The 166,956-nt window shown below is 70.8% G+C and carries 145 protein-coding genes, 5 tRNA genes, 2 pseudogenes and 1 riboswitch (1 of these 153 cut by a window edge); of the genes and pseudogenes, 45 read left to right on the top strand and 107 right to left on the bottom strand.

The window, feature by feature from the left end; genetic code table 11:
* Nucleotides 1-389: 389 nt before the first annotated feature.
* From ABH941_RS21515 to ABH941_RS21500, 4 genes are all read right to left on the bottom strand, one after another.
* Nucleotides 390-1,913: a CoA-acylating methylmalonate-semialdehyde dehydrogenase gene (locus ABH941_RS21515; RefSeq protein ID WP_370131024.1), complete on the bottom strand. Its 1,524-nt coding sequence runs from the start codon at nt 1,911-1,913 to the stop codon at nt 390-392.
* Nucleotides 1,914-2,035: 122 nt separating this feature from the next.
* On the bottom strand, nt 2,036-2,497 hold the full coding sequence (locus ABH941_RS21510; RefSeq protein ID WP_370131023.1) for a hypothetical protein: 462 nt from the start codon (nt 2,495-2,497) through the stop codon (nt 2,036-2,038).
* Nucleotides 2,498-2,719: 222 nt separating this feature from the next.
* Complete coding sequence (locus ABH941_RS21505; RefSeq protein ID WP_370131022.1) at nt 2,720-4,114, bottom strand: NAD(P)/FAD-dependent oxidoreductase; 1,395 nt, start codon at nt 4,112-4,114, stop codon at nt 2,720-2,722.
* Between the two features lie 66 nt (nt 4,115-4,180).
* Nucleotides 4,181-5,716 carry a gamma-aminobutyraldehyde dehydrogenase gene (locus ABH941_RS21500; protein WP_370131021.1) on the bottom strand — a complete coding sequence of 512 codons (1,536 nt, stop codon included), beginning with the start codon at nt 5,714-5,716 and terminating at the stop codon, nt 4,181-4,183.
* 212 nt (nt 5,717-5,928) lie between these two features.
* Between ABH941_RS21500 and ABH941_RS21495 the strand changes: the two genes are divergently transcribed.
* A complete protein-coding gene (locus tag ABH941_RS21495; RefSeq protein WP_370131020.1) occupies nt 5,929-7,587 on the top strand; it encodes a PucR family transcriptional regulator in 1,659 nt (552 codons plus the stop codon).
* A gap of 88 nt (nt 7,588-7,675) precedes the next feature.
* Here the strand turns inward: ABH941_RS21495 and ABH941_RS21490 are convergent, their stop codons facing one another.
* Nucleotides 7,676-9,112, bottom strand: coding sequence for a gamma-aminobutyraldehyde dehydrogenase (locus tag ABH941_RS21490; protein WP_370131019.1), 1,437 nt, complete (start codon nt 9,110-9,112; stop codon nt 7,676-7,678).
* 198 nt (nt 9,113-9,310) lie between these two features.
* On the opposite strand from ABH941_RS21490, the gene ABH941_RS21485 reads away from it, so the two are divergent.
* The 4 genes from ABH941_RS21485 (at nt 9,311) to ABH941_RS21470 (ending at nt 13,237) form a co-directional block, all read left to right on the top strand.
* The gene (locus ABH941_RS21485) at nt 9,311-9,784 is read left to right on the top strand and encodes an Lrp/AsnC family transcriptional regulator (protein ID WP_030263784.1); all 474 of its coding nucleotides are present in this window, start codon (nt 9,311-9,313) and stop codon (nt 9,782-9,784) included.
* Nucleotides 9,781-11,157: an aspartate aminotransferase family protein gene (locus ABH941_RS21480; protein WP_134000438.1), complete on the top strand. Its 1,377-nt coding sequence runs from the start codon at nt 9,781-9,783 to the stop codon at nt 11,155-11,157. The genes ABH941_RS21485 and ABH941_RS21480 overlap by 4 nt, the downstream gene beginning before the upstream one ends.
* Nucleotides 11,158-11,342: 185 nt before the next feature.
* On the top strand, nt 11,343-12,134 hold the full coding sequence (locus ABH941_RS21475; protein ID WP_370131018.1) for an ABC transporter ATP-binding protein: 792 nt from the start codon (nt 11,343-11,345) through the stop codon (nt 12,132-12,134).
* Complete coding sequence (locus ABH941_RS21470; protein WP_370131017.1) at nt 12,113-13,237, top strand: hypothetical protein; 1,125 nt, start codon at nt 12,113-12,115, stop codon at nt 13,235-13,237. Before ABH941_RS21475 ends, ABH941_RS21470 begins: the two co-directional genes overlap by 22 nt.
* Before the next feature lie 160 nt (nt 13,238-13,397).
* On the opposite strand, the gene rlmN is transcribed toward ABH941_RS21470, so the two are convergent.
* From rlmN to rpsB, 6 genes are all read right to left on the bottom strand, one after another.
* Nucleotides 13,398-14,522, bottom strand: a complete 1,125-nt coding sequence (rlmN, locus tag ABH941_RS21465; RefSeq protein WP_370131016.1) for a 23S rRNA (adenine(2503)-C(2))-methyltransferase RlmN — start codon at nt 14,520-14,522, stop codon at nt 13,398-13,400.
* Between the two features lie 97 nt (nt 14,523-14,619).
* Complete coding sequence (locus tag ABH941_RS21460; protein WP_370131036.1) at nt 14,620-15,819, bottom strand: phosphatidate cytidylyltransferase; 1,200 nt, start codon at nt 15,817-15,819, stop codon at nt 14,620-14,622.
* Nucleotides 15,820-15,971: 152 nt separating this feature from the next.
* Nucleotides 15,972-16,529, bottom strand: coding sequence for a ribosome recycling factor (gene frr, locus ABH941_RS21455; RefSeq protein ID WP_134005690.1), 558 nt, complete (start codon nt 16,527-16,529; stop codon nt 15,972-15,974).
* A 128-nt stretch (nt 16,530-16,657) separates the two neighbouring features.
* Nucleotides 16,658-17,404 (bottom strand): UMP kinase, encoded by a 747-nt coding sequence (pyrH, locus tag ABH941_RS21450; RefSeq protein WP_208329280.1) that lies wholly within the window; start codon nt 17,402-17,404, stop codon nt 16,658-16,660.
* 171 nt (nt 17,405-17,575) lie between these two features.
* Entirely contained in the window at nt 17,576-18,412 is an 837-nt protein-coding gene (gene tsf, locus ABH941_RS21445; RefSeq protein WP_134000449.1) for a translation elongation factor Ts, read from the bottom strand.
* A gap of 148 nt (nt 18,413-18,560) precedes the next feature.
* Complete coding sequence (gene rpsB, locus ABH941_RS21440) at nt 18,561-19,502, bottom strand: 30S ribosomal protein S2 (protein WP_370131015.1); 942 nt, start codon at nt 19,500-19,502, stop codon at nt 18,561-18,563.
* 335 nt (nt 19,503-19,837) lie between these two features.
* Here rpsB and ABH941_RS21435 point away from each other — a divergent pair.
* Nucleotides 19,838-20,311, top strand: a pseudogene (locus ABH941_RS21435) (peptidoglycan DD-metalloendopeptidase family protein); the annotation flags it as partial.
* A gap of 110 nt (nt 20,312-20,421) precedes the next feature.
* On the opposite strand, the gene ABH941_RS21430 reads toward ABH941_RS21435, so the two are convergent.
* The 18 genes from ABH941_RS21430 to proS all read right to left on the bottom strand — a co-directional run bounded on the left by ABH941_RS21430 (nt 20,422) and on the right by proS (nt 35,282).
* Nucleotides 20,422-21,015, bottom strand: a complete 594-nt coding sequence (locus ABH941_RS21430; RefSeq protein ID WP_370131014.1) for a TetR/AcrR family transcriptional regulator — start codon at nt 21,013-21,015, stop codon at nt 20,422-20,424.
* Between the two features lie 80 nt (nt 21,016-21,095).
* Complete coding sequence (whiG, locus tag ABH941_RS21425) at nt 21,096-21,896, bottom strand: RNA polymerase sigma factor WhiG (RefSeq protein ID WP_370131034.1); 801 nt, start codon at nt 21,894-21,896, stop codon at nt 21,096-21,098.
* A gap of 414 nt (nt 21,897-22,310) precedes the next feature.
* Nucleotides 22,311-23,450 (bottom strand): DNA-processing protein DprA, encoded by a 1,140-nt coding sequence (dprA, locus tag ABH941_RS21420; RefSeq protein ID WP_370131013.1) that lies wholly within the window; start codon nt 23,448-23,450, stop codon nt 22,311-22,313.
* A gap of 22 nt (nt 23,451-23,472) precedes the next feature.
* A complete protein-coding gene (locus ABH941_RS21415; RefSeq protein WP_370131012.1) occupies nt 23,473-25,080 on the bottom strand; it encodes a YifB family Mg chelatase-like AAA ATPase in 1,608 nt (535 codons plus the stop codon).
* A gap of 1 nt (nt 25,081) precedes the next feature.
* The gene (locus ABH941_RS21410; RefSeq protein WP_370131011.1) at nt 25,082-25,453 is read right to left on the bottom strand and encodes a YraN family protein; all 372 of its coding nucleotides are present in this window, start codon (nt 25,451-25,453) and stop codon (nt 25,082-25,084) included.
* A 156-nt stretch (nt 25,454-25,609) separates the two neighbouring features.
* Complete coding sequence (locus ABH941_RS21405; RefSeq protein WP_370131010.1) at nt 25,610-25,936, bottom strand: DUF2469 domain-containing protein; 327 nt, start codon at nt 25,934-25,936, stop codon at nt 25,610-25,612.
* A 13-nt stretch (nt 25,937-25,949) separates the two neighbouring features.
* Nucleotides 25,950-26,471 carry an NUDIX hydrolase gene (locus tag ABH941_RS21400; RefSeq protein ID WP_370131008.1) on the bottom strand — a complete coding sequence of 174 codons (522 nt, stop codon included), beginning with the start codon at nt 26,469-26,471 and terminating at the stop codon, nt 25,950-25,952.
* 14 nt (nt 26,472-26,485) lie between these two features.
* Nucleotides 26,486-27,220, bottom strand: coding sequence for a signal peptidase I (lepB, locus tag ABH941_RS21395; protein WP_370131007.1), 735 nt, complete (start codon nt 27,218-27,220; stop codon nt 26,486-26,488).
* 134 nt (nt 27,221-27,354) lie between these two features.
* The gene (gene lepB / locus ABH941_RS21390; RefSeq protein ID WP_370131006.1) at nt 27,355-28,281 is read right to left on the bottom strand and encodes a signal peptidase I; all 927 of its coding nucleotides are present in this window, start codon (nt 28,279-28,281) and stop codon (nt 27,355-27,357) included.
* Nucleotides 28,282-28,438: 157 nt separating this feature from the next.
* Nucleotides 28,439-29,377: a signal peptidase I gene (lepB, locus tag ABH941_RS21385; RefSeq protein ID WP_370131005.1), complete on the bottom strand. Its 939-nt coding sequence runs from the start codon at nt 29,375-29,377 to the stop codon at nt 28,439-28,441.
* On the bottom strand, nt 29,361-30,083 hold the full coding sequence (gene lepB, locus ABH941_RS21380) for a signal peptidase I (RefSeq protein ID WP_370131004.1): 723 nt from the start codon (nt 30,081-30,083) through the stop codon (nt 29,361-29,363). The genes lepB (ABH941_RS21385) and lepB (ABH941_RS21380) overlap by 17 nt, the downstream gene beginning before the upstream one ends.
* Nucleotides 30,084-30,121: 38 nt before the next feature.
* Entirely contained in the window at nt 30,122-30,472 is a 351-nt protein-coding gene (gene rplS / locus ABH941_RS21375; RefSeq protein ID WP_030263853.1) for a 50S ribosomal protein L19, read from the bottom strand.
* Between the two features lie 154 nt (nt 30,473-30,626).
* Nucleotides 30,627-31,451, bottom strand: a complete 825-nt coding sequence (trmD, locus tag ABH941_RS21370; protein WP_370131003.1) for a tRNA (guanosine(37)-N1)-methyltransferase TrmD — start codon at nt 31,449-31,451, stop codon at nt 30,627-30,629.
* A gap of 10 nt (nt 31,452-31,461) precedes the next feature.
* Nucleotides 31,462-32,019: a ribosome maturation factor RimM gene (rimM, locus tag ABH941_RS21365; protein ID WP_370131002.1), complete on the bottom strand. Its 558-nt coding sequence runs from the start codon at nt 32,017-32,019 to the stop codon at nt 31,462-31,464.
* Nucleotides 32,020-32,118: 99 nt separating this feature from the next.
* A complete protein-coding gene (locus ABH941_RS21360; RefSeq protein WP_030263860.1) occupies nt 32,119-32,358 on the bottom strand; it encodes an RNA-binding protein in 240 nt (79 codons plus the stop codon).
* A gap of 2 nt (nt 32,359-32,360) precedes the next feature.
* Nucleotides 32,361-32,804 carry a 30S ribosomal protein S16 gene (gene rpsP, locus ABH941_RS21355; RefSeq protein ID WP_030263863.1) on the bottom strand — a complete coding sequence of 148 codons (444 nt, stop codon included), beginning with the start codon at nt 32,802-32,804 and terminating at the stop codon, nt 32,361-32,363.
* Between the two features lie 198 nt (nt 32,805-33,002).
* The gene (locus ABH941_RS21350) at nt 33,003-33,608 is read right to left on the bottom strand and encodes a hypothetical protein (RefSeq protein WP_370131001.1); all 606 of its coding nucleotides are present in this window, start codon (nt 33,606-33,608) and stop codon (nt 33,003-33,005) included.
* Nucleotides 33,609-33,869: 261 nt separating this feature from the next.
* Nucleotides 33,870-35,282 (bottom strand): proline--tRNA ligase, encoded by a 1,413-nt coding sequence (gene proS, locus ABH941_RS21345; protein ID WP_370131000.1) that lies wholly within the window; start codon nt 35,280-35,282, stop codon nt 33,870-33,872.
* Between the two features lie 240 nt (nt 35,283-35,522).
* Between proS and ABH941_RS21340 the strand changes: the two genes are divergently transcribed.
* Nucleotides 35,523-36,353 (top strand): class I SAM-dependent methyltransferase, encoded by an 831-nt coding sequence (locus ABH941_RS21340; protein ID WP_134000484.1) that lies wholly within the window; start codon nt 35,523-35,525, stop codon nt 36,351-36,353.
* A gap of 146 nt (nt 36,354-36,499) precedes the next feature.
* Here the strand turns inward: ABH941_RS21340 and ABH941_RS21335 are convergent, their stop codons facing one another.
* A complete protein-coding gene (locus tag ABH941_RS21335; RefSeq protein ID WP_370130999.1) occupies nt 36,500-37,018 on the bottom strand; it encodes a GNAT family N-acetyltransferase in 519 nt (172 codons plus the stop codon).
* Between the two features lie 93 nt (nt 37,019-37,111).
* Complete coding sequence (ffh, locus tag ABH941_RS21330) at nt 37,112-38,653, bottom strand: signal recognition particle protein (RefSeq protein ID WP_370130998.1); 1,542 nt, start codon at nt 38,651-38,653, stop codon at nt 37,112-37,114.
* 209 nt (nt 38,654-38,862) lie between these two features.
* Here ffh and ABH941_RS21325 point away from each other — a divergent pair, with 209 nt between their 5' ends.
* Nucleotides 38,863-39,420, top strand: coding sequence for a hypothetical protein (locus tag ABH941_RS21325; protein WP_370130997.1), 558 nt, complete (start codon nt 38,863-38,865; stop codon nt 39,418-39,420).
* Here ABH941_RS21325 and ABH941_RS21320 read toward each other — a convergent pair.
* From ABH941_RS21320 to ABH941_RS21305, 4 genes are all read right to left on the bottom strand, one after another.
* Nucleotides 39,336-41,717 carry a [protein-PII] uridylyltransferase gene (locus ABH941_RS21320; RefSeq protein WP_370131033.1) on the bottom strand — a complete coding sequence of 794 codons (2,382 nt, stop codon included), beginning with the start codon at nt 41,715-41,717 and terminating at the stop codon, nt 39,336-39,338. The two genes, ABH941_RS21325 and ABH941_RS21320, sit on opposite strands and share 85 nt — an antisense overlap.
* Nucleotides 41,718-41,955: 238 nt before the next feature.
* Complete coding sequence (locus ABH941_RS21315) at nt 41,956-42,294, bottom strand: P-II family nitrogen regulator (protein WP_030263887.1); 339 nt, start codon at nt 42,292-42,294, stop codon at nt 41,956-41,958.
* Nucleotides 42,291-43,637 (bottom strand): ammonium transporter, encoded by a 1,347-nt coding sequence (locus tag ABH941_RS21310; protein WP_370130996.1) that lies wholly within the window; start codon nt 43,635-43,637, stop codon nt 42,291-42,293. Before ABH941_RS21310 ends, ABH941_RS21315 begins: the two co-directional genes overlap by 4 nt.
* A 373-nt stretch (nt 43,638-44,010) precedes the next feature.
* Complete coding sequence (locus ABH941_RS21305; protein ID WP_370130995.1) at nt 44,011-45,471, bottom strand: hypothetical protein; 1,461 nt, start codon at nt 45,469-45,471, stop codon at nt 44,011-44,013.
* Nucleotides 45,472-45,957: 486 nt separating this feature from the next.
* On the opposite strand from ABH941_RS21305, the gene ABH941_RS21300 reads away from it, so the two are divergent.
* Nucleotides 45,958-46,596 carry a DNA primase gene (locus ABH941_RS21300; RefSeq protein WP_370130994.1) on the top strand — a complete coding sequence of 213 codons (639 nt, stop codon included), beginning with the start codon at nt 45,958-45,960 and terminating at the stop codon, nt 46,594-46,596.
* 58 nt (nt 46,597-46,654) lie between these two features.
* Here ABH941_RS21300 and ftsY read toward each other — a convergent pair whose 3' ends face one another.
* Complete coding sequence (ftsY, locus tag ABH941_RS21295; protein ID WP_370130993.1) at nt 46,655-47,845, bottom strand: signal recognition particle-docking protein FtsY; 1,191 nt, start codon at nt 47,843-47,845, stop codon at nt 46,655-46,657.
* Between the two features lie 131 nt (nt 47,846-47,976).
* Between ftsY and ABH941_RS21290 the strand changes: the two genes are divergently transcribed.
* Together ABH941_RS21290 and ABH941_RS21285 are read left to right on the top strand one after the other, a co-directional pair.
* Entirely contained in the window at nt 47,977-49,794 is a 1,818-nt protein-coding gene (locus tag ABH941_RS21290) for an ABC transporter ATP-binding protein (RefSeq protein ID WP_370130992.1), read from the top strand.
* Nucleotides 49,791-51,653 carry an ATP-binding cassette domain-containing protein gene (locus ABH941_RS21285; RefSeq protein ID WP_370130991.1) on the top strand — a complete coding sequence of 621 codons (1,863 nt, stop codon included), beginning with the start codon at nt 49,791-49,793 and terminating at the stop codon, nt 51,651-51,653. The genes ABH941_RS21290 and ABH941_RS21285 overlap by 4 nt, the downstream gene beginning before the upstream one ends.
* On the opposite strand, the gene ABH941_RS21280 is transcribed toward ABH941_RS21285, so the two are convergent.
* A complete protein-coding gene (locus ABH941_RS21280; protein WP_370130990.1) occupies nt 51,590-52,441 on the bottom strand; it encodes an AraC family transcriptional regulator in 852 nt (283 codons plus the stop codon). The two genes, ABH941_RS21285 and ABH941_RS21280, sit on opposite strands and share 64 nt — an antisense overlap.
* A 64-nt stretch (nt 52,442-52,505) precedes the next feature.
* Between ABH941_RS21280 and ABH941_RS21275 the strand changes: the two genes are divergently transcribed.
* Together ABH941_RS21275 and ABH941_RS21270 are read left to right on the top strand one after the other, a co-directional pair.
* The gene (locus ABH941_RS21275; RefSeq protein ID WP_370130989.1) at nt 52,506-52,916 is read left to right on the top strand and encodes a DUF2000 family protein; all 411 of its coding nucleotides are present in this window, start codon (nt 52,506-52,508) and stop codon (nt 52,914-52,916) included.
* Between the two features lie 47 nt (nt 52,917-52,963).
* Nucleotides 52,964-53,359 (top strand): cupin domain-containing protein, encoded by a 396-nt coding sequence (locus tag ABH941_RS21270; protein ID WP_370130988.1) that lies wholly within the window; start codon nt 52,964-52,966, stop codon nt 53,357-53,359.
* Here ABH941_RS21270 and ABH941_RS21265 read toward each other — a convergent pair.
* From ABH941_RS21265 to ABH941_RS21235, 7 genes are all read right to left on the bottom strand, one after another.
* Nucleotides 53,349-54,809, bottom strand: coding sequence for a carbohydrate-binding protein (locus tag ABH941_RS21265; RefSeq protein ID WP_370130987.1), 1,461 nt, complete (start codon nt 54,807-54,809; stop codon nt 53,349-53,351). The two genes, ABH941_RS21270 and ABH941_RS21265, sit on opposite strands and share 11 nt — an antisense overlap.
* Nucleotides 54,810-54,855: 46 nt before the next feature.
* The gene (locus tag ABH941_RS21260) at nt 54,856-56,802 is read right to left on the bottom strand and encodes a galactose oxidase-like domain-containing protein (RefSeq protein WP_370131032.1); all 1,947 of its coding nucleotides are present in this window, start codon (nt 56,800-56,802) and stop codon (nt 54,856-54,858) included.
* 8 nt (nt 56,803-56,810) lie between these two features.
* Nucleotides 56,811-58,610 (bottom strand): glycosyltransferase family 2 protein, encoded by a 1,800-nt coding sequence (locus ABH941_RS21255; protein ID WP_370130986.1) that lies wholly within the window; start codon nt 58,608-58,610, stop codon nt 56,811-56,813.
* 369 nt (nt 58,611-58,979) lie between these two features.
* The gene (smc, locus tag ABH941_RS21250; protein WP_370130985.1) at nt 58,980-62,561 is read right to left on the bottom strand and encodes a chromosome segregation protein SMC; all 3,582 of its coding nucleotides are present in this window, start codon (nt 62,559-62,561) and stop codon (nt 58,980-58,982) included.
* 299 nt (nt 62,562-62,860) lie between these two features.
* Nucleotides 62,861-63,064 carry a hypothetical protein gene (locus ABH941_RS21245; RefSeq protein WP_030263916.1) on the bottom strand — a complete coding sequence of 68 codons (204 nt, stop codon included), beginning with the start codon at nt 63,062-63,064 and terminating at the stop codon, nt 62,861-62,863.
* Nucleotides 63,065-63,435: 371 nt separating this feature from the next.
* Nucleotides 63,436-63,714, bottom strand: coding sequence for an acylphosphatase (locus tag ABH941_RS21240; protein ID WP_134000515.1), 279 nt, complete (start codon nt 63,712-63,714; stop codon nt 63,436-63,438).
* Nucleotides 63,715-63,884: 170 nt separating this feature from the next.
* Nucleotides 63,885-64,433: a hypothetical protein gene (locus ABH941_RS21235; RefSeq protein ID WP_370130984.1), complete on the bottom strand. Its 549-nt coding sequence runs from the start codon at nt 64,431-64,433 to the stop codon at nt 63,885-63,887.
* Here ABH941_RS21235 and ABH941_RS21230 point away from each other — a divergent pair.
* From ABH941_RS21230 to ABH941_RS21220, 3 genes are all read left to right on the top strand, one after another.
* Nucleotides 64,432-64,812, top strand: a complete 381-nt coding sequence (locus tag ABH941_RS21230) for a CAP domain-containing protein (protein ID WP_370130983.1) — start codon at nt 64,432-64,434, stop codon at nt 64,810-64,812. The two genes, ABH941_RS21235 and ABH941_RS21230, sit on opposite strands and share 2 nt — an antisense overlap.
* A gap of 49 nt (nt 64,813-64,861) precedes the next feature.
* Nucleotides 64,862-65,605 (top strand): protein phosphatase 2C domain-containing protein, encoded by a 744-nt coding sequence (locus ABH941_RS21225; RefSeq protein ID WP_370130982.1) that lies wholly within the window; start codon nt 64,862-64,864, stop codon nt 65,603-65,605.
* A 127-nt stretch (nt 65,606-65,732) separates the two neighbouring features.
* Nucleotides 65,733-66,818, top strand: a complete 1,086-nt coding sequence (locus tag ABH941_RS21220; protein WP_370130981.1) for an aldose epimerase family protein — start codon at nt 65,733-65,735, stop codon at nt 66,816-66,818.
* A 122-nt stretch (nt 66,819-66,940) separates the two neighbouring features.
* Here the strand turns inward: ABH941_RS21220 and mutM are convergent, their stop codons facing one another.
* The 9 genes from mutM to ABH941_RS21175 form a co-directional block, all read right to left on the bottom strand.
* Complete coding sequence (gene mutM, locus ABH941_RS21215) at nt 66,941-67,810, bottom strand: bifunctional DNA-formamidopyrimidine glycosylase/DNA-(apurinic or apyrimidinic site) lyase (RefSeq protein ID WP_370130980.1); 870 nt, start codon at nt 67,808-67,810, stop codon at nt 66,941-66,943.
* Nucleotides 67,803-68,582, bottom strand: coding sequence for a ribonuclease III (gene rnc, locus ABH941_RS21210; RefSeq protein ID WP_134000523.1), 780 nt, complete (start codon nt 68,580-68,582; stop codon nt 67,803-67,805). Before rnc ends, mutM begins: the two co-directional genes overlap by 8 nt.
* 19 nt (nt 68,583-68,601) lie before the next feature.
* On the bottom strand, nt 68,602-68,775 hold the full coding sequence (gene rpmF, locus ABH941_RS21205; RefSeq protein ID WP_030263933.1) for a 50S ribosomal protein L32: 174 nt from the start codon (nt 68,773-68,775) through the stop codon (nt 68,602-68,604).
* Between the two features lie 2 nt (nt 68,776-68,777).
* Nucleotides 68,778-69,338, bottom strand: coding sequence for a DUF177 domain-containing protein (locus tag ABH941_RS21200; protein ID WP_370130979.1), 561 nt, complete (start codon nt 69,336-69,338; stop codon nt 68,778-68,780).
* 258 nt (nt 69,339-69,596) lie between these two features.
* Entirely contained in the window at nt 69,597-70,718 is a 1,122-nt protein-coding gene (locus tag ABH941_RS21195; protein ID WP_370130978.1) for an ATP synthase F0 subunit B, read from the bottom strand.
* Nucleotides 70,719-70,807: 89 nt separating this feature from the next.
* On the bottom strand, nt 70,808-71,314 hold the full coding sequence (gene coaD / locus ABH941_RS21190; RefSeq protein ID WP_370130977.1) for a pantetheine-phosphate adenylyltransferase: 507 nt from the start codon (nt 71,312-71,314) through the stop codon (nt 70,808-70,810).
* Nucleotides 71,315-71,317: 3 nt separating this feature from the next.
* Complete coding sequence (gene rsmD / locus ABH941_RS21185) at nt 71,318-71,902, bottom strand: 16S rRNA (guanine(966)-N(2))-methyltransferase RsmD (protein ID WP_370130976.1); 585 nt, start codon at nt 71,900-71,902, stop codon at nt 71,318-71,320.
* 158 nt (nt 71,903-72,060) lie between these two features.
* Nucleotides 72,061-74,241 carry an ATP-dependent DNA helicase RecG gene (gene recG / locus ABH941_RS21180; RefSeq protein WP_370130975.1) on the bottom strand — a complete coding sequence of 727 codons (2,181 nt, stop codon included), beginning with the start codon at nt 74,239-74,241 and terminating at the stop codon, nt 72,061-72,063.
* Nucleotides 74,242-74,296: 55 nt separating this feature from the next.
* Nucleotides 74,297-75,940, bottom strand: coding sequence for a DAK2 domain-containing protein (locus ABH941_RS21175; RefSeq protein ID WP_370130974.1), 1,644 nt, complete (start codon nt 75,938-75,940; stop codon nt 74,297-74,299).
* 309 nt (nt 75,941-76,249) lie between these two features.
* On the opposite strand from ABH941_RS21175, the gene rpmB reads away from it, so the two are divergent.
* Nucleotides 76,250-76,435, top strand: a complete 186-nt coding sequence (gene rpmB / locus ABH941_RS21170; RefSeq protein ID WP_009714771.1) for a 50S ribosomal protein L28 — start codon at nt 76,250-76,252, stop codon at nt 76,433-76,435.
* 93 nt (nt 76,436-76,528) lie between these two features.
* Here the strand turns inward: rpmB and thiD are convergent, their stop codons facing one another.
* The 3 genes from thiD to ABH941_RS21155 form a co-directional block, all read right to left on the bottom strand.
* Nucleotides 76,529-77,329: a bifunctional hydroxymethylpyrimidine kinase/phosphomethylpyrimidine kinase gene (gene thiD, locus ABH941_RS21165; RefSeq protein WP_134000536.1), complete on the bottom strand. Its 801-nt coding sequence runs from the start codon at nt 77,327-77,329 to the stop codon at nt 76,529-76,531.
* Between the two features lie 23 nt (nt 77,330-77,352).
* On the bottom strand, nt 77,353-78,378 hold the full coding sequence (locus ABH941_RS21160) for an ATP-dependent 6-phosphofructokinase (protein WP_370130973.1): 1,026 nt from the start codon (nt 78,376-78,378) through the stop codon (nt 77,353-77,355).
* A 64-nt stretch (nt 78,379-78,442) separates the two neighbouring features.
* Nucleotides 78,443-79,408 (bottom strand): thiamine-phosphate kinase, encoded by a 966-nt coding sequence (locus ABH941_RS21155; protein ID WP_370130972.1) that lies wholly within the window; start codon nt 79,406-79,408, stop codon nt 78,443-78,445.
* Nucleotides 79,409-79,626: 218 nt separating this feature from the next.
* Here ABH941_RS21155 and ABH941_RS21150 point away from each other — a divergent pair, with 218 nt between their 5' ends.
* Nucleotides 79,627-79,860 carry an Lrp/AsnC family transcriptional regulator gene (locus ABH941_RS21150; RefSeq protein ID WP_134000542.1) on the top strand — a complete coding sequence of 78 codons (234 nt, stop codon included), beginning with the start codon at nt 79,627-79,629 and terminating at the stop codon, nt 79,858-79,860.
* A gap of 19 nt (nt 79,861-79,879) precedes the next feature.
* On the top strand, nt 79,880-80,404 hold the full coding sequence (locus ABH941_RS21145) for a DUF3515 domain-containing protein (protein ID WP_370130971.1): 525 nt from the start codon (nt 79,880-79,882) through the stop codon (nt 80,402-80,404).
* Between the two features lie 102 nt (nt 80,405-80,506).
* On the opposite strand, the gene ABH941_RS21140 is transcribed toward ABH941_RS21145, so the two are convergent.
* The 3 genes from ABH941_RS21140 to ABH941_RS21130 form a co-directional block, all read right to left on the bottom strand.
* Nucleotides 80,507-81,682 carry a D-alanine--D-alanine ligase family protein gene (locus ABH941_RS21140; RefSeq protein WP_134000548.1) on the bottom strand — a complete coding sequence of 392 codons (1,176 nt, stop codon included), beginning with the start codon at nt 81,680-81,682 and terminating at the stop codon, nt 80,507-80,509.
* A 255-nt stretch (nt 81,683-81,937) separates the two neighbouring features.
* Nucleotides 81,938-82,942 carry an NAD(P)H-dependent glycerol-3-phosphate dehydrogenase gene (locus tag ABH941_RS21135; RefSeq protein ID WP_370130970.1) on the bottom strand — a complete coding sequence of 335 codons (1,005 nt, stop codon included), beginning with the start codon at nt 82,940-82,942 and terminating at the stop codon, nt 81,938-81,940.
* Nucleotides 82,939-83,718: a lysophospholipid acyltransferase family protein gene (locus tag ABH941_RS21130; protein ID WP_370130969.1), complete on the bottom strand. Its 780-nt coding sequence runs from the start codon at nt 83,716-83,718 to the stop codon at nt 82,939-82,941. The genes ABH941_RS21135 and ABH941_RS21130 overlap by 4 nt, the downstream gene beginning before the upstream one ends.
* 118 nt (nt 83,719-83,836) lie before the next feature.
* On the opposite strand from ABH941_RS21130, the gene cofC reads away from it, so the two are divergent.
* Both cofC and ABH941_RS21120 read left to right on the top strand, forming a co-directional pair.
* On the top strand, nt 83,837-84,487 hold the full coding sequence (gene cofC, locus ABH941_RS21125; protein ID WP_370130968.1) for a 2-phospho-L-lactate guanylyltransferase: 651 nt from the start codon (nt 83,837-83,839) through the stop codon (nt 84,485-84,487).
* 14 nt (nt 84,488-84,501) lie between these two features.
* Nucleotides 84,502-84,705, top strand: a complete 204-nt coding sequence (locus ABH941_RS21120; RefSeq protein ID WP_370130966.1) for a hypothetical protein — start codon at nt 84,502-84,504, stop codon at nt 84,703-84,705.
* A 123-nt stretch (nt 84,706-84,828) separates the two neighbouring features.
* On the opposite strand, the gene ABH941_RS21115 is transcribed toward ABH941_RS21120, so the two are convergent.
* The 4 genes from ABH941_RS21115 to leuC form a co-directional block, all read right to left on the bottom strand.
* A complete protein-coding gene (locus ABH941_RS21115; RefSeq protein ID WP_370130965.1) occupies nt 84,829-85,578 on the bottom strand; it encodes an HU family DNA-binding protein in 750 nt (249 codons plus the stop codon).
* Between the two features lie 131 nt (nt 85,579-85,709).
* Nucleotides 85,710-85,988 (bottom strand): hypothetical protein, encoded by a 279-nt coding sequence (locus tag ABH941_RS21110; RefSeq protein ID WP_134000560.1) that lies wholly within the window; start codon nt 85,986-85,988, stop codon nt 85,710-85,712.
* A 180-nt stretch (nt 85,989-86,168) separates the two neighbouring features.
* A complete protein-coding gene (gene leuD / locus ABH941_RS21105; RefSeq protein WP_134000563.1) occupies nt 86,169-86,765 on the bottom strand; it encodes a 3-isopropylmalate dehydratase small subunit in 597 nt (198 codons plus the stop codon).
* A 5-nt stretch (nt 86,766-86,770) separates the two neighbouring features.
* A complete protein-coding gene (gene leuC, locus ABH941_RS21100) occupies nt 86,771-88,195 on the bottom strand; it encodes a 3-isopropylmalate dehydratase large subunit (protein ID WP_370130964.1) in 1,425 nt (474 codons plus the stop codon).
* A gap of 169 nt (nt 88,196-88,364) precedes the next feature.
* On the opposite strand from leuC, the gene ndgR reads away from it, so the two are divergent.
* Complete coding sequence (gene ndgR / locus ABH941_RS21095) at nt 88,365-89,078, top strand: IclR family transcriptional regulator NdgR (RefSeq protein WP_030263993.1); 714 nt, start codon at nt 88,365-88,367, stop codon at nt 89,076-89,078.
* Between the two features lie 136 nt (nt 89,079-89,214).
* On the opposite strand, the gene ABH941_RS21090 is transcribed toward ndgR, so the two are convergent.
* The 11 genes from ABH941_RS21090 to ABH941_RS21040 all read right to left on the bottom strand — a co-directional run bounded on the left by ABH941_RS21090 (nt 89,215) and on the right by ABH941_RS21040 (nt 96,434).
* On the bottom strand, nt 89,215-90,444 hold the full coding sequence (locus ABH941_RS21090; RefSeq protein ID WP_370130963.1) for a glycosyltransferase family 39 protein: 1,230 nt from the start codon (nt 90,442-90,444) through the stop codon (nt 89,215-89,217).
* A 96-nt stretch (nt 90,445-90,540) separates the two neighbouring features.
* Entirely contained in the window at nt 90,541-92,208 is a 1,668-nt protein-coding gene (locus tag ABH941_RS21085) for a DUF6297 family protein (RefSeq protein WP_370130962.1), read from the bottom strand.
* A complete protein-coding gene (locus ABH941_RS21080; protein WP_370130961.1) occupies nt 92,205-92,945 on the bottom strand; it encodes an ABC transporter ATP-binding protein in 741 nt (246 codons plus the stop codon). Before ABH941_RS21080 ends, ABH941_RS21085 begins: the two co-directional genes overlap by 4 nt.
* Before the next feature lie 89 nt (nt 92,946-93,034).
* Nucleotides 93,035-93,106: transfer RNA gene (locus ABH941_RS21075), tRNA-Gln, on the bottom strand.
* Nucleotides 93,107-93,223: 117 nt separating this feature from the next.
* Nucleotides 93,224-93,296: transfer RNA gene (locus tag ABH941_RS21070), tRNA-Glu, on the bottom strand.
* 95 nt (nt 93,297-93,391) lie between these two features.
* Nucleotides 93,392-93,467, bottom strand: a tRNA-Glu gene (locus ABH941_RS21065).
* A gap of 25 nt (nt 93,468-93,492) precedes the next feature.
* Nucleotides 93,493-93,565, bottom strand: a tRNA-Glu gene (locus tag ABH941_RS21060).
* A gap of 31 nt (nt 93,566-93,596) precedes the next feature.
* A tRNA-Gln gene (locus ABH941_RS21055) sits at nt 93,597-93,668 on the bottom strand.
* Between the two features lie 156 nt (nt 93,669-93,824).
* Nucleotides 93,825-95,336, bottom strand: a complete 1,512-nt coding sequence (gene gltX / locus ABH941_RS21050; protein ID WP_370130960.1) for a glutamate--tRNA ligase — start codon at nt 95,334-95,336, stop codon at nt 93,825-93,827.
* A complete protein-coding gene (locus tag ABH941_RS21045; protein ID WP_370130959.1) occupies nt 95,329-96,111 on the bottom strand; it encodes a fumarylacetoacetate hydrolase family protein in 783 nt (260 codons plus the stop codon). Before ABH941_RS21045 ends, gltX begins: the two co-directional genes overlap by 8 nt.
* 116 nt (nt 96,112-96,227) lie before the next feature.
* The gene (locus ABH941_RS21040) at nt 96,228-96,434 is read right to left on the bottom strand and encodes a hypothetical protein (protein ID WP_370130958.1); all 207 of its coding nucleotides are present in this window, start codon (nt 96,432-96,434) and stop codon (nt 96,228-96,230) included.
* Between the two features lie 538 nt (nt 96,435-96,972).
* Between ABH941_RS21040 and ABH941_RS21035 the strand changes: the two genes are divergently transcribed.
* The 8 genes from ABH941_RS21035 to ABH941_RS21000 all read left to right on the top strand — a co-directional run bounded on the left by ABH941_RS21035 (nt 96,973) and on the right by ABH941_RS21000 (nt 107,371).
* Entirely contained in the window at nt 96,973-100,617 is a 3,645-nt protein-coding gene (locus ABH941_RS21035; protein WP_370130957.1) for a nitrate- and nitrite sensing domain-containing protein, read from the top strand.
* Nucleotides 100,618-100,622: 5 nt separating this feature from the next.
* Complete coding sequence (locus tag ABH941_RS21030; protein WP_123500222.1) at nt 100,623-101,045, top strand: roadblock/LC7 domain-containing protein; 423 nt, start codon at nt 100,623-100,625, stop codon at nt 101,043-101,045.
* A gap of 90 nt (nt 101,046-101,135) precedes the next feature.
* Nucleotides 101,136-101,594 (top strand): DUF742 domain-containing protein, encoded by a 459-nt coding sequence (locus tag ABH941_RS21025; protein ID WP_370130956.1) that lies wholly within the window; start codon nt 101,136-101,138, stop codon nt 101,592-101,594.
* On the top strand, nt 101,575-102,183 hold the full coding sequence (locus tag ABH941_RS21020; RefSeq protein WP_134000583.1) for an ATP/GTP-binding protein: 609 nt from the start codon (nt 101,575-101,577) through the stop codon (nt 102,181-102,183). The genes ABH941_RS21025 and ABH941_RS21020 overlap by 20 nt, the downstream gene beginning before the upstream one ends.
* A gap of 248 nt (nt 102,184-102,431) precedes the next feature.
* Nucleotides 102,432-105,626 carry a nitrate- and nitrite sensing domain-containing protein gene (locus ABH941_RS21015; protein ID WP_370130955.1) on the top strand — a complete coding sequence of 1,065 codons (3,195 nt, stop codon included), beginning with the start codon at nt 102,432-102,434 and terminating at the stop codon, nt 105,624-105,626.
* Nucleotides 105,627-106,049, top strand: a complete 423-nt coding sequence (locus ABH941_RS21010; protein WP_042392407.1) for a roadblock/LC7 domain-containing protein — start codon at nt 105,627-105,629, stop codon at nt 106,047-106,049. It abuts the gene before it with no gap.
* A gap of 94 nt (nt 106,050-106,143) precedes the next feature.
* Nucleotides 106,144-106,791 carry a DUF742 domain-containing protein gene (locus tag ABH941_RS21005; protein ID WP_370130954.1) on the top strand — a complete coding sequence of 216 codons (648 nt, stop codon included), beginning with the start codon at nt 106,144-106,146 and terminating at the stop codon, nt 106,789-106,791.
* The gene (locus ABH941_RS21000) at nt 106,772-107,371 is read left to right on the top strand and encodes an ATP/GTP-binding protein (protein ID WP_134000587.1); all 600 of its coding nucleotides are present in this window, start codon (nt 106,772-106,774) and stop codon (nt 107,369-107,371) included. The genes ABH941_RS21005 and ABH941_RS21000 overlap by 20 nt, the downstream gene beginning before the upstream one ends.
* 94 nt (nt 107,372-107,465) lie before the next feature.
* On the opposite strand, the gene cimA is transcribed toward ABH941_RS21000, so the two are convergent.
* From cimA to ABH941_RS20890, 22 genes and pseudogenes are all read right to left on the bottom strand, one after another.
* Nucleotides 107,466-109,052 (bottom strand): citramalate synthase, encoded by a 1,587-nt coding sequence (gene cimA, locus ABH941_RS20995; protein WP_370130953.1) that lies wholly within the window; start codon nt 109,050-109,052, stop codon nt 107,466-107,468.
* Nucleotides 109,053-109,542: 490 nt separating this feature from the next.
* Nucleotides 109,543-110,652 carry a branched-chain amino acid aminotransferase gene (locus ABH941_RS20990; RefSeq protein ID WP_370130952.1) on the bottom strand — a complete coding sequence of 370 codons (1,110 nt, stop codon included), beginning with the start codon at nt 110,650-110,652 and terminating at the stop codon, nt 109,543-109,545.
* A gap of 192 nt (nt 110,653-110,844) precedes the next feature.
* The gene (locus ABH941_RS20985; RefSeq protein WP_370130951.1) at nt 110,845-111,888 is read right to left on the bottom strand and encodes a 3-isopropylmalate dehydrogenase; all 1,044 of its coding nucleotides are present in this window, start codon (nt 111,886-111,888) and stop codon (nt 110,845-110,847) included.
* Nucleotides 111,889-111,949: 61 nt separating this feature from the next.
* The gene (locus ABH941_RS20980) at nt 111,950-112,075 is read right to left on the bottom strand and encodes a hypothetical protein (RefSeq protein WP_370130950.1); all 126 of its coding nucleotides are present in this window, start codon (nt 112,073-112,075) and stop codon (nt 111,950-111,952) included.
* 259 nt (nt 112,076-112,334) lie between these two features.
* Nucleotides 112,335-113,942, bottom strand: coding sequence for a phosphoglycerate dehydrogenase (gene serA / locus ABH941_RS20975; RefSeq protein ID WP_370130949.1), 1,608 nt, complete (start codon nt 113,940-113,942; stop codon nt 112,335-112,337).
* Between the two features lie 262 nt (nt 113,943-114,204).
* Entirely contained in the window at nt 114,205-115,203 is a 999-nt protein-coding gene (gene ilvC / locus ABH941_RS20970) for a ketol-acid reductoisomerase (protein ID WP_370130947.1), read from the bottom strand.
* A gap of 196 nt (nt 115,204-115,399) precedes the next feature.
* Nucleotides 115,400-115,924 carry an acetolactate synthase small subunit gene (gene ilvN, locus ABH941_RS20965; protein WP_370130946.1) on the bottom strand — a complete coding sequence of 175 codons (525 nt, stop codon included), beginning with the start codon at nt 115,922-115,924 and terminating at the stop codon, nt 115,400-115,402.
* Between the two features lie 12 nt (nt 115,925-115,936).
* Entirely contained in the window at nt 115,937-117,769 is a 1,833-nt protein-coding gene (locus ABH941_RS20960) for an acetolactate synthase large subunit (RefSeq protein WP_370130945.1), read from the bottom strand.
* Nucleotides 117,770-117,990: 221 nt separating this feature from the next.
* Entirely contained in the window at nt 117,991-120,954 is a 2,964-nt protein-coding gene (locus ABH941_RS20955) for a putative bifunctional diguanylate cyclase/phosphodiesterase (RefSeq protein WP_370131031.1), read from the bottom strand.
* A 404-nt stretch (nt 120,955-121,358) separates the two neighbouring features.
* A complete protein-coding gene (locus tag ABH941_RS20950) occupies nt 121,359-122,258 on the bottom strand; it encodes a 2-hydroxyacid dehydrogenase (protein WP_370130944.1) in 900 nt (299 codons plus the stop codon).
* Nucleotides 122,259-122,284: 26 nt separating this feature from the next.
* A complete protein-coding gene (locus ABH941_RS20945) occupies nt 122,285-125,293 on the bottom strand; it encodes an AAA family ATPase (protein WP_370130943.1) in 3,009 nt (1,002 codons plus the stop codon).
* 71 nt (nt 125,294-125,364) lie between these two features.
* The gene (locus ABH941_RS20940; RefSeq protein ID WP_370130942.1) at nt 125,365-128,394 is read right to left on the bottom strand and encodes a helix-turn-helix transcriptional regulator; all 3,030 of its coding nucleotides are present in this window, start codon (nt 128,392-128,394) and stop codon (nt 125,365-125,367) included.
* 31 nt (nt 128,395-128,425) lie between these two features.
* A complete protein-coding gene (locus tag ABH941_RS20935) occupies nt 128,426-128,644 on the bottom strand; it encodes a hypothetical protein (RefSeq protein WP_370130941.1) in 219 nt (72 codons plus the stop codon).
* A gap of 194 nt (nt 128,645-128,838) precedes the next feature.
* The gene (gene gatB, locus ABH941_RS20930; protein WP_370130940.1) at nt 128,839-130,338 is read right to left on the bottom strand and encodes an Asp-tRNA(Asn)/Glu-tRNA(Gln) amidotransferase subunit GatB; all 1,500 of its coding nucleotides are present in this window, start codon (nt 130,336-130,338) and stop codon (nt 128,839-128,841) included.
* 38 nt (nt 130,339-130,376) lie between these two features.
* Complete coding sequence (locus ABH941_RS20925) at nt 130,377-130,652, bottom strand: hypothetical protein (RefSeq protein WP_370131030.1); 276 nt, start codon at nt 130,650-130,652, stop codon at nt 130,377-130,379.
* 20 nt (nt 130,653-130,672) lie between these two features.
* Nucleotides 130,673-132,193, bottom strand: a complete 1,521-nt coding sequence (gene gatA, locus ABH941_RS20920; RefSeq protein WP_370130939.1) for an Asp-tRNA(Asn)/Glu-tRNA(Gln) amidotransferase subunit GatA — start codon at nt 132,191-132,193, stop codon at nt 130,673-130,675.
* Nucleotides 132,194-132,200: 7 nt separating this feature from the next.
* Nucleotides 132,201-132,497: an Asp-tRNA(Asn)/Glu-tRNA(Gln) amidotransferase subunit GatC gene (gene gatC / locus ABH941_RS20915; RefSeq protein ID WP_030262330.1), complete on the bottom strand. Its 297-nt coding sequence runs from the start codon at nt 132,495-132,497 to the stop codon at nt 132,201-132,203.
* A 200-nt stretch (nt 132,498-132,697) separates the two neighbouring features.
* A pseudogene (locus ABH941_RS20910) lies at nt 132,698-134,182 on the bottom strand (putative bifunctional diguanylate cyclase/phosphodiesterase); the annotation flags it as partial.
* Nucleotides 134,183-134,385: 203 nt separating this feature from the next.
* Nucleotides 134,386-136,605, bottom strand: a complete 2,220-nt coding sequence (gene ligA, locus ABH941_RS20905; RefSeq protein WP_370130938.1) for an NAD-dependent DNA ligase LigA — start codon at nt 136,603-136,605, stop codon at nt 134,386-134,388.
* A 49-nt stretch (nt 136,606-136,654) separates the two neighbouring features.
* Complete coding sequence (locus ABH941_RS20900; RefSeq protein WP_370130937.1) at nt 136,655-137,668, bottom strand: methionine synthase; 1,014 nt, start codon at nt 137,666-137,668, stop codon at nt 136,655-136,657.
* 68 nt (nt 137,669-137,736) lie between these two features.
* On the bottom strand, nt 137,737-138,426 hold the full coding sequence (locus ABH941_RS20895) for an SDR family oxidoreductase (RefSeq protein WP_370130936.1): 690 nt from the start codon (nt 138,424-138,426) through the stop codon (nt 137,737-137,739).
* 120 nt (nt 138,427-138,546) lie between these two features.
* Nucleotides 138,547-139,749, bottom strand: a complete 1,203-nt coding sequence (locus tag ABH941_RS20890) for an RNA-guided endonuclease InsQ/TnpB family protein (protein ID WP_370130935.1) — start codon at nt 139,747-139,749, stop codon at nt 138,547-138,549.
* Nucleotides 139,750-139,778: 29 nt separating this feature from the next.
* Here ABH941_RS20890 and ABH941_RS20885 point away from each other — a divergent pair, with 29 nt between their 5' ends.
* Nucleotides 139,779-139,937 carry an Arc family DNA-binding protein gene (locus ABH941_RS20885; protein ID WP_370130934.1) on the top strand — a complete coding sequence of 53 codons (159 nt, stop codon included), beginning with the start codon at nt 139,779-139,781 and terminating at the stop codon, nt 139,935-139,937.
* A gap of 84 nt (nt 139,938-140,021) precedes the next feature.
* Nucleotides 140,022-141,932 carry an NAD-binding protein gene (locus tag ABH941_RS20880; protein WP_370130933.1) on the top strand — a complete coding sequence of 637 codons (1,911 nt, stop codon included), beginning with the start codon at nt 140,022-140,024 and terminating at the stop codon, nt 141,930-141,932.
* Nucleotides 141,933-142,080: 148 nt separating this feature from the next.
* On the opposite strand, the gene ABH941_RS20875 is transcribed toward ABH941_RS20880, so the two are convergent.
* The 3 genes from ABH941_RS20875 to ABH941_RS20865 all read right to left on the bottom strand — a co-directional run bounded on the left by ABH941_RS20875 (nt 142,081) and on the right by ABH941_RS20865 (nt 145,120).
* Nucleotides 142,081-142,614, bottom strand: coding sequence for a TIGR00730 family Rossman fold protein (locus ABH941_RS20875; RefSeq protein WP_370130932.1), 534 nt, complete (start codon nt 142,612-142,614; stop codon nt 142,081-142,083).
* A gap of 32 nt (nt 142,615-142,646) precedes the next feature.
* Nucleotides 142,647-143,795 (bottom strand): tRNA 2-thiouridine(34) synthase MnmA, encoded by a 1,149-nt coding sequence (gene mnmA / locus ABH941_RS20870; protein WP_370130931.1) that lies wholly within the window; start codon nt 143,793-143,795, stop codon nt 142,647-142,649.
* 83 nt (nt 143,796-143,878) lie between these two features.
* The gene (locus tag ABH941_RS20865) at nt 143,879-145,120 is read right to left on the bottom strand and encodes a cysteine desulfurase family protein (protein ID WP_370130930.1); all 1,242 of its coding nucleotides are present in this window, start codon (nt 145,118-145,120) and stop codon (nt 143,879-143,881) included.
* A gap of 267 nt (nt 145,121-145,387) precedes the next feature.
* Between ABH941_RS20865 and ABH941_RS20860 the strand changes: the two genes are divergently transcribed.
* Together ABH941_RS20860 and ABH941_RS20855 are read left to right on the top strand one after the other, a co-directional pair.
* Complete coding sequence (locus ABH941_RS20860; RefSeq protein WP_370130929.1) at nt 145,388-146,968, top strand: glycosyl hydrolase 53 family protein; 1,581 nt, start codon at nt 145,388-145,390, stop codon at nt 146,966-146,968.
* A gap of 155 nt (nt 146,969-147,123) precedes the next feature.
* A complete protein-coding gene (locus ABH941_RS20855) occupies nt 147,124-147,870 on the top strand; it encodes an IclR family transcriptional regulator (protein ID WP_370130928.1) in 747 nt (248 codons plus the stop codon).
* A gap of 63 nt (nt 147,871-147,933) precedes the next feature.
* Here ABH941_RS20855 and ABH941_RS20850 read toward each other — a convergent pair whose 3' ends face one another.
* Nucleotides 147,934-148,599 (bottom strand): trimeric intracellular cation channel family protein, encoded by a 666-nt coding sequence (locus ABH941_RS20850; protein WP_370130927.1) that lies wholly within the window; start codon nt 148,597-148,599, stop codon nt 147,934-147,936.
* Between the two features lie 412 nt (nt 148,600-149,011).
* On the opposite strand from ABH941_RS20850, the gene ABH941_RS20845 reads away from it, so the two are divergent.
* The 5 genes from ABH941_RS20845 (at nt 149,012) to ABH941_RS20825 (ending at nt 155,097) form a co-directional block, all read left to right on the top strand.
* Nucleotides 149,012-150,052 carry an ABC transporter permease gene (locus tag ABH941_RS20845; RefSeq protein WP_370130926.1) on the top strand — a complete coding sequence of 347 codons (1,041 nt, stop codon included), beginning with the start codon at nt 149,012-149,014 and terminating at the stop codon, nt 150,050-150,052.
* Nucleotides 150,053-150,130: 78 nt separating this feature from the next.
* Nucleotides 150,131-151,807, top strand: a complete 1,677-nt coding sequence (locus ABH941_RS20840; RefSeq protein WP_370130925.1) for an ABC transporter substrate-binding protein — start codon at nt 150,131-150,133, stop codon at nt 151,805-151,807.
* A 112-nt stretch (nt 151,808-151,919) separates the two neighbouring features.
* A complete protein-coding gene (locus ABH941_RS20835; protein ID WP_370130924.1) occupies nt 151,920-152,912 on the top strand; it encodes an ABC transporter permease in 993 nt (330 codons plus the stop codon).
* Between the two features lie 20 nt (nt 152,913-152,932).
* A complete protein-coding gene (locus ABH941_RS20830; RefSeq protein WP_370130923.1) occupies nt 152,933-154,003 on the top strand; it encodes an ABC transporter ATP-binding protein in 1,071 nt (356 codons plus the stop codon).
* A 26-nt stretch (nt 154,004-154,029) separates the two neighbouring features.
* Entirely contained in the window at nt 154,030-155,097 is a 1,068-nt protein-coding gene (locus ABH941_RS20825) for an ABC transporter ATP-binding protein (RefSeq protein ID WP_370130922.1), read from the top strand.
* An 84-nt stretch (nt 155,098-155,181) separates the two neighbouring features.
* Here the strand turns inward: ABH941_RS20825 and ABH941_RS20820 are convergent, their stop codons facing one another.
* On the bottom strand, nt 155,182-155,967 hold the full coding sequence (locus tag ABH941_RS20820) for an enhanced serine sensitivity protein SseB C-terminal domain-containing protein (RefSeq protein ID WP_370130921.1): 786 nt from the start codon (nt 155,965-155,967) through the stop codon (nt 155,182-155,184).
* A 38-nt stretch (nt 155,968-156,005) separates the two neighbouring features.
* Nucleotides 156,006-156,845: an enhanced serine sensitivity protein SseB C-terminal domain-containing protein gene (locus ABH941_RS20815; RefSeq protein WP_370130920.1), complete on the bottom strand. Its 840-nt coding sequence runs from the start codon at nt 156,843-156,845 to the stop codon at nt 156,006-156,008.
* Nucleotides 156,846-156,947: 102 nt separating this feature from the next.
* Nucleotides 156,948-157,051: riboswitch (glycine riboswitch) on the top strand.
* 172 nt (nt 157,052-157,223) lie between these two features.
* Here ABH941_RS20815 and gcvT point away from each other — a divergent pair.
* From gcvT to ABH941_RS20785, 6 genes are all read left to right on the top strand, one after another.
* A complete protein-coding gene (gene gcvT, locus ABH941_RS20810) occupies nt 157,224-158,342 on the top strand; it encodes a glycine cleavage system aminomethyltransferase GcvT (RefSeq protein ID WP_370130919.1) in 1,119 nt (372 codons plus the stop codon).
* Nucleotides 158,343-158,410: 68 nt separating this feature from the next.
* Nucleotides 158,411-158,788 carry a glycine cleavage system protein GcvH gene (gene gcvH / locus ABH941_RS20805; protein WP_134000655.1) on the top strand — a complete coding sequence of 126 codons (378 nt, stop codon included), beginning with the start codon at nt 158,411-158,413 and terminating at the stop codon, nt 158,786-158,788.
* A gap of 31 nt (nt 158,789-158,819) precedes the next feature.
* Nucleotides 158,820-160,085 carry a serine hydroxymethyltransferase gene (gene glyA, locus ABH941_RS20800; RefSeq protein WP_370130918.1) on the top strand — a complete coding sequence of 422 codons (1,266 nt, stop codon included), beginning with the start codon at nt 158,820-158,822 and terminating at the stop codon, nt 160,083-160,085.
* Nucleotides 160,086-160,202: 117 nt separating this feature from the next.
* Nucleotides 160,203-161,570 (top strand): L-serine ammonia-lyase, encoded by a 1,368-nt coding sequence (locus tag ABH941_RS20795; protein ID WP_370130917.1) that lies wholly within the window; start codon nt 160,203-160,205, stop codon nt 161,568-161,570.
* Between the two features lie 327 nt (nt 161,571-161,897).
* Nucleotides 161,898-162,167: a type II toxin-antitoxin system Phd/YefM family antitoxin gene (locus ABH941_RS20790; RefSeq protein ID WP_370130916.1), complete on the top strand. Its 270-nt coding sequence runs from the start codon at nt 161,898-161,900 to the stop codon at nt 162,165-162,167.
* Nucleotides 162,157-162,615, top strand: a complete 459-nt coding sequence (locus ABH941_RS20785; protein WP_370130915.1) for a type II toxin-antitoxin system VapC family toxin — start codon at nt 162,157-162,159, stop codon at nt 162,613-162,615. The genes ABH941_RS20790 and ABH941_RS20785 overlap by 11 nt, the downstream gene beginning before the upstream one ends.
* 171 nt (nt 162,616-162,786) lie before the next feature.
* Here ABH941_RS20785 and ABH941_RS20780 read toward each other — a convergent pair whose 3' ends face one another.
* The 5 genes from ABH941_RS20780 to ABH941_RS20760 all read right to left on the bottom strand — a co-directional run.
* Nucleotides 162,787-163,158: a suppressor of fused domain protein gene (locus tag ABH941_RS20780; RefSeq protein WP_370130914.1), complete on the bottom strand. Its 372-nt coding sequence runs from the start codon at nt 163,156-163,158 to the stop codon at nt 162,787-162,789.
* 53 nt (nt 163,159-163,211) lie between these two features.
* Nucleotides 163,212-163,526: a hypothetical protein gene (locus tag ABH941_RS20775; RefSeq protein ID WP_370130913.1), complete on the bottom strand. Its 315-nt coding sequence runs from the start codon at nt 163,524-163,526 to the stop codon at nt 163,212-163,214.
* 241 nt (nt 163,527-163,767) lie between these two features.
* The gene (locus ABH941_RS20770; RefSeq protein ID WP_370130912.1) at nt 163,768-164,235 is read right to left on the bottom strand and encodes a hypothetical protein; all 468 of its coding nucleotides are present in this window, start codon (nt 164,233-164,235) and stop codon (nt 163,768-163,770) included.
* A gap of 367 nt (nt 164,236-164,602) precedes the next feature.
* The gene (locus ABH941_RS20765) at nt 164,603-165,058 is read right to left on the bottom strand and encodes a hypothetical protein (protein ID WP_370130911.1); all 456 of its coding nucleotides are present in this window, start codon (nt 165,056-165,058) and stop codon (nt 164,603-164,605) included.
* Nucleotides 165,059-165,084: 26 nt separating this feature from the next.
* Nucleotides 165,085-166,956, bottom strand: partial view of a LamG-like jellyroll fold domain-containing protein gene (locus tag ABH941_RS20760; RefSeq protein WP_370130910.1) — the end only. Its footprint extends 9,039 nt past the window's final position; the window shows 1,872 of its 10,911 coding nt (coding positions 9,040-10,911); the start codon falls outside the window, past its right edge — the gene reads right to left on this strand; its stop codon occupies nt 165,085-165,087.

The following is a 166,956-nucleotide window of genomic DNA, read 5'->3' as shown; positions in this document are numbered from 1 at the left end:
TTGGCGTTGACTTTTGGCACGCTGTTGAGTTCTCAAGGTACGAACGCTTCCTTCGAGCGGCTTTCACACCAGCCCTCCGGGCGCTTCCTTCGTTTTCCAGCCTAGCAGACCGTTTCCGGCTTGCTTTCCGTCCTCCCGGCCCGTTGTTTCCGGCCCGTTCCGACGAGTGAAACTCTAGCGGAATTCCTCGGTACAAGCCAATTCCGCCGCATCCCCGAATTCAGGCATGACAAAACAGAGCCACACCATCTCATCAGGGGTTTTGCCGCCACCGCTGTCCGCAGGGCAACTCGCAGAACACTACCCACGCCCCACCATCGGGTCAAATCGAGGTCGGCCCGGCAACGACTCACGTCGTTGCCAGGCCGACCGGGGTGCAGCTGGAGCTGTCAGGCGTTCGTCGGGAAACCGAGGTTGATGCCGCCGTGGCTGGGGTCGAGCCAGCGGGAGGTGACGGCCTTGCTGCGGGTGAAGAAGTGGATGCCGTCGGGGCCGTAGGCGTGGCTGTCGCCGAACAGGGACGCCTTCCAGCCGCCGAAGGAGTAGTAGGCGACCGGGACCGGGATCGGCACGTTGATGCCGACCATGCCGACCTCGACCTCGTTCTGGAAGCGCCGAGCCGCGCCACCGTCGTTGGTGAAGATGGCGGTGCCGTTGCCGTACGGGTTGCTGTTGATGAGCTCCAGGCCCTCCTCGTACGAGGAGACCCGGACGATCGACAGCACCGGGCCGAAGATCTCGTCGTTGTAGACGGACATGCCGGGCTTGACGTGGTCGAAGAGGGTCGGGCCGAGCCAGAAGCCGTCCGTGGTCTCGGCGCCGTTCTTGTCCGCGCCGGTGATCGGGTGCTTGCGGCCGTCCACGGCGAGCTCCGCGCCGTCGGCGAGGCCGGAGTCCAGGTAGGAGGTCACCTTGTCCCGGTGCACGCCGGTGACCAGCGGGCCCATGTCCGAGTCGCCGTTGCAGCCCGGGCCGACCTTGAGGGTGGCCATCCGCTGCTTGATCTTCTCGACCAGCTCGTCGCCGATCGGGTCGACGGCCACCAGCACGGACACCGCCATGCAGCGCTCGCCGGCCGCGCCGAAGCCGGCGTTGATGGCCGAGTCCGCAGCCAGGTCCAGGTCCGAGTCGGGCAGGACCAGCATGTGGTTCTTGGCGCCGCCGAGGGCCTGGACGCGCTTGCCGTACCGGGTGCCCGTCTCGTACACGTAGCGGGCGATCGGGGTGGAGCCGACGAAGGAGACGGACTTGACGTCCGGGTGCTCCAGCAGGCGGTCGACCGAGACCTTGTCGCCGTGGACGACGTTGAAGACGCCGTCGGGCAGACCGGCCTCCTGCCACAGCTCGGCGATGAACTGGGCCGCGGAGGGGTCCTTCTCCGAGGGCTTGAGGATCACGGTGTTGGCGGCCGCGATGGCGATCGGGAAGAACCACATCGGGACCATCGCCGGGAAGTTGAACGGCGAGATGATCGCGACCGGGCCGAGGGGCTGGCGGATCGAGTAGACGTCGACCCCGGTCGAGGCCTGCTCGGTGAATCCACCCTTGAGCAGTTGCGGGATGCCGCAGGCGTACTCGACGACCTCCTGGCCGCGGGCGATCTCGCCGAGCGCGTCCGAGTGCACCTTGCCGTGCTCGGCGACGATGATCGCGGCCAGCTCGTCCTTGCGGGCGTTCAGCAGCTCGCGGAAGTTGAAGAGCACGGTGGTGCGCTTGGCCAGGGAGGCGTTGCGCCAGTCGCCGAAGGCCTTGACGGCGGCACCGACGGCGGCGTCCACCTCCGCGATGGTCGCGAAGTCGACCTGGCCGGTGACCTTGCCCGTCGCCGGGTCGAAGATGTCACCGCGGCGCGGGGCGCTGCCCGCAGTGGCGACCTGCTTGCCGCCGATCCAGTGGGTGATGTGCTTGCTCAACGTCTGCCTCCGAGTCCGGGCGGGGCACAGGGATCTCACCAGCGGGTGCCGCGCTCTCCACATTCTGTTGCGGCGCGGGCGTCGGCTCAATCAGCAGGTTGTCGGAGGAATCCGATTCGCCCTTACACCTCGTCCGACTCCCCGCTCAGCAACGCCGCCGCCTCGTGCATCGCGAGCTCCAGCATCACCGGGTCGTTGAGGGTTCCGCTGCCGTCGGGGGGCACCAGCCACCGCAGACCACGGCCGGCCCGGCCGGGGTAGGGGACGGCCAGCCAGGTACCGGGACCGGCGGTGCGGACCCCGGTCCCCACCCAGCGCGCGGCGGTGCCCGGTGGGACGAAGAAGCCGACCCGGAAGTCGCCGAAGTCCGCGAGCACCGGCCCCGGTTCGGCTTCGAGGCGCAGCAGTACGTCGACGGTGATCCGCCCCAGCTCGCCGGGCACTATCAACACGTCCCACAGACGGCCGGCCGGCAGCAGGGCGATCCCCAGGGCGCTGCGCTCCCACTCCCAGCGGCATGCCTCCGGATCGGGGGCGGCGGCGCTCAGCCATTCGACGGCGCCCCGTTCTTCCATGCTCTCCATCGCTCCTCGCCCTCCACGTCCTGCCGACGAGGCCCCGAAGCGGACTCGTTGGTAACCAGAGAGAGCGACATCCGGCCCAGCTCTTACACGGTTGTCGGCAACATCCTCAATCCGTGGGAGCGAACACCGGGCGAAAAGGCGCGTACGGGTGCGAAGAGCGGCGCGTACCCGCTATTGGGTACGCGCCGCGATCCGCGCAGCGGAGGATCAGCTGTCGAAGGATCAGCTGTCGAAGCCGAGGCCGAGGGCGTCCATGGCCTTGAGCCAGAGGTTGCGCCTGCCCTGGTTGTGGTCGGCCCGGTCCAGGGACCACTTGGTGATGCCGATGCCGGCCCATTTCACCGGCTCCGGCGGGAAGGGCATCGGCTTGCTCTTCACCATCTCCAGTTCGGTGCGCTCGGTCTCCTGACCCGTCAGCAGGTCGAGCATGACCTCGGCCCCGAAGCGGGTGGCGCCGACGCCCAGACCGGTGTAGCCGAGGGCGTAGGAGACCCTCCCCTTGTGGGCGGTGCCGAAGAAGGCGGAGAAGCGGCTGCAGGTGTCGATCGCACCGCCCCAGGCGTGGCTGAATCTGACCCCTTCGAGCTGCGGGAACGCGGTGAAGAAGTGCCCGGCCAACTTCTCGTAGGTCTCGGGGCGGTGGTCGTACTCGTCGCGGACCTTGCCGCCGTAGTGGTAGATCGCGTCGTAGCCGCCCCAGAGGATGCGGTTGTCGGCGGAGATCCGGAAGTAGTGGAACTGGTTGGCGCAGTCGCCCAGCCCCTGGCGGTTCTTCCAGCCGATGGAGTCCAGCTGCTGCTCCGTCAGCGGCTCGGTCATCAGCGCGAAGTCGTACACCGGGGCCAGGAAGGGCCGGACCCGCTTCACCAGGTTGGGGAAGATATTGGTGCCCAGCGCCACGTGCTCGGCGAAGACCCGTCCGTACGGGGTGCGGACGGCCATGCCGGTGCCGCTTTCGGCGAGCTGGGTGGCGGGGGTGTGCTCGAAGATCCGTACGCCCTGCTCCAGGCAGGCGCGCTTGAGGCCCCAGGCGAGCTTGGCCGGGTGGACCATCGCCACGCCGTCCTTGTCCCAGAGCCCGGCGAGGAAGGTGGGCGAGTCGACCTCGGCGCGGACCGCGTCGGTGTCGAGGAAGTCGACCTCCAGGCCGTGCGCGGCCATCAGCTCGGCGCCTTCGCGCAGCTCGTCCGCCTGGTAGGGCTCGGTGGCGACGTCCAGCTCGCCGGTGCGCTCCCAGTCGCAGTCGATGCTGTAGCGCTTGACCGCGTCCTCGATGGCCTGGAGGTTCTCCCGGCCGAGGCGCTCCAGGGTGTCGATCTCGTCGGGCCAGCGCTCCAGGCCGTTGAAGAAGCCGTGGGTGAGGCTGGCCGCGCAGAAACCGCCGTTGCGGCCGGAGGCGGCCCAGCCGACCTCCTGGCCCTCGACCAGGACGACATCGAGGGAGGGGTCGCGCTCCTTGGCGATCAGCGCGGTCCACAGGCCGGAGTAGCCACCGCCGACGACCAGCAGGTCGCAGGAGACGTCGCCGACCAGGGCGGGCAGGGCTTCGGGCCTGGCCGGGTCGGCCAGCCAGAAGGAGGTGTACTGGACGTCGGCGAGGGAATGGGCCGGATCCATGGTTCTCACTGCTCTCTGATGCACCCTCAGGGGTGCGGTAGGAGGGGTTGTCCGACGGTCCGCGGCCTACTGCTCGCGGTCGCCGAAGATGGTGCGGTGCCAGTCCTTGCGGGCCACCGCGGTGATGTCCTGCATGACGTGCTTGACCTGTGTGTACTCGTCGAGGGAGTACTGCGACATGTCCTTGCCGTAGCCGGACGCCTTGTACCCGCCGTGCGGCATCTCGCTGATGATGGGGATGTGGTCGTTGACCCAGACGCAGCCGGCCTTGATCTCGCGGGTGGCGCGCAGCGAGCGGTAGACGTCGCGGGTCCAGGCGGAGGCCGCCAGGCCGTACGGGGTGTCGTTGGCGAGCTGCAGGCCCTGCTCGTCGCTGTCGAACGGGAGGACGACCAGGACCGGGCCGAAGATCTCGCTCTGGACCACCTCGGCGTCCTGGGGGACACCGGTGATCAGCGTCGGGCGGTAGTAGGCGCCCAGGGTCAGGTCGGTGCCGTCGTGGCCCTTCTCCGGGGCGTACCCGCCGGCGGCGATGGTGGCGCCGTAGCCGCGGGCGCGCTCGACGAAGCCGGCGACGCTGTCGCGCTGCCGGAAGGAGACCAGCGGGCCGAGGTCGGTCTGCGGGTTGAACGGGTCGCCCAGGCGGACCTGCTCGAAGAGCTCGGCGACGCCGGCCACGAAGGCGTCGAACAGCGGGCGCTGGACATAGGCGCGGGTCGCCGCGGTGCAGTCCTGGCCGGTGTTGATCAGTGAGGCGGCGACTGCGCCGTTGACGGCGGCGTCCAGGTCGGCGTCGTCGAAGACCACGAACGGGGCCTTGCCTCCGAGTTCCAGATGGGTGCGCTTGACGGTCTGCACGGCGAGCTCACCGACGCGCTTGCCGACACCGGTCGAGCCGGTGAAGGAGACCATCGAGACGCCGGGGTGCGAGACCAGGTGCTCGCCGGCGGTACGGCCGGCGCCGGTGATGACGTTCACCACGCCGTCCGGGATCCCGGCGTCGGTGCAGGCCTGCGCGAACATCAGCGAGGTCAGCGGGGTGAGTTCGGCCGGCTTGAGGACGATGGTGTTGCCTGCGGCGATCGCCGGGAGGATCTTCCAGGCGGCCATCTGCAGCGGGTAGTTCCACGGCGAGATGGAGCCGACCACGCCGATGGGCTCGCGGCGGATCGAGGAGGTGTGGTCGCCGGAGAACTCACCGGTGGCCTTGCCCTCCAGGTTGCGGGCCGCCCCGGCGAAGAAGGCGGTGTTGTCGACGGTGCCTGGCACGTCGAACTCGGTGGAGAGCTTGATCGGCTTGCCGGTCTGGGCGCTCTCGACCTGCGCGAAGTCCTCGGCGCGCTCGGCGAGGATGCCGGAGAGCCTGGTGAGGGCCTCGGAGCGGGCGCCGGGCGTCGCGTTCGACCACGCGGGGAAGGCGGCGCGGGCTGCTGCCACCGCGTCGTCGACGTCAGCGGCCGAGGCGAGACGCACCCGCTGCACCAGACTGCCGTCGGCGGGGTTGACGACGTCGAAGGTCTCCGTCCCGGTGCCCTCGCGCAGCGCTCCGGCCAGGTACTGGGCCCCGGCGTCGAAGCGGGAGCCGACGGTGTTCCGGGTCATGTGTTCCTCCAGCGACAGCGTGCATGCAGGGCAGGGCGCCCACTCTGCGTACGATGCCCCGGTTCGGACGGGCCCGGCAAGCAACAGTGCGCAAGGCAGATCGTTACTGGCATTACACCCTGCCAGCGCAGTGGAATCCGACACCTCGTTGCCCGCATGTCGGTTCCGGCTGACACTATGAAGGGATTCCACGATCGTTTTCGGAGGTCCCGTTGTTCCCCACCGTCGCCCGCGTCCTCGACCTGGACGTGGTCACCCGTGGCCTGCCGGAGGTCGTGGCCGGCCGGGAGCACCTGGAGCGCCCGGTGCGCTGGGTGCATGTCAGCGAGCTGCCGGACGTCGCGGGCGTGCTGCAGGGCGGCGAGCTGATCCTGACCACCGGCATCGCCCTTCCGGAGCACCGCGACGGGCTCGCGCAGTACGTCAAGGAGCTGGCCGACGTGGGGGTGGCCGGCCTGGTGGTGGAGTTCGGGCGGCGCTACTTCGACAACCTGCCGCGCGCGCTGGTCCATGCGGCCGAGCAACGGGGGCTGCCGCTGATCGTGCTCCGCCGCGAGCTGCGCTTCGTCGCGGTGACCGAGGCCGTGCACGCACTGGTGGTCAACGCCCAGCTGGAGGAGCTGCGGTCGTCGGAGGAGATCCACCAGACCTTCAACGAGCTGGCGGTCGAGGGCGCGGAGCCGGTCGAGGTGGTGCAGCAGGTGTCCCGGATGGCTGGGGCGCCGGTGGTGCTGGAGAACCTGTCGCACCAGGTGCTGGCGTACGACACCGGAGGCCAGAACGCCCAGGTGCTGCTGGCGGGCTGGGAGTCACGCTCCCGGGGGGTGCGGCCGAAGGGCCGGACCGGGCACGATCCGCGGACCGGCTGGCTGGTCACCGCGGTCGGGGCGCGCGGGCACGACTGGGGGCGCCTGGTCCTGCTGGGCGCGCCCAGCTCGGCGCAGGAGGACGTCGCCCCCGCGGAGGCCTCGCACCGCCACACCATGCTGCTGGAGCGCGCCGCCGCCACCCTGGCGCTGAACCGGCTGCTGGTGCGCGACCGGGAGAGCCTGGAGCGGCAGACGCACCGGACGCTGCTGTCCGGAATCCTGACGCATGCGCTGACGGTGTCGGACGTGGCGCTCCGCGCCTCGGCGCTGGGCGTTCCGCTGGAAGGGCGGCGACTGGTCGGGGTGGTGCTGCGGCAGCGCCGCGGGAGCGCCCCGGCGGCGCTGGAGGCACAGGCTCGGCTGCGCGACTTCACCGAGACGGCGGCTGCCGCCGTCCGGGAGAAGCGGCTGACCGCGCTGGTCGGCGCCCTGGACGACGAGGCGGTGGGCCTGCTGGTCTCGCTGGGTCCGCGCGACGACGAACACACGGCGCTGGAGGGCTTCGCCTCCTCGCTGCGGCGGCTGGTGCTGGAGGCGGAGCAGCCCGAACCGGTGATCGCCGTGGGCTCCTCCGTCGGCGCGGTGCGCGACGCCCGGCGCACCCTGGTCGAGGCCACCCAGGTCGCCGACGCCGCCCTGCACGACGCCCCCGCCACGGGCGCCCGCTCGGCCTCCTACTACCGCCTCCCCGACGTACGGCTGCGCGGCCTGCTGCACCTGCTGCGCGACGACGCCCGGCTGCAGACGTACGTGGAGCGGGAGCTGGGACCGCTGCTGGCGTACGACGCGGAGCACGGGAGCCAGCTGATCCAGATGCTGCGGATCTACCTGGAGCAGGGCCGCAACAAGTCCGCGGCAGCGGACGCGGCCCATCTGTCCCGGCCCTCGTTCTACGACCGGCTGCACAAGGTCGAGCGGGTGCTCGGGGTCGACCTGGACCAGGTGGAGTCCTGTCTGTCGCTGCACGTCGCACTGCTGGCGCTGGACGCGGTGCGGCGGTAGCCCCGGACGTGCCGCAGGGCCGGACCCCGACGGGGTCCGGCCCTGCGCAGGCCGTCAGCCTTCGATGAAGGTCATACTCGCCTGTCGGTCAGCCGTCCAAGGACGTCATGACGTGCTTGATGCGGGTGTAGTCCTCGAAGCCGTAGGCGGAGAGGTCCTTGCCGTAGCCGGACTTCTTGAAGCCGCCGTGGGGCATCTCGGCGACCAGGGGGATGTGGGTGTTGATCCACACGCAGCCGAAGTCGAGCTTCTTGGCCAGCCGCATGGCCCGGGCGTGGTCCTTGGTCCACACCGAGGACGCCAGCGCGTACTGGACGCCGTTGGCGTTGGCCAGCGCCTCGGCCTCGGTGGTGAACTTCTGCACGGTGATCACCGGGCCGAAGACCTCGTTCTGGATGATCTCGTCGTCCTGCCGCAGGCCGGAGACCACGGTGGGGGCGTAGAAGTAGCCGCTCTCGCCGACCCGGTGCCCGCCGGCCTCGACCTTCGCGTGCGCGGGCAGGCGCTCGACGAACCCGGCCACCTGGGCCAGCTGGCCGGCGTTGTTCAGCGGCCCGTACAGCACGTCCTCGTCGTCCGGCAGCCCGGTCTTCGTGTCGGCCGCCGCCTTGGCCAGCGCCGACACGAACTCGTCGTGGACGCTCTCGTGCACCAGCACCCGGGTGGCCGCGGTGCAGTCCTGGCCGGCGTTGAAGTAGCCGGCCACGCTGATGCCCTCGACCGCCGCCGCGATGTCGGCGTCCTCGAAGACCACCACCGGGGCCTTGCCGCCCAGCTCCAGGTGGACCCGCTTGACGTCCTTGGCCGCCGACCCGGCGACCTGGATCCCGGCCCGCACCGATCCGGTGATCGAGGCCATCGCCGGGGTGGGGTGCTCGACCATCATGCGGCCGGTCTCCCGGTCCCCGCACACCACGTTGAACACCCCGGGGGGAAGGATCTGTCCGATGATCTCGGCGAGCAGGACGGTGGAGGCGGGGGTGGTGTCCGAGGGCTTGAGGACCACCGTGTTGCCGGCCGCGATCGCCGGGGCGAACTTCCACACCGCCATCATCATCGGGTAGTTCCACGGCGCGACCTGCGCGCACACCCCGACCGGCTCGCGGCGCACGAAGGAGGTCATGCCCTCCATGTACTCGCCGCCGGACTTGCCCTCCAGCAGCCGGGCGGCGCCGGCGAAGAACCGGATCTGGTCGACCATCGGCGGGATCTCCTCCGAGGCGGTCAGCCCGAGCGGCTTGCCGGTGTTCCGCGACTCGACCGCCACCAGCTCCTGCGCCCGGGCCTCGACCGCGTCCGCGATCCTCAGCAGGGCCAGCTGGCGCACCGAGGGGGTGGTCTCCCGCCAGCCCTCGAACGCCGCAGCCGCCGCGGCCATCGCCGCGTCCACGTCCGCGGCGGCCGACAGCGGCGCGGTCGCGTACACCGCACCCGTCGTCGGATCCACGACCTCAGTGGTACGACCGTCGGCCGCATCGGCGAACCCGCCGTTGATGTAGTTGCGCAGCCTCAGAAGCTCGCTCACAGGGGACCTCTCCTCGAATCCGGCTCTCCGGCTCTCCGGCTCCTTTGATGCTGGTGATGCCGTCGACGGCACCAGCCTAGCCCTCCCTCTGCGGTTATCGGCAGACCTGAGCCGTAGCAACAATGGAATCAGTATGTTTTCAGGCTTTGTGCAACGGAATCCCTTGCGAACGGACGCACGATAGGGCAGGGTGAGCACGTGGCCAACCGTGAACGGAACGGCAGCGTTCCCCTCGACTCCGTCTCCAAGGCGATCATCGAGCAGCTCCAGGAGGACGGCCGTCGGCCGTACGCCAGCATCGGCAAGGCCGTGGGCCTCTCCGAGGCTGCCGTGCGCCAGCGGGTCCAGAAGCTCCTCGACCAAGGTGTGATGCAGATCGTCGCGGTGACGGACCCGCTCACCGTCGGGTTCACCCGGCAGGCGATGGTCGGCATCACCGTCGAGGGCGACATGGAACCGGTCGCGGACGCCCTGGCCGCCATGGACGAGGTGGACTACGTCGTCGTCACCGCCGGATCGTTCGACCTGCTGGCCGAGCTGGTCTGCGAGGACGACGAACACCTCCTCGAACTGATCAACAAGCGCATCCGCGCGCTTCCCGGCGTGCGGAGAACTGAAAGCTTCGTTTACCTGAAGCTCCGGAAACAGACCTACACCTGGGGTACCCGATGAGCGCCGACCCGGCAGCGAAGGACCTTTCGAAGACCGCCTACGACCATCTGTGGATGCACTTCACCCGGATGTCGTCGTACGAGAACAACCCAGTGCCCACCATCGTCAGCGGCGAGGGCGCCTACATCTACGACTCGAACGGTCGCCGGTACCTGGACGGCCTGGCGGGTCTGTTCGTGGTCCAGGCGGGTCACGGCCGGGCCGAGCTCGCCGAGGTCGCCCGCAAGCAGGCCGAGAAGCTGGCCTTCTTCCCGATCTGGAGCTACGCGCACCCCTCCGCCGTCGAGCTCGCCGAGCGGCTGGCGAACTACGCCCCCGGCGACCTCAACAAGGTCTTCTTCACCACCGGTGGCGGCGAGGCCGTCGAGACCGCGTGGAAGCTGGCCAAGCAGTACTTCAAGCTGACCGGTGAGCACACCAAGTACAAGGTGATCTCCCGCGCGGTGGCCTACCACGGCACCCCCCAGGGCGCCCTGTCCATCACCGGCCTGCCCGCCCTGAAGGCCCCGTTCGAGCCGCTGGTTCCGGGCGCCCACAAGGTCGTCAACACCAACATCTACCGCGCCCCGATCCACGGCGACGACCCGGAGGCCTACGGCCGCTGGTGCGCCGACCAGATCGAGCAGGAGATCCTGTTCGAGGGCCCGGAGACGGTCGCGGCCGTGTTCCTGGAGCCGGTGCAGAACGCCGGCGGCTGCTTCCCGCCGCCGCCCGGGTACTTCCAGCGGGTCCGCGAGATCTGCGACCAGTACAACGTGCTGCTGGTGTCGGACGAGACCATCTGCGCCTTCGGCCGCCTCGGCACGATGTTCGCCTGCGACAAGTTCGACTACATCCCCGACATCATCACCTGCGCCAAGGGCATGACCTCCGGGTACTCCCCCATCGGTGCGGCGATCATCTCGGACCGGATCGCCGAGCCGTTCTACAAGGGCGACAACACCTTCCTGCACGGCTACACCTTCGGCGGCCACCCGGTCTCCTCCGCGGTGGCGCTGGCCAACCTGGACATCTTCGAGCGCGAGGGCCTCAACAAGCACGTCCTCGCCAACGAGGACGCCTTCCGCGCCACCCTGGAGAAGCTGCACGACCTGCCGATCGTCGGCGACGTCCGCGGCAACGGCTTCTTCTACGGGATCGAGCTCGTCAAGGACAAGGTCACCAAGGAGTCGTTCAACGACGACGAGTGCGAGCGCATCCTCTACGGATACGTCTCCAAGGCGCTCTTCGAGAACGGCCTGTACTGCCGCGCCGACGACCGCGGTGACCCGGTCATCCAGCTGTCGCCGCCGCTGATCGCCGACCAGTCGACCTTCGACGAGATCGAGCAGATCCTGCGCACGGTGCTGACCGAGGCGTGGAAGCGGATGTAGTTCGTCGCTTTCTGTCCTGCTCTCCGTCGCTGGGCGGTCCCGACCTTGTAGGGTCGGGGCCGCCCAGCGGCGTCTCACCTGCCGTTCGAGTGATCGACACGACAGTTCGACCGATACGGCGCGCAACCCCGAAGCTGATCACTCGTTCTAGTCTGTGAGCCACCATCACGACCAGGAGGACCTCAGTGACCGTCGCCCCGCCCGACAACGACGTGCTGTGGGCACGAGGGCTGGTGCACACCATCCGCGGCACCCCGGCACTGCGCGGGGTCTCCCTGGGCGTGCGCGAGGGCGAGGTCCTCGCCGTCACCGGACCGCGCGGCTGTGGGATGAGCACCCTGCTGGACTGCCTCAGCGGCGTGCTCCCCGCCGACGAGGGCGAGATCTGGTTCAACAGCTCCCCCGTCCACACCCTCGGCCGCACCGCGCGGGAGCGGCTGCGGCGTGAGCGATTCGGCCATGTCGGGTCCGAGCCCCGTCTCGTCCCCGAGCTGACCGCGCGGGAGAACGTCGCGCTGCCGCTGCTGCTCGCAGGTGCGGCGCGCAAGGACGCCACGGTCGCCGCCACGGAGTGGCTGGAGCGACTGGACGTCGCCGACTGCGCCAGGCAGCGGCCCGCCGCCCTGCGTCAGGACCAGCGCCAGCGGATCGCGGTCGCCCGCGCGCTGGCCCACCGCCCCGCCGTGGTCTTCGCCGACGAGCCCACCGCCCCGCTGCACCGCGACGCCCGGGACCAGGTCATGCGGATACTGGTCACCGCCTCCCGGTCGCACCGGATCACCCTGGTCCTGGCCACCCACGACCCCGGCCTGGCCCGCTACGCGGACCGGGTGGCGACCATGGTGGACGGCCGTCTCGCCGCCCCCGTCCGGGCGCGGCAGGCCATGGCGGCGGCCGCCGAAACCGCGGCCACCGGGGAAGACCAGGCCGAGCTGCTGCGGAGGGACGTGGAGCAGTGTTCCCCTACCTCCGTCTAGCGCGCGGCTACGGTTTCCTGGACCTCTGCCGTTGCCTGCTCACCGCCGCGGCCTCGGCCACCGTGGGCGCCCTGCTGCTCAGCGCGCTGGGACGGGCGCTCAGCAGCCCCGACGACACCGGGGCCGCGATCGAGCGGCTGCTCTGGTGCCTGCCCGCGCTGGCCGCCGTCGGCTACCTCTGCGCCGCCTGGGCCCGCTCGCTGCCGTCGCAGCGGCCGGAGCGCATCGCCGGCCTGGCCGCGGCCGGCGCCGGGCCGGTGCGGACCAGGCTGGTGCTGGCCGGGGAGATCGCGCTGATCTGCGCGCTCGGCGCGGTGCTGGCGCTGCTGGGCTTCATGGTGCTGCGTGCGCACTGGCTGGAGCTGCTGCCCGGCGGCCGCCTCGATCCGGCCCTGGGTACCCGTGCCGGGTTTCCGGCAGCCGGGACGGTCGCCCTGCTCGCGGTCGTTCCGCTGCTGGGCGGTCTGACCGCCGGCGCCGCCGTGCGGTCCGTCGATCTGCTGCCCGGCGACGACGCGGACCGGATCGTGCGACGGCCGCCGGTCCCGTATCTGGTGGCGGTGGGGCTGCTGGCTCTGGCCGGTGCGGGGATCGCCGTCCTCGGCATGCGGGGGCATACCGGAGCCGAGGCCTGGGCCGGCGGTGTGCTGGGCCTGCTCGGGCTCGCCGGAGCCGTTCCCGCGTTGCTGTACCTGGTCGGCGGCCTGCTCGCGTCGGGACGCCCGCGGGCCGTCCGGCTGCTCGCCGGGCGCGCGCTGCAGGCCGAGGCGTGGCGGCTCGGCGCGCCGCTGGCCGTGCCGGCGGTCGCGGGAGCGGTGGTGGTGACCGTCCTGCTGCGCGACGCCCCCGGGCGGCGGCCTGCGGGCCCGCTGCTGCTGGTGGAGCTGCTGCTGCTCGGCGCCTGTGTTCTGGGGGCGCTGCTGGCCAGGCTGGTCGAGCTGGCCCGGGCCCGGCGGGGCTGCTACGCCTCGCTCAGCCGGATAGGAGCGCCTGGCGGGATGCTGCTGCGCGCAGCCGCGCTCCGAGGTGGCGCCGCCGTCCTGGTCGCCGCCGCGACGGGGGCCGGGGTGGCGGCGCTCACCGCAGCGGTGCTGGCTGCTTAGGCGGTTCTTCGGCTGCGGACCGTAGCGGGCTGGTCGCGCAGTTCCCCGCGCCCCTACGGTGCTGCAACTGAACCGCTGTGAGCCAGTTGCACCTCCTCAGGGGCGCGGGGAACTGCGCGACCAGCCATCCACAAGCCGCAGCCAGAATCAGACCCGTCGCTCAGCCGGCCGCCGCGAGCTGGCCGCACGCGCCGTCGATCTCCTGGCCGCGGGTGTCCCGGACGGTGACCGGGACGCCGTGCAGATTCAGCTGGCGGACGAACTCGCGCTCGTCCTCGGGGCGCGAGGCGGTCCACTTGGAGCCGGGGGTGGGGTTGAGCGGGATCAGGTTGACGTGCGCCCGGTGGTTCTTGAGCAGGCGTCCCAGCAGGTCGGCCCGCCAGGCCTGGTCGTTGATGTCCTTGATCAGCGCGTACTCGATGGAGATCCGTCGGCCTGACCGCTCCGCGTAGTCCCAGGCCGCGTCCAGCACCTCGGCGACCTTCCAGCGGGTGTTCACCGGGACCAGGGTGTCCCGCAGCTCGTCGTCGGGCGCGTGCAGCGACACCGCCAGGCGGACGCTGAGCTCCTCGTCGGCGAGCCGGTTGATCGCCGGGACCAGGCCGACCGTGGAGACGGTGATGCCGCGCTGGGAGAGCCCGAAGCCGCCGGGGGCCGGGTCGGTCAGCCGGCGGATCGCCGCGATGACGCGCTTGTAGTTGGCGAGCGGCTCTCCCATGCCCATGAAGACCACATTGCTCAGCCGCACCGCCCCCGCCTCGCCGGAGGCGTCCGCGCCGAACTCGCCGGCCTTGATCGACCGCATCCCGGCCGCGATCTGCTCGACGATCTCGCCGGTGGAGAGGTTGCGGGTGAGCCCGGCCTGGCCGGTGGCACAGAACGGGCAGTTCATGCCGCAGCCGGCCTGCGAGCTGATGCACATCGTCACCCGGTCGGGGTAACGCATCAGCACGGATTCGACCAGCACCCCGTCGAAGAGCTTCCACAGCGTCTTGCGGGTGCTGTCGTCGTCGCAGGAGACATTGCGGACCACGCTCATCAGCTCGGGCAGCAGCCCCTCGGCGAGCTTGGCCCGGGACGCCGCCGGGATGTCCGTCCACTCGTCGGGGCCGGCCGAGAGCCGGGAGAAGTACTGACGCGAGAGCTGGTCGGCACGGAACGGCTTCTCGCCGAGCTCGGCGACCGCGTCGCGTCGCTCGGACGCGGTCAGGTCGGCGAGGTGGCGCGGGGGCTTGGCGCCGCGCGGCGCGGCAAAGGTGAGTTCACCCGGGAGTGGCGTAGGCATGATTCCCCCAGTGTCTCAGGTCGGCCGAGCAGTCACACAAAGGGCGAGGCCCTGGACGCCGTGATGGGGTCCGGGGCCTCGCCTTGGCGTTCTGCGCTCAGCCGGCGCCGACGAAGCCGACCAGGACGAGCCAGACGATCGGGGCGGTGGGGAGGAGCGAGTCCAGCCGGTCCATCAGGCCGCCGTGGCCCGGCAGGAGGGTGCCCATGTCCTTGATCCCGAGGTCGCGCTTGATCATCGACTCGCCGAGGTCGCCGAGGGTGGCGCTGACCGCCACGCAGGCCCCCAGCACCAGGCCCTGCCACCAGCTGGCCCGGTCGATCATCAGGTTCATCCCGAGGGCGCCGACGAGCATGCACAGCAGCACCGCGCCGACCAGGCCCTCGCGGGTCTTGCCGGGGCTGATCCGGGGCGCGAGCTTGTGCTTTCCGAAGCGGGAGCCGGCCGCGTAGGCGCCGGTGTCGCTGCAGACGGTCAGCACCAGGAACAGCACCACCCGCTGCGGACCGTCGTCGGCGGCGAGCATCAGCATCACGAACGTCGCCAGGAAGGGGACGTAGAAGGCGGTGAAGATGCCCGCGGTCACGTCCCGGAGGTAGTCCTCGGGCGGCTCGCTCATCCGCCAGACCAGCACCGCGAGCGCGGTGAGCGCCAGGGCCACCAGCGCCGACTCGGGCCCGCCCAGGTAGGCGGCGACCAGCATGCCGACCCCGCCGACGGCCAGCGGCGGCCGCGGCACATTGATGCCCTTGCTCTCCGAGAGCCGGCTGGTGAGCTCCCACATGCCGATCACCACGACCGCCGCGACGACGCCGACGAACAGCCACTTCACGATGAACAGGGAGGCGACCACGAGCGCGCCGAGACCGAGTCCCACACCGATGGCGGCACGCAGGTCGCGACCGCCGCCCTTGGGGGCCCTGCCGGTCGCGGGGGCTGGCGCGGCCGGGTCGGGGACCGGTGCTTGGTTGCTCATCGGCGGCGCCTCGGTGCGGAGAGGGGGCAGCACCGCGGTCTCTTCCGCGGGCGCGACAGGCGCCGGCGCGGGTGCGTCGTCGCGGAACAGCGGCCCGCTCAGGCGGGCGACCACCGGTTCACCGGCTGGATCGGCGCTCGCCTGCGGCATCTGCCCGCCTTGGGTGAAATGTCCGGAGAAACGTTCCGGTGCGGGGTGCTGAGCGGCCATGGGACGAGTCTGCGGCATGCCCCCGTTGCCGTGCAGCGGGAACTGCTGCGAGTGGCCGACCGCCGGTGCCCCCCAGTACGGGGGGACCGGCTGGTCGAGCACCGGCGGCATCAGCGCGGTGGCCTCGGCCGCTCCGGGCTGTGGGCCGCCGGGGAGCACTCCCCCGTGGGGTCCGTTCGGGAAGACAGCAGCGTCGTGGCCCGGCATTCGGGCCCCGGCGCTGCCGTCGCCGGAATCGGGCCCCCAGTAGGAGTCGTCGTTCATCAGACCTCGAGGAGCTCGGCTTCCTTGTGCTTCAGCAGCTCGTCCACCTGCGCGACATAGCGCGCGGTGACGTCCTCGAGCTCCTTCTCGGCGCGGCGCACCTCGTCCTCGCCGGCCTCGCCGTCCTTGCTGAGCTTGTCCAGGGTCTCCTTGGCCTTGCGGCGCACCGCGCGGATGGAGATCTTGGCGTCCTCGGCCTTGCCCCGGGCGACCTTGATGTACTCGCGCCGGCGCTCCTCGGTGAGCTGCGGGAAGTTCACCCGGATGATGGACCCGTCATTGGACGGGTTGACGCCCAGGTCCGAGTTGCGAATGGCTTCCTCGATTGCGCGCAGTGAGCTCTTGTCGAACGGCGAGACGATCGCCATCCGGGGCTCCGGCACCGAGAAGGACGCCAGCTGGTTGATCGGGGTCACCGCGCCGTAGTACTCGGCGACGATCTTGCTGAACATCGCGGGGTGCGCACGGCCGGTACGGATCGCGGCGAAGTCGTCCTTGGCGACGGCGACGGCCTTCTCCATCTTCTCCTCGGCCTCGAGGAGGGTCTCTTCAATCACCATGTGCTCCTGTCCGGTGCTACCCGGTCTCGACTCCTGCTGTGCGGGCACTACTACGCGTTACCGGGCACCTTCGCCGACGCCCGGTGGATTGTCCATCCCCTGCGAGGACCAACCCTCCGGGAGGGTCAGTGCTGCGCCGACTCGCCACTGATCAGCGTGCCGATCTTCTCACTGCGCACGGCGCGGGCGATATTGCCCTCGGCGAGCAGCTCGAACACCAGCATCGGCAGGTTGTTGTCCTTGCACAGGGTGATCGCGGTGAGGTCCGCGATCCTGAGATCCCTTGCGATCACCTCGGAGTATTCCAGGGTGTCGAACTTCACCGCGTCCGGGTTGGTGCGGGGGTCGGAGTCGTAGACGCCGTCCACCCCGTTCTTCCCCATCAGCAGCACCTCGGCGTGGATCTCCAGGGCGCGCTGGACGGCGGTGGTGTCGGTGGAGAAGTAGGGCATGCCCATTCCGGCGCCGAAGATCACGACGCGGCCCTTCTCCAGGTGCCGGATCGCGCGCAGCGGCAGATAGGGCTCGGCGACCTGGCCCATGGTGATCGCGGTCTGGACCCTGGTCTCGATGCCCTCCTTGTTCAGGAAGTCCTGCAGCGCCAGGCTGTTCATCACGGTGCCGAGCATGCCCATGTAGTCGGAACGGGCCCGGTCCATGCCGCGCAGCTGCAGTTCGGCGCCGCGGAAGAAGTTGCCGCCGCCGATGACGACGGCGACCTCGGTGCCGCCGCGGACCACGGTGGCGATCTCGCGGGCGATGGCGTGGACGACGTCGGGGTCGACTCCCAGGCCGCCCCCACCGGCGAACGCCTCACCGGAAAGCTTGAGCAGCACGCGGCGGCGCGGACTCTCCTCAGCGGTCATCTGCATCGACTCCTTCTGGTGGTGCATGAGCTGGTGCGAGCAGGCGTACGAGAGGAGGCCACCGCCGGGGGCATCGCTACGGATACCTCCACGGCTGTGGCCTCCTCGTCGTACTTCACGACTCACATCGTATGGGCGGACGCCCGGTCCGGACGCCCACCGCAGACCCCGGTGGGGTCAGGCGCCGACGCGGAAGCGGGCGAAGCGGACCAGCTTGACGCCGGCCTCGTCCAGGACCTTCTGGACGGTCTTCTTGCTGTCCTTGGCGAAAGCCTGCTCCAGGACCGAGTTCTCCTTGACGAAGCCGCTGACGCGACCCTCGACGATCCTCGGCAGGGCAGCCTCGGGCTTGCCCTCCTCGCGCGCGGTGGCCTCGGCGATGCGGCGCTCGCTCTCCAGGGCCTCGGCCGGGATGTCCTCGCGGGAGAGGTACTTCGGGGCGAACGCGGCGATGTGCTGGGCCACGTCCTTCGCGATCTCCGCGTTCTCCTGGTCGAGCTCGACCAGGACGCCGATGGCCGGCGGCAGGTCGGGGTCGGTGCGGTGCATGTAGGCGGCGACGTAGGCGCCACCGGTGAACTGGGCGAAGCGGCGGAAGACGATCTTCTCGCCCAGGCCCGCGTTGGCCTCGTCCACGAACTGCTGGACGGTCTTGCCGGGCTCGATCTCGCTGGCCAGCGCGGTCTCGATGTCGGCCGGGGAGGTGGCGGCGACGTGGGCGGCCAGCGCGTTGGCGACCTCCACGAAGCGGCCGCCCTTGGCGACGAAGTCGGTCTCGCAGTTCAGCTCGACCAGGACGCCGGAGTTGCCGCCCTGGAGCAGGGAGACGACGGCGCCGTTGGAGGCGTCGCGGCCCTCACGCTTGGCAACGCCCTTCTGGCCCTTGATGCGCAGCAGCTCGACGGCCTTCTCGACGTTGCCCTCGGCCTCGTCCAGGGCCTTCTTGCAGTCCATCATTCCGGCGCCGGTGAGCTCACGGAGCTTCTTGACGTCCGCGGCGGTGGTGTTCGCCATTGTTCTTCAGTCTCTTCTCAACGATGTCGGTGGAGGGGGCCGTGCCGACGGCCGAACTCCTGATGGGCCCTTGGCCCGGAGCCCGGCCGCCGGACACGATGCGAGGGGCACGCCGGCGGTCGCCGCCGTACCCCTCGCCCTGAAGTCGTCAGGCCTGCTCGGCCTCGGCCTCGGCGGCGGGGGCCTCGGCAGCAGCCTCGGCGGGCGCCTCGACGGCGGCAGCAGCCTCGGCCGGAGCCTCGACGGCGGCAGCCTCGGCGACCGGGGCCTCAGCGGCGGCCTCGGCGACGACGGGGGCCTCGTCGGCCTTCTTCTCGCCCTCGACGAGCAGCTCGCGCTCCCAGTCGGCCAGCGGCTGGTCGGCGCCGGTCTCGACCTTGGCGTCGCCCTTGGCGGCACCGGAACGGGCCATCAGGCCCTCGGCCACGGCGTCGGCGATCACGCGGGTCAGCAGGGTGACCGAGCGGATGGCGTCGTCGTTGCCGGGGATCTTGTAGTCGACCTCGTCGGGGTCACAGTTGGTGTCGAGGATCGCGACGACCGGGATGCGGAGCTTGCGCGCCTCACCGACGGCGATGTGCTCCTTCTTGGTGTCGACGATCCACACGGCGGAGGGCACGCGCTGCATGTCGCGGATACCGCCGAGGGTCTTCTCGAGCTTGGTGTGCTCGCGCTCGAGGACCAGGAGCTCCTTCTTGGTGAGGCCGGAGGCGGCCACATCCGTGAAGTCGATCTCGCCGAGCTCCTTCATCCGCTGAAGGCGCTTGTAGACGGTCTGGAAGTTGGTCAGCATGCCGCCGAGCCAGCGCTGGTTAACGTAGGGCATGCCCACGCGGGTGGCCTGCTCGGCGATGGCCTCCTGCGCCTGCTTCTTGGTGCCGACGAAGAGGACGCTGCCGCCGTGGGCAACGGTCTCCTTGACGAACTCGTAGGCGCGGTCGATGTAGTTCAGCGACTGCAGCAGGTCGATGATGTAGATGCCGTTGCGCTCCGTGAAGATGAAGCGCTTCATCTTCGGGTTCCAACGACGGGTCTGGTGACCGAAGTGGACGCCGCTTTCCAGCAGCTCCCGCATCGTGACGACGGCCATGGCCGTACTCCTAGGTTTCTCGGTTTCCGCGCCGGCCGGGAGGCCGCCGCGCCTGACGCCCCGACCGTGCCGGACCGTGATGGACCGAGTGGCACTTCACCGGGCGGGGGACTGACCGAGGCACCGGTGGCGGGGCGTGCGAAGTCGACCCAGCACGCTGGGCCGCGAGTGAAGTGTACGGGAATCGTCGGACGCCGGGCGACCTCCGCTGTCCGGGGCCGCCGCCGACCCCTGGTCACCCTTGCGGGTGAGCGGGTTCTGCACACCCCCCGGGTTGTCCACAGGGGACGGTGGGGGCGCTGTTTCCTGCGCTGCGGGCGAGGAGAGTCACCCGCATGACCTCTCTTCTCGGCTGCACCACACGTCCCCCGTCGCCCGACGGCAGGCGGCTGTTGCTGCTCCTCGGGCTGCTGCTGTGGCTCGCCATGACCGTGGTGGGCCCGCCGGGTCAGCGGGCGCTCGCGGCAGGCGGCGCCCCGCCGTCGCCGAGGCTGCCCACCGGGGGCTCACTGGCCCAGGTGCTGCGGCGGTTCGATCCACCGCCGTCGCCCTGGCTGCCCGGTCACCGCGGGGTGGATCTGGCGGCGCCGGTGGGGACGGCGGTGCGGGCCGTCCGGGGCGGGACGGTCTCCTTCGCGGGGGTGGTCGCCGGAACGGGGGTGGTCGCGATCAGCCTGTCGGGCAGCGGTGATCCCCCGTTGCGGACGACCTTCCAGCCGGTGGCGGCGGATGTCGAGCGGGGTGCCGCGGTGGCGGCCGGCTCGGTGGTCGGGAGGGTCACCGCCGGACCGGTCGGCGGCGCTGCGGGTCACTGCCCGGTGAGCTGTCTGCACTGGGGACTGCTGCGGGGGCACCGCTACCTGGATCCACTGGCGCTGGTGGGTCCAGGGCGGGCCAGGCTGCTGCCGCTGTCGCGTGCTCAGGCCGCCGGTGCCTCCGTGACACCGCGCAGCACCAGGGCGACGGCGGCCTCGGTGATGGCTCCGGGATCCTCGGCCGCGCCCAGCTCCAGTCGCTTGACCGCGGCCTGGACGATGCCCTGGACCAGGGAGGCGGTCAATCCGGGCTGGGGATGCCCGAGTTCGGCCAGTGCGCTGACGACCAGGGCGACGAACTGGCCGTGCGAGGCGCGGATCCGCTCGCGGGCGGCGTCGTCCAGCTCACCGGCCGAGATCGCGGCCAGGGCCCGGTGCCGGGGATCCCCGGCGAGCGCCAACTGGGCGCGGACATAGGCCTCGACCCGCCCGGCCGGGGTGTCGGCGAGGGCCACCGCGTCGACGATCTCCGCGGACCAGGCGGGGAAGTCCACCGCGCAGAGCTCCTCGACCACGGCGGCGCGCGAGCGGAAGTACTCGTACACCGAGGAGCGGGCCAGACCCGTCCTGGCCGCGAGCGCGGGGAAGGTCAGCGCCTCCATGCCGCCATCGGAGAGCAGCGCGCGGGCAGCCTCCAGCAGGGCGTCACGCTGCAGTCGACGATGCTCGGCGAGGGTGGCGGCTCGGATCTTCGGCACGGCGACAGCTTAGACCGACCCGTCGGCGCGGGTGGCCGTGGCGGCAGAGGCTGTTGTGGCTGTGGCTGCGGCTGCGGCCGTCAACGGGCGTCGGAGAGTTTGGCGCGTAGTTGGAGCACGGCCTTGGTGTGGATCTGGCTGACCCGGCTCTCGGTGACCCCGAGCACCTGGCCGATCTCGGCCAGCGTCAATCCCTCGTAGTAGTAGAGGCTGACCACGGTCTTCTCCCGGTCCGGGAGGGTATTGATGGCGCGCGCGAGCAGCCGTCTCAGCTCCCGGCTCTCGGCGACCTCCACCGGGTTGTCCGCGGCGGGGTCCTCCAGGGTGTCGAGCAGGCTGACCCGATCGCTGCCCTCGCCGCCACCGTGCATCAGCTCGTCGAGGGCGACGACATTGGCCAGGGACAACTGACTGAAGATGGTGTGGAGATCGTCCAGCGGGATTCCCATCTCCGCCGCCACCTCGGGGTCGTTCGGGGTGCGTCGGAGGGCGACCTCCAGCGTGGCGTAGGCGCGTTCGACCGCTCTGGCCTTCTGCCGGACGGAACGGGGAATCCAGTCCAGGGCGCGGAGTTCGTCGATGATCGCGCCGCGGATCCGGCTGATGGCGTACGTCTCGAACTTGATGGCGCGTTCCGGGTCGAACTTCTCGATGGCGTCGATGAGTCCGAAGACCCCGGAGGAGACGAAGTCGGCCTGTTCCACGTTGGCCGGCAGTCCTACGCTGACCCGGCCGGCCACGTACTTCACCAGCGGCGAGTAGTGCAGGATCAACTGCTCGCGGAGCCGCGGATCGCCGTACGCCTTGTAGGCGCGCCACAGCGCGTCGATTGCTCGCCGCGGCTGGTCGGCCGCGCTCTGTGTGGGGAGCTTCGCCACCACCGGAGCGGCGGGGACGGCCGCCAGGACGGGGGCGATTGCCGTCGGCGGGGCGGCGGGCAAGGCGGGCGGCAAGGCAGAGGGCGAGGCGGCGGGTGGGGTGGCGGGCGGCGGGGTGGGGGATGCCGCCGTGGCCGAACGGGCTCCGGGGATGCACTCGTTGTGGGCCTCCGCATGGGATGCCGCCCGCCGTGTGCGCACCGGCGCCGGGCGCTGGTCGGTGGTGAGCGGTTCGTCCCCAGGGAAGTTCGAGTACGTGGGCATTCGTTGTCTTGTGCCGTTCTGCTGATCCATCGGCCCCGTTCAGCCGAGCGGTTGTGAGCGTAGCGTGACCGGACGCTCTCTGAGTGCTATCCACAACGGGCACTCGCTCGATCAGGTGGGTCCCAGCTGACATTCAGGAACGCGTCGGGGCGCTCACGCCAGTCGCCAGTGCGAGCCCTGCCGCTCCACCAGGCCCAGCGAGCCGAGCTCGTAGAGCCTGTGCAGCACGGTGTCGGGCGACAGCCCCGCGCCGCGGACCAGTTGCTCCACCGGCGCGCCGGTGGGACCGGCCGGGATCGCCTCCAGGACCAGGAGCGCCTCCCCGCCGATGGTGTCGAGCGGAATCGTCGGCCCCCGGCGCGTCGGGGCCAGGTCGACGCCGATTCCGCCTACCTGCTCGATGACTTCGGCGGCATCGGTCACCAGCGCCGCCCCGGCGCGGACCAGTGCGTGCGCCCCGACCGAGAGCTCCGACGTGACCGGGCCCGGCACCGCCATCACCAGCCGGTTGAGATCGCGGGCGCGGCGCGCGGTGCTCAGGGCGCCGCTGCGCCGGGCCGCCTCCACCACCACCGTGCCGCGGGTCAGCGCGGCGATGACGCGGTTGCGCAGCAGAAAGCGGGGCTTGGTGGGGTGGGCGCCGAGCGGAAGCTCGCTGAGCAGCAGCCCCTGGTCCGCGATCCGGGTCAGCAGCGCGCCGTGGCCACGCGGATAGACCTGGTCCACACCGCAGGCGAGCACGCCGATGGTGATCCCGGTCGCGGCGAGTGCGCCGCGATGGGCCGCCGCGTCGATCCCGTAGGCGCCGCCGGACACGACGACCCAGGCCGCGTCGGCGAGATCGGCGCTGAGCGAGGTGGCCACATGGGTGCCGTAGCCGGTGCACGCCCTGGCCCCGACGACGGCGACCGAGCGCAGGGCGAGCAGCCGCAGCGAGGCGCCCCCGCGTACCCAGAGCGCGATCGGGCGGGCCGGACCGAGGTCGTCCAGCTGGGAGGGCCAGTCCTCGTCCCCCGGGCAGACCAGCCGGGCGCCGAGGTGTCGAGCCCGGTCCAGGTCGGCGGCCGGATCGACGCCGGTCGCACGGGCCTGGTAGCCCTCGCTGCGGCGACCGAGGGAGGCCGGGAGGTCGCGGCCCCGGCTGAGGCGCTCGGCCGTCTCGACCGGCCCGTGCCGCTCCAGCAGCAGGCCGACGGCCTCGTCTCCGGGTTCGACGATGCGGCACAGGGCGGCCCGGGCCAGCCGCTCGGCCTCGGGGACGACGCGGACGTCCGCGCGGGTGTCGGTCAGCACGGCCGGTCTCCGATCCGGTTGGTCAACGGGGCAGGCCGCGGCTGAAGCCGCTGCGCAGGGCGAGGGCGGTACGGACCTCGTCCCGTTCCGGGCGGTCCAGGCCGGCCAGGTCCGCGGCGGTCCAGGCGACCCGCAGCACCCGGTCCAGGCCGCGGGCGGTGAGCAGGCCGCGCTCCATGTCCCGCTCGGCGTCCTTCAGCGCGCCGATTGCGAGCCGCCAGCGGGTGCGCAGCTCATGGCCGGGGACCTCGCCATTGGTGCGCCAGGGCGTGTCCCGGAGCCTGGCCGCGGCGCGGTCCCGGGCCGCGAGCACCCGGGCGGCGACGGTGGCGGTGCTCTCCGCGGTGGTGTCGCGTTCCATGAGCTCGACCCTGGTCACCGCGTCCACCTCGACGCGCAGGTCCACCCGGTCCAGCAGCGGCCCCGACAGTCGCCCCTGGTACCGGCTGACCATGGTGGCGGTGCAGTCGCACCCCTCGCCCCGGCGGGACCAGCGGCCGCACGGGCAGGGGTTGGCCGCCAGCATCAGCAGAAACCGGGCGGGCAGCCGCAGCGACCCCGCCGAGCGCGCCACCACCACCTCGCCGGACTCCAGCGGCTGGCGCAGTGCGTCCAGGACCCGGACCGGAAATTCCGGGGCCTCGTCGAGGAAGAGAACACCGCGGTGGGCCAGCGACACAGCCCCGGGCCGGGGCAGCCCGCTGCCGCCGCCGATGATCGCGGGCATGGTGGTGGAGTGGTGCGGGGCGCAGTAGGGGGCCGCGCTGACCAGCGGCTGTCCGGCCGGGAGCAGGCCCGCGACCGAGTGCACGGCGGTGACCTCCAGTGCCTCCTGCTGGGTGAGTGGCGGCAGGATGCCGGGAAGGCGCTCGGCCAGCATGGTCTTTCCGGCTCCCGGCGGGCCTTTCAAATAGATGTGGTGGCCGCCGGCGGCGGCGATCTCCAGGGCGCGGCGGGCCTCGTACTGTCCGGCGATGTCCGCGAGGTCGCGGTGGTCGGGCTCGTCGGCGGAGCGGCTGCGGACGCCGAGGCCGGGGAGGGACAGCCCGGCCAGGGCGTTGTCCGGGCGCTCGGCGCCGACGACGCCGCTGTCGGAGAGCTCCTCCTCGGCCGGGAGGCGACCGGTGAGCAGGCCGAGCAGCTGGGCCAGGGTGCGGACGCCCAGCACGCTCATCCCGGGGACCAGCGAGGCCTCGGCCGCGGTCTGCATGGGCACCACCACCCGCTCGTATCCGGCGTCGGCGGCGGCGAGGACCGCGGGCAGCACCCCGCGGACCGGGCGGACCCGGCCGTCCAGGCCCAGCTCGCCGATGAGCAGCAGTTTGGCGATGGCGGCGGGGTCGAGCACATCGGCGGCGGCGAGCACGGCGCAGGCGATGGCCAGGTCGAAGCCGCTGCCGCTCTTGGGCACCGAGGCGGGCGAGAGGCCCACGGTGAGCTTGCGCTGGGGCCACTTCTCCCCCGAGTTCACCACCGCCGCCCTGACCCGGTCCTTGGCTTCGCTGAGGGCCTTGTCCGGCAATCCGACGATGGTGAACGCGGCGACGCCGGGCTCCAGGTCGGCCTGGACCTCGACGACGACGCCGTCCACCCCGAGCAGGGCCACCGACCCGGTGTGGGCGAACGTCATCTCAGCCCACCGCCCCGGGGATGTGGTCGACCCGGGCCGCGCCGCGCGGCGTGTGCACCACGCTGACCAGGTCGATCCGCACCCCGCCCGGGGGCGTCGGGGCCTTCCAGCGCTCGGCCAGCCAGCGTTCCGCGAGCAGGAGCAGCCGGTTCGCCTTGGTCTGGTCGACCGCCTCGGCCGGGCTCTGGAAGCCGCGCTCGCTGCGGGTCTTGACCTCGCAGACGGCGAGGGTGTCGCCGTCCATGGCGACGATGTCCAGCTCGCCCTCGCGGCAGCGCCAGTTGCGGTCCAGCACGGTGAGCCCGGCAGCGGCGAGGGCGCGCGCTGCGGCGTTCTCGCCGTAGCGGCCCAGGGCCTGTGTGCGTGCGGTCATCACGATCACCTCCGCTCGGCAATCTGCCGGTTCCGGGGGCGCCGGGCCAGGGGCGGTCCTCAGCCTGGGGACAACTCGGGGGGTGTGAAAAACTCCGCCGCCCGGAAGGGTGAACCGGGCGGCGGAGCATTGACGAAAGACGGGACGGACCGACCCTCAGGGGCCGAAACCGGACTCGTCGGAGGGGAGTTCCAGATCGCTCTTGGCCAGCTCCTCGACATTCACGTCCTTGAAGGTCAGCACCCTGACCTTGCGGACGAAGCGGGCCGGTCGGTACATGTCCCAGACCCAGGCGTCAGCCATGGACACCTCGAAGAACACCTCGCCCTGATCCGAGCGAACATTCAGCTCGTAGTCATTGGTGAGGTAGAAGCGCCGCTCGGTCTCGATCACGAACTTGAACAGCCCGACGACATCGCGGTACTCCCGGTAGAGCTTGAGCTCCATCTCGGTTTCGTACTTCTCGAGGTCCTCGGCACTCATCCCCACGTTCCCCTCAGCTGTGCGTACGTTCGTCCATTGTGGACCACGGGGTGGGACCCGGGAGCCGGACCGGGCGGTCCGACGGCCCGGCGGCGAGCAGTGAGGCCAGCAGCGGCCCCAGGCCCTCCGGGTAGACGGTCTCGGTGGTGGCCAGCAGTTCCGGCAGCGACCACCACCGCAGTTCGTCCACGGTGCGCAGCTCCAGCTCGGTCTGGCCCGAGGCGTCCAGCGCCGTGGTGCCGGTCCTGGCCAGGTAGTACCACTCGTCCTGGTCGAAGCTGCGCCCGTCGAAGCTGAAGGCGCTGGAACGCCGGGCCACCAGCGGTCCCAGCGCGATGTCGGTGATCCCGGTCTCCTCGGCGACCTCGCGCCGGGCGGTGTCGGTCAGGTCCTCCTCGCCCTCCACTCCGCCACCGGGGGTGAACCACCAGGTGCGCCCCGGCACCAGCGGGTCGAAGCCGTGCAGCAGCAGGATCCTTTCCGCAGGGTCCAGCAGCAACACCCGGGCCGCCCTGCGGCGCGGCACCTCCACCATCTGCCTCCTCACGGTCAGGAGCTGCGGGCCCGCTGGGAAGATCGGCGTCGCAGCTGTCCCACGACGGTACCCGCCGCCGCGCTCAACAACACCAGCGCGGCACCGCCGACGACCGTCCACTCCAGCGCGGCCAACGGGCCGTGCGCGGTGGCCCGGGGTCCCGGCAGCGCGTCGAAAGCGGTGGTGCGGCTTATGCTCCTGGCCGTCGACAGCGGCCAGACCGTGCCCTCGACCCTGGCCTTGACCTCGGATTCGGGGATGGTCCCCTCGGTGATCTCCAGATGGGAGCGCGAGTCCAGGGAGACCGAGCGGTTGTCCCCCATCAGGAACAGCCGGCCGGCCGGGACCTTGGCGCTGAACACCTTGTCCCCAAGCAGCACCGCACTCGTGCTGGAGGTGTTGACGTAGGACTCGCTGACCGGCTGCCCGTTGACCGTGGTGCGGCCCGCGGAGTCGCAGCAGGCGACGGTGTCGCCGCCGACGCCGATCACCCGCTTGACCATCGCCGAGGTCCCCCAGAGCGGGTCGCTGAAGACGATGACGTCGCCGCGCCCGATCTGGCTGCCCTTGACCGGGTGCGCCAGCACGGTGTCGCCGGGCTGCACCGTCGGCGCCATCGAGTCCGTGGGCACCGAGTAGGGCCGGTACTGGACCGCCAGCAGCACGAACCCACCGATCAGCCCGAGCAGGCCGACGGTGATGCCGATGCCCTGCAGCACCCCCTCGACCCGCAGCCGCCGTACCGCCATGTCGCCGCTCCCCAGCCTTGTTGCCCGAACCACCCGTACCAGACGTACAAGCGGAAGGCCGCAGGACGTCCCAGCAGATTACTGGTCGGTACCGCGGCCTTCGCAAGGGCTGCCGGCGATCAGTCCGGTGTGAGTCAGTCCTGTGTACGGCGCCGGCGCAGTCGGATCCGGCGCTGGAGGTAGGTCAGCGGGACGGCGCCGATCAGTCCGGCCAGAGCCGGCTCGTTCACCAGCAGGGCGCCGGCCTGGGTGCTGATGCCGGACTGGGTGAAGGTCGACGGGATGGGCAGGGTCGCCCAGTGCGAGATCGGCCAGGCGATGGTGAAGGCACGGCCGACGACGTCGGAGTCGGGCACCGAGCCGCCACCGGGCTCGTCCATGTGGTACCGGGAGTCCAGCGAGTCGTTGCGGTGGTCGCCCATCACCCAGATCGAGTCGGCGGGCACCTTCAGCGGGCCGAAGTTCTTGTCGCCGCAGGCGGTGGCGCCGGGGTAGATGTAGGGCTCGTCGAGCGGCTTGCCGTTGACGTACACCGGGCCGGTGCCCTTGCAGCTGACGGTGTCTCCGCCGACCGCGATGACCCGCTTGATCAGGTCCTTCTCATTGGCGGACGGCATCAGGCCGATCCAGCTGAAGACGTCCTGGACACCGCGGATCAGCGAGTTGCCGCTCTGCTGCTGGGTCGGCTCGTCAGAGAGCCAGTTGCCCGGGTCGTGGAAGACGACGACCTCTCCGCGCGAGGGCTTGCTGCCGAAGTGCGGGGTGAGTTTGTCCACCAGCACCCGGTCGTTGATCCGCAGCGTGTTCTCCATGGATCCCGACGGAATGGAGAAGGCCTGGACCAGGAAGGTCTTGATGAGCAGCGCCAGGACCAGCGCCACCACGACGAGAATCGGCAGCTCCTTCCAGAAGGAGCGCTGCTTCTTCTGCTTTCCCGCCTTGAGCGGTCCTGGCTCCCGTCCTGTATCGCTGTCCAACAGATCGTCCGCGCCGTCCCCGTGAGGGTCCGCCGCTCCTGCGGTCTGATCGCTGCCCGCGTCTCCACGTCCGGTGTCGTCCACGGACCCAACGGTAGTGGCCGCTGATTCCTTGGGCTCGCCGACACCCGCGCGGGCACCGATCCCTAGCGGTCCTTCGGGCAAGACCGGCTCCCCCACGTCGTCTCCTCATGTCACCGGGCGGGCGGTCGTGCCCACGCGTATCGCTGAACCGAACCCGTCACCGCTCGGGCCGGGTGCGGCCGCGGCGGCGCCCCGGAAAGCGGGGCACAGTCGCAGCCAAACCCATAACGAGCGGAAGTTCCCCGAGAAGCGGTCCGGACACTGCTGCGGACGATACTTGACGAAGACTTTGACCGGACCCGGGGGCGGCCGCGGTCGTGGACGTCACCGGCAGCGACTGCACCGGCAGGGTCCGCCAGTGCGAGACCGGCCAGATCACCGCGACGGCGCGGCCCACCACGTCCGACTCCGGGACGAAGCCTCCGCCGGGATCGGTCATGTGAAACCGCGAGTCCGCCGAGATGTCCCGGTGGTCGCCCATCACCCAGAGCTTCCCGGCCGGGACGGTCACCTTGAAGGTGATCCGGGAGGGGACGTTGCCGGCGAAGATGTAGGGCTCGTTCAGCGCGGTGCCGTTCACGGTCACCCGCCCCTTGGTGTCGCAGCAGGCGACGGTGTCGCCGGGTACGCCGATGACCCGCTTGATCAGATCCCGGTCCGAGGGCAGCAGGCCCACGAAGGTGAACACGTTCTTCACCGCGGTCAGCACCGGGCCGCTCTTGGGCACCGGGTCGTCCTTCAGCCAGTTGTTCGGGTCCTTGAAGACCACCACCTCGCCGCGCTGGGGCTTGGCCCCGAACCAGGGCGAGAGCTTGTTGACGACCACCCGGTCGCCGATCCCGATGGTGGTCTGCATCGATCCGGAGGGGATCGAGAACACCTGGACGAAGAAGGTCTGCAGGCCCAGGGTTATCACCAGGGCGACGACGATGATCAGGGGTATCTCGCGCAGCAGCGAGCGCTTGCGGCGGCGCTTGGCGCGTTTGGCGGCGCGACGGCGCTCGGCCCGCCCCCGGCCCGCACGACTGCTGCCGGCGACGCCGACGACCGGAGCCGGCTCCAGCCTCGCCGGCCTGTTCTTACCCCTGCTGCCCATGACCGGCGCCCTTCCGCAATTCCGACGCCAGCGCTGTGAACGCCGCGGGACGGTCCACCGCACGCCAGTGTCCGACGGGGAAGACTACCCAGTCGACCCGCCCAATCACTTTGTCGACAGGAACGAATCCGCCGCCGGGGTCCCCGAGGTGGTCGCGCGAGTCACTGGAATCGGAGCGGTGGTCGCCCAGCACGAACAGCCGCCCGGCCGGCACCTTGATCGAGAACGGCACCTGTGAGGGAGCGTCACCCGGGTAGAGGTACCCGCTCTCGTCCAGCGGCACCCCGTCGACGCTCAGCCGTCCCCTGCTGTCGCAGCAGATCACCGTGTCGCCGGCGACGCCGATCACCCGCTTCACGAAGTCGTTGCCGTTGGCGTCGCCGCCGACCGCGGCTCCATCGTCGACGAAGGAGCCGCGGCCGTCGAAGACCACCACGTCACCGCGCTGGGGGCTGCCGAAGCGGTACACCGCCTTGTCGACCACCACCCGGTCGCCGACCCGCAGGGTGCCCTCCATGGAGCCGCTGGGAATCCCGAACGGCGTGGCCACGAACATGTTCACCAGGAACAGCACCACGGCGCAGACCACGGCCAGCAGGGCGGCGTCCCGCAGCACTCCGCGCACAGCAGAGGACCGCGGCCGGGCCTCCGAACCATCAGGGTCGGAGGCGCAGTCGCGGTCCTCGGGTGCTTCTTGGGTCTCCATCGCCGTAGCAGCCTAGGGCACCACGGTATGAGGGAGACTCAGCGGTCGCGCTTCTCCTTGATCTTCGCGGCCTTGCCGCGCAGGTCACGGAGGTAGTACAGCTTGGCGCGACGGACCGCGCCGCGGGTCACGACCTCGATCTTCTCGACGATCGGGGTGTGCACCGGGAAGGTGCGCTCCACGCCGACGTTGAAGCTGACCTTGCGGACCGTGAAGGTCTCGCGGATGCCGTCGCCCTGGCGGCGGATGACGACGCCCTTGAACTGCTGGACACGGGAGCGGTTGCCCTCGATGACGCGGACGTGCACGTTGACGGTGTCACCGGCGCGGAACGCGGGGATGTCGGTACGCAGCGAAGCCGCGTCGACAGCGGTGAGCAGGTTGCTCATGATGTGTCTCCATCGCAGGCGCCACGGGCCACCCACGGAAATCGTGTGGAAAGGTTGTGCTGTGTGCCGCTCGGTTGGCGGTGTCTCCCCCGTGGCAGGGGCACCGGGCCGACCGCTACAACTGGCGGGTCGGCCGAGGACAGGCAGCAATTGCCTATTGTTCCACACTGTCGGGGGTGCGGAGAAATCGGCCGTCGGCCTCGCTCCAGCGCAGCCCCATCGCCTCCAGCGCCCGCAGGTCGTGCTTGTCCATGTCGCCGCGCTCCCAGCGTTCCACCAGGTCCGGACGCATGGCCAGGGTGCGGGCGAAGGCCTGCTCCCGGCGCCATCGGGCGATCTTCCCGTGGTTGCCGCTGAGCAGCACCTCGGGGACCGCGCGGCCGCGCCACTCGGCGGGCTTGGTGTACACCGGACCCTCCAGCAGGTCGGTCATCCGCCCCGGCGCGAAGGAGTCGTCCTGGTGCGACTCGGCATTGCCGAGGACGCCGGGCAACAGTCGGGCCACCGCCTCGACGATCACCAGCACCGCGACCTCGCCGCCGGCCAGCACATAGTCGCCGATGGAGACCTCGACCACCGGCATGGTCTCGGCGGCGGCCTCGACCACCCGGCGGTCGATGCCCTCGTAGCGGGCCGGGGCGAAGGCCAGCCAGGGGCGTCCGGCCAGGTCCTGGGCCAGCTCCTGGGTGAAGGGCCGGCCGCTGGGGGTGGGCACCACCAGCGTCGGCGCCGGACCGTCCTCGGGACGGGCCGAGGCGACCACGCCCTCCAGCGCGGCGGCCCAGGGCTCGGGTTTCATCACCATGCCGGGGCCGCCCCCGTACGGTGAGTCGTCCACGGTGCGGTGCACATCGCTGGTGTGCTCGCGCAGTTCGTGCAGCCGGACGTCCAGTTGGCCGCGGGCGCGGGCCTTGCCGACCAGGGAGACGTTCAGCGGTTCGAGGTACTCGGGGAAGATCGTGACGACGTCGATGCGCACGGCGGTCGCCCTACTCGGAGGCTTCGGCGTCGTCGCGGGCGGTGGCGACCTCGGCCTCGTCCGTGTTGATCAGGCCCGGGGGCGGGGTCAGCACGATGCGCCGCCGCTCCATGTCGATCTCGGGGACGATCTCGGTGACGAAGGGCACCAGCACCTCGGAGCCGTCCGGGCGCTTGACGGTCAGCAGCTCCTGCGAGGGCAGGTGCGCGATCTCGGTGAGTTCGCCGACCGGGGTGCCGTCGGCGAGGACCACGGCCAGGCCGATCAGCTGGTGGTCGTAGTACTCGTCCGGGTCCTCCGGCCGCTCCTCGGGGTCGATCTCGGCGATCAGCATGGTGCCGCGCAGGGCCTCGGCGCCGTTGCGGTCGTCGACCCCCTTGAAGTGGAGCAGCAGCCGTCCGCTGTGCACCCGCCCGTCGGCGACGGTGAGCGGTCCGGCCGAGGCCGGCTCGGTCAGCAGCACAGCGCCGGGGGCGAGCCGCAGTTCGGGCTCGTCGGTGCGCACCTCCACCGTTACCTGGCCCTTGATGCCATGGGCGCGGCCGATCCGGCCGACGACGAGCTGCACGGTGATCGTTCTCCTGAGTACGGGCGGAAGAAAAGAAGGGGAAAAGCCTCGGGGCCGGTCAGGACGATGTCCTGACCGGCCCCGAGTGGTGCCCTGTGCCTATCGCACGCCGTCGACGTCGACCAGGTCGACGCGGACGCTGCGACCGCCGAGGGCGGTGACCACGGTGCGCAGAGCACGCGCGGTACGGCCGCCCCGGCCGATGACCTTGCCGAGGTCCTCGGGGTGCACCCGCACCTCGAGGATGCGGCCCCGGCGCAGTTCTCGCGAACGCACCTGGACCTCGTCCGGATTCTCGACGATGCCCTTCACCAGGTGCTCGAGGGCTTCCTCGAGCATGATCAGGACTCGGTGGCCGGAGCAGCGTCGGACTCGGCGGCGGCCTCGTCCTTCTTGTCCGACTTCTTGGCCTTCGGGGTGATGGCCACACCGGTGGTGGAGTCCTCGAAGCCGGCGACAGCCTTCGCGAACAGGTGCGAGAAGTCGGTGACCTTGGGCTCGGCGACCTTGAGCGGCGCCGGGGCCGGCAGGCCCTTGAACTGCTGCCAGTCACCGGTCAGCTTGAGGATCGCGAGGACGGCCTCGGTCGGCTGCGCGCCGACACCCAGCCAGTACTGCGCGCGCTCGCTGTCGACCTTGATGATCGAGGGGTCGTAGGTCGGCTGGTAGATGCCGATCTCCTCGATCGCGCGACCGTCACGCTTGGTGCGGGCGTCGGCGACGACGATGCGGTAGTGCGGGGAGCGAATCTTACCGAGACGCTTCAGCTTGATCTTGACTGCCACGGGAGTGGTTCTCCTGGATTTGACGTGGGTGAGCAGCCGCGCATTCCACGTGGGGTTGCGGCTGCAGGCTGCTCGACGGACACGTCAGCCGGAGGAGAGAGGGGTCCTGCTCGGCTGCCGAGTACTCAGCTGTCCATTGTGCCATAGCGCGGCGGACCGGCTTACCGCCGGTACCGCCCGCAGCTACTTCCGGAAGCCTCAGCCCCGGGGTGTGACCTCGGCGATCCGGAACGGCTGGCCGCAGGCTCCGCAGACGATCGCGGCCTGGGACAGCACCGACGGCACCACCCGGACGTTGCGCCCGCAGTCGCAGACCGCCTTCACCCGCACACCGCCCCCGGAGGAGCCGTGCCTGGTGGCGGGGCCGCGGAAGTTGCGGGCCCGGTCCAGCACCGGACCGCTGGTCGCGGCGGCGTGCGCGCCCAGGGCGAGCTGCAGCCGCTCGATGGTGCCGGAGTACAGCTCACGCGTCTCCGGCCGCATCGTGACCAGGGAGAACCCGCTGCTGGGATGGGGGTCCGCCGAGTGGTCCAGGCCGAGCTCGTCGGCGAGGGCCAGGAATCGGCGGTTGTGGTAGCGCCCTGCCCGCGAGGTGTCGCGGATGCCGCGCGCGGCGGCCAGGCCGTGGGCGGCCTCGTGGAGCAGTCGCTCAAAGCCCAGTTCAGTGCCGCAAGCCGAAGAGGATTCGCCGATCAGCGATTCCGGGGCTGCGAGGCTGGGCAGGTCGGAGTGGTGGCGCTGGATGTCGCCCCAGGCGAGGGCCAGCTCGGCCGCGAGGACCAGTGGTTGTTGTGTCGTGCTCACGCTACGCCAACGAGGGAGCACCCCGCGATGTTCCGGTGAATGCGCATTGTCCTGGACACGCTTGGGTCACTGGCCTGGGAGCGCTCCCCGAGCAATCCGCAGCGGAACCCTGACGGTCAGTCATCTTGCTGGTCAGGTAGGCAACTTGAACGCGGACATGCAGAAGTGAGTGACCGGTCCGCCACTTCGCGGGGAAGCGGCGGACCGGTTGGACTACGTAAATCGGCTTGCCGAAGTCTCAGCAGGCGAGACGAATCGCCCTCAGTAGGCGCGGGCCACGATGGCGACATTGCCCGGCTGGTCGTCCGCGGCCGGCACCGAACCGTCCTCGGCGACGATGCAGCGGACCGACACGCCCTGCTCGGCCAGCTTGCGCTCGCCCTCGGGGCCGAGCTCGGCCCAGGAGATCCGGCCCCAGCCGGTGGCCGCCGCTTCGGCGGCCTCCTCGATGCTCTTCACCTCGACCGTGCGCGACTCCCGGCGCTCGCGGGACTGGCGCAGCAGCAGCGCCTGGTCCTCCTCCAGGATGCCGGGGACCAGCGCCGACAGGGCGTCCACCGAGACCGGCTCCTTGCCGCCGGCGATGCGGCGGGCCAGCATGGCCGTCCCGTTCTCCAGGTCGCGCGGGCCGACCTCGATGCGGACCGGGACGCCCTTGAGCTCCCAGTCCACGGCGCGGCGGCCGAAGGGGGTGTCGGTGCGGTCGTCCACGACCACGCGGACCCCGGCGGCCTCCAGCGCCGAGCCGATCTCGCGGACCTTGGCGATGACCGCGTCGTCACCCTTGATCGCCAGCACGACCACCTGGGTGGCCGCCAGTCGCGGCGGGACCCGCAGGCCGTTGTCGTCGCCGTGGGACATGATCAGGCCGCCGACCATCCGGGTCGAGGTGCCCCAGGAGGTCTGCCAGACGTACTCCCGCTCCGAGCCGTTGGAGAGGTACTGGGTGTTGAACGCCTTGGCGAAGTTCTGGCCCAGCTCATGGCTGGTACCCATCTGCAGCGCCTTGCCGTCGCCCATCATCGACTCAAGGGTGAGGGTGTTGATCGCGCCGGCGAAGCGCTCCTTGGCGGTCTTGCGGCCCAGCACCACGTCGATGCCGAGGACGTTGGTCATGAAGTCGCCGTAGACCTCGGTGTGGATGTGCGAGGCGTAGGCGCGGGCGTCCTCGTAGGTGGCGTGGGCGGTGTGGCCCTCCTGCCAGAGGAACTCGGTGGTGCGCAGGAAGATGCGGGGGCGCAGCTCCCAGCGGACGACGTTGGCCCACTGGTTGATCAGCAGCGGGAGGTCGCGGTGGCTCTGCACCCACTTCGAGAAGTACTCGTTGATGATCGTCTCGGAGGTGGGCCGGACCACGACCGGCTCGTCGAGCTCCTTGCCGCCGCCGTGGGTGACCACGGCGAGCTCGGGCGCGAAGCCCTCGACGTGGTCGGCCTCGCGGGTGAGGTAGGACTGCGGGATGAACATCGGGAAGTAGGCGTTCTGCGCGCCCGCCTTCTTGATGCGCGCGTCCATCTCCTGCTGCATCCGCTCCCACAGCGCGTAGCCGTACGGTCGGATGACCATGGTGCCGCGCACCGGACCGTTGTCGGCCAGCTCGGCCTTGTTGATCAGATCCTGGTACCAGCGGGGAAAATCGTCCGCCTGGGGGGTGAGAACGGGAGCCTTTGCCATGGGCGAATCGTACGGGGCGCACGGGCTCGACCCGTAATCCCGTCATCGCCTGAGGGTAAGTGCCGGAATCTTGGAGTCAATACCCGCGTGCTCTGGACTCCGGGGCGTCGGCGGAGTTGGCTGTAGTCAGTCGGAGACTCTGTGTGATCATGACGGCGTGATCATGACCACTCCCCGGCGAGACCAAGCGCGGGGCGACCCTCACGCCTCGCGGCAGGCCCGATCGAAGGAGCCTGAATGATGGCTTCCGTATCAGTGGCGAGTGGCGTGGCGAACGGCTCGGTGCCCGAGCGCACCCGGGCGCGTCAGCGGGCGCGGGACTGGGCGGAGATCCAGGAACGCATGCTCGTACCGCTGTACGAGGCGGTGTACGAGCGGCTGGAAGTGGGTCCCGCGACCAGCGTGCTCGGGCTCGGCTGCCGCTCGGGGCTGGCGTTGCTGCTGGCCGCCGGGCGGGGGGCCGAGGTCGTCGGCCTGGAACCGGAGGCCGAGTTGCGGTCGCTGGCCCAGGACCGTTCGCTGCGGGTGATGAGCGATGTCTACCGGGAGCTCGCCCCGGAGGGCGGCCTCGGGGCGAAGCCCCCGGCGCACTCCCTGGTGACGGCCTTCGAGCACCTCTCCTGCACGGCCGATCCGCTGGCCCTGGTCCGTGACGCGGCCCGGCTCACCCTGCCCGGGGGGCATGTGGCACTGGCCACCTGGGGTCCGCCGGAGCGGTGCGAGAGCGCGGGGGTCCTGCGGGTGGCCCGGCGGCTGGCCGATCCGCTGCGGCGGGCGCCGTACGCGCCGTTCGCGCTCAGCGAGCCGGGCGCGGTGGAGCGGATGGTCGCGCGGGCCGGGTTGCGCCTGGGCGGCGGCGGGCGGGTGCTGTGCCCGTTCGCGTATCCGGACCTGGAGAGCGCGGTGCGGGGGCTGCTGTCGATGGGTGTGTTCGACGCGGCGGCGGAGTACTCCGGGCTGCGGCAGGTGGAGAAGGAGGTGACGGAGGCGCTGCATCCGTATCGGCGGGGGGACGGGTCGGTGCGGATGTTGAACGTTTTTCGGTACACGTTGGCGGAGCGGGTGCGGTAGCCACTCGGGGGCGGTGCGTCGGAGCGTGCGGGTAGTGCGTGGCTGGTCGCGCAGTTCCTCGCGCCCCTGATACCCGCTACGCGGGTTCGGGGAGGCGGGGGATGGTATCCGGTGGGCCACCACCGCTCACGCCCGCTGATCCCCCGTCAGATACCGGGCCACTCCTCGGCGGTCAACGCGAAGCGCTCGTGGTCGCGCCAGGCGTCCTGGAGGAAGAGCATCCGCGGGGTGTAGCCCTCGTGGCGGAAGCCGAGGCGCTTGGCCATCCGGATCGAGGGCTCGTTCTCGGGCTGGACGTTGATCTCCAGCCGGTGCAGGCCCAGCCCGCCGGCGTTCTCCGGGGCGAAGCAGCGGTCCACCACCAGCCGCATCCCCTCGGTGGTCCGGCCGCTGCCGTTGTAGGGGAGATAGGCGTTGTAGCCGAGGCTCGCGTTGCAGAAGCGGCCCTTGACGATGTTGGCGACATTGCAGCTGCCGGCCAGACCGCCGTCCTCGGTGTCGAAGAAGAGGAAGGTACGGAGCGTCTCCCCCTGACGGCGCACCAGGTCCACCAGGCCGTCCGGCTCGACCGGGTTCCACCGGCCGACGTGCTCGGCGGAGCGGCGGACGGCCGCGGCGTAGACGGCCGCGTCGGACAGTTTCGGGGGACGGATCGCAACTCGCATAGCCGCATTATCGTTGATCCACACGCGACGGTTGCGCCCTTTTCCGCCGATGCGGAGCTGTCACAGGGGGCCGGGTCACCGGCCCCCTGGTGGCTACTGCGGCGGCAGGAGGTCCTTGAACTCCTTCGGGAGTTCGAAGTTCTGCGGGCTCGCATCGATCCCGAACGCGTCGCCTGCCTCGCGGCGCTCGAGAGCGGCCTTCTGGTCCGCCGCTCGCTTCAGCGGGTTGCCGGACTGGCGCTTCCCCTTGGCCTGCTTCTGCTGCTTGGCCTTGCGGGCACCACCGCCGCCCATGCCGGGCATGCCCGGCATCCCGGGGATGCCCTTGCCGCCGGCCATCGCCGACATCATCTTGCGGGCCTCGAAGAAACGCTCCACCAGGCTGCTGACCTCGGAGACATGCACTCCGGAGCCCTTGGCGATACGGGCCCGGCGGGAGCCGTTGATCACCTTGGGGTCGTCCCGCTCGGCCGGGGTCATCGACTTGATGATCGCACCGACCCGGGCCACGTCCCGGTCGTCGATGTTGGCGATCTGCTCGCGCATCTGCCCCATGCCGGGCATCATCCCGAGCAGCTTGGACAGCGAGCCCATCTTGGAGACCTGCTCCAGCTGGGAGAGGAAGTCGCCGAGGCCGAACTCCTTGCCGCCCTTGCTGGCCAGCTTGGAGGCCATCTTGGCGGCCTCGTCCTGGCTGAAGGTCTTCTCGGCGGTCTCGATCAGGCTGAGGATGTCGCCCATGCCGAGGATGCGCGAGGCCATCCGGTCGGGGTGGAAGGCGTCGAAGTCGGTCAGCTTCTCGCCGTTGGAGGCGAACATGATCTGACGACCGGTGAGGTGCGCCACCGACAGCGCCGCGCCGCCCCGGGCGTCGCCGTCCAGCTTGGAGAGCACCACGCCGGTGAAGTCGACGCCCTCGAGGAAGGCCTGGGCGGTGGTGACCGCGTCCTGGCCGATCATGGCGTCGACGACGAAGAGGACCTCGTCCGGGTTGACCGCGGCGCGGATGTCCGCGGCCTGCTGCATCAGCTCGGCGTCGATGCCCAGGCGGCCGGCGGTGTCGACGACGACCACGTCGTACTGCTTCTGCTTGGCGTACTCGATGGAGTCCTTGGCGACCTTGACCGGGTCGCCGACGCCGTTGCCCGGCTCGGGTGCGTAGATCGCGACGCCGGCCCGCTCGGCGACCACGCTCAGCTGGGTGACCGCGTTCGGGCGCTGCAGGTCGCAGGCGACCAGCAGCGGGGTGTGCTTCTGCTCCTTGAGCCAGTAGCCCAGCTTTCCGGCCAGGGTGGTCTTACCGGCGCCCTGGAGACCCGCGAGCATGATCACGGTCGGGCCGGTCTTGGCGTAGCGCAGCCGACGGGTCTCACCGCCGAGGATGTTGACCAGCTCATCGTTGACGATCTTGATGACCTGCTGGGCCGGATTCAGCGCACCGGAGACCTCGGCGCCGAGGGCTCGCTCCTTGACCTGCTTGATGAACGCGCGCACCGCGGGCAGCGCGACGTCCGCCTCCAGCAGAGCGATGCGGATCTCACGGCAGGTGGCGTCGATGTCCGCCTCGGACAGTCGTCCCTTGCCGCGGAGGTTCTTGAACGTCGCTGCGAGGCGGTCGGAAAGGGTGTCGAACACGTCGGTCGCGGGTCCTCGTGGCTCGGGAACGGATGGAGTCGTCGCCCCCAGGGTATCCGCCCGCGCGCACTCCTCGGCCTCGGCCGACGGGATCCGATCCGCAGCGGCCGGCGGTCTCGGGTCTTCGGGGGGATACGGGGGATCATCCGATGGGCTGACAGCGGCGCGTCCAGCCTCCGCCGCCGCCCCGGAGTGCGCAGCATGGACACATGTCGCTCGTCGCCGCACTGATCCAGCGCCGCCGCCATCCGCTGCTGCGCCGCGCCGTCCAGGAAGTCCTCGCCCTGTACGGGATGGAGGTGCCCGCCGCCGCCGAGGTCGGCCCCGGTCTGATCGTGTTCCACCGCGGCTTCGGCACGGTGTTGCACCCGTTCACCACCCTCGGCGCCGGGGTGACCCTCTACAACGGGGTCACCATCGGCCGGGCCGACCCCTGGGTCCCGCAGGAGCAGAGCCTGATGGAGCGGGTGGTGGTCGAGGACGGCGCGGTGCTGTGCTCCGGCGCCAAGGTGCTGTGCAAGAAGGGCGTGCTCACCGTCGGCCGCGGCACCGTGGTGGGCGCCAACGCGGTGCTCACCTCCTCCACCGGGCCGTTCGAGATCTGGGCGGGGGCGCCCGCGCGCCGGATCGGCACACGGGCGGAGCTGCCGGGCCCGACTGCCCCGGAACCACGGGACGGCAGTCAGGACAGCGCGCGCTCCACGGAGCGGGCCACCTCGACGGCGCGGGACGGCGGCAGCGGCAGGTCGTCGGGGCCGGTCACGTAGAAGGCGTCGACGGCGTCCGCGCCGAGCGTGGAGATCCGCGCGTTGCGGACCCGTACGCCGGTGTCCTCCAGGGCGCGGCCGATGCGGTGCAGCAGGCCGGGGGCGTCATGGGCGCGGACCTCCAGCACGGTGGCGCTGGCCGAGCCGCCCTTGGCGACGGTCACCCGGGGCGGCGGGGCGGCGATACCGCGGCGCCGCGGCGCGGCCGCGTCGCGCTCCGCCAGCCGGCGGGTGACGTCCATGCCGCCGTCCAGGGCGCGCCGGATGTCCGCCCGCAGCCTGGCCGCCTCCGGGACCTCCCCGTACTCCGCGGCCACCTGCCAGGTCAGGGCCAGGACCGCGCCTGCTCCTATCGGGTCGAGCTCGCGGATCGCGGCCGAACGGACCGTCAGCCGGTGCAGGGCCAGCACCCCGGCCACCGTCGGCAGCACGCCGGGACGGTCGTGCAGGGCCAGGGTCAGCGTGACCCCCATCGGCTCGGCACTCGGGTCCGACGGGTGTTCGGCCTCCGCATGGACGGAGAGCACCGGGCCGTTGGTGCGGGCCGCCTCGACGGCCAGCCGCTCCTCCTCGGCCGAGGGCTCGGGGGCCGTGTCCAGGTGGCCGCCGTCGCCGGCCAGGGCGGCCGCGGCCCGCTCGGCCAGATCGGCGACCAGGGTGGCCCGCCAGCTGCTCCAGGCCGCGGGCCCGGTCGCCAGCGCGTCCGCCTCGGTGAGGGCGTGCAGCAGCTCCAGCGCGCCGGTGCTGCCGACCACGGAGGTGATCGCGGCGACGGTGGCCGGATCGTCCAGGTCCCGCCGGGTCGCGGTCTCCACCAGCAGCAGGTGGTGACGGACCAGCAGCGCCAGCGTCTCCACGTCCTGCTTGGGGAAACCCAGCCGCACCGCGACATCGCGGGTGATCACCTCGCCGGCCTCGGAGTGGTCGCCGGGCCAGCCCTTGCCGATGTCGTGCAGCAGCGCGGCGACCAGCAGCAGGTCCGGACGCGCCACCCGGCGGGTGAGCGCGGCCGCCTGCACCGCCGTCTCCACCAGGTGCCGGTCCACCGTCCAGCGGTGCACGGCGTTGCGCTGCGGACGGCAGCGGACCCGGTCCCAGTCCGGCAGCAGCCGGGCGATCAGGCCCTCGGCCTCCAGCGCCTCCCAGACCGGGACGGCGCTCTCGCCCGCGCCGAGCAGGGTGATCAGCTGGTCCCTGGCCTCGTCGGGCCAGGGCACCGGCAGCGGCCGGGTCTCCGCGGCCAGTCGGCGCACCGTGGAGGGCGCCAGTGGCAGGCCGGCCTGGGCGGCAGCGGCGGCGGCGCGCAGCGGCAGCGCCGGATCGGTCGCCGGGCGCGCGGCGTGGGCGAGCACCGCCTCGCCGTCCTGCTCGACCACGCCCTCGGCGAGCGGGCTGCGCTCGACGGCGCCGCGGGCGGCGGGGGCGTTGGAGCCGAAGCCGAAGCGGACCGTGCGCCGGATCTTGCTGCCGCTGCGGGAGCGCAGCACCCGGTCCACCTCGCGCCAGGTGACGTCGGAGGCGTAGGCGACGGTGCGGGCCGCCTCGTAGACCTGGCGCAGCAGGATGTCGGCGTCCAGGACGCCGAGGTCCAGGGCGACCGCGTCCTGTTCCTGGAGGCTGAGCCGGTCGGTGGCGCGTCCGGTGACCAGGTGCAGGGTGTCGCGGACGTCGCGGAGTCTGGCCCCCGCCTCGGCGAGCCCGGTGCGCGGGGCGTCGGCGATCCAGGAGGCGGCCACCGCGTCGAGCGCGGTCAGATCACGCAGACCGCCGCGGGCCTCCTTCAGGTCGGGTTCCAGCAGGAAGGCCAACTCGCCGTGGCGTTCCGCGCGTTCGCGACACATCTCATGCAGTTCGGGCAGGCGCTTGGCGGCGCCGGCCCGCCAGTCGGCGAGGATCGCAGAACGCAGGGCGGCGGTGAGACCCGGGTCCCCCGCGACATGGCGGGCGTCGAGCAGGCCGAGCTGCACCTTGAGATCGTCGGCGGCCACCTTGCGGGCGGTGGAGAGGTCGCGGACGGAGTGGTCCAGGGCGATGCCGTTGTCCCAGACCGGGTACCAGAGCTGCTCGGCCAGCGCGGCGACGCCGGACTTGGCGCCGCCGTCGTGGAGCAGCACCAGGTCCAGGTCGCTGCGCGGGGACAGTTCGCCCCGCCCGTAGCCGCCGACGGCAACCAGCGCGACACCGGTCATACCGTCGGCCGCGGTGGAGAACAGGCCGGAGAGCCAGCGGTCGGTGAGCTCGGAGAGCGCGGAGCGGCGCACCGCGCCGGTCCGGCCGTCCTCGCGGAGCAGGTGCAGTCGCTGGGCCGCGTAGCCGCTGGGCTCGGGCGCGGCTGAGGGCTGGGATGACGGTTCGGTAGGGGTCTGGCCGGGCGTTGCCTGCTGCCGATCCGTCAACGGTGCTCCCTGATGCGATGCGAAGATGAACGCCGGAAGGGGAAGCCGGGCCTGAGCCCGACTCCCCCGCCCTTGCGAGTTGTCTCGTCGTTGCGCCTAGATTGTCGTTGCTGTCGGATCCGCAGCGCGGCAGGTTTCCCTACAGCGCGTCAGGCCCGCGTTCTCCGGTGCGAACCCGGACGGTGGTCTCCACCGGGACGCTCCAGACCTTGCCGTCACCGATCTTGCCGGTTCGGGCCGCCTTGACCAGCACATCTATCAGGCCTTCGGCGTCGTCGTCCTCGACCAGGACCTCGACACGCACCTTGGGAACCAGGTCGACGGTGTACTCCGCGCCCCGGTAGACCTCGGTGTGTCCGCGCTGCCGACCGTAGCCACTGGCCTCGGTGACCGTCAGTCCGTGGACTCCGAAGGCCTGCAGGGCCTCCTTGACGTCGTCCAAACGGTGCGGCTTGATCACTGCGGTGATGAGCTTCATGCCTCGACCTTCGTTCCTGCGGGGGCTGCCTCGTCCTCGTCCGCACTCTCCGTCGCCGGAGCCGAAGGCGCAAGGGCGTTGGACAGTGCCGCGCCCACCGCGCTGAAGTCGTACGCGGACTCGGCGTGCTCGGCCTGGTCGATGCCGGCGACCTCGACGTCCTCGGAGACCCGGAACCCGATGGTCTTGTCGATCGCCAGGCCGATGACGTAGGCCAGGACGAAGGAGTAGACACCGACCACGACCACGCCCAGGGCCTGACGGCCCAGCTGGGTGAAGCCGCCGCCGTAGAACAGACCGGAGTAGGTGGCGCCGCCGTGACCGGTGGCGAGCAGACCGATCAGCAGGGCGCCGGTGGCGCCGCCGACCGCGTGGACGCCGACGACGTCAAGCGAGTCGTCGAAGCCGAAGCGGTACTTGAGGCTGATCGCCCAGGCGCAGAGAGCGCCGACGATGAGTCCCAGCGCGATCGCGCCGAGCGGGCTGACGTAGGCACAGGCGGGGGTGATCCCGACCAGGCCGGCGACCGCGCCGGAGGCGGCACCCATGGTGGTGAAGGAGCCGTGCTTGATCTTCTCGAAGGCCAGCCAGCCGAGCATGGCCGCGGCGGTGGCGATCTGGGTGTTCATGAAGGCCAGACCGGCCAGGCCGTTGGCGGCCAGCGCGGAGCCGGCGTTGAAGCCGAACCAGCCGAACCACAGCAGACCGGAGCCGAGCATCACCAGCGGGAGGCTGTGCGGACGCATCGGGTCCTTCTTGAAGCCGATGCGCTTGCCCAGCACGAAGCACAGTGCGAGACCGGCCATACCGGCGTTGAGGTGGACCGCGGTACCACCCGCGAAGTCCAGCACGTGCAGCCGGTCCCCGAGCCAGCCGCCCTGGCCGTTGTTGAAGTAGAAGACCCAGTGGGCGACCGGGAAGTAGACAACGCTGACCCACAGAGCCAGGAACAGCGCCCAGGCCGAGAACTTGGCCCGGTCCGCGATCGCGCCGCTGATCAGAGCCGGGGTGATGACCGCGAACATCAGCTGGAAGGCCGCCAGAGCGTAGACCGGGATGGTCCCGCTCAGTTCATTCATCCCGATGTGCCGCATGCCCAGCATCGAGAAGTCGCCGATGAGGCCGTGGAATGAGTCGGTTCCGAAGCTGAGAGTGAAGCCGTAGAGCACCCAGAGGACCGTGACGATCCCCAGTGCGATAAAGCTCATGATCAGCATGTTCAGTGTGCTCTTGACCCTGACCATGCCGCCGTAGAAGAAGGCAAGCCCCGGGGTCATCAGCATGACCAGTGCCGAACTTATGAGTACAAAAGCGGTATCCCCGCCGCTGAAGCCGGTAGGCATCGGCGTCTCCTCGGTTGTTGTGCCGCTCCGTCCCCCGGGTATCCGTCCCGTGCCCCCGGAGGCGTCGGCTGTTGTTGAGGAGATTGACGGAGACCGGTTTCGGCCGATGCGTGACCATGTTTCGCGCGGGTGACGAACCTCACGAGAGTGTTACACCCCGGTGAACACCAGAACCGGGACGCACACGCATCGCTACGCTGGCGCCCCACAACATCACCGACCGCGGAAACCCCGTGCAGATCTGGCGTGGGGGAGCCGAGTGCGGGGGGTTTCCGCGGTCGGAGTCACTGCCGCCGGGTGGCGGGTGGCTGAAAACGTTCGGTCGGCCGACGGACGGCACCGGTCCCCGGGTCGGACGGCCTGCGGCCGGGGGTCAGACGGCCTGCGGGCGGGTGAACTCGGGAAGCTCGGTGTCGATGCGGTCGCGCAGCCGCACCACGTCGCCGACGTCGCGGAACTCGCCGAGCGCGGCCTCGGCGGTCTTGCGGATCCGGGTGTTGACCCGCTCCGAGCGGATCCGCGTCGCGATGTCCACGGCCTGCTGCGCCGAGGAGGCGGCAGCCTCGGGCTCCTTCTGCAGCAGATGGACGCTGGCCATGCCGATCAGGTTCAGCGCGTAGGAGCGCTGGTGCTTCTCGTCCTGCGAGAACAGCTCGACCGCGCGCTCCATCACCGGCTGCGCCTGGAGCGCGTACACCTCGCTGCGGCCGGCGTGGTAGCTGAGGTCGCGGTAGGAGTGCGCGTTCTCGGCGTTGAGCTCGGCCTCGGAGAAGAAGGTGAGCCAGTCGGGCTCCTCGGACGGTGTGGTGGCGATGTCGCCGAAGGAGTCCTCGGCCAGCCGGGCCGCCCGGTAGCACTTGTTGACCTCGCCGAGATTGGCGTAGGCGCGGGCCTCCATCGCGTGCAGCAGGGCCTGCTGCCGCGGGGTCGCGGATTCGCGGCTGCCGTACTGGGCGAGGTGGATCAGCTCCAGGGCGTCGCTGCTGCGGTTGAGGTGGATCATCTGCCGGCACATGTCGGAGAGGATCAGCGCACCGAAGGGCCGGTCGCCGGCCTCCTTGGCGGCGTGCAGCGCCAGCACGTAGTACTTCTGCGCGCTGGGGTGCATTCCGATGTCGTAGGACATCCAGCCGGCCAGGTGCGCCAGTTGCGAGGTGGTCTGGAACAGCCTGCGGGTGGTGTCCGCCGGGTAGGTCTCCTGCAGCAGGTCGCAGACCTCGTGCAGCTGGCCGACCACGGCCTTGCGGCGCAGGCCGCCGCCGTTCTGGGCGTCCCACTCGCGGAACATCCGCACGGTGGACTCGAGCAGGGCGAGTTCGGGCCCGGAGATCCTGCCGGTGGGGGCGCGGCCGTCGCGGGCGGCGGTGAGGGCGGACGTGGGCATGCCGCTGGGGGTGGGGGCGAGCCAGCGCTGCATGGGTTCGATCAGGGCCGAGCCCGCGGTGAGCGCGAGCGAGGTGCCGAGGAATCCGCGGCGGTTGAGCATCAGGTCGCTGCGGGAGTAGTCGGAGATCAGCTGGACGGTCTGGCTGCCGTTCCAGGGGAGGTCCACCCCGGAGCCGGGGGCGAGGTTGGGGATCGCCTTGAGGCCCAGGTCCTCGATCGCGACCAGGGAGCCGAACCGCTCCGAGAAGAGGTCGGAGAGGATCTTCGGGATGGGTTCGCGCGGACTCTCGCCGTCCAGCCAGCGCCGCACCCGCGAGGTGTCGGTGCTGATGTGGCTGGCGCCGATCTGCCGGGCCCGCCGGTTGACCTGCCGGGCGAGTTCGCCCTTGGACCAACCGCTTCGGACGAACCATGTCGTCAACTGCTCGTTGGGTTGCTTCTCGCCCACCGGAACGCCCCCATCCCGGGCTCACCCGCTGTGGTGCCCCTCACGGCCCGATGGCTCGGGACGCCCAAGGCCTGCTCCTGCCAGCCAGTCGAACCTTCTGACGAACTTCCCGAACACCCGACCGAATATATAACGGTCAGTCAGGGATCTTGTCCCGCACGATGATTGCCATTGGCATAACCGCTCGGGCAGGAAGTCGACTGCCTGCGGAGCGAACGTAGCGCGGTTTCCGCCATCCGGGCGAGTAAGCCCGGAGAAACGCCACCCTTCGCCACCCCTACGGGTGAACTTCGGCTCTGCCCCAGGCGCTTCACTGGATCTCGGAGGCCTTCCGCTCCCGGATACGACCATCCCCCATTCCCCGGACACCGGCAATCAGATCCGCGATTCCGGCCGCGGGAAAGGGCGCACGACCGACAACTGCACGCCCTGCCGCGCCCCGCGGCGTAACCATCGGGACCTGATTCTGGTTGGTGGTGAGTGGACTTGGACAGCCTGTTCGGAAACCCGATCTTCAACGGACGGTCGCTCGGCCCGCGCGGACGCTCCCGCGCCACCCGGTGCCAGACCGCTGCCGAGTACACCCTGCACTGGGGCTGGACCGTGGCCCTGGCGGACGCCGGCTCCGCCGTCGGCACCGATGCCGACGCCGGTGCCGACGCCGGTGCCGTCGTACTGCCGCCCGGCAGCGGCCCCACCGAACTGCGCGACGCCTGGCTGCGCCGCCCGGGCGCGGAGCTGCGGCTGCGCACCGGGCTCCGCTTCGACGCGCTCGACGTCCCCGAGGCGGCCGGCTACCAGGCGCTGGTCCGGCTCGAACGGATGGGGGTCAGACCGGGGCCGGTCCTGCTGACCCCGCAGGCCCGAGCGCTGTTCCTGGTCGCGCCGCACACCGCCGAGGCGCTGCCCGACCTGCTGTACCGGACCGGATGGGACGACGCCGACCTCGACCTCGTCTGCCACGGCGCCGGCGCGTCGGTGCCGGCGCCGCCCACCCCGCAGACCCGCTGGCTGCGCCGGCCCTCGCTGGACACCACGGCCCGGCCGCCGGAAGCCCGGCTGCTGCTGGGCACCCTGGCCTACGCCTGCCACCGGGGTGTGGCGGAACTGGTCGGGCGGCACTGACGGCTGTGGCCGCCACCCCGGAAAGGGCGGCGGCCACACTGCTCGGGTCAGAGAGTGCTCAGCCGATGAGCGCGTCCACGAAGCCGGCCGGGTCGAACGGCGCCAGATCGTCCGCGCCCTCGCCCAGGCCGATCAGCTTCACCGGGACGCCCAGCTGGCGCTGGACCGCGATCACGATGCCGCCCTTGGCGGTGCCGTCCAGCTTGGTCAGCACAATGCCGGTGATGTCCACGACCTCGGCGAAGACCTTCGCCTGGACCAGTCCGTTCTGGCCGGTGGTGGCGTCCAGCACCAGCAGCACCTCGTCCACCGGGCCGTGCTTCTCGACCACCCGCTTGACCTTGCCGAGCTCGTCCATCAGACCGGTCTTGGTGTGCAGCCGCCCGGCGGTGTCCACCAGCACGGTGTCCGCGCCCTCGGCGATGCCCTGCTTGACGGCGTCGAAGGCCACCGACGCCGGGTCGCCGCCCTCGGGGCCGCGGACGGTACGGGCGCCGACGCGCTCGCCCCAGGTCTGCAGCTGGTCGGCGGCGGCGGCGCGGAAGGTGTCGGCGGCGCCGAGCAGCACGGTGCGTCCGTCCGCGACCAGCACCCGGGCCAGCTTGCCGCTGGTGGTGGTCTTGCCGACGCCGTTGACCCCGACGACCAGCACCACAGCGGGACGCGGGGCGTCCCCCTCGGTGTGCCGGGCGGTGTGCAGGGTGCGGTCCAGCGTCGGGTCGACCAGGGTGGTCAGCTCCTCGCGGAGCAGGGTGCGCAGCTCGTCCGAGGTGCGGGTGCCGAGCACCTTCACCCGCGAGCGCAGCCGCTCCACCAGCTCCTGGGTGGGGGCGACGCCCACGTCGGCGGTGAGCAGGACCTCCTCGATCTCCTCCCAGGTCTCCTCGTCGAGGTGGTCCCGGGAGAGCAGGGCCAGCAGGCCCTTGCCCATGGAGTTCTGCGAGCGGGACAGCCGGGAGCGCAGCCGGACCAGGCGCCCGGCCGTGGGCTCCGGTACGTCCAGCTCGCGGACGGCGGGGGCCTCCGGGGCAGCGGCCTCCGCGCCGGCCTCCGGTAGCGGGACCTCCTCGACGGTCCTGGTCGGCGCCTCCCGCGGCGGCGCGGCCTCCTCGCCGACCTGCGGCTCGCCGATCCGGGCCGGGGTGGACGGCGGCGGCAGCTGCTTGCGCCGCCTGCCGTTGACGACGAGACCGGTGGTCGCTCCGAGGAGCACCACGGCGATGACTACTGCGATGATGATGTATTCCATGACGCCTCCCAGTATCGGGTACGGCTGTGCGAAGACGTGCGAAGTCGGAGGGACAGCACCCGACCGGGGCCCTTTGTCACTGAATGTCATCAGGCGGAACCGGCGTGAACACAACCGGCATCATGTCGGTCATGCCAACCTCATCCGTACACGGCGCTCTGCGCCACCGGCTCCTGCTGCTGCGCTCCGTCCGCGCCGCCGGGACACCGGTGGTGGCCTCCCTGGCCGCCGTCCAGCTGCTGACCGCGGTCGCCCCCGCGGTGACGGCGGCGGTGCTGGGGCTGCTGGTCGGACGGGTTGACGGGGCGTCGGGCAGCGGCGTCTTCCGGGCCGCGCTGCTGCCGCTGGCGCTGTTCGGGGCCGTGCTGCTGCTCGGCTACCTCGCGCAGTCGGCGACCGCGCCGCTGGGGTATTTGCTGCGCTGGCGGGTGGACGGGGCGCAGCGGACCCGGATCGCCCGGCTGGCCCTGGCCGGCCCCACCGTGGGCAGCCTGGAGAGCGCCGAGGTGCAGACCCTGCTGCGCGGCGCCATCGGCGACCCCGACCACGGTCCCGACCGCACCGTCGGCCTGGGCGCGCTCGCCTCGATGCAGCAGCTGGCCCAGCTGGCCGGCGCCGCTGCCGCCTGCGCCGTGCTGGCCGGCTACGCCTGGTGGACCGTGCCGCTGCTGCTGCTCACCGCGGCCGGCTGCGGAGCGCGGCACTACCTGACCGGGCGCGCGGTCAACGGCACCTGGCGCTTCGCCGACCAGGAGGAACTGCACGCGGACATGTGGCGCAGGGCCGTGGTGTCGCCGAGCGAGGGCAAGGACATCCGGGTGTTCGGCCTCTCCGACTGGCTGGTCCGGCGGATGCAGCACCATATCGACGTCGCCAACGAACCGCTGTGGTCCTCCATCGACCGGATGCTGCGCGGGGAGTGGATCACCCTGCTGCTGGTCTGCGCAGGCCTTGGCCCCGTCTATGTCGCGGTCACCCTCGACGCGGTGCACGGCCGCACCACGGTGGCGGTGCAGACCGCGGTGCTGGCGGCCGGCTACGCGCTCTACCAGTCCCTCGGCAGCGGCTCGCAGCTGCTGCGGATCGCCGGCGCGCTGAACGCGATCCGCTCCTTCGAGGAGGTGCGGGACCTGCTGGCGGCAGTACCGCAGACCGGCCCGGACCTCCCGCGCACGGAGGAACCCCCGCTGGTCCGCTTCGAGCAGGTCGGCTTCCACTACCCGGGCAGCGAACGCACCGTGCTGGACGGCCTCGACCTGGAGATCCGTCCGGGCGAGCTGCTGGCCGTGGTCGGCCTCAACGGGGCCGGCAAGTCCACGCTGATCAAGTTGCTCTCCGGCCTCTACCGACCGTCCTCGGGCCGGATCACCGCGGACGGCGTCCCGCTGACCGCGGCCGGCACCGCCGCCTGGCGCGAGCGGTTGACCGTGGTGTTCCAGGACTTCGTCCGCTACCAGCTGTCCGCCGCCGAGAATGTGACGCTGCGTCCGGTCGACTGCGCGGCACTGGACGCGGCGGCCGACGACGCGGGATTCACGCCGCTCCTGGAGCGGCTGCCGGCCGGCTGGGACACCCCGCTGGCCCGGGCCAGGAGCGGCGGGGTCGACCTGTCCGGCGGCCAGTGGCAGCAGCTGGTGCTCACCCGCGCCCTCTACGCCGTGCGGACCGGGGCGCAGCTGCTGGTGCTGGACGAGCCGACCTCGCATCTGGACGTCCGCACCGAGTTCGAGGTGTTCCGGCGGCTGGCCGAGCACCGGGGCCGCACCAGTGTGGTGCTGATCTCGCACCGGCTGTCGACGGTGCGTCAGGCCGACCGCATCGTGCTGCTGGACGGCGGAAGGATCACCGAGTCGGGCACCCATGACGAGCTGATGGCCCTGGGCGGCGGCTACGCCGGCCTCTTCACCATCCAGGCGGAGCGGTTCGCCGCGGCAGGAGCAGCCGAATGACCGGCCGAATGAACCGGTTCCGCAGGTACCCGGCGCTGTGGCGGGAGTTCATGGCGCTGTCCTGGCGCCGGATGCCCGGCCTGACCCTGGCCGCACTGGCGTCCGTCGGCGCGTCCGTGCTGGTGGTGGCCGCGACCGGGCTGACCCTGCGGGCCGCCGTGGACGCCACCGTGCGCGGCGCGGCGGGCACGGCCGTGACCGCCGCGGCCGGCGCCGCGCTGGCCTATGCGCACACCCATGTGCTGTCGGGCGTCGCCCTCCAGCTCACCAGCACCACCGCCGACCGGCTCGGCCGGACCGTGCTCAGGCCCGAGGTGCACCGGGAGATCACCGCGCTGGAGGGCCTGGAGCATCTGGAGCGCAGCGACTTCCTGGACCGGCTCTCCCTGGTCGTCACCGGGACCGCCCGCCTCGCCCAGTCCCCCTGGCATGCGCTGATGACCCTCGCCGGGGTGCTGCGGCTGGGCGTCACCCTGCTGCTGCTCGGCACGGTCAGCCCCTGGCTGCTCCTGCTGCTGCCCCTGGCCGCCGGGCTGACCTGGGCCGACCACCGGGGCCAGCGGCTGGTCCGGGCCGCCGACACCGGCTCCGCCGAGGGGTACCGGCTGCAGCAGCACCTGCTGGAGCTCGCGGTGCAGCCGGCCGGGGCGAAGGAGGTGCTGACGGCCGGGTCCGCTGCCGAGCTGATCGACCGCCAGGCCGAGGAGTGGAACCGGGCGATCTCGCTGCGGGCCGGCGCCAGGGCCCGGGCCGCACTGTGGAAGGCCGGCGGCTGGACGCTGTTCTCCACCGGCTTCGTCGCGGCGCTGGCGCTGGTGGCCTGGATGACGGCGCACGGCCGCGGCTCGATCGGCGACCTGGTGCTCACCGTCACGGTGGCGGCCACCGTCAAGGACAGTCTGCAGACCGTGGTCGCCGCGACCGCCGAGACGGCCGGCTCGTCGCAGGTGATCGAGGAGTACCTGTGGCTGCGCGACTACGCGGCCGGGGTGCGGGCCAGGGCGTCCGGCGGCCTGGCCGCCCCCTCGCTGCTCCGGGACGGGATCACCCTCAGCGAAGTCGTCTACACCTACCCCGGCACCGACCGCCCCGCCCTGGACCGGCTGAGCGTACGGCTGCCGGCTGGCTCGGTGGTGGCCGTCGTCGGCGAGTACGGCTCGGGCAAGACCACCCTGGTCAAGCTGCTGGCGAAGTTCTACCGCGCCGACAGCGGCTCCATCCTGGTGGACGGGACCGAGCTGGCCGAGCTGGACACCGAGGGCTGGCGGGCCCGTTCCAGCGCGGCCTTCCAGGACTTCGGGCGGTTCCGCACCACCTTCGCCGACACCGTCGGCCTCGGCGACATCGGTGCTCTGACGGACCGTGAGCGGATAGCCGAGGCGGTCGCGGCCGCCGACGCCGCCGGGATCGTCGCCGGGCTGCCCGACGGCCTGGACACCCAGCTCGGCGTGGAGCTGGGCGGCGTCGAGCTCTCCGAGGGGCAGTGGCAGCGCGCCGCGCTGGCCCGCGCCTCGATGCGCCGTGATCCGCTGCTGTTCGTCCTGGACGAACCCACCGCCTCCCTGGACGCCCCCAGCGAGCAGGCCATCTTCGAGCGCTACATGGCCAGGGCCCGGCTGCTGGCCGCCCGGACCGGAGCGGTGACCGTGATCGTCTCGCACCGCTTCTCCACCGTCACCGGAGCCGATCTGATCCTGGTGCTGCACCGGGGCCGGCTGGTCGAAGCCGGGGACCACCGCGAGCTGACGGCCCTCGGCGGTCGCTACGCCGAGCTCTACGGACTGCAGGCCACCGCCTATGCGCTCGGCGACCGGACGGACGGGTCACCCGCGCGGAAGGCTCCCGGGGTGAGTCCGTAGCAGCGCAGGAACCAGCGGTTGAGATGGCTCTGGTCGGTGAACCCGGTCGCCGCCGCCACCTCGGCCAGGCCCTCCCCGCGCAGGATCATCCGTCGGGCCTCACGCAGCCGCAGCTGCCGCTGGTACTCGCTGGGCGCGAGCCCGTAGGCGGCCCGGAAGCCCCGGTAGAGCGCGAAGCGACTGCAGCCCGCCGCGGCGGCCAGTTCCTCGGGCGACACCGGCCGCGGGCCCGCCTCGACCAGCAGGGCGCGGGCCCGGGCCAGGGCTCCCCCGGCCGCGCCGACACTGATCCGCTGCCCGGCGCCGTGGCCGACCAGCGCCAGCACGGCCTCGGTCAGCCGCTCGTCCCGCACCAGGGCGTCGGCGGGCCCGGTGAGGCTGTGGTGCAGCCGGCGAATGGCGCGGGCGGCCCGGACGTCGTCCAGGACCGGTTCGGTGAACAGCGGCAGCGGTCCGCTTTCCCGCCCCGCCGCGTCGGCCAGCACCTCGCCCACCAGCTCAGGGCCGATGTGGACGATGCGGTAGGTGAACCCGAGCCCGTCGGCGGTGCGGCCGTCGTGCGGGTCGTCCGGGTTGAAGGTCATCACCAGGCCGGTGGCGCTGGTGTGGGCTCCGCCGCGGCAGCTGAAGGTCTGCGCGCCCTCCTCGGTCACGCCGAAGGAGTACGTCTCATGGCTGTGGCGGTGGTAGACGTGCTCCCGCAGATGCGCGTGCATGGCCTCCAGCGGCCGCTGCCCGTCCCGCCAGTAGTTCACCCAGTCACCATGGCCGATCGACACGTCACTCACCCGTCCATTCTGCCGCGCACCAGCGTCCAAGACGCCGGGAACCCCGGCACCGCAGGGTGGGCCCATGCGCTTCGACACCAAGATCGCCCTGGTGGTCCGCGAGGACCTCGCTCCCTGGCAGGCCCTCAATGTGACCGCCTTCCTCGCCTCCGGAATCGCCCACGCCTCGGACCAGATCATGGGCAAGCCCTACGAGGACGGCGCCGGCCACGAGTACCTGGCGTTGTTCCGGGAGCCGGTGCTGGTCTTCGCCGCCGACTCCGGCCAGCTGGCCGAGGTGCACCGCCGCGTGCTGTCCCGGGAACTGCCGACCGCCCTCTACACCGCGGACATGTTCGGCACCGGCAACGACGACGACAACCGGGCCGCGGTCCTCGCCGCCGACCCGCAGGCGCTGGATCTGGTCGGACTCGCCGTCCACGGCCCCCGCAACGTGGTCGACCGCTGCACCAAGGGCCTTCCGCTGCATCCCTGAGCCTGCAAAACCCCTGAACCGTCACCAGCAACCAGGAGTACTCCCCCATGACCGACCTCGACGCCGCCCTGGACGCCATCCCCGACCTCTGGTCCCCGCACATCGCCGCGACCGTCAACGACTACGACGTCAAGATCGCGAAGCTGGAGGGCGCGTTCGTCTGGCACGCCCATCCGGAGACCGACGAGTTCTTCCTGGTCCTGGCCGGGAGACTGACCATCGAACTGGAGGGCAGGGAGCCGGTCGTGCTCGGCCCGCACCAGGTGTTCACCGTGCCGCGCGGCCTGCGGCACCGTCCCGTCGCCGACCCCGGCACCAGGATCATGCTGCTGGAGCCACAGGGCACCACCAACACCGGCGACGCCGGTCAGGCCCCCGGGGTCGCCACCACCACCGGGCTCCAACTGCGCACGGACACCGCCCCAGCAGCCTTCAGCGGCTGAAGGAGAGGGTGGCCAGGTCCAGGAACGGGGTCTTCCGGTCGCTGACGAAGGTGAGATAGAGGTCGTGCACGCCGGAGGCCGGGGTGTGCAGGGCCTGGGTGAGGGTCTGCCAGGACTGCCAGCCGCCGGTCGACGGGATGTCGATGCTGCCGAAGGTCGGACTGGTGGGGCTGTCCAGCCGGAATTCGATCTTGCCCTTGGCACCTGCGGGCACGCCTGACGAGAAGACGGCGGTGACCTTGGAGAGCGGGGCGGCGCTGCCGAAGTCGAGCTTGGCGAACTCCACCGAGTCGCCCTGGCTGATCGAGGCCAGGGCGCTGCCCCGCACGGCGGCCGTACCGCTGTGGCTGGTGGCCTTGGCCGCCTGGATCCGGCCGGTCGCGTCCGTGCCGGCGGCGGCAGCCGTGGCCGTCGCCGCGCCGCCCGCAGCGCCCTGGTGGGAGTAGACGGCCACATAGTCGACCAGCATGGGGACGCCCGGACGGGTGCCGCCGTCGGGGGTGGTGCGGCCGGCGACGCCGTTGGGGAAGTCGCCGCCCATGGCCACGTTGAGCACGATGAAGTCCCCCGCCGTGGTGGCCGCGGCCCAGGTCCTGGCGTCGACGTCGGTGGACCTGACGGTCCAGTAGAGCCTGTCGTCGACGTACCAGCGCAGTTGCTCGGGGCTGGTGCTGCGGTCCCATTCGAGGGCGTAGGTGTGGAAGACGCCCTGGCAGGCCGACCCCTGGCAGGTGGTCGTCGCGCCGAGGCCGGTCTTCTCGTTGCAGGGGCCGCCCTGTCCGACCCCGCAGTGGAAGGTGCCGTGGATCCGGTTGTCGCCGTTGACGTTCTCCAGGAAGTCCAGCTCGCCGACCCCGGGCCAGGCGTTGGCGTCGGTGCGTTCCCCGGCGCCCAGCGCCCAGAAGGCCGGCCAGTACCCGGCGGCGGCGGCACCGGTCACGTCCGGCAGCTTGATCCGTGACTCGAAGCGCAGCACGCCCCCGGCCGGTGGCCGGAAGTCGGTGCGGCGGCTCTCGATCCTGGCCGAGGTCCACTGCCCGGCGGCGTTCCGGAGCGGGGTGATGGCGAGATCACCCTGCCCGTCGAGGCTGACGTTCGCGGGATCGCCGGTGTAGGACTGGATCTCGTTGGTGCCCCAGTTCGCCGCGCCGCCCTGGTAGCCGTGGCCCTGGTCGAACAGCCAGTTCTGACTGGACGGCAACTGGCCCTTGGCGCCGGTGAAGTCGTCCCGCCAGACCGTGGTCCAGCCGGCCGGGGCGGCCGCGTCGGCGCTCGGTGCGGGCGTGCCGGAGCCACCGGGCGACTGACGGGCCACCAGAAAGGTGACCAGCAGCGCGACCGCCACGACAGCGGTGAGCACCACGAACAGCAGCCGTCGGCGCGGTCCGCGCGCACCCCCGGCGCCGTTCGAGGGGGGTGCGGGGGCCGTACCAGTGCGTGAATTGCTCATTGCACGTCCTGACCTCTGGTACCTGTCCTGCAGGGATCGGGCGGGGCTACCTCACCTGGATCCAACGGGCCACCGAAGGGGTTCCGTTGCGGTCCGTGATGAAGAGCATGTACCAGCCCGAGGGCACCAGACCGGCGTTGGAGGGGATCGTGGTGGTGAAGCCGCCGGGAGTGCGGGTGACGTCCAGGGCGATGGAGCGCTGCTGGACGTCGGTGGCGTGGGTCACCGAGCTGGGCCGCATCAGCCGTGCGGTGCCGATGCCCCCGGCGGTGGGCACGGTCGCGGTGAAGCCGGCGCTCTGCCCCCGGGAGACCGCGGCCGGGCCGCCGGTCACCGAGGGACGGGCGCCGTGGTAGAGGTACGCCGGGGTGTAGATCTCGATGCGCTGTTCGAAGAACTGGCCGCCGACGTCCTGCTTGTTGCCGAACAGCGGGTTGGAGCCCATGGTGACGACCCGTCCGTCCGGCAGCAGCAGGGCCTCGCTGTGGTAGTCGCGGCCCACGGTCGGGTCGGCGGCCGGGGAGAAGGTGTTGGTGTCGGGGTGGTAGATGTTGGCCTTGAGGATGTCGCTGCCGTGCTTGCCGCGGTAGTCGTGCGAGCCGCCGGTGGTGAGCACGGTGTCGTTCGGCAGGATCACGCTGCTGAGGTAGCGGGTCTGCCCGGCCGGCAGGTCGGGTCCGGTGGTCCAGCTGGGGTTCGTCCTGGTCAGGTCGACCACCGCGGTGCGGGCGGTGCCCTTCGCGGACTCACCGGCCCCGCCGCCGCCGAGGAACATCACCTTCTGCGACTGCGCCGGCGGCAGCAGCAGCGAGGAGGAGGTCTCGGTGTACTGCGGGTCCTTGAGCCCGGGAACCACCTGGAAGGTGTTGGTCTTCAGGTCCCACAGCCCGGGGGTACGGCCCTTGGCGGCGTTGCCGTACCCGGCGTTGGAGCCGGAGTAGAACAGCTTGTTGCTCGCCGTCAGGAACAGCGCGGGGTAGGTGGCGAAGAAGCGGGTGGGCCCGGCCGACCAGGTCTTGGTCGTGGGGTCGAAGATCTCGTTCTGTCCGTTGAGGATCACCCCGGTGCCGTCGAGGCCGGAGACCGCGATGACCTTGCCGTCCGCGGTCGGCGCCAGGGTCGGGTACCAGCGGGCGTACTCCATCGACTGGACCAGCTGGTACTGCTCGATGTCCGGGTTGAACTCGTAGGACTGCTTGATGCCCTGGAAGTTCTGGACGCCCAGGTTGATCGCCTTCGCCATCCCGTAGAGGGTGCGGCCGTCGTTGCCGGTCAGGCCCTTGACGTGGAACTGGGTCATCGTCTTGATGATCCCGGTCGTGCCCGGGGACAGCGAGTCCACCCAGACGGCCTGCTGCGAGGGCGTGACGACGGTGCGCACGCCGCGGTATGCCTTGGGGTCCTTGACCGTGGACTTGGCGGCGGCCGGGAGCACCACCGCGTCGTCGGTCTTGTACTGACGCCCGTCGGGCGCGGTGAAGACGGTGCCCTTGCGCACGGTACGGGACTTGTTGGGGTCCTCGTTGCGCACCTCCATGGTGCCGCCGGGGACGGTCACCGTGCCCGCCACCTGCTCGTACCGCAGCGTGCCGCCGGCCACCAGCAGGCTGCCGTCCGGGAGTTGGGCATGACCGCTGCAGAACATGTCCGCCGGGGTGGGGATGAGCTTGTAGGTCTCCTTGACCGGGTCCCAGAGCAGGGTCTTGAAGGTGCCGGCCTTGAAGTTGTTGGCGTCGTTGCCGGAGCCCGCGATGATCAGCACCTTGCCGGTGCGGAGCAGGCTGGCGTGGATCGCGTTCACCCGGAACCGGGTGGGCAGTTTGAGCACGCTCCACGAGCCGTACTGGGCCTTGTACCCGGGCTGGGAGATGACGTACTGGTGGTACTCGGCGCCGGCGAAGCCCACGGCGGCCGGGGCGTTCATGCCGGCCACCGCCATCACCACCGTGCTGCCCAGCGCCAGGCGCTTGGCTTTCAGCGAGGTCTTGAACATGGGTCGATTCACGGTGTGTCCCCCCTGGACATGTGAACAGCGGTACTGGTGGTACTGGTGGTACTGGTGGTACGGCGCACCCGGACCACCTCGGCGCGCCAGATGACCAGCGGCAGCAGGCTGGAGACCAGCGCGATGCCGGCCCAGATCCGCATCGCCGGATAGGCGTTGCCGGTGACGAAGGACGCGGCCAGCGCTCCCCCGAAGACCAGCGCCCAGAGCAGGTGGATCCGGAAGGTCCACAGCCGGTCCGGGCTGGCCGAGTCCCCCTTGGGCGTGACCTTGAAGTGCCCCGGCATCCTGAGCACCGCGGCGATCAGCGAGCTGGCGTACACCGGGGTGGCCAGCACACCCATGGCGATGCCGCCGATGCCGGTGGAGCCCTCCTTCTCGTGCGGGCTGACGTTGTGCTTGCGGTTGACCGAGTAGAGGCCGATCTGCAGCAGCACCGCGTCGCTGAAGAGCATCATCCAGGTGGACGTGGACACGCTCACCCCGGAGGCGCCGAACACCAGGTAGAGCACCGAGCTGATCCCGCCGAAGATGCAGGAGATCCCCGACATGGGATAGAAGGTCAGCATCAGCAGGTAGTTGAACAGCCGCCCGGGGCTCAGCCGGAACATCCGCCACCAGAACTGCTTGAGCAGGGTCTCGTAGGTGCCGCGGGACCAGCGCAGCTGCTGGGCGAAGAAGTCGGTCCAGGAGGACGGGCCCTCGCCCACCGCCAGCACGTCCGGGGTGTAGACCGACTTCCACGTGCGGCGGGTGACCGGATTGCGCTTGGTGTGCATGACCATGCCGGTGGCCATGTCCTCGGTGATGGAGTCGTGGAAGCCGCCGATCTGCCGCAGCGCCTCGACCCGGAGCACATTGTTGGTGCCGACCAGCATCGGCGAGGAGTACTTGTTGCCGGCCCGCTGGACCACCGCGTGGAAGAGGAACTGCTGGCTCTCCGCGGCCTTGGTGACCAGCGCCTCGTAGTTGCCGTACACCTGCGGGCCGACGACGAAGGCGATGTCGGGGTCGCGGAAGTAGCCGAGGGTGCGCTCCAGGAAGTTGCCGTGCGGGACGTGGTCGGTGTCGACGCAGGCCAGGAAGTCGTAGTCGGCGCCGTGCGCGTCCAGCCAGCTGTTGTAGTTGCCGTGCTTGGTCCTGGCCCTGAAGTGGCCCTTGCGCTGGTTCCAGCGCTCGACGCCCTTGCGGGAGAAGTGCCGCACGCCGAGCTCCTCGCACAGCGCCCGCATCTCGGGCTGGTCGCCCTCGTCCAGCAGCCAGACGTCGACCGTGCCGCTGTGCCGGATCCTGCGGGCCGCGGCCAGGGTGGTCCTGACCATCGCGATGGGTTCCTTGCCGGGCACACAGGCCGTGACGAAGGCGACCCTGGTGCCGGTCTCCGGGCGCACCGGCACCGGGTCGCGGGCGAAGAGGGTGCCGTGGACGTTGGAGACGATCTGCAGCAGTCGGAAGGTCTCGATCAGCACGATGGTGCCGAGCACCACCTTGTCCATGACGCGGAGCCAGGTGCGCGGGTCGAAGGGGCGCTGGGACCAGTTCTGCGGCAGCAGCATCCAGACCAGCAGCGCGAGCTCGGCCAGCGGGGCGAGCAGCATCATCACCCACAGCCTGATCCGCTTGTCGGTGCGGCTGAGCAGGCTGCGGTACTCGACCCGGTAGGGCCGGTCGGCGGCCGGCTCGGTCACCGGTCCCGCGAGATGGCTGTACCGGGCGTAGTCGTAGACCGGAGTGGCGGCCCGATCCGTTGTGGGCGGCCCGGTGGATACCTCTGCCGCAGCTGAAACCTGTGTCATCCGTGCCTCCCCCATGCCGACGCCCTGTGCGCGGCGAATACCGGCGTAGTTCGACCCCGGGCATGGCGGTGCACGGCAGCGACAGCTGCCCTCCCCGTACTGGATCCCCCCGCGCGAGCGCGCACACAGAGAATGCAGCGCAAGCGAATTCGACCAGACCCCCGCCGACGCCCGGACGGTTCCCCGCCCCTGCGCCGACACCCCCTTGCCCCCAAGGTGTTGCTGTTTCACCCTAGCCAAGATGTCACAGTGTCACCTGGCGATTACGGAAAGGTGACCCAAGTCTTTCTCCGGTGCTACGGCCAACGCGGGTGCGGCCCATCAGCACCATCAGCTCCACGGGAGCCGGGTGCGATATCCAGCCACCGCTCAGACGCCCTGCTGGGCCGGCAGTACCCGGCGCGGGAGCTTCCTGGGTTCGTCCCGCAGCCGCTGGCTGATCACCTGGGAGATGCCGTCGCCGCGCATGGACACCCCGTAGAGCGCGTCGGCGCACTCCATGGTGAGCTTCTGATGGGTGATCACGATCAGCTGGGAGCTGTCCCGCAGCTCCTCCATCAGGCCGATCAGCCGGCGCAGGTTGGTCTCGTCCAGCGCCGCCTCGACCTCGTCCATCACATAGAACGGGCTGGGCCTGGCCTTGAAGATGGAGACCAGCAGCGCGACGGCGGTGAGCGAGCGCTCGCCGCCGGAGAGCAGCGAGAGCCGCTTGACCTTCTTCCCCGGCGGCCTGGCCTCCACCTCGATGCCGGTGGTCAGCATGTTGTCGGGGTCGGTGAGGACCAGTCGGCCCTCGCCACCGGGGAACAGCCGCGAGAACACGCCCTCGAACTGCGCCGCGGTGTCGTGGTAGGCGGCGGTGAACACCTGCTCCACCCGCTCGTCCACCTCCTTGACCACGGTGAGCAGGTCGCGACGGGTGGACTTCAGGTCCTCCAGCTGCTCGCTGAGGAACTGGTGCCGCTCCTCCAGCGCCGCGAACTCCTCCAGCGCCAGCGGGTTGACCTTGCCGAGCTGGGTGTACGCCTTCTCCGCGGCGCGCAGCCGCTTCTCCTGCTCGGCCCGGTCGTAAGGGCGGGGCTCCGCGCCCTCCGCCTCGTCGGCCGGCGGCACCAGCTGGTCGGGGCCGTACTCGGCGAGCAGCCCGTCGGCCTCGATGCCGTGCTCCTCCAGCGCCTTGGCCTCCAGCTGCTCTATCCGCAGCCGCTTCTCCGCGCGCAGCACCTCGTCGCGGTGGACCGAGTCGGTCAGCCGGTCCAGCTCGGCCTTGAGCTCGCGGCTGCGGACCCGCTGCTGGGACAGCTCGGTGTCGTGGACCGTGCGCTCCCGCTCGGCCTGCTCCTTCTCCAGGGCCGCCGTCGCCAGCGATGCCTCGACGGCGGTGAGCAGTTGCCGGGCGCCGTCGCCGACAGCGGTGGCGACCAGCGCCTCCGCCCGCAGCCGCTGCTGCCGCTGGGCGGCGCGGGCCCGGGCCTCGCGCTCGGCGCGGGCGCCGCGGTCCAGCGAGTCGGCCCGGCCGGCGAGGCCGCGCACCCGCTCCTCATGGGTCCGGACCGAGAGCCTGGCCTCCATCTCGGCCTGCCGGCACTGCGCCGAGGTCTCGGCGAGCCGGTCCCGCTCGCCGGTGTCGGGCTCCTCGTCGGCGGGGATCTCCTCGGCGGTCAGCAGCCGTTCGCTGAGTTCGGCGAGCTCGGCCTCGGCCTGCTCCAGCGCCGCCTCGGCCTTCGCCGCCGCCGCGCCGAGCCGCTCGGCCTCGCCGGCCGCGCCGCGGGCCTGGCCTCCGAGCCGCCCCAGCTGCTGGGCCACCGCGGACTTCTCCTTCTCGGCGGCCCGGCGGCGGGCGGTCAGCGCCTCCGCTTCGGCGGCCAGTTCCCGGCGGCGCGCGGTGGCCTGCTCCAGCGCGATCGCGAGCGCCTCCCGTCGCCCCGACAGTTCTCCCAGCGCGGCGGTCGCCTCGTCCACGGCGGCCTGGGTCTCCAGCAGGCTCGGCGCGGCGGCGGAGCCTCCGTAGGCGAAACCCCGTCCGAGCAGATCGCCCTCGGCGGTCACCGCCGTCACCCCGGGACGGGAGCCGACCAGCGCCTCGGCCTCCGCCAGACCCGCGACCAGCACATAGCCGCGCAGCAACTCGCGCACGACGCCGACCAGCTCCGACGGACCGTCGACGCACTCCGCCAGCCCGGCCCCGACCTCACGAAGGGCGCCGGCGTCCGCTGCACCGGAGGCGATCAGCAGGCCGGCCCGGCCCGCGTCCTCCTTGCGCAGCAGGCGCAGCGCCTCCACCGCCGTGCCGACGCCGTCCACCGCGACCGCGTCGGCCGCGTGGCCCAGGGCCGCCGCGACCGCCGCCTCCGCGCCCGGACGCACCGACAGCAGCGAGGCCGCCGAACCGAGCACCCCGCCCAGTCCGTCGCCGGCGCCCCGCTCCCCCGCCGCCAGCAGCGCGCCGCTGCCGTCCTTGCGGCGCAGGCCCAGCGCCAGTGCCTCCCGACGCGCCGTCAGCCCGGCGCGTTCCCGCTCCACCGAGGCCAGTTCCTCGCGGGCCCGTGACTGCGCCTCCTCCGCCTCGCCCAAGGCCGTCCGCACCTCGGCAAGCTGGGCCTCGGCCTCCGCGTCGCCCGCCTCGACCCCGTCGACCTGCGCCTTGAGCAGCTCGTACTCCTCAGCGGCGGCCTGCGCCCGCTCCCGGGCGCCGTCCCTCGCCTCGGCGAGCCTGCCGATCTCCTCGCCCGCGCCGACCGCGCGTGACCGCGCCGCGGCGACCCTGCCCTGCAGCCGGGCCAGCCCCTCCCTGCGGTCGGCCAGCGCCCGGGCGGCCGCGCGCAGCCGCTGCTCCTCCCCTGCCAGCTCCCGTTCCAGCTCCCCGCGCCGCTCCACCGTCTCGGCGAGGGCGTAGGACGCCTCCTCCAGCGCCTCCTTGAGCTCGGCCTCCTCCTCACGGATCCGGGCCGCCTCGCGCTCCATCTCCTCCGGATCCCGGCCGCGCCGCTCCTCGGTCTGCTGGCTGCGCGCGTGCCGGACCCGGGCCTCGGCCAGCCCGACCGTGCCGCGGACCCGCTCCGCCAGCGCGGACAGTTCGAACCAGGTCTGCTGGGACTGCTCGACCCGCGGGCCCAGCTGAGCGACCTGCGCCTCCAGCACCGCCTCCCGCTGCTGAAGCGCCGTCAGCTCCTGCTCGACCCCGGAGCGCCGCAGCCGCAGCGCCATCTCGTCGGCGACCTCCTCCTCGACCGCCTTGCGCAGCGTCACCAGGTCGTCGGCGAGTATCCGCAGCCTGGCGTCGCGCAGATCGGCCTGGATGGTCGCCGCCCTGCGGGCGATCTGGGCCTGCCGGCCGAGCGGCTTGAGCTGCCGCCGCAGCTCGCCGACCAGGTCCTGCACCCGGGTCAGGTTGGCCTGCATCGCGTCCAGCTTCCGCAGCGCCTTCTCCTTGCGCTTGCGGTGCTTGAGGACGCCGGCGGCCTCCTCGATGAAGGCGCGCCGACCCATCGGATCGGCGTGCAGCACCGAGTCCAGCTGGCCCTGGCCGACGATGACGTGCATCTCACGGCCGATGCCGGAGTCGGACAGCAGTTCCTGGATGTCCAGCAGTCGGCAGGTGCTGCCGTTGATGGCGTACTCGCTGCCGCCGTTGCGGAACAGCGTCCGCGAGATGGTGACCTCGCTGTACTCGATGGGCAGCGCGCCGTCGCTGTTGTCGATGGTCAGCGCGACCTCGGCGCGGCCCAGCGGGGTGCGTCCGCTGGTGCCGGCGAAGATGACGTCCTCCATCTTTCCGCCGCGCAGGGACTTGGCGCCCTGCTCGCCCATCACCCAGGACAGCGCGTCGACGACATTGGACTTGCCGGAGCCGTTCGGGCCGACCACGCAGGTGATACCGGGCTCAAAACGGAGCGTGGTCGCCGAGGCGAAGGACTTGAAGCCACGCAGCGTGAGGCTCTTGAGATGCACGCCCTGAACCTTCCGCCGGGAGAACCACGCCTTTGCGGAACTCTATCCGGGAGTAGTGCGCCGACCAGGGGACGCGCCAGTTGGTTTCACCTGCGCAGGCAGGGGGCATCTCAGGAACACGGAGCAACGGGCACGGCACAACGCGGTGGACAGCACAACGGGGTGGACACAGGGGTGGAAATGACGAAGGGACGCCACGATGGGCGTCCCTTGCACTATCTGTCAGTCGGTGCCGCCGGATTCGACCGGACCAGTTCGACCGGGACCAGGGAGTTGCGGACCCCGGGCCGGCGATCGGATCAGGAGTAGGCGGGCACCGGCTGGGCTGCGTCGATGCTGCGGAGCAGCTGCTCGTGGTCCGCGACGGCAGACAGCGCGTCGTTCTCGGCCTGCATCCGAACAAGCTCGGATTCCAGGTCCTGGACACGCTGCTGGAGACGTCGCATCTCGGAGAGCACGCGGGGGTCGGGGCCACCGACGTAACCGAGAAGCGCCTTTGCCATGATGGATGGTCCTCCACGCTGAGTGACCGACCGATGAAGGTGGGGTCGTGGTTGGGATCACGCACTCGATGCCAGCCCTAGCAAGGCGGAACGGGGCCGAACGCCTTGGGCTGTACGTGCGGGTGCGCGGGTTTCCAGCGTCTCACCAAACGCGAAAAGGGTCAACACGATCACAGCGTGCTACGCCGACCACATCGCCGGGGCAGTGGTTTTCCCACACTGCGGGCGGGTGGCGCGGTCGAGTGACCACCGGTGGCCGGTCGATCACTGCTCGGTGCGGAGTCAACCACGGACCGGCCGTGAACGCAACCAATTGACAACGGCATGTGCGTCCTTCCGGCCGCCGCCGGGAGCCGGCGGATCCGGCGGACTCAGCGGATGGCGAAGCCCAGGTAGCCGCCCTCGGGGCTGCCCCATATCTCGGTGACCCCGTCCACCCTGCCGGGCGTGTCGCCGTGCCGGAGCAGTTCCAGCAGTCGCCCGCAGTCCTCCCGGCTGCCCTCGGCCACCACCTGGACCCGGCCGTCGCCCAGGTTGGAGGCGTATCCGAGGAGCCCGATCTCCAGCGCCCGGGACCTGGTCCACCAGCGGAACCCGACCTGCTGAACGGCGCCGCGCACCCACGCGGTCATCCGGACATCCTCACTCATATGCAGCATTCTCCCATCGCCGTCTACGCGCACTTCCCACGCGACGCACCCCTATGCTCTACGCTCCCCATCATCACCCGTTCGGGTGAGCAGCAACGCGAGTCCAGTTACCGGTCGGGGGGCCGAGGAAGAGGGACGGCACCTGACATGCCCCGTCACGCGCAGGGATCTCAGACGCAAGACCCCGAGCCGGCTTCGCATTCGCACCGGCGCGGTTCGCACGCGGCGACGTCACACCGCCGGGCCGCACCGTCAGCGCCGTCGCGCCCCTCGCGCAGGCGGCAGCAACGCAGTCGGATGCCGCGCAGCCTGCTGGCCGTCACGGCCACCGCGCTGGCCGTGGGAGCAGGCGGGATGTTCAGCGGGGTACTACCGCTGCCGCCGGGGATGACCGCGAGCCTGGTCGTGGCCGGGGATCCGGCCAGTGCCAAGCCGGTGGCCACCATCGGGACGGCCCGGACCCCGAAACCGGCCGGCAGCACCTTCCGGGCATCGGGCGGGACCAGCACCCGGGACACGGCACGACCGTCGCTCGCGCCGAGCACCGGCGCCCCCTCGGCGAGCGCGTCCGCCACGGCGTCGACCTCCCCCAGCGCCTCGGCCTCCGCGAGCGCCAGCGCCTCGGCGCCGCCGTCGGCCTCCGCCAGCGCCGCCGTGTCGGCCAGTGCCTCGGCCTCGGTCCCCGTCACCACTGCCACCGGCGGCGCGACCACGGCCATGACCGCGGCCGAGGACCAGGTCCTGGCCCTGGTCAACGCCCAGCGCACGGCCAACGGCTGCACCGCCCTCAGCTACTCGGGGCCGCTCACCGTGCTGGCCCAGAACTTCAGCGCCGAGATGGCCGTCCGCAACTTCTTCGACCACACCGACCCGGACGGCAAGACGCCCTGGGACCGGGCCGCGGCGCTGGGCATCACCAACCTCGGCGGCGAGAACATAGCCATGGGCCAGCAGACCCCGGCGGATGTGATGACCGCCTGGATGAACAGTGCGGGGCACCGCGCCAACATCCTCAACTGCGCCTACCACTCGCTCGGCGTCGGGGTGTACTACTCCTCCACCGGCGGCCCGTGGTGGACCCAGGACTTCGGCTTCTAGCTCTCCGTCATGACAGGCTGGTCGCAGGGCGACAGCTGACGGAGGAACGGTGCAGATCAGTCACACCAGCGAGGCGAGTCCGGACACAGCCGCGAACGAGGACTTCGTCATCGCCTCGGAGCGCTTCGCGGTGGTCCTGGACGGTGCCACCGACAGCGGACTGCCCAACGGCTGCGTGCACGGGGTGGCCTGGCTGGCCGGTCGGCTGGGGGCGCAGCTGGCCGCCGTGCTGGTAGCCGAACCGGAGCTGGAGCTGCGCGCGGCACTGCGCCAGGGGATCCTCAACACCCGTGCGCTGCACGCCGGCTGCGATCTGACCAATCCCAACAGCCCGTCCGCGACGGTCGCCGTCGCCCGGGAGCGCGACGGGATGCTCGACTGCCTGGTGCTGGCGGACGCGGCCGTGGTGCTGGAGCGCCGCGACGGCGAGGTGGTCGAACTCACCGACGACCGGGTGGACCACCTCCCCGCGTACGACCGCGAATCGGTCAGCCGGCTGCGCAACGCCGAGGGCGGTTTCTGGGTGGCGGGAGCCGAACCCGCTGCCGCCGACCGGGCCCTGACGATCAGCCTGCCGCTGCCGGAGATCCGCCGCTTCCTGCTGGTCAGCGACGGGGTGTCGCGGCTGGTGGAGCGCTTCGGCTGGGGCTGGCGCGACGTCCTCGACCTGGTGGGGAAGCAGGGCCCGGCCGCCGCCGTGCGCGCCGTGCGCGAGGCCGAGCGGGCGATGCCCGAGGGCGGCTTCCGCGGCAAGCGGCACGACGACGCCACAGCGGCGTTCGGGACGGCCTGACCGCTGCCGCGGCCGGGGACAACCCGGGACGACGTGGACGCGGCCGTTCGCGGCGTGAAAATGTGGGGCTCGCGCACCCCGGCCCCCTCACGGCAGGTGCCGCGAGACCGGATCAGGAGTTCTGCCCTTGCTGTCCTCAGCCCAGTCCCACACACCCGTACGCGAACACTTCGGTGCCCTCGCGGACGGAACCCCGGTGCACCGGTGGATCCTCACCGACGGCACCGGAACCACGGCCGGCGTCCTGGAGTACGGCGCCGTCCTGCACACCGTGCACCTCCCCGATGCGGTGACCGTCGTGCTCGGCCACCCGGACCTGGACGGCTACCTCCGGGAGCGGCCGCCCTTCTTCGGCGCCACCATCGGCCGCTTCGGCAACCGGATAGCGAACGGCCGCTTCACCCTGGACGGCCGCACCCACCAGGTGCCGCTCAGCGACACCCCGCGCCCCAACGCCCTGCACGGCGGCGACGAGGGGTTCGACGCCCGGCTGTGGTCGGCCGAGCCGGTCGAGGTGCCCGGCGGCAGCGGCGTCGAGCTCACCCTGGTCAGCCCCGACGGCGACCAGGGCTTCCCCGGGACGCTGTGGGCCACGGTGCGCTACAGCCTCGCCGACGGGCGGCTGCGCATCGACTACCGCGCCACCACCAGCGCCCCGACCGTGGTCAACCTGACCAACCACACCTATCTCAACCTGGCCGGCGAGGGCTCCGAGTCCGTCCTCGACCATGAGCTCGCCCTGGTCGCCTCGGCCTACCTGCCGGTCGACAGCGAGCTGCGACCGCTGGCCGGTGCTCCCGCACCGGTCGCCGGGACGCCGTTCGATTTCGGCACAGCGCGGCCGCTGGGCGAGCGCATTCACGACGACGACGAGCAGGTGTCCATCGCCGGCGGCTACGACCACTGCTGGGCCCTGGACGGCGGCCGCACGGACGCTCCGCGGGTGGTCGCCGTGCTGCGGCACCCCGGCTCGGGGCGGGTGCTGACGCTCTCCACCACCGAACCCGGCATCCAGGTCTACACCGGCAACGGCCTCGACTCCACCCTGACCGGGCCGTCCGGGCGCCGCTACGGCCAGCACTCGGGCGTGGCACTGGAGACCCAGCACTTCCCGGACTCCCCCAACCGCGGCGACTACCCGTCGACGGTTTTGCGGCCGGGCGAGGAGTATCGCTCCTGCACGGTGTACGACTTCGGTGTGGGTGGTCGCTGACGGATGCTCGGCTGCGGACCGTAATTGGCTGGTCGCGCAGTTCCCCGCGCCCCTATGTAGGTGCAACTGACCCACGGCGGTTCAGTTGCAGCACCCCAGGGGCGCGGGGAACTGCGCGAAGCTCAGGTCCGTGGGCGGGGGAGCCGCTGGCAGCGGGGGCAGAAGTAGCTGGAGCGGTTCATCCACGCGGCGCGGCGCATCGGCGTCGCACAGCGGTTGCAGGGCTCGTTCTCGCGGCCGTAGGCGTCCAGAGTGCGGGCGAAGTAGCCTGATTCGCCGTTGACGTTGACGTAGAGGCTGTCGAAGCTGGTGCCGCCGACCGCCAGGGCCGCTCCCATCACCTCCCGGGCCGAGGCCAGCAGCAGTGCCGCCTGGGCTCGGGAGAGGGTGTCGGCGGGGCGCTCGTAGTGCAGCTTCGCGCGCCACAGCGCCTCGTCGGCGTAGATGTTGCCGACGCCGCTGATCAGGGTCTGGTCCAGCAGCGCGCGCTTCACCCCGGAGCTGCGGCGCCGCAGCGCGGCGAGGAAGGCGTTGTCGTCGAAGCGGGGGTCCATCGGGTCGCGGGCGATGTGCGCCAGCGACAGCGGCGCAGCTTCCGGGTCGCTGGGGTCGGCGTCCTCGACCGCGAGGCCGCCGAAGGTGCGCTGGTCGACGAAGCGCAGCTCGGTGTCGACCGCGTCGTCGAACCGGATCCGGACCCGGAGGTGGGTCTCGGCGGGGGCCGCCTCGGGCTGGATCAGCAGTTGGCCGCTCATGCCGAGATGGCCGATCAGCGAGCTGCCGGTGCCGGGCATGGGCAGCCAGAGGTACTTGCCGCGGCGCTGCGCCGGACCGAGGGACCGGCCGGCCAGCTGGGCGGCGAAGTCCTCGGCGCCCGCGGTGTGCCGACGCACCGCGCGAGGGTGGAGGACCGTGACGGAGCTGACGGTTCGTCCACTGACCCACTGTTCGAGGCCGCGGCGGACCACCTCGACCTCGGGAAGTTCAGGCACCTGCGGAGGGGTCCGCGGGAGTGGTCGCGGTCTGCTCCGGAGCCGGCTGCGGCTCGGCCAGACCGTGCTTCTCGCGGATCGAGTGCCAGGCGTTCTGCGCGGCCTTCTGCTCCGCTTCCTTCTTGGAGCGGCCGCTGCCGGTGCCGTAGTCGTCGCCGGCGACCCGGGCCGCGGCGATGAAGGTCTTCTCGTGGTCGGGACCGGACTCGGAGACCACGTACTCGGGGACGCCGATGCCGACGGAGGCGGTGAGCTCCTGCAGGCTGGTCTTCCAGTCGAGTCCGGCGCCGAGGTTGGAGGACTCCTCGATCAGGGGGTCGAACAGGCGGTGGACGAGCTCGTCGGCCGCCTGCAGGCCCTGGTCCAGGTAGACCGCGCCGATGATCGCCTCAAGGGTGTCGGCGAGGATGGAGGACTTGTCGCGTCCGCCGGTGCCCTCTTCGCCGCGCCCGAGACTGATGAAGGAGCCGAGCTCCAGGCCGCGGGCCACTCCGGCGAGGGCACGCGAGTTGACCACCGCGGCGCGCAGCTTCGCGAGCTGCCCCTCCGGGAGGTCGGGGTGGATCCGGTACAGAGTGTCCGTGACCACCAGGCCCAGCACCGAGTCGCCCAGGAACTCCAGGCGCTCATTGGTGGGCAGGCCACCGTTCTCGTACGCGTACGAGCGGTGCGTGAGTGCACGTACCAGGAGGGCCGGCTCGAGTTGGTACCCGAGCCGCCCCTCCAGGACGGCATACCCGGTGTCGGCGTGTTGCAGCGCAGACGCTGACATCGTGTGTGTCACCAGCCGATCAGACCGAGAGGACCTGACGGCGGTTGTACGTACCGCAGCTCGGGCACGCGATGTGGCCCAGCTTGGGCTCGTGGCAGCGGTCGCAAGCCACCAGGGCGGGGACCGCAGCCTTCCACTGCGAACGGCGGTGGCGCGTGTTGCTGCGCGACATCTTCCGCTTCGGAACAGCCACGGCTACTTCTCCTGGTTCTCGGCAGCACCCTCACGGGTACCGCTGTCTTCGCTACCGGCCTCAGATGCGAGAGCCGAGAGTCCCTGCAGAGCCGCCCACCGGGGGTCGACGGCCTCGTGGTGGTGGTCCGGGTCGTCCGTGAGCCGCGCCCCGCATTCGGAGCAGAGGCCCAGGCAGTCTTCCTGGCACACCGGCTGCAGCGGCAGTGCGAGCACCACCGCGTCACGCAGCACCGGCTCGAGGTCGAACAGGTCGCCCTCGAGTCGGGAAGCTTCTTCGTCCTCGTCGTCGTCCTCGGCGGTCCTGGACGCGCCACCGAAACGGTCCGCGGACTCGGGGTAGTAGTACAGCTCCTGGAAGTCCGCTTCGAGCTCCTGCTCGATCGGCTCCAGGCAGCGCACGCACTCGCCCTTGAGATCCGCCTCGACCGTACCCGTGACGAGTACGCCCTCGACCACCGACTCCAGTCGGAGGTCCAGCTCGACAGTGCTACCGACGGGGACGCCGATCACCTCAATACCGAGGCCCTCCGGCGCCGGGAGGGAACGGGAAACCTTGCGCATCGACCCAGGCCGACGTCCCAGCTCATGTGTGTCAAACACAAGCGGATCGCGGTGGTCGAGGCGGTTCAGGGTTTCCTGCTCTCTACGGCGCACGTCGTGAACCACGACTGCGGTGATCTGCCTACCGGCTGCACACGCGAACGTACGGGACGTTCGGGGCAGCCGACATACCCCGGCACTGAACAGGCCGGAGAGGTCAGACTACCGGAGGACGGCCCCAGGTCCCAATCCACCTGTTGGGCGCCTGCCGCCGAGCGCTCAGTGGTGCTGTCCGCCGCCGAGCTCGCGCAGTTTGCTGACGTCGATGAAGCCGGTGTCGAAGAAGCTGGTCTCGTCCAGACCGGCCTGCTGCGGGGCGGCCTGCTGCGGCACGTACAGCGGCACCGGCTGCCCGTAGGCGTCGTACTGCTGCTCGGGCTGGGGCGGCGCGTAGCCGGTGTACGGGTCGTACTCCTGGGCCTGCTGCTGCGGGACCTGGGGCTGGTAGCCGTACGGGTCGTACTGCTGCTCCTGCTGGTACACCCCGGGCTGGGCGTAGGGGTAGCCGTTGGCGTCCACCTCGACCGGCTGCCAGTACTGCGGGTCGGCCTGCTGCTGGTGCTGCGGGTCGAACTGCTGCTGGTCGTACTGCTGCTGGGACTGCTGGTCCGGCGGCAGCAGGCCGGCCTGGGCCAGCTCGGCGGCGACCGCGGCCTGGCGCTCGGCGCCCTGGGTGACGCCGGTGGCCTCGTCGGCCGCGGCCAGGTAGGCGCCCAGCTCGTCGATCGGGGCCTTGCCGAGCAGCTTGTCCCGGCCCCGGCCGACCGCGTCCAGGGTCTTGCTCAGCGCGGTCTCCAGCGCGGCGAGCTTCACGTCGACGTACTCGTCCACCTCGGGGCTGGGCGAGCGGAACTGGTCCTGCTCGAACTCCTCGCCGTCCTCACCCTCGACCGGGGCGCCGCCGGTGCGCAGCTTCGCCCTGCCGCGGCCGATGGCGCCGAGGGTCTTGGTGAGCACCACCTCGAAGTTGGCCAGCTTGCTGTCGACGTAGTCGTCGGCCTCGCGGCGCTCCTCCGCCGACTCGGACCTGGCCTCGGCCAGGATCCGGTCCGCCTCGGCCTGGGCCCGCATGGCGACCTCGGTCCCGGAGATCAGCCTGGCGCGCTCCCCCTGCGCCTCCCTGACGATCCGCTCCGCCTCGCGGCGGGCCTCCTCGACCACCTGGTCGCCCTGCTGCACGGTCTGCTGCGCCTGCGCGAGCTCGGTCGGCAGCGCCTCCCGCAGTTCCGCCAGCATGGCGATCAGTTCGGCCTTGTTGACCACGATCGACGCCGACATGGGCATCGACCGGGAGTTCTCGACCGTCGTGGTGATCTCGTCGAGCTTCTGCTGCACGTCCACCTGAGCTCACCTGTTCGGGGTGCGGGGGGCGCCCCCCGAGGAGTGGAGTCAGGAGGCGATGGACCAGGAGGTAGGAACTCTACTGCCCGTCACTTGCGTTCGGCGATCCTGGCGACCAGGCGGCGGTGCACCAGTGCCGGTACCAGGTGCGAGACATCGCCTCCGTAGGCGGCGACTTCCTTGACCAGAGAGGAGGACAGGAAGCTGTAGGTCGGGCTGGTCGGCACGAACAGGGTCTCCACACCGGAGAGTCCGATGTTCATCTGGGCCATCTGCAGCTCGTAGTCGAAGTCGCTGACCGCGCGCAGGCCCTTCACGATCGCCGGGATGTTGCGGTCGCGGCAGTAGTCGACCAGCAGCCCGTGGTGGGACTCCACCACCACGTTGCCGTACTCGGCGGAGACCTCCTCGATCATCTGGATCCGCTCCTCCACCGTGAACAGTCCCTGCTTGGACTTGTTGATCAGCACGGCGATGTGGACCACGTCGTAGAGGCGCGAGGCCCGCTCGATGATGTCCAGGTGCCCGTTGGTGATCGGGTCGAAGGAACCCGGACAGACTGCACGGCGGACAATGGTCTTCCCTTGCACGGACATGTCTCACTCGCTCCCGACGTCGCTGGCGGCGGCGCGACCGTACCAGAGGGTGGCCTCGCCGTAGCGGCGCTCCCTGAGCGGTGTGAAGCCCTCGGGCCACGCGAACTCCCCGCCCCTGGTGCCGCGCTCCACGGTGGCGAGGGTGCCCTCGGCGAGCCAGCCCCCGGTCCGGAGTGTGATCAGGATCTCGCGGACCTCGCCGTCGGTGACGGCGTAGGGCGGGTCCATGAACAGCACGTCGTACGGGCGGGTCGGGGCCCCGGCGGCGAGCACCTTCTCGACCTGTCCTGAGCGGACCTCGGCGCCGGAGAGGGAGAGGGTGCGGACATTGGCCAGGATGGTCTTCACGGCGGCCGGGTCGCCCTCGACCAGCAGGGATGCGGCTGCGCCGCGGGAGAGGGACTCCAGGCCCACGGCGCCGGAGCCGGCGTAGAGGTCGACCACGCGCGCGCCCGCGAGGGAGCCGCGGAGGGATTCCCAGGTGGAGAAGAGACCTTCGCGGGCGCGGTCGGAGGTCGGGCGGGTGCCCTCGCCGGGCGGGACGGCCAGGCGGCGGCCTCGGGCGGAGCCGGCGATTACGCGGGTCATTGCGGGGTCCCTTTGGTGCGGCGGTGGGTTCGTTGTGCACCACGCTAACGCCCCGGGGCGTGGGGTTCTGTGCAAGCGGCGAGTGCGGGTCGGGGGTGGTTGATCGCGCAGTTCCCCGCGCCCCTCAGGTGCGTGCGTGGCTGGGGCAGCATGTGGGCTCAGCCTTTTTCCAGGTACTCCGCTCGGTCGTCGTCCACCAGGGCGCGGAGGGCGGCGGCGAGGGCTGGGCGGGTGGTCAGGTCGGGGTCGTCGGCCACCAGGCGGGCGGCCTCGTCGCGGGCCTCCGAGATGACCTCCTCGTCCTCCAGGACGGAGAGCAGCCGGAGCGAGGACTTCACTCCGGACTGGGCCGCGCCCAGGACGTCGCCCTCGCGGCGCTGCTCCAGGTCGATGCGGGAGAGTTCGAAGCCGTCCAGGGTGCCGGCCACCGCGTCCAGCCGCTGCCGGGCCGGGCTGCCGCCCGGCATCTCGCTCACCAGCAGGCAGAGTCCGGGCGCGGAGCCGCGTCCGACCCGGCCGCGGAGCTGGTGCAGTTGGGAGACTCCGAAGCGGTCGGCGTCCATGATGACCATCACGGTGGCGTTGGGGACGTTGACGCCCACCTCGATGACGGTGGTCGCGACCAGCACGTCGACCTCGCCGGCCGTGAAGCGGCGCATCACGTCGTCCTTGGCGTCGGGCTGCATCCGCCCGTGCAGCACCTCGACGCGGAGCCCGGACAGCGGGCCGTTGGAGAGTTCCGTCGCGACATCGAGGACGGCGAGGGGTGGGCGGCGGTCGTCATCGCCGGCAGTCGGCTTCTTCTTGTCGTCCTCGGCGTCGCCGATGCGGGGGCAGACCACGTAGGCCTGGTGGCCCTTGCCGCTCTCCTCGCGGATCCGCTCCCAGGCGCGGGTCAGGAAGTTGGGCCGTTCCAGGGCCGGGACCACATGCGAGGCGATGGGCGAGCGCCCGGCCGGGAGCTGGTCCAGGACCGAGGTCTCCAGATCGCCGAAGACCGTCATGGCCACCGTGCGCGGGATCGGGGTGGCCGTCATCACCAGCAGGTGCGGCGGACGTTCGGCCTTGGCGCGGAGCGCGTCGCGCTGCTCGACGCCGAAGCGGTGCTGCTCGTCCACGACCACCAGGCCGAGGTCGCGGAACTGCACCTTGTCCTCGATCAGGGCGTGGGTGCCGATGACGATCCCGGCGTCCCCGCTGATCATGTCCAGCATCGCCTGCCGCCGCGCCGGGACCCCCATCGATCCGGTGAGCAGCACCACCTTGGTGCCCAGGTCGGATCCGCCGAGCATTCCCCCCTCGGCGAGGTCGCCCATCATCTCCACGATGGAGCGGTGGTGCTGCTGCGCCAGCACCTCGGTGGGCGCCAGCAGCACCGCCTGACCGCCGGTGTCCACCACGGCGAGCATGGCCCGCAGTCCCACCAGGGTCTTGCCGCTGCCGACCTCACCCTGGAGCAGCCGGTGCATCGGGTGGGCGGTGGCCAGCTCCGCGAAGATCTCGGCGGAGACCGTCTGCTGACCGTCCGTCAGTGTGAACGGCAGCCGGGCGTCGAAGGCGTCCAGCAGGCCGTCCTTGACGGGCACCCGGGGGACGGCGGGCTGGGCCGAGTCGGCGGCGCGGCGTTGTGCCAGGGCGACCTGGAGGACGAAGGCCTCGTCCCACTTCAGCCTGGTCTGGGCGGCGACGCGCTCGGCGTGGTTGCTGGGGCGGTGGATCTGCCGGAGGGCGTCGGTCAGCGGCAGCAGCCCGCGCTGCAGCCGCAGCGAGTCGGGCAGCGGGTCCTCCAGGGCCTCCCAGTCCAGGCCGCCGAGGAGGGTGTCGACCGCCAGCGAAACCTTCCAGGAGGGCAGCTTGGTGCTGGCCGGGTAGACCGGGATCAGCCGCCCGGCGAAGGCCGCGGCCTGCTGCGGGTCCCGTTCGGGGTCCTCCTCGTCCATCAGCTGGTAGTCGGGGTTGATCAGCTGGCGCACCCGGTTGAAGACGCCGACCTTGCCGGCGAACAGGCCCTGGCGTCCGGGGCGCAGCTCGTGCACCCGGTGGGCCTGGTTGAAGAAGGCGAGGGTGAGCCGCCCCCGGCCGTCGGTGACCACGACCTGCAGGCGGTTGCCCTTGCGGCCCTTGAACGGGATGACCTCGGCCTTCTCGATCCTGGCCATCACCGTGACGTGCTCGTCGAGTTCCAGCTCGTCCAGGCTGGTGAGCTCGCCGCGCTCGACGTAGCGGCGCGGGTAGTGGTGCAGCAGGTCACCGGTGGTGTGCAGGTCGAGGCTGTCGGCGAGCGCCTTGGCGCTGTTGCCGCCGACCAGCTTCTTCAGTGGTTCGTCGAGCGTGGACACGGTCGCCGACCTCCCTTCCGCGTCAACCTCTACACCCCGGGACTGACATGACAGCTCATTCGACACCGATGAGCAGCGGGGACGTCGGCTGACCGCCCCGGTAGACCACGGTGTCGACGACCGGGTGGGCCCGTCGCACATGCGCCACCAGGTGGTCGGCGACGGCGTCGTCCGTGCCCTCGCCGAGGATCAGCGTGACCATCTCACCGCCGGCCGCGAGCATCCGGTCCAGCACCACGGCCGCGGTCTCCCCGGTCGCGGAGCCGATCACCGCGACATCCCCGTCGATCAGCCCGAGCACGTCCCCGGCCTGACAGACCCCGGCCATGGTCCAGGACTCGCCCTCGGCGACGAGGATCTCGGCGTAGCGAGTGGCCCCGGCGGCCGAGGTCATCGCGACCACGTCCTCGTCGAAGCGCCGGGAGGGCTCGTGCACGGCGAGCGCGGCGAGACCCTGCACCGCGGAGCGGGTGGGGATGACGGCGACCCGCACGCCCTCCTTGCGCAGCTGCTCGGCGGCGGCCCCGGCGGCGGCACGGAGTTCGGTGTCGTTCAGCAGCAGCACCACCTCGCGGGCGTGCGCCCGGCGGACCGCGGCGGCCAGTTCGGTGCTGGAGGCCGCCCGGTCGGGGTCGGCGTGCAGGACGGTCGCGCCGGATTCGGCGCAGAGCACCGCCAGCCCCTCGCCGTGGACGACGCTGACGACGCCCCGCGACTCGGCCGGGGCGTCGGCGTCGGGACGGGAGGCGGCGGTGGCCGTCGCGGCGGCCGAGGCGAAGTGGGTGATCCTGATCCGGTGCGGCCGGCCCGCCGCTATGCCGGCCTCCACGGCGGCCCCCGGGTCGTCCACATGGACGTGGACGTTCCACAGGCCGTCACCGCCGACCACGACCAGCGAGTCGCCCAGAGCCCCCAGCGCCTCCCTGAGCAGCGGCAGGGCGGAGTCCTCGGCGTCCAGCAGATAGATGACCTCGAAGGCCGGGGTGCCCTCGGCCGCGAGATGTTCGCCGTGCGGCACCGGTTCGGCGGCCCTGGTCCCGGCCAGCGCGAGCGGGCCCATCGGCGTCTGCCCGGTCACGGCGTCGGCCAGCGCCCCGAGCAGGGTGACCAGTCCGCGACCGCCGGCGTCCACGACGCCGGCCCGGGCCAGTACGTCGAGCAGCAGCGGGGTGCGGGACAGCGCGATCCGGGAGGCCTCGTAGGCGGCCTCGGCCACGGCCGCCAGCGCGATCCGCGGATCCGCCAGCGCGGCGGCCTCGGCCGCTGCGGCGGCCGCGGCGGCGACGGTGAGCACGGTCCCCTCGACCGGCTTGGCGACCGCCTCGTAGCCGGCGTCGGCGGCGCGGCGCAGCGCCCGGGACAGCGCGGGGCCGTCGGCCGGTCCGGCGCCGATGGCGGAGGCGATGCCGCGCAGGAGTTGGGCGACGATCACCCCGGAGTTGCCCCGGGCGCCCAGCAGGGCGCCGTGCGCCATCGCCCTCAACGCCTGCGCCAGCGAGGGGGCTTCGGCCCCGGCCCCGAACAGCCCGTCGACCTCCTCGGCGGCGGACTCCACGGTGAGGTAGAGGTTGGTGCCGGTGTCCCCGTCCGGAACCGGGTACACATTGAGCGCGTCGATCTCCTCGCGGGCCTGCCCGAGCGCGGCGAGGGACAGTCGGCACCAGGTGCGCACGGCGGGAGCGTCGAGGGTGTCCAGCACCGTGGTGTCTCCTTGGGTACGCGAGGGGTGTGCAGGCAGATTACTCGGCTTCAGCCGACGGATTCCGTTCCGTGACGCCCGCCGCCTCGCAGTTCGCAGGGGTACGGGGCATCGATGCGGAGCCTTCGGTGGTCACGTGGTAGTTTCGTTGTACGGAGTGAGCCGATGTATGCTGCTCCGGTTGCCTGGATCCCTCCGGGCCACCCCTGGGTAAGCAGCGCAGTCGTCAAGACGGCACTGCCATCACACGGCCACTGCGCCTCCGGGGTTGTCAACGTAAGTGCATCTGAAGTCTTTGGAGTGACTCCCGTGGCTGCCAACTGCGACGTCTGCGGCAAGGGGCCGGGCTTCGGCAACAACATCTCCCACTCGCACCGCCGTACCCGTCGTCGTTGGAACCCCAACATCCAGACGGTACGCGCTGTGGTTGGGCGGACGCCGAAGCGGCTCAACGTCTGCACCTCGTGCATCAAGGCCGGCAAGGTGTCGCGCTGACGCGGCCACCTGCAGGCTTCCGGAAGGCCGGTCCACCTCACGGTGGGCCGGCCTTCTGCATGTCCGGCCGCATGTCCGGCGCCGGACGGCGGGTCAGCGCCAGCGCCAGCCGTGGTCGACCGGGCCGATGCCCGCGCCCAGGGCGAAACCGCCCGCGATGGCGCCGGTGACGTACTCCTTGGCGGCGGCCACGGCCTCGGGCACGTCCAGGCCCAGGGCCAGCTCCGAGGCGATGGCGCTGGCCAGGGTGCAGCCGGTGCCGTGGGTGTGCCGGTTGTCGTAGCGGGCGGCACGGAACCAGTGCTCCTCGCCGTCCGGCCCGCGCAGCAGGTCGGCGGCCTCGCCCTGCAGATGGCCGCCCTTGATCAGGGCCCAGACCGGGCCGAGGTCCTGAAGCGCCCGGGCCGCGTCCGGCATCCCGCTCTCGCGGCTCACCTCGATGCCTGTGAGCTGCGCCACTTCGTGCAGGTTGGGCGTGGCGACGGTGGCCACCGGCAGCAGCCGGTCCCGCAGCACCGAGACCGCGGAGTCGGCCAGCAGCGCGTCGCCGTGCTTGGAGACGCCCACCGGATCGACCACCACCGGGGCGTCCACGCCCGCGAGCAGTTCGGCGACGGTGGCCACCAGTTCGGCCGAGGCCAGCATCCCGGTCTTCACCGCCTGCACGCCGATGTCGTCGACCACGCTGCGGAACTGGGCCCGCACCGCCTCCGCCGGGAGCTCCCAGTAGCCCTGCACCCCGACCGAGTTCTGCGCAGTGACGGCGGCGATCACGCTCATGCCGTGGACGCCCAGCGCCAGCATGGTCTTCAGATCGGCCTGGATGCCCGCGCCGCCCCCGGAGTCGGATCCGGCGACGGTGAGCACCCGCGGCGGTGCAGTACGTGTCGACATGGGACCAACCTATCCGGCGGCGGCTAGAGCACCGCCTCTGCCTCCGACCAGCGGCTCTCGGGGACGGTCTTCAGCCGGGTCACCGCGTCCACGATCGGGACCAGCCGGATGTCGGTGCCGCGCAGCGCCGTCATCTGGCCGTAGGCGCCCTTGTGGACGGCCTCCACGGCATGCCAGCCGAAGCGGGTGGCGAGCACCCGGTCCTGGGCGGTGGGGGTGCCGCCGCGCTGAACGTGGCCCAGGATCACCGGCTTGGACTCCTTGCCGAGCCACTGGGCGATCTCGCCGGCCAGCCGGGTGCCGATGCCGCCGAAAGTCTGGTGGCCGTAGGCGTCGGTCGCGCCGTGCTCGAAGCGCATGGTGCCGGGCTGCGGGGCGGCGCCCTCGGCGACGGCCACGATGGCGAACTTCTTGCCCCGGGAGAACCGTTCCTCGACCATCCGGCAGACCTCCTCGACGTCGAAGGGCCGCTCCGGGATGAGGATGCCGTGGGCGCCGCCGGCCATCCCGGCGTGCAGGGTGATCCAGCCGGTGTGCCTGCCCATCAGTTCGACCACCATCACCCGTTGGTGTGATTCGGCCGTGGTCTTCAGCCGGTCGATGGCCTCGGTGGCGACATGGACGGCGGTGTCGTGGCCGAAGGTGACGTCGGTGGCGTCGATGTCGTTGTCGATGGTCTTGGGCACGGCGACGACCGGCAGCCCGGCGTCGCTGAACAGCTGGGCGGCGGTGAGGGTGCCCTCGCCGCCGATGGTGATCAGGGCGTCGATGCCGAGCGCCTCGGCCAGCTCGGCGGCCCGGGCCACACCGTCGCGCATCCGGTCCCTGGCCACCCGGGCCGAGCCGAGGACGGTGCCGCCGCGGGTGAGGATGCCGTGGACGTCGTCCAGGGCCAGCGGACGGCCGCGGCCCTCGATCAGTCCCAGGAAGCCGTCCTCGATGCCGACGACGGTGTCCTTGTGGTCGGCGACCGCGCGGTGCACCACCGAGCGGATCACCGCATTGAGTCCCGGACAGTCCCCGCCGCTGGTCAGCACACCGATTCGCATGGATCAAGCCTATGCAGAAACGGATGCTCCATGCCGCTTCGTCCGCACACGGACACGCGGTGGGTCAGCCGCCGAAGTGGTCCCAGCCGCCGGCCCGGTCCCACACGGCGCCGTCCACGGTCACGGTGCCGGTCTTGGACAGCCCGGCCGGCCGGGTGACCTCGCCGACGATGCGCCAGCGCGAGGGGAGGTGAGTGTCCGGGGGGAAGGTGGCGACCAGGGCGTGGTCCTCGCCGCCGGAGAGCACCCAGGTCAGCGGGTCGACCCCGACGGCCTGGCCGATGTCGGCCATCTGCGCGGGGATGTCGAAGCCGGCCGCCCGCAGGTCGATGTGGACGCCGCTGGCCTCGGCCACGTGTCCCAGGTCGGCGACCAGACCGTCGCTGACGTCGATCATCGAGGTGGCGCCGAGCTGCGCCGCCGCGGGGCCCGCGTGGTACGGGGGCTCCGGGCGGCGGTGCGCCTCGACGAAGGCGCGCGGGGAGCGGAAGCCGCGGGAGAGGACGGTGAAGCCCGCGGCGGACCAGCCGAGCCAGCCGGTCACCGCCACCACGTCGCCGGGGCGGGCGCCGGAGCGGGTCACCGCGGCGCGGCCCTGGAGGTCGCCGAGGGCGGTGATGGCCACCATGATGGTGTCGCCGCGCACCACGTCGCCGCCGACCACGGCGGCCCCGGCAACCTGGCACTCGTCCCTGATGCCGTCCATCAGCTCCAGCGCCCAGGTGGCCGGGAGCTCGGCCGGGGCGACCAGGCCCAGCAGCAGCGCGGTGGGCGCGGCACCCATGGCGGCGATGTCGGCGAGGTTCTGCGCGGCCGACTTGCGGCCCACGTCGTAGGCGGTGGACCAGTCCCGCCGGAAGTGCCGGCCCTCCAGCAGCACGTCGGTGCTGGCGACGACCCGTCCGTCCGGGGTCGCGACCACGGCGGCGTCGTCGCCGGGGCCGAGTTCCACGGCCCTGGTCCGGGGCAGCCTCGCGGTCAGCTCACGGATCAGCCCGAACTCGCCGAGCTCGCCGACGGTGCCCTGCATGTGTGTCCTTCCGGCCCTTGTGGCTCCGAGTGATGCTCCCGCGCGCAGCGTACGCCCTCGACTCCGGCCGCACGCCTCCCCCTCGCGGTGGGGGCGCGATAACGTGCGGCCCCGCCGGGGATTCAGCGGGCCGCTGGCGGGGAACCACAGCCCTCGCACGATCCCCACTCGCACGATCCCACTCGCACGATCCGCGCAGAGCCGCCGGGAGGTCCACCGTGGTACACGCCTACATCCTCGTGCAGACCGAAGTAGGAAAAGCGTCCGCAGTAGCCGGGGTGATAGCCGCTATCACGGGCGTGCTGCAGGCCGAGGACGTCACCGGGCCCTATGACGTCATCGTCCGAGCCGAAGCCCCGACCATGGACGACCTGGGCCGCATGGTCGTCGCCCAGATCCAGCAGGTCGAGGGCATCACCCGAACCCTGACCTGCCCGGTGGTGAATCTGTAGCCCGGTCTAGCATCGCTGGGTGAGCTACCGCCCGCCCCGCCGCGCCCTGACGGTCCTGCTGCCCGCGGCGGCCCTGCTACTGGCGGGCTGCTCGGGCAGCGGCGCCGTGCACGTGGCCGCGCCGACGCCGAGCGGCAGCGCGGGGGCGCGGTGCGGTGCGCTGGTGAAGGCGCTGCCCGGGACGCTGCTGGGGCAGCGGTCCCGCCCCGTCTCGCCGGCCTCGACCACCACCGCGGCCTGGGGTGACCCGGCGATCACGCTGCGGTGCGGGGTGGGCACCCCGGGGGCCCTGGACCCCGCCTCCAGCGAGTACGATCCGAATCTGGCCCACCACGACGCGCAGGACGTCAACGGGGTGTGCTGGCTGATCGGCCAGACCCAGGGCGGCGGGTACCGGTTCACCACGATCGTCCAGAAGACCTATGTCGAGGTGAACGTCCCCGCGTCCTACGCGGGGCAGCAGTCGCCGCTGGGGGGACTGGCGTCGGCGGTGCTGGCGAACGATCCTTCGGATCCGGCCAGGGCGCAGTTCAACTGTATCTGAGCTCAGATTGCGTCTGCGGACCGTAAGCGGCTTGTCGCGCAGTTCCCCGCGCCCCTATCAGGGGCGCGGGGAACTGCGCGAACAACCATGCAGACGCCGCGGCTACCGCAGACCCGTGCTCCGCCGCAGCGCCGCCTTGATCAGACGGTCGATCAGCTCCGGGTAGGGCACCCCGGAGGCCTCCCACATGCGTGGGTACGCGGAGATGGGGGTGAAGCCCGGCATCGTGTTGATCTCGTTGACCACGAAGGTCCCGTCCGCCAGCAGGAAGACGTCCACCCGGGCCAGGCCCTCGCAGGACAGCGCCTCGAACACCTCGACGGCCAGCGCCTGCAGCCGCGCGGTCTCGTCCTCGGTGAGCGCCGCGGGGATCTGCACGTCGCTGGAGTCGATGTACTTGGCCTCGAAGTCGTAGAAGTCGTAGCCCTCGCCGACCATCACCTCGGCCGGCAGGCTGGCCCGCGGGCCGTCCTCGAACTCCAGGACGCCGCACTCCAGTTCGCGGCCGACCAGACCGGCCTCGATGATCAGCTTGGGGTCGTGCCGGCGGGCCTCCGCCATCGCGGCGTCCAGCTGCTCCGGGTCGGAGACCTTGGTGATGCCCATGCTGGAGCCGGCCCTGGCCGGCTTCACGAACACCGGGAAGCCCAACTCCGCGATCCTGGCGCGGACGGCGGGCCGGTTGGCCTCGACGTCCCACTCGCGCGGACGGACCACGGTGTACGGGCCGACCGGCAGCCCGAAGGCCTGCAGCAGCCGCTTGGTGTACTCCTTGTCCATGCCCACCGCGCTGGCCAGCACGCCGGACCCGACATAGGGCACCCCGGAGAGCTCCAGCAGGCCCTGGACGGTGCCGTCCTCGCCCCAGGGGCCGTGCAGCAGCGGGAGGACCACGTCCACCTCGCCCAGTGCCTTGGGGACGGCGCCCGGCTCGGTGTAGACCAGCTCGCCCCTGGACACCGGGTTGACCGGCAGGGTGACCTGTCCCTCGGCGGACTCGGCCACCTGGTCGACGCTGGGGAGCCGGCCGTCGGTGATGGCCATCCTGGCCGGCTCGTCGGCGGTCAGCGCCCAGCGGCCGTCGGCGGTGATGCCGATCGGCAGCACCTGGTACGCCTCGCGGTCGATGGCGCGCAGCACGCTGCCCGCCGTGATCGTGGAAACGGCGTGCTCGGAGCTGCGACCACCGAAGACGATCGCGACACGCGGCTTGCGGGCGGAGGCTGCGGCGAACGCGGGGTCGGCAGCCGGGACTGGGGAGGAGGACTCAGTGCTCATATCCCCATGGAGACTACCGTTCGGGCCTGACGGTTGCGCGCCAGGAGGGTGCCGAAGATCTAGGCCGGATCAGGGAGCGGCGTCCTGAGGCTTCGATGGCAAGGCGGAGGAGGGAGCCAACCGTGGTTGGTAAAGGGTGACCAGGGGGCACCTCCCGCCCGAAGGGTGGGGGAGACAACGCGGCCAGCGGAGTCTCAGGGCGTCGCGAGCCCGGCCTAGATCTTCGGCACCCTCCTAGAACCCTCCCGGGGCGCGTCAGCGGCGCTCGGGCTTCGCCGAACGGGACATCAGTTCCTTGACGGCGACCAGCGGGGGTTTCCCGCCGTGGACGATGTCCACCACGGTCTCGGTGATCGGCATGTCCACCCCGTGCCGCCGGGCCAGCTCCAGCACCGACTCGCAGGAGGTGACCCCCTCCGCGGTCTGCTTGGTGGCCGCGATGGTCTGCTGCAGGGTCATCCCCCGGCCCAGGTTGGTGCCGAAGGTGTGGTTGCGGGACAGCGGCGAGGAGCAGGTGGCGACCAGGTCGCCCATCCCCGCCAACCCCGCGAAGGTGTACGGGTCCGCGCCCATCGCGAGGCCCAGCCGGCTGGTCTCGGCCAGGCCGCGGGTGATCAGCGAGGCCTTGGTGTTGTCGCCCAGGCCCATGCCGTCCGCGATGCCGACCGCGAGGCCGATGACGTTCTTCACCGCGCCGCCGAGCTCGCAGCCGACCACGTCGGTGTTGGTGTACGGGCGGAAGTAGCCGGTCTGGCAGGCCGCCTGGAGCCGCTTGGCGACCTCCTCGTCCTCGCAGGCCACCACGCTCGCCGCGGGCTGCCTGCGGACGATCTCCGGGGCGAGGTTGGGTCCTGACACCACCGCGATCCGCTCCGGACCGGCGCCGGTGACCTCGGCGATGACCTCGCTCATCAGCTTGCCGCTGCCGAGCTCGACCCCCTTCATCATGCTGACCAGCACCGTCCGCCGGTCGAGCACCGGCGACCAGGCCTCCAGATTGGCCCGCAGCGTCTGCGACGGCACCACCAGCACCGCGAACTCCGCACCGGCGGCGGCCTCGGCCGGGTCGCTCGTCGCGGTGACTCCCGGCGGAAGCTCCAGGTCGGGGAAGTAGTCCGGGTTGTGGCGGGTCCGGTTGATGGTCTCCGTCAGTTCGGGGCGGCGCCCCCACAGCGAGACCTCACAGCCGGCGTCGGCGAGGATCATCGCGAAAGCCGTGCCCCACGACCCCGTTCCAAACACGGCACAACGGGTCGTCACCGACCGGCCTCCCTCTCCCGGCGCTGCTCCGTCGCGGCGCGCTGCACGTCGTAGCGTACGGGGGGCGCCTTCTCGTCGCGCAACTGCTCCAGCAGCGCGGTGATGGCATCCATGATCACCTCGGTGGCCTCGCGGAGCACCGGGCCGGTGATCGGCCTGTCCTGAAAGGCACTCAGGTCCACCGGGGGGCCCGCGGTGACCTGGACGGTGTGCCGCGGGAAGGGCTGGAACCTGCGATCGCCCTTGCCGCCCTTGGCATAGCGCGGAATGATCTCGTGCGCGCCCCACTGCGCCACCGGGATGACCGGGGCGCCGGTCATCAGCGCGACCCTGGCCGCACCCGTCTTGGCCGTCATCGGCCACAGGTCCGGGTCGCGGGTCAGCGTGCCCTCGGGGTAGAAGGCCACGCACTCGCCCTTGTCGACGGCCTCGACGGCGGCGCGGAAGGCGTAGGCGGCGTCGGCGGAGCCCCGGTACACCGGGATCTGCCCGGCGCCGTGCAGGATCCGGCCGATGACCGGCACCTTGAACACCCCGGCCTTGCCGAGGAAGCGCGCGGGGCGCCCGGAGTCGTACTGGTAGTGGCCGTAGACCAGCGGGTCCAGGTAGGAGTTGTGGTTGATCACGGTGATGAATCCCCCGGTCTCCGGAAAATTCTCCATTCCGCTCCAGTCGCGCTTGGTCAGCAGGAACAGCGGGGGCTTTCCGATGGCCGCTGCGAGGCGGTACCAGAATCCGTATCTGCGACGGGCCGCCTTCGTACTCCTGCCGGGCACGCGCACTCCTCCTTGCACAGTTTCCGCTGATCCTGACCGTACAAGTGTCTCCCGCTGCCGGACAGGCTGTCGAGGCACCCCCCTTGCCGGCTACCGGGACCGGGCACAATGGCGTGCTGTGAGCCCCCTCCGCTGGACCCTGGTCGTGCCGCTGAAGCCGCTGGCGCGCGCCAAGAGCAGGCTGGCCGACGCCACCGGGGCGCTGCGGCCCGAACTCGCCATGGCCTTCGCCCAGGACACGGTGGCGGCGGCACTCGACTGCCCGTCGGTGGCACGGGTGCTGGTGGTCTCGGACGACGCGGTCGCCGGGGCGGCGCTGGCGGTCCTGGGCGCGGAGCTGCTGCCGGACCTCCCCCGGGCCGGGCTCAACGCCGCGTTGGCGCACGGCGCGGAGGAGGCGCGCGGCCGGTTCGGGGCGGGACGGGTCGCCGCGCTGTCGGCCGATCTGCCCGCGCTGCGCCCGGCGGAGCTGGACCGGGTGCTGCGGGCCGCGGCCGGACAGCGGCGGGCTTTCCTCGCCGACGCCCAGGGCGTCGGCACCACCCTGCTCGCGGCCGCCGCCGGGGTACCGCTGGGGCCGGGCTTCGAGGGCGGCTCCCGGCTGCGCCACGCCCGCTCCGGCGCCCACGAGCTGACGCTCCCTGATGTCCCCTCCGTCCGCAGGGACGTGGACACCCTGGACGACCTCCGCGAGGCGCTGGCATTGGGCGCCGGGCCGCGTACGGCCGCGCTCGCGGCACTGGTCAGCCTTGGCCGGTCACCGGGTTGATCTAGGCTGAGGCCATGCAGGCAACCGCGTTCACGTACTCCGCCGAGACCCACAGCGGTTCGGTGCTGCTCGACGACGGCACCCCGCTGGCGTTCGACGCCCCGGCGTTCGACGCGGGCGGGCTGCTGCTGCTCCGGCCGGGGCAGCGGGTCAGGATCGAGACCGAGGGCGAGGGCGACGCCCGCCGCGTGGTCCTGCTGACGCTGCACACCTTCTGACGCTGTAGATCTCCTGGCGCCGCGGAACGACGGACGGGCCGGGCGCCAGGAGGATGGTCCCCTGGCACCCGGCCCGTCGGCCAGCGCCTACAGGTACTGCAACTGCTCCTGCTCGGCCTGCGGTCAGACCTTCTTGACGGCCCGCTTGGCGGGGGCCTTCCTGGCGACAGCCTTCTTCGCCGTGGTGGCCTTGACGGCCGTCTTCTTCGCCGCGACGGCCTTCTTGGCCGTGGTCGCCTTCTTGGCGGCCGGACGGGTCGCCGAGGCGGTGACCGTCTTCTTCGCCGGGGCCTTGGACGCCGCCGAGGTCTTCTTCGCCGCGGTGGTGGTCTTCTTGACGGCGGTCTTCTTGACTGCCGTCTTCTTCGCGGGGGCCGCCGCCTTCACGGCCGTGGTCTTCTTGGCCGCTGCGGCAGCGGTGGTCTTCTTGACCGCGGCTGCCTTCTTCACCGTCGCCGTGGCCTTCTTAGCGGTGGTCTTCTTGGCCGCCGCCTTCTTCGCGGCCGGGGAGCCGGCCGGAGCCGTCATCCCGCTCTTGCCCGGGGTCAGTGAGCCCTTGGGGGCCTTCTTGACCGACGGGCCGGTCTTCGGAAGCTTCTTCGAGCCGCTGACCAGGTCCTTGAAGCCCTGACCCGGACGGAAGCGGGGCACCGCGGTCTTCTTGACCTTGACCCGCTCGCCGGTCTGGGGGTTGCGGGCGAACCGCGCGGAGCGGTCCACCTTCTCGAAAGTGCCGAAACCGGTGACGGATACGCGGTCTCCCGCGGTCACCGCACGGACGATGGTGTCGAGCACAGCGTCCACTGCTTCTGCGGCGGCCCGACGGCCACCCAGCTGCTCGGCCACCGCTTCAACAAGCTGCGCCTTGTTCACGTCTTCCCCTTCGGAAACCAGTGCCCGGATGATTCTGTTTCGATCCGGGCTTTTCGCACGTTAGGCATGTATATGCGGCAATTCAAATACCAAACCTGCGAATCACCCTTGTGTCGCAATGGATTCGGCTTTCAGGACCCGGGCGGCAGCGGGAGCTCCCCACTGTCCAGCGCGTCCGTGAAACTGGCCAACCTCCGTGCCGCTTCCGGGAGATCGCGCTTCGCCGCCTCGGTTACCAGGAGCAACGAACGGGTCAGCGCGGCCCGGATGGGCTCCGACACGTCCAGGGCACGCACCTGGGCGTGTGCCACCTTCAGCCGCGTGGCCACAAGCCTGTAGAGCTCGGCCTCGACAGCCTCCTCCGCGTCTCCCGGGTCGGGGTCGCGAGGGGGTTGGTCGGCCGGACTCATGTGCTGATTGTGCCATCTGCGGGGAGTTGCACCTTCCGGAGCCTCAGTTCGACCTTACACAGAGTCACCGGCGGCAAGCCAACGGCCCCCCGGTTCGGTCGCTTGGACCGCCCCGGGGGGCCGTTGTGACGAACAATCAAACTTCAGCCGTACGGCCGCGAGCACGGCCGTGACGAGGGCTCAGCCGACGGGCTGGGTACGCGGCTTGAAAGCGGGCCGCTCGGACTCGAACGCGGCGATCTCGGACTCCTGCTGGAGCGTGATGCTGATGTCGTCCAGGCCGTTGAGCAGCCGCCAACGGACGTTCTCGTCCAGTTCGAAGGAGTCCGTGACGCCCTCGGCGCGCACCTCGCGGGCCTCCAGGTCGACGGTGACCTCCGCGGTCGGGTCGGCCTCGATCAGGGCCCAGATCCGCTCCACGGTCTCCTGCGGGAGGATGACCGTCAGCAGGCCGTTCTTCAGCGAGTTGCCACGGAAGATGTCGGCGAAGCGGGAGGAGATGACGGCCCGGAAGCCGTAGTTCTCCAGCGCCCAGACGGCGTGCTCGCGGGACGAGCCGGTGCCGAACTCGGGTCCGGCGACCAGGATGCTGGCCCCGGCGTACTGCGGCTGGTTGAGGACGAAGCTGTCGTCCTTGCGCCAGGCCTCGAACAGGCCGTCCTCAAAACCGGTACGGGTGACCTTCTTCAGCCAGTGCGCCGGGATGATCTGGTCGGTGTCGACATTGCTGCGGCGCAGCGGGACGGCCCGGCCGGTGTGGGTGGTGAACTTCTCCATGGTGCTCAGGCCTCCACGAGCTGCTGGGCGTCGGACAGGTCGGACGGCGAGGCCAGGTGGCCCAGTACGGCGGTGGCGGCGGCCACCTGCGGGGAGACCAGGTGGGTCCGTCCGCCCTTGCCCTGGCGGCCCTCGAAGTTGCGGTTGGAGGTCGAGGCGCAGCGCTCGCCCGGGGCCAGCTGGTCCGGGTTCATGCCCAGGCACATCGAACAGCCCGCGTGCCGCCACTCGGCGCCGGCGGCGGTGAACACCTTGTCCAGGCCCTCCTCGATCGCCTGCAGGGCGACCCGGACCGAGCCGGGGACGACCAGCATCCGTACCCCGTCGGCGACCTTGCGGCCCTCGACGACGGCCGCGGCGGCGCGCAGGTCCTCGATCCGGCCGTTGGTGCAGGAACCGACGAAGACGGCGTCCACCGCGACCTCGCGCAGCGGCGTACCGGCGGTGAGGCCCATGTAGCGCAGGGCGTTCTCGGCGGCGATGCGCTCCTGCGGGTCCTCGTAGGAGGCCGGGTCGGGCACGTTCGCGCTCAGCGGGGCGCCCTGGCCGGGGTTGGTGCCCCAGGTGACGAAGGGGGTGAGCTCGGCGGCGTCGATGAAGACCTCGGCGTCGAACACCGCGTCCTCGTCGGTCGCCAGCGTGTTCCAGTAGGCCACCGCGTCGTCCCAGTCGCCGCCCTTGGGGGCGTGGTCGCGGCCCTCCAGGTAGGCGTAGGTGGTCTCGTCCGGGGCGATCATGCCCGCCCGGGCGCCGGCCTCGATGGACATGTTGCAGATGGTCATCCGGGCCTCCATGGAGAGGCTGCGGATGGCCGAGCCGCGGTACTCCAGGACGTAGCCCTGCCCGCCGCCGGTACCGATCTTGGCGATCACCGCCAGGATCAGGTCCTTGGCGGTCACGCCCTCCGACAGCTCGCCCTCGACCGTGATCGCCATGGTCTTGAAGGGGGCCAGCGGCAGGGTCTGGGTGGCCAGCACATGCTCGACCTGGCTGGTGCCGATACCGAACGCCAGTGCCCCGAAAGCGCCGTGGGTGGAGGTGTGCGAGTCGCCGCAGACCACCGTGGTGCCGGGCTGGGTCAGACCCAACTGGGGCCCCACGACATGGACCACACCCTGCTCGACGTCGCCCAGCGAGTGCAGCCGGACGCCGAACTCCGCACAGTTGGCGCGCAGCGTCTCCAGCTGGATCCGGGAGACCGGGTCGGCGATGGGCTTGTCGATGTCCAGCGTGGGAGTGTTGTGGTCCTCGGTGGCGATGGTGAGGTCGGTGCGGCGGACCTTCCGGCCGGCCAGCCGCAGCCCGTCGAACGCCTGCGGGCTGGTCACCTCGTGGAGCAGGTGCAGATCGATGAAGAGAAGGTCCGGCTCGCCCTCGGCGCGCCTGACGACATGGTCGTCCCAGACCTTCTCCGCGAGTGTGCGTCCCATCACTGTCCCTCCGACCGGCTGCATCGTCGGTCTACGTGTTGTCATTGCGTGCCCCGCACCTCGTGCCCCGTACATCCGCAGAGGCCCTGGGGGCTGCTGTTCTCAAGAGTGGCGCAGATCCCAGAGAATTGAACTTGCGTCTCGCGATCTGAGACTGCAATATCAGCGCATGGACAACTCTAGTGGCGTCGGCGTTCTCGACAAGGCTGCTCTGGTGCTGAGCGCGCTGGAGTCAGGCCCCGCAACCCTGGCCGGACTGGTGGCCGCGACCGGCCTGGCTCGGCCGACCGCGCACCGGCTGGCCGTCGCGTTGGAACACCACCGACTCGTGACCCGTGACATGCAGGGCCGTTTCATTCTCGGCCCCCGACTCTCAGAACTCTCGGCGGCGGCGGGTGAGGACCGGCTGCTGGCGACGGCGGGACCGGTGCTCACGCATCTGCGCGACGTCACCGGCGAAAGCGCCCAGCTCTACCGCCGCCAGGGTGACCTGCGCATCTGCGTGGCCGCGGCCGAGCGGCTGTCCGGGCTGCGGGACACCGTGCCGGTCGGCAGCACCCTGCCGATGAAGGCCGGCTCCGCGGCCCAGGTGCTGCTGGCCTGGGAGGAGCCGGAGCGGCTGCACCGCGGCCTGCAGGGCGCGCGGTTCACCGCGACGGCGCTGTCCGGGGTGCGGCGGCGCGGCTGGGCCCAGTCGATCGGCGAGCGCGAGCCCGGGGTGGCCTCGGTGTCCGCGCCGGTGCGGGGGCCCTCCAACCGGGTGGTCGCCGCGGTGTCCGTGTCCGGACCGATCGAGCGGCTGTCCCGTCACCCCGGACGGCTGCACGCCCAGGCCATCATCGAGGCGGCGGGGCGGCTCACTGAGGCGCTGCGGCGGGCTTGATGTCCGTAAGTGGCTGGTCGCGCAGTTCCCCGCGCCCCTGGCACGTGCAACTGAACCAGTTGCAGACGCCTAGGGGCGCGGGGCTCTGCTTGCTGAAAAGCGTGCGCGACAAGCCAGGCACACGCCGCAGCCGGAGTCAGGACGGCGCCCCGCCGTAGAAGACCACGAAGGCGCCGTACAGGCCCGAGACCAGGGCCGCCGCGGTGAGCACCAGCAGCAGCGTCACCCTGGACCGTAGCCGGGAGAGCGACACCGCCAGCGGGAACAGCAGCGGGAGGGCCGGCATCAGGAAGCGGGCCAGCGGCGGGTAGAGCGAGGCGTTGCCCAGGTCGATGACCAGCAGACCCGCGCTGAAGACCAACAGCACGAGCGGCTGCCGGTGCGCCAGGGCGATCGCGAAGAGCAGCAGGTAGCCGAAGACGGTGAGGGCCATCACCGAGTACGCCAGCGGGATGCCCTCGGCCGCCCGGGGGCTGAGGAACACATGGTCGAACCACTTCACGGTGCCCACGCCGCCGTCGAAGGTGGAGCCCCAGGCCCGCTGGATCCGGAAGTACGCGCCCCAGGAGTGCTCCGCCCAGCCCACGTACAGGATGTAGCCGACCCAGCCGAGGGGGGCCAGCAGAGCGGCCGCCAGCGGCCGCCACCAGCGCACCGAACCGCGCCCGCGCAGACTGCGGTAGAGCTCCACCGCCGCGGCGACGCCGACCGCCGCGGTCAGCGCCATCGCGCTGGGCCGGCTCAGGCCGGCCAGCACGCACAGCAGACCGGCTAGCAGCCAGCGCCGGCTCAGCACCGCGTACAGGGTCCAGATCGCCAGGCAGCTGAACAGCGCCTCCGAGTAGGCCGTGTTCTCCAGCACCGCCAGCGGCAGCACCCCCCAGAGCACAGCGGCGACCACACCGGCTCGCTGCCCGTGGCACATCCCGGCCACCGCGTAGGCACCCCAGGCCGCGCCCAGGCCGCTCAACGAGGCGACCAGGACCAGCGCGGTGCCGGTGGTCACCGGGAGGACCGTCCTGACCGCGTCGCCCAGCCAGGGGAACAGCGGGAAGAAGGCGCGGGTGCTGTAGGGGATCCCGTGGCTGCCGATCAGGCCGTTCGCCGACCCGTACCCGTGCTCGATGATGCGGACGTACCAGCCCGCGTCCCAGAGGCTGCCGAGCCGCTGCAGTACCGGCTTGTGCTGCTGCTTCCCGACGATCAGCAGCACCAGCAGCCCGATCGCGCGGACCGCGCAGTAGCCGAGCAGGGCCGGGGCGGCGGCGCGGAGCGGGTGGAGCGGGACGGGCCGGATCGCGGCTCGCAGGGAACCCGCCCGCGAGGGGGTCGGTATTCGGCTCCCCACCGGGGCAGTCGCTGTCATACAAGAACGTTAAGTGATTCCTGTTTGCGACCAGGGAGAAGCCTGGGTTTTCGCTCGAATTCTTGTCCCATTCTTGATCTGCGCCTTGATCCGGGCTCAGTCCTTCGGACGATGCCGGCCCGACAGCGTGAGCGCCCGCTGGTAGGCCCAGTAGAGCAGGATCGCGGCGAAGACCAGGCACCAACTGACGGCCAGCGGGGCGCTGGGCCCCCGGCCGAGGCCGAACACCAGGGCGAGGGCCGGAACCAGGGTGACCGGCCCCGCGGCGTACCAGGCCAGGAAGATGAACGGGCCCATGCTGCCCATCCCGCTCGGCGAGTACATCAACTCCTGCCGCGAGGGGCCGCGGCAGGCGTTCACCATCGCCGCCGCGGTGAGCGGCAGGGCCGCGACCGGCGCCAGCCACACGGCCGCGCCCGCTCCGGCGAGGACGGCCACCGCGGCGCCGAGCGCCGCCAGCAGCACGCTCGCCAGCGCCGGAACCACCGCATGACGCAGCATCAGCTCGCCGTACGGATAGGGCGACCAGCCGGCCCGGCGCGGATCGTCAGCCTCCACCCGGGCCGGTTCCGCGAGTTGGGCCACCGCCAGGTAGCCGAAGGCCACCGAGCAGGCAGTGATCAGCAGCCGGTCCGCGCCGCTCGCCGCCACCGCCGCGGGCAGCAGCAGCATGGCCGGCGCCGAGAAGAACACGGCGCGACCGAGCCGTGACGGCGCGCGCAGCAGGGCGGTGAGGTCACGCCAGGGAACGGCCAGCCAGGGCCGGGTGGGCGGCGGGATCCGCAGTCTGGCCCGGTGCGCCCGCTGGTCGGACTGGGCCAGCACCATCCGGGCCGAGCGCAGCTCGGCGGTGCGCAGGGCCGCCGCGACCCCGGCCGCGGTCCGGGCCCGGTGCCGCAGACTGCTCAACGGGATGGCCGGGGCGGCCCGGTGGGCCAGCACCATGGCGACGGCGGTCAGCAGCAGCAGCGGCACCAGCGCCGCCCAGCCGCCGGGAATGGCCGCGGTGGTGGGGGTGAGGCCGACCAGCGCCGGCCAGCCCCAGGGTCCTGACCACATCTCGATCCGTTCCAGCAGCGTGGACCCGTGCCCGTTCCAGGCGAAGCCGCTCTGCACGGCGAGCAGCAGCACCAGCACCGCGACCACCGGGGTGGCCCTGCGGACGAACCGGGCCGCCGCCTCGTAACGCTCCACCGCCACGGCGCAGCAGGTGGCCACCAGCGGCACGCACACCCCGCCGATCAGCGCCCAGCCGAAGGCGGGCAGGAAGCCGGTCCGGTCCATCAGCCCCAGGGCCACCCCGGACGCGGCCGCTGCCAGCAGACCGGGGACCAGGGCGACGGCGCAGGAGGTCCAGAACCACGGGCGCAGCACCGGCCCCGGACGCATCGGCTGCGCCAGCAGCCAGTCCACGGTGGCCCGCGGGGCGACCACCGGGCCGCGCCACAGCGCGTCCCTGGCCACCACCAGGATCAGGCCGAGGCTCAGCGCGCACACCCCGGAGGGCAGCGCGGCGAGCAGTTGGGCGCCGTGGGCGGTGTAGTCGGTGCCCATCGAGGCGTTGGCGAAGGCCCCGATCGAGAACATCCCGCCCCAGGCGAGGACGATCATCAGGCCGACGTAGACGGTGTAGCCGATCTGGCCGGCCCGCGAACGGCGGTGCGGAGCGCGCAGCGCGCGCAGCAGGGCCATGGTGTCGTCGGTCCAGTCCGTCCACTCGGCCTCGGCGGACTCCGGCGCGACGCCCCCGTCGGCGACGCTCACCGCGCTCCCCCGGCGGCGGCGCCGGGGAAGGCCGTCGGCAGGACGGCCTCCGGAGTGCCCTGGGCCAGCAGCGCCCCGTCCTCCAGCAGCAGTACCCGGTCGGCGACATGCATCGCCAGGTCGGGGTGGTGGGTGGCGAGCAGGACGGCGACCCCGTCGGCGAGCTCGGCCTTGAGCAGGTCGGCCAGGCGCTGCCGGGCCCCGGGGTCGAGCCGCTGCTCGGGCTCGTCCAGGATCAGCAGGTCGCGCGGGCGGACCAGGGCGGAGGCCAGCAGCAGCGACTGGAGCTGACCGGAGGAGAGCGAACCGGGCAGCGCCTCGGCGTGCTCGGCCAGGCCGCGGTCGGCGAGGGCCCGGTCGACCCAGTGCAGCGGCTCCTCCACCCCGTGCGCCACGGCCACCAGGGCCAGGTGCTCACGCACCGTCAGATCCGGGTAGCAGGCCGAGACATCGCCGACCACCGCGAGCCTGGCGCGGACCCGGGGGTCGTTCTCGTCCATGGGGACGCCGTCGAGCTTCACGGTGCCGCTGGTGGGGGTGTCCCGGCCGGCGGCCAGCCGCAGCATGGTCGACTTGCCCGAGCCGTTGTGGCCGACCAGGGCGACGCACTCGCCGGCGGCGAGGTTGAGGCTGACCGGCTGGAGGGCGACCCGGCCGCCGTACCGCCGACTGACCTGATGCATCGCCAGCAGCGGACGTGCGGCCTTTCTGCTGCTCTGCTTCTTCGCCTGAGCCATGCGCGCTGCCGGCCTCTCAAATGCGCTCGCAGGCATAACACTCGCCTGCATACAAAAAATGGCCCTTTCGGGCCTTCGGTGTCGCCTTGCTGGGGTACCAGGACTCGAACCTAGACTAAGTGAACCAGAATCACTCGTGCTGCCAATTACACCATACCCCAAGGGGAGTTCAACCGTTCCCCGACGAACACTCCGGGGAGAACAATACCTGACCAACGGCATGATCCACACCAGCGACGCAGCAGGCCCCCGACCGGAGCCGGGGGCCTGCTGTGATGTACCCCCGACCGGATTCGAACCGGCGCTACTGCCGTGAGAGGGCAGCGTGCTAGGCCGCTACACAACGGGGGCAAGCTTTGGTGATCCTGCTTCGTCGCCTCGGGGACCGGAGCCTTCCGGAGCCTGTCCGGTGCACGGGGTCGACCCGATGGTGAGGGTGGAGGATCTGGTACCCCCGACCGGATTCGAACCGGCGCTACTGCCGTGAGAGGGCAGCGTGCTAGGCCGCTACACAACGGGGGCTTGATCTTCTCTGCTTGGTGGTGCGTACCCCCGACCGGATTCGAACCGGCGCTACTGCCGTGAGAGGGCAGCGTGCTAGGCCGCTACACAACGGGGGCTCACGAGAACGGATCTCGTAAGGGAACTGCGCTGGGGTACCAGGACTCGAACCTAGACTAAATGAACCAGAATCACTCGTGCTGCCAATTACACCATACCCCATTGGCTGTCCAGGTGATCTTGGTGAGAGTTTCTGGTTCTCTCCCCGTCCCTCCCGGGCGGCGCAACAAGAAGAACGTTACCCGATGGGGGGCATCGCACCAAAATCGATAAGCCCTGCCCCCGGCGGTGGTCACTCCGCCGGGGGCGGGACCCGGATCAGCCCCGGGCGCGCTCCAGCGCGGCCCGCAGCCGGCGCAGGGTCTCCTCCCGGCCCAGCAGTTCCATCGACTCGAACAGCGGCGGCGAGACCCGGCGGCCGGTGACGGCCACCCGCAGCGGGGTGAAGGCGAACTTGGGCTTGATGCCCAGGCCGTCGACCAGGGCGGCGCGCAGGGCGGCCTGGATGTCGTCCGGGTCGAAGCCCTCCAGCGCCTCCAGCGCGTCGATGCTGGCCTGCAGCACCGGTGCGGCATCGGGGGTGAGCACCTTCTCGGCGTCGGCCGGGTCGAGGGCGAAGTCCTCGGGGGCGACGAAGAGGAAGCCGAGCATGCCGACGACCTCGCCGAGCACGACCATCCGCTCCTGGGTCAGCGGGGCGGCCGCGATCAGCAGGTCCAGCTGGGCGTCGGTCGGGCCCTCGGCGGCGAACAGGCCCGCCGCGGTGAGGAAGGGGATCAGCCGTCGGACGAACTCGGCGGGCGCCAGGGCGCGCAGGTGCTCGGCGTTGATCGCCTCGGCCTTCTTGAGGTCGAACCGCGCCGGATTGGAGTTCACCTTGGCGAGGTCGAACGCGGCGACCATCTCCGCCATGGAGAAGCGGTCCCGGTCCTCGGCCAGCGACCAGCCCAGCAGCGCCAGGTAGTTGAGCAGCCCCTCGGGGAGGAAGCCGCGCTCGCGGTAGAGGTTGAGCGAGGCCTGCGGGTCGCGCTTGGACAGCTTCTTGTTGCCCTCGCCCATGACGTAGGGCAGGTGCCCGAACTGCGGCGTCGGCCCGGTGGCGATGCCCAGCTCGGCCAGCGCCCCGTACAGCGCGATCTGCCGGGGGGTGGAGGAGAGCAGGTCCTCGCCGCGCAGCACATGGGTGATCCCCATCAGCGCGTCGTCCACCGGGTTGACCAGGGTGTAGAGCGGCGCGCCGTTGGCCCGGACGATGCCGTAGTCCGGCACGTTCTCCGGGGTGAAGGTCAGCTCGCCGCGGACCAGGTCGGTGAAGGTGATCGGCGCGTCGGGCATCCGGAAGCGGACGATCGGCTTGCGCCCCTCCGCCTGGTAGGCCGCGATCTGCTCGGCGCTCAGGCCGCGGCAGTGGCCGTCGTAGCCGGAGGGCCGACCGGCCGCGCGGGCGGCCTCACGGCGGGCGTCCAGCTCCTCGGTGGAGCAGTAGCAGTGGTACGCGTGGCCGGACTCCAGCAGCTTGGCGGCGACGTCGGCGTAGATGTCCATCCGCTGCGACTGCCGGTACGGCTCGTAGGGTCCGCCGACCTCGGGCCCCTCGTCCCAGTCGAAGCCCAGCCAGCGCATGGCGTCCAGCAGCTGGTTGTAGGAGTCCTCCGAGTCGCGGGCCGCGTCGGTGTCCTCGATCCGGAACACCAGGGTGCCGCCGTTGTGCCGGGCGAAGGCCCAGTTGAACAGGGCGGTGCGGACCAGGCCGACGTGAGGGTTGCCGGTCGGGGAGGGACAGAAGCGGACCCGGACGGTGGGGTCGAGCTCGCTTGCGGTGTTAGCCACGCTTGATCACCTTGTTGGTGAGAGTGCCGATGCCTTCGATGGAGACGGCGACCTCGTCGCCGACGTTCAGGGGGCCGACACCCGCCGGGGTGCCGGTGAGGATGACGTCTCCGGGGAGCAGCGTCATCGCCTCGGTGATGTGGACGATGAGGTCCGCGACCGAGCGCACCATCTGCGAGGTGCGGCCGGCCTGGCGCAGCTCCCCGTTGACGGTGCAGGTGATCGCCAGGTCGGCCGGGTCGAGGTCGGTCTCGATCCAGGGGCCGAGCGGGCAGGAGGTGTCGAAGCCCTTGGCCCGGGCCCACTGGCCCTCGCGCTGCTGGACGTCGCGCGCGGTCACGTCGTTGGCGCAGGTGTAGCCGAAGACCACCTCGGGGACCCGCTCGTGCGGCACGTCGCGGCACATCCGGCCGATGACCACGGCCAGCTCGGCCTCGTACTGGACGTCGGAGGAGAACGGCGGGTAGGCGATGTTCTCGGTGGGGCCGATCACGGCGGTCGAGGGCTTGAAGAAGGTGAGCGGAACCTCGGGGACCTCGTTGCCGAGCTCCGCCGCGTGGGCGGCGTAGTTGCGCCCCACTGCGACGATCTTGTTGGGGAGCATCGGGGGCAGCAGCCGCACGTCCTTGAGCGGCAGGACCTGGCCGGTGGGCTGCAGGTCGCCGAAGGGGTGGCCGGAGAGCACATGCAGGGTCAGCGCCTCCGGCTGGGTGGCGTCCCCCTCGACGACACCGAAGGAAACGGTCCCCTCACTGGAAAACCTGGCGATACGCACGGTGGCTGCTGTCCTCTTCGGGCTCGCGAACGGTGGTGCCGCCAGCCTATCCGCCGATACGCCGAGGGCCCTGCCGGTTTCCACCCGGCAGGGCCCTCGGCGGCGCGCCGCGCCTGTCACTCGTTGACCGCAGACTCCTTGACCGCCTGCGCCGGGGCGACCATCAGGTTGGTGCGCCGCGGGTTGGCGGTCGTGCGGGGCAGTTCGGCCTGCTCGGTCGCGGAGCTGCGGAGCGCAGGGGCGCCGTCGACGGGCAGGGAGGCGAGAGTCGTCCGGCGCGGGTTTGCGGTCGGACGGAAGCTCATCGTCGTCTTGGTGGACACGCGGACTACCTCACAGGGGCAGAAGGGCGGAAGATCGGATGCGCATCAGGATCTCATTCCACACAGGAGCCGCTTCGCACTACCTCAACTCCTGTGATTTTGCTCACTTCTAACCCACAGAGTTCCGACAGTTACGACATTGTGCCCTGTTGAGACAAACAGACATCACGGGGCAGACCGGACAAAATCATCACGGGGCGTAATGCCGTTCGAACACGCGGCATGCTGCTACTGTCCGAAACGTGCGGTATTCCAGGGGGATCGACCCACAATCTGTCAAGGGGAAGCCGCAGAGAGTAACCGAAGTGGCTACACTGCGTCGCCCCTTGTTGCAGGTGCGGCACTGTGCTGAAATTCCACGGACCGCCGGAGGCCGCCCCTCCACTGCGCTACTGCCAGCGCCGGGGCCCAACTCCTACGGCGGCACGGGCACACAACAGGGTCTGCTGAAACAGGACCCGGGCCCGCCCGAAACTCGACACCGTCCTGCTTCCGCGTACGCGTGGACAGGGCGCCTGGTCCAGAGGTTGCGACGCTAGTGCAGGGACGTATCAAGAGGGGTGGCGGCGGCCCGGGCGACCCGGCGGACCGCGAAGCAGCCGTTCGTCAGCAGCATGCGCCCACGGCGCCGACTGCCGACCCGGGCCGAGAGGGCGGTTCCACCAGCAGCCGGCAGCGGACCGCTGACGCCGCGAAGGCCCGAATAGGGCGGCTCACCCCGACCCGGGTCACCGGCATCAAGCGCTATGCGCTGAGCAACTGGCGTATCCGGACCAGGCTGACCGCACTGCTGATCCTCCCGGTGATCGCGGCCATGGTGCTGGGTGGCTTCCGCATCCAGGCGTCACTGCAGACCCAGCAGCAGCTCGCCAAGGCCTCCCAGCTGGGTGGGATCGCGCAGAGCGCGACCCTGCTCGCCACCGCGCTGGAGAACGAGCGCGACACCGCGGCCGGCATCTCCACCGCCACCGGCGACAAGACGGCGGACGCGATCCAGGCGGCCCAGAAGATCACCGCCACCCGGCGGATCAACTTCACCACGCTGACCAACAGCCTGGACTCGGCCACCCTGCCCGGCAACGGCGTCGACATCACCAGCATCAACAGCAGCCTGCAGGGGCTCGGTGACATCCGGGCGAACTCGTTCTCCCGCGGCGGCACCAACATCCTTCAGTCCGTCAACTCCTACGACAAGCTGATCACGCCGCTGCTGACGCTCAGCCAGGACATCGCCCTGGCCTCCAGCAACGCCCAGCTGATCCAGAGCACCCGTGCGCTGCAGGAGTTCTCGCTCTGGAAGGAGAGCCAGTCCATCATCCGCGCGGTGATCAGCGCCGGACTGGCCTCCAACCCGCAGACCCTGCAGGTCGGTGACCGCGCCTACGCCGCGGCCGCCTTCGCCGACGCCCAGAGCGCCCAGACGGCCTTCGAGCGCCTCTACGGCGGCGGTGTCACCGCGGCCCAGGCGTTCAGCGCCACCTGGGCCAACAACATCAACGTCAAGAACGCGACGCGACTCACCACCACCGTCCTGCAGTCCACCGAAGGCTTCGCCGCCTACCCGAACCTCCCGCAGTACGCCGACTGGGACGCCGAGGCGACCACCCAGATCAGCCTGATGAGCCAGGCCGAGAACGTCCTGGTCCTCGGCCTGAACGCGCAGACCAGCAGCCTGAGCAGCGCGGCGAAGACCGACGCGATCGTCAACGCGGTGCTGATCGGCCTGGTCCTGCTCGTCGCCATCGTCGGCGCCGTGATCGTGGCCCGCTCCATGGTCCGCACGCTGAGCAAGATGCAGCATGCGGCCGAGGACGTCGCCGAGAACCGGCTGCCGGAACTGGTCCGCACGCTCTCCGAGTCGGACCCGCAGGACGTGGACACCTCGGTCGCACCGATCGGCATCAACACCACGGACGAGATCGGCCACGTGGCCCGAGCGTTCGACCAGGTGCACGCCCAGGCCGTCCGTCTCGCCGCCGAGCAGGCGCTGCTGCGAGGCAACATCAACGCGATGTTCACCAACCTCTCGCGCCGCTCCCAGGGCCTGATCCAGCGCCAGCTGTCGATGATCTCCGAGCTGGAGAGCCGCGAGGCCGACCCGGACCAGCTGGCCAGCCTCTTCAAGCTGGACCACCTCGCCACCCGTATGCGCCGTAACGGCGAGAACCTGCTGGTCCTCGCGGGTGAGGACCCCGGCCGCCGGTGGACCCGCCCGGTCCCGCTGGTCGACGTGCTCCGCGCCGCGGCCTCCGAGGTGGAGCAGTACGAGCGCATCGAACTGGCCTCGGTGCCCACCGCCGACGTCGCCGGACGAGTCGTCAACGACCTCGTCCACCTGCTCGCCGAGCTGCTGGAGAACGCGACCTCGTTCTCCAGCCCGCAGACCCGGGTCCGGGTCACCGGCCACGCGCTGCCGGACGGCCGGGTGCTGGTCGAGATCCACGACACCGGCATCGGCCTCTCCCCCGACGACCTGGCCGAGATCAACGAGCGGCTGGCGAACCCGCCGGTGGTGGACGTCTCCGTCTCCCGCCGCATGGGCCTGTTCGTGGTCGGTCGACTCTCGCTGCGTCACGGCATCCGGATCCAGCTGCGCCCCAGCGACTCCGGCGGCACCACCGCGCTGGTCATGCTGCCCGTGGACGTCACCAACGCGGCCGAGCGCCGCGGCGGTTCGGCCGGTCCCGGCCAGCAGCGTCCGCAGGGCGCGCCCGGCCAGGGCGGTCAGAACCCCGGCGCGCCGGGCAGCGTGGGCATGCAGCAGCAGCGCGGCGCGATGCCGCAGGCACCCGGTCGCGCGCCGCTGGGCGGCGGCCCCTCGGGCGGCCCCGGCGGACGCCCGTCGCTGCCCCCGCAGCCCGGTACGCAGCAGTCCGGCCTGCCGCAGCGCGGCGACACCCCGGGCCTGCCCCAGGGCTCCTCGCCGATGGGCGCCCCGGCGCCCGGCGGCCGCCCCGGCGGCCAGCAGCAGCCGGCCCACGCCCAGCAGGACCCGACCCTGCGGACCATGGCGCAGCAGGGCCCCGGCCCGCAGCAGCGCGGACCGCAGGGACCCCAGCAGGGCATGCAGCAGCCCGGCATGCAGCCGCCGGTCCCGCTGGACGAGCAGGGCCTGTGGAGCGAGCAGCCGCAGCACGGATCACCGGCCCCGACCGGTCGGCCCCAGGCACCGGCCGGAAGGCCTCCGGTCCCGGCCGGCCAGCCGCTGGCTCCCGCCGGGCAGCCTCTGGCTCCCGACAACATGGAGAGCACCGCGCAGTTCGCCCGGCCGCACTTCGACGAGGAGCCGGCCCGGCCGATCCCGCCGCAGCCGATGCCGCCGCGGCCGGTCGAGCCGCAGGCCTTCGCGCCGCAGCAGCCCCAGCGGCCGCAGCAGCAGATGCCGACCCAGCAGCCGGTTCCGCCGCAGCAGCAGGCCCCGTCCCAGCCGGTGGCGCTTCCCTCCGCCGACGCGGCGAGCCACCCGCTGACCCGGGCCCTGCCACCGGCCGAGGCCGGCGCGGGCAGCTCGCCGATCTTCGAGGCGATGGAGTCCAACTGGTTCCGCAGCGGCCGTGCCGACCGGATGCGGGCCGTGCAGGTGACGGCCCCGGCCGAGACCGCCGGTCCGGAGCAGGCGGCCCCGCAGGCCCCGGCGCCGCAGCGGCCCTCGCAGAACCGCTTCCAGCGCCCCGGCACCTCGGCGCCCCAGCCCCCCGTCCAGCAGGGGCCGGGCTCCGTGCAGCAGCCCCAGGGCCAGGCCGAGACATGGCAGCGTCCGGGAACCTCCTCCCCTGCGGCTGACGCACCGTTCGGCGCGCCGCCGCAGCGGCCGATGCCGCAGCGCGGAGTCGGCGAGGGCATGCCGGCCGGTGCCAGCGCCGCCGGTCAGTGGCGGACCTCCGCCAACGACGAGGTGTGGCGCCGGGCCGAGCAGGTCCGTGAACCCAGCGCCGGCGGGGTGCTGCCCTCGGGTCTCCCCCGCCGGGTGCCCAAGGCCAACCTGGTCCCGGGCACCGCCGAATCCGTCCCGCCGGAAGGTCCGCAGAGCCAGGTGTCCCGTTCGCCCGAGGAGGTCCGCGGCCGGCTCACCAACCTGCGCCGCGGCATCCAGCAGGGACGCCAGGCAGGCGCAGGCGGCTCCAACCAGGCCAACCCCGGCGGCAACGCGGGCCCGTACGGCACCAACCCCCAGGAGCGTTGATTCAGATGAGTCAGATGTCCCAAGCGGCACACAATCTGAACTGGTTGATCACCAATTTCGTGGACAACACCCCCGGGGTGTCGCACACGGTGGTGGTCTCCGCCGACGGCCTCCTGCTCGCCATGTCCGAGGGCTTCCCGCGGGACCGTGCCGACCAGCTGGCCGCGGTCGCCTCCGGGCTGACCTCGCTCACCCAGGGCGCCTCCAGGATCTTCGAAGGCGGCCGGGTCACCCAGACCGTGGTCGAGATGGAACGCGGCTTCCTGTTCATCATGGCCGTCTCCGACGGATCCTCACTCGCCGTCCTCGCCTCCCCCGACAGCGACATCGGCCTGGTCGGCTACGAAATGGCCCTCCTCGTCGACCGCACCGGTGACGTGCTGACCCCGGCACTCCGGACGGAGCTCCAAGGCAGCCTGCTCCACTGAGGCATGCCGCTCCTTCCGGGCACACACTCCCTCGCACCAACACCACGCCGCGGAGAGGCACGACGGACCGCTGCAGCTCAAGGAGGACAGATGACCCCGCCCCAAGGCTCCACCGGTCCGTACGGCAATCCGTACGGCGGCGGCTCGTACGGCGGCCAGCAGGGAACGCACGGCTCGCACGGCTCGCAGCCGCCCCAGGGGGGTGCCCGTCAGCCGCTGGTGCGCCCGTACGCCATGACCGGCGGACGGACCCGGCCGCGCTACCAGCTCGCCATTGAGGCCCTCATCTCCACCACGGCCCAGGCGGACCGGGCGGGCACACTGCTCCCCGAGCACGCCCGGATCGTCCAGCTGTGCCGCGAGGTCAAGTCGGTCGCCGAGGTCAGCGCGCTGGTCCCGATGCCGCTGGGCGTGGCCCGCATTCTCGTAGCCGACCTGGCCGAAGCCGGCCTGGTCGCCATCCACCAACCTGCGGCCGCCTCCGAATCGGGCGGAACGCCGGACGTCACACTGCTCGAAAGGGTGCTCAGTGGACTTCGGAAGCTCTAGGCCCGCGGCGCCCTTCGCGCCGGCCCCACCCGCCCCGCACCGGGCCACCACCTCGGCGAAGATCGTCGTGGCCGGCGGCTTCGGGGTGGGCAAGACGACCCTGGTCGGCGCGGTCTCCGAGATCAACCCGCTGCGCACCGAGGCCGTGATGACCAGCGCCTCGGCCGGCATCGACGACCTGACCCACATCAGCGGGAAGACCACCACGACGGTGGCCATGGACTTCGGCCGGATCACCCTGGACGAGGACCTGATCCTCTACCTGTTCGGCACCCCCGGACAGGACCGCTTCTGGTTCATGTGGGACGACCTGGTCCGCGGCGCCATCGGCGCCGTCGTCCTGGTCGACACCCGCCGCCTCGCCGACTGCTTCCCCGCCATCGACTACTTCGAAAACAGCGGACTGCCCTTCGTCGTCGCCCTCAACGCCTTCGACGGCAACCAGACCCACAACCCCGACGAAGTCCGCGAAGCCCTCCAACTCGGCCCCGACACCCCCGTCATCACCACCGACGCCCGCCGCCGCGACAGCGCCAAATCCGCACTCATCACCCTCGTCGAACACGCACTCCTCGCCCGACTCCGCTGAGGCTCTGCATAACAGTTCGACACGCAATTCATTCACAAAAATCACCACAGGTGACCACATGCACACGGAATGCCTACCGGCGGGTGAGCATTCGCCGCAATCAGCTCCTTATGTCCCATTTATCGTCAGTAAGCGGACCTACCAGGGGTGTTTGGCCCGTACCGCGCGTACGTGCTGAAATTCCAGCGATCCGCGCAGATCAGTAGCACGTTCAGAAATGGCCGCCCCGGCCGAGAGGTTGTTGTCGAGTGAGGCAGAAGCAGGCAGACCCTGGACCGCGGCAGGCCGAGCCCCAGCCCGTGGACGGCGGTGGCTCCAGCTGGGCCTTCCGCCACTGGCGCGTGCCCACCCGGCTGACGGCCATCGTGCTGGTCCCGGTGATCACCGGGCTGGTCTTCGCGGGGCTGCGCATCAAGGACCAACTGGACCTCGCCAGCACCGCCGGGCAGAACGAGAAGGTCGCCATCCTGGTCCGGGACGCCGGCACGGTGGCCGACGACCTCGAGACCGAGCGCGACCTCGCGGTCATCCCGCAGATGATGGGCGACCATCAGAACGCCCAGGTGCTGGCCGCGCGCAAGCAGACGGACGCGGACATCGCGGTGATGGACGCCGACGCCGCACAGGTCAAGCCCGACGTGCAGATCAGCACCGACCTCAGCACCTTCCACGCCCAGGCCGCCAAGAACCTCAACAACCTGCGGACCAAGGGCTACGACGTCACCAGCAAGACCTACGACCCGGTCTCCACCGAGGTGGCGTACTCCAACATCTACCTGGGCCTGCTGGGGCTGGACAACGAACTCGCCTTCGGTGACAAGAACATCAACAGCCGCGGTCGTGAGCTCTTCGCGCTGAGCCTGGAGAAGGAGTCCACCGCGACCGAGCGCAACCTGGTCACCATCGCGCTGATGTACGACAAGATGCCGTCGCAGCTCGCGATCGCGATCCAGGTGGCCGCGCGCCTCACCCAGGTCACCGAGCAGCAGGTGCTGCTCTCCGGTGTGCCCGCGGACCTCACGCTCTACCAGCAGACCGTGATCGGCCAGGGCATCACCGCGGCCGAGGACACCCTGCTGGCGATGGCGGGCAAGCCCTCGCTCAAGTCCTCCGGGATCACCCCGGTCTCCTGGTACACCCTGGCCAGCCAGCGGACCGGCCAGCAGCGCAAGGTCGAGACGGCCATCACCAGCCAGGTCCTCGCCGACGCGCACCAGGCCAAGCAGGACGCCAACAAGCAGGCCATCACCATCAGCGCCGAGGCGCTGGCACTGGTGCTGCTGGCCGGCGCGCTGGCCTACCTGATGGGCCGCTCGATGGTGCGCGGTATGCGCACCCTGCGCGACAGCGCCACCGGCATCGCCGCCGAGCGGCTGCCGGACCTGGTCCGCAAGCTCTCCAAGACCGACCCCGAGCGCGTCGACACCACCGTCCAGCCGATCCCGCTGACCGGCCGTGACGAGATCGGCGAGGTCGCCCGGGCGTTCGACGAGGTCCACCGCGAGGCCATCCGACTGGCCTCCGAGCAGGCCATGCTCCGTGGGAACGTCAACGCGATCTTCACCAACCTGTCCCGTCGCTCCCAGAGCCTGATCGAGCGTCAGCTGTCGCTGATCACCGACCTGGAGAACAACGAGGCGGACCCGGACCAGCTGGAGAGCCTGTTCAAGCTGGACCACCTGGCCACCCGTATGCGCCGCAACGGCGAGAACCTGCTGGTCCTCGCCGGCGAGTCGGCGGGCCGCGAGTGGAGCGACCCGATCCCGCTTGTGGACGTGCTCCGCGCGGCCGCGTCCGAGGTGGAGCAGTACGAGCGCATCGAGCTCAGCGGCATACCCGAGACCGACGTGATCGGCCCGGCCGTGACCGACCTGGTGCACCTCCTCGCGGAGCTGCTGGAGAACGCCACCACCTTCTCCAGTCCGCAGACCCGGGTGAAGGTCACCGCCACCCGGCTGCCCGACCAGCGGGTGCTGATCGAGATCCACGACAAGGGCATCGGCCTCACCGCCGCCGACTTCGCCGAGATCAACGCCAAGCTGGCCGACCCGCCCACCGTCGACGCCTCGGTCTCCCGTCAGATGGGCCTGTTCGTGGTCGGCCGGCTGGCCGAGCGCCACGCCATCCGGGTCCAGCTGCGTCCCTCCGGCGAGTCCGCCGGCACCACCTCGCTGGTGATGGTCCCGGACCACCTCACCCAGCTGCCACGGGCCGCCGAGCCCGAGGAGCAGTTCACCGTCTCCCGGATCTACGGCGAGCCCGAGGCGGGCCCGTACGCGGAGTCCGGCCAGCTGACCGCCAGCGAACTGGGCTTCGACGACAGCCGCTACGACCGCCCCGCCGTGGACGCGCCGGCTGCCGTCGCCCCCGACCACCTGATGCAGCGCACCATGCGGCTCGGCCAGCGGCGCGAGCAGGCGGCGCTGGAGGGCCCGGGCGAGGGCGCACCGGCCACGCAGCAGCCGTCGGCCCCGGCCCCCGCGCCGCAGCCGGGAGAGACGTACGAGCCCTACCCCGACTCCTACGTCCCCGAGTTCGACGGCTTCGACGCCCGGCCGGCCGCCGCCGCCCCCTCCTACCCGGCTCCCGACGCCGGCTACGAGGCGGGCAGCTACACCGCCGCCGACTTCGACACCTACGGCACCGGGAACGGCACCGCGAACGGGAACGGGAACGGTCGGCAGTACCAGCAGCAGGACCAGTACCAGCCCGACCCGTCGTACGACACCGCGCAGTTCAGCACCGCGCAGTACGGCCAGGACCCGTACGTCCCCGAGCAGTACCCGGCCTACCAGGCGGACCAGTACGGTCACCAGCAGTACCCCGACAGCACCTCCGAGCCCCAGTACGGTCACCCGTACTACCCGGAGGCCCAGCAATCCGCCCCAGCACCTGCCCCCGAGGCGCCCGTGGCTCCCGTCCCCCCCGTATCCCGTCCGGCGGTCGGCAACGCGCCGGCGGCCCTGCCTCAGCGGCCCAGCTCCCCGGTTCCGTCTTCCCCGGGCGGCTCCGCGAACGGCTCGCTCCCCACCCGCCGTCCCGGCCAGGCACTGGGCGGCGGCCGGGCGATCGGCGACCGTGAGGCCGGTGAACGGCCCAACTGGTTCACCGGAGCCCGTGAGGACGGCGACCAGGCCACGATGGCCATGCCGTCCGTCCCGCTCCCGACCGTGCCCGCGGAGCCCGTCGCCGGGGGTACCACCCCGGCCGGTCTCCCGCGGCGCGTACCCCGCCAGAACCTGCTTCCCGGCAACGTCCAGGAGCCGAGCAGCGCAGTACCGGACGCCTCCCCACAGCTGTCCCGTTCCCCCGAGGAGGTCCGCGGCCGGCTCACCAACCTGCGCCGCGGCATCCAGCAGGGGCACAACGCAGGCGACACCCCTTCCCCCGACCAGCACGGGGCAGCCGGACTCTTCGGCGGCCCGAACCACCCGGAGCGTTAGATGAGCCAGATGTCCCAGGCGGCACAGAACCTCAACTGGTTGATCACCAACTTCGTGGACAACACCCCCGGGGTGTCGCACACGGTGGTGGTCTCCGCCGACGGCCTCCTGCTCGCCATGTCCGAGGGCTTCCCGCGGGACCGTGCCGACCAGCTGGCCGCGGTCGCCTCCGGGCTGACCTCGCTCACCCAGGGCGCCTCCAGGATCTTCGAAGGCGGCCGGGTCACCCAGACCGTGGTCGAGATGGAACGCGGCTTCCTGTTCATCATGGCCGTCTCCGACGGATCCTCACTCGCCGTCCTCGCCTCCCCCGACAGCGACATCGGCCTGGTCGGCTACGAAATGGCCCTCCTCGTCGACCGTGCCGGTACCGTACTCACCCCCGCGCTCCGCGCCGAGCTCCAGGGCAGCCTGCTCCACTGACGGCGCGCAACACCGGCACCACCTGCACCTGCACCGCCTGCACACGTTCAGCAAGAGCCGTAACGCCCCTGTCGCTCAACTGTGAGGAGGACCCGTGACACCGCCCGAGGACCAGAACGGCCAGTACGGCACCGGCTACCCCGGTTCAGGCCACGATGCGTTCGGTGGTCCCGGCGGCGGCTACGCCCCGGGCTACCCCAGCTATGAGCAGGAGCAGCGCAACGGCTACGGCGGCAACCCGTACCAGGAGAACCCCTACTCCAACGGCTCCGGCCAGGCGCCCCGGGGGAACCCCGAGCCCAACGCGCCCACCACCAGCGGCACCGGATCCGGCTACAACAGCCGTCCGTCGTACGCCGACGACTGGACCCGGCAGCCGGCCCAGGAGCCGGAGATGGACGAGGAGCCGCTGATCCGGCCCTACGCCATGACCGGCGGACGGACCCGGCCGCGCTACCAGCTCGCCATCGAGGCCCTGGTCTCCACCACCGCGCCGCCCGAGCGGATCGGCACGCTGCTCCCCGAACACCAACGGATCTGCGGTCTCTGCCTGGAGATCAAGTCCGTGGCCGAGATCTCGGCTCTGCTTTCCATGCCTCTCGGCGTGGCCCGCATCCTCGTCGCCGACCTGGCCGAATCCGGTCTGGTCGCGATCCACCAACCCGCTGCCGGAGGCGAATCCGGCGGCACGCCAGACGTGACACTGCTCGAAAGGGTGCTCAGTGGACTTCGCAAGCTCTAGGCCCGCGCCACCGGCGGCCGCCACCGGAGCCCGCACGACCACCTCGGCGAAGATCGTCGTGGCCGGCGGCTTCGGGGTGGGCAAGACGACCCTGGTCGGCGCGGTCTCCGAGATCAACCCGCTGCGCACCGAGGCCGTGATGACCAGCGCCTCGGCCGGCATCGACGACCTCAGCCATGTGGCCGACAAGACCACGACCACGGTGGCCATGGACTTCGGCCGGATCACCCTGGACGAGGACCTGATCCTCTACCTGTTCGGCACCCCCGGACAGGACCGCTTCTGGTTCATGTGGGACGACCTGGTCCGCGGCGCCATCGGCGCCGTCGTCCTGGTCGACACCCGCCGCCTCGCCGACTGCTTCCCCGCCATCGACTACTTCGAAAACAGCGGACTGCCCTTCGTCGTCGCCCTCAACGCCTTCGACGGCAACCAGACCCACAACCCCGACGAAGTCCGCGAAGCCCTCCAACTCGGCCCCGACACCCCCGTCATCACCACCGACGCCCGCCGCCGCGACAGCGCCAAATCCGCACTCATCACCCTCGTCGAACACGCACTCCTCGCCCGACTCCGCTGAGCCTTCGCTGAGCCCCAGCCGGACGAACTGAGGGGCCGTCACGCTGCTGCGTGACGGCCCCTCAGTTGTGTTGTGCTCCGGTCCCTCTTCGCGGCTACGGCTCCAGCCCCGCGCGGAGCAGGCCGAAGGTGTAGGCGTCCTCAAGCGCCTGCCAGGAGGCGCCGATCACGTTCTCCGCCACCCCGACCGTGGACCACTCGTCCTGGCCGTTGCTGGTGGTCACCAGGACCCGGGTCTGCGAGCGGGTGCCGTGCTCGCCCTCCAGGATGCGGACCTTGTAGTCCACCAGCTCCAGCGCGGCGAGCTGCGGGTAGAAGCGCTCCAGCGCCGCGCGCAGCGCCACGTCCAGGGCGTGCACCGGGCCGTTGCCCTCGCCGGTGGCGATGATCCGCTCGCCCTTGGCGTGCAGCTTCACCGTGGCCTCGTTGGCCTGGCTGCCGTCCGCCGCCTGCTCGACGATGGTGCGCCAGGACTCCAGGGTGAAGAAGCGCGCCCGGTTGCCGTTGATCTCGTCCCGCAGCAGCAGCTCGAACGAGGCGTCGGCGGCCTCGTAGGTGTAGCCCTGGAGCTCACGGGCCTTGACGGTGTCCACCACCCGGCCGACCGTCTCCCGGTCGTCGGAGACGTCGTAGCCGAGCTCCTTGGCCTTGAGCTCGACCGAGGCCCGGCCGGCCATGTCCGAGACCAGCATCCGCATGGAGTTGCCGACCAGGGCCGGGTCGGTGTGCTGGTAGAGGTCGGGGTCGACCTTGATGGCGGAGGCGTGCAGCCCGGCCTTGTGGGCGAAGGCGGAGACCCCGACGTAGGGCTGGTGGGTGGAGGGCGTGAGGTTGACGACCTCGGCGATGGCGTGCGAGATCCGGGTCATCTCGGTGAGCTTGCCGGTCGGCAGCACCCGCCGGTCGAGCTTCAGCTCCAGCGCGGCGGTCACCGGGAAGAGGTTGGCGTTGCCGACCCGCTCGCCGTAACCGTTGGCGGTGCACTGCACATGGGTGGCCCCGGCGTCCACGGCGGCCAGGGTGTTGGCCACCGCGCAACCGGTGTCGTCCTGGGCGTGCATGCCCAGGCGGGCTCCGGTCTCGGCGAGCACGTCCGCGACGATGGCACGGACCCCGGAGGGGAGCATCCCGCCGTTGGTGTCGCACAGCACCACGACGTCGGCCCCGGCCTGGTGCGCGGTGCGGACCACGGCGAGGGCGTAGTCGCGGTTGGCCTTGTAGCCGTCGAAGAAGTGCTCGCAGTCGATGAAGACGCGGCGGCCCTGGGCGCGCAGGAACTCCACGCTGTCGCGGACCATCTCCAGGTTCTCGTCCAGGGTGGTGCGCAGGGCCAGCTCGACATGGCGGTCGTGCGACTTGGCGACCAGGGTCACCACGGGCGCGCCGGAGGCCACCAGGGCGGCGAGCTGGGCGTCGGTGGCGGCCTCGCCGCCGGCCCTGCGGGTGGCGCCGAAGGCCACCAACTGGGCGTTCCGCAGCTGCAGCTCGGCGGCGGCGCGGGCGAAGAACTCGGTGTCACGGGGGTTGGCGCCGGGCCAGCCGCCCTCGATGAAGCCGACGCCGAAGTCGTCCAGATGCCGGGCGATGGTCAGCTTGTCGGCGACGGTGAGGTTGATGCCCTCGCGCTGCGCACCGTCGCGCAGGGTGGTGTCGAAGACATGGAAGTCGTCGCTGAGGGTCATTGCCTGTGGTCTCCTGTCCGGGGCTGGTTGGCCCCCAGCAGGGTCTGCCTGCTGGGGGATCCGACTCCACTGTCCACCATCGCCGCGAGCTGCTCGCTTGTCGGGACGCTCCCTGTGGGGAACGCGTCGGCAAACAAAAAGACCCCTCGCGGGTGCGAGAGGTCTGCGCGCGGGTCATGTGACACGGTGTCCGTTCCGCGTACGGGTCGTACGTCGCGGATCGGTCACTGCGGACCGGCGCGCCTGCTGCCAATAATGAGCGCGAGCGAGGACACCTATACAGTTTGGCATAGCTTCGGGAGACGCGGTGGGGGGTCTCAGCATGCGGGACCGTGCACCTTGGGGGTGGTTGCTGTTCGCGCAGTTCCCCGCGCCCCTAGCAAGTGCAACTGAGCCAGTTGCAGACCCATAGGGGCGCGGGGAACTGCGCTGCCAACCATGCACCTCCGTAGAGGGTTGGTCGCGCAGTTCCCCGCGCCCCCATGGTTCTCTAGGCGATTCGGTGCATCCAGTCGTGGGTGTCTTCGCGGTTCCCCGTCTGCAACGCGAGAAGCGTCTCGCGGAGCCGCATGGTGACCGCCCCGGGGGTCCCGTCGCCGACGGTCCAGTCGCCGCGGGCGGACTTGACCGAGCCGACCGGGGTGATCACCGCGGCCGTGCCGCAGGCGAAGACCTCGGTGAGGGTGCCGTCCGCGTTCCCGTCGCGCCACTCCTCGGTGGAGATCTTCCGCTCCTCGGTCGAGTAGCCGAGGTCCGCGGCGATGGTGAGCAGCGAGTCGCGGGTGATGCCCGGCAGCAGCGAGCCGGAGAGCTCGGGGGTGACGATCCGGGCGTCCTCGCCCTCGCCGAAGACGAAGTAGAGGTTCATCCCGCCCATCTCCTCGATCCAGCGGCGCTCGATCGCGTCCAGCCAGACCACCTGGTCGCACCCCTCCGCCGCCGCCTGGGCCTGGGCGACCAGCGACGCGGCGTAGTTGCCGCCGCACTTCGCCGCACCGGTGCCGCCGGGCGCCGCACGGACGTACTCCTCGGAGAGCCAGACCGAGACCGGCTCGACGCCGCCGGGGAAGTAGGCCCCGGCCGGGGAGGCGATCAGCATGAACAGGTACTCGTTGGCAGGGCGGACGCCCAGCCCGACCTCGGTCGCGATCATGAAGGGACGGAGGTAGAGGCTGGCCTCGCCCTCGCTCGGGACCCAGGCCTGGTCCTGCTGGACCAGGGCCTCGACCGCGGCGACGAAGGTCTCCTGCGGCAGCTCGGCCATGGCCAGGCGGCGGGCGGAGGCCTGGAAGCGCGCGGCGTTGGCGTAGGGACGGAAGGTCTGGATGCCGCCGTCCGCGGTGCGGTACGCCTTGAGGCCCTCGAAGATCGACTGACCGTAGTGCAGGATCGCCGTGGCCGGATCCAGCTCGATCGGTCCGTACGGGACGAGCTGGGCGTCGTGCCAGCCGCGGCCCTCGGTCCAGCGGATGGTCACCATGTTGTCGGTGAAGTAGCGGCCGAAGCCCGGGTTGGCCAGGCGGGCCCGGCGCTCGGCGTCGGAAAGCGGGTGAGCCGAGGGCTTCAGCTCGATCTCGATGGGCTCCGTCGGGGAGGTCATGGCGTTACGTCCTTCACCGTGTCGTCATGGTGGACAGGACTCATTGTCCAATGAGCGTGTCCAAGGTCGATAGTCGCACTTTCGCGGGCCGGTCGGCATACGACGAAACGGCCCGGAAGGCGCGTGCTGTCGGACGTGGCCGACAGTGCTGCTTCCGGACCGCTCGTGGTGGTCCTGCGCTGTGCCGGCTGGTCAGCCGGCTACTCGCGCGGCGAGGGCGTCGCCGACCTCGCTGGTGGAACGGGCGGGCTTGCCGACGCGCTCGGCGAGATCCGCGGCGACCGCGGTCTCGATCCTCGCGGCCTCGTCGGTCAGGCCGAGGTGCTGGAGCAGCATGGCGACGGACAGCACGGTGGCGGTCGGGTCGGCCTTGCCCTGTCCGGCGATGTCCGGGGCCGAGCCGTGGACCGGCTCGAACATGGACGGGAACTCGCCGCTGGGGTTGATGTTCCCGCTGGCGGCGAGGCCGATGCCGCCGGTGACGGCCGCGGCCAGGTCGGTGATGATGTCGCCGAAGAGGTTGTCGGTGACGATCACGTCGAAGCGCTCGGGCTGGGTGACGAAGAAGATCGTGGCCGCGTCGACGTGCAGGTAGTCGGTGCCGACCTCGGGGAACTCGGTCGCGACCTGGTTGAAGATCCGGGTCCACAGGTGGCCGGCGTGGACCAGCACGTTGTTCTTGTGGACCAGGGTGAGCTTCTTGCGCGGACGGGCCTGGGCCCGGGCGAAGGCGTCGCGGACGACGCGCTCGATGCCGAACGCCGTGTTCAGGCTGACCTCGGTGGCGACCTCCTGCGGCGTACCGGTGCGCAGAGTGCCGCCGTTGCCGACGTACGGGCCCTCGGTGCCCTCGCGGACGACCACGAAGTCGATCTGCGGGTCACCGGCCAGCGGAGACGCCACGCCCGGGAAGAGCTTGCCGGGGCGCAGGTTGACGTGGTGGTCGAAGGCGAAGCGCAGCTTCAGCAGCAGCCCGCGCTCCAGCACCCCGGAGGGCACGGAGGGGTCGCCGATGGCGCCGAGGAGGATGGCGTCGTTGTTCTTGATCTCCTCCAGCACGCTGTCCGACAGGGTCTCGCCGGTGGCGTGGTAGCGGCGCGCGCCGAGGTCGTACTCGGTGCTCTCCACCTTGGTGTCGGCGGGGAGGACGGCGGTCAGGACCTTGAGTCCTTCGGCGACGACTTCCTGGCCGATGCCGTCACCGGGAATCACTGCGAGGCGGAGTGTGCGAGACATGACTCCGACCCTACTCCGGGGCCCAACAGGTGGGCAGTTGCCGTCCGGGATATGGACCGACCTACTGGTGCCCGGTGGAGCCGCCGTTGTCGCGGCGGTCCAGGGCGCGCTGGAGCGCGGCCATGGCCGCGGCCCGGTCGCTGTTCTGGGGGCGCTGGGTGGGGTTCTGCGGGCGCTGCTGGTCCATGGGGGACTCCGTTCACGCGCGGGGGGTGCGGCAAGAAGCCTGTACGAAGGGGCCGCGCGAGGGTCACCCGCGAAAAGGGCCGGGTCGGAACTGGCCATGGATACAGCGGATCGTCCGACATTCTCACGGTACGACAGCTGGTCGCGACTGTCTGCAGAACTACTTGGATTTCCTACTATCTGAGACGGAGGTCACCCGGACATACGAAAGCCCCGTCCGTCACGGACCGCGACGGACGGGGCTTTCGGCGGCTCAGGGGTCAGGAGTCGCTGAGGTTCACCGAACGGGCGAACTTGGCGCCGATCTCAGCGGCGATCTCGGTCAGCAGCGGCTGCGGGATCTCGCTGTCCACGGTGAGCGAGACCAGCGCGTCGCCGGCCTCGTCGTCGCGGGAGACCTGCATGCCCGCGATGTTGATGCCGGCCTCGCCGAGGATCCGGCCGAGCGAGCCGACCACGCCGGGGCGGTCGTCGTAGCGGAAGAAGGCCATGTGGTCGGTGAGCACCACGTCCACGTCGAAGGTGTCGACGCCGACGATCTTCTGGATCCGCTTGGGGCCGGTGAGCGTGCCGGAGACGGCGACCTCGCGGCCGTCGGTCAGGGTGCCGCGCACGGTGATGACATTGCGGTACTCGGGGCTCTCACTGGTCGTGGTCAGCCGCACCTCGAGGCCGCGCTCCTGGGCGAACAGCGGCGCGTTGACGTAGGAGACCGTCTCGGCGACGACGTCCTCGAAGACGCCCTTGAGGGCCGACAGCTCCAGCACCTTGACGTCGTGCTGGGTGATCTCGCCGCGCACCTCGACGTCGAGGCGGACCGCGACCTCGCCGGCCAGGGCGGTGAAGATCCGGCCGAGCTTCTCGGCCAGCGGCAGCCCGGGACGCACGTCCTCGGCGATGACGCCGCCCTGGACGTTGACCGCGTCCGGGACCAGCTCGCCGGCGAGGGCGAGGCGGACCGACTTGGCGACCGAGATACCGGCCTTCTCCTGCGCCTCGTCGGTGGAGGCGCCCAGGTGCGGGGTGCAGACCACGTTGTCGAAGGCGAACAGCGGAGAGTCGGTGCACGGCTCCTTGGCGTAGACGTCGAGGCCGGCGCCGGCCACCCGGCCCTCCTTGAGCGCGGCCGCCAGGGCCTCCTCGTCCACGATGCCGCCGCGGGCGGCGTTCACGATGCGGACGGTCGGCTTGACCTTGTGCAGCGCCTCGTCGCCGATCAGACCGACGGTCTCCGGGGTCTTCGGGAGGTGCACGGTGATGAAGTCGGAGACCGCCAGCAGCTCGTCCAGCGACATGAGCTTGACGCCCATCTGCGCGGCCCGGGCGGCCTGGATGTAGGGGTCGTAGGCGACGATCTTCATGCCGAAGCCGGACATGCGCTGCGCGACCAGGACACCGATGCGGCCGAGGCCGACCACGCCGAGGGTCTTCTCGGCCAGCTCGACGCCGGTGTACTTGCTGCGGGCCCACTTCCCGGCCTTCAGCGCGGTGTTGGCGGCCGGGATGTGCCGGGCGGTGGAGATCAACAGGCCGCAGGCCAGCTCGGCGGCGGTGACGATGTTGGAGGTCGGGGCGTTCACGACCATCACACCCGCCTTGGTCGCGGCGGGTACGTCCACATTGTCCAGGCCGACGCCGGCGCGGGCGACGACCTTGAGCTTCCCGGCGGCGGCGATGGCCTCGGCGTCGACCTTGGTGGCGGAGCGGATCAGGATCGCGTCCACGTCGGCGATGGCGGGCAGCAGCTCGGCCCGGTCGGCGCCGTCGCAGTGGCGGATCTCGAAGTCGGGGCCCAACGCGTCCATGGTCGCGGGGGAGAGCTCTTCCGCGATGAGAACGACAGGCTTGTGGGTGGGTGCAGCGCTCACGACAGTTGTCCTTACTGTCCGGATCTCCCCTGCCGCATGGGTGTGGGTGGCACCCAAGTAGGGGCGGCATGGTGGGAACGGTGGCATGCCGCGTTGGAGACGCACGACGCTGTGGGCCTGACGCGCAATCGGGAGTCTAGCGAGGGTTGGAGCCGTACCACTCGCCCCTGCGGCGGAATCACCCGCACGGGACCTTACGAACCGTACAAAGATGCGGGGGTGCCCGTTCCGGGACACCCCCGCACCCGAGGTGGGAGGAAGCTTACGCCTCCTCGTCCACCCAGCTCATCAGCTTGCGGAGCTTCTTGCCGGTGGTCTCCAGCAGGTGCTCGCTGTCGGCCTTCTTGTACTCGTTGTACTTCGGCAGGCCGTTCTTGTACTCGGCGATCCAGGCGTTGGCGAAGGTGCCGTCCTGGATCTCGGCCAGGACCTGCTTCATCGCGGCCTTGGTGTCGGCGGTGATGATGCGGGGGCCGGTGACGTAGTCGCCCCACTCGGCGGTCTCGGAGACCGACCAGCGCATCTTCTCCAGGCCGCCCTCGTACATCAGGTCGACGATGAGCTTCAGCTCGTGCAGGCACTCGAAGTAGGCGATCTCCGGCTGGTAGCCGGCCTCGACCAGGGTCTCGAAGCCCGCCTTGACCAGCGCGGAGGTGCCACCGCAGAGGACGGCCTGCTCACCGAACAGGTCGGTCTCGGTCTCCTCGGTGAAGGTGGTCTTGATGACGCCGGCGCGGGTGCCGCCGATGCCCTTGGCGTAGGAGAGCGCCAGCTCCAGGCCCTTGCCGGTGGCGTCCTGCTCGACGGCCACGATACAGGGGACGCCGCGGCCCTCCTCGTACTGGCGGCGGACCAGGTGGCCCGGGCCCTTGGGGGCGACCATGCAGACGTCGACGTCGGCCGGGGGCTGGATGAAACCGAAGCGGATGTTCAGGCCGTGGCCGAAGAACAGGGCGTCGCCGGCCTTGAGGTTGGGCTCGACGACCTCCTTGTACACGTCGCCCTGGATGGGGTCCGGCACCAGGATCATGATGACGTCGGCCTCGGCCGCCGCCTCGGCCGGCGTGACCACGCGCAGGCCCTGCTCCTCGGCCTTGGCGCGGGACTTGGACTCCGGCAGCAGGCCGACGCGGACGTCGACGCCGGAGTCGCGCAGGGAGAGCGCGTGGGCGTGGCCCTGGCTGCCGTAGCCGAGGATCGCGACCTTGCGGCCCTGGATGATGGACAGATCGGCGTCGTCGTCGTAGAACAGCTCGGCCATCGCTGGCTTCTCCTTGCGGGGGGATGCTTGGGTTAGGGACACGTTACGCCGCTCGGCGTTTCGTGGGTTTTGTTCTCGAATGCTGAGATTAGCGTCTCAGAGTTGCTGCACGTGGGTGCGGGGTTGCTGTTCGCGCAGTTCCCCGCGCCCCTATAGGGGCGCGGGGAACTGCGCGAGAACCATGCACCCGGGGTGGTCACGCGGAGCGGTCCAGCGCGCGGAGGGACCTGTCCGTGATCGAGCGGGCACCGCGGCCCACGGCCACCATCCCGGACTGGACCAGCTCCTTGATGCCGTACGGCTCCAGCATCTTGAGCATCGCCTCCAGCTTGTCGCTGCTCCCGGTGGCCTCGATGGTCACGGCGTCCGGGGAGACGTCCACCGTCTTGGCGCGGAAGAGCTGGACGATCTCGGTGATCTGGGAGCGGGTCTCGCTGTCCGCGCGCACCTTGACCAGGACCAGTTCGCGGCGGACCGCCGCCTCCGGGTCCAGCTCGACGATCTTTATGACGTTGACCAGCTTGTTGAGCTGCTTGGTGACCTGCTCCAACGGCAGGTCCTCCACGTTGACGACGATGGTCATCCGGGAGATGTCGGGGTGCTCGGTCGGTCCGACCGCGAGCGAGTCGATGTTGAATCCCCGGCGGGAGAACAGGGCGGCGATGCGGGCGAGCACGCCTGGCTTGTTCTCGACCAGGACGGAGAGGGTGTGCTTGGACATGGTTCCTATCCCTTAGTCGAGCTGGTCGCCGAAGTCCGGACGGACGTCACGCGCCGCCAGGATCTCGTCGTTGCTGGTTCCGGCGGCGACCATCGGCCAGACCATGGCGTCCTGGTGCACGATGAAATCGATGACGACCGGGGCGTCGTTGATGGCCATCGCCTGCTGGATGACCGCGTCCAGGTCCTCGGGGCGCTCGCAGCGCAGGCCGACGCAGCCCATCGCCTCGGACAGCTTCACGAAGTCCGGGATCCGGGTGCCCTGCGCGGGCTGGGCCATCCCGTCGTGCTCGGGACCGCTGTGCAGCACGGTGTTGGAGTAGCGCTGGTCGTAGAACAGGGTCTGCCACTGGCGGACCATGCCCAGCGAGCCGTTGTTGATGACCGCGACCTTGATCGGGATGTTGTTCAGGGCGCAGGTGACCAGTTCCTGGTTGGTCATCTGGAAGCAGCCGTCGCCGTCGATCGCCCAGACCTGGGTGTCCGGCATGCCGGCCTTCGCGCCCATGGCCGCCGGGACGGCGTAGCCCATCGTGCCCGCGCCGCCGGAGTTCAGCCAGGTGGCCGGCTTCTCGAAGGTCAGGAACTGGGAGGCCCACATCTGGTGCTGGCCGACGCCCGCCGCGTAGATCGCGTCCGGACCGACCAGCTGGCCGATCCGCTCGATCACCTGCTGCGGGCTCAGCATGTTGTCCGGGGCCGCGTCGTAGCCGACCGGGTAGGTCTTGCGCCAGCCGTTGAGCTGCTGCCACCACTCCGTGTAGTCCGAGGTCGTGCCACCTGCGTACTCGGCCTGGACCGCCTGGATCAGGTCGGCCAGGATCTCGCGGGCGTCGCCGACGATCGGCACGTCGGCGGTGCGGTTCTTGCCGATCTCGGCCGGGTCGATGTCGGCGTGGACGATCTTGGCGTGCGGGGCGAAGGTGTCCAGCCGGCCGGTGACCCGGTCGTCGAAGCGGGTGCCGACCGCGAACAGCAGGTCGGCCTTCTGCAGCGCGGTGACGGCGGCGACGCTGCCGTGCATGCCGGGCATGCCCAGGTGCTGCTCATGGGTGTCGGGGAAGGAGCCCAGCGCCATCAGCGTGGTGACCACGGGGGCGCCGGTCAGCTCGGCCAGGATGCGCAGCTCGGCGGTGGCGCCGGACTTGATGACGCCGCCGCCGATGTAGAGGACCGGCCGCTTGGACGTGGTCAGCAGCCGGGCCGCCTCACGGATCTGCTTGGCGTGCGGTTTGGTGACCGGGCGGTAGCCGGGCAGCTGGTGCTCCGGCGGCCAGCGGAACACGGTCCTGGCCTGCAGCGCGTCCTTGGCGATGTCGACCAGCACCGGGCCCGGGCGGCCGGTGGCGGCGATGTGGAACGCCTCGGAGATCACCCGGGGGATCTCGGCCGGGTCGGTGACCAGGAAGTTGTGCTTGGTGATCGGCATGGTGATGCCGCAGATGTCCGCCTCCTGGAAGGCGTCCGTGCCGATGGCGGCACTGGCGACCTGTCCGGTGATGGCGACGATCGGCACCGAGTCCATGTAGGCGTCGGCGATCGGGGTGACGAGGTTGGTGGCGCCCGGGCCCGAGGTGGCCATGCAGACGCCGACCTTGCCGGTGGCCTGCGCGTAGCCGGTGGCCGCGTGGCCCGCGCCCTGCTCGTGGCGGACCAGGATGTGACGGACCTTGACCGAGTCCATCAGCGGGTCGTAGGCGGGGAGGATCGCGCCGCCCGGGAGTCCGAACATGGTCTCGACGCCGACCGCTTCGAGCGAGCGGATGAGCGACTGGGCCCCGGTCATGGGCTCGGCGACGGGGGACGTCTCGCCTCGCTGCGGGGCGGCGGCTGCCTGCTCAGTCATCTGCTGATTCCTTCTCGGAGTGGTACGTGGCGGGGTTGCTGGTTCGGGGCGTGGGCAACAAAAAACCCCTCGTGCCCGTGGGCATGCGAGGGGTGGCGCGTCGGCCTGAGTGATTCCGTGGACCAGGTGATACTGGAGTCCTGCGGATCAGCCGACGCGCCCGCCAAGTACGAGAATTCGGGTGCTCATGGCTCGACCATCCTCCGACGGTGACCGGAGTGTCAAGCCGGTGGGATCGATGTCTCATCATGCGGACCCAGGCCGAGATGGCTGCCACGGGAGCGTCCTTGCTGGTCAGAGTTGGTGCGGGGGTGGCCGGGGCGATGAATCCGCAGGTCACTCCGGGAGTCACCCGAAGGGTGGACGACCCGGGGCGACTCCGCCGTGGCCGCCCGGGGCACAGCCGCCTCCGGGGCTGCCGACACCTCGAAACTGGGGCCGCAGAGGACGGCGTCCAGCTGGTCCTCGGGCAGGGGTCCGGAGAAGAACTGGCCCTGGCCGCGGCGGCAGCCGAGCTCGCGCAGCAGGGCCGCCTGGGCCGCGTGGTCGACACCCTCGGCGACCGTGGTGAGGCCCAGCTCCTGCCCCAGCCGGAGCACGGAAGTGGTCAGGGTCCGCAGGAACGCCGACTCGGTCAGGCCCTCGACCAGGGCGCGTTCCACCTTGATCATGTCCACCGGCAGCCGGCGCAGCCCGCTGAGCGGCGCCCCGAGACCGCCGAACCCGTCCAGGGCGAGCCCGACGCCGAGCCTGCGCAGCGCGGTGAGCCTGCGGACCAGTTCGTCGGAGTGGTGGCTGCGGATGTCTGCGGCGTCGCCCTCGGCGATCTCCAGAAGTAAGGAATCCGCGGGCAGGCCGCTGCGCAGCAGTATGGCCTCGATGGTCTCGCACAGCCCGGGCGCGGCCAGTCTGCGGGCCGGGAGCCGGAGCGCCACCGGGAGCTGGGACACGGTCGCGCCGAGCCGCTCCCGGCGTTCCCTGGACAGCTGCAGCGCCTGCTCGACCATCCAGCGGGTGAACCGGGCCGCGCGGTCGCCGCCCTCCGAGGCCCGCAGGAACTCGGCCGGAGTGAGCAGCAGTCCCTGCGCCGAGCGCCAGCGGGCCTGCGCCGACAGGGCGACCACCTCGCCGGACTGCAGGTCGACGACGGGCTGGTGCAGCAGGGCGAACTGGCCCTCGCGCACCGCGATCCTGAGCCGCTGCTCCAGCTCGGTGCGACGGTGCAGCTCGGTGCGCAGTTGCGGGTCGTAGACGGCGACCCGGCCCTTGCCGTTCTTCTTGGCCTGGTACATCGCCAGGTCGGCGTTGCGCAGCAGCCTGGCCGGGGTGATGCCCGGTTCGGCGAAGGCGATGCCGATGCTGGCGGCGACGCCGAGCTCCTCGCTGCCGATCCAGTACGGCGCGGACAGCGCCGCGCGCAGCCGCTCGGCGACCTCCTCGGCCTGCTCCTGGTCGAGCCCGGTCAGCAGTACCGCGAACTCGTCGCCGCCCAGGCGGGCCACGGTGTCCCCGGTGCGGACAGTGTCCTGGAGCCTTCGGGCCGCCTGCACCAGCAGTTCGTCGCCGACCTGGTGTCCCGCGCTGTCGTTGACGGCCTTGAAGCCGTCCAGGTCGAGGAAGAGCACCGCGACGCCCTCGGCCGTCTTCGGCGCCGCCGCCGTCTTGTTCAGTGGCGTCTTGTTCAGCGGCGTCTTGTTCAGTGCCGCCCTGCCTCGGTTCAGGAAGAGCGCCCGGTTGGGCAGGTCGGTGAGCGCGTCGTGGAACGCGTTGTGCTCCAACTGCGCCTGCAGTCGCACCCGTTCGGAGACGTCCCGGCAGTTGAAGATCAGGCCGTCGCGGTAGCGGTTCACCGTGGACTCGACGTCCAGCCACTCCCCCGCGCCGGAGCGCACCCGGCACTCGATCCTGGCGGTCGGCTCCTGGGCCGGGCTCTGCGCGAGGTAGCGCTGCACCTCCCAGAGGACGTGCCCGAGGTCGTCCGGGTGGACCATCTCCGGCAGCCGGGTGCCGACCAGCTCCTCGGCCGGACGGCCGTAGACGCCGGCGGCGGCGGGGCTCACATAGCGCAGGATGCCGTCCGGGTCGGCGATCATGATGACGTCGCTGGAGCCCTGAACCAGCGACCGGAAGTGGTTCTCCTGGTGCGAGAGCTTCTGCGCCAGCGACAGGTTGTCCAGCAGCATGATGCCCTGACGAAGGATCAGCGCGAACACCACGGTGCAGGCGACGATCAGCACGAAGCGGTCCAACTGGCGCTGCGCGAAGGCGTTGTAGATCAGGCCGACGGTGCAGACCCCGGCCGCGGCATAGGGGGTCAGCGCGCTGAAGGTGGAGGCGACCCTGGTGCGGCCCCCGGCGGAGGCGGCAGAGCCGCCGGTGCTGCTGGGCCTGGCCCAGGGGGCCCAGGCGAGCAGCATGCTGCCGGTGAACCAGCCGGCGTCCAGGAGCTGGCCGGAGTGGTAGGCGTCCCTGAGCGCCTGGCTGGTGAACAGGGCGTCGCAGAGCACGGTCAGGGCCAGCGCCACCATCGCGGTGTGCACGGCCGCCCGGTTGCTGTCCCGGCTCCGGAAGCGCAGCCCCAGCACCATGCTGACCAGCAGGATGTCCAGCACCGGGTAGGCCAGGGCCATGGACAGCCGCAGCGGGCTGCCCGAGTCGCCGTGGGCGGTGCGCGCCAGCGCCAGGCTCCAGCTGAGCGTCAGCAGCGAGCCGGCGATCAGCCAGCCGTCCAGGGCGAGGCAGAGCCAACCCGCCGCGTTGCGCGGCCGCTTGGCGAGCAGCAGCAGGCCGAGGATGGCCGGCGGGGCGAACATCAGGAAGGCGTAGTCGGCGACGGAGGGCGTCGGGATCGGCACCCGGAGCACCACCTCGTACCAGCCCCAGACGCCGTTGCCGACGGCGACCATCAGCGAGGAGAGGCCGAAGCAGAGCCAGGCCGGTCGGTGCCGGCCGACGGCGGTGCAGCTGTAGCCCAGACAGGACAGGGACGCGGTGAGCGCGGCGCCGGAGAGTCCGAAGTCCCCCATGAAGTCGGCCAGACCCTGCGAGCCCCAGCCCGAGGCCGAGCCGATCAGATAGCCGAGGCAGAGCAGCACGATGAGCAGCCGCGGCAGCCGCGAGGCGGCGCCCGGCGACGGATCCTCGCGCGGCTCCTCCGCTTCGTACGCGGAGAGGCTGCCCGACAGCAGCCCCGGCGGGTCCAGGGCGGAGACGGACGCGATGGGGTCCTGCACGCTGAATCTCGGCACGGATAGCTCCTCGGCCCAGGGCGGGCCGGGCAGCACGGTCTTGGTACTCACCACCGGTAACTCCCCCTCCGGCCCCGGGTGCGGGCGGAGCAGCGATGCGGATCGCTCCGTACCGGCTCTCCCGGTCGGGACCTTACACCACTCTCGTCACTCTACGACATCCATACTCAACTCAGAGTAACTGAACGCGTTGGGAAGGCTCTGCGGGATCGGTGGGGACGGCTGGGAACCAGCCGAATGGCCAGGCGTGCGGAGGGTGTTGGGGGCGCAAGGGGGGCGCGGGCGGAGAAATTGCCGCGATGTCAGCACCGTGGATGGTTCTCGCGCAGTTCCTCGCGCCCCTAGCGGCTGAAGGCGGCGAGTTGGGCGTTGAGGAGGCGGAGGGCGCGGGGGAGGAAGGCCGAGCTGGGGCCGCCGACATGGGGGGTGATCAGGGTGTTCGGCGCGTGCCAGAGCGGGTGGTCGGCGGGCAGCGGTTCGGGGTCGGTGACGTCCAGGGCCGCGCTGATGCGGCCGGCCTCCAGTTCCGCGAGCAGGGCCTTGGTGTCGACGACGGCACCGCGCGCGATGTTGACGAGCAGGGCGCCGTCCTTCATCCGGGCCAGGAAGTCGGCGTCGGCGAAGTGCCGGGTCTGCTCGGTCAGCGGGACGAGCAGCACCACCACGTCCGCGGTCGGCAGCAGCGCGGGGAGCTCGTCGAGGCCGTGCACCGGGCCGAGGGGCGCGGAGCGCGCGCTGCGCGCCACCCGTACGATCTCGCACTCGAACGGCAGCAGCCTCGCCTCCAGTGCCGCGCCGATGGAGCCGTAGCCGGCGATCAGCACCGTGCGGTCGGCCAGCGCGGGGCGGAAGCGCTGGTCCCACACCCCGCCGGCCTGGTTCCTGACGAACTGCGGGATGCCGCGCAGCGAGGCCAGCACCAGCGTCACCGCGAGCTCGGCGGTGCTGGCGTCGTGCAGACCGCGGGCGTTCTGCAGGGTCACCCCCTCGGGCAGGTGCGGCAGCACGTCGTCGACGCCGGCCGTGAGGGTCTGCACGGTGCGCAGCGCGGGCAGCCTCGGCAGCAGGGCCACCGCGGCCGCATGCCGCATGTAGGGAAGGCAGTAGAACTCGACGCCGTCGAGCACCCGCTGCTCCGGCGGCGGTCCCCCGCCGTCCCAGACGGCGATCTCGTCGGCGGAGACCCCGGCGGGCAGGGTGCCGAACTGCTCGGGCGGATAGGGCAGGAGGTAACGGGCCATGGTGGCGAGGCTATCGCGGGGCGCCTTCAGCACCCTCCCAGATGGAGCCGGTGGGCCAGGGCGGCGGCTTCGCCGCGGCCGGTCACCTCCAGCTTGGCCAGGATGTTGGAGACATGGACGCTCGCCGTCTTCGGCGAGATGTACAGCTCCTCCGCGATCTGACGGTTGGTCCGCCCCAGCGCCACCAACCGCAGCACCCCCAGCTCACGCGGCGTCAGATGGAAGGCGGCGGCGCCGGATTCGGTGCGGTCCGACGCCGACGGCTGTTCGGTGCGGAGCCCGGCCCGCTGCACCAGCAGCAGTACGGACTGCCGCAGTCCCTGCTCCCCCTGGCGTTCGGCCAGGTCCAGCGCCTCGGCGGCGGCAGCGGCCGCCGGGCCGCGCTCCCCCTCGGCGGCCAGCCGCTCCGCCGCGCGGTGGAGCGCCAGGGCGCGCGGGCCCGGCGATTCGAGCCCGGCGACCGCCTCCGCCGCGGCGAGCCACAGCGCCGCGCCGTCGTTCCGTTCGGCGCGGGCGAGTTCGGCCTCCAGCAGCGGCGCCCACGCGGCCGAGAGCGGATTGACCGTGCTCAGCCCGGTGGCGGCGGCACGGATCCGCCGCAGCGTCGCGGGCCGGTCCTCGGCCGAGCCAGGCAGTTCGTAACCGTCGGCCTCGGCCGCGGCGGCGTGGAACAGCAAGGGCCAGGCGTGCCGCTCGTAGCCCCGGTCCAGACCCTGGTCCAGCACGGCGAGCAGCTCGGCCCTGGCGTCGCCGAACCGGCCCTCCTGGCAGGCGATCCGAACAGCCAGCAGCGCCGCCGGCACGTACTTCTGCGGCTGCCAGTCGGCCCCCAGGGCCCGGGCGGCCTCCAGTTGTGCGGTGGCGTGCGCGGTGTCCCCGCACATCAGTGCCAGATCGCCGCGCAACCGTTCCAGGAAGTCGCGGTGCGCCTCCCGGCCGGAGCCGAAGGGCTCCTCGGCCAGCAGCTTCCCGGCCTCGTCCAGCTGCCCCAGGGACAGCAGGGACTCGGCGAGGTTGCCCAGCATGATGGTGCCGCTGTAGGCCGCCATCCCGTTCATCCGGATCAGGGCCAGACCGGCCCGTGCGGCCTCGACCGATCGGGCGGACCGTCCCTCGGCCTCGTAGTGGTGCGAGAGGTTGATGTAGACCCTGGACCGGAGCTCGATGTCACCGGTGGCCGCGGCCTCCTCGATCAGGCCGGCGACGGCGGCTTCCGCCTGCTCGTGGTCGTCGAAGATCCGGTACAGGCTGCCGAGGGTCAGACGGGCGTGCAGCTCGGTGCTGCGGGCGCCGACGGTCCGGGCCACCTCGGCGGCGCGCCGGGCCATCTCCAGGTCCTCCTGGCGGGCGTCGTCCAGAGTCCCCTCGGTGGCCAGCCGGTTGAGCACGTCCGCGAGCACGGCGGTCGGCGGCCCGTCGCCGACCAGGTGCAGGGCGCGGTCGATGTCCTCGCGCGCGGTCCCGCCGGAGCGGTAGCGGACGGCGCGTCCGCGCTGCATCAGGAACCAGGCGGCACGCTGCGGGTCCTCGGTCTCGTCCACGATCCGCAGGGCCTTCTTGATGAAGCGCAGGCCGCGGTCGTGCTCGCCGCTGTACATGGCCGCGACGGCGGCCTGGGCGAGCACATCGGTCATCCGCAGCCGGCCGCAGTCGTGCTCGGCGCCGGGCGGGCAGGTGCAGACGGGATAGGTCGCGTCGGTCGGCTCGACACCTCGCAGGCCGACGAGGACCTGCTCCGGTACGTCGTCCCACAGGTCCAGGGCCCGTACCAGCATTCTGAGCTGCTCGGCGAAGGCATTGCGGCGGCGGGCCTGCAGCCCCGCCTCCAAGGCGGCGGGCAGGGCCAGCGCCGCGTCGCGGGCGTGGTACCAGTAGTCGGCGAGCCGGGCGGCGCGCTGGTCCGCGGCGACCAGCTCCGGGTGCTCGGCCAGGACACCGGCGTAGCGGCGGTTGATCCGACTGCGCTCCCCCGGCATCAGGTCGTCCGAGACCGCCTCGCGGACCAGGGCGTGGCGGTAGCAGTAGCCGTCCAGGTCGGCGCTGGGCTGGATGATGTTGGCGCCCACGGCGGTGCGCAGCACCTCGGTGAGCTCGTCCTCGGGGTGTCCGGCGACCGCGGCGAGCAGCCGGTGCTCGACCGCCGAGCCGCCCTCGGCCAGGATCCGCAGGATGCCCTGGCTCTCCTCCGGCATAGCCTCGACCCGCACCAGCAGCAGGTCGCGCAGCGAGTCGGTGAGGCCGCGGCCCGCGCCCTGCTGTTCGGAGACGGCGAGCTCCTCCACGAAGAAGGGGTTGCCCTCGGAGCGCTCGTAGACCCACTGGACCAGGTCGTCACCGGGGACCCGGGGGTGCAGGATGCCGGCCAGCTGACGGGCCACCTCGGCCCGGGCCAGCCTGGGCAGTTCGAACCGCTGGACGGTGCGCAGCCGCTCCAGCTCGGCCAGGTAGGGCCGGACCGGGTGGCGGCGGTGCAGGTCGTCGCTGCGGTAGGTGGCGAGCAGGACGACCCTGGCCCCCTGCAGGGTGCGCACCAGATAGGCCAGCAGCTCCCGGGTGGAGCGGTCGGACCAGTGCAGGTCCTCGACGGCCAGGACCAGGGTGCGGTCCTCCGTCAGCCGTTCGAAGAGCCGCGCGGTGTGCTCGAACAGACGGGCGCGGGCGAAGGCGTCATGGGCCTCGGGCGGGGCCTCACCGAAGTCCGGGAGCAGCCGGGCCAGGCTGCTCTCATAGCCCTCGGCGGCGCGGACCAGCTCCTTGCCGAGCTCCCGGTGCAGCCGGCGCAGCATGGTGGCGAACGGCGCGTACGGCAGGCCCTCGGCGCCCATCTCCAGGCAGCCGCCGACGGAGACCACCGCACCGCCGGCCAGCGCCGCCCGCTGGAACTCCTCCAGCAGCCGGGTCTTGCCGACCCCCGCCTCACCGCCGATCAGGACGGCCTGCGGCATCCCGTCCTCGGCCCGGCGCAGCGCGGCGTCCAGCGCCGCGAGTTCCGAGCTCCGACCGATGAACCGGGGGCTTACCGATATCCGCTCCACGGGGCCGAGCATCGCACACGGCGCCGACAGAGCCGCCTGATTTTCCGCGTGCACCGGTACGAAGGGGCTGCTCAGGCGCCGACCGGGACCAGATGGAGCCGGTGCGCCATGGCGGCGGCCTCACCGCGGCCGGTCACCTCCAGCTTGGCCAGGATGTTGGAGACATGGACGCTCGCCGTCTTCGGCGAGATGTACAGCTCCTCCGCGATCCGACGGTTGGACCGCCCCAGCGCCACCAGCCGCAGCACCGCGAGTTCACGCGGCGTCAGATGGAAGGCGGGCAGCTCCGCGGAGGACTCCGGCTCCCCCGGGGCCGGCCCGGCCGCGTGCAGTCCGGCCCGCTCGGCGAGGCGCTGCGCCGCCGCCTGCAGCCGTACGTCGCCGTGCCGGGCGGCCTGCTCCTCGGCCCGGCGCAGCAGGGCGGTCGCCTCGGGCCGCCGCCCCTGCAGGGCCTCGGCCTCGGCGGCCCGCAGCAGCGCCAGGTCCAGCGGATAGGGGAGACCGAGCGGCTCCAGCACCGCGGCCGCGCGCAGATACGGCTCGGTCTGGAAGTCGCCCTCGGCGCGGGCGAGTTCGGCATCCAGCAGCAGCGCGAACCCGTCCGCCAGCGGCCAGCCGCGCAGCAGCCGCGAGGCCGCCGCGCGCACCTGCTCCAGCGCTGCGGGCCGGCCGGCGTCCAGGGCCGGGAGCCCCCGCGAGTCGGCCTCGGAGGCGGTGGCGTGCAGCAGCAGCGGCCAGACATAGCGGGACTTCCCGGAGGGGAAGCCCTCGCCGACGGCGGCCAGCAGCTCGGACCTGACCGCTTCGAAGCGCCCCTCGGCGGCGGCCAGCCGGATGGCCAGCTCGGACACCGGGAGCCAGCTCTGCGCGCGGACGGCGGACGGGTCGGCCTTGGCGTTCAGCAGATGGGTGGTCGCCGCCGGCAGGTCGTCGCGCAGCAGGGCGATCAGGCCGCGGAGCCGGTTGAGGAAGGTGCTCTCGGTCCGGGTGTCCGTCTCGGCGGAGGCGCCTTCGAGCAGTTCCAGGGCCTGGTCCAGCCGTCCGAGCGAGATCAGCGGCTCGGCCCAGTTGCCGCGGAGCACCGGACCCGACGCCCCCAGCAGACCGTTGGCCCTGGCCATCTCGCAGCCCTCGCGAGCCGTCGCCGCGGCCTGCTCCGAGCGGCCGAGCCCCTCGTAGGCGTCCGAGAGGTTGATGTAGGTGCGGGACATCAGGTCCGGTTCGTGCAGGGCGACGGCGCGGCTCAGCACATGGCGAAGCTCGGCCAGGCCCTCGGCCTCACTGCCCAGGATCACCTGGAGCGTACCCAGGGTGATCCGGGCGTGCAGTTCCACCCGCTCGTCCCCGATCTTCCGGGCGATCCCGATGGCGCGCTCGGCCAGGGCGATGTCCTCGGCCTCGGGCCAGTCGACCATGTCACAGGCGGCGAACCGGGCCAAGACCTCCGCCTGCACCGCGCTCGGCGGCCCGTTCTCGACCAGCGTGCGGGCCTTGGCCAGATCGGCACGGCCGCTGTCTTCGGCGTCGCTGAGGAACTGGACCCGGGAGCGCTGGCCCCAGAACCAGGCGGCCCGGGACGGGTCGGTGGTCTCGTCGATATGACGCAGCGCCAGCTTGCAGAGGTTGAGGCAGCGTTCGCGCTCCCCGCAGAGCCGGGCCGCGACGGCTGCCTCGGCGATGACGTCCACATAGCGCAGGCGCTCGCAGCATTCGCCGTTGGGATCCTCGTCGCAACTGCAGGCCGGGTAGGACTCGGCGTAGTCGGCGGGACGCAGGTCGGCGAGGACGTCCTCCGGGACGCGGTCCCACAACTCCAGGGCGCGCTCCAGCATCTGCAGCTGCTCGGAGAAGGCGTTGCGCCGCCGGGCCTCGCGACTGGCGTCCAGGGCGGCAGGCAGGGCGCGGGCCGGATCGCTGGCGCTGTACCAGTAGTTCGCCAGCCTGGTGGTCCGCTCCACGGCCGGCACCAGTTGCGGCTGCTCGCTGAGGATGGTCGCGTAGCGCCGGGTGATCCGGCCGCCCTCGCCGGGCAGCAGATCGTCGGCGACGGCCTCACGGACCAGGGCGTGCCGGAAACGGTAGCCGTCGCCGTTCATGGTGGGGCGCAGGATGTTGGCGTCCACCGCGGTGCGCAGCGCGCCGATCAGCTCGTCCTCGGACAGGGGCAGCACCGCCTGGAGCAGCCCGTACTCCACCGCCGAGCCGCCCAGCGCGAGGGTGCGCAGGATGGACTGCACCGCCTCCGGCAGCGCCTCGACCCGGACCAGCAGCAGATCGCGCAGCGACTCGGTCAGGCCGGTGGAGCAGCCGCCCTGGTAGCTCGCGGCCAGCTCCTCCACAAAGAAGGGGATGCCCTCGGAACGGAGAAAGATCTTGGACACCAGTGCTGCGTCCGGGGCGTCCGCCATGATGCCGAGCAGCTGGTCGGCGACCTCGCTGCGGCCCAGCCGCGGCAGCTCCAGCCGTTGGACCGTGCGCAGCCGCTCCAGCTCGGCCAGGAAGGGGCGCAGCGGATGGCGGCGGTGCAGATCGTCGCTGCGGTAGGTGGCGACGATGACCAGCCGCGAGGCGCGCAGCGAGCGCAGCAGGTAGACCAGCAGCTCCCGGGTGGAGCGGTCGGACCAGTGCAGGTCCTCCAGGGCCAGCACGATGGTGCGGTCCGCCGTCAGCCGCTCGAACAGCTGGGCAGTGTGCTCGAACAGCCGGGCCCTACCGAACTCGTCGTGGGCCTCGGGCACGGCGTGGCCCAGCTCGGGCAGCAGCTGCGCCAGCCGGCCCGCGCTGCCCGCCGCCGCCTGCTCCATCTCGACGCCCAGCTCATGGTGGAGCGCGCGCAGGGCGGCGGCGATCGGTGCGTACGGCAGGCCGTCCGCACCGATCTCCACACAACCGCCGACGGCGGCTACGGCCCCCCGCGCCGTAGCCGCACAGACGAACTCCTCCAGCAACCGGGTCTTGCCGACCCCGGCGTCCCCCGCGATGAGCAGCGCCTGCGGCTGCCCCTCCCCCGCCCGCTTCAGCGCCGCCGAGAGCTCCGCCATCTCGGCGGAACGGCCGACGAACACGGGGCTTACCGATATGCGCTCCACATCAGTGAGCATCGCACACGCCTCCGACAATCCGGGGCGTCACTCAGCAGGCACTGGGGGCTGAGGCCCGCCGCGAGCGGCGGACGCCCCGGAAGCGGAACTGCGATCTCCCTCCCCTCCGGTCCTGGTCCCCGTCACTCTCCGCCGCGGCCTCGGCGGCGCCCCTCTCGGCCTCGACCACCAGGCGGTGCTGCTCGGCCGCGCGGCGCAGCTCGGACTCGCGGATCTTGAAGGACTCGAGGTAGAAGTCGCTGCTGGACATGTGCTGCTCCCCTGGTGAGGTCTGTCGCTGTTTCCTGCTGACCTCAAGATTCCTCTCCCAGGGGGGTGCCGGGCATCGGGAGCCTGCCCGATCTTCCAGCTCAGCGGGGCCTTAGACAGCGCTGAGGCCGTCCTACCCGGAGGGGTGGGACGGCCTCAGAGGGCTGCATCAGGGCCTTAGAGCCTTAGACATGCTCAGACAAGGCGTTCCAGGATGAGCTCCTTGACCCTGGCCGCGTCGGCCTGACCGCGGGTGGCCTTCATGACCGCACCGACCAGCGCTCCGGCCGCGGCGACCTTGCCGTCGCGGATCTTGGCGGCGACATCGGGGTTGGCCGCGATGGCCTCGTCCACGGCCGCGCCCAGCGCCGAGTCGTCGGAGACGACGGCCAGGCCGCGCTTGGCGACGACCTCGTCCGGCCCGCCCTCGCCGTCCAGCACCGCCTCGATGACCTGGCGGGCCAGCTTGTCGTTCAGCGAACCCGCCGCGACCAGCTCGCCCACCCGGGCGACCTGCGCCGGGGTGATCGGCAGAGCGCCGATCTCGGTGCCCGACTCATTGGCGCGACGGGCCAGCTCGCCCATCCACCACTTGCGGGCCTGGTCGGCCGGGGCGCCGGCGGCGATGGTCTCCAGGATCGGCTCGATCGCACCGGCGTTGAGCACCGACTGCATCTCCAGGTCGGAGATGCCCCACTCGCCCTGCAGCCGCTCCCGACGCACCCGGGGCATCTCGGGCAGCGCGGCGCGCAGCTCCTCGACCCACTCGCGCGACGGGGCGACCGGCACCAGGTCGGGCTCGGGGAAGTAGCGGTAGTCCTCGGCGTTGTCCTTGATCCGCCCGGCGGTGGTGCTGCCGTCCTCCTCGTGGAAGTGGCGGGTCTCCTGGACGATGCTGCCGCCGCCGCCCAGCACGGCGGCGTGCCGCTGGATCTCGAAGCGAGCGGCCCGCTCCACACTGCGGAGCGAGTTGACGTTCTTGGTCTCCGAGCGGGTGCCGAACTCCTCGCGCCCGTGCGGCCGCAGCGACAGGTTGACGTCGCAGCGCATCTGGCCCTTGTCCATCCGGGCCTCGGACACGCCCAGCGCCCTGATCACCTCGCGCAGCTCGGCCACATACGCCTTGGCGACCTCGGGTGCGCGGCTGCCCGCGCCCTCGATCGGCTTGGTGACGATCTCGATCAGCGGGATGCCGGCCCGGTTGTAGTCCAGCAGCGAGTGCGAGGCGCCGTGGATGCGGCCGGTGGCACCGCCGATGTGGGAGGACTTGCCGGTGTCCTCCTCCATGTGGGCGCGCTCGATCTGCACCCGGAAGACCTCGCCGTCCTCCAGCGTGACGTCCAGGTAGCCGTTGAAGGCGATCGGCTCGTCGTACTGCGAGGTCTGGAAGTTCTTCGGCATGTCCGGGTAGAAGTAGTTCTTCCGGGCGAAGCGGCACCACTCGGCGATCTCGCAGTTCAGCGCGAGGCCGATCTTGACGGCCGACTCCACGCCGACCGCGTTCACCACGGGCAGCGACCCGGGCAGGCCCAGGCAGGTGGGGCAGACCTGCGAGTTGGGCTCGGCGCCCAGCTCGGTGGAGCAGCCGCAGAACATCTTGGTGGCGGTGCCCAGCTCGACGTGGACCTCAAGGCCCATCACCGGGTCGTACGCCGCCAGCGCCTCGTCGTAGGGCACCAGGTCGATGACGCTCACTGATGCGTCCCCTCTTCGTCACATGTGTTCATGGATGCTCAGCCGAGCAGGATGTCGTCGTCGCCGAGCCTGCGCAGCTCGCGGACCAGCAGCAGGGTGCCGGTGACCAGGGCCAGGGCGGCGACGCCGGCGTTGACCAGCTTGAGGGTGTCGCCCTCCTCGCGAGCCTTGCGGATGTCCTTGACGATGCCGATGGCGCCGAAGGCGCCGCCGCCGATGCCGAGCAGGATGCCGGGCTTGGTGTGCTTGAAGCCTTTGAGCTGCTTGGCCCTGCTCGCAGTGCTGGTGGTGGTCGTGCTGTCCGGCTTCTCGATGGTCTTGCTCGCAGACTTGCTCACAGCGCCGGTGCCTCCTCGAGCAGGGGGTGTCCCCACTGGTTGTTGAGTGCCGCCTCGACCGCCGCGCCGACGCGGTACAGCCGGTCGTCGGCCATGGCGGGAGCGATGATCTGCAGGCCGACCGGGAGATTGTCCTCCGGCGCGAGTCCGCAGGGCACCGACATGGCCGAGTTGCCGGCCAGGTTCGACGGAATGGTGCACAGGTCCGCCAGGTACATCGCCATCGGGTCGTCGGCGCGCTCGCCGATCGGGAAGGCCGTGGTCGGCGTGGTCGGCGAGACCAGCACGTCCACGTCGGCGAAGGAACGGGCGAAGTCCTGGGTGATCAGCGTCCGCACCTTCTGGGCCGAGCCGTAGTAGGCGTCGTAGTAGCCGGAGGAGAGGGCGTAGGTGCCCAGGATGATCCGGCGCTTCACCTCGGGGCCGAAACCGGCCTCGCGGGTCAGCGCGGTGACCTCCTCGGCCGAACGGGTGCCGTCGTCGCCGACCCGCAGCCCGTACCGCATGGCGTCGAAGCGGGCCAGGTTGGAGCTGGCCTCGGACGGCGCGATCAGGTAGTACGCGGGCAGCGCGTAGCTGAAGGACGGGCAGGAGAGCTCGACCACGGTCGCGCCCAGGCCGCGCAGGATCTCCACCGACTCGTGGAACCGCTGCATCACCCCGGCCTGGTAGCCCTCGCCGCCGAACTCCTTGACGACCCCGACCCGGACGCCGCTGAGGTCGCCGGTCGCACCGTGGCGCGCGGCCTCCACCAGCGGCAGCACCGGGGCGTCGATCGAGGTGGAGTCCAGCGGGTCGTGCCCGGCGATGGCCTCGTGCAGCAGGGCCGCGTCCAACACGGTACGGGCGCAGGGGCCGCCCTGGTCCAGCGAGGAGGAGAAGGCGATCAGGCCGTAGCGGGAGACCGTGCCGTAGGTCGGCTTGACGCCGACGGTGCCGGTGACAGCGCCGGGCTGGCGGATCGAGCCGCCGGTGTCGGTGCCGATGGCGAGCGGGGCCTCGTACGCCGCCAGCGCGGCGGCGGAACCGCCGCCGGAACCGCCGGGGATCCGGGAGAGGTCCCAGGGGTTGCCGGTGGGGCCGTAGGCGCTGTTCTCGGTGGAGGACCCCATGGCGAACTCGTCCATGTTGGTCTTGCCGAGGATCACCACCCCGGCGTCCTTGAGGCGGCGGGTCAGCGTCGCGTCGTACGGCGGCACCCAGCCCTCGAGGATCTTCGACCCGGCGGTGGTGGGGACGCCCTTGGTGGTGAACACGTCCTTGAGTGCGAGCGGGACGCCGGCCAGCGGGCCCAGCTCCTCGCCGGCGGCGCGCTTGGCGTCCACGGCGCGGGCGGCGCTGAGCGCGCCCTCGGTGTCCACGTGCAGGAAGGCGTGCACCTTCTCGTCGACGGCGCCGATGCGGTCCAGGTGCGCCTGGGCCACCTCGACGGCGGAGACCTCGCCTGCGGCGATGGCCGCGGCGGTCTCGGCTGCGGTCCTGCGAATGATTTCAGAAGCGTGGATCAGGTCGGTCATGGGTTGATCAGTCCTCCCCGAGGATCTGCGGCACGCGGAAGCGCTGCTCCTCCGCGGCGGGCGCACCGGCGAGTGCCTCGGCGGGCGTGAGGGACGGGCGGACCACATCCGGGCGCATGACATTGGTCAGCGGCAGCGGGTGCGAGGTCGGCGGTACGTCTTCGGCGGCGATCTCGCTGACGCGGGCGACCGCGTCGACGATGTCGTTGAGCTGCTCGGCGAAGTGGTCCAGCTCTTCGGCCTTGAGCTCCAGCCGCGACAGCCGGGCGAGGTGGGCGACCTCCTCGCGCGTAATGCCAGGCATGCAGCAGTCCCCTTCGGGGTGGGATCAGGTTTTCCGGGCCCCAGTCTATTGACAGCGGGGCAGGGCCCCATCCTACGGAGCCCTGCGATGCCGCCGCACCGCCGTATTTGTTTGGGGGCGCGGGGAACTGCGCGACCAGCCCCTTACCGAGGTGCATGGTTGGCAGCGCAGTTCCTCGCGCCCCTGAGGTCGTGCCTGGCTCAGGTGGGTTCGACGGGCTGCGGCGATGCCGCGTTGCGGATGCGGAGCCAAGCTGTCGCCTGGTCCGCAGGGAGGGCCGCGGAGACCAGCCAGCCCTGGACCGCGTCGCACCCCATCGCGTGCAGCCGCTCCCAGGTCTCGTCGTCCTCGACGCCCTCGGCGACCACGGTCAGCCCGAGCGAGTGCGCCAGCTGCACCGAGCAGCGAACCACGGCCGCGTCGTGGTGGTCCGCCACCATCCTGCTGACGAAGGACCGGTCGATCTTCAGCTCACCGACGGGCAGCTTCCGCAGCCGCACCAGCGAGGAGTACCCGGTGCCGAAGTCGTCCAGGGACATGCCGACCCCGTGGCCGCGCAGTTCCTCCAGGGTGTCGGCGGCCAGCTGCCCGTCCTCCAGCAGCAGCCGCTCGGTGATCTCCAGCTGCAGGGCCCCGGCCGGGACCCCGTGCCGGGCCAGCCGGTCCGCGATGGACTGGGCGAAGCCCGGCCGCAGGACGTCCCGCGGCGAGACATTGACGGCGACCTGGACGGTCATCCCCTCGGCGCGCCAGGCGGCCAGCTGGGTGACCGCCGCCTCCAGGACGTAGTCGGTGAGCTTCGGCATCAGCCCGCTGGACTCGGCGAGGCCGACGAACTCGTCCGGGCTGACCGGGCCGTGCCCGTCCCGGTCCCAGCGGACCAGGGCCTCCAGACCGACCACATGCCCGTCGAAGGCGACCTTGGGCTGGTAGTGGATGTGCACGTCGCGGGTGTCCAGCGCCCGGCGCAGGTCGCCGAGCAGACCGAGCCGCTGGGGCGTGTCGGCGTCCTGCTCGGGGTGGTAGCGCTCGACCCCGCTGCGGCTGCGCTGGGCGTGCGCCATCGCCACATCGGCGCGACGGAGCAGGGATTCGGCGTCGTCGGCGTCGTCCGGCATGACCGCCACGCCCGCGCTGGACTCCAGGACGAGCTGGAGCCCGTCCAGATGCACCGGCACAGCGAGGGCCGTGACCAGCTCGCGCGCGGAGCGCAGCGGGTCGTCGCCGCCGTCGGGCAGCAGCACCGCGAACTCGTCCCCGCTGAGCCTGGCGACCAGGCCGTCGGCCGGGACGGAGCAGCGCAACAGCTCGCCCACCTGCACCAGCAGCCGGTCCCCCGCGGCGTGGCCGAGGGTGTCGTTGAGCGACCGGAACCGGTCCAGGTCGAGCAGCACCAGGGTCGGCTTGCGCTCGCCGTCCGCACGGGCGATGGCCTCGCGGGCGGCGCGCAGCAGGGCGTCGCGGTTGGCGAGACCGGTCAGCGGATCGGTGGCCAGGTCGTGCGCGCGCTCGCTGGCGATCCGCCAGGCCGCGTAGAGCACCGCCAGCGGGACCGCGAACAACGGAAGGAGTTGCGGTGCGTGATGAGAGGTGATCAGCGCCAGTGGCAGCAACGGCGCCGCACCCACCGCCAGCGTTCCGACCAAAACCGCAAGTCTGACCAGAAGCCCGGCGCGGCCGAACCTCGACGTGCGCTCCATAGATGTTCCTCTGGATTCCCCGTTCGCCCGCTGAGGGAGCGGGTTGTGTTCAAGGGTAAAGCCGGGACTCATGGAGGGGCAGGGGAATTGGACAGGCCGTGACCGACTGGTGTCGTTACCGGCCGGTCGGCTCCGCGATATGCACCGCCTGACCGAAATGCCTTTGCGTTAAGTAACTTGACGAGGCATTAGTCAGCCTCGGACGGTTCGTCACCCGCTACCGGGAGTGCACGCTCACGCGCCGCCTCCGGCCCCTCGGCGAGGAGTACGGCGAAGCCGTCGTCGTCCAGGACGGCCAGCTTCAACTGCATCGCCTTGTCGAACTTCGACCCCGGGTTGTCGCCGACGACCACGAAGTCGGTCTTCTTCGAGACCGAGCCGGTGACCTTGGCTCCGAGCTGCTGCAGTGCGTCCTTGGCGCCGTCGCGGGTGTGCGAGGCGAGGGTGCCGGTGACCACGACGGTCAGCCCCTCCAGCGGACGCGGACCCTCGTCCTCCCCGCCGCCCTCCTCCACGAAACGGACGCCGGCGGCGCGCCACTTCTCGATGATCTCCCGGTGCCAGTCCTCGGCGAACCACTGCGTGATGGCGGCGGCGATGGTCGGCCCGACGCCCTCGGTGGCGGCCAGCTCCTCCTCGCTGGCCGCGGCGATCCGGTCCAGGTCACGGAACTCCCGGGCCAGCGCCTGGGCGGCGACCGGGCCGACATGACGGATCGACAGGCCGGCCAGGATGCGGGCCAGCGGACGCTGCTTGGCGGCTTCCAGATTCTCCAGCAGCGCGGTCGCGGTCTTCTTGGGCTCGCCCTTCAGATTGGCGAAGAAGGTGACCACCTTCTCCTCGCCCGTCTTGGGGTCCCGTTTGGGCAGGCCGGTGTCCTGGTCGCGGACGACGGCCTTGATGGGCAGCAACTGCTCGATCGTCAGGTCGAACAGGTCGCCCTCGTTCAGCAGCGGTGGTTCGGACGGCTCCAGCGGCTGGGTGAGCGCGGTCGCGGCGACATAGCCCAACGCCTCGACGTCCAGGCACTTGCGCCCGGCCAGGTAGAAGACCCGCTCGCGCAGCTGGGCCGGGCAGGTCCGGGCGTTGGGGCAGCGCAGGTCGATGTCGCCCTCGGCCATCGGCCGCAACTCGCTGCCGCAGTCCGGACAGTTGGCCGGCATGACGAACTCCCGCTCGCTGCCGTCCCGCAGCTCCACCACCGGACCGAGCACCTCGGGGATGATCTCCCCGGCCTTGCGCAGCACCACGGTGTCGCCGATGAGCACGCCCTTGGCCTTGACCACGTCCTGGTTGTGCAGGGTCGCGTACTCGACCACCGAGCCCGCGACCTGGACCGGCTCCATCACGGCATAGGGGGTGCAGCGGCCGGTACGGCCGACATTCACCCGGATGTCGAGGAGCTTGGTGTTGACCTCCTCCGGCGGGTACTTCCAGGCGATGGCCCAGCGCGGCGCGCGCGAGGTCGCGCCCAGGCGACCCTGCAGCGGGATCTCGTCCACCTTGACCACGACGCCGTCGATCTCGTGCTCGACCGAGTGCCGCTGCTCGCCGTAGCGGGCGATGAACTCCTTGACCTCCGCGAGCGAGCCCACCACGGCGTTGTGCCTGGCCGTCGGCAGGCCCCAGGCGCGGAGCAGGTCGTAGGCGTGCGACTGGCAGTCGATGTCGAAGCCCCGACGCGCCCCGATGCCGTGCACGATCATGTGCAGCGGCCGGGAGGCGGTGATCCTGGGATCCTTCTGCCGCAGTGAACCCGAGGCGGAGTTACGGGGATTGGCGTACGGGGCCTCACCCGCGGCCACCCGGGCGGCGTTGAGCTCGGCGAACGCCTCGATCGGGAAGTAGATCTCGCCGCGGATCTCGACGAGTTCGGGCACCTGGTGGCCGCCGTCGTCCCGGAGCTGGTGCGGGATCTCGGCGATGGTGCGGACATTGGCGGTGATGTCCTCGCCGGTGCGGCCGTCCCCCCGGGTCGCGGCCCGGACCAGCCGGCCGTTCTCGTAGGTGAGGTTGACGGCCAGGCCGTCGATCTTCAGCTCGCAGAGGAAGTGGTAGCTCTGACCGGTCAGCTCCTTCTCGACCCGGTCGGCCCAGGAGTCCAGCTCCTCCTCGGTGAAGGCGTTGTCCAGGCTGAGCAGACGCTCCAGGTGCTCCACCGAGGCGAAGTCGTTGGAGTAGGCGCCGCCGACCTTCTGGGTCGGCGAGTCGGGGGTGCGCAGCTCCGGGTGGCGCTCCTCCAGCGCCTCCAGCTCCCGCATCAGCACGTCGAACTCGGCGTCGCTGACGGTGGGGGCGTCCTGCAGGTAGTAACGGAAGCGGTGCTCCTCGATCTCCTGCGACAGCTCCGCGTGCCGGGACCGCTCCTCGGCCGTGGCCTCTTCTGCCGACACCGTGTGCTCCTCCATCGACGACCCCCCTCGTGGCGTACCTGCTGCGACCCTGACTGCTCCGGCACTACTCCGGATTGTCGGTCAGGCTCTGAGCGGCGATCACGCTGTGTGACAGTGCGCGCCGCGCATAGGCCGGGGAGGCCCCCGCCAGACCGCAGGTGGGGGTCACCACGACGCGTTGGGCCAGCAGCGCCGGGTCGAGACCCAGGCGTCGCCACAACGTCCTGACACCGCTCACACTATCGGCAGGGTCTGACAATCCTGGTCCGACGCTTGGCACGACACCGGCGAACAGCAGCGTGCCTCCCTCGACCGCCTCGCCGATCTCATCGTCGTCACGCTCCGTCAGCAACGCCATGTCCAGCGAGACCGCCGAGGCCCCCGCCCGGCGCAGCAGGGCCAGTGGCACGCCGGGCGCGCAGCAGTGCACCACCACCGGCAGGTCCACCGCGCCGACGAGGGTGCGCAGCGTCTCCTCGGCGACCTGGCGGTCCACCGCACGCAGCCGCTGCCAGCCGCTGGCGGTCGGCACCTGCCCGGCGAGCACCGCCGGGAGCGAGGGCTCGTCCAGCTGCAGGACGAGCTGCGCGCCCGGGATGCGCTTGCGGACGTCCTCCAGATGCAGCCGCAGGCCCTCCGCCAGCGAGCCGACGATGTCGCGCACCGCGCCCGCGTCGGCCAGGGCCTTCTCACCGCGGTGCAGTTCGACGCTCGCGGCAAGCGTCCACGGGCCGACGGCCTGGAGCTTCAGCGGGCCGGTCCAGCCCTGGGTGTGCTCCTCCAGGGCGTCCAGATCCTCGCCCAGCCAGGAGCGGGCCCGACGGGTGTCCCGCCCCGGGTGGTCGCCGAAGCGCCAGCCGCTGGGCTCGACCCGGGCGAACAGCTCGACCAGCAGCCCGAGGCTGCGACCGACCATGTCGGCGCCGGGCCCTCGGGCGGGCAGCTCGGGCAGGTGCGGCAGTGCCTCCAGCGACCCGGTGACGGTCTTCGCGGCCTCCCGCGCGTCCGTCCCCGGCATCGAGCCGACACCCGTCGCTCCAGGACCGGTCAACTGCGGAAACGTACTATCAGCGCTCACTCGGGCAGCGTACGGGAGTCCGGGGTGTTTGACGGCGTGGCGTCCGCGACAATGCGCGCCCGCCGCCGCTACCGCCCCGGACGCACCGTCAGGTCGGTGATCTCCGCGTCGCGCGGCAGGTCGACGGCGGTGAGGACGGCGGTCGCGACCGACTCGGGGGTGATCCAGGAGGCGGCGTCGTAGGCTTTGCCCTCCTGGGCGTGGACCCGCTCCTGCATGGGCGTCGCGGTGCGGCCCGGGTAGACGGTGGTGACCCGAACGCCGTTGGCGTGCTCCTCGGCGCGCAGCGAGTCGGCGACGGCCTTGAGCCCGAACTTGGAGGCCGCGTACACCCCCCACTCGGCGTGGGCGCGGAGCCCGGATCCGGAGTTGACGAAGACCACCTGCCCCTTGGAGACCCGCAGCGTCGGCAGGAACAGCCGGGTCAGCTCCGCCGGAGCGACCAGGTTCACGGCGAGGGTGTGGTTCCAGACCTTGGTGCCCAGGTCGCCGATGCCGCCCAGGTCGACCACGCCCGCGATGTGCAGCAGCGAGTCCAGCCGTACCGGCTGCTCCTGCTGGCCCAGCGCCCAGGACAGCCGGTCGGGCGTGGCCAGGTCTCCGATCAGCGTGCGGCTGCCGGGGAACTGCTTCCGCAGCACCGCCGCGCGGTTGGCGTCGCGGGCCAGCAGCCACAGCTCGTCGCCGCGCTCCGCCAGCCGTGCGGCGACAGCTGCGCCGATCCCGGAGCCCGCGCCGGTGATCAGATGGATAGCCATGTGTTCATTCGTATCACGCCCGATGGCACCGGCCATCCGTCACCATGGGTGTGGAGAGGATCTAGGGGGGCGTGGCGGTACTTGACATCCTCCCCCTCGTGGACGAGGGGGATTCCTGCCTCACGCTGCCTGGCGGTCCAACGGACTGTCAGGTCTTCCACGATCATCGGCAGCCGGGATGAGACCAGCCCGGACCAGCATCACACGCGCAGAGTTCTTGTCCCTAGGGGACACCGCTCCGCACGCCGTGCAGGCGTAGGTACGTTCAGAAAGGGGAAGTGCGTGCTTGGTTCTCGCTCCGCACTGCGCGCAATCCATGGTGGTGTGGGCCGGGTGGACCAGGCGCACGTCCCGCCCGTGCTTGCGGCCCATCTCGATCAGTGCCGCCTTCGTTGCACCGATCGCGGCATCGGCGGCTTTGCGGGCCATCGTCGACTTGGCGAGGAACTTCGGCTTGAAGTCCTCAACAGCCAGGGCGTCATGGTCGCAGACCACAGACTTGGCCCACTTGCGTGCGGTGTCCTGACGCTGCCTGGCAACTTTCTTATGGAGCTTAGCGGACTGCTTCTTCGCCTCGCGGTAGCCCTTCGATGCGGAGATACCCTTCGCGGGCTTGCGGCGGGCCATCATCCGCTGATAGCGGGCGAGTTTCGCGGCAGCGGTCCTACCGTGCTGGGCGTGCGGCAGGTCATGAGCGTCACTGGTGGTGGTAGCGGTCTCCTTCACGCCCCAGTCGATGCCGATGACACGGCCCGTGGCAAGAAGCGGCTCGACTTCGGTGGCGATGACGAACGAGGCGTACCAGTGGCCCACGCTGTCTTGATAGACGCGGACGGAGGTGGGGTCCGTGGGCAGGTTGCGAGACCACACAACCGTCAGGACAGTTCCGCCCGCCAGGTGCAGGCGACCGTCTTTGATCCGGAAGCCGCGCCGGGTGTAGCTGAGGGTGGGAAGTGCTTCGCGCTTCTTCTTCGGTCCGGGCATCCCCGCGCGGCGATTGATCGGCAGCCTGTCCTTGATGTCCTTCAGGGCCTTGGCGCGGGACTTGGCGAAGTCCCGGATCAGCTGCTGCTGCGGAACGCTGGAGCCCTCGCGCAGCCACGCCATGACGGTGCGGGCCTCGGTCAACATCTTGTCCAGCCGCGCCGGGCCGCACGGCTCCGCGTCGGCGTGCGCCTTCTTCGATCGGGCGACGCATTCGTTCCACAGCCAACGACAGCGTGCCCATTCGGCGAGCAGCGACGTACGGGCGGTCGAGGACACGCGCAGACGGTAGGTGTACCGGGCATGCCCGGCCTCCTGCGCCCCGTGTGGTGTCGTCATGATGTCACTCTAGTGGCTAGCCTGGGTGGATGGATGATGAAAAGCGCATCACGCTACGGCTTCCCCAAGACCTCCACGCATGGCTGGCACGGCAAGCCAAGACCTCGCGAAGGTCCCTCAACTCCGAGATCGTGCACCGCCTGGAGGTCGGACGCGGGACCACCGTGGCCGACGACGAAACACCTTGACCACGATTCCTCTATCCCTGTCCTGCTCCGCAGGAGTCCGATTCCTCCCCGGCCTGAACGCCGGGGCACCCCCGGAGATATCTCGTGACCGAGACGGCAACAGCGGCCGAACCCAGCCCCGGGCACATGATCGTCTGCGGCGGTGACGCGCTGACGCACCGTCTGGCGCTGGATCTGATCCACCTCTACCGCGAACGGGTCACCCTGATCATCCCCGACCTGGACGTCGGCCACGGCCCGCAACTGGCCGCCCTGGCCACCGAGGACGGCGCGGTCACGGTGATCAGCGGACGCGGTCCGGACGAGACCACGCTGCTCGCCGCCGGGATCACCGGGGCGACCGCCCTCGCCCTCACCATGGAGGACGATCCGGCCGTCACCGAGGCGGCGCTGCTGGCCCGCGGACTCAATCCGCGGCTGCGGCTGGTGATCCGGATCTTCAGCAACGCCCTCGGCCAGCGGCTGGAACACCTGCTGGACCGGGCCGCCGAGCACTCCGGCGGCTCGACCGCGGTGCTGTCGGCCTCGGAGACGGCCACCCCTGCCCTGGTCTCGGCGGCCGTCACCGACCGCAACCAGGTCATCCCGATCAACGGCGGGACCTTCTCCGTGGTCGAGCAGGCCCTCGGGGAGGACGCCGACGACAGCACCGTCCCGCTCGCGCTGCTCGCCCCGCGCACCGACGACCTGATCAGCTCCGGCGACAACCCGCTGCATGTGCTGCTGCCCTCCCCCGAGCAGACCGCCGCCGCCACCCCGGGCACCGTCCGGTCCGTCGTACGGCTGCGGCACGACTCCAACCCGCCCGACGAACCGGGACGGCGCGGCCTGCCGCGCTTCCCGCTCGGGGCGCTGATCTCGCGGCGGCTGCGCCGGGCCGCCCTGGGCCTCGGCGCCTTCGTGGCGGTGCTGACCGTGGTGACCTGGCTGACCACCCCGCGGTCGATCGGACAGTCGCTCTACGACGTGCTGATGGACGTCGCCGCCGCCGGCAACCCCGCCGACAGCGAGTCGACGATCCGGAAGGTGCTGCAACTGCTCTCGATGTTCACCGGGATGCTGATCATGCCGTTGGTGCTGGCCGTGATCCTGGAGAATCTGGGGGCGCTGCGCAATGTCAGCGGCCTGGACCGGCCCAAGCGCAGCCTGGCCGACCACATCGTGGTCATCGGTCTGGGCAAGGTGGGCAGCCGGGTGGTGGAGCGGCTGGCGGTGATGCGGGTGCCGGTGGTGGCCGTGGAACGGAACCCGGAGGCCGCCGGGGTGGCCAGGGCCAGGAAACTCGGGGTGCCGGTGGTGATCGGAGACATCTCCGACCCGGAGATCTACCGCGACGCCAGGGTCAGCCGCAGTCAGACCCTGATGGCGCTGACCAGCAATGACAGCGTCAACCTGGAGGCGGTGCTCTACGCCCGCGAACAGCAGCCCGAGCTCCGGGTGGTGCTGCGGCTGTTCGACGACGCCTTCGCGGGGACCGTCTACCGCACCCTCCGGGCCTCCTATCCACAGGCCCGCACCCGGAGCCGCAGCGTCTCCTATCTGGCGGCGCCGGCCTTCGCGGCCGCCATGATGGGCCGTCAGGTGCTTGCTTCGATCCCGGTGGAGCGGCAGCTGCTGCTGGTCGCCACGGTGGGGGTGCGCGGACGGGAGGCGCTGTCCGGACGGACCGTCGCCGAGGCCTTCCGCCCGGGCGGCTGGCGGGTGGTCGGCCTGCAGCGGTCCGGCCGGGACCTGCGCTGGAACCCGGCGCCGGAGCGGCCGCTCGCGGACGACGACCGGGTGGTGGTGGTCGCCACCCGCGAGGGCCTCGGCCTGCTGCTGCGGCGCACCGCCGCGGCGGCGGTCATCGACGAGGACGCGCCGACTCCTGCAGCGGCGGCCCACCCCCACCTGCCGGGCCAGCGTTTCCGCCGCCGCCCCGACGACACCGGACCACTGCCCCGCCTGCCGCGCGCCCAGCCGGACGCGCCGTACCCGGGGCAGGACGAGCAGTGATTTTCGGCTGCGGACCGTAGCTGGCTTGTCGCGCAGTTCCCCGCGCCCCTATGGGGCTGCAACTGACCCGCTGCGAGTAAGTTGCACTTCCCTGGGGGTGCGGGGAACTGCGCGCCCAGCCGTCTACGGTCTGCAGCCGAAAGACGCCCTACGGCGTCGCCTGCTCCAACAGCGCCAGCGCCCCCGCGCCGTCGGAGGCGAAGCGGACCAAAGAGTCCAGCGGCCGTGGCAGGAACCCCTCCGCCTCCATCCGGGCCAGCTGGATCCGTAGTCCCTCGTAGAAGCCCTCGGTGTCCAGAAGTACCACCGGCTTGATGTGCAGGCCGTGCTTCTTGAGCTCCACCACCTCGGTGACCTCGTCCAGCGTCCCCAGCCCGCCGACCAGGACCACGATCGCGTCGGCCCGCGCCAGCAGGACGGCCTTGCGCTCGGCCAGGTCCGCGGTCATGACCATCTCGTCCGCGCCCTGGTAGGTCTTGTGGGACAGCAGACCGACGTTGACGCCGACCAGTCGGCCGCCGGCCGCCCTGACCTCGTCGGCGACGACGCCCATCAGCCCGGCGTTGGAGCCGCCCCAGACCAGGGTGTGCCCGTGCTCGCCGAGCAGCCGGGCGAACTCCCGGACGGGCTTGGTGTAGCGCTCGTCCAGCGCGTAGGCGGAGCAGAAGACGGTGACGTTCATGGAGTCCCCCCAGATCGGTCCAGATCGGTGAATCAGCCGGCCAGCGCGGCCCGCTCGGTCGTGGCGATCGTCGCCGACCCCACCACGCGGGTGCCGTCGTACAGCACCACGGCCTGGCCCGGCGCGATCCCGCGCTGCGGCTCGGCCAGGGCGACCCGGAGCTCGGAGCCGTCCGCGTCCAGCTCGGCGGTGGCGGCCACCGGCTCGCCGTGGGCGCGCAGCTGGACCGTGTACGCCCCCGGGGCGAAGTCCGCGGTACCGCACCAGCGCGGCCTGATGCCGGTGAGAGCGGCGACGTCCAGAGCCTCGACCGGTCCCACCGTCACCCGGTTGTCGACCGGGGAGATGTCCAGGACGTAGCGGGGCTTGCCGTCGGCGGCCGGGTGTCCGATCTTCAGGCCCTTGCGCTGGCCGATGGTGAAGCCGTAGGCGCCGCTGTGCTCCCCCAGCCGGGTGCCGTCGACGTCGACGATCTCGCCGGGGGCGGTGCCGAGCCGCCGCTCCAGGAAGCCCTGGGTGTCGCCGTCGGCGATGAAGCAGATGTCGTGGCTGTCCGGCTTCCTGGCCACTGCCAGGCCGCGGCGCTCGGCCTCGGCGCGGACCAGCTCCTTGGGGGTGTCCCCGAGCGGGAACATCGCGTGCGCCAGCTGCTCGGCGTCGAGCACGCCGAGGACGTACGACTGGTCCTTGCCCGGGTCGACCGCCCGGTGCAGCTCGCGGACGCCGTCCTCGGTCGTGACGATCTGCGCGTAGTGGCCGGTCACCACGGCGTCAAACCCCAGCGCGACGGCCTTGTCCAGCAGCGCCGCGAACTTGATCTTCTCATTGCAGCGCAGGCAGGGGTTGGGGGTGCGCCCGGCGGCGTACTCGGCGACGAAGTCGTCGATGACGTCCTCGCGGAAACGCTCGGCCAGGTCCCAGACGTAGAAGGGGATGCCGATCACGTCGGCGGCCCGGCGGGCGTCGCGCGAGTCCTCCAGAGTGCAGCAGCCACGGGCGCCGGTGCGAAAGGACTGCGGGTTGCTGGAGAGCGCCAGGTGCACCCCGGTCACCTCGTGCCCGGCTTCGGCCGCGCGCGCGGCGGCGACGGCGGAGTCCACGCCGCCGGACATCGCGGCCAGGACGCGGAGCTTTCCGGGGGCGGAGGGGGAGCCGTCTGGGGCGCCGGGGAAGTCACTCATGATGGAACCAGGGTACGTGGCCGCTCCAGCGGTTTGTTGCGGCCCGGCACGGATCGGCGCGCAGCAGGGCGGATCGGCCCGGATCAGGGACGCCGCGCTGCCGCTCCGGCCATCCGGGCCCGCTCCACCACCGGGCCGATGGCCTCCGCCAGGGCGGTCACATCCGCCCGGGTCGAGGTGTGGCCGAGGGAGAACCGCAGTGAGGCCCGGGCCAGGGCCGGTTCGACGCCCATGGCCAGCAGCACATGGCTGGGCTGGGGAACGCCGGCCGAGCAGGCGGAGCCGGTGGAGCACTCAATGCCACGGGCGTCGAGCAGCATCAGCAGGGCGTCGCCCTCGCAGCCGGGGAAGGAGAAGTGCGCGCTGGCCGACAGCCGACCGGTCGCATCGACACCGCCCTCCGCGCCGCAACCTCCCTCAGCGCCACCGTCCGCTGCGGCCATGTGCCCGGGGTCGCCGTTGAGGACCGCGTCGGGGACCGCCTTCTGCACGGCCAGCACCAGCTCGTCGCGGAGCAGCGCCAGCTCGCGCGCGTGCCGCGGCTGCCGCTCGGCGGCGATGGCCGCAGCCGCCGCGAAGCCGGCCGCGGCCGGGACGTCCAGGGTGCCGGAGCGGACGTCCCGCTCCTGGCCGCCGCCGTGCAGCAGCGGGACCGGGGTGGCCGAACGGGCCAGCAGCAGCGCGCCGACCCCGTACGGGCCGCCGATCTTGTGGCCGGTGACGGTGAGCGCGTCCAACCCGGAGTCGGCGAAGGACAGCGGGACCTGGCCGAAGGCCTGGACCGCGTCGGCATGCATGGGGATGCCGAACTCACGTGCGATGGCTGCGAGTTCGGCGATCGGCTGGATGGTGCCGACCTCGTTGTTGGCCCACATCACGGTGATCACCGCGACATCGGACGGATCGCGCTGCACGGCCTCGCGCAGCGCCTCCGGGTGGACCCGGCCGAGCGCGTCCACCGGCAGCCAGTCGACCCGCGCACCCTCGTGCCGCTCCAGCCACTCCACCGCGTCCAGCACCGCATGGTGCTCGACCGGGCTGCAGAGGATCCGGACCCGGTTCGGGTCGGCGTCGCGACGGGACCAGTAGAGGCCCTTCACGGCGAGGTTGTCCGACTCGGTTCCGCCACCGGTGAGGACGACCTCGCTGGGGCGGGCGCCGAGGGCCTGGGCAAGGGTCTCGCGGGACTCCTCGACGACGCGGCGGGCCCGGCGGCCGGCAGCGTGCAGGGAGGAGGCGTTGCCGGTGCTGCCGAGGTGGGCGGTCATGGCGCTGACCGCTTCGGGGAGCATCGGGGTGGTCGCGGCATGGTCGAGATAGGGCATGGCGGGACCAAGTGTAGAGGCTGGGGGCTGCCGCGAATGCCGTCCGTACCGACTGTGAGCGTTCACAGCTCAGAATCACACAGCAGAGCCGCATACCCGGGACAGGTGTTCACTCTTGTCCCGGTATACGTCCGAAATCCAAACAGGTTCCAACAACTTTCCCCTTGCCAGGACCAGGAGGGCATCCACTACGGTGTGCACGTTCCCACCCCCGCACCTCCCCGCAGTGCCCCCCACCCCATCTCATCGTCAGAGAGGACGATGTCGATGTCCCACCTGCTCCCGCGCTTCACCAGAGCGCTCGCGGTGACCGCCCTCCTCGCGTTCACCCTGCTGGTCGGAGCCCCCGCCACCATCGCCAGTGCCGCGAGCACCGTCACCAACGGCGGCTTTGAGACCGACGCCAAGGGGACCGCCACCCCCACCGGCTGGACCACCTACTCGGCCAACGGCACCGGCTCCGCCGCGTACACCGAGTCGGGCGGCCACAGCGGCAGCTACCGGCTCACCCACTACTCCGCCAGCGCCTACTCGGTGAACACCTATCAGTACCTGAGCGGGCTCACCAACGGGAACTACACGCTCACCGCCTGGGTGCGCTCCGGCGGCGGCCAGAACTCGGTCTACGTCGGGCTCACCAACTGCGGCGGCACCGACAAGAAGACCTACGTCCCCACCATGGCCGACGGCAACTGGGTCCGGATCGTGGTCGCCACCACGGTCAGCAACAACCAGTGCACCATCAACCTGGTCTCCGACGCCAAGGCCGGGAACTGGGCCAACTTCGACGACATCAGCTTCACCTCCGGCTACGCCTCGCTGGCGGTCCGCGGCGGTGACGTCTCCAGCCTGCAGCGCGGCGAGAACCTCGGCGGCGTCTACTACAACAGCTCGGGCACCCAGCAGGACGCGCTCACCATCCTGGGCAACGCGGGGATGAACTACGCCCGGCTCCGGGTCTGGGTGAACCCGGCCGACGGCTTCGACAACGAGACCCAGCTGCTCGCCATGGCCAAGCAGGTCAAGGCCAAGGGCATGGGACTGCTGCTGGACCTGCACTACTCCGACACCTGGACCGACCCCGGCAAGCAGGCGATACCGGCGGCCTGGGCCGGGTACACGCTGGCCCAGCTGGAGACCGCGGTCTACAACTACTCCAAGCAGATCACCGCCGACCTGGTCGCCCAGGGCACCGCACCGGACATGGTGCAGACCGGCAACGAGATCAACGCCGGCATGCTCTGGACCTACGGGTCCACCTCCAACTGGAGCCAGTTCGCCGCCCTGCTCAAGTCCGGCATCAGCGGCGTCAAGGCCGCCGACTCCTCGGCGAAGATCATGCTGCACATCGCCAACGGCGCGGCCGACGCCACCGACAAGGCCTGGTACCAGAACGCGGTGAACTACGGCGTGCCCTTCGACCTCATCGGCCTCTCGTACTACGACTACTGGCACGGCCCGCTGGACCAGCTGCAGACCACCCTGGACGACCTCGCCGCGACCTTCGGCAAGCCGGTCCTGGTGGCCGAGACCGCCTACCCGTGGACCCTGGCCAACGGCGACTCCGAGACCAACTCGGTGACCGCGACCAACACCACCCTGGACGCCGGGTACGCGGCGACCCCGGCCGGGCAGGCGGCCAACTTCCGCGACGTCCTGTCGGTGGTCCAGGCCGTCCCCAACGGACTGGGCTGGGGCGCCTTCTACTGGGAGCCGACCTGGACCGTGGTCTCCGGCAACGGCTGGGACCCCACCAACGCGAGCTCCGGTGACGGCTGGGAGAACCAGGCCATGTTCGACTTCTCCGACAAGGCCATGACCGTGGTCAACGACTACGCCGCACGCTGACCCCGCCTCCTCTGCACGTCCCGTCCTGCCCCGTCCGGCAGCGGCCGCATCCCGGCCGCTGCCGGACACGTTGCGCCCAGTGCAACGGCTGCCTAGGATCCCTGCACACGCCCACGACAGGATCGCGGCGGGACATACGGGCGGGTAGGGCACTCATGACACAGACGGTGGACCGGGCGCTGGTCATCCTCGCCTCGCTTGCCGAGGGGCCGGCCTCGCTCGAACAGGCGGCGAACCGGATCGGGGTGCACAAGTCCACCGCGTTGCGGCTGCTGCGCACCCTGGAGGAGCACGGCTTCGTGCACCGCCAGCCCGACTACCGCTACCGCCTCGGCGGCAGGCTGTTCTCGCTGGCCCAGCTCGCTCTGGAGAGCATCGACGTCCGGGTCGTCGCCGCGCCCCATCTGGCGGCCCTCAACGAGCGGTGCGGGCACACCGTGCACCTCGCCGTCTACGAGGACGGCGAGGTGACCTATGTCGACAAGCTGGAGAGCCGCTACCCGGTCCGGATGTACTCCCGGATCGGCAAGCGGGCGCCGCTCACCGCCTCGGCCGTGGGCAAGGTGCTGCTCGCCGACCTGCCGGAGGCCCGGCGCCGCGAGGTGGCCGAGGCGCTGGAGTACCCCGCCTACACCGCCCGCTCGATCCGCTCGCCCGAGGCCCTGCTGGAGGAGCTGGCGCAGGTGCGGGAACAGGGCTGGTCGGTGGACCGCAGCGAGTACGAGGAGACCGTCAACTGCGTGGCGGTGCCGATCCGCGGCATCGACGGCCGGGTGATCGCCGCCTGCTCCATCTCCACCCCGACCGTGGTGGCCCCGATCGGCACGCTGCGCCGGCTGGTGCCCCAGCTCCTGGACACCGCCGAGGCGGTCTCGCTGGAGTACGGCGGCGGCCGCGTCTAGGGGTACCTGGGGGCGCGGGGAACTGCGCGACCAGCCACCTACGGTCCGCAGTCGAAAATCCCCTCACACGGCGTCGTCGCCTGCGCTGCCGCTCCCCCGGTGCCAGGCCCTGGGCGCGCGCCAGTCGTAGCGCAGCGCCAGCAGCCGCAGCACGAACGCGACCAGCGCCGCCAGGGTGCCGGTGACGCCGTCCAGCCGGCCGAGCGCGATCAGCACGGCGACGACGGTCGAGCCGACCAGCGCGGGCACCGCGTAGAGGGCCCGGTCCCAGCGCAGCAGCGAGGGCAGCTCATGGGCGAGCAGGTCGCGGGCCACGCTGCCGCCGACCGCGGTGGCCATGCCCAGCGCGATGTCGGCGACCGAACCCAGGCCGAAGTCATGGGCCTTGGCGGTCCCGGTCACGCAGAACAGTCCGAGCCCGGCCGCGTCCAGCACCTGGATGGTGCGGTTGATCCGCTGCACCTCCGGGTGCAGGAAGAAGACCACCAGCGCGGCTGCCAGCGGGGTGAAGAAGTACCCCATGTTCTGGAACGCGGCGGGCGGCACCGCGCCGATGATCAGATCCCGGAACACCCCGCCGCCCAGCGCGGTGACCTCGGCCAGCACGGCGATGCCGAAGATGTCAAGGTTCTTCCGGACCGCCAGCAGGCCGCCGGACAGGGCGAAGACGAAGATGCCGACCGTGTCGAGCACCTGCTGCACGCCCGGGGCGAAGATTTGCGAGGTCACAGCCTTAGTTCTACCGGCTCGGCGACGGCGGCCCGGAGAGCGCCACTCCCGTTGTGAATGGACTAATTCATTCCGACCCACGCGTATCAGTTCACACGGTGGAAACTTACGTCCGTCTCACATGGCAGACAGGATGGCAAAGAAAAGGCAAAATGCACCACTGGACGGGGTGTCTACCTAAATACCGAGAAAAGGGACATATAGCCACGTCCACCGGGCGGTCACAGAACCCCAACCGCCTACTATTCCTGGATATTTCGGACATTCGATCATTACGGCTGGATCTCGCATGATCTCATTCTGGTCTCAGGGAGGTTCCTGCCCTTGAGGAGCTAAAAACTACTTGCGTAGAGTCCCCTCACCGCGCAGCGCCGAGAAAAACTCTGACCCGAAAACTGGGGATGTCCGCACCATGACCATGCCACCCCATCCGACCGATGCCACCGACGAGGCCGCCCTCGTCGAGGAACGGTCGGAAGCAGCCGCCGACGGCAGTGCCATGGCCGCCGCCGCCATCACCGGGCGGTCCCCTGCCCAAGCCGCCTGGGCGCGCCTCAAGCGCGACAAGGTGAGCCTGATCGCGCTGACCGTCGCGGTGCTCTTCATCCTCGCCGCCGTCGGCGCGCCGCTGCTCAGCGCGCTGGGCGGCTGGGGACCGATCACCCCGGACAACAGCGCGATCAACCCGGACACCGGCAACTATCCGATCGGGTCCTTCGGCGGGATCAGCGCCAAGCACCTGCTGGGCGTCGAGCCCGGTACCGGCTACGACCTGTTCGCCCGCATCGTCTACGGGATGCGCACCTCGCTGATGGTGGGCTTCGTCTCGGCGGTGCTGTCCACGGTCGTGGGCGTGGTGGTCGGCCTGGCCGCAGGCTACTTCGGCGGCTGGATCGACGCCCTGCTCTCCCGGATCATGGACGTCGTGCTGGCATTCCCGCAGCTGCTGTTCATCATCGCGCTGACCCCGGTGATCCAGAACTCGCTGCAGACCGACACGCACGGCGGCACCAACGAGAACCTGCGCCTGCTCGTCCTGATCGTCAACATCTCGGCCTTCGCCTGGGCCTACACCGCCCGGCTGGTGCGCGGCCAGGTGCTGTCCCTGCGCGAGCGCGAGTTCGTCGACGCCGCCCGGATCATGGGCGCCGGCTGGCAGCACATCCTCTTCCGCCAGCTGCTGCCGAACATCTGGGCGCCGATCCTGATCTCCTTCGCCCTGGCGGTGCCGGCCAACATCACCACCGAGGCCGCCCTCTCCTACCTGGGCGTCGGCGTTGTGCCGCCGGCTCCGGACCTCGGATCGCTGCTCTCCGACTCGGCCCAGTGGTTCCTGCAGGACCCGACCTACCTCTTCATCCCCGGCGTCCTGCTGCTGATTCTCGTCCTCGCCCTCAACCTGCTCGGTGACGGCGTCCGGGACGCTCTCGACCCGCGCGCCAACCGCAGCTGACGCGGCACCCATGCTTCGGTCCCGGCCTGCCCCGTGGGGCTCGCCCGGAACGGATCTACTAAACAAGGAGCATTTCTGATGATGCGTAGGACGCGCTCAGTCGCCCTTCTGGCGTCTGCAACGGCCCTGGTCCTCGGCGTGACCGCCTGTGGCGGTTCCAGCAAGACCACCACCGGGTCCGGTTCCGGTTCCGCGACCCAGGGTGGCACTCTGACCATCCTCAACAAGGCCGACTACGACCACCTCGACCCGCAGCGGACCTACACCACTGAGGGTTCGAGCATGGACCTGGAGATCGTCCGCTCGCTCACCGCCTGGGACGAGTCCGGCAGCACCCCCAAGCTCGTCGGCGACCTGGCCACCGACACCGGTACGCCCAGCAACAACGCCAAGACCTGGACCTTCCACCTCAAGAAGGGGATCAAGTACCAGGACGGCGTCGAGGTCACCGCGCAGGACGTCAAGTACGGCGTGGAGCGTGCCTTCTCGGCCGACATCTCCGGCGGCCCGTCCTACGCGCAGACGCTGCTGGTCGGCGGCTCGGCCTACAAGGGCCCGTACACCGGCAAGTCGCTGGACTCGATCCAGACCCCGGACAACTACACCCTCGTCTTCAACCTGGTGCAGTCCTCCGCCGACTTCAACGAGACCACGGCGATGCCCGGCTGGTCCGCGGTTCCGAAGGCGCACGACACCGGCTCCACCTACGACACCGCTGTGTGGTCCGACGGGCCGTACCAGATCCAGTCGTACACCAAGAACAAGGAACTCGTTCTCACCAAGAACAAGTACTGGTCGCAGTCGACGGACCCGATCCGCCAGCAGAACGTCGACGAGATGGACGTGAAGTTCGGTCAGGACGAGGCCGCGATCGACCAGCAGCTCGTCTCGAACACCGGCACCGCCCAGACCTCGATCCAGCAGTGGCCGATCGCCGGCGCCGACCTGGCCTCGATCTCCAACAACAAGTCGCTGACCAGCCGCTACTACAAGATAGCGGCCCCCGGCATCAACTACCTGGCGCTCAACACCACCAGGATCACCGACCTCAAGGTCCGCCAGGCGATCGAGTACGCGATCGACAAGACCACCGTCCGCGGCGCCTTCGGCGGCTCGGCCTACGGCGACTACGCCACCACCATGCTGAACCCGGGCATGGACGGCTACCAGCAGTTCAACCTGTACGCCACGGACCCGACCGGCGACCTGACCAAGGCCACCGCGCTGATGACGCAGGCCGGCAACCCGAAGCTGACGCTGTCCCTCGCGGTGGAGAACACCACCACGCAGACGCACTTCGCGGACGCGGTGAAGGCCTCGCTGGCGAAGATCGGCATCACGGTCAACATCACCCCGATCGACGCGGCGAACTACTTCTCCACCACGTCCAACACCAAGAACCAGTACGACATGACCTGGCAGGACTGGATCGCGGACTGGCCGAGCGCCTCCACCGTGCTGCCGACCCTGTTCGACGGCAAGCAGATCACCGCTTCGCCGCAGTCCAACTGGGACGCCTCGTACCTGAACGTCGCGGCGATCAACACGGGCCTCGAGGACGCCACCAAGAACCCCGACCTGACGGCGCGCAACGCCGCCTGGGGCGCCTTGGACAAGCAGATCCTCGGACAGGCGGCCGTCGTGCCGCTGATGTACATGAACTTCTCCGAGCTCTCCGGCTCCAAGGTCGGTGGCGTGATCAACGACACCGTTCTGGCCGAGCCCAGCCTGGTGCACGTGTACGTCAAGAAGTAGTCCCAACCCTGTTCCACCGCCCGGTCGGCGGCCCCCGCCGCCGACCGGGCACTCCCCGCCGGCCCCAAGCACAAGGGAGGCGGCCCCGGTCCATGCCGGAGCCCAGCACCGCATGCTTCGTTACCTGATTCGACGTCTGCTCGCGGCAGTCGTCATCCTGCTGGTGATCAGTGTGATCACCTTCTTCATCTTCTTCGCGCTCCCGTCCAACCCCTCCCTGCTGGCCTGCGGCAAGACCTGCTCACCCTCGCGTCTGCTCGAGATCAAGCACTCACTCGGTCTGGACCAGAGCATCTACACCCAGTACTGGGAGTTCTTCAAGGGCCTCTTCGTCGGCCGTGACTACGGCGACGCCAGTCTGATCGTCCACTGCCACGCCCCCTGCCTGGGCATCTCCTTCCAGACCGACACCCCGGTGCTGGACACCCTGCTGCAGGACTTCCCGGTGGACCTCTCGCTGGCTCTCGGCGCGGCCGTGGTCTTCCTGATCCTCGGTGTCGGCCTCGGCGTCCTCGCCGCGGTGCGCAAGGGCAAGGCAGCCGACAAGATCGCCGTCGGTGCCGCGCTGGTCGGCGTCTCGCTGCAGATCTACTTCGTCGGCCTGCTGCTGATGTACGTCTTCGTGGACAAGTTCGCCATCCTGCCGACGCCCAACTACACGCCGATCACCCAGGATCCGGTCGCCTGGTTCGAGGGGCTGATCCTGCCCTGGGGCACCCTGGTCATCCTCTTCCTCGCGCTGTACACCCGGCTCAGCCGTTCCTCGATGCTCGAGGTGATGGGCGAGGACTACATCCGGACCGCGCGGGCCAAGGGGCTGTCGTCCCGGACCGTGATCCTCAAGCACGGACTGCGGGCCGCGATCACCCCGATCGTCACCATCTTCGGCATGGACCTCGGCTCGCTGATCGGCGGTTCCGCGGTCATCACCGAGTCGGTGTTCGGCATCAACGGCATCGGCAAGCTCGCCGTCGACTCCGTCACCAACTCCGACCTTCCGGTGATCCTGGGCACCACGCTCTTCGCCGCGACCTTCATCGTCCTCGCCAACGTGGTGGTCGACATGGTGTACGGCATCATCGACCCCCGCGTACGCCTCGCCTGACCCGCCCAAGGAAGCTCCCCGTGGCCATCGAAATCTCGCCGCAGTCCGTGGACGTGGCACCTCCTTCCTCCTTCCTCGAGGTCCGGGACCTGCGCGTGCACTTCCCGACCGACGACGGACTCGTCAAGTCCGTCGACGGAGTGTCGTTCGCGCTCCAGAAGGGCCAGACCCTCGGCATTGTCGGCGAGTCCGGCTCCGGAAAGTCCGTCACCTCCGCCGCCCTGCTCGGCCTGCACAAGGGCAGCCGTGCCCGGGTCTCCGGCGAGGTGTGGCTGGACGGTGACGAGCTGGTCAGCATGTCGGAGCAGGACATGCGGTCGCTGCGAGGCAACAAGGTCTCCATGATCTTCCAGGACCCGCTGTCCGCGCTGCATCCGTTCTTCACCATCGGCGCCCAGATCTCCGAGGCCTACCGGGTGCACCACAAGGTGTCCAAGGCCGAGGCCAGGGAGCGCTCCGTGGAGATGCTCAAGCGCGTCGGCATCCCCCAGCCGGAGCGCCGGGTCAAGGACTACCCGCACCAGTTCTCCGGCGGTATGCGCCAGCGCGCCATGATCGCGATGTCGCTGGTCTGCAACCCCGAGCTGCTGATCGCCGACGAGCCGACCACCGCGCTGGACGTGACCGTCCAGGCCCAGATCCTGGACCTGATCCGGGACCTGCAGGAGGAGTACGGCTCCGCGGTCATCATCATCACCCACGACCTGGGTGTGGTCGCCGAGATCGCCGACGACATCCTGGTGATGTACGGCGGGCGGCGCATCGAGTACGGCAGCGTCCGCGACGTGCTGAAGACGCCGGAACACCCCTACGCCTGGGGCCTGCTGCAGTCGATGCCGCACCTCGGCGGGGACGTGAACGTGCGGCTCAACCCGATCCAGGGCACGCCGCCCAGCCTGATCAACCTGCCGACCGGCTGCGCCTTCCACCCGCGCTGCGCGTTCAAGGACCAGGTGCCGGACGACCGTTGCTCCACCGAGCGGCCCGAACTCCTCCCGGTTCCCGGAACCGACAAGCACATCGCGGCCTGCCATCTGACCGCTGAGAACAAGATCGAGATCCGCAGCGCAGCCGATCGGCTCGCGAAGTGACAGCGGCGGACGAACAGGAGTTTGGCGTGAGCACCACCGAGACCGTACCCGCTCCTCGTGAGGAATCCGCGGTGCCGCCGACCGGCGGTGAGGAGCTGCTGCGGGTCGAGGGCCTGCAGATGCACTTCCCGATCCGGCAGGGCATCGTCTTCCAGCGCCAGATCGGCGCGGTCCGCGCGGTCGACGGCATCGACCTCTCGGTCAAGGCCGGCGAGTCGCTGGGCTTGGTCGGCGAGTCCGGCTGCGGCAAGTCGACCACCGGACGGCTGGTCACCCGGCTGCTGGAGCCGACCGCGGGCAGCATCGTCTTCGACGGCGAGGACATCACCCACCGGCGGGTCTCCACCATGCGTGAGGCCCGGCAGAACCTGCAGATGATCTTCCAGGACCCGTACTCCTCGCTGAACCCGAGGCACACGGTCGGGACGATCGTCGAGACCCCGATGAAGCTCAACGGCATCAACCCGCCGCAGGGGCACAAGAAGCGGGCCCAGGAGCTGCTGGAGATCGTCGGCCTCAACCCGGAGCACTACAACCGCTACCCCAACGAGTTCTCCGGCGGCCAGCGGCAGCGCATCGGCATCGCCCGCGCGCTCGCCCTCAAGCCCAAGATGATCGTCGCGGACGAGCCGGTCTCGGCGCTGGACGTGTCGATCCAGGCGCAGGTGGTGAACCTGCTGCAGGATCTGCAGCGGGAGTTCAACCTCTCCTTCCTCTTCATCGCCCACGACCTGGCGGTGGTCCGCCACTTCTCCGAGCGGGTCGCGGTGATGTACCTGGGGAAGATCGTCGAGATCGCCGACCGGGAGACGCTCTACATGCGTCCCCAGCACCCCTACACGCACGCGCTGCTGTCGGCCGTCCCCGAGGCGGACCCGGACAGCGACCAGCGCCGCGAGCGGATCCGGCTGACCGGCGACGTGCCCAGCCCGATCAACCCGCCCTCCGGCTGCCGCTTCCGCACCCGCTGCTGGAAGGCCCAGGACATCTGCGCCTCGCAGGAGCCGCCGCTGGTGCAGCTGATCGGATCGGCCGACGGCCACCAGGCCGCCTGCCACTTCCCCGAGGTCAAGCAGGTCGTCGCGCCGGAGTGACCCTGGCCGGCCGGCTGACGACGAAGGGGGCGCATCCCTCAGACGATGCGCCCCCTTTGTGCTGTCCGCTTGTGCTGCCCGCAGCTACCGCGGGTAGTACGGGTATCCGTACCCGCCGCCACTCGCCGTGCGGTCGAAGAACGGCGCTGCGCGTGCCTGCAGCCACATCGCCACCGGGTCGTAGGGGTCGGACATCGCGACCGTCGACACCGCGACCCCGGCCGGGGCGCCGGGCAGGGCGTGCTGCATCATCAGCCGCACCGACTCGACCGCCTGCGGACCCGAGTCGAACAGGTCGAGTCCGATCACCAGATAGGGCTCGCCCCAGGCCGGGCGGACCCAGGCCCGCCGCAGCGAGCGCACCGCCGGGGTGCCCTGGGCGGCCTGGTTGAGCAGGGCGTAGAACCGGTCCGCGGCGAGCTGAGGGTTCTCCGCCTGCGGATCTCCGATCGCCAGCGGTCCGGCCGGCAGCCGGTCCAGACCGCCGGCGATCCGGCGCAGGTCGGCCCAGGGCAGCCCGACCCCGCCACCGGGCTGGTGCGGGTTCAGCCACAGCCCCCAGCGCTCGCGGTAGAGCGCGGCCGCGATGTCACGGCCGGCGCTGACCTGCCAGGCGCGGCTCCAGCCGCTGGCGGCGAGCTGCTCGGGTGAGGTCACGCAGGGGGCGTAGCCGAAGCCGCCGACCTCCATGTTGCCGTACTGGGCGTCGGGCCGGCCGGCCTCACCGTGCCACAGCAGCATCCACACCTGGCTCTCGCCGACGGCGCGCAGCAGTGCCTCGTAGGCGTCGTAACGCCCCGGGGACACCTCCCGCAGCGCCTGTTCGACGGCGCTCCCGCCCCCTGGCTCCACCACGACGTTCTCTCCCATGTTCCGCTTGTCCGCGCTGCCCGGCCCGAACGATCAGCCTAGTGCTCCGAGGGGTGCCGTTCGAAGAACGGTGCGACAGATGTGAGCATCCAGTCGCCGAGCGGGTCCTGCGCCAGGTCCAGCATCACCACCCCGAGCTCCCAGGGCAGCGCGACGCGGCCGAGGGCGAGGCCGAGGGCGAGGGTCACCGCCTCCTGGTCCTCCGGCTGCCAGCGGTCCAGCTCCACCCCGACGAACAGCTTCTCCCGGTCGGCCTCGACCTGGGCCAGCGCCCGACGGGCCGTCAGCACGACCGGGACGCGGGCGAGTTCGTCCACCGCAGCGGCGAGGAACTCGAACGGCTCCTCGTACGGGGCCGGGTGCCGCAGCCCGACCCGGGCGCCCCGCTCCTCGGCCGGTCCCTCCGCGCCGGCCGCGCGCCCGCACAGCTCGGCGACGCCGGCCGCCGGGACCGGCAGTCCGATCGCGCCCTCCGGGTTGACCACGATGCCGACGCCCAGCGGCATCCCCTGGGCCAGCTCGCGCACCGGGGCGACGGTGAAGGACATCGGCCCGGCGACCCGGCGGAACTGCTCCTCCGAGCTGAACACCGGGACGAAGGGCTGCCCCGCCAGCTCGGTGGTGGGCAGCTCCAGCGTCCCGGCGTCGTAGCCGCCGCCACCGGGCAGCGGCACCCAGACCACGCTGCGGCGCAACACCTCCACCACCCGGGGGGTCGCGCCTGGGTCGCCGACGGCGGCGGACAGCACCCGCTCCAGGTCGTTCGCGGGCCACCCCGGCTGCGAGCCGTCCGACGGCGACCCGTCCGACTGCGGGCCTCCCGACTGCGAGCCTCCCGAATAGGGGCCGTCCGGCTGCGGGGGGATGACCGGGTGCATCTGCGGGTACCGCCGTTCTCCGTCACACTGTCGCCTGCCCGACACAGTATCGGGCCAGGACGTGCCATGATGAGCGCGTCCAACAACTCCACACCGGCCGTTCGAACCCGCGCGGGAGAGCCAGGCAGCACCTCAGGGTGCGCAGCCGGCGCCGAAGGAGCAAGCCCTCCCCGGAATCTCTCAGGCACCCATACCGCACGGGCTAGGCACATCTGGAAAGCGGTCGACCAGGTTTCACAACCAGGTCCGGCCCACCAACGGTGCAAGCCGCTGTCCCCTCCCTGCCAGGGCGGGCGTCGCGGTGAAGCTCTCAGGTCGCAGCGACAGAGGGGGAGCCCCTGCCGCAGCATGTCCTTGAGAGCCAACAGGAGAGTGCCCATGACCCTGCGATACACCGCGCTGGACTCGGTCCACCGCGCCCTCGGCGCCACCATGACCGACTTCGCCGGCTGGGACATGCCGCTGCGCTACGGCAGCGAGCGCGAGGAACACAACGCCGTCCGCACCAGGGCCGGCCTGTTCGATCTCTCCCATATGGGTGAGATCACCGTGACCGGCCCGCAGGCCGGCGAGCTGCTGGACCACGCGCTGGTCGGCTTCGTCTCGGCGCTGGCCGTGAACAAGGCCCGCTACACCATGATCTGCGCGGCCGACGGCGGCATCCTGGACGACCTGATCGTCTACCGCACCGGCGAGGCGAAGTTCCTGGTCGTCGCCAACGCCTCCAACGCCCAGTTGGTGCTGGACGAGCTGACTGCCCGTGCCGAGGGCTTCGACGCCGCGGTGCGCGACGACCGCGACGCCTACGCGCTGATCGCGGTCCAGGGCCCGGAGGCGACCGCGATCCTGGCGCCGCTGACCGACGCCGACCTGCCCGGGCTGAAGTACTACACGTCGTTGCCGGCCACCGTCGCGGGCCGCCCCGCGCTGCTGGCCCGCACCGGCTACACCGGTGAGGACGGCTTCGAGCTGTTCGTGGCCCCCGGCGACGCCGAGCCGCTGTGGCACGCGCTGTCCGAGGCGGGCGCGGCCAGGGGCCTGGTCCCCTGCGGCCTGTCCTGCCGGGACACCCTGCGCCTGGAGGCGGGCATGCCGCTGTACGGGCACGAGCTCAGCACCGAGCTGACGCCGTTCGACGCCGGCCTGGGCCGGGTCGTCCGCTTCGACAAGACCACCAACGGCGGCGCCTTCATCGGCCGCGAGGCGCTGGAGAAGGCCGCAGAGCTGGCCGCCAGCCATCCGCCGCGGGTCCGGGTCGGGCTGGTCTCGCCCGGCCGCCGGGTGCCCCGGGCCGGGATGCCGGTGGTGGCGGCGGACGGCGCGGTGATCGGCGCCATCACCTCCGGCGCCCCCTCCCCCACCCTGGGCAAGCCGATCGCCATGGCGTACGTGGACGCCGCGCACGCCGCCCCCGGGACCGCCGTGGCCGTCGACGTCCGCGGCACGCACGAGCCGGTCGAGGTCGTCGCGCTGCCGTTCTACACGCGCTCCCGCTAGGCAGCACCGCTGTCTCCCTGTATGGACCCGTTTCGCCCTCCCCTTCCTCATCCTGGAGAATCGCAGTCATGAGCAACCCCCAGCACCTCACCTACAGCAAGGAACACGAGTGGCTGACGGCCGTCGAGGACGGCGTGGCCACCGTGGGAATCACCGCGTTCGCCGCCGACGCGCTCGGTGACGTCGTCTACGTCCAGCTCCCCGAGGTCGGCCAGACCGTCACCGCGGGCGAGACCTGCGGCGAGCTGGAGTCGACCAAGTCGGTCAGCGACCTCTACTCCCCCGCCACCGGCGAGGTCGTCGAGGCCAACCAGGCCGTGGTGGACGACCCCGCGCTGGTCAACTCCGCTCCCTTCGCCGAGGGCTGGCTGTTCAAGATCCGGCTCGACGGCACCCCCGAGGGCCTGCTGACCGCCGACGAGTACTCCGCCCACACCGGCGCCTAACCGGCCTAGTCCTTTAGGGATGAACGAAGACATGACGGTTCTGAACCAGTCCCTGCACTCCCTCGACCCCGAGGTCGCGGCGGCCGTGGACGCCGAGCTGCACCGCCAGCAGTCCACCCTGGAGATGATCGCCTCCGAGAACTTCGCCCCGGTGGCGGTGCTGGAGGCGCAGGGGTCCGTACTCACCAACAAGTACGCCGAGGGCTACCCCGGCCGCCGCTACTACGGCGGCTGCGAGCACGTCGACGTCGTCGAGCAGCTGGCGATCGACCGGGTCAAGGCGCTGTTCGGTGCGGAGCACGCCAACGTCCAGCCGCACTCGGGCGCCTCGGCCAACGCGGCGGCGATGTTCGCGCTGCTCAAGCCGGGTGACACCATCCTGGGTCTGGACCTGGCCCACGGTGGGCACCTGACCCACGGCATGAAGATCAACTTCTCCGGCAAGCTCTACAACGTGGCCGCGTACCACGTGGACGCCGAGACCAACCTGGTGGACATGGAGGAGGTCGAGCGCCTCGCCAAGGAGCACCAGCCGCAGCTGATCATCGCGGGCTGGTCCGCCTACCCGCGCCAGCTGGACTTCGCCGAGTTCCGCCGGATCGCCGACTCGGTGGGCGCGCTGCTGATGGTGGACATGGCGCACTTCGCCGGCCTGGTCGCGGCGGGGCTGCACCCCTCCCCCGTGCCCTACGCCGACGTGGTCACCACCACCACCCACAAGACCCTCGGCGGCCCGCGCGGCGGCGTGATCCTCTGCAAGGCCGAGTACGCCAAGAAGATCAACTCTGCGGTCTTCCCCGGCCAGCAGGGCGGTCCGCTGGAGCATGTCATCGCGGCCAAGGCGGTCTCCTTCAAGGTCGCCGCCACGGACGAGTTCAAGGACCGGCAGAAGCGCACCCTCGAAGGCGCGAAGATCCTCGCCGAGCGGCTCACCCGGCCGGACGCCGCCGAGGCCGGCGTGTCCGTGCTCTCCGGCGGCACCGACGTCCACCTGGTCCTGGTGGACCTGCGGAAGTCCGAGCTGGACGGCCAGCAGGCCGAGGACCGGCTGCACGCGGTCGGCATCACCGTCAACCGCAACGCCGTGCCCTTCGACCCGCGTCCGCCGATGGTCACCTCGGGCCTGCGGATCGGCGCGCCGGCGCTGGCCACCCGCGGGTTCGCTGCCGCGGACTTCGCGGAGGTCGGGGACGTCATCGCGGAGGCGCTGAAGCCGTCCTTCGAGGAGAAGCGTGAAGCGCTGGCGCAGCGGGTTGCTGCGTTGGCGGCGAAGTATCCGCTGTACCCGGACCTGTAGGTCCCACCCGGGGCGCGGGGTGCTGTCACCGGAGCCTGCTACGTAGGTAGTGGGTCTCTCGCGCAGTTCCTCGCGCCCCTGGGGGGTTGCAACTTCTTCTCTCAGTAAGGGTTCACCGTGGCCATCAGCGTGTTCGACCTCTTCTCCATCGGTATCGGGCCGTCCAGCTCGCACACCGTCGGACCGATGCGCGCGGCCCGGATGTTCGCCCGGCGGCTGAAGTCGGAGGGCCTGCTGGCACAGACCGGCTCGGTCCGGGCCGAGCTCTTCGGCTCGCTGGGCGCGACCGGGCACGGACACGGCACCCCCAAGGCCGTCCTGCTGGGTCTGGAGGGGAACTCCCCGCGCACCGTGGACATCGCCAAGGCGGACCTGGACGTGGAGCGGATCAAGGCGGAGCGGAAGCTGCGGCTGCTGGGCCTGCACGAGATCGCCTTCGACGCCGACACCCAGCTGGTGCTGCACCGCCGCAGGTCACTGCCGTACCACGCCAACGGGATGACGTTGTGCGCCTATGACGCAGCCGGGGCGCCGCTGCTGGAGAAGACCTACTACTCGGTCGGCGGCGGCTTCGTGGTGGACGAGGACGCCATCGGCGCGGACCGGGTCAAGCCCGACGACACCGTGCTGCGCTACCCCTTCCGCACCGGCGCCGACCTGCTGCGCTGGAGCAACGAGACCGGGCTCTCGGTCTCCGCGCTGATGCTGGAGAACGAGAAGGCCTGGCGGTCGGAGGAGGACATCCGGACGGGTCTGCTGGAGATCTGGCGGGTCATGCAGGAGTGCGTCCGCAGCGGCATGAACCACGAGGGCATCCTGCCCGGCGGCCTCAAGGTCCGACGCCGGGCCGCACCGGCGGCGCGGGCCCTGCGGGTCGAGGGCATCGGCCCGGCCAACGCCATGGAGTGGGTCACCCTCTACGCGATGGCCGTGAACGAGGAGAACGCCTCCGGCGGCCGGGTGGTCACCGCCCCGACCAACGGCGCGGCCGGCATCATCCCGGCCGTCCTGCACTACTACCTGAACTTCATCCCGGGCGCCGACGACGACGGCATCATCCGCTTCATGCTGACGGCCGGCGCCATCGGGATGCTCTTCAAGGAGAACGCCTCCATCTCCGGCGCCGAGGTCGGCTGCCAGGGAGAGGTCGGCTCCGCCTGCTCGATGGCCGCGGGCGGCCTCGCCGAGGTGCTGGGCGGCACCCCCGAGCAGGTCGAGAACGCCGCCGAGATCGGCATCGAGCACAACCTCGGCCTCACCTGCGACCCGGTCGGCGGCCTGGTGCAGATCCCCTGCATCGAACGCAACGGCATGGCCGCGGTCAAGGCCGTCACCGCCGCCCGCATGGCCCTCCGCGGCGACGGCCGCCACCACGTCTCCCTGGACAAGGCCATCAAGACCATGAAGGAGACCGGCGCCGACATGAAGGTCAAGTACAAGGAGACCTCCCGCGGCGGCCTCGCGGTCAACGTCGTCGAGTGCTGAGGAAACACATCCTGATCTGCGGCTTCGCATCTCTCAGGGCTGTCAGGGCCTTCCCTGCTTGCACGACGGAGAGTCCCTGAATAGTCCCTGGCGAAGCAGGGGTCGCACACCCGCTGACCTGGGCCTGTCGCGTGTCCTCCGCCGCCCGAGCGTTGCCCCGGATCCCCTGAATAGCGCCCGCCGCTCCCTCGGCGGCGAAGCCTTCGACAGAAGTGCCAATCCCCTGCGGGACCTGTCCGCGGAGCTGGATGAGGCGTTATGCAGCTCCGGTGCGCATAAGGCGTGCCACCCTGCAGCACTGGGTGGCACAGGCACTAGCATGGTGGCATGACAGTGCAGCCTGAGATCACCCAGCGGGACCTGCGCAGCAGGTCAAGAGAGATCATGGATGCCGTCGAGGCCGGCCAGTCGTTCACCGTCACCCGTGACGGCCACCGGATCGGCGAGCTGATCCCGTTGAAGCGCCGTAGGCGCTTCGTTCCCCGAGCGGAGTTCGCCGCGATGTCGCGGAGCGCACCCGACATCTCCCTGGATGCCTTCCGGGCGGATCAGGACGCCACGGCTGCACAGGAGACGGACGATCCCTATGTCCGTTGAGCATGAGCGGGGTCTGCTCGACACCAACATCATGATCCTGCGTCGATGGGTGGATGCTGCCGAGTTGCCGGTTGAGATGGCCATCAGCGCAATCACGCTGGCAGAGCTTTCCGCCGGACCGCACGAGGTCCGGCGGAACGAGGAGCAGGGCGACTACGACGAATACGCGGAGCGGGCCCGCCGACTCGACGTCCTTCAGCGTGCCGAGAACGAGTTCGATCCCATCCCCTTCGACACCGAGGCCGCACGTATCTATGGCCGGATTTGTGCCGCCGTGATCGGCGCAGGGCGGAAACCAAGAAGGCGCGTGGCCGACCTGATGATCGCCTCTATCGCCATCGCCGAGGACCTCCCTCTGTTCACCACCAACCCCGACGATTTCAAAGGCCTGGAGAACCTTCTGACCGTCGTACCGGTCACTCGCCCCACAGTTCCGCACGATCGCTGACCGAGCACTGGTCAAAAAGAACCGGCGCCGAAAAGGCAGCAAAGCACCTGGTCAAAACGTTGATCATATGCCGTCTCCATGCAGGTCAAGTAAAAGGAGACCTCCCGCGGCGGCCTCGCGGTCAACGTCATCGAGTGCTGACGACTCCCGAGAGTTCGGCCTGGAGCGACATCACGCCAACTGCGTCACAGGCGGGGCAAGAACGTCTCGCCGGTCAAGCAGATCCTTGAAAAACAGCTCCGGCCGAACGACCAGGACTTGTTCGCGCTCGGCCTCGCTGACCGGAATGACGTTCAGGATACGAACCGAACCGGCACTGGTCTCGATCGGTCCCAACTGACCCCGGAACCACAGCCCCGCGAGGAACGCCCGCCGGCACCCTGGGAAAGTGGGTACGTCGGATGAGAACAAGACCAGCTCACCCCAGCCAAAGGTTCGGCCGACCGTCCATGGATACGACGTCAGGTTCGCCAGGGCATGGCGATCTGCCCGCGCTCTCGCTCCCCCAGCGCTCCTCGCCGGCGCAGCCGCAACTCCGCTCACCCGCCCGCGCCCAAAGCCTCAACGCGCTCGCGGAGTTCCGCGATCAGCTCCGCTCATTCTACGGTCCAGTTCTCACCCAAACCGCCGGCGAAGCCACCAAGGAAATCGGCTGCAGCTTGGACTGCCTCCTTCGCAGTCACCAAGTGCGATCGCGGAAAGTATCCCAACTGACCGCCACAAACAAGCCAAATTTCCAGCCCGCCCTCAGCGGGATCCTTCAAATGAAGGATCCCACCGTCCTCCAGCCCTCCCGTTACCAAGAACAAGTCAGGGCCACCGGAGATCGTCAGGTATCGAAATGGCGCATCATCAGCAATGGAGATTTCTGTCCACCGCCTCCCATCGAGGCGCGCCAGCGCTTCAGTCACGCTAGCCAAGCTTGGGGCATCAGAGCTCCAGTCGGCAGACCTGGAGCCCATCCTGTCATCTCCTGCAAGCGTAACTACTGCCACTCCTACAACAACGCCTTTGGAATTGACGGCCTCCGCACAGCATTGATGATAAATATTCCTGACGGCGCATGGACGAGCAGCTCGTCAATCCCGAGCCCGCGCATCAGTGACCCGCACCAACCACCATTGAGCCCCACGCTTCCCATATTTCTCCCCATCATCTCAAAAGAGCGTCTGCAATGTGCGACTTTTGGAAGGAGATCGCTTCAACGCACCTTACATTCGCCAGCTCTGCCTCCAGGCTCCCAACAGATCCTTCCTCTTCAAACCTTTCCCGCACCGCCTCATAGCAGAAGCGCAGGACACCATAGAGCACTTCCCCCGAGAGCCCCTCTGGCGCATCTGCACATGCAAGGATTGCCGACATCACATGTGTGGTTCCTGGCTCATCAGCTTGATCGTCCACATCATTCCACGCGTCAAGCATTTCCTCAGAGAGCGTCAGTTCATCAGCGTCCAAGCGAACTGCCTCGCGGGCAACTCGCATTCCCTCATTGATGCAGTCCTTGACCACCCCAGATTCCAACTGGCCCATCTCATCCAGGGTCCAATCCATCACAGATACAGCAAGTACAAGCCTTTTTGAGGGCGAAATACTCTGCAGCTGATCACGGTACTGCTGCATCTCACGGCTTCATAGATACATGTCTCACCCATAAAGTGTCCGCCATGTCTCATGAATGGCGTTCGCGTCCGCCTGCAGTTCCGCGTCAGCTTTGCAGTTGTGGACGAGAACGGGGGTCGCTCCAGCCTCCACATAGTACGTGTGGATGCCGGCGGCGAGGAGGTCGTAGGTGGCGAATGCGTCCTCGCGGCAGGGCAGATGAAGGAAACCCAGGCGACACAGGAATCCATGCCACCATCAATCTGGCCAGTCCTTAAGATGCAAAAGCGCTGCCCACCGGGGGTGATCCGATGGGCAGCGCTCGCGTCCGATACTCTTATTTATTCATCCTCGGACCCAAGGCAATCGATAGAGAAGGCCACATATCTTATGCCCCGTAGCCTGGAGCGGCGATTAGGACCGACTCAAAATAACGCCCCTCTTCCCCGCCGGATTCTTCGGGAGTCACGCTCCTCCAGAGTCCAATGAAAACATCAGGTACCGTGACATTCAGTCCCTCATCTTCGATCTCAATTCGGAACATTTCAGAGAATCGCGCAATGACGACATCCGCAGGCTCTTCAAACAAAGATAGACCGCGGAAAGTAATTTGAACATCCCCTTCGGGGCGAAACAGTTCGATCGCGCGCACCACTCCACGAGAATCGAAGTCAAGGGAAATTGACAACTCCGAGTCGTAGTGCGCAAAGCCTTTATTCCTAGCCTCCCCTGGGGCTGGCGGCATGAACCCTGAAATCTCCCGCAGGATTCGCTCCGCCTCTTCGATGGGCATGCCGATCGCCAGATCGCCTGCCCCTCGAGGGGGGTCGAGATCAATTACCATTTGCCACCTCCGAATTGCCTCGCATTCTACCACAGAGTCAATTGCACTTGAACTTGCTTTGGGACAGTGCGAAGCGCCTGATACTGAGCATTGCCGGGCAGTGCACCGATCATGTCGCCAATCGCATTATTGTATTTTCCCGGGAAGCGCGTTGTGATGTCATTGATGTCATTCTGCATGGCCTCGTCTATTCGGCCAGAATTTACGAGCTCTCGCTGCATCATGAGCCACGCCTTCGGCTCTGGGCGACTTCCTTGGCCCGTCGACCAAACCTGCCGATGGTCGACCTTGTCCATCCGAATTGCCGGTCCCCGGTCGTACCCAAGAGGGGTCGAGGCGTTCTGAGGCATATGGTTGATCTCTTGCGGAGGCAGGCCCGGCTGGTTGGCCGGCTTCAGGCTCCCGTACGTTCCCCCCGTATTGCTTCCGCAATTGTGCACAAGCACCGGTGTGGTCCCGGCGAGCACATAGTACGTGTGGAGGTCGCCGATGGTGAGGTCGTACGTCGTGGTGTTCGCGTGGAACAGGTGGACGTCGGTGACCTGGGCGGTGCCGGTCGGGGTTTGGAGGAGGTCACCGGGGTGGAGGTGCTCGGCCTCGACGAAGGAGGACTGGGTCTCGTCGTAGAAGGGGTGGTGGAAGGTGGTGTGGAGGGTGCCGCCCGTTGCCGTCGTGCCGTCAGTTGGCAAGGTGTAGGCGGCTGGGGTGGCCGAGGTCGCGGCGCTCGGGTCGTGGTGCCCAAGGCCGAGGAGGGCACCGATGCCGGCGGCTGCGGCGGCGAGGCCGAGGCCGGTCTTGCGGATGATGCGGGACTTCACTGAGAGGTTCGCGGCCCTGGGCTGGGCCTTCGGGGAATCGGCCGTCCTGCCCACCGGTGAGATGGTGACGTCGGCGAAGTCGTGGTCGGTGTGGGTCACGATGACGGCGGTGACCTTGTGGGCCTGGGTGCCCTTCTGGCCGGGGACGGCGTTCGCGATGGTGTCGCCGACCTTGATCCGGTCGATGGCCCTGGCGGTGCCGTCCGCCATCAGGACGGGGGTGGCCCCGGTGAAGCTGTGCGGGGTCGGGCAGGAACGTCCGCTTCCGCCCGCCTCATCGGTGCTGCTGGTCGCCTGGTTCGCGTCGGCCTCGCGGGCGGCCTGGTCGGTGGCGTCGGTGGTGGCGGTGTCGGTGGCCTCGGTGGCGCCCTTGCCGAAGAGGCCGCCGACGGCGTCCAGGGCCTTGGGGGCGACCTTGCCGAGGATCGCTCCGCCCAGTTCGCCGAGGCCTCCGCCCAGGGCACCCTCGGCGGCGCCTTCCAGCGCGGTCTTGCCGAAGGCGCCCAGGCTGCAGGAGGAGCCGCCCTTGTCGGCGCACTTGAAGCCCTGGGTCACCAGGTTGCCCACGGCGCCCGCGGCTGCGGCGCAGCCGACGGAGCCGATGCCGGCGGTGAACGCCTCGCAGCCGGCGAAGACGGCCGTGGAGGCGACGAACGAGGTGATGGCGGCTGCGTGGTGCTTGATGAACCTGCCCGTCGCCTTGAGCGCGCGGACGGTCGCATGGATGCCGATGCTGATGCCTCGTCCGATGGCACGGAGCGGATGTCTGATGAAGGCCTTGGCCGCTCTCTTGATCGCGTGCCAGGCGTGGACCGCTGAGCGGACCCAGCGTCGGACATGACGTGAGGCCCAGTGGTAGACGCGGTGTGCCCAGTGGGTGAAGTGGTGCCAACTGTCGACGGGGTGGGTGACGACGTGGACGACGGTCGCGGCGGCACTGACCACGGTGTTCCAGGTGTCCGAGGCCCAGGAGGAGATGCCCGAACCCCAGGAGTCGAACGTGTTGGAGGACCAGGAGGAGAAGTCGTCGACCGCCGAGGAGACGGTGGAGGCCGCCTCGGACACGCCGCAGACGACGTC

This window comes from Streptacidiphilus sp. EB103A, from assembly GCF_041261405.1.
Taxonomy (GTDB): Bacteria; Actinomycetota; Actinomycetes; order Streptomycetales; family Streptomycetaceae; genus Streptacidiphilus.
The sequence above is the reverse complement of the archived record's forward strand: the minus strand, read 5'-3'. Positions and strand labels throughout refer to the sequence as shown.

Excerpts from the sequence above, each read along its gene's own strand:
- leuC (WP_370130964.1), bottom strand. The coding sequence starts at position 88,195 with ATGGGACGCACACTCGCGGAGAAGGTCTGGGACGACCATGTCGTCAGG.
- ABH941_RS21140 (WP_134000548.1), bottom strand. The coding sequence starts at position 81,682 with ATGAGCACTGAGTCCTCCTCCCCAGTCCCGGCTGCCGACCCCGCGTTC.
- ABH941_RS21200 (WP_370130979.1), bottom strand. The coding sequence starts at position 69,338 with ATGCGCAAGGTTTCCCGTTCCCTCCCGGCGCCGGAGGGCCTCGGTATT.
- ABH941_RS21325 (WP_370130997.1), top strand. The coding sequence starts at position 38,863 with ATGTCGCTCGTCGCCGCACTGATCCAGCGCCGCCGCCATCCGCTGCTG.
- ABH941_RS20855 (WP_370130928.1), top strand. The coding sequence starts at position 147,124 with ATGACACAGACGGTGGACCGGGCGCTGGTCATCCTCGCCTCGCTTGCC.
- rpsB (WP_370131015.1), bottom strand. The coding sequence starts at position 19,502 with ATGGCCGTCGTCACGATGCGGGAGCTGCTGGAAAGCGGCGTCCACTTC.
- ABH941_RS20765 (WP_370130911.1), bottom strand. The coding sequence starts at position 165,058 with ATGGTAATTGATCTCGACCCCCCTCGAGGGGCAGGCGATCTGGCGATC.
- ABH941_RS21500 (WP_370131021.1), bottom strand. The coding sequence starts at position 5,716 with ATGACCCGGAACACCGTCGGCTCCCGCTTCGACGCCGGGGCCCAGTAC.
- ABH941_RS20790 (WP_370130916.1), top strand. The coding sequence starts at position 161,898 with ATGACAGTGCAGCCTGAGATCACCCAGCGGGACCTGCGCAGCAGGTCA.
- ABH941_RS20840 (WP_370130925.1), top strand. The coding sequence starts at position 150,131 with ATGATGCGTAGGACGCGCTCAGTCGCCCTTCTGGCGTCTGCAACGGCC.
- ABH941_RS21240 (WP_134000515.1), bottom strand. The coding sequence starts at position 63,714 with ATGAGTGAGGATGTCCGGATGACCGCGTGGGTGCGCGGCGCCGTTCAG.
- ABH941_RS21335 (WP_370130999.1), bottom strand. The coding sequence starts at position 37,018 with ATGCGAGTTGCGATCCGTCCCCCGAAACTGTCCGACGCGGCCGTCTAC.
- ABH941_RS20860 (WP_370130929.1), top strand. The coding sequence starts at position 145,388 with ATGTCCCACCTGCTCCCGCGCTTCACCAGAGCGCTCGCGGTGACCGCC.
- ABH941_RS21090 (WP_370130963.1), bottom strand. The coding sequence starts at position 90,444 with ATGACAGCGACTGCCCCGGTGGGGAGCCGAATACCGACCCCCTCGCGG.
- ABH941_RS20815 (WP_370130920.1), bottom strand. The coding sequence starts at position 156,845 with ATGCACCCGGTCATCCCCCCGCAGCCGGACGGCCCCTATTCGGGAGGC.
- ABH941_RS21235 (WP_370130984.1), bottom strand. The coding sequence starts at position 64,433 with ATGGCCGTGGTCGCGCCGCCGGTGGCAGTGGTGACGGGGACCGAGGCC.
- ilvC (WP_370130947.1), bottom strand. The coding sequence starts at position 115,203 with ATGGCCGAGCTGTTCTACGACGACGACGCCGATCTGTCCATCATCCAG.
- ABH941_RS21340 (WP_134000484.1), top strand. The coding sequence starts at position 35,523 with ATGGCTTCCGTATCAGTGGCGAGTGGCGTGGCGAACGGCTCGGTGCCC.
- ABH941_RS21415 (WP_370131012.1), bottom strand. The coding sequence starts at position 25,080 with ATGACGTTCGCCCACACCGGGTCGGTGGCCCTGCTCGGGGTGGACGGC.
- ABH941_RS21260 (WP_370131032.1), bottom strand. The coding sequence starts at position 56,802 with ATGTTCAAGACCTCGCTGAAAGCCAAGCGCCTGGCGCTGGGCAGCACG.
- cimA (WP_370130953.1), bottom strand. The coding sequence starts at position 109,052 with ATGACCCTCAGCGACGACTTCCATGTCTTCGACACCACCCTGCGCGAC.
- tsf (WP_134000449.1), bottom strand. The coding sequence starts at position 18,412 with ATGGCGAACACCACCGCCGCGGACGTCAAGAAGCTCCGTGAGCTCACC.
- ABH941_RS20935 (WP_370130941.1), bottom strand. The coding sequence starts at position 128,644 with ATGTCCAGCAGCGACTTCTACCTCGAGTCCTTCAAGATCCGCGAGTCC.
- ABH941_RS21265 (WP_370130987.1), bottom strand. The coding sequence starts at position 54,809 with ATGAGCAATTCACGCACTGGTACGGCCCCCGCACCCCCCTCGAACGGC.
- ABH941_RS20770 (WP_370130912.1), bottom strand. The coding sequence starts at position 164,235 with ATGCAGCAGTACCGTGATCAGCTGCAGAGTATTTCGCCCTCAAAAAGG.
- ABH941_RS21270 (WP_370130988.1), top strand. The coding sequence starts at position 52,964 with ATGACCGACCTCGACGCCGCCCTGGACGCCATCCCCGACCTCTGGTCC.
- ABH941_RS21110 (WP_134000560.1), bottom strand. The coding sequence starts at position 85,988 with ATGAGTCCGGCCGACCAACCCCCTCGCGACCCCGACCCGGGAGACGCG.
- ABH941_RS21315 (WP_030263887.1), bottom strand. The coding sequence starts at position 42,294 with ATGAAGCTCATCACCGCAGTGATCAAGCCGCACCGTTTGGACGACGTC.
- ABH941_RS20985 (WP_370130951.1), bottom strand. The coding sequence starts at position 111,888 with ATGTCTCGCACACTCCGCCTCGCAGTGATTCCCGGTGACGGCATCGGC.
- rlmN (WP_370131016.1), bottom strand. The coding sequence starts at position 14,522 with ATGCCTACGCCACTCCCGGGTGAACTCACCTTTGCCGCGCCGCGCGGC.
- proS (WP_370131000.1), bottom strand. The coding sequence starts at position 35,282 with ATGGCAAAGGCTCCCGTTCTCACCCCCCAGGCGGACGATTTTCCCCGC.
- glyA (WP_370130918.1), top strand. The coding sequence starts at position 158,820 with ATGACGGTTCTGAACCAGTCCCTGCACTCCCTCGACCCCGAGGTCGCG.
- gatA (WP_370130939.1), bottom strand. The coding sequence starts at position 132,193 with ATGACCGACCTGATCCACGCTTCTGAAATCATTCGCAGGACCGCAGCC.
- lepB (WP_370131007.1), bottom strand. The coding sequence starts at position 27,220 with ATGGCGGTACGGCGGCTGCGGGTCGAGGGGGTGCTGCAGGGCATCGGC.
- ABH941_RS21030 (WP_123500222.1), top strand. The coding sequence starts at position 100,623 with ATGAGTCAGATGTCCCAAGCGGCACACAATCTGAACTGGTTGATCACC.
- ABH941_RS21255 (WP_370130986.1), bottom strand. The coding sequence starts at position 58,610 with ATGACACAGGTTTCAGCTGCGGCAGAGGTATCCACCGGGCCGCCCACA.
- mnmA (WP_370130931.1), bottom strand. The coding sequence starts at position 143,795 with ATGAGTGACTTCCCCGGCGCCCCAGACGGCTCCCCCTCCGCCCCCGGA.
- ABH941_RS20895 (WP_370130936.1), bottom strand. The coding sequence starts at position 138,426 with ATGGCTATCCATCTGATCACCGGCGCGGGCTCCGGGATCGGCGCAGCT.
- ABH941_RS21360 (WP_030263860.1), bottom strand. The coding sequence starts at position 32,358 with ATGCTCGAGGAAGCCCTCGAGCACCTGGTGAAGGGCATCGTCGAGAAT.
- ABH941_RS20820 (WP_370130921.1), bottom strand. The coding sequence starts at position 155,967 with ATGGGAGAGAACGTCGTGGTGGAGCCAGGGGGCGGGAGCGCCGTCGAA.
- ABH941_RS20990 (WP_370130952.1), bottom strand. The coding sequence starts at position 110,652 with ATGACCTCCCCGACGGAGCCCATCGAGATCGAGCTGAAGCCCTCGGCT.
- ABH941_RS20865 (WP_370130930.1), bottom strand. The coding sequence starts at position 145,120 with ATGCCCTATCTCGACCATGCCGCGACCACCCCGATGCTCCCCGAAGCG.
- ftsY (WP_370130993.1), bottom strand. The coding sequence starts at position 47,845 with ATGGAATACATCATCATCGCAGTAGTCATCGCCGTGGTGCTCCTCGGA.
- ABH941_RS21480 (WP_134000438.1), top strand. The coding sequence starts at position 9,781 with ATGAGCGCCGACCCGGCAGCGAAGGACCTTTCGAAGACCGCCTACGAC.
- ABH941_RS21460 (WP_370131036.1), bottom strand. The coding sequence starts at position 15,819 with ATGCCGCCGGTGCTCGACCAGCCGGTCCCCCCGTACTGGGGGGCACCG.
- gcvH (WP_134000655.1), top strand. The coding sequence starts at position 158,411 with ATGAGCAACCCCCAGCACCTCACCTACAGCAAGGAACACGAGTGGCTG.
- ndgR (WP_030263993.1), top strand. The coding sequence starts at position 88,365 with ATGGACAACTCTAGTGGCGTCGGCGTTCTCGACAAGGCTGCTCTGGTG.
- lepB (WP_370131004.1), bottom strand. The coding sequence starts at position 30,083 with ATGGAGACCCAAGAAGCACCCGAGGACCGCGACTGCGCCTCCGACCCT.
- coaD (WP_370130977.1), bottom strand. The coding sequence starts at position 71,314 with ATGTCCGTGCAAGGGAAGACCATTGTCCGCCGTGCAGTCTGTCCGGGT.
- ABH941_RS20950 (WP_370130944.1), bottom strand. The coding sequence starts at position 122,258 with ATGGCCCGTTACCTCCTGCCCTATCCGCCCGAGCAGTTCGGCACCCTG.
- ilvN (WP_370130946.1), bottom strand. The coding sequence starts at position 115,924 with ATGTCCAAGCACACCCTCTCCGTCCTGGTCGAGAACAAGCCAGGCGTG.
- ligA (WP_370130938.1), bottom strand. The coding sequence starts at position 136,605 with ATGGAGGAGCACACGGTGTCGGCAGAAGAGGCCACGGCCGAGGAGCGG.
- ABH941_RS21400 (WP_370131008.1), bottom strand. The coding sequence starts at position 26,471 with ATGGTGGAGGTGCCGCGCCGCAGGGCGGCCCGGGTGTTGCTGCTGGAC.
- ABH941_RS21310 (WP_370130996.1), bottom strand. The coding sequence starts at position 43,637 with ATGCCTACCGGCTTCAGCGGCGGGGATACCGCTTTTGTACTCATAAGT.
- ABH941_RS20885 (WP_370130934.1), top strand. The coding sequence starts at position 139,779 with ATGGATGATGAAAAGCGCATCACGCTACGGCTTCCCCAAGACCTCCAC.
- ABH941_RS20785 (WP_370130915.1), top strand. The coding sequence starts at position 162,157 with ATGTCCGTTGAGCATGAGCGGGGTCTGCTCGACACCAACATCATGATC.
- ABH941_RS21155 (WP_370130972.1), bottom strand. The coding sequence starts at position 79,408 with ATGCAGGGCACCGTCGGCGAGCTCGGCGAGTTCGGGCTGATCCGTGAG.
- ABH941_RS21405 (WP_370131010.1), bottom strand. The coding sequence starts at position 25,936 with ATGAGTGCCGAGGACCTCGAGAAGTACGAAACCGAGATGGAGCTCAAG.
- rsmD (WP_370130976.1), bottom strand. The coding sequence starts at position 71,902 with ATGACCCGCGTAATCGCCGGCTCCGCCCGAGGCCGCCGCCTGGCCGTC.
- ABH941_RS21410 (WP_370131011.1), bottom strand. The coding sequence starts at position 25,453 with ATGACCGCACGCACACAGGCCCTGGGCCGCTACGGCGAGAACGCCGCA.
- ABH941_RS21025 (WP_370130956.1), top strand. The coding sequence starts at position 101,136 with ATGACCCCGCCCCAAGGCTCCACCGGTCCGTACGGCAATCCGTACGGC.
- ABH941_RS21160 (WP_370130973.1), bottom strand. The coding sequence starts at position 78,378 with ATGCGAATCGGTGTGCTGACCAGCGGCGGGGACTGTCCGGGACTCAAT.
- ABH941_RS21290 (WP_370130992.1), top strand. The coding sequence starts at position 47,977 with ATGCCAACCTCATCCGTACACGGCGCTCTGCGCCACCGGCTCCTGCTG.
- rplS (WP_030263853.1), bottom strand. The coding sequence starts at position 30,472 with ATGAGCAACCTGCTCACCGCTGTCGACGCGGCTTCGCTGCGTACCGAC.
- rnc (WP_134000523.1), bottom strand. The coding sequence starts at position 68,582 with ATGTCAGCGTCTGCGCTGCAACACGCCGACACCGGGTATGCCGTCCTG.
- ABH941_RS20960 (WP_370130945.1), bottom strand. The coding sequence starts at position 117,769 with ATGACTGAGCAGGCAGCCGCCGCCCCGCAGCGAGGCGAGACGTCCCCC.
- ABH941_RS21080 (WP_370130961.1), bottom strand. The coding sequence starts at position 92,945 with ATGGCTCAGGCGAAGAAGCAGAGCAGCAGAAAGGCCGCACGTCCGCTG.
- ABH941_RS20845 (WP_370130926.1), top strand. The coding sequence starts at position 149,012 with ATGACCATGCCACCCCATCCGACCGATGCCACCGACGAGGCCGCCCTC.
- ABH941_RS21510 (WP_370131023.1), bottom strand. The coding sequence starts at position 2,497 with ATGGAGAGCATGGAAGAACGGGGCGCCGTCGAATGGCTGAGCGCCGCC.
- ABH941_RS20835 (WP_370130924.1), top strand. The coding sequence starts at position 151,920 with ATGCTTCGTTACCTGATTCGACGTCTGCTCGCGGCAGTCGTCATCCTG.
- ABH941_RS20890 (WP_370130935.1), bottom strand. The coding sequence starts at position 139,749 with ATGACGACACCACACGGGGCGCAGGAGGCCGGGCATGCCCGGTACACC.
- pyrH (WP_208329280.1), bottom strand. The coding sequence starts at position 17,404 with ATGCAGATGACCGCTGAGGAGAGTCCGCGCCGCCGCGTGCTGCTCAAG.
- ABH941_RS21230 (WP_370130983.1), top strand. The coding sequence starts at position 64,432 with ATGACCGCGGCCGAGGACCAGGTCCTGGCCCTGGTCAACGCCCAGCGC.
- ABH941_RS21285 (WP_370130991.1), top strand. The coding sequence starts at position 49,791 with ATGACCGGCCGAATGAACCGGTTCCGCAGGTACCCGGCGCTGTGGCGG.
- thiD (WP_134000536.1), bottom strand. The coding sequence starts at position 77,329 with ATGTCGACACGTACTGCACCGCCGCGGGTGCTCACCGTCGCCGGATCC.
- leuD (WP_134000563.1), bottom strand. The coding sequence starts at position 86,765 with ATGGAGAAGTTCACCACCCACACCGGCCGGGCCGTCCCGCTGCGCCGC.
- ABH941_RS20940 (WP_370130942.1), bottom strand. The coding sequence starts at position 128,394 with ATGCTCACTGATGTGGAGCGCATATCGGTAAGCCCCGTGTTCGTCGGC.
- gcvT (WP_370130919.1), top strand. The coding sequence starts at position 157,224 with ATGACCCTGCGATACACCGCGCTGGACTCGGTCCACCGCGCCCTCGGC.
- ABH941_RS21245 (WP_030263916.1), bottom strand. The coding sequence starts at position 63,064 with ATGGCAAAGGCGCTTCTCGGTTACGTCGGTGGCCCCGACCCCCGCGTG.
- ABH941_RS21505 (WP_370131022.1), bottom strand. The coding sequence starts at position 4,114 with ATGGATCCGGCCCATTCCCTCGCCGACGTCCAGTACACCTCCTTCTGG.
- lepB (WP_370131005.1), bottom strand. The coding sequence starts at position 29,377 with ATGGGCAGCAGGGGTAAGAACAGGCCGGCGAGGCTGGAGCCGGCTCCG.
- ABH941_RS20875 (WP_370130932.1), bottom strand. The coding sequence starts at position 142,614 with ATGAACGTCACCGTCTTCTGCTCCGCCTACGCGCTGGACGAGCGCTAC.
- ABH941_RS21120 (WP_370130966.1), top strand. The coding sequence starts at position 84,502 with ATGCAGGCAACCGCGTTCACGTACTCCGCCGAGACCCACAGCGGTTCG.
- ABH941_RS21010 (WP_042392407.1), top strand. The coding sequence starts at position 105,627 with ATGAGCCAGATGTCCCAGGCGGCACAGAACCTCAACTGGTTGATCACC.
- ABH941_RS20980 (WP_370130950.1), bottom strand. The coding sequence starts at position 112,075 with ATGGACCAGCAGCGCCCGCAGAACCCCACCCAGCGCCCCCAGAACAGC.
- ABH941_RS21275 (WP_370130989.1), top strand. The coding sequence starts at position 52,506 with ATGCGCTTCGACACCAAGATCGCCCTGGTGGTCCGCGAGGACCTCGCT.
- gatC (WP_030262330.1), bottom strand. The coding sequence starts at position 132,497 with ATGCCTGGCATTACGCGCGAGGAGGTCGCCCACCTCGCCCGGCTGTCG.